At 60.2% G+C, this 227,742-nt stretch carries 197 protein-coding genes, 4 tRNA genes and 7 pseudogenes (2 of these 208 running past the window's edge); 117 read left to right on the top strand and 91 right to left on the bottom strand.

The genetic code is table 11. From position 1 onward, the window contains the following. Together copI and queF are read left to right on the top strand one after the other, a co-directional pair. On the top strand, window positions 1-334 hold the 3' portion of the coding sequence (gene copI, locus AB4O45_RS04240; RefSeq protein WP_056791490.1) for a copper-resistant cuproprotein CopI. 200 nt of this gene lie to the left of the window's left edge; 334 of the gene's 534 nt are visible here — the last part of the coding sequence; its start codon lies off the left edge, out of view; it ends in the stop codon at window positions 332-334. Between the two features lie 61 nt (window positions 335-395). Beyond that, complete coding sequence (gene queF, locus AB4O45_RS04235) at window positions 396-1,226, top strand: NADPH-dependent 7-cyano-7-deazaguanine reductase QueF (protein WP_150634831.1); 831 nt, start codon at window positions 396-398, stop codon at window positions 1,224-1,226. A gap of 187 nt (window positions 1,227-1,413) precedes the next feature. Here the strand turns inward: queF and AB4O45_RS04230 are convergent, their stop codons facing one another. Both AB4O45_RS04230 and AB4O45_RS04225 read right to left on the bottom strand, forming a co-directional pair. Continuing rightward, window positions 1,414-1,677: a DUF4404 family protein gene (locus tag AB4O45_RS04230; RefSeq protein WP_150634832.1), complete on the bottom strand. Its 264-nt coding sequence runs from the start codon at window positions 1,675-1,677 to the stop codon at window positions 1,414-1,416. 108 nt (window positions 1,678-1,785) lie between these two features. Beyond that, on the bottom strand, window positions 1,786-2,406 hold the full coding sequence (locus tag AB4O45_RS04225; RefSeq protein ID WP_236169411.1) for an HAD family phosphatase: 621 nt from the start codon (window positions 2,404-2,406) through the stop codon (window positions 1,786-1,788). Between the two features lie 199 nt (window positions 2,407-2,605). On the opposite strand from AB4O45_RS04225, the gene AB4O45_RS04220 reads away from it, so the two are divergent. The 3 genes from AB4O45_RS04220 to rssC all read left to right on the top strand — a co-directional run bounded on the left by AB4O45_RS04220 (window position 2,606) and on the right by rssC (window position 5,304). Next, complete coding sequence (locus tag AB4O45_RS04220; RefSeq protein ID WP_016775470.1) at window positions 2,606-3,295, top strand: MlaA family lipoprotein; 690 nt, start codon at window positions 2,606-2,608, stop codon at window positions 3,293-3,295. A 345-nt stretch (window positions 3,296-3,640) separates the two neighbouring features. Continuing rightward, the gene (gene rssB, locus AB4O45_RS04215) at window positions 3,641-4,822 is read left to right on the top strand and encodes a two-component system response regulator RssB (RefSeq protein ID WP_460094990.1); all 1,182 of its coding nucleotides are present in this window, start codon (window positions 3,641-3,643) and stop codon (window positions 4,820-4,822) included. Continuing rightward, window positions 4,822-5,304 carry an anti-sigma factor antagonist RssC gene (rssC, locus tag AB4O45_RS04210; RefSeq protein WP_003226553.1) on the top strand — a complete coding sequence of 161 codons (483 nt, stop codon included), beginning with the start codon at window positions 4,822-4,824 and terminating at the stop codon, window positions 5,302-5,304. The genes rssB and rssC overlap by 1 nt, the downstream gene beginning before the upstream one ends. Before the next feature lie 214 nt (window positions 5,305-5,518). Here rssC and tal read toward each other — a convergent pair whose 3' ends face one another. Both tal and AB4O45_RS04200 read right to left on the bottom strand, forming a co-directional pair. Further along, window positions 5,519-6,445 (bottom strand): transaldolase, encoded by a 927-nt coding sequence (gene tal, locus AB4O45_RS04205; protein ID WP_460161111.1) that lies wholly within the window; start codon window positions 6,443-6,445, stop codon window positions 5,519-5,521. Window positions 6,446-6,647: 202 nt separating this feature from the next. Then, window positions 6,648-7,604 (bottom strand): glycosyl hydrolase family 5, encoded by a 957-nt coding sequence (locus AB4O45_RS04200; RefSeq protein ID WP_460161110.1) that lies wholly within the window; start codon window positions 7,602-7,604, stop codon window positions 6,648-6,650. 289 nt (window positions 7,605-7,893) lie between these two features. On the opposite strand from AB4O45_RS04200, the gene AB4O45_RS04195 reads away from it, so the two are divergent. The 8 genes from AB4O45_RS04195 (at window position 7,894) to AB4O45_RS04160 (ending at window position 17,464) form a co-directional block, all read left to right on the top strand. Next, entirely contained in the window at window positions 7,894-8,334 is a 441-nt protein-coding gene (locus AB4O45_RS04195) for a low molecular weight protein-tyrosine-phosphatase (RefSeq protein WP_073471426.1), read from the top strand. A gap of 39 nt (window positions 8,335-8,373) precedes the next feature. After that, window positions 8,374-10,596: a polysaccharide biosynthesis tyrosine autokinase gene (locus tag AB4O45_RS04190; protein ID WP_252868002.1), complete on the top strand. Its 2,223-nt coding sequence runs from the start codon at window positions 8,374-8,376 to the stop codon at window positions 10,594-10,596. 40 nt (window positions 10,597-10,636) lie between these two features. Then, window positions 10,637-11,719 carry a glycosyltransferase gene (locus tag AB4O45_RS04185; protein ID WP_116657877.1) on the top strand — a complete coding sequence of 361 codons (1,083 nt, stop codon included), beginning with the start codon at window positions 10,637-10,639 and terminating at the stop codon, window positions 11,717-11,719. Window positions 11,720-11,734: 15 nt separating this feature from the next. Then, window positions 11,735-12,847 carry a polysaccharide pyruvyl transferase family protein gene (locus AB4O45_RS04180; RefSeq protein ID WP_041477306.1) on the top strand — a complete coding sequence of 371 codons (1,113 nt, stop codon included), beginning with the start codon at window positions 11,735-11,737 and terminating at the stop codon, window positions 12,845-12,847. Next, the gene (locus tag AB4O45_RS04175; RefSeq protein WP_460161109.1) at window positions 12,844-14,076 is read left to right on the top strand and encodes an oligosaccharide flippase family protein; all 1,233 of its coding nucleotides are present in this window, start codon (window positions 12,844-12,846) and stop codon (window positions 14,074-14,076) included. The genes AB4O45_RS04180 and AB4O45_RS04175 overlap by 4 nt, the downstream gene beginning before the upstream one ends. Next, a complete protein-coding gene (locus AB4O45_RS04170; protein ID WP_071173035.1) occupies window positions 14,067-15,170 on the top strand; it encodes a hypothetical protein in 1,104 nt (367 codons plus the stop codon). The genes AB4O45_RS04175 and AB4O45_RS04170 overlap by 10 nt, the downstream gene beginning before the upstream one ends. Before the next feature lie 5 nt (window positions 15,171-15,175). Further along, window positions 15,176-16,228 carry an acyltransferase family protein gene (locus tag AB4O45_RS04165; protein WP_460161108.1) on the top strand — a complete coding sequence of 351 codons (1,053 nt, stop codon included), beginning with the start codon at window positions 15,176-15,178 and terminating at the stop codon, window positions 16,226-16,228. A gap of 105 nt (window positions 16,229-16,333) precedes the next feature. Further along, a complete protein-coding gene (locus AB4O45_RS04160) occupies window positions 16,334-17,464 on the top strand; it encodes an SGNH/GDSL hydrolase family protein (protein WP_460161107.1) in 1,131 nt (376 codons plus the stop codon). A 99-nt stretch (window positions 17,465-17,563) separates the two neighbouring features. Here the strand turns inward: AB4O45_RS04160 and AB4O45_RS04155 are convergent, their stop codons facing one another. Both AB4O45_RS04155 and galU read right to left on the bottom strand, forming a co-directional pair. Next, the gene (locus AB4O45_RS04155) at window positions 17,564-17,977 is read right to left on the bottom strand and encodes a mannose-1-phosphate guanylyltransferase (protein WP_016770593.1); all 414 of its coding nucleotides are present in this window, start codon (window positions 17,975-17,977) and stop codon (window positions 17,564-17,566) included. A 32-nt stretch (window positions 17,978-18,009) separates the two neighbouring features. After that, a complete protein-coding gene (gene galU, locus AB4O45_RS04150; protein ID WP_460161106.1) occupies window positions 18,010-18,843 on the bottom strand; it encodes a UTP--glucose-1-phosphate uridylyltransferase GalU in 834 nt (277 codons plus the stop codon). 387 nt (window positions 18,844-19,230) lie between these two features. On the opposite strand from galU, the gene galE reads away from it, so the two are divergent. The 6 genes from galE to AB4O45_RS04120 all read left to right on the top strand — a co-directional run bounded on the left by galE (window position 19,231) and on the right by AB4O45_RS04120 (window position 25,432). Next, on the top strand, window positions 19,231-20,247 hold the full coding sequence (galE, locus tag AB4O45_RS04145; RefSeq protein ID WP_460161105.1) for a UDP-glucose 4-epimerase GalE: 1,017 nt from the start codon (window positions 19,231-19,233) through the stop codon (window positions 20,245-20,247). 230 nt (window positions 20,248-20,477) lie between these two features. Continuing rightward, window positions 20,478-20,714: a hypothetical protein gene (locus tag AB4O45_RS04140; protein ID WP_016775457.1), complete on the top strand. Its 237-nt coding sequence runs from the start codon at window positions 20,478-20,480 to the stop codon at window positions 20,712-20,714. A 91-nt stretch (window positions 20,715-20,805) separates the two neighbouring features. After that, the gene (locus AB4O45_RS04135; protein ID WP_172667912.1) at window positions 20,806-21,921 is read left to right on the top strand and encodes a polysaccharide biosynthesis/export family protein; all 1,116 of its coding nucleotides are present in this window, start codon (window positions 20,806-20,808) and stop codon (window positions 21,919-21,921) included. Window positions 21,922-21,933: 12 nt separating this feature from the next. Then, on the top strand, window positions 21,934-22,599 hold the full coding sequence (locus AB4O45_RS04130; protein WP_256810650.1) for a YjbF family lipoprotein: 666 nt from the start codon (window positions 21,934-21,936) through the stop codon (window positions 22,597-22,599). Further along, complete coding sequence (locus AB4O45_RS04125; RefSeq protein WP_256810652.1) at window positions 22,596-23,357, top strand: capsule biosynthesis GfcC family protein; 762 nt, start codon at window positions 22,596-22,598, stop codon at window positions 23,355-23,357. The genes AB4O45_RS04130 and AB4O45_RS04125 overlap by 4 nt, the downstream gene beginning before the upstream one ends. Next, the gene (locus AB4O45_RS04120; protein WP_256810654.1) at window positions 23,354-25,432 is read left to right on the top strand and encodes a YjbH domain-containing protein; all 2,079 of its coding nucleotides are present in this window, start codon (window positions 23,354-23,356) and stop codon (window positions 25,430-25,432) included. The genes AB4O45_RS04125 and AB4O45_RS04120 overlap by 4 nt, the downstream gene beginning before the upstream one ends. A gap of 323 nt (window positions 25,433-25,755) precedes the next feature. Here the strand turns inward: AB4O45_RS04120 and AB4O45_RS04115 are convergent, their stop codons facing one another. From AB4O45_RS04115 to AB4O45_RS04105, 3 genes are all read right to left on the bottom strand, one after another. Further along, complete coding sequence (locus AB4O45_RS04115; protein ID WP_056791447.1) at window positions 25,756-27,150, bottom strand: undecaprenyl-phosphate glucose phosphotransferase; 1,395 nt, start codon at window positions 27,148-27,150, stop codon at window positions 25,756-25,758. 390 nt (window positions 27,151-27,540) lie between these two features. Further along, window positions 27,541-28,200 (bottom strand): winged helix-turn-helix domain-containing protein, encoded by a 660-nt coding sequence (locus tag AB4O45_RS04110; RefSeq protein WP_122508334.1) that lies wholly within the window; start codon window positions 28,198-28,200, stop codon window positions 27,541-27,543. 277 nt (window positions 28,201-28,477) lie between these two features. Then, complete coding sequence (locus AB4O45_RS04105) at window positions 28,478-29,218, bottom strand: winged helix-turn-helix domain-containing protein (protein ID WP_256810660.1); 741 nt, start codon at window positions 29,216-29,218, stop codon at window positions 28,478-28,480. A gap of 573 nt (window positions 29,219-29,791) precedes the next feature. Between AB4O45_RS04105 and AB4O45_RS04100 the strand changes: the two are divergent. Further along, window positions 29,792-30,626, top strand: a pseudogene (locus tag AB4O45_RS04100) (undecaprenyl-diphosphate phosphatase). Here the strand turns inward: AB4O45_RS04100 and AB4O45_RS04095 are convergent. Further along, window positions 30,627-31,046 (bottom strand): DUF2388 domain-containing protein, encoded by a 420-nt coding sequence (locus AB4O45_RS04095; protein WP_252884584.1) that lies wholly within the window; start codon window positions 31,044-31,046, stop codon window positions 30,627-30,629. It abuts the pseudogene before it with no gap. Between the two features lie 27 nt (window positions 31,047-31,073). Beyond that, complete coding sequence (gene dusA, locus AB4O45_RS04090; protein WP_256810666.1) at window positions 31,074-32,048, bottom strand: tRNA dihydrouridine(20/20a) synthase DusA; 975 nt, start codon at window positions 32,046-32,048, stop codon at window positions 31,074-31,076. A gap of 266 nt (window positions 32,049-32,314) precedes the next feature. Here dusA and AB4O45_RS04085 point away from each other — a divergent pair. From AB4O45_RS04085 to rimA, 4 genes and pseudogenes are all read left to right on the top strand, one after another. After that, window positions 32,315-32,451, top strand: a pseudogene (locus AB4O45_RS04085) (Lrp/AsnC family transcriptional regulator); the annotation flags it as partial. Between the two features lie 421 nt (window positions 32,452-32,872). Then, a pseudogene (locus AB4O45_RS04080) lies at window positions 32,873-33,901 on the top strand (methyl-accepting chemotaxis protein); the annotation flags it as partial. A gap of 33 nt (window positions 33,902-33,934) precedes the next feature. Next, window positions 33,935-34,807: a methyl-accepting chemotaxis protein gene (locus tag AB4O45_RS04075; protein ID WP_370695147.1), complete on the top strand. Its 873-nt coding sequence runs from the start codon at window positions 33,935-33,937 to the stop codon at window positions 34,805-34,807. Between the two features lie 139 nt (window positions 34,808-34,946). Next, on the top strand, window positions 34,947-35,756 hold the full coding sequence (gene rimA / locus AB4O45_RS04070) for a S6 modification regulatory phosphodiesterase RimA (RefSeq protein WP_460161104.1): 810 nt from the start codon (window positions 34,947-34,949) through the stop codon (window positions 35,754-35,756). Window positions 35,757-35,814: 58 nt separating this feature from the next. Here rimA and AB4O45_RS04065 read toward each other — a convergent pair whose 3' ends face one another. The 8 genes from AB4O45_RS04065 to AB4O45_RS04030 all read right to left on the bottom strand — a co-directional run bounded on the left by AB4O45_RS04065 (window position 35,815) and on the right by AB4O45_RS04030 (window position 42,136). Continuing rightward, window positions 35,815-36,234, bottom strand: a complete 420-nt coding sequence (locus AB4O45_RS04065) for a DUF6691 family protein (RefSeq protein ID WP_076563632.1) — start codon at window positions 36,232-36,234, stop codon at window positions 35,815-35,817. Window positions 36,235-36,236: 2 nt separating this feature from the next. Next, the gene (locus tag AB4O45_RS04060) at window positions 36,237-36,671 is read right to left on the bottom strand and encodes a YeeE/YedE family protein (RefSeq protein ID WP_460161103.1); all 435 of its coding nucleotides are present in this window, start codon (window positions 36,669-36,671) and stop codon (window positions 36,237-36,239) included. A gap of 189 nt (window positions 36,672-36,860) precedes the next feature. Continuing rightward, a complete protein-coding gene (locus AB4O45_RS04055) occupies window positions 36,861-37,646 on the bottom strand; it encodes a transporter substrate-binding domain-containing protein (RefSeq protein ID WP_056791423.1) in 786 nt (261 codons plus the stop codon). A gap of 58 nt (window positions 37,647-37,704) precedes the next feature. Then, window positions 37,705-38,574 carry a copper homeostasis membrane protein CopD gene (gene copD, locus AB4O45_RS04050; protein ID WP_460161102.1) on the bottom strand — a complete coding sequence of 290 codons (870 nt, stop codon included), beginning with the start codon at window positions 38,572-38,574 and terminating at the stop codon, window positions 37,705-37,707. A 3-nt stretch (window positions 38,575-38,577) separates the two neighbouring features. Continuing rightward, window positions 38,578-38,952, bottom strand: a complete 375-nt coding sequence (copC, locus tag AB4O45_RS04045; protein WP_056791417.1) for a copper homeostasis periplasmic binding protein CopC — start codon at window positions 38,950-38,952, stop codon at window positions 38,578-38,580. 32 nt (window positions 38,953-38,984) lie between these two features. Next, the gene (locus tag AB4O45_RS04040) at window positions 38,985-39,854 is read right to left on the bottom strand and encodes a copper resistance protein B (RefSeq protein ID WP_460161101.1); all 870 of its coding nucleotides are present in this window, start codon (window positions 39,852-39,854) and stop codon (window positions 38,985-38,987) included. 11 nt (window positions 39,855-39,865) lie between these two features. Then, window positions 39,866-41,563 carry a copper resistance system multicopper oxidase gene (locus AB4O45_RS04035; RefSeq protein ID WP_460161100.1) on the bottom strand — a complete coding sequence of 566 codons (1,698 nt, stop codon included), beginning with the start codon at window positions 41,561-41,563 and terminating at the stop codon, window positions 39,866-39,868. 102 nt (window positions 41,564-41,665) lie between these two features. Next, window positions 41,666-42,136, bottom strand: coding sequence for a hypothetical protein (locus tag AB4O45_RS04030; protein ID WP_041477268.1), 471 nt, complete (start codon window positions 42,134-42,136; stop codon window positions 41,666-41,668). Between the two features lie 164 nt (window positions 42,137-42,300). Here AB4O45_RS04030 and AB4O45_RS04025 point away from each other — a divergent pair, with 164 nt between their 5' ends. From AB4O45_RS04025 to AB4O45_RS04010, 4 genes and pseudogenes are all read left to right on the top strand, one after another. Then, window positions 42,301-42,969, top strand: coding sequence for a ribonuclease T2 family protein (locus AB4O45_RS04025; RefSeq protein ID WP_150634854.1), 669 nt, complete (start codon window positions 42,301-42,303; stop codon window positions 42,967-42,969). A 134-nt stretch (window positions 42,970-43,103) separates the two neighbouring features. Further along, a pseudogene (locus AB4O45_RS04020) lies at window positions 43,104-43,226 on the top strand (PAAR domain-containing protein); the annotation flags it as partial. A gap of 100 nt (window positions 43,227-43,326) precedes the next feature. After that, on the top strand, window positions 43,327-43,638 hold the full coding sequence (locus tag AB4O45_RS04015) for a hypothetical protein (protein ID WP_423662334.1): 312 nt from the start codon (window positions 43,327-43,329) through the stop codon (window positions 43,636-43,638). Beyond that, window positions 43,638-44,156, top strand: a complete 519-nt coding sequence (locus AB4O45_RS04010; RefSeq protein ID WP_252876635.1) for a hypothetical protein — start codon at window positions 43,638-43,640, stop codon at window positions 44,154-44,156. The genes AB4O45_RS04015 and AB4O45_RS04010 overlap by 1 nt, the downstream gene beginning before the upstream one ends. A gap of 14 nt (window positions 44,157-44,170) precedes the next feature. Here the strand turns inward: AB4O45_RS04010 and AB4O45_RS04005 are convergent, their stop codons facing one another. Next, window positions 44,171-45,028 (bottom strand): LysR family transcriptional regulator, encoded by an 858-nt coding sequence (locus AB4O45_RS04005; RefSeq protein ID WP_252882388.1) that lies wholly within the window; start codon window positions 45,026-45,028, stop codon window positions 44,171-44,173. Window positions 45,029-45,137: 109 nt separating this feature from the next. Between AB4O45_RS04005 and AB4O45_RS04000 the strand changes: the two genes are divergently transcribed. From AB4O45_RS04000 to AB4O45_RS03990, 3 genes are all read left to right on the top strand, one after another. Continuing rightward, a complete protein-coding gene (locus tag AB4O45_RS04000; RefSeq protein WP_252886541.1) occupies window positions 45,138-45,845 on the top strand; it encodes a haloacid dehalogenase type II in 708 nt (235 codons plus the stop codon). A gap of 11 nt (window positions 45,846-45,856) precedes the next feature. Beyond that, complete coding sequence (locus tag AB4O45_RS03995) at window positions 45,857-46,630, top strand: aldolase (protein WP_252886540.1); 774 nt, start codon at window positions 45,857-45,859, stop codon at window positions 46,628-46,630. 174 nt (window positions 46,631-46,804) lie between these two features. Next, window positions 46,805-48,373 carry a sensor domain-containing diguanylate cyclase gene (locus AB4O45_RS03990; RefSeq protein ID WP_252886539.1) on the top strand — a complete coding sequence of 523 codons (1,569 nt, stop codon included), beginning with the start codon at window positions 46,805-46,807 and terminating at the stop codon, window positions 48,371-48,373. A 161-nt stretch (window positions 48,374-48,534) separates the two neighbouring features. Here the strand turns inward: AB4O45_RS03990 and AB4O45_RS03985 are convergent, their stop codons facing one another. Continuing rightward, a complete protein-coding gene (locus AB4O45_RS03985; RefSeq protein ID WP_041477257.1) occupies window positions 48,535-48,888 on the bottom strand; it encodes a hypothetical protein in 354 nt (117 codons plus the stop codon). A gap of 189 nt (window positions 48,889-49,077) precedes the next feature. Between AB4O45_RS03985 and AB4O45_RS03980 the strand changes: the two genes are divergently transcribed. From AB4O45_RS03980 to AB4O45_RS03965, 4 genes are all read left to right on the top strand, one after another. Further along, window positions 49,078-49,518, top strand: a complete 441-nt coding sequence (locus AB4O45_RS03980) for a carboxymuconolactone decarboxylase family protein (RefSeq protein WP_016775423.1) — start codon at window positions 49,078-49,080, stop codon at window positions 49,516-49,518. A 252-nt stretch (window positions 49,519-49,770) separates the two neighbouring features. Beyond that, window positions 49,771-50,262 (top strand): sigma-70 family RNA polymerase sigma factor, encoded by a 492-nt coding sequence (locus AB4O45_RS03975; protein ID WP_460161099.1) that lies wholly within the window; start codon window positions 49,771-49,773, stop codon window positions 50,260-50,262. An 88-nt stretch (window positions 50,263-50,350) separates the two neighbouring features. Next, entirely contained in the window at window positions 50,351-51,334 is a 984-nt protein-coding gene (locus AB4O45_RS03970) for a FecR family protein (RefSeq protein WP_460161098.1), read from the top strand. Window positions 51,335-51,432: 98 nt separating this feature from the next. After that, window positions 51,433-53,859, top strand: a complete 2,427-nt coding sequence (locus tag AB4O45_RS03965; protein ID WP_460161097.1) for a TonB-dependent siderophore receptor — start codon at window positions 51,433-51,435, stop codon at window positions 53,857-53,859. Between the two features lie 92 nt (window positions 53,860-53,951). Here AB4O45_RS03965 and AB4O45_RS03960 read toward each other — a convergent pair whose 3' ends face one another. Next, complete coding sequence (locus AB4O45_RS03960; RefSeq protein WP_150634866.1) at window positions 53,952-55,103, bottom strand: MFS transporter; 1,152 nt, start codon at window positions 55,101-55,103, stop codon at window positions 53,952-53,954. 244 nt (window positions 55,104-55,347) lie between these two features. Here AB4O45_RS03960 and AB4O45_RS03955 point away from each other — a divergent pair, with 244 nt between their 5' ends. Further along, window positions 55,348-56,328 (top strand): diaminopimelate epimerase, encoded by a 981-nt coding sequence (locus AB4O45_RS03955; RefSeq protein WP_460161096.1) that lies wholly within the window; start codon window positions 55,348-55,350, stop codon window positions 56,326-56,328. 153 nt (window positions 56,329-56,481) lie between these two features. Here AB4O45_RS03955 and codA read toward each other — a convergent pair whose 3' ends face one another. The 4 genes from codA to AB4O45_RS03935 all read right to left on the bottom strand — a co-directional run bounded on the left by codA (window position 56,482) and on the right by AB4O45_RS03935 (window position 60,884). Further along, window positions 56,482-57,717 (bottom strand): cytosine deaminase, encoded by a 1,236-nt coding sequence (codA, locus tag AB4O45_RS03950; protein ID WP_130909829.1) that lies wholly within the window; start codon window positions 57,715-57,717, stop codon window positions 56,482-56,484. Window positions 57,718-57,731: 14 nt separating this feature from the next. Continuing rightward, window positions 57,732-59,003, bottom strand: a complete 1,272-nt coding sequence (codB, locus tag AB4O45_RS03945) for a cytosine permease (protein ID WP_460161095.1) — start codon at window positions 59,001-59,003, stop codon at window positions 57,732-57,734. 359 nt (window positions 59,004-59,362) lie between these two features. Beyond that, window positions 59,363-59,719 (bottom strand): 6-carboxytetrahydropterin synthase QueD, encoded by a 357-nt coding sequence (gene queD / locus AB4O45_RS03940; RefSeq protein ID WP_007915588.1) that lies wholly within the window; start codon window positions 59,717-59,719, stop codon window positions 59,363-59,365. Between the two features lie 85 nt (window positions 59,720-59,804). Beyond that, window positions 59,805-60,884 (bottom strand): patatin-like phospholipase family protein, encoded by a 1,080-nt coding sequence (locus AB4O45_RS03935; protein ID WP_423662314.1) that lies wholly within the window; start codon window positions 60,882-60,884, stop codon window positions 59,805-59,807. A gap of 291 nt (window positions 60,885-61,175) precedes the next feature. Between AB4O45_RS03935 and AB4O45_RS03930 the strand changes: the two genes are divergently transcribed. From AB4O45_RS03930 to AB4O45_RS03915, 4 genes are read left to right on the top strand one after another with little or no spacing between them, the layout of a single operon-like run. Next, window positions 61,176-61,484, top strand: coding sequence for a PepSY domain-containing protein (locus tag AB4O45_RS03930; protein ID WP_460161094.1), 309 nt, complete (start codon window positions 61,176-61,178; stop codon window positions 61,482-61,484). After that, complete coding sequence (locus AB4O45_RS03925; protein WP_016775413.1) at window positions 61,484-61,795, top strand: PepSY domain-containing protein; 312 nt, start codon at window positions 61,484-61,486, stop codon at window positions 61,793-61,795. Before AB4O45_RS03930 ends, AB4O45_RS03925 begins: the two co-directional genes overlap by 1 nt. 3 nt (window positions 61,796-61,798) lie before the next feature. Further along, complete coding sequence (locus tag AB4O45_RS03920) at window positions 61,799-62,467, top strand: response regulator transcription factor (protein ID WP_016775412.1); 669 nt, start codon at window positions 61,799-61,801, stop codon at window positions 62,465-62,467. After that, the gene (locus AB4O45_RS03915; RefSeq protein WP_460161093.1) at window positions 62,464-63,777 is read left to right on the top strand and encodes a sensor histidine kinase; all 1,314 of its coding nucleotides are present in this window, start codon (window positions 62,464-62,466) and stop codon (window positions 63,775-63,777) included. Before AB4O45_RS03920 ends, AB4O45_RS03915 begins: the two co-directional genes overlap by 4 nt. Window positions 63,778-63,981: 204 nt before the next feature. On the opposite strand, the gene AB4O45_RS03910 is transcribed toward AB4O45_RS03915, so the two are convergent. Together AB4O45_RS03910 and AB4O45_RS03905 are read right to left on the bottom strand one after the other, a co-directional pair. Then, window positions 63,982-64,686: a methyl-accepting chemotaxis protein gene (locus tag AB4O45_RS03910; RefSeq protein ID WP_370695146.1), complete on the bottom strand. Its 705-nt coding sequence runs from the start codon at window positions 64,684-64,686 to the stop codon at window positions 63,982-63,984. 201 nt (window positions 64,687-64,887) lie between these two features. Continuing rightward, a pseudogene (locus AB4O45_RS03905) lies at window positions 64,888-64,944 on the bottom strand (hypothetical protein); the annotation flags it as partial. A 1,627-nt stretch (window positions 64,945-66,571) separates the two neighbouring features. On the opposite strand from AB4O45_RS03905, the gene AB4O45_RS03900 reads away from it, so the two are divergent. The 3 genes and pseudogenes from AB4O45_RS03900 (at window position 66,572) to AB4O45_RS03890 (ending at window position 69,774) form a co-directional block, all read left to right on the top strand. Then, entirely contained in the window at window positions 66,572-67,888 is a 1,317-nt protein-coding gene (locus AB4O45_RS03900) for a Na+/H+ antiporter family protein (RefSeq protein ID WP_125927245.1), read from the top strand. Between the two features lie 203 nt (window positions 67,889-68,091). Further along, window positions 68,092-68,868 (top strand): annotated as a pseudogene (locus AB4O45_RS03895) (cache domain-containing protein); the annotation flags it as partial. 84 nt (window positions 68,869-68,952) lie between these two features. After that, window positions 68,953-69,774 carry a methyl-accepting chemotaxis protein gene (locus AB4O45_RS03890; RefSeq protein ID WP_370695145.1) on the top strand — a complete coding sequence of 274 codons (822 nt, stop codon included), beginning with the start codon at window positions 68,953-68,955 and terminating at the stop codon, window positions 69,772-69,774. Between the two features lie 202 nt (window positions 69,775-69,976). Here AB4O45_RS03890 and AB4O45_RS03885 read toward each other — a convergent pair whose 3' ends face one another. Next, on the bottom strand, window positions 69,977-70,912 hold the full coding sequence (locus AB4O45_RS03885; RefSeq protein ID WP_460161092.1) for a LysR family transcriptional regulator: 936 nt from the start codon (window positions 70,910-70,912) through the stop codon (window positions 69,977-69,979). Between the two features lie 113 nt (window positions 70,913-71,025). Between AB4O45_RS03885 and AB4O45_RS03880 the strand changes: the two genes are divergently transcribed. The 3 genes from AB4O45_RS03880 (at window position 71,026) to AB4O45_RS03870 (ending at window position 72,789) form a co-directional block, all read left to right on the top strand. Further along, entirely contained in the window at window positions 71,026-71,511 is a 486-nt protein-coding gene (locus tag AB4O45_RS03880) for a DMT family transporter (RefSeq protein WP_110603826.1), read from the top strand. 3 nt (window positions 71,512-71,514) lie between these two features. Next, complete coding sequence (locus AB4O45_RS03875; RefSeq protein ID WP_041477232.1) at window positions 71,515-71,967, top strand: DMT family transporter; 453 nt, start codon at window positions 71,515-71,517, stop codon at window positions 71,965-71,967. A 654-nt stretch (window positions 71,968-72,621) separates the two neighbouring features. After that, window positions 72,622-72,789 carry a metallothionein gene (locus AB4O45_RS03870; protein ID WP_016775405.1) on the top strand — a complete coding sequence of 56 codons (168 nt, stop codon included), beginning with the start codon at window positions 72,622-72,624 and terminating at the stop codon, window positions 72,787-72,789. A 22-nt stretch (window positions 72,790-72,811) separates the two neighbouring features. Here the strand turns inward: AB4O45_RS03870 and AB4O45_RS03865 are convergent, their stop codons facing one another. Both AB4O45_RS03865 and AB4O45_RS03860 read right to left on the bottom strand, forming a co-directional pair. Next, window positions 72,812-73,084 carry a hypothetical protein gene (locus AB4O45_RS03865; protein ID WP_056791362.1) on the bottom strand — a complete coding sequence of 91 codons (273 nt, stop codon included), beginning with the start codon at window positions 73,082-73,084 and terminating at the stop codon, window positions 72,812-72,814. A gap of 49 nt (window positions 73,085-73,133) precedes the next feature. Continuing rightward, window positions 73,134-73,361: a DUF6555 family protein gene (locus tag AB4O45_RS03860; protein ID WP_016775403.1), complete on the bottom strand. Its 228-nt coding sequence runs from the start codon at window positions 73,359-73,361 to the stop codon at window positions 73,134-73,136. 146 nt (window positions 73,362-73,507) lie between these two features. Here AB4O45_RS03860 and AB4O45_RS03855 point away from each other — a divergent pair, with 146 nt between their 5' ends. The 10 genes from AB4O45_RS03855 (at window position 73,508) to mnmH (ending at window position 85,781) form a co-directional block, all read left to right on the top strand. Next, on the top strand, window positions 73,508-74,275 hold the full coding sequence (locus AB4O45_RS03855) for an AraC family transcriptional regulator (protein ID WP_217862965.1): 768 nt from the start codon (window positions 73,508-73,510) through the stop codon (window positions 74,273-74,275). A gap of 211 nt (window positions 74,276-74,486) precedes the next feature. Then, window positions 74,487-74,660: a DUF1427 family protein gene (locus AB4O45_RS03850; protein WP_073471384.1), complete on the top strand. Its 174-nt coding sequence runs from the start codon at window positions 74,487-74,489 to the stop codon at window positions 74,658-74,660. A 31-nt stretch (window positions 74,661-74,691) separates the two neighbouring features. Next, complete coding sequence (locus AB4O45_RS03845) at window positions 74,692-75,648, top strand: quinone oxidoreductase family protein (RefSeq protein ID WP_122880149.1); 957 nt, start codon at window positions 74,692-74,694, stop codon at window positions 75,646-75,648. Window positions 75,649-75,918: 270 nt separating this feature from the next. Next, the gene (gene tssI, locus AB4O45_RS03840; RefSeq protein ID WP_460161091.1) at window positions 75,919-77,922 is read left to right on the top strand and encodes a type VI secretion system tip protein TssI/VgrG; all 2,004 of its coding nucleotides are present in this window, start codon (window positions 75,919-75,921) and stop codon (window positions 77,920-77,922) included. Further along, window positions 77,919-78,785, top strand: coding sequence for a DUF4123 domain-containing protein (locus AB4O45_RS03835; RefSeq protein WP_460161090.1), 867 nt, complete (start codon window positions 77,919-77,921; stop codon window positions 78,783-78,785). The genes tssI and AB4O45_RS03835 overlap by 4 nt, the downstream gene beginning before the upstream one ends. Next, window positions 78,782-81,886 carry a toxin VasX gene (locus tag AB4O45_RS03830; protein WP_460161089.1) on the top strand — a complete coding sequence of 1,035 codons (3,105 nt, stop codon included), beginning with the start codon at window positions 78,782-78,784 and terminating at the stop codon, window positions 81,884-81,886. The genes AB4O45_RS03835 and AB4O45_RS03830 overlap by 4 nt, the downstream gene beginning before the upstream one ends. A 60-nt stretch (window positions 81,887-81,946) precedes the next feature. Next, window positions 81,947-82,372 carry a hypothetical protein gene (locus AB4O45_RS03825; RefSeq protein ID WP_460161088.1) on the top strand — a complete coding sequence of 142 codons (426 nt, stop codon included), beginning with the start codon at window positions 81,947-81,949 and terminating at the stop codon, window positions 82,370-82,372. Further along, the gene (locus AB4O45_RS03820; RefSeq protein WP_460161087.1) at window positions 82,362-83,471 is read left to right on the top strand and encodes a hypothetical protein; all 1,110 of its coding nucleotides are present in this window, start codon (window positions 82,362-82,364) and stop codon (window positions 83,469-83,471) included. The genes AB4O45_RS03825 and AB4O45_RS03820 overlap by 11 nt, the downstream gene beginning before the upstream one ends. A 172-nt stretch (window positions 83,472-83,643) precedes the next feature. Next, complete coding sequence (gene selD / locus AB4O45_RS03815) at window positions 83,644-84,678, top strand: selenide, water dikinase SelD (protein ID WP_095182141.1); 1,035 nt, start codon at window positions 83,644-83,646, stop codon at window positions 84,676-84,678. Next, window positions 84,678-85,781 carry a tRNA 2-selenouridine(34) synthase MnmH gene (gene mnmH / locus AB4O45_RS03810; RefSeq protein ID WP_095182140.1) on the top strand — a complete coding sequence of 368 codons (1,104 nt, stop codon included), beginning with the start codon at window positions 84,678-84,680 and terminating at the stop codon, window positions 85,779-85,781. The genes selD and mnmH overlap by 1 nt, the downstream gene beginning before the upstream one ends. A 108-nt stretch (window positions 85,782-85,889) precedes the next feature. Here mnmH and AB4O45_RS03805 read toward each other — a convergent pair whose 3' ends face one another. Next, window positions 85,890-86,564 (bottom strand): histidine phosphatase family protein, encoded by a 675-nt coding sequence (locus AB4O45_RS03805; RefSeq protein WP_252876612.1) that lies wholly within the window; start codon window positions 86,562-86,564, stop codon window positions 85,890-85,892. A gap of 282 nt (window positions 86,565-86,846) precedes the next feature. Between AB4O45_RS03805 and AB4O45_RS03800 the strand changes: the two genes are divergently transcribed. Both AB4O45_RS03800 and hemB read left to right on the top strand, forming a co-directional pair. After that, window positions 86,847-87,545: a glutathione binding-like protein gene (locus tag AB4O45_RS03800; RefSeq protein WP_122611212.1), complete on the top strand. Its 699-nt coding sequence runs from the start codon at window positions 86,847-86,849 to the stop codon at window positions 87,543-87,545. Between the two features lie 255 nt (window positions 87,546-87,800). After that, window positions 87,801-88,775: a porphobilinogen synthase gene (gene hemB, locus AB4O45_RS03795; protein ID WP_460161086.1), complete on the top strand. Its 975-nt coding sequence runs from the start codon at window positions 87,801-87,803 to the stop codon at window positions 88,773-88,775. 96 nt (window positions 88,776-88,871) lie between these two features. Here hemB and AB4O45_RS03790 read toward each other — a convergent pair whose 3' ends face one another. The 3 genes from AB4O45_RS03790 to AB4O45_RS03780 all read right to left on the bottom strand — a co-directional run bounded on the left by AB4O45_RS03790 (window position 88,872) and on the right by AB4O45_RS03780 (window position 93,370). Beyond that, a complete protein-coding gene (locus tag AB4O45_RS03790) occupies window positions 88,872-89,315 on the bottom strand; it encodes a hypothetical protein (RefSeq protein ID WP_150634883.1) in 444 nt (147 codons plus the stop codon). Window positions 89,316-89,437: 122 nt separating this feature from the next. After that, window positions 89,438-90,964: an FAD-dependent oxidoreductase gene (locus tag AB4O45_RS03785; protein WP_460161085.1), complete on the bottom strand. Its 1,527-nt coding sequence runs from the start codon at window positions 90,962-90,964 to the stop codon at window positions 89,438-89,440. A 201-nt stretch (window positions 90,965-91,165) separates the two neighbouring features. Then, the gene (locus tag AB4O45_RS03780) at window positions 91,166-93,370 is read right to left on the bottom strand and encodes a TonB-dependent receptor (RefSeq protein ID WP_460161084.1); all 2,205 of its coding nucleotides are present in this window, start codon (window positions 93,368-93,370) and stop codon (window positions 91,166-91,168) included. 268 nt (window positions 93,371-93,638) lie between these two features. On the opposite strand from AB4O45_RS03780, the gene AB4O45_RS03775 reads away from it, so the two are divergent. After that, window positions 93,639-94,721 (top strand): DUF1615 domain-containing protein, encoded by a 1,083-nt coding sequence (locus tag AB4O45_RS03775; protein ID WP_460161083.1) that lies wholly within the window; start codon window positions 93,639-93,641, stop codon window positions 94,719-94,721. 70 nt (window positions 94,722-94,791) lie between these two features. Here AB4O45_RS03775 and AB4O45_RS03770 read toward each other — a convergent pair whose 3' ends face one another. The 12 genes from AB4O45_RS03770 to AB4O45_RS03715 form a co-directional block, all read right to left on the bottom strand. Continuing rightward, entirely contained in the window at window positions 94,792-95,310 is a 519-nt protein-coding gene (locus AB4O45_RS03770; RefSeq protein ID WP_217862971.1) for a phage infection protein, read from the bottom strand. Between the two features lie 132 nt (window positions 95,311-95,442). Next, the gene (locus AB4O45_RS03765; protein WP_095182135.1) at window positions 95,443-96,135 is read right to left on the bottom strand and encodes an anti-sigma factor; all 693 of its coding nucleotides are present in this window, start codon (window positions 96,133-96,135) and stop codon (window positions 95,443-95,445) included. Further along, window positions 96,132-96,659, bottom strand: coding sequence for a sigma-70 family RNA polymerase sigma factor (locus tag AB4O45_RS03760; protein WP_095182134.1), 528 nt, complete (start codon window positions 96,657-96,659; stop codon window positions 96,132-96,134). Before AB4O45_RS03760 ends, AB4O45_RS03765 begins: the two co-directional genes overlap by 4 nt. A gap of 161 nt (window positions 96,660-96,820) precedes the next feature. Next, window positions 96,821-97,342, bottom strand: a complete 522-nt coding sequence (locus AB4O45_RS03755) for a DUF3455 domain-containing protein (protein WP_016775383.1) — start codon at window positions 97,340-97,342, stop codon at window positions 96,821-96,823. A 170-nt stretch (window positions 97,343-97,512) separates the two neighbouring features. Beyond that, window positions 97,513-99,147 carry an ABC transporter ATP-binding protein gene (locus AB4O45_RS03750; RefSeq protein ID WP_460161082.1) on the bottom strand — a complete coding sequence of 545 codons (1,635 nt, stop codon included), beginning with the start codon at window positions 99,145-99,147 and terminating at the stop codon, window positions 97,513-97,515. A 1-nt stretch (window position 99,148) separates the two neighbouring features. Beyond that, window positions 99,149-100,171, bottom strand: coding sequence for an ABC transporter permease (locus tag AB4O45_RS03745; protein WP_056788667.1), 1,023 nt, complete (start codon window positions 100,169-100,171; stop codon window positions 99,149-99,151). Continuing rightward, a complete protein-coding gene (locus tag AB4O45_RS03740) occupies window positions 100,171-101,235 on the bottom strand; it encodes a microcin C ABC transporter permease YejB (RefSeq protein ID WP_056788670.1) in 1,065 nt (354 codons plus the stop codon). Before AB4O45_RS03740 ends, AB4O45_RS03745 begins: the two co-directional genes overlap by 1 nt. A 1-nt stretch (window position 101,236) precedes the next feature. After that, window positions 101,237-103,102, bottom strand: coding sequence for an extracellular solute-binding protein (locus AB4O45_RS03735; RefSeq protein ID WP_460161081.1), 1,866 nt, complete (start codon window positions 103,100-103,102; stop codon window positions 101,237-101,239). Window positions 103,103-103,331: 229 nt separating this feature from the next. Continuing rightward, window positions 103,332-106,043, bottom strand: a complete 2,712-nt coding sequence (locus AB4O45_RS03730) for a TonB-dependent receptor (protein WP_252876606.1) — start codon at window positions 106,041-106,043, stop codon at window positions 103,332-103,334. 207 nt (window positions 106,044-106,250) lie between these two features. Then, window positions 106,251-106,652, bottom strand: coding sequence for an ExbD/TolR family protein (locus AB4O45_RS03725; protein ID WP_041477201.1), 402 nt, complete (start codon window positions 106,650-106,652; stop codon window positions 106,251-106,253). Further along, complete coding sequence (locus AB4O45_RS03720) at window positions 106,652-107,359, bottom strand: MotA/TolQ/ExbB proton channel family protein (RefSeq protein ID WP_041477200.1); 708 nt, start codon at window positions 107,357-107,359, stop codon at window positions 106,652-106,654. Before AB4O45_RS03720 ends, AB4O45_RS03725 begins: the two co-directional genes overlap by 1 nt. A 45-nt stretch (window positions 107,360-107,404) precedes the next feature. Next, window positions 107,405-108,229, bottom strand: coding sequence for an energy transducer TonB (locus tag AB4O45_RS03715; protein ID WP_460161080.1), 825 nt, complete (start codon window positions 108,227-108,229; stop codon window positions 107,405-107,407). A 1,071-nt stretch (window positions 108,230-109,300) separates the two neighbouring features. Between AB4O45_RS03715 and AB4O45_RS03710 the strand changes: the two genes are divergently transcribed. Beyond that, a complete protein-coding gene (locus tag AB4O45_RS03710) occupies window positions 109,301-109,924 on the top strand; it encodes a glutathione S-transferase N-terminal domain-containing protein (protein ID WP_041477196.1) in 624 nt (207 codons plus the stop codon). Window positions 109,925-110,102: 178 nt separating this feature from the next. On the opposite strand, the gene AB4O45_RS03705 is transcribed toward AB4O45_RS03710, so the two are convergent. Next, the gene (locus tag AB4O45_RS03705; RefSeq protein WP_056788691.1) at window positions 110,103-110,543 is read right to left on the bottom strand and encodes a CBS domain-containing protein; all 441 of its coding nucleotides are present in this window, start codon (window positions 110,541-110,543) and stop codon (window positions 110,103-110,105) included. Window positions 110,544-110,565: 22 nt separating this feature from the next. On the opposite strand from AB4O45_RS03705, the gene AB4O45_RS03700 reads away from it, so the two are divergent. Together AB4O45_RS03700 and AB4O45_RS03695 are read left to right on the top strand one after the other, a co-directional pair. Further along, window positions 110,566-110,841 (top strand): hypothetical protein, encoded by a 276-nt coding sequence (locus AB4O45_RS03700; protein WP_252876604.1) that lies wholly within the window; start codon window positions 110,566-110,568, stop codon window positions 110,839-110,841. A 61-nt stretch (window positions 110,842-110,902) separates the two neighbouring features. Beyond that, the gene (locus AB4O45_RS03695) at window positions 110,903-113,263 is read left to right on the top strand and encodes a DNA polymerase II (RefSeq protein WP_460161079.1); all 2,361 of its coding nucleotides are present in this window, start codon (window positions 110,903-110,905) and stop codon (window positions 113,261-113,263) included. On the opposite strand, the gene AB4O45_RS03690 is transcribed toward AB4O45_RS03695, so the two are convergent. From AB4O45_RS03690 to AB4O45_RS03680, 3 genes are all read right to left on the bottom strand, one after another. Next, entirely contained in the window at window positions 113,228-113,698 is a 471-nt protein-coding gene (locus tag AB4O45_RS03690) for a DUF1810 domain-containing protein (RefSeq protein ID WP_056788700.1), read from the bottom strand. The genes AB4O45_RS03695 and AB4O45_RS03690 overlap by 36 nt on opposite strands. A 24-nt stretch (window positions 113,699-113,722) precedes the next feature. Next, entirely contained in the window at window positions 113,723-114,544 is an 822-nt protein-coding gene (locus AB4O45_RS03685; RefSeq protein ID WP_460161078.1) for an aldo/keto reductase, read from the bottom strand. Between the two features lie 249 nt (window positions 114,545-114,793). Beyond that, entirely contained in the window at window positions 114,794-115,942 is a 1,149-nt protein-coding gene (locus AB4O45_RS03680) for an aldose epimerase family protein (RefSeq protein ID WP_460161077.1), read from the bottom strand. A gap of 276 nt (window positions 115,943-116,218) precedes the next feature. Here AB4O45_RS03680 and AB4O45_RS03675 point away from each other — a divergent pair, with 276 nt between their 5' ends. The 3 genes from AB4O45_RS03675 to AB4O45_RS03665 all read left to right on the top strand — a co-directional run bounded on the left by AB4O45_RS03675 (window position 116,219) and on the right by AB4O45_RS03665 (window position 118,736). Further along, a complete protein-coding gene (locus tag AB4O45_RS03675; RefSeq protein WP_056788708.1) occupies window positions 116,219-116,968 on the top strand; it encodes a hypothetical protein in 750 nt (249 codons plus the stop codon). A 235-nt stretch (window positions 116,969-117,203) separates the two neighbouring features. Next, the gene (locus AB4O45_RS03670; RefSeq protein ID WP_125927590.1) at window positions 117,204-117,989 is read left to right on the top strand and encodes a sulfite exporter TauE/SafE family protein; all 786 of its coding nucleotides are present in this window, start codon (window positions 117,204-117,206) and stop codon (window positions 117,987-117,989) included. Between the two features lie 186 nt (window positions 117,990-118,175). Continuing rightward, the gene (locus AB4O45_RS03665) at window positions 118,176-118,736 is read left to right on the top strand and encodes a DUF4174 domain-containing protein (protein ID WP_116659119.1); all 561 of its coding nucleotides are present in this window, start codon (window positions 118,176-118,178) and stop codon (window positions 118,734-118,736) included. Between the two features lie 282 nt (window positions 118,737-119,018). On the opposite strand, the gene ampC is transcribed toward AB4O45_RS03665, so the two are convergent. Beyond that, on the bottom strand, window positions 119,019-120,185 hold the full coding sequence (gene ampC, locus AB4O45_RS03660; RefSeq protein ID WP_460161076.1) for a class C beta-lactamase: 1,167 nt from the start codon (window positions 120,183-120,185) through the stop codon (window positions 119,019-119,021). A gap of 160 nt (window positions 120,186-120,345) precedes the next feature. Between ampC and AB4O45_RS03655 the strand changes: the two genes are divergently transcribed. Further along, entirely contained in the window at window positions 120,346-121,218 is an 873-nt protein-coding gene (locus AB4O45_RS03655; protein WP_095182119.1) for a LysR family transcriptional regulator, read from the top strand. Between the two features lie 129 nt (window positions 121,219-121,347). On the opposite strand, the gene gudD is transcribed toward AB4O45_RS03655, so the two are convergent. Together gudD and AB4O45_RS03645 are read right to left on the bottom strand one after the other, a co-directional pair. Further along, window positions 121,348-122,691, bottom strand: coding sequence for a glucarate dehydratase (gene gudD, locus AB4O45_RS03650; protein WP_460161075.1), 1,344 nt, complete (start codon window positions 122,689-122,691; stop codon window positions 121,348-121,350). Between the two features lie 25 nt (window positions 122,692-122,716). Next, window positions 122,717-124,063 (bottom strand): MFS transporter, encoded by a 1,347-nt coding sequence (locus AB4O45_RS03645; RefSeq protein ID WP_024013478.1) that lies wholly within the window; start codon window positions 124,061-124,063, stop codon window positions 122,717-122,719. A 353-nt stretch (window positions 124,064-124,416) separates the two neighbouring features. Between AB4O45_RS03645 and AB4O45_RS03640 the strand changes: the two genes are divergently transcribed. Together AB4O45_RS03640 and AB4O45_RS03635 are read left to right on the top strand one after the other, a co-directional pair. Next, entirely contained in the window at window positions 124,417-125,130 is a 714-nt protein-coding gene (locus AB4O45_RS03640; RefSeq protein ID WP_016775357.1) for a FadR/GntR family transcriptional regulator, read from the top strand. A gap of 91 nt (window positions 125,131-125,221) precedes the next feature. After that, window positions 125,222-125,452 carry a hypothetical protein gene (locus tag AB4O45_RS03635; protein ID WP_122603100.1) on the top strand — a complete coding sequence of 77 codons (231 nt, stop codon included), beginning with the start codon at window positions 125,222-125,224 and terminating at the stop codon, window positions 125,450-125,452. A 159-nt stretch (window positions 125,453-125,611) separates the two neighbouring features. Here the strand turns inward: AB4O45_RS03635 and trhP are convergent, their stop codons facing one another. Further along, on the bottom strand, window positions 125,612-126,940 hold the full coding sequence (trhP, locus tag AB4O45_RS03630; protein ID WP_460161074.1) for a prephenate-dependent tRNA uridine(34) hydroxylase TrhP: 1,329 nt from the start codon (window positions 126,938-126,940) through the stop codon (window positions 125,612-125,614). A 156-nt stretch (window positions 126,941-127,096) separates the two neighbouring features. On the opposite strand from trhP, the gene AB4O45_RS03625 reads away from it, so the two are divergent. Further along, window positions 127,097-128,158: an AI-2E family transporter gene (locus AB4O45_RS03625; protein ID WP_041477173.1), complete on the top strand. Its 1,062-nt coding sequence runs from the start codon at window positions 127,097-127,099 to the stop codon at window positions 128,156-128,158. Here AB4O45_RS03625 and AB4O45_RS03620 read toward each other — a convergent pair. From AB4O45_RS03620 to AB4O45_RS03610, 3 genes are all read right to left on the bottom strand, one after another. Continuing rightward, window positions 128,155-128,337 (bottom strand): hypothetical protein, encoded by a 183-nt coding sequence (locus AB4O45_RS03620; protein ID WP_041477171.1) that lies wholly within the window; start codon window positions 128,335-128,337, stop codon window positions 128,155-128,157. The genes AB4O45_RS03625 and AB4O45_RS03620 overlap by 4 nt on opposite strands. A 103-nt stretch (window positions 128,338-128,440) precedes the next feature. Beyond that, the gene (locus tag AB4O45_RS03615) at window positions 128,441-128,635 is read right to left on the bottom strand and encodes a hypothetical protein (protein WP_056789862.1); all 195 of its coding nucleotides are present in this window, start codon (window positions 128,633-128,635) and stop codon (window positions 128,441-128,443) included. Between the two features lie 229 nt (window positions 128,636-128,864). Further along, on the bottom strand, window positions 128,865-129,245 hold the full coding sequence (locus tag AB4O45_RS03610) for a hypothetical protein (RefSeq protein ID WP_024013471.1): 381 nt from the start codon (window positions 129,243-129,245) through the stop codon (window positions 128,865-128,867). Window positions 129,246-129,488: 243 nt separating this feature from the next. Here AB4O45_RS03610 and AB4O45_RS03605 point away from each other — a divergent pair, with 243 nt between their 5' ends. Next, window positions 129,489-130,307, top strand: coding sequence for a shikimate 5-dehydrogenase (locus AB4O45_RS03605; protein WP_460161073.1), 819 nt, complete (start codon window positions 129,489-129,491; stop codon window positions 130,305-130,307). A gap of 187 nt (window positions 130,308-130,494) precedes the next feature. Continuing rightward, window positions 130,495-131,013, top strand: coding sequence for a cupin domain-containing protein (locus tag AB4O45_RS03600; protein ID WP_252876595.1), 519 nt, complete (start codon window positions 130,495-130,497; stop codon window positions 131,011-131,013). Between the two features lie 132 nt (window positions 131,014-131,145). On the opposite strand, the gene AB4O45_RS03595 is transcribed toward AB4O45_RS03600, so the two are convergent. Further along, window positions 131,146-131,790 (bottom strand): YceH family protein, encoded by a 645-nt coding sequence (locus AB4O45_RS03595; protein WP_041477166.1) that lies wholly within the window; start codon window positions 131,788-131,790, stop codon window positions 131,146-131,148. A gap of 125 nt (window positions 131,791-131,915) precedes the next feature. Here AB4O45_RS03595 and AB4O45_RS03590 point away from each other — a divergent pair, with 125 nt between their 5' ends. Beyond that, complete coding sequence (locus AB4O45_RS03590) at window positions 131,916-132,425, top strand: DUF1993 domain-containing protein (protein WP_041477165.1); 510 nt, start codon at window positions 131,916-131,918, stop codon at window positions 132,423-132,425. 157 nt (window positions 132,426-132,582) lie between these two features. Here AB4O45_RS03590 and sstT read toward each other — a convergent pair whose 3' ends face one another. Further along, window positions 132,583-133,815: a serine/threonine transporter SstT gene (gene sstT, locus AB4O45_RS03585; protein WP_024013468.1), complete on the bottom strand. Its 1,233-nt coding sequence runs from the start codon at window positions 133,813-133,815 to the stop codon at window positions 132,583-132,585. A gap of 307 nt (window positions 133,816-134,122) precedes the next feature. On the opposite strand from sstT, the gene AB4O45_RS03580 reads away from it, so the two are divergent. Then, on the top strand, window positions 134,123-135,280 hold the full coding sequence (locus AB4O45_RS03580; protein WP_024013467.1) for an MFS transporter: 1,158 nt from the start codon (window positions 134,123-134,125) through the stop codon (window positions 135,278-135,280). On the opposite strand, the gene nhaR is transcribed toward AB4O45_RS03580, so the two are convergent. Further along, entirely contained in the window at window positions 135,275-136,174 is a 900-nt protein-coding gene (gene nhaR / locus AB4O45_RS03575; protein WP_016775345.1) for a transcriptional activator NhaR, read from the bottom strand. The two genes, AB4O45_RS03580 and nhaR, sit on opposite strands and share 6 nt — an antisense overlap. A gap of 133 nt (window positions 136,175-136,307) precedes the next feature. On the opposite strand from nhaR, the gene AB4O45_RS03570 reads away from it, so the two are divergent. After that, complete coding sequence (locus tag AB4O45_RS03570; RefSeq protein WP_024013465.1) at window positions 136,308-136,550, top strand: hypothetical protein; 243 nt, start codon at window positions 136,308-136,310, stop codon at window positions 136,548-136,550. Window positions 136,551-136,579: 29 nt separating this feature from the next. Next, on the top strand, window positions 136,580-137,329 hold the full coding sequence (locus AB4O45_RS03565) for a TerC family protein (protein WP_056788748.1): 750 nt from the start codon (window positions 136,580-136,582) through the stop codon (window positions 137,327-137,329). Window positions 137,330-137,486: 157 nt separating this feature from the next. Here AB4O45_RS03565 and AB4O45_RS03560 read toward each other — a convergent pair whose 3' ends face one another. Further along, window positions 137,487-137,651 carry a hypothetical protein gene (locus tag AB4O45_RS03560; protein ID WP_164488349.1) on the bottom strand — a complete coding sequence of 55 codons (165 nt, stop codon included), beginning with the start codon at window positions 137,649-137,651 and terminating at the stop codon, window positions 137,487-137,489. Window positions 137,652-137,886: 235 nt separating this feature from the next. On the opposite strand from AB4O45_RS03560, the gene AB4O45_RS03555 reads away from it, so the two are divergent. From AB4O45_RS03555 to AB4O45_RS03545, 3 genes are all read left to right on the top strand, one after another. Continuing rightward, a complete protein-coding gene (locus AB4O45_RS03555) occupies window positions 137,887-138,558 on the top strand; it encodes a cysteine peptidase family C39 domain-containing protein (protein WP_056788752.1) in 672 nt (223 codons plus the stop codon). Window positions 138,559-138,648: 90 nt separating this feature from the next. Beyond that, window positions 138,649-138,855 carry a DUF6021 family protein gene (locus AB4O45_RS03550; protein ID WP_056788754.1) on the top strand — a complete coding sequence of 69 codons (207 nt, stop codon included), beginning with the start codon at window positions 138,649-138,651 and terminating at the stop codon, window positions 138,853-138,855. Window positions 138,856-138,867: 12 nt separating this feature from the next. Then, window positions 138,868-139,074 carry a hypothetical protein gene (locus AB4O45_RS03545; RefSeq protein WP_252876592.1) on the top strand — a complete coding sequence of 69 codons (207 nt, stop codon included), beginning with the start codon at window positions 138,868-138,870 and terminating at the stop codon, window positions 139,072-139,074. A gap of 54 nt (window positions 139,075-139,128) precedes the next feature. On the opposite strand, the gene pbpG is transcribed toward AB4O45_RS03545, so the two are convergent. Further along, window positions 139,129-140,067 (bottom strand): D-alanyl-D-alanine endopeptidase, encoded by a 939-nt coding sequence (gene pbpG / locus AB4O45_RS03540; protein ID WP_095182110.1) that lies wholly within the window; start codon window positions 140,065-140,067, stop codon window positions 139,129-139,131. 230 nt (window positions 140,068-140,297) lie between these two features. Continuing rightward, on the bottom strand, window positions 140,298-141,152 hold the full coding sequence (gene folD, locus AB4O45_RS03535; protein WP_016775338.1) for a bifunctional methylenetetrahydrofolate dehydrogenase/methenyltetrahydrofolate cyclohydrolase FolD: 855 nt from the start codon (window positions 141,150-141,152) through the stop codon (window positions 140,298-140,300). Window positions 141,153-141,427: 275 nt separating this feature from the next. Here folD and AB4O45_RS03530 point away from each other — a divergent pair. From AB4O45_RS03530 to AB4O45_RS03480, 11 genes are all read left to right on the top strand, one after another. Then, window positions 141,428-141,504: transfer RNA gene (locus AB4O45_RS03530), tRNA-Arg, on the top strand. A gap of 32 nt (window positions 141,505-141,536) precedes the next feature. Beyond that, window positions 141,537-141,612: transfer RNA gene (locus AB4O45_RS03525), tRNA-His, on the top strand. A gap of 57 nt (window positions 141,613-141,669) precedes the next feature. After that, window positions 141,670-141,754 (top strand) — tRNA-Leu (locus tag AB4O45_RS03520). Window positions 141,755-141,831: 77 nt separating this feature from the next. Further along, a tRNA-His gene (locus tag AB4O45_RS03515) sits at window positions 141,832-141,907 on the top strand. A 401-nt stretch (window positions 141,908-142,308) separates the two neighbouring features. Then, window positions 142,309-143,619, top strand: coding sequence for a trigger factor (gene tig / locus AB4O45_RS03510; protein ID WP_016775337.1), 1,311 nt, complete (start codon window positions 142,309-142,311; stop codon window positions 143,617-143,619). 92 nt (window positions 143,620-143,711) lie between these two features. Beyond that, window positions 143,712-144,347: an ATP-dependent Clp endopeptidase proteolytic subunit ClpP gene (clpP, locus tag AB4O45_RS03505; protein WP_016775336.1), complete on the top strand. Its 636-nt coding sequence runs from the start codon at window positions 143,712-143,714 to the stop codon at window positions 144,345-144,347. A 112-nt stretch (window positions 144,348-144,459) separates the two neighbouring features. Beyond that, window positions 144,460-145,743 (top strand): ATP-dependent Clp protease ATP-binding subunit ClpX, encoded by a 1,284-nt coding sequence (gene clpX / locus AB4O45_RS03500; protein ID WP_016775335.1) that lies wholly within the window; start codon window positions 144,460-144,462, stop codon window positions 145,741-145,743. Window positions 145,744-145,906: 163 nt separating this feature from the next. After that, entirely contained in the window at window positions 145,907-148,303 is a 2,397-nt protein-coding gene (lon, locus tag AB4O45_RS03495) for an endopeptidase La (RefSeq protein ID WP_016775334.1), read from the top strand. 149 nt (window positions 148,304-148,452) lie between these two features. Further along, on the top strand, window positions 148,453-148,725 hold the full coding sequence (locus AB4O45_RS03490; protein WP_016775333.1) for an HU family DNA-binding protein: 273 nt from the start codon (window positions 148,453-148,455) through the stop codon (window positions 148,723-148,725). Between the two features lie 227 nt (window positions 148,726-148,952). Further along, window positions 148,953-150,824 (top strand): SurA N-terminal domain-containing protein, encoded by a 1,872-nt coding sequence (locus AB4O45_RS03485; protein WP_236168547.1) that lies wholly within the window; start codon window positions 148,953-148,955, stop codon window positions 150,822-150,824. Between the two features lie 749 nt (window positions 150,825-151,573). Beyond that, on the top strand, window positions 151,574-152,428 hold the full coding sequence (locus AB4O45_RS03480; RefSeq protein ID WP_252886453.1) for a DUF2242 domain-containing protein: 855 nt from the start codon (window positions 151,574-151,576) through the stop codon (window positions 152,426-152,428). A 386-nt stretch (window positions 152,429-152,814) separates the two neighbouring features. Here the strand turns inward: AB4O45_RS03480 and AB4O45_RS03475 are convergent, their stop codons facing one another. Both AB4O45_RS03475 and AB4O45_RS03470 read right to left on the bottom strand, forming a co-directional pair. After that, entirely contained in the window at window positions 152,815-153,855 is a 1,041-nt protein-coding gene (locus AB4O45_RS03475; protein ID WP_150634906.1) for an AraC family transcriptional regulator, read from the bottom strand. Window positions 153,856-153,858: 3 nt separating this feature from the next. Next, window positions 153,859-154,989, bottom strand: a complete 1,131-nt coding sequence (locus tag AB4O45_RS03470) for a nitrilase-related carbon-nitrogen hydrolase (RefSeq protein ID WP_460161072.1) — start codon at window positions 154,987-154,989, stop codon at window positions 153,859-153,861. A gap of 208 nt (window positions 154,990-155,197) precedes the next feature. Between AB4O45_RS03470 and AB4O45_RS03465 the strand changes: the two genes are divergently transcribed. From AB4O45_RS03465 to AB4O45_RS03455, 3 genes are all read left to right on the top strand, one after another. After that, window positions 155,198-157,237, top strand: a complete 2,040-nt coding sequence (locus AB4O45_RS03465) for an NADPH-dependent 2,4-dienoyl-CoA reductase (RefSeq protein ID WP_056788766.1) — start codon at window positions 155,198-155,200, stop codon at window positions 157,235-157,237. Between the two features lie 125 nt (window positions 157,238-157,362). After that, complete coding sequence (locus AB4O45_RS03460; RefSeq protein WP_460161071.1) at window positions 157,363-158,286, top strand: 1-aminocyclopropane-1-carboxylate deaminase/D-cysteine desulfhydrase; 924 nt, start codon at window positions 157,363-157,365, stop codon at window positions 158,284-158,286. Window positions 158,287-158,593: 307 nt separating this feature from the next. Next, the gene (locus AB4O45_RS03455) at window positions 158,594-159,271 is read left to right on the top strand and encodes a hypothetical protein (RefSeq protein WP_310217000.1); all 678 of its coding nucleotides are present in this window, start codon (window positions 158,594-158,596) and stop codon (window positions 159,269-159,271) included. A gap of 86 nt (window positions 159,272-159,357) precedes the next feature. On the opposite strand, the gene phnX is transcribed toward AB4O45_RS03455, so the two are convergent. Continuing rightward, the gene (phnX, locus tag AB4O45_RS03450; protein WP_460095059.1) at window positions 159,358-160,185 is read right to left on the bottom strand and encodes a phosphonoacetaldehyde hydrolase; all 828 of its coding nucleotides are present in this window, start codon (window positions 160,183-160,185) and stop codon (window positions 159,358-159,360) included. Between the two features lie 142 nt (window positions 160,186-160,327). Continuing rightward, window positions 160,328-161,437, bottom strand: a complete 1,110-nt coding sequence (locus tag AB4O45_RS03445) for a 2-aminoethylphosphonate--pyruvate transaminase (protein WP_041477138.1) — start codon at window positions 161,435-161,437, stop codon at window positions 160,328-160,330. Between the two features lie 113 nt (window positions 161,438-161,550). Here AB4O45_RS03445 and AB4O45_RS03440 point away from each other — a divergent pair, with 113 nt between their 5' ends. Next, window positions 161,551-162,417 carry a LysR substrate-binding domain-containing protein gene (locus tag AB4O45_RS03440; RefSeq protein WP_323621053.1) on the top strand — a complete coding sequence of 289 codons (867 nt, stop codon included), beginning with the start codon at window positions 161,551-161,553 and terminating at the stop codon, window positions 162,415-162,417. Between the two features lie 124 nt (window positions 162,418-162,541). Here AB4O45_RS03440 and AB4O45_RS03435 read toward each other — a convergent pair whose 3' ends face one another. Next, window positions 162,542-163,414, bottom strand: coding sequence for a LysR family transcriptional regulator (locus AB4O45_RS03435; protein WP_024013451.1), 873 nt, complete (start codon window positions 163,412-163,414; stop codon window positions 162,542-162,544). 269 nt (window positions 163,415-163,683) lie between these two features. Here AB4O45_RS03435 and AB4O45_RS03430 point away from each other — a divergent pair, with 269 nt between their 5' ends. Next, window positions 163,684-165,009 (top strand): MFS transporter, encoded by a 1,326-nt coding sequence (locus AB4O45_RS03430; protein WP_431078079.1) that lies wholly within the window; start codon window positions 163,684-163,686, stop codon window positions 165,007-165,009. Window positions 165,010-165,081: 72 nt separating this feature from the next. Then, on the top strand, window positions 165,082-166,473 hold the full coding sequence (locus AB4O45_RS03425; RefSeq protein ID WP_460161070.1) for an FAD-dependent oxidoreductase: 1,392 nt from the start codon (window positions 165,082-165,084) through the stop codon (window positions 166,471-166,473). An 8-nt stretch (window positions 166,474-166,481) separates the two neighbouring features. On the opposite strand, the gene AB4O45_RS03420 is transcribed toward AB4O45_RS03425, so the two are convergent. Next, the gene (locus AB4O45_RS03420) at window positions 166,482-167,870 is read right to left on the bottom strand and encodes a type VI secretion system Vgr family protein (RefSeq protein ID WP_353188614.1); all 1,389 of its coding nucleotides are present in this window, start codon (window positions 167,868-167,870) and stop codon (window positions 166,482-166,484) included. 221 nt (window positions 167,871-168,091) lie between these two features. Between AB4O45_RS03420 and AB4O45_RS03415 the strand changes: the two genes are divergently transcribed. After that, window positions 168,092-168,796: a YebC/PmpR family DNA-binding transcriptional regulator gene (locus AB4O45_RS03415; protein ID WP_252882301.1), complete on the top strand. Its 705-nt coding sequence runs from the start codon at window positions 168,092-168,094 to the stop codon at window positions 168,794-168,796. 102 nt (window positions 168,797-168,898) lie between these two features. On the opposite strand, the gene AB4O45_RS03410 is transcribed toward AB4O45_RS03415, so the two are convergent. The 4 genes from AB4O45_RS03410 to AB4O45_RS03395 form a co-directional block, all read right to left on the bottom strand. Next, window positions 168,899-170,212, bottom strand: a complete 1,314-nt coding sequence (locus AB4O45_RS03410; RefSeq protein ID WP_460161069.1) for a leucine-rich repeat-containing protein kinase family protein — start codon at window positions 170,210-170,212, stop codon at window positions 168,899-168,901. A 219-nt stretch (window positions 170,213-170,431) separates the two neighbouring features. Continuing rightward, window positions 170,432-171,562 carry a cell division protein ZapE gene (gene zapE / locus AB4O45_RS03405; protein ID WP_460161068.1) on the bottom strand — a complete coding sequence of 377 codons (1,131 nt, stop codon included), beginning with the start codon at window positions 171,560-171,562 and terminating at the stop codon, window positions 170,432-170,434. A gap of 208 nt (window positions 171,563-171,770) precedes the next feature. Beyond that, on the bottom strand, window positions 171,771-172,526 hold the full coding sequence (locus AB4O45_RS03400; protein ID WP_095182095.1) for an anti-sigma factor family protein: 756 nt from the start codon (window positions 172,524-172,526) through the stop codon (window positions 171,771-171,773). Next, complete coding sequence (locus AB4O45_RS03395) at window positions 172,523-173,029, bottom strand: RNA polymerase sigma factor (RefSeq protein ID WP_056788806.1); 507 nt, start codon at window positions 173,027-173,029, stop codon at window positions 172,523-172,525. The genes AB4O45_RS03400 and AB4O45_RS03395 overlap by 4 nt, the downstream gene beginning before the upstream one ends. A 156-nt stretch (window positions 173,030-173,185) precedes the next feature. Between AB4O45_RS03395 and AB4O45_RS03390 the strand changes: the two genes are divergently transcribed. Both AB4O45_RS03390 and AB4O45_RS03385 read left to right on the top strand, forming a co-directional pair. Further along, window positions 173,186-174,292, top strand: a complete 1,107-nt coding sequence (locus AB4O45_RS03390) for a catalase family peroxidase (protein WP_252886443.1) — start codon at window positions 173,186-173,188, stop codon at window positions 174,290-174,292. After that, window positions 174,289-174,834, top strand: a complete 546-nt coding sequence (locus tag AB4O45_RS03385) for a cytochrome b (protein WP_129999585.1) — start codon at window positions 174,289-174,291, stop codon at window positions 174,832-174,834. Before AB4O45_RS03390 ends, AB4O45_RS03385 begins: the two co-directional genes overlap by 4 nt. Window positions 174,835-174,893: 59 nt before the next feature. Here the strand turns inward: AB4O45_RS03385 and AB4O45_RS03380 are convergent, their stop codons facing one another. Beyond that, window positions 174,894-176,045: a M14 family metallopeptidase gene (locus tag AB4O45_RS03380; protein WP_460161067.1), complete on the bottom strand. Its 1,152-nt coding sequence runs from the start codon at window positions 176,043-176,045 to the stop codon at window positions 174,894-174,896. Window positions 176,046-176,140: 95 nt separating this feature from the next. On the opposite strand from AB4O45_RS03380, the gene AB4O45_RS03375 reads away from it, so the two are divergent. Further along, on the top strand, window positions 176,141-176,359 hold the full coding sequence (locus tag AB4O45_RS03375; protein ID WP_143979101.1) for a hypothetical protein: 219 nt from the start codon (window positions 176,141-176,143) through the stop codon (window positions 176,357-176,359). A 104-nt stretch (window positions 176,360-176,463) separates the two neighbouring features. On the opposite strand, the gene AB4O45_RS03370 is transcribed toward AB4O45_RS03375, so the two are convergent. Further along, a complete protein-coding gene (locus AB4O45_RS03370) occupies window positions 176,464-176,862 on the bottom strand; it encodes a DUF6124 family protein (protein WP_315436107.1) in 399 nt (132 codons plus the stop codon). A gap of 130 nt (window positions 176,863-176,992) precedes the next feature. On the opposite strand from AB4O45_RS03370, the gene AB4O45_RS03365 reads away from it, so the two are divergent. Next, complete coding sequence (locus AB4O45_RS03365; RefSeq protein ID WP_071172928.1) at window positions 176,993-177,652, top strand: LexA family protein; 660 nt, start codon at window positions 176,993-176,995, stop codon at window positions 177,650-177,652. Window positions 177,653-177,694: 42 nt separating this feature from the next. On the opposite strand, the gene AB4O45_RS03360 is transcribed toward AB4O45_RS03365, so the two are convergent. The 4 genes from AB4O45_RS03360 to AB4O45_RS03345 form a co-directional block, all read right to left on the bottom strand. Beyond that, a complete protein-coding gene (locus AB4O45_RS03360) occupies window positions 177,695-179,644 on the bottom strand; it encodes an acetyl/propionyl/methylcrotonyl-CoA carboxylase subunit alpha (protein ID WP_460161066.1) in 1,950 nt (649 codons plus the stop codon). Beyond that, window positions 179,644-180,456: a gamma-carboxygeranoyl-CoA hydratase gene (locus tag AB4O45_RS03355; protein WP_375122390.1), complete on the bottom strand. Its 813-nt coding sequence runs from the start codon at window positions 180,454-180,456 to the stop codon at window positions 179,644-179,646. Before AB4O45_RS03355 ends, AB4O45_RS03360 begins: the two co-directional genes overlap by 1 nt. Window positions 180,457-180,576: 120 nt before the next feature. After that, window positions 180,577-182,181, bottom strand: a complete 1,605-nt coding sequence (locus tag AB4O45_RS03350; RefSeq protein WP_460161065.1) for a carboxyl transferase domain-containing protein — start codon at window positions 182,179-182,181, stop codon at window positions 180,577-180,579. 100 nt (window positions 182,182-182,281) lie between these two features. Next, window positions 182,282-183,445, bottom strand: coding sequence for an isovaleryl-CoA dehydrogenase (locus AB4O45_RS03345; protein WP_024013438.1), 1,164 nt, complete (start codon window positions 183,443-183,445; stop codon window positions 182,282-182,284). 300 nt (window positions 183,446-183,745) lie between these two features. Here AB4O45_RS03345 and AB4O45_RS03340 point away from each other — a divergent pair. Further along, window positions 183,746-185,442: pseudogene (locus AB4O45_RS03340) on the top strand (AMP-binding protein). 657 nt (window positions 185,443-186,099) lie between these two features. Here the strand turns inward: AB4O45_RS03340 and AB4O45_RS03335 are convergent. The 3 genes from AB4O45_RS03335 to AB4O45_RS03325 all read right to left on the bottom strand — a co-directional run bounded on the left by AB4O45_RS03335 (window position 186,100) and on the right by AB4O45_RS03325 (window position 188,672). Beyond that, window positions 186,100-186,999, bottom strand: a complete 900-nt coding sequence (locus tag AB4O45_RS03335; RefSeq protein WP_056788834.1) for a hydroxymethylglutaryl-CoA lyase — start codon at window positions 186,997-186,999, stop codon at window positions 186,100-186,102. A gap of 145 nt (window positions 187,000-187,144) precedes the next feature. Next, the gene (locus AB4O45_RS03330) at window positions 187,145-187,543 is read right to left on the bottom strand and encodes a MerR family transcriptional regulator (protein WP_039763349.1); all 399 of its coding nucleotides are present in this window, start codon (window positions 187,541-187,543) and stop codon (window positions 187,145-187,147) included. Window positions 187,544-187,742: 199 nt separating this feature from the next. Next, window positions 187,743-188,672, bottom strand: a complete 930-nt coding sequence (locus AB4O45_RS03325) for a LysR family transcriptional regulator (RefSeq protein ID WP_056788837.1) — start codon at window positions 188,670-188,672, stop codon at window positions 187,743-187,745. A 171-nt stretch (window positions 188,673-188,843) separates the two neighbouring features. Between AB4O45_RS03325 and AB4O45_RS03320 the strand changes: the two genes are divergently transcribed. Continuing rightward, on the top strand, window positions 188,844-190,073 hold the full coding sequence (locus AB4O45_RS03320; protein WP_024013435.1) for an acyl-CoA dehydrogenase: 1,230 nt from the start codon (window positions 188,844-188,846) through the stop codon (window positions 190,071-190,073). A 121-nt stretch (window positions 190,074-190,194) separates the two neighbouring features. Here the strand turns inward: AB4O45_RS03320 and AB4O45_RS03315 are convergent, their stop codons facing one another. After that, window positions 190,195-191,529 (bottom strand): substrate-binding domain-containing protein, encoded by a 1,335-nt coding sequence (locus AB4O45_RS03315; RefSeq protein ID WP_252867877.1) that lies wholly within the window; start codon window positions 191,527-191,529, stop codon window positions 190,195-190,197. A gap of 189 nt (window positions 191,530-191,718) precedes the next feature. Continuing rightward, window positions 191,719-192,531 carry an exodeoxyribonuclease III gene (gene xthA, locus AB4O45_RS03310; protein WP_095182083.1) on the bottom strand — a complete coding sequence of 271 codons (813 nt, stop codon included), beginning with the start codon at window positions 192,529-192,531 and terminating at the stop codon, window positions 191,719-191,721. Window positions 192,532-192,790: 259 nt separating this feature from the next. On the opposite strand from xthA, the gene AB4O45_RS03305 reads away from it, so the two are divergent. The 7 genes from AB4O45_RS03305 to AB4O45_RS03275 all read left to right on the top strand — a co-directional run bounded on the left by AB4O45_RS03305 (window position 192,791) and on the right by AB4O45_RS03275 (window position 204,085). Next, window positions 192,791-193,441 (top strand): GNAT family N-acetyltransferase, encoded by a 651-nt coding sequence (locus tag AB4O45_RS03305; RefSeq protein WP_041477100.1) that lies wholly within the window; start codon window positions 192,791-192,793, stop codon window positions 193,439-193,441. A 66-nt stretch (window positions 193,442-193,507) separates the two neighbouring features. Further along, window positions 193,508-195,235, top strand: a complete 1,728-nt coding sequence (locus AB4O45_RS03300; protein ID WP_095182082.1) for an autotransporter assembly complex protein TamA — start codon at window positions 193,508-193,510, stop codon at window positions 195,233-195,235. Beyond that, the gene (locus AB4O45_RS03295) at window positions 195,232-198,906 is read left to right on the top strand and encodes a translocation/assembly module TamB domain-containing protein (protein ID WP_460161064.1); all 3,675 of its coding nucleotides are present in this window, start codon (window positions 195,232-195,234) and stop codon (window positions 198,904-198,906) included. Before AB4O45_RS03300 ends, AB4O45_RS03295 begins: the two co-directional genes overlap by 4 nt. A 251-nt stretch (window positions 198,907-199,157) precedes the next feature. Further along, window positions 199,158-199,640: a MarR family winged helix-turn-helix transcriptional regulator gene (locus AB4O45_RS03290; RefSeq protein ID WP_056788847.1), complete on the top strand. Its 483-nt coding sequence runs from the start codon at window positions 199,158-199,160 to the stop codon at window positions 199,638-199,640. Further along, on the top strand, window positions 199,630-201,099 hold the full coding sequence (locus tag AB4O45_RS03285; protein ID WP_460161063.1) for an efflux transporter outer membrane subunit: 1,470 nt from the start codon (window positions 199,630-199,632) through the stop codon (window positions 201,097-201,099). Before AB4O45_RS03290 ends, AB4O45_RS03285 begins: the two co-directional genes overlap by 11 nt. A 15-nt stretch (window positions 201,100-201,114) precedes the next feature. After that, window positions 201,115-202,317, top strand: a complete 1,203-nt coding sequence (locus AB4O45_RS03280; protein WP_016775298.1) for an HlyD family secretion protein — start codon at window positions 201,115-201,117, stop codon at window positions 202,315-202,317. A gap of 238 nt (window positions 202,318-202,555) precedes the next feature. Further along, the gene (locus AB4O45_RS03275) at window positions 202,556-204,085 is read left to right on the top strand and encodes a DHA2 family efflux MFS transporter permease subunit (RefSeq protein WP_024013426.1); all 1,530 of its coding nucleotides are present in this window, start codon (window positions 202,556-202,558) and stop codon (window positions 204,083-204,085) included. 179 nt (window positions 204,086-204,264) lie between these two features. On the opposite strand, the gene lpxH is transcribed toward AB4O45_RS03275, so the two are convergent. Together lpxH and AB4O45_RS03265 are read right to left on the bottom strand one after the other, a co-directional pair. Continuing rightward, window positions 204,265-205,011, bottom strand: a complete 747-nt coding sequence (gene lpxH / locus AB4O45_RS03270) for a UDP-2,3-diacylglucosamine diphosphatase (RefSeq protein ID WP_252876571.1) — start codon at window positions 205,009-205,011, stop codon at window positions 204,265-204,267. Further along, entirely contained in the window at window positions 205,008-205,514 is a 507-nt protein-coding gene (locus tag AB4O45_RS03265; RefSeq protein WP_253503322.1) for a peptidylprolyl isomerase, read from the bottom strand. The genes lpxH and AB4O45_RS03265 overlap by 4 nt, the downstream gene beginning before the upstream one ends. 251 nt (window positions 205,515-205,765) lie before the next feature. Between AB4O45_RS03265 and AB4O45_RS03260 the strand changes: the two genes are divergently transcribed. Further along, complete coding sequence (locus tag AB4O45_RS03260) at window positions 205,766-207,463, top strand: glutamine--tRNA ligase/YqeY domain fusion protein (protein ID WP_024013424.1); 1,698 nt, start codon at window positions 205,766-205,768, stop codon at window positions 207,461-207,463. Window positions 207,464-207,481: 18 nt separating this feature from the next. After that, entirely contained in the window at window positions 207,482-208,864 is a 1,383-nt protein-coding gene (gene cysS / locus AB4O45_RS03255; protein ID WP_073471310.1) for a cysteine--tRNA ligase, read from the top strand. Between the two features lie 181 nt (window positions 208,865-209,045). Here the strand turns inward: cysS and AB4O45_RS03250 are convergent, their stop codons facing one another. Continuing rightward, window positions 209,046-210,881, bottom strand: a complete 1,836-nt coding sequence (locus AB4O45_RS03250) for a sigma-54-dependent Fis family transcriptional regulator (protein WP_460161062.1) — start codon at window positions 210,879-210,881, stop codon at window positions 209,046-209,048. A 383-nt stretch (window positions 210,882-211,264) separates the two neighbouring features. On the opposite strand from AB4O45_RS03250, the gene AB4O45_RS03245 reads away from it, so the two are divergent. Genes AB4O45_RS03245 through AB4O45_RS03220 form a run of 6 tightly spaced genes read left to right on the top strand, consistent with a single transcriptional unit; the run spans window position 211,265 to window position 217,217 of the window. Further along, a complete protein-coding gene (locus tag AB4O45_RS03245; protein ID WP_016775291.1) occupies window positions 211,265-212,359 on the top strand; it encodes an ABC transporter ATP-binding protein in 1,095 nt (364 codons plus the stop codon). Next, window positions 212,359-213,471: an ABC transporter ATP-binding protein gene (locus AB4O45_RS03240; protein ID WP_460161061.1), complete on the top strand. Its 1,113-nt coding sequence runs from the start codon at window positions 212,359-212,361 to the stop codon at window positions 213,469-213,471. The genes AB4O45_RS03245 and AB4O45_RS03240 overlap by 1 nt, the downstream gene beginning before the upstream one ends. Beyond that, window positions 213,468-214,334: a carbohydrate ABC transporter permease gene (locus tag AB4O45_RS03235; RefSeq protein ID WP_007912484.1), complete on the top strand. Its 867-nt coding sequence runs from the start codon at window positions 213,468-213,470 to the stop codon at window positions 214,332-214,334. The genes AB4O45_RS03240 and AB4O45_RS03235 overlap by 4 nt, the downstream gene beginning before the upstream one ends. 9 nt (window positions 214,335-214,343) lie before the next feature. Beyond that, the gene (locus AB4O45_RS03230) at window positions 214,344-215,144 is read left to right on the top strand and encodes a carbohydrate ABC transporter permease (protein ID WP_041477086.1); all 801 of its coding nucleotides are present in this window, start codon (window positions 214,344-214,346) and stop codon (window positions 215,142-215,144) included. 10 nt (window positions 215,145-215,154) lie between these two features. Then, entirely contained in the window at window positions 215,155-215,427 is a 273-nt protein-coding gene (locus AB4O45_RS03225) for a DUF2160 domain-containing protein (protein WP_038861868.1), read from the top strand. Window positions 215,428-215,474: 47 nt separating this feature from the next. Further along, window positions 215,475-217,217, top strand: coding sequence for an ABC transporter substrate-binding protein (locus AB4O45_RS03220; protein WP_016775286.1), 1,743 nt, complete (start codon window positions 215,475-215,477; stop codon window positions 217,215-217,217). Between the two features lie 135 nt (window positions 217,218-217,352). Here the strand turns inward: AB4O45_RS03220 and AB4O45_RS03215 are convergent, their stop codons facing one another. The 3 genes in view from AB4O45_RS03215 to AB4O45_RS03205 are tightly spaced (each overlapping or abutting the next) and all read right to left on the bottom strand, a layout consistent with a single transcriptional unit that may run on beyond the window. Then, window positions 217,353-220,031 carry an RHS repeat domain-containing protein gene (locus AB4O45_RS03215; protein ID WP_460161060.1) on the bottom strand — a complete coding sequence of 893 codons (2,679 nt, stop codon included), beginning with the start codon at window positions 220,029-220,031 and terminating at the stop codon, window positions 217,353-217,355. Continuing rightward, window positions 220,028-224,638 carry a SpvB/TcaC N-terminal domain-containing protein gene (locus AB4O45_RS03210; RefSeq protein WP_460161059.1) on the bottom strand — a complete coding sequence of 1,537 codons (4,611 nt, stop codon included), beginning with the start codon at window positions 224,636-224,638 and terminating at the stop codon, window positions 220,028-220,030. The genes AB4O45_RS03215 and AB4O45_RS03210 overlap by 4 nt, the downstream gene beginning before the upstream one ends. Then, window positions 224,635-227,742 carry the 3' portion of a Tc toxin subunit A-related protein gene (locus AB4O45_RS03205; RefSeq protein WP_460161058.1) on the bottom strand. It continues 1,743 nt past the right edge of the window, so the window shows 3,108 of its 4,851 coding nt (coding positions 1,744-4,851); its start codon lies beyond the right edge, outside the window — the gene reads right to left on this strand; it ends in the stop codon at window positions 224,635-224,637. The genes AB4O45_RS03210 and AB4O45_RS03205 overlap by 4 nt, the downstream gene beginning before the upstream one ends.

Raw genomic sequence — 227,742 nt, 5'->3', positions numbered from 1 at the left:
TGTACTGGTGAATAAAGGCCAGTTGCTGCATGAATTCAACCTCGGTGATGCGGCGATGCATGCCAGTCACCAGCAGGAAATGTTGCAGATGCAGCAAAGCGGCATGCTTACGCCTACCGGCATGAAAGAAATGTCCCACGACATGGCGGGCATGAATCACGCGGCGATGGGCCACGGCATGCAGCATGACGACCCCAACAGCGTGCTGGTCGAGCCCGGTAAAACCGCCGAGTTGACCTGGACCTTCAGCAAGGCCACGGCGCTCGAGTTTGCCTGCAATATCCCCGGGCATTATCAGGCGGGCATGGTCGGCAAACTGACAGTCAGTCAGTAAGCACTCAAAGGCGCGGGCAAAGGCTGGTAGAATCCGCTGATTCTTCAGTCAGGTTTCCGCCATGCATCCCGCAGCCGAACATTCGCCGCTGGGCAAATCCAGCGAATACATCGCCACCTACACGCCGTCCCTGCTGTTCCCGATTCCGCGCACCGCGAAATGGGCCGAGCTGGGCCTGACCGCCGAAACCCTGCCGTATAAAGGCGTGGATTTCTGGAACTGCTTCGAGCTGTCGTGGCTGCTGCCCTCGGGCAAACCGGTGGTGGCGATCGCTGAATTCAGCATCCCGGCGGACTCGCCGAACATCATCGAATCGAAGTCGTTCAAGCTCTACCTCAACTCGCTGAACCAGACGCCGTTCGCCGACGTTGCCACATTGCAAGCGACGCTGGTCAAGGATCTGTCCGCCGCTGCCGGTAAACCTGTGGGCGTTCGGGTTCGCAGTCTGAAGGACGTCGAAGCCGAAGGCGTGGTGGCGTTGCCGGGCGTGTGCATCGACGATCTGGATATCAGCGTGAGCAACTATGAGCATCCGCGTCCGGAGCTGCTGCGTTGCGACAATTCGCGCGTGGTCGAGGAGAGCGTGCACAGCCACCTGCTCAAATCCAACTGCCCGGTGACCAGCCAGCCGGACTGGGGCAGCGTCGTGGTGGAATATCGCGGCGCGGCGCTGGATCACGCCAGCCTGCTGGAGTACATCGTCAGCTTCCGCCAGCATTCGGACTTCCATGAACAATGCGTTGAGCGGATTTTCCTCGATCTGCAGCGGTTGTTGAAACCTGAAAAGCTCACCGTGTTTGCACGTTACGTTCGCCGGGGTGGGCTGGATATCAATCCGTATCGCAGTACCGAAAGCGTACAACTGCCGAATCATCGGCTCGTACGTCAATAAAGATCCTGAATGTGCGACATCCAATGTGGAAGCGAGTCTGCTCGCGAATGCGGTGTGTCATTAAACGATGATGTCGACTGACACGACGCCTTCGCGAGCAGGCTCGCTCCCACAAGGGCTTGCATGCACATTTTGCAAATGAAAAAGCCCTGCCATCGCTGGCAGGGCTTTTTTGTGCGGCGGGGCGTCAGATGCCCATGCTGCCCAGCGCGTTGACGATGTTGCGCAGGGTGCTGGCGATAGCCGGATGTTCAAGCTCGAAGCGATCCACTGCCAGGTTCACACCATCGGCGATGCTCGCGTCCTGGGTGGCAGTTTCCAGCTGGATCTCCGATTCGATCTGCGCCATCAGCGCATGCAGATCATCACGCTCGGCTTCCGACAGCGGTGGATTGTGTTCCAGCTGCTCGCGCAGGGTATCGAGCTGTTTTTGCAGTTCTTGGGCGGGCATGGTGGTTTCCTTTTATCAATAGGCACTGGCATTGACCGCAGCCGCGCGCCAAAGGTCTATGGCTGACCTTTAGATTAATCCACTCTCGGTAAACCTGCATGACGCCGGTCAGGGCTTTTCGCCTTTGGCGCGGCGCAAGCTGATGTCGGCGAGGCAGGCGTCCAGTTCGCCGAGATGATCGATTACCGAATGCACGCCCAGGCCGAACAACTGCACAGTTGCCTTGCCGCGCAACTGTTCGCGCTCCTTTTGCGAGAGCGCCTGCCATTCGCTTGGGTTAAGGCCGCACAGCGAGCCACAGGACGCCAGGCCAATCGTCCATAACCCGGCATTCAGACCGGCCTGTAACAGGCGCGGCTCACCACTGACCAGCACGCAACCGTCGAGGCGGTCGATGTTCAAACTCATCAACGCCTGCCAGCACGCGTTGGGCGCTGGCCATGGATTCATTGTTGCTGAATGTTGCGTCGGTTTGATCCAGTCCGGCAGCGACGCGGCCAGTGGCTGAGCGAGGGCAGGGGGCAATTCGTCGAGCCACGCGCAGGGAATTCCCTGGCGCTGCAAACTTTTCAGGCTATCGAGTGCGCCCGGTGTAGTTTTGGCATGTTCCGGCTGGGGGTTGAGCTCTCGCGCGGCGCGGGCACCGAAATCCACCAGGCAACCGCTCAGGCCGAACAGCACGGCAGTCAGGCCGGGCGCGGCGACGGGCAAGGTTTCGGCGTGAGTCATGGCAACGTCCCTGAAATAACGCTCAAGACTAAGGCGCTGGGGTGACAGTTGCATGACAGGCGGGTGAAAGCCTGCGTAGGAAACTTCCTGCATATCCTTGCAGCGGCGCACTGCCCAAATCGCCGTTTACGCTTATACTAGCGGCCTTAATGCCCGGGCCGAGAGGACCGCGCCAGTATCGAATCCAAGGAGTTTTTCTATGCGCTGGAGCCCTTCGCTCACTCAGCTAAGTGTATGTGCCAGCCTTTTGCTGGCGCCGTTCGCCACCCAGGCGGCCACCGAAGAAGACCCTTGGGAAAGTGTCAACCGGCCGATTTTCCAGTTCAACGACTTCGTTGACACCTACGCGCTGAAGCCATTGGCCCAGGGTTATGAGTTCATCACCCCGCAGTTCGTTGAAGACGGCATTCACAACATGTTCCGCAACGTCGGCGACGTGACCAACCTGGCCAACAACATCCTCCAGGCCAAACCGGCTGCGGCGGGCGTTGATACCGCCCGACTGATTTTCAACACCACCTTCGGTCTGCTCGGCTTCTTTGATGTCGGCACCAAGATGGGCTTGAACCGCAGCGACGAAGACTTCGGTCAGACCCTCGGTTACTGGGGCGTGGGCAGCGGCCCGTACGTTATGCTGCCGCTGATGGGGCCGAGCACCCTGCGTGACGCACCGTCGAAATATGTCGACAGCTTCACCGGCGCGTACCGCTACATCGACCACGTGCCGACGCGTAACTCGATCTTCGGCCTGAACATCGTCGACACCCGCGCCAGCCTGCTGTCGAGCGAGAAGCTGATCAGCGGCGATAAATACACCTTCATCCGCAACGCTTACCTGCAGAACCGCGAGTTCAAGGTGAAGGACGGTCAGGTTGAAGACGATTTCTGATTTTGACCGGTGATGAAAAAGGCGGCCCTCGGGTCGCCTTTTTTGTCCGCGTCAGAGCGTCACCTGCGACTGCCGCTACCTTCCATCGGGTTACCGTTGGAGCGGTTCTTATAACTCCCGGTGATTTGACAAACAAAGTCGTCAAGCGACAATCGGCGCATGCTTGAAACGCTCTGCGGATGGGAGTACCGTCTGCGCCTTAGAAGGGCACCTCTGTTTAAAACCGCGCGCCAGGCGAATGCTTGAAAGCGCTGCAACAGAGAGGCTAGAAAGCGAATCCAGTAGTCTGCGCAGGGCCGTTGCCCCGCTCACTACGCCAACCTAATTCTGGCGCCGTTTGCCCACATGCCAAAAACCAGTGCCACGCTGCTGATAATCGATGATGACGAGGTAGTGCGCGCGAGCCTCGCGGCCTATCTGGAAGACAGTGGTTTCAGCGTCCTGCAGGCCGGCAACGGTCAACAGGGTCTTCAGGTATTCGAGCAAGACGAGCCCGATCTGGTCATCTGCGATCTGCGCATGCCGCAGATGGGCGGTCTCGAACTGATCCGTCAGGTTACCGAGCGCTCACCGGAGACGCCGGTGATCGTGGTCTCGGGTGCCGGGGTGATGAACGACGCAGTCGAGGCCCTGCGCCTGGGTGCGGCGGACTACCTGATCAAGCCTCTCGAAGATCTGGCTGTGCTCGAGCACTCCGTGCGCCGAGCCCTGGATCGTGCGCGGCTGCTGCTGGAAAACCAGCGCTACAGCGATAAGCTGGAAAAGGCCAACCGCGAGCTCGAAGCCAGCCTGAACCTGCTCCAGGAAGACCAGAACGCCGGTCGCCAGGTGCAGATGAACATGCTGCCGGAAAGCCCGTGGAGCATCGACGAATTCAACTTTGCCCACCAAATCATCCCGTCGCTGTACCTGTCGGGTGATTTTGTCGACTATTTCCGCGTTGACGAGCGCCGGGTCGCGTTTTATCTGGCGGATGTTTCCGGGCATGGCGCGTCATCAGCCTTCGTCACCGTGCTGCTGAAGTTCATGACCACGCGTTTGCTCTTCGAATCGAAACGCAGCGGTACCTTGCCGGAGTTCAAGCCTTCGGAAGTGCTCGGTCATATCAACCGGGGGCTGATCAGTTGTAAGCTGGGTAAACACGTCACAATGGTCGGTGGAGTCATCGACGAGGAGACCGGTTTGTTGACCTATAGCATCGGCGGCCATCTGCCTTTGCCTGTGTTGTACACGCCTGACAGTGTTCGTTATCTCGAAGGCCGTGGTCTGCCGGTGGGGCTCTTCAACGAAGCCACCTACGAAGACCACGTGCTTGAGCTGCCGCCGACGTTCAGCCTGACGCTGATGTCTGATGGCATTCTGGACCTTTTGCCGGAAGCAACGCTCAAAGAAAAAGAGGCTGCTTTGCCCGAACGGGTGAAGTCGGCGGGCGGCAGCCTGGATGGTCTGCGGCAAGTGTTTGGTTTGGCCACGCTAGGGGAGATGCCGGATGATATCGCCCTGTTGGTGTTGAGCAGGAATCTTTAATGAGTACCGGTAGAATCCAGTTCGCCGAGCAGGACGGCACCTTCGTCCTGAAGTTCGTCGGTGAAGTTCGCCTGACCCTGTGTTCGGCGTTGGATGCGACTATTGAGAAAATCTTCACCGCGCTGAATTTCAACGCGATCGTGATCGATTTGACCGAAACCCGCAGCATCGACAGCACCACCCTGGGCCTGCTGGCCAAACTGTCGATCCTGTCGCGGCAGAAGGTCGGCCTGTTGCCGACGGTTGTCACCACCCACGAAGACATCACTCGGCTTTTGCAGTCGATGGGCTTCGAGCAGGTGTTCAACATCGTCAACCACCCGGTGCCGTGCCCGGAGTGCCTGGACGACCTGCCGGATCAGGACCAGTCCGAGGAAGTGGTGCGAATCAAGGTGCTGGAAGCGCACAAGATTCTCATGGGCCTGAACGATTCCAATCGTGAAGCGTTTCATGATCTGGTCAATGCCCTGGAAAGACACTGACCTCATGAATTGATGGTGTCTGGGCTGGCCTCATCGCGGGCAAGCCCGCTCCCACAATGATCGCGTGAAACCTCAAACTTAGGTTCTCCACATACCCTGTGGGAGCGGGCTTGCCCGCGATGGCGTCGGGTCGGTCGATACATTTATCAGTGCAGGCAAATGAAAAAGGGCGATCCCTCACAGGTTCGCCCTTTTTGCGTTCTACAGACTCAAATCACAGCTTGGCGTGCAGCAACGCTTCCAGCTTCTCCTGGTCGCGGGCGAACTGACGGATGCCTTCAGCCAGTTTCTCGGTGGCCATCGCGTCTTCGTTGGACAACCAGCGGAATTGCGCTTCGTTGAGGCTCAGACGCGCTTCACCGGCATTGCCCGGTGCCAGTTTGCGTTCCAGCTTGCCGGTATCGGCGGCCAGTTTCTCCAGCAGTTCCGGGCTGATGGTCAGGCGATCGCAGCCAGCCAGTTGCTCGATCTGGTTGATGTTACGGAAGCTCGCGCCCATGACCACGGTCTTGTAGTCGTTGGCCTTGTAGTAGTTGTAGATGCGCGTCACCGACTGCACGCCCGGATCATCAGCGCCGGTGTAGTCGTTGCCGTTGGCCTTCTTGTACCAGTCGTAGATACGGCCCACGAACGGCGAAATCAGGAACACCCCGGCGTCGGCGCAGGCGGCGGCCTGGGCGAAGGAGAACAGCAGCGTCAGGTTGGTCTGGATGCCTTCCTTCTCGAGGATCTCGGCGGCGCGGATGCCTTCCCAGGTCGAGGCGATCTTGATCAGCACGCGGTCGCGGCCGACGCCGGCCTTGTCGTACAGCTCGATCAGGCGATGCGCACGCTTGAGGATCGCATCCTGGTCGAAGGACAGGCGCGCATCCACTTCGGTGGAGATGCGGCCCGGAACCACGTTGAGAATTTCCTTGCCCACTGCGACGCCGAAACGGTCGCTGGCCAGGCCGACATCGCCCTTGCAGTCGCGAACGCAATCGTTCAGCAGTTCGGCGTAACCGTGAATGGCCGAAGCCTTGAGCAGCAGGGAAGGGTTGGTGGTGGCGTCGACCGGTTTGACTCGGGCGATCGCTTCGAAGTCGCCGGTGTCGGCAACCACGGTGGTGAACTGTTTGAGTTGTTCCAGCTTGGAAGTCATGGGCGTGCTCTATCCTATGGGTCTGAAGACATTACCCGAGCGCTGACGGGCACTCAAGGGTGCATTGGTGGATCGATGGCCCCTGCGGCAACAACCTGAAAACGATTGTTTGAAAGGCGGGGCGCGGTGTCGCTGAATACGATGCCAAAACAGACCACAGGTTCAAAGCAACCGACCTGTGAACAGGCCGGTCGCCCAACGCCTACTCAGCGTTCAACACACCTTCCACGGACAACCGCGCCGGTTTTGGCTGGCCGTCAGAGGTGAGAAAGCCGAAGTTCTTCTCGCGATCGTTGCTGCCGGAATCACTGTTCCGCCATTCATAGATAGAGGTCAGCGGAATATTGAGGCGTTTAACGTCGGTAATAAACGCGTTGATCTTGGTCGCTTGCCCCTCAGGACCACCGTTGGAGGCGAGGGCCGAAACCCCCCATTCACTGATGACCCCCGGCAGATTGAAGTTCTGCTGGATGAAGGTCTGCGCGTTGCTGATCTGCGTGGCGGTCATGCCGTAAGGGTGGTAGGACGCGGCGTTCAAGCATTTGGGGTAATCGCTGACGATGCTTTTCAGCGCCACCGTCGACGCCGAGCCCGCGCTTGGCGGCCGGGCGAAGCCGAAACCGACCCGTGGTGTCGTCTGTGGCTGAGCTTCGAAGGCCTTGCACATGCCGGCCATGAACGGCACGAACGTTGTATCGAAATTGCGCGTCGGCCAATAGGTTTCCAGGTCCGGCTCGTTCCAGATTTCGATCGCCACCAATTGCGAGCTCCAGGATTTTTCCAGCCCGGTTACGGTGTTGGCGAACTTACCGCCGGCGGCGTTCAGCTCCTCCGGCGACGTGGCCGGCAGTGCCTTGATCGCGCGCACCGTCAGCAGCACCGGCAGGCCGGCGGAAGCGGCGGCGGCGAAGGCGTCGCTGACCTGTTTCTGATAAGTCTTGGCGGTGAGGCTGTCGCTCCACACACCGAAGCGTACAAAGCTGAAGCCTGCTGCCTTGATCTGCGCGGCATCGGCGGCGGTAAAGCTCTGGATTTTCACCTGCACGCCGATGGTTTTTGCTGGAAGGTTGGGGAACAGCTCACTGGCGTGAACCTGGCTGGTGGCACCGAGCGCCATCAGGGCGAGGGCGGCGAGTTTATTGCGCTGTGCTGTTTTCATGTCTGCTCTCCTGAAGAGAATGACAACTACGAATATTTATCCCGTTACTCAATTTCCGATAACAGTGATGGCACTAAGTGCGCGAATGTTATTTTTTGTCAGGAAAACAGCAACTGAAAATCACAGTTATTTTTAGTCCGCTAATTGTGGTTGGGGCGGGTTAAAACGCTGTGGTACTTAATGTTCCTGTACTAACAGGGCGAAGCTATTTCTGAGTGCAGGAAAGTCGAGAGGGTTCATTAACTTTCACGGCATGTTGGCTGTTTGATATTACACAGGAAAGCAAGACTTGTTCAAAAAGATCCTCGTTGTCTGCGTGGGCAATATATGCCGAAGTCCGACGGCTGAACTGCTGCTGCGCAACGCGCTGGGCCAGTCCGCCATCACCGTTTCCTCAGCCGGCCTGTCCGCCCGCGTGGGCGAGGGCGTGGAAGCCTCGGCGCGGCAGGTTCTCGAAGAACACGGGCATTGCGCCGAGGCCTTCAAGGCGCGGCAACTGACTTCGGACATCGTCAATGACTCGGACCTGATCCTGGTCATGGAAAAAGCCCACGTCAATCAAGTGCTGAAGATTGCCTCGCACGCCCGAGGCAAAGTGTTTCTGCTCGGCAAGTGGCAGAGCGAGCGCGAAATACATGATCCGTATCGTCAAGGAAAAGCCGCGTTTATTCATGCCCACGCATTGATTGAAGATGCTGTTAGTTCATGGGCGAAGCGCCTCGGGCATTGATGAATCTTCTTCAGAACAGTAAATGGTAAGAACAGACTTATGCAGTTACCGTCCGTAATCGGCACCCGCGACAAAGATCAAGACAGTATTGATCTGCTCGGCATCTTCGGCAGCCTGATCGACCAGAAGTGGCTGATCGGCGCGCTGACGGGCGCCTTCATGGTCACCGGCGTCGCCTATGCGGTTCTGGCGACGCCGGTGTACCTGGCGAACGCGCTGGTGCAGGTCGAACCGAAAAAGAACGACATGCTCGGTTTCTCCGACCTCAACAGTATGCTCGGTGGGCAATCGCCGTCGGTGACCGAAATCGGCATCATCAAATCCCGCGCGGTGATCGGCAAAACCGTTGACGACCTGCGCTTGGATATCGACGTCACGCCCAACACGTTCCCGTTGATCGGCGGCTTCCTTTCGCGGCGCTATCGCGGTGACAGCGAGACCAGCGTCGCGCCGCCGCGTTTCGGCTTGAACAGTTATGCCTGGGGCGGCGAACGTCTGGAATTCAATCGGCTGCAATTGCCGAAAGACCTGCTCGGCAAGAAACTTACCCTGATCGCCGGCGAGCAGCAGCGCTTTGAGCTGTTCGATGAAAACGACAATCTGCTCGCCGAAGGCGTGGCCGGCGAAGCGTTTGCCAATGACGGTGTAGAAGGGCAGATCGCGCACCTGATGGCCAACCCCGGCACGCGCTTTCAGGTGGTGCGCAATCCTCGGATTGTGACCATTCAGGGCTATCAGGACGCGCTGGATATCTCCGAACAAGGCAAGGAGTCGGGGATCATTCGTCTGGCGCTGGCCAGCTCCGACGCGGCCGAGGCGGTGAAGATCCTCAACAAGATCGCCTCGCTCTACGTCGAGCAAAACGTACGGCGCACTTCGGCGGAGGCCGCGCAGAGCCTGGCGTTTCTGCAGAGCCAGTTGCCCCAGGTCAAGCGTGATCTGGCCAAGGCCAGCGACGCTTTGAATGCCTACCAGACCCACGGCAAGACGGTGAACATTTCGCTGGAAACCCAGTCGGTGCTGGGCCAGTCGGTGGCGCTGGAAACGCGCATCTCCGAGCTGAAAATGCAGCAGGCTGAGCTCGATCGCAAGTTCACCAAACAGCACCCGGCCTATCGCGCCTTGATGACGCAGATCGGCGAATTGACCCAGCAGCAGAAATCCCTCGAAGGCAAGGTTCAGGACCTGCCGGCCACCCAGCAGGAATTGCTCAACCTGACCCGCGACGTCGAGGTGGCTTCGCAGATCTACACGCAGTTGCTGAACAAATCCCAAGAACTCGACATCGTCCGCGCCGGGGCCGTCGGCAACGTGCGCCTGATCGACACCGCCGATGTCGACCTGACCAATCCGATCAAACCGAAGAAACCACTGATCGTGCTGATCGCGACATTGCTCGGCGCGTTTGTCGGCGTGGCGCTGGTGCTGCTGCGCAAATCCCTCAGCCGTGGCCTTGAAGGCCCGGAAGGCATCGAGCAGTTGGGCCTGCCGGTTTACGCGTCGATTCCCTACAGCGCCTTGCAGGAGGAAGAGGACAACAAAAAGGGCCGCGCCCGCGATGGCGTCGACAAGCCGGCGTATCTGCTGGCGCTGCGCAACCCGACTGATCTGTCGATCGAATCGATCCGCAGCCTGCGCACCTGCCTGCACTTTGCCGGGCTCGATTCGACCAACAACCGCATCATGATTTCCGGGCCGAGCCCGCAGGTCGGCAAGACCTTCGTCTCGTCCAACCTTGCGGCGGTCATGGCCCTGAGCGGCCAGCGCGTGGTGCTGATCGATGCCGACATGCGCAAAGGGCATCTGCACAAAACCCTCAACACGCCGATCAGCAATGGTTTGTCCGACCTGCTGGTCAAGCGCTGCACCCTCGAACAGGCGATCAACAAGGTCGAAGTCGACAACCTGCACTTCATCAGCCGGGGGCAAGTGCCGCCCAATCCTTCCGAGCTGCTGATGCACGCCAACTTCCGCGAACTGCTGGCGCAACTGAGCGAACGCTACGACCTGGTGATCATCGACACGCCGCCACTGCTGGCAGTGACCGATGCCGCCATCGTCGGTCGCGAGGCTGGCATCAGCCTGATCGTCACCCGCTTCGGGGTGAACCCGGCCAAAGAGATCGAACTGACCATTCGCCGCTTCGCCCAGAACGGCATCGAGTTGAAAGGCGCGGTGTTCAACGGCGTCGAGAAGCGTGCGGCCAGCTATTACGGCGGCACTGGCTATTACAACTACGAATACGCGTCCGACAAATCCTGATGGTTGCCGATTGTTCTTTCCTGTTTGAAGTGGGTGAGTTGTGAAAAAAATACTGCACGTGGCAGAGACGATCAAAGGTGGCGTGGCGACGGTGATCCGCACGATTTCGGCATCGCCCGAAGACGACGCGGCGAATTATCAACTGGTCTATCTGGTCCCCGAGGATCAGGCCAAGGAGCTGCACGGCATCGCCCCGCAGCAGGTGCGCACCTTTCCACGCAGTGGCCGCAACGTGCCGTCGCTGCTGCGTTTCGCCTGGCGTCTGAGCCAGGTGCTGCTCAAGGAAAAACCCGATGTCGTGCATCTGCACAGCACCTTTTCCGGGGTTATCGGCCGTGTGGTGTGCGTGCTGTTGCGACCATGGCGCAAGCCGAAAATCGTCTACTGCCCGCACGCGTTTTCGTTCCTGATGGAAAGCTCGCCGACCAAGCAGAAAGTCTATGCGTGGATCGAGCGCGTGCTGCAGAAAGTCACCGACGTGATCATCTGCGTCAGCCAGTACGAGCTGGATAAAGCCGCGCGTTTCGGTATCGAGCGCAAGCGCATGAAGCTGATCTACAACGGCATTCATCACAAGGATGACGCGCCAAAAACCGCTGGCGCCGAGCCGATTCATCTGCTGTTCGTCGGGCGCCTGGATTACCAGAAAGGCTTCGACGTGCTGCTCAAGGCCTACGCCAAGGTCAATCGCAACGACCTCAAACTGACGGTGGTTGGCAGTGCGGTCAACGAAGATTCGGTCGAGTGCCCACCGATGGATTCGGTCGAGTACCTGCCGTGGGTGACCCCGAGTGAAGTGCAGGCGCTGTATCAGAAAGCCGATGCGCTGATCGTGCCGAGTCGCTGGGAAGGCTTTGCCATGGTGCCGCTGGAAGGCATGGCCATGGGGCTGCCGGTGATCGCCAGCAACTGCACTTCACTGCCGGAACTGGTCACCAATGAAGTGTCCGGCTACGTCTTCCCCTCCGGCGATCACCAGGCGCTGGCCGACGTTTTGACGATCATCCAGAAGCCGCGCCTGCTCGACCTCGGCAACGAAGGCCGGAGCATTGTCCGCGAACGTTTCAGCGCCGCGTTGATGATCCGCCAGACCTACGACCTGTATCACGCTCCCACTTATTAAGTAGAACTCAAGCTTATGAACGTAACGATTTTGCATGGCTACAGTGCGTCCAACTCCGGTGACGGTCTGCTCGTCGATCTGGCCATTGCTCTGGTGCAGCGTAACTTCGGTGACGACACCGCGATCAGTGTCGTGGCGTCCGACCCCGAGTCGTTCAACTACTTGCCGCACCCGCGTTTCGATGCGCCGGTGATGGCGGCCAAGGGTCTGGGGCGGGTCAAGCAAGCGGTGTTTCTCAATCAGTCCTATGCCGGGCTCGCTGATCTGCTGAAGAAGACCGATCTGATCGTCGGTGTCGGCGGCGGTTACATGCGTTCGAAAAGCGCCTTCGAGCACATCAAGCTGAAGCTCGGCCATGCCAAGCAACTGGAAACCGCGATTCTCAGCAAAGTGCCGTCGGTGTACCTGCCGCAGAGCATCGGCCCGTTCCACGGCGAGAGCAGCAAGATCGTCGAACACTACGCCAGCGCCGATGCGGTGTTCGTGCGTGACAACCGTTCCTCGGCGATTTTTGACGCTTGCGAAAACGTCTACCGCGCGCCGGATCTGGCCGTGCAGTCGCTGGCGAGCAAGATTCTTCAGCAACCGAAATTCACCCGCTGCGCCGCCTCGCCGGCGACGGTGTGCGTGGTGCTGCGCAAGCCGCCGGAGTGGAGCAAAGAGAAGAAGGTCGCCTACGTGGCCAATCTGAAACTGCTGCTGCAGCGTCTGAAGAACAAAAGCAAAGTGGTCTGCGCGGTACAGAGCGCGGTGCGTGGCAACGATGACGGCGCGTTCTACCGCGAGCTGGGCATCAACGAAGACCTGCTGTCGCTGAAGGCAACCATCGCCAAATACCAACCCGATCTGGTGATCTCGGTGCGTCTGCACGGCGCCATCGAATCGCTGCTCTCCGGCGTGCCGGCGTATCACATCAGCTACGAGCGCAAAGGCTTTGGCGCCTATCAGGACATGGGCGTCGAGGACTGGGTGATCAATGGCGGCGACATCGACGTCGACACCATCATCAACACCGTTTACGCGCCCAATGCCTTGGCGGATTTCGGCAAGCGCCTGACTGACACCTGCCGCGAAATCGAAGCGAAAACCGTGGCCATGGACGAAATCATCAAGGGTGTCGTTCGATGATATTTCGGCTGTTGCTTCGCGGCGGAGCCTTGGGCGCGAAGTTCTTGCTGGTGTTGGCCATCACCCATTACCTCGGTTACGAGGCGCTGGGTTTTTACGGTGTGGTGGTCGCGGCTTCGCTGATCGCTTCGAAGTTCTACAGCGTCGGCTTCAGTTCCGAAATCAACCGTTTGATCAGCGTCGGCGGCAGCTCGCGGCGGTTGGTCGACAAGGTTCTGCTGCTGTATCTGGCGGTGGGGCTGTTGTTGTCGGTACTGACGGTGCTGGTCTATTCGCTGTTCCAGTCGGTGGAAGCGACCGCCACGCTGATCCTGTGCGTGACGCTGGTGTTGCTCACTGAGCACCTGTCGTTCGAAATCAATTCCTTCGTGTTTTCTGCGCAGAAAGCCACCGCCGGCGCCTTGCTGTTCTTCGTCAAGACCGGCCTGTGGGCGGTGTTGGCGGTAGGCGGCATGGTGCTCGGCTGGGTCGCGGGCATCGCCAGTGTGTTGTGGCTGTGGGTCGCCGCCAACGTGCTGGTGATCATTGCGGGTTACCTGATCGTGGTGAACGTGCACAAGGGCCGCGAAGCAGCGACGCTGGACACCGCGACGGTGTGGAAGGCCGGGTTGCCGTTCTATCTCGGCACCGGTCTGATCGCCCTGAGTCAGTACGCCGAGCGCTTTCTGATCATCGACCTGGAGCCCTACGCCAGCCTCGGTAAATATGTGTACGCGTGGTCGGCGGCGAACACTTTGCAGGCCTTGTCGTATGCCGTGGTGGCGGTGGTCGGCATTCCGGTGTTGGCCAAGCGTTTCCAGGCCGATCAACAGGCGTTCACGGTCAGGCAACTGTTCGTCAACAAATGGGTGATGCGCTCGCTAGCGGTCTCCGCCGTTGTGGCCGTGGCGATCTATGTGTTTTTCAATGTGCTGCTCGATTACGTCGCCGCCAGCGTGCCGCGTCCCGATAACGCGATTCTCGCGGTGCTGATTTTTTCCTTCGCGTTGCGGGCGATTGGCGACATCGTCTGGGGCGGTTTGATTGCTTCGAAAAACAGCCGGGTGTCGCTGGCCAGCGCGGCGATCTGTCTGCTGATTTCGGTGCCGGTCAGCTATGTGCTGATCAAGCATTACTCGATCTACGGCGCGGCGTGGGGCAATGTTTTCGCCATCGTCGTGCAACTTGGTGTGATTGCAGTGTTGACCCGTGTCACCGGCGCAAAGAAGGCTGCGCTGTCATGGGCCTGAAACTGCCGCGCATCGAGTTTCGCGGGCGCACATTCGATTCGTCGATTTCCTTTCTGATCCTGTTCACCGGACTGTTTCTGTCAGTGGCGATGCCGCTGTTGGTGCCGCGTGATCCGGGGCCGGATGCGATGACCTTGTGGTCGTCGTATGCGCGTGCCGACAACTGCAATTTCTGGAACCCGTTCTCGCCGGATCGCTCGTCCTACGAGTGTTCGGCGTTCCTGCTGCGGCCCACCGGGATCAATCTGACCAATGCCTGGGCCTACGGCATGTTCTGCAATTTCTTCCTCACCGCAATTCCGGTGGTGGTGTTTCGGCGCATGCCGTTGACCATTTTCGGCACCCTGTGCCTGTGGGGCATCGTGCGCTCGTTTTTCCTCGAGAACCTGACCAAGGAAATCATCGTGTCGGTGGCGGTGTTGAGCATTCTGCTCAGCGCATTGACGCGTAAATATCGCGGTGGTTTTTTCCTCTCGGCGGTGATTTACGGTGTGCTGATCCGGCCGTACTGGATTCTGTTTTCGCTGTCGTGGGTCGGCGTCTGCGTGATGAAAAAGTACGTCTCGCGCTTCACCTTCTTTCTGATGCTGTTTCTGTTTTATCTGGCGGTGGCCATGGCCATTCAGCTGGCGCTGGGCTTTCCGGTGTCATCGATCCGCGCGAGCAACAACGAGCTGCGCACGGCGGGCGAGGAGGGCTCGAAGTCGCTCATCGTGTCGTGGCTCAGCGGCAGTGACTTCGTTTCCCAGGCACTGGACTCGATGATCATTTTCTTCCGCCTGTCGTTCCCGGTTGAGCTGATTCTGCTATCCGGGCCGGGGCAGGTGATCTTCGTTGCGCTGATGATCATGACCGCGCTGCTGCTGTTCAAAGTCATCACTTCGACCGACTACAAGGGCGCGCCGATCCAGACCAAACCCAAGGAACTGATCGCGATTCCACTGGCGTTTCTGTTGGTGCAAGGCTTGTTCGAGCCGGACTTCGGTTCCTTCGCCCGCCACTTCTCGATGGTCGTGCCGGTGTTGTTCGTTGGCCTGGGCTTGATGCTGCGCGCGAACAAACCGGCGCAGGTCGAATCAAGAATTCTCACTTAAGGCAGGTGCTCTATGTCGAGCAAGAAAAATCCCTGGAGATCGAAACCCTGCGCGGCCTGGCGTGCCTGCTGCTGGTGCTCTATCACGTCATCGGCCCGCTGGGAGGCGGCTTGAAGATCGACATCGGCTCGCCGTTCCGGGTCATCGCCGACTCGATGGTGTACGTGCGCATGCCGCTGTTCACGTTCATCTCCGGCTACATCTATTCGATCTACAAGATTCGCGGCAATGACTTTTCCGCCTTCTTCGTCGGCAAGGTGCGCCGGTTGATCGTGCCGCTGTTCTGTGTCGGCGTGCCGTTCTCGGTGCTGCAAGCGGTGGGGCCGGGGGTGAACAAGGACGTCGGCGTGATCGATGCGTTGTTGTCGTTCTGGGTGCCGATCAACCACTTCTGGTTCCTGCAGGCGGTGTTCAGTATTTTCATCTTCGTCGGTTTGCTGGAGTGGCGCGGCCTGCTGCGTTCGGCGACGCGGTTGTATGGCTTGTTTGCGTTTGCGGCGGTGTTGTTCCTGCTGCCGCCGCTACCGCTGGATGCGTTCGGTATCAACGGTGCGATTTACCTGCTGCCGTTTTTTGTTGCAGGGATGATCGGTCAAGAAAATGTCGATGTTTTGAAACAGCGTTTCAAAGTGATCGGGCCGCTGCTGTTTGTGTTGATTTCACTGACGCTGTTGTACGTCGCGGCGATCGATCGTGAGCTGATTGTCGATCGCCGCAGCCTGATTGGTTTGACGGTGGGTTGTGTGTCTTGCATCGCGTTGCTGTCGAGTGACATGCGCTCGAAAGCGCTGACCTGGCTCGGCGGGTATTCCTATGCGATTTTCCTTTTTCATGTGCTGTTCGCAGCGACCTCGCGGTTTGTCCTCGGGCGCCTCGGCGTAAAGGATGAGAGTTTGCTGGTGCTTGGTGGTCTGAGTTGTGGATTGCTCGGGCCGGTGCTGTTGGCGATGGTGTTCAGTCGGTTCAATTTCACTTCGGTGTTGTTCCTTGGCGAGCGTGCGGCGAAGAGGAAAGCACCGGTGATTGTCGCTCCGGTGGTGCAGACGCAGAACAGCTGAAAGCTTCGCGAGCAGGCTCGCTCCCACAGAGGTTGTGCGGATTGCGTCTTTTGTGGGAGCGAGCCTGCTCGCGAAGGGGCCATCCCGGACAAAGGAAAATATTCAATGATGCCAGTAGACGCCCCTCAACCAGTCGCCACCTCGGCCATCACGGTAGACGATGCCCGCCAGCGCTTTGCGCAGTGGCGCGACGGCAAGACCGGCAAGGTGCTGGCGGTTTCGGTGATCGGCGACAGCTACACCGCCGGGCAGGATTTCTACCTGAACAAACTGGTGCAGCGAGTGGCCGCCGAGGTGGGTTTTGCCGGCCCCGGTTACGTCGGTTTCAACCACGGCGCGGCGCTGGGCGGCACGCACTTCAAATACACCCGCAGCAGCGACAAATACTTCGGCGGCGGCTGGAAGGTTTCCGACCTGGGCCAGGCCAGCCCGGACAGTCGCACGATCAGCGGCAAGCCGGGTGCCTGGTTGCAAGTCGATGCCAGCCCTTCGCCGCGCATCGATACCACGGTCATTCAGGCGAAACTGTTGTATCTGGGCAATGGCGAGTCCGATGAGTTGCGCTATCGCTGGTCGCCCGCCCAAGACTGGCAACCGTTGAAACTCGCAGGCTCAGGTGTTCAGGAAGTCGCGCTAGCGGGCGCTCCATCAGCCGCAGACTGGTCATTCAGACTGGAAGTGGTGAAGGGCGCGCCGACACTGTTCGGCCTGTGGCTGGGTAACCATCAGCAGGGCGTGCGAGTGTCGAAACTGGCGGCCTCCGGCGCGGCATCGGCGGATTTCTATCACGCCGATCCGCAGTGGCAGACGCAATGGAAAGCTGTGGTGTCGAAGATTCCGGCCGACGTGTACCTGATCATGCTCGGCGGCAACGATCAGGGCTTCGGCGTCAAACCTGCGCAGTACCTGCAGAACGTTCAGGGCCTGGTGAGCATGCTGCGCGAGATCCAGCCAGCGGCGAGCATCAACCTGATCATGCGTCAGGACACTACGCGCTCCAGCGCTTACCCGATGTCGGCCTATGCGCAGGTGCTCGAACCGTGGGCGCGGGAGCAGCAGCTCGGTTTCGCCAACCTGCAATGCGCATTCGGCCCCGACGTCAAACGCTACGCCAGCGCGATGATCGGCCCGGACAGGATTCATCCGTTGCCGGCCACGGGCGGGAAGGTGATTGCCGATTATTTTTATGGCTGGATAACTGGTACGAGTACCGGTTGCGACGATTCGCCACCATGATCGTTCCCACGCGGAGCGTGGGAACGATCAATGCTGACTGTGCCGCCGCTTTCGCGAGCAGGCTCGCTCCCACAATGGATCGGCGTGAAGCCCGGGTGATCAGGCGTCGTGCTTGAAGGCGTCGATGAGCCCCAGCAGTTCGTCAAGCTTGCGCGGCATCAACCGCGCATCACAACGGGTTTCAACATTAATGATGATCGCCGGGTCGTTGCAGCAGATGCGCACGCGAAAGCGCCAGTCGCTGAAGATCACTTTCAGGCCATCGCGGTCATCCATTTCCAGCGCCTGTTCGCCATACAACGCCTTCAGGTGCGCGAGCAGCGGATAGGGATCACGCAGCGGCCGGCGAATATCGCCGGACGCAGGAAACACACCGATCCGCTCCACCAGCAGAATCGTGCCCAGCCAGGTTTCGTTGGCGCTGGGCAGCGGTTGATGGCGCGACAACCAGCTCATCACCCCGAGGTTGCCCACCTCACGTTCAATCTCTGTCGAATGTTGTGCAATGTTCATGGTTGCCTGCCTGTGGGGAGAGAAAAGCCGTCTCAGCGGCCTTTGAGGTACACGTTGTCGTAGCAGAAATTGGTCGCCTGCAAGTAACCCTCGGCATCGCCGCAATCGAAGCGCAGGCCTTTGAATTTGTAGGCCAGCACGCAGCCGTTTTGCGCCTGTTTCATCAGTGCGTCGGTGATCTGGATTTCGCCGCCCTTGCCCGGTTCGGTGTCGGCAATCAGGTCGAAGATGTCCGGGGTGAGGATGTAGCGCCCGATGATCGCCAGGTTCGACGGCGCGTCCTGCGGCGCCGGTTTTTCCACCATGTTGTTGACCCGGTAGATGCCCTCGGAAATCAGCTCACCGGCAATCACGCCGTACTTGTGAGTCTGGTCGGCCGGGACTTCCTGGATGGCGACGATCGAGCAGCGGAATTTCTTGTACAGCTGGATCATCTGCGACAACACGCCATCGCCGTCGAGGTTCAGGCACAGGTCGTCGGCCAGCACCACGGCAAACGGCTCGTCGCCGATCAATGGGCGGCCGCTGAGAATGGCGTGGCCCAAGCCTTTCATTTCCACCTGACGGGTGTAGGAGAAGGTGCAGGTGTCGATCAGCTCGCGGGTGCCGGCGAGGAATTTCTCTTTTTCGGTGCCGCGAATCTGGTGCTCGAGTTCGTAGCTGATGTCGAAGTGGTCTTCCAGCGCGCGCTTGCCCCGGCCGGTGACGATGGCCATGTGTTGCAGGCCGGCGTCCCGTGCTTCTTCAACGGCATATTCGATCAACGGCTTGTTGACGATCGGCAGCATCTCTTTCGGCATGGCTTTGGTCGCCGGCAAGAAACGCGTGCCGTAGCCGGCAGCGGGGAACAAACATTTACGAATCATAAAAGTATCCTGGACAGTCATGGAACACAGGCGACGGTTGCGCACCAGAAAGTGGCGGCAAGTTTCAATGATTATTGAAGGCTTACTTTAATACCCGAGTCAGGTTGTTGCTGGCAATTAGTTGCGCTGTTAAAAAGCGCTAATGTTATGAGATGTCGACTACTTGGTTATTAGTTATTTTTAGTCGGTATCTGTCGATAGTGATAAGTGTCCAGGGAGTGCTAATAAGTACCCGTCAAACAGTTTGACCGGCAAAAATAATTATTGCCAGTGGTTGAACTAAATTTGTTTGAGGTTGTTGTCGCCCTGTTTGTGTGAATTGCTCCGCATCTCCACCAGGCATGGCTTGACACGCTACCGGGTATTTATTCAATGACGGACCGCGCTATGAAGATTCTGGTAACGGGTGGTGCCGGCTATATCGGCTCGCATACCACACTTGCATTGCTTGAAGCAGGTTATGAAGTTGTCGTTCTGGATAATCTTTGTAACAGCAGCGACGCAGCACTTCACGCCGTTGAAGCCATTTGCGGCAAAAGTGCATGGATGATTCGCGGCGATGTTTGCGATCGGCCGCTGCTCGACCGGATTTTCCGCGAGCATCAGATTGACGCCGTGCTGCACTTCGCTGGGTTGAAAGCCGTGGGCGAGAGTGTGCGCAAGCCGCTCGAATACTACGAAACCAACGTCGGCGGCAGCATCACCCTGTGTCAGGCGATGGCAGCGGCGGGGGTGCTCCGGCTGGTGTTCAGTTCCTCGGCGACGGTGTACGGCGAGCCTGAAGAGATGCCGATTCGCGAGGATTTTCCTACAGGCAATCCCACCAATCCCTACGGCCAGTCCAAGCTGATCGTCGAGAACGTGCTGCGCGACCTGAGCCTCGCCGAGCCGCGCTGGAGCATCGCGCTGCTGCGCTATTTCAACCCGATCGGCGCCCACGCCAGCGGGCACATGGGCGAAGACCCCAACGGCATCCCGAACAATCTGGTGCCGTATATCAGCCAGGTCGCAGTCGGCAGCCTGCGCGAGCTGTCGATCTTCGGTAACGATTACCCGACCGCCGATGGCACCGGCGTGCGCGATTACATTCATGTCGTCGATCTGGCGGATGGGCATTTGAAAGCGTTGCAGTCGATCAGCGAGCGCACCGGCATTCACACCTGGAACCTCGGCACCGGCGATGGCTACAGCGTGCTGCAAGTGCTGCATGCCTTCGAACAGGCCTGCGGGCGGCCGGTGCCGTACCGGATGATGCCGCGCCGCGCCGGTGATATCGCCGAGAGTTTTGCCGATGCTTCGAAAGCGGCGAAAGAACTCGGCTGGAAAGCCACGCGCAACTTGCAGGACATGGTTGCCGACACTTGGCGCTGGCAGTCGAATCATCCCAATGGTTATTCAGGGTGATGGCCATTTAGTCCGATGTTAGTTTCAGTCAGGTTGTTAGATAACGTCGGGAAATTACACTGGCAATGCCTTTTGCAAGTCCGTAGATATAAACCTGCCGTTCGACTTTAGCAGTTGCACAGGACTGTGAAAGAACAACGGATCTTGTTCGCGCTCTTTGCGGACTTGAAAGCTACCAGCTCTGACACAGATCTGTTTTTTAACAGTTCGAATGTTAGAAAGGAGTTGTTATGAAAAAAGTGATGGCAGTTGCCCTGTTGACGATGTTGAGCAACTGGGCTGCCGCCGCTGAAGCACCGTTGACAGCGGTAACCAATGTAGGTGGCAGTGTGGCGGCTTCGCAAGCGCCCGCGGCCAGTACTGCAATGGTTGCCAGTGCTGTAGCGGCGTCCAACAGCGGTGGCAGTGCCAACGGCGGTACCACCGGTACGACGGGTACCACCGGTACAACCGGCACGCATAACTAACAGGAACATTTGTTAGTGCAGTACAGAGTCGCCCGACGCAAGTCGGGTGACTTTGTTTTTTGGATTCGCCCTTGAATAGCGTAGTGCCATTATGACTCGTAGTGTTTATCTTTTAATGTTGGCAAGTCTCGCTTTGCAAGGTTGCATGTTTTCCCCCGGCCAGTACCTGAGCACCAGCGATATCACCCGCCAGGGTGCCAGCGAAAGCAGTCGGGTCGAGCTGATCCCGATCACCCCGAAGCTGATCGCCATGAACCGCGCCACGCAAAAGCGTGAGTCACTGCCGGCGGAGCTGCTGGTAACGCCGGCGGAATATCGCATCGGCAACAACGACGTCTTGTACATCACCGTCTGGGATCACCCGGAGCTCACCGCCCCCTCCGGCGCGCAACAACAGATTGATGCCAACGGCCGACTGGTGCGCTCCGATGGCACGCTGTATTACCCGTTCATCAAGGAAGTCCAGGCCGCCGGCCGGACCATCCAGCAACTGCGCGCGGACATCGAACAACGCCTGTCGGCATTCATCGCCGAGCCGCAGGTCGACGTCGCGGTGCTGCGCTTCGCCAGTCAGAAAGTCGTGGTCACCGGCGCCGTGACGAAGGCCGGCCCGCAAGCGATTTCGACCAATCCGCTGAGTGTGGTCGAAGCCCTCGGTTCCGCTGGCATCGACACCAATAACGCCGACTTGTCGGGCCTGCTGCTGACGCGCAACGGGCGGGTCTATCCACTCAATCTCGACTCGCTCAATCAGCAGGATTCCGAACTGCAGAACGTCTACCTCAAGGGCGGCGATCAGCTGTATCTGCCGTACAACGACAACAAGCGCATCTACGTCATGGGCGAGGTCAACCAGCCGCGCGCGCTGAGCTTCAAGACCGCAACCATGAACCTGTCCGACGTGCTCGGTTCGGTCGGTGGCCTGAGTCAGACCAGTTCCAATGGCAACGCGGTGTACGTGATTCGCGGCGTGGAAAATCTCGACGTCGAGCCGGCGAAGATCTATCAGCTCGAAGCCGAATCACCGACCGCCATGGCGCTGGCTTCGCACTTCCAGGTGCGGCCACAGGATGTGGTCTACGTCGGCCCGGCCAACGTCACTCGCTGGAACCGTTTCATCAGCCAGTTGGTGCCGTCGGCGTCGATTGTCGGCACCGGGGCTTCGGCAGCGAAGAACTGGAGCGAATACAGCAACAACAGCAAATAAGGCCGCCCGACTGTGAACCTATTGAAAGTGGGCGTCTGCCTGATGGCGGCCTCGTTGCTGTGCGGCTGCAATCCTCTGATGAGCGCGTCGCTGAACAACCTCAAGGCCGCCGTCGTCGGCCCCGACGAGGTTGATGTGACAGCAGCTGAGGTCGCCGGGGTCAACTACCCGCAACTGAAACTGACCACACCGTCCGGCTCAGGCGTGCTGGCGCTGGTGCGCGAGCGCGAAGACCTGCAATTCTGGGTCGCCTCCGGCAAGCAGGTTTTGCTGCTGCGCGATGGCCTCGCCGTGCGCAGCATCGGCCTCGGCCTGCAAGGTGATCTGGATGGCACGCGGCTGGCCGATGACTCGCCGTTCAAGCACGGTCTGCATCACGTCGTCGACGGTTTCACCACACGGCGCTGGATCGATCTGTACAAGGGCCAGGAAGTCGGCGTGATCGTCAACAGCCGCTTTTCGCGCCGTTCCACCGAGACCCTGGAGATTCTCGACAAGGCTTACTCGGTGCTGCGCGTCGATGAACAGATTGACGCGCCAGCCATCGGCCTCAGCGCGACCAACCGTTACTGGGTCGACCCGCGCGACGGTTTCATTCTGCAGAGCGAGCAACAACTGACCTCGCAATTGCGCGTGAAGCTGGTGCAATTGACTCCTGACCGCAGGCATCTGCCGTGAAGCGCTTAAGCCTAATCGCGGCGGGTCTTTTCCTGATCGCTGGGGCGAGTCAGGCCGCCGTCACTGTGTCCGGCGACGTCGCCAATCCCGGTCCGATCGCGTTGCCGCCGGGTGGACGCCTGTTCGATGTGATCAGCGAAGCCGTGCCCAATGCCGAAGGCTATTGGCTGGCGGGCGGCTTGTTGCGCCAGTCGCTGGTCGAGGAACAGACGCGGCTCAAGGTCGGCGTGCTGTTCGATCTCGAGGTGCTGCAACGCATGGCGACGCTGTTCGATCGGCCAAGCCGCGCGGCACTGGCGCAGCGCATTGCCGAAGAGGTTCGACAAATGCCAGTGACCGGACGGCAGATCGCTGACCTCGATCCGGTGGCGGTGGAAGTCGGCTTCGCGCGCAACATTCGTCTGGATGACGGCGATCGGCTGATCTATCCGAAACGGGTTGATGAAGTGCAGGTGTTGGGCGCGGTCACCGAGCCGTGCCACCTGCCGTACCAGCCATTGCAGGAGGCCCGCGAATACCTGGAAGGCTGCTCGATTCTCGACGATGCCGAGGCCGATTACCTGTGGCTGATCCAGCCCAACGGCGTGTCGCGGCGCGTCGGCATCGCGCACTGGAATCGCGAGAGCGGGCAGTTTCCGGTGGCCGGCAGCAGGATTCTGGTGCCGATAAAAAATGATGATCTTGATCCGCCTCTTCCTGAATTGAATCAGCAGTTGGCCGAATTCATTGCCACGCAGCTGGCCGAGGTGGTTCGTTGAAGTTACGTTTCGCAGCTGTGTTGTTATTGCCCTGCGGTCTGGCCCACGCCGAGCCGCGCATCACCCAGAATGACTTCGGCGGCGCCGGTCTGTTGCAGACGCCGACGGCGCGCATGGCCCCGGCCGGCGAGCTGAGCGTCAATGCCAACCGCACCGACCCGTACAGCCGCTACAGCGTGTCGTTGCAACCGCTGGACTGGCTCGAAGGTTCGTTTCGCTACACCGCGATCACCAACCGGCCCTACGGCTCGGAGGCCCTCAGCGGCAGCCAAAGCTACAAGGACAAGGCGGTCGACGCCAAAGTGCGCCTGTGGCAGGAAAGCCACTGGGCGCCGGAAGTGGCGCTGGGCTTCCGAGATATCGGTGGTACCGGTTTGTTCTCCAGCGAATTCTTCGTCGCCAACAAGCGCTTCGACAATTTCGATTTCAGTGCCGGCATCGCCTGGGGCTACATCGGTAATCGCGGCGACTTCGACAACCCGCTGGGCTACGTCAGCAGCCGCTTCGATACGCGCCCGGCGCTGGAAGGCACCGGTGACGTCAACTCCGGCTCGTACTTTCGTGGCAAGCCTTCTCTGTTCGGTGGCTTGAGCTACCAGACGCCATGGGATCGGCTGAGCCTGAAGCTGGAATTCGAAGGCAACGACTACAAGAACGAGCCGAAGGACAACGAGATCAAACAGGACTCGCCGATCAACCTTGGCGCGGTGTTCAAGGTGACCGATTCGATCGATCTGAGCGCTGCCTGGGAACGGGGCAATACGGCGATGTTCGGCGTGACCTTTCACACCAATTTCGTCAGCCGCAAGGCGCCGGCCAAGACTTACGATCCGACTCCCGAACCGCTGCCGGCGAAGGCGCCGACGACCTCGATGGAACAGGTCAACTGGGCCGATGTGTCGCGGCGTTTGCAGCAGAATGCCGGGTACAAGGTCGAGCGCATCAGCCAGCGCGATTCCGAACTGATCGTCTATGGCGAGCAGCAGCGTTATTTCCATTCGTCCAAAGCCGTTGGCCGCGCGAGCCGGATTCTCGACAACAGCGTCAACGACGACATCGACTGGTTCACCGTGGTCAACAAGCGCTATGACTTGCCGCTGGAAGAAACCAGCCTGCCGCGCCAGACCTTCCGCGAAGTGATCAACAACGAAGAACCGTTGGAGGCGCTGCACCGCACCACCGAAATCAACCCGGCGATGCCGCACAACGAGACAACCCTCTACACCGAAGCGCCGCAGCATTTCAGCTATGGCGTGGGTCTGGGCTTCAAGCAGAACGTCGGCGGCCCGGATGGTTTGCTCTATCAATTCAGTGCTGATGCGGACGCGGAATATCGCTTCAACCGCAACACCTGGTGGAGCGGTTTGCTCAGCGCCAACCTGGTCAACAACTTCGACAAATTCGTCTACGACGCGCCGAGCGGATTGCCCCGCGTGCGCACGGATTTGCGCCAGTACCTGACGACGTCAAACACGACCATGCCGTTGTTCCAGCTCAGCCATGCCGAGCAGTTGGACAAGGATCTGTACGGCATGGTGTACGGCGGCTATCTGGAATCGATGTTTGCCGGCGTCGGCGCGGAAGTGTTGTTCCGCCCGACCGGCGAGCGCTGGTCGCTGGGCGCGGACCTGAACTGGGTGCGCCAGCGTGATTTCGATCAGGGCTTTGCCTTGCGCGATTACTCGGTAGTGACCGGGCATATCACCGGCTATACCGACCTGCCGTTCGACACGCTGGCGGCGGTCAGTGTCGGTCGCTATCTGGCCGGCGATTGGGGCACGACCGTGGACATCTCGCGTGAGTTCTTCAATGGTGTGCGGGTCGGTGCCTGGGCAACCATCACCACGGCCAGCAGCGCCGAATATGGCGAAGGTAGTTTCGACAAGGGCCTGTACCTGTCGATCCCGTTCGACGAAATGATGAGCATGTCGACCATGCGCCGCGCCAACCTGGTCTGGGCGCCACTGACCCGAGATGGCGGCGCCAGACTGAGCCGCAGCTATCAACTGCACTCGATGACGGATAGCCGGGAAGGGGACATGTTCTATCGCAACTTCGAGAAGATTACCGAGTAAGCGCTGGTCTGTGGGAGCGAGCCTGCTCGCGAATGGTCCGGCACATCCAATATCTCCAGTGCCTGACACACCGCTTTCGCGAGCAGGCTCGCTCCCACAGTTGATCGGCGTCACGCCACACATCCAGGTCATCACCCGAATCCCTGTGGGAGCGAGCCTGCTCGCGATAGCTTCGTGTCAGCCGACATCGTCATTGACTGACCCACCGCCATCGCGAGCAGGCTCACTCCTACAAGGTTTGTGCCGGTAGTCGATACTGGTTACCAAAATCCCGCCCACAAAAAAGGGGACTTTCGTCCCCTTGTGATCTGCAGCGCTGAGCCTCAGTAAATATCCTTCGACAACAACGTAAACGGCGTCTTCACGAGGATCTTCAGATCCAGCCACAACGACCAACTGTTGATGTACTGCAGGTCGATCTCGACACGCTTCTGCATCTTGTCGATGGTGTCGGTCTCACCCCGGCAGCCGCTGATCTGTGCCAGGCCAGTGATGCCCGGTTTGATTCGGTGACGGGCCATGTAAGCGAGGATCTTGCCCGAGTAGTAATTGTTGTGCGCCACCGCATGCGGCCGTGGCCCCACCAGCGCCATGTGCCCCTGCAACACGTTGAACAACTGCGGCAACTCATCCAGCGAAGTGCGGCGAATAAAACGGCCTACTGCGGTGATCCGCGAGTCATTGCGGCTGGCCTGTTTTACTTCGCGGTCATCGTGGACACGCATCGAGCGGAATTTCCAGACCTTGATCACCTTGCCGTTCCAGCCATGGCGGTCCTGCTTGAAAAACACCGGGCCGGGCGAGTTGATTTTCACCGCCAGAGCGATGATCAACAGCAGCGGACTGAGGGCGATGATTGCCAGGAATGCCACGGTTTTCTCAACCAGACTCTTGCTCAGGGCAGCGGTCGGGCGGCTGGTCAGCGGGCTTTCGTTGAGGTAAATCGCCGGCAGGCCGTCCACGACTTTCACCGAGTGGTTGAGCAGGGTCAGGCTGTTCAAGTCCGGCACCCACACCACATCGACGTTGGCCCCGAGCAAATCGACATACATCGCTTCGATCTTCGCGGCTTCGCACAGGGGCAGGGTGATGTACAAACGACGGATGTCGTGGGCTTCGATCAGCTCAAGCAACTCGTCCTGAGCACCAACGACACGCGGTGCATCGGAGCCGAGAGCGGGCTTGTCTCCGTTGCTGACCAGCCCGATCAGCGGCAGGTTTTCCAGTTGGCTGAGTTTCTTCGCCAGGCCCAGCGCCAGTTCGCCAGTGCCGACAATCAGCGTCCGGTGTTCGCTTTTACGCGAACGCTGGTAGAACTTGGAAAATGCATGCAGCGGCGCGTAGAGAAACGCCTGACCGAGGAAGCCGTACACCGCCCAACTCAGAATCACCTGACGGGAAAACAACTCATCGGCCTGGCAGACAAACGCGATGCACGCCAGCGCGGCCATGGTCATCGACCAGCCCATGAACAAGCGGCCGAGGCCGGTCAGGTAGTTGTCGCGTTTGCGATAAACGCCGCTGAATGTGTAAGCCGGCACCGAGGCCAGGACGGCGAGGGTGGCGCACATTCGGTAGTAGAACGCGACGGTGCCGGTGTGCTGTTCAGCGAGGATGAACAGCAGCGTCACAACGAAAGCCTGTGCCAGCGCCCATTGGCCCCAAAAGGTCAGTCCCTTGAGGCCCGTGCTTCGATTAATACTGAGAGAAAGATCCATACGATATCCCCAAAAGACGTCCATTCAGGTTTCAACAGTTGAAAGCCGAGTTGTTATGCAGACTTATTGTTTTTGTTTTAGCGAGTGTCTTGAGGTAACAACATCGAGAGCCGAACTGTCGTCAGCCAATAGACTAAGTTATTGTCGGGAATGGTGTCTGACGAGTTCTAACAAGATGGCACAGTGCCAACTTTTTAATAATTCAATAGATGGCTGTTAGAAAAGGTCGTAGAGCGGGGGATGAAAAAGCGGGGACGTATTTGTTACTGTTGAAGGGTGGAGGCAGGGAAGCTTTTATCGAATCAGGGAGGGTAAGCCAAACAGAGTGCTCTTCTTGTTGTTGTAGTCGCACTTTATATCTGTTTGTCTCGATTTGAAGGTCGTCTTCGGTTACGCAACGACTTCCTGGATCAGGCAATATCCGCGATTTCTTACGGCTCGGAACAATCGCTCGCCATTACTCGCACTCTTGAACTTGTCCTGCAATCGGCTCAGGCACATTTCCAGGCCACGGTATTGCTCGGGCTCCCGACCAATGCTGATGATCAAGTCATCACGACTGACCACGCGCTCTTCATGGCTGAGCATTTTCCTCACCAGCGCGGTTTCCAGGCCAGTGAGGCTGATCGCAACATTGTCCTTGAGCAACACGCCTTGTTCATCGTCAAGATGCCAGGTGTCGCTGCAAGGCTCAGTGCTCTCGCTGATATTGGAGATATGAGCGCGTTCTGCACTGCGGGTCGGGAAGCTTTGAAACGGATTGTCTGTCTGCGCGGCTCGCCATTCATTTTCAAGAGTGGCCAGTATGCGTTGAGTATCATGTTCGATACTGCGCGCAACATTCTTTCGGCTGAGGCTTGGGTAACTGAACTCCATGACCATCGGGGCGGAAGAGGGCGAAGCAACACCTTCAACAAACATTTGTGCCTGCGACGTGCCAAACGAATTGAAACGCTCACTGGACAAGATGCTTTCCAGTTCACGTTGCGACGTTGTGCTGTGCGTCACAACAACAAAATATTTTCTGGGGAGGGTTGTACTCGTTTCCATGTCTCTCTCCTAAATACACACCAAAATTGGCTAAAAGATAAATCGGCAGGCGAGCAATGACTTCCTCGGAAGTAATCGTAGGCAGGGTTCTGGCCGAAAATGGCCATCGATAAATTCCACTCGATCTGCTGCTATGTTATGGAGTTTTATTGTTATGTGGCGTGATGCCGTGCTCATTCAAGTGCTTGAGTTTTAATAAGTATGAGGCGCAATTGGAACGATATGGCTGCATCAGACGATCCTTCGTACGTATGCAAAAGGGAAGACTGCCCGAGACTCAGGCAGTCGATATCAGGCCCCGCATCAGGCGATAGCCGTAGCCGCGGATGCTCTGAATCGCGTTTGTACCATACATGTCCTTGATTTTTCCACGCAAGCGACTGATTGATTTTTCCAGTGCCCGAGGATCGTAGAAATTGCTGTTGAGGCCCATGATGCTGGCGATTTCATCATGACTCAGAATGTGATTGCCGGTGTGCGCAAAGGCTTCGAGAATCTTCATTTCGGCGAAAGAGATATCGAGTTTGCGCCGACTGTCCATCAGGCAGATTCGCGTCGGATCAAGCGTGAGATTGATATCTCGTTGCCAGTCTTCGCTGTTGAAGAACTCCGCGAGCAAGTCTTCGCTGTCATCGCTCAATGTGTTGAGCTTGATACAGGCATCCGCCCCGGCGAGGAAATATTTGATCTTGTTGACGGCACCGCGGCCGGTGACAATTGCGCAAATAAGCGGCTTCAAGTTGTCATCGCGCAGGTTTTGCACCAGGGCCAGATTTTCTTCGATGGCTTGTGGACTATCGATGATGACGAAAATGGCGCGGTAGGAACCGATGTAACCGTGCTGCTTATATGAACTAGTGAAAGCACCTGTTTCCAGAGTCATATCGGGCTGCACGTGCTTTGCGATTAGCGATCTCAAATGATCAGCCACACCCAGTGTACGACCCAGCGCAAGAACACCGGATTCATCATTTGTCGGGCGCGGACTTCTCGTCGCCAAGTTCCCTGAGAGCATCATGCGTTGACTCGAATTAGGTGCTGACATCGGGATGTTAAAGCACCGGTTCTCATCTGTGACTGACAATTGGTAACATTTACACGGATTTTAGACGTGTCTCCCGAGTTTTCTAACAATAACTAAGCTTTTCAGACTTTTAGTTGATTTTCTCGAGCTTGTGAACTAATGCGTAAGTGATGGCTATATGCAATGGTGCCACTATTTTGAGCTTGTGACGATGGCGTTGTCTATGTCCTTTTGCCACTGATTGGCCATGTCAACAATGTGTGAAGTTGATCACACTTCATATCTGAACTGAAATATTTGTTGTAATAGATGTAAATTTTGTCCGTTTAGTTCATCGGCCGACGATTACTAACATGACTTGAGTGTGGCAGTCCGTTAAACCTATTCTTCGAAATCAAAAGGTCGCGGCCTTCGGCAGCTTCTACATGGAAATGCATTCCAAATGTAGGAGCTGTCGAAGGCTGCGATCTCTTTAGATCTTTATATGCGCCAATTGTGTAATTCAGATACTCAACCCCTGAGTGTTATTGACTGGTCGCTCACCCTGAGTGCTCTGACGGAGGATTAATGGATTTCTGGACCCTTTTCCAGGTATTGATATTAGGCGCGGTTGAAGGCCTGACCGAGTTCTTGCCCATCTCGAGTACCGGCCACCAGATTATTGTCGCCGACCTGCTCGAGTTTGGCGGCGAACGCGCCATGGCGTTCAACATCATTATTCAACTGGGGGCCATTCTTGCGGTGGTCTGGGAGTTTCGTCCGAAGATCTTCGAAATCGTCAAAGGCCTGCCCACCGAGCGCAACGCGCAACGTTTCACCCTTAATCTGCTGATCGCGTTTTTCCCGGCCGTTGTCCTCGGTGTGTTGTTCGCCGACGCGATTCATGAATACCTGTTTAACCCGATCACCGTTGCCGTCGCCCTGGTTGTCGGCGGCATCGTCATGTTATGGGCCGAACAGCGAAGCCATGTGGTCAGCGTCGAACATGTCGATGACATGCGCTGGTCTCACGCGTTGAAGGTCGGTTTCGTACAGTGCCTGCGCGATGATTCCCGGCACCTCACGCTCCGGCTCGACCATCATCGGCGGTCTGCTCTTCGGCCTCTCGCGCAAAGCCGCCACCGAGTTCTCGTTCTTCCTCGCCATGCCGACCATGGTTGGCGCTGCCGTGTACTCCGGCTACAAATACCGCGACCTGTTCCAACCCAACGACCTGCCTGTCTTCGCCCTCGGCTTCGTCACCGCATTCATCTTCGCCATGATCGCCGTGCGTGGCCTGCTCAAATTTATCGCCAACCACAGCTATGCCGCGTTCGCGTGGTATCGGATCGCGTTTGGTTTGTTGATTCTGGCGACTTGGCTGTTCGGCTGGGTGAACTGGACCGCCGCAGCGGCCGCCTGATCACTGAGCGCTGATCAACGCCGCCACGGCGAGATCATTTAACCCCGAATCCGCCGACTCCTGGCGATAGCGCTGCAAGGCCGAGGTGAAATACGCGGCTTGCAGCATGCCGTCGCTGGCCAGATAGAGTCGCGCGTCTTCTTGCTCCTCGGCAGAGTAAACACGCTTGTGACTGTCGGTCGTTTCCTGGCTAGACGAAATAGGTGCGAGGATCAAAGACACCAAAGTGAAGCCGGAAAACTGCGTCACCTCCCACGGCGTATCGGTACGGCCCATGCAAAAGCCATCGCAGTGCGCATAAACGTTGGAGGTGAAGCTGAACAAAGCGAGGAGGGTGAAACGCTTGAAACCTGAACAAGTAAACGCGGGCATAAACGAAAGACATCCTGTCAGTACATCAAAACACCGGGCAACGCTCATGCGTCGCCCGCACGCTCAATCCATCAATCAACGACCTTCAAGCAACTCAGCCGCCTGATCCAGCAACGCCAGCGGATCCTTGGCCTTGTGAATATCCACCGACAACAACTGACGGAATTTCCGCGCCCCGGGGAAACCGGTGCCCAGGCCCAGCACATGCCGAGTGATGTGATGCATCGCCCCACCGGCCAGCAGATGTTCGGCGATATACGGCCGCAACTGCGCCAACGCCTCAGCCCGACTGATCACCGGCGCGGTACTGCCGAACAGTTGCTGATCGACCTCCGCCAGCAAATACGGATTGTGATAAGCCTCACGCCCCAACATCACGCCATCGAACGTCTGCAGATGCTCATGGCAGGCCTCCATGGTCTTGATCCCGCCATTCAGCACAATCTCCAGCTCCGGAAAATCCGCCTTCAGCTGCGCCGCGACGTCATAGCGCAACGGCGGAATGTCACGATTCTCCTTCGGCGACAACCCCTCCAGAATCGCAATCCGCGCATGCACGGTAAAACTCGTGCAGCCGGCATCCCGCACAGTACCGACGAAATCACACAGCTCAGCGTAACTGTCCCGACCGTTGATCCCGATGCGATGCTTCACCGTTACCGGAATCGACACCGCATCACGCATCGCCTTCACACAATCGGCCACCAACTGCGGATGCCCCATCAGGCACGCGCCGATCATGTTGTTTTGCACACGATCACTCGGGCAGCCGACGTTCAGGTTCACCTCGTCGTAGCCGTGTTCCTCGGCCATGCGCGCGCAGGCGGCGAGATCCAACGGAACACTACCGCCGAGCTGCAAGGCGAGCGGGTGCTCGGCTTCGTTGTGGCGGAGGAAACGCTCGTGATCGCCGTTGAGCAGCGCGCCGGTGGTGACCATTTCGGTGTAGAGCAGGGCGTTCTTCGACAGGAGGCGTAGGAAGTACCGGCAGTGGCGGTCCGTCCAATCCATCATGGGTGCCACACTGAAGCGGCGAGACGGCTCAGGCATGGATTTTACTGGGCTGAAGCTCTGATTCTGGACCATTTTACTCAACGTGTTTTCGGCGTGCTTTTGGGCGTTTTCAAGGGTGTTCAGCATCTGGTTGGTACGATGTACCAATTCGAAGCCAATGCGTACCACTTTCGTTTATGGCAGCTGTCAGGACATGAAAACTGGCGGATGGCAGCATGCGCTACACCGCATCCGGCGGAATGGAGTGCAAGTCTACCAAGACAGCCACATTTTCGCCCCGGAAACGGACTACGCGATCTGGATTGCTGGCAGAGGATCTTGATAGCTCCAGCAACTTCATCGAGCAGGTGCTCCGGCGTCAGATGGGGATTGCCTCTATTGAGTCCCGTGCTTGCGCGAGGCCACGACCGGTAGGCGTATTGCCATTCCCACCTGGTAAAGGATTGAGTCGCCAAGCGTTTGAATGCGCATTTTCAGCCCCCGTTTCACGCCGATAGCGATGTGCCACAAATCATGATGGCAATGCGTCATCACGTCGCTCAAAAAGTTCAACGATTATACAAAAATATAAAGTTGTACAAGTTTTCGCAAAATTAATAGCATCCCTTCAGACACCTTTGCTGAAACGATAAATCCAGCCTGCATATGCTCTGTTGCGACGTGATGGCTTTGTCTGCCGGTGCTCGCGTCGGGTTGTTTTCGACGCTTCAACAGCATCGGCATTTGCATTTCAGGGACCGCTGGAGCGTCCCGTACTACGCCCTGGATGACGACCCCCGAATGTCTGGACGGTGACTGTGGTTACCGGAGATCAATTTTTTTGTGCCTGGCGTTTCGCGTCAGGACGTTTGAGGCTGAATATGGCAGTAGCATCGAATTTCCTCGGTGACATCAAAGTTTCCCGCAAGCTGGGAACCGGCTTCGGCATTCTTCTGCTGGCCGTTTTGGCGGTTGCCTTCATTGGCTATAACAGCAACAGCGTGCTGGTTGATCGCTTGAGTACGACGCGTCTGATCGGCACGTTGAATGACGCTACGCAAAATATGCGTCTGTCCGAGAAACAGTACGAAGCCGCCGCTGACGCAGCCTTCGCCGAGTCCTATAACGCGCAGTTGAATGTCTTGCAGGGCCTTGTGGGCAAGGCGCTGGACACCTTGACCCGCGCTGAAAACCAGCAAGCCTTGAAGGCTTTGCAAACCACGATTGTTGCCTACGACCAGAAGGTCAAACGGCTGATCGCTGCCGATCAATCGACCACCGATGCGCTGAAACCGCTGACGGCGCTGTCGGACAAGTACGCGCAAACTTTCGCCGGCATGCTTGAAGGCACCACGACCAGTGCCTTGGCGTCTGCCGATGGTGAACGCGTTCGGGAGCTGCGCACGGTGGCCGATTTGCGCAATGGCATGACCACGTTTCGCCTGATGTTGCGTCGTTACATCGCGGTGCCCAATGACGTGAACAAAAAACTGCTGATGGAAACCATCGATAGCTTCTTGAGTGATATCAGCAAGGCGCGCACCAGCCTGCCGACGGCGCTGTCGAGCCAACTGGAAGAAGCCCACGCCGGCATGCGGCGTTATCGCGAAGTATTGGTGGAAGTGGCCGGGCTGTTTGAGCAGAAGCAGAACATGCGCGAGCAGGTCGACCAGGAAAGCAAGGCGATGGACAAGATCATGAGTGGCCTGATGGACACCCAGCAGCGCCTTGCGCATGAGGATCAGCATTCGGCTTTTATTCAGATGGCGGTATTGACTGCGTTGGCGCTGGTGATCGGGCTGTTGGCTTCGGTGGTTATCTCGCGCCAGATCACTGCGCCGCTAGCGCTGACGGTTGATCTGGCACGACGGATTGCCAAAGGCGACCTGACGGTCCAGGCCAGGTCTGCGCGCAAAGATGAGTTGGGCGATCTGCAAAATGCGATGCAGGAGATGGCGCAGAACCTGAACACGCTGGTGCAAGGTATCGGCAATGGCGTCACGCAGATTTCCACCTCTGCGGAAAAGCTCTCGGCCATGAGCGAGCAGACCAGCGCAGGTGTACGTCAGCAAAAAAGTGAAGTGGATCAAGTTGCCACGGCGATGCACGAAATGGCTTCGACGGTGCAGGAAGTTGCGCGTAACACCACCGATGCCTCCGCTGCCGCGACCCTCGCCGATCAGCAGGCGCGCCACGGCAGCACGGTGGTGAAGCAGGCGACGGTGCAGATCAGCGAACTTGCCATGGCCATTGAAGAGTTGGGCGGTGCGATGAATGTGCTGACTCAGGACAGCGAGCAGATCGGCAAAGTCATCGATGTGATCAAAGCCGTCGCCGAGCAGACCAATCTGCTCGCGTTGAACGCCGCTATCGAAGCCGCGCGGGCGGGTGAGCAGGGTCGTGGTTTTGCTGTGGTAGCAGACGAAGTGCGCTCGCTGGCACAGCGCACGCAGGACTCGACCAAGGAAATCGAAGCGCTGATCGTCACCCTGCAACAAGGCACGCAAGCGGCCGCGACGCTGATGACCTCAAGCCGCGAGCGCACCCTCGATACGGTGGTACTGGCGCAGAAGGCCGAATTGGCGATTACCGAGATCAATCAGTCCATCGGTACGATCCAGGAGATGAGTCTGCAGATCTCGGCCGCCGCCGAGCAGCAAAGTGCCGTGGCCGACGAAATCAACCGCAGCATTGTCAGTGTGCGTGATGTGGCTGACCAGTCGGCTGTCGCCAGCGAAGAAAGTGCGGCGGCGACGATCGAATTGGCGTCCCTGGGGCAGGACCTGCAGCGAATGACCGCGCATTTCCGCACCTGACCATTTAACGTCGAGCACGCGGCGCCTTTGCATATTCAGGCGCCGCAGGGCTGCAGTTGTTGCCTGGTTTGCAGATGACGCAATCCTGCAACTGATCATTTATCACCATGGAAGGTTACAACCCGTTATCAGGGGTGTCATGACCGACTTTCCAAAATCAATAGTGTCTCCCGGTGGCTGCCAGGGCTGTAAGAACAAAGGTGTGCCAGAGATGGATTTCGCCTTCGCTTTCCAGCCCATTGTGGATCTGCGCGATCAAACGACGTTTGCCCATGAAGCGTTGGTTCGCGGCGTGAACGGTGAAGGCGCCTTGTCTGTCCTGGAGCAGGTGGACGATCAGAACCGTTATCGATTCGATCAACTGTGTCGAGTGCGGGCGATTTCCACGGCGGCTGACTTGGGCATGACGCAGTACCTGTCGATCAACTTTCTGCCGAATGCCGTTTACCGGCCGGAGATGTGTATTCGCAGCACGCTGGAAGCGGCGCGCACATACGGCTTTCCGCTGGAGCGGTTGATCTTCGAGGCTGTGGAAGGCGAGCACGTCGAAAGCAACAAACACTTGATGAATATCTTGCGTGATTATCGTGAGTTTGGTTTCAAGACGGCCATCGACGACTTTGGCGCAGGCTATTCCGGCCTTAACTTGTTGGCGGATTTTCAGCCAGACCTGATCAAGCTGGATATGGCGCTGATCCGCAATATTCACCGTGACCGCGTACGCCAGACCATCGTGCGCAACGTGGTGAACATGTGTAGAGAGTTGGGCGTGGAAGTGATCGCCGAGGGCATAGAAGAGGCCGAGGAAAGAGACTTTCTCGCCGATTGCGGCATTTATCTGATGCAGGGCTACTGGTTCGCCAGGCCCTCGTTCAAATCGTTGGCGCAGATCTCGACGAGTGCGTGGCTGGGGAGATCATCCAATCCGCGCTCTTCTGCAAAACATTGACAGCCACCAACAATGGCTGCCGTGGGTGCCCTGCGCCTTAATGTCGGTTGTTCTGCGGTCACGGGTTGCGTCGGGTTTCCAGCAGCGTAAATAGCCCCATGCCTGCGAGCATCGCCAATACGAAAACGATTGCTTGCCAGTGGCCCGTCAACAGGATGGTCACTGCCGGGCCAGGGCAGATGCCGGCTATCCCCCAACCGACCCCGAACAGCAGGCTGCCACCAACCAGACGTCGGTCCAGCTCTTTTCGGGCGGGTAGTTGCATGGGGTTGCCCAGTACCGATTTGCGTTGCCGGCGTGCCCAGGTCAGCGGGCCGATAGCGATGGCAATGGCGCCCACCATGACCAATGCCAGCGAGGGATCCCAGGCCCCGGCCACGTCGAGGAACGCCAGGACTTTTGTTGGATTGGCCATGCCCGCCAGAAGTAACCCGACGCCGAACAGCAGGCCGGCCAGGAATGCATTCAGTTTGAGCACGTTCAAACTCCCGTCAGATGGCGCAGGACAAACACGGTGAGGAACCCACTGAGCATAAAGCAGGCAGTGGCGAGCATCGAACGTGGCGAAAGGCGCGATATGCCGCAAACGCCATGGCCGCTGGTGCAACCTGAGCCGTAGCGTGTGCCAAGCCCTACGAATAACCCTGCGAGAATCAGCCCTGACCAGCCGCTCTGGAACTCGATCGGCGGTAACGCCTTGAACAATCCCCACAGCAGTGGCGCGACCAGCAGGCCAAGGATGAACAGGGCTTTCTCGCTGGCGCCTTCACGGTTGCGTTGCAGCAGGCTGCCGATCAGGCCGCTGATGCCGGCAATACGCCCATTGCCGACCACGAACAGACTCGCGGCCAGGCCGATCAGCGCGCCGCCGGCAAGGGAAGACCAAGGCGTGAAATTGAGCCAGTCGACATTCATGGGACGCCTCAAGCGCAGTAGCGGTGGATGTGCGGTATGCATCGCGGCGGAAGCGAACGTGTCGCTGTGATTTCAGTGTAGGCCTTGTCTGCTTTTTGGAATTACGGCTGCCACTTTTCTCACCGCGTGCCGACCGCGTGCATTGAGCGAACCGTTCCCTCAATGCGCGCGTCGGCCGGGTTCCTTGGCTTACTGCGGCACCGCAATCCACTCACTCAACGTCTGCTGATACTTGCCAGTGACCTTGCTCAAATGCAGCCACTGATCGACATACAGTTTCCAACTGATGTCATCGCGCGGCAGCAGGTAAGCCTTCTCGCCGTATTGCATGTATTGATGCGGATTCACCGCGCACAAACCGGGTTTGAGTTTCTGCTGATACAGCGCTTCCGAGGCGTCGGTGATCATCACGTCGGCTTTGTTGTCGAGCAGTTGCTGGAAGATCGTCACGTTGTCGTGCAGGGCCAGTTGCGCTTTGGGCAGGAAGGCGTGGACGAAGGCTTCGTTGGTGCCGCCGGCAGGTTCCACCAGGCGCACGTTGGGCTGGTTGATCTGGTCGATGGTCTGGTATTTGGACTGGTCGGCGCAGCGCACCAGCGGGATTTTGCCGTCGGTATCGAGGGTGTTGCTGAAGTAGGCTTTTTTCTGCCGTTCCAATGTGACCGAGATGCCCCCCATGCCAATGTCGCATTTGCCGGCCTGCATGTCGGGCATCAGGTTTTTCCAGGTGGTCTGCACCCATTGCACCTTGACGCCGAGACTGTCGGCCAGGGAGCGGGCCATGCTGATGTCGATGCCTTCGAAGTCGCCGTCGCTGCGCTTGAAGGTGTAGGGCTTGTAGTCGCCGGTGGTGCAGACGCGCAACTGGCCTTGTTGCTGAATGCTGTCGAGGTGAGACGAGGCCGGGTCGGCGTGAGCGCCAGTCGCCAGGGTCAGCAGGCCGCCGAGGATCATCGTGCTTTTTAGTGTTGTCATTGAGATCGGGCTTCTGAAAGGGAAGGTGGCCCAGTGTAGTGAAAGCCTTCCACGGGTGTCATCCCGGGTCCGGACTCAATGTGCCGAGCCACGCCACCAGCGCCACGATCAACAGGGCAAGGGCCAACTCCATTACGACACTGCGCCGCAGCGCGTTCGCGGCGATGAGGTGCTGGCCGTCGCGCAGCGATCGTTGCAGTGACGGTCCAAGATGAAAGCGGTTCAACGCAGCCAGCACCAGCATCACGGCGAACGCCAGCACCTTGATCGCCAGCAGCAGCCCGTAAGTGCCGAACAGCACTCCGTCGAGCCTTGGGCCGACGATGAAAAGATAATTCATCACGCCGGTGACCGACACCGTCAGCACGATCAGCGCGCCCACCCATTCGAAGCGTTTCACTGCATCGGCGAGCAGGCGAAGGCGTGTGTCACCGATCCGCCCTCTCGCCATCAACACCAGCGCCAGCAAGGCACCCAACCACGCTCCCGCCGCAAGCAAGTGCAAGATGTCGCTGAGAAAGTGCCAGAACCGCAGCCATCCTTCGTCCATCGCGCCATGCCCGCTCCACGCCAGCGAAGCGAGAGCAATGGCGCCTGCCAGCGACGCTGGCCACAGACCCGGCCGGATCACCACGATGGCCAGCGCTGTCATCCGCAGTGCCCACGCCAGGCCGACGTCCGTTTCCAACACCATCATCTGCAGGTGCGGCCACAACGCCGCGAGCTGTGTTTCGCCACTCATGGCGCGGGTCATCAGCACCAGCCCGGCCACTGACAGCAATGCCCCTGTCACTGCCATGCCCCGCAATAACCGACGGAACTGCAGCAACGTGTTGAAGCTGTACAAGCCAAACAACGCCAGCCCGAACAACAGCAGCAAATCCACATACAAGGCGAACCGCAGGATGATGTTGAGCAGGTCCGCCATTGTTCACTTCACTTTGAACGTGACGTTACCGGTGATCGGGTGCGTGTCGGCGGACACCGCGCGCCACTGCACCTGATAGGTGCCGGCAGGCAGCGGGGCGAGCGGGGTGATCAGCATGGTTTTCGGATCGCTGCTGGCGCTGACTTTGGCTTTCATCGGCATCGGCGAGTGAGCCATGCCACCCATTTCGGTCATTACCAGTTTGGCCCCGGAAAATTGCGTGACCAGGTTCTCGGAAAAGTGCAGCTCGATCCTGCCCGGCGCGGCGCCTTCCGCGCCTTCGGCTGGCGTTGACGAAAGCAGTTTCGGGTGGGCCTGGGCGAGGGTGCTCAGGAGCAATCCGCTGGCGAATATCAGGGGCAGGGTCAATGTGCGCATGCAAGGTCTCCGATTTGTTTTTTTAGAAGAATTCAGAACCACAGCCTGACGCCTAGGACGAGGCGCGCCTCACTGCGATCCTCGTCTTCTTCGCGGGCGTAGTCGGCGGTGTTGCCGTAAGTGCGATTCCACGTCACGCCGATATAAGGCGCGAATTCGCGGCGGATTTCATAGCGCAACCGCAGGCCCGCCTCGGTATTGGACAACCCTGAGCCGATGCCCCGCTGCGGATCGTTTTTGCCATAGATATTCAGTTCTGCGGTCGGCTGCAGGATCAGTCGATTGGTCAGCAGGATGTCGTAGTCGCCCTCCAGCCGTACCGCACTCTGGCCGCCCTCGCCAAGGAAAGCCGTGGCTTCGGCCTCGAAGTTGTAGAGCGCCATGCCCTGCACGCCGAACGCGGCCCAGGATTGCGGTGCGCCGGGTTTGAAGTCCTGACGCACGCCGCCGACCACGTCCCACCACGGTGAAATGGCGTGGCCCCACAGCGCTTGAATTTCCGCGTCTTCGGTCTTGCCGTTGTTGCGCTCGCCTTCAGAGCGCAGCCACAACCGATCGGTATCCCCGCCGATCCAGCCGGACAGATCCCAGGCCACAGCGCTGCCGTCATCGGCGTTCTGCCATTCGAGTTTGTCGGCAAGAAAGTAGCTGTTTATAACGCTGTCATGCACCTGATGACCGCCGGGGCTGGTGAACACCGCAGCGCGGTCGGCGTCGGTCACGGGCGCAATCGGCGTGCGGCTTTCGCTGGGCGCGGCGGGCTGCATCATGCCGTCGTCCATGCTTTGCATTGCCGAATGATCCATCCCGGGCATCTGGCTGTGGTCCATGCCGTGCATGGCGTCGGCGGCCATGGCGGAGGTGCCGGCGAGCAGCAGCGGAAACACGCTGAGTCGAGTCATGATCGGCCTCTTCATTCTTCCACCCGCACTTCGCGGAACATGCCCGTTTCCATGTGATAAAGCAGATGACAGTGATAGGCCCAGCGGCCGAGGGCGTCGGCGGTGACGCGATAGCTGCGGCGGCTGCCGGGCGGCATGTCGATGGTATGTTTGCGCACCTGAAAGTTGCCGTTTTCGTCTTCCAGATCGCTCCACATCCCGTGAAGGTGGATCGGGTGGGTCATCATGGTGTCGTTGACCAGCACCAAGCGGATGCGCTCGCCGTATTTCAGCCGTAAAGGCTCGGCATCGGAGAATTTGATGCCGTTGAACGACCAGGCGAATTTCTCCATGTGGCCGGTCAGGTGCAGCTCTATCGTGCGGCCCGGATCGCGGCCGTCCGGGTCCTCGAAGGTGCTGCGCAGGTCGGCGTAGGTCAGCACTCGGCGGCCGTTGTTGCGCAGGCCGAGGCCTGGGTCGTCAAGCTTTGGCGCGGTGATCATGGCCTGCATGTCCACCAGCGGATTGTTGTTTTCACTGTCGGGATGGGCTTGCATCGGGCCCATGGCGGAGTGATCCATGGTGCTCATGTCCATGCTGCCGTGATCCATGCCGCCCATGCCCATGTCGTCCATGCTCACCAACGGACGCGGATCCAGCGCCGGCACTGCTGCCGACATGCCGGCGCGTGTGGCGAGAGTGCCACGGGCGTAGCCAGTGCGATCCATCGCTTGAGCGAAGAGGGTATAGGCCTCGCTTTCAGGTTCGACGATCACGTCATAGGTCTCGGCCACTGCGATACGCAGTTCATCGACGCTGACCGGTTTGACGTACAGGCCATCGGCAGCCACCACCGTCATCTTCAGTCCCGGAATGCGCACATCGAAATAGGTCATGGCCGAGCCGTTGATCAGGCGCAGGCGCAGTTTTTCGCCGGGACGGAACAGCCAGGTGAAGTTGTCATCGGGGGCCTGGCCGTTGATCAAAAAGGTATACGTGGCGCCACTGACGTCGGCAATGTCGGTGGGATTCATGTTCATTTGCGCCCACATCTTGCGATCGGCGACCGTGGCGCCCCAGCCTTTTTCACTGACATCGTCGATAAAATCGCCGACGGTGCGTTTGTGGAAGTTGTAGTAGTCGGACTGTTTTTTCAGGGTCTTAATCAGGCTGGCCGGGTCTTCGTCGGTCCAGTCGCTGAGCATCACCACGTAGTCGCGATCGTACTGGAACGGCTCCGGCTCTTTGGCCTCAATGACCAGCGGCCCGTAGACGCCGGCCTGCTCCTGTAAGCCGGAATGGCTGTGATACCAGTAGGTGCCGTGCTGCCGGACCTTGAATTGGTAGACATACACGCCGCCCGGTTCAATGCCGTGGAAGCTCAGGCCCGGTACGCCGTCCATGTTCGCCGGCAGGAGAATGCCGTGCCAGTGAATCGAGGTGTCAGCCGTGAGCCGGTTTCGCACCCGCAGCGTCACGGTATCGCCTTCGCGCCAGCGCAACAGCGGGCCGGGCAGGCTGCCGTTGATGGTCATCGCCGTGCGTGCGGAACCCGTGAAATTGACCGGAGTTTCGCCGATGAACAACTCGAATTCGTTGCCGCTCAGTTCGTTGACGGGCGCGGCGCCGTTCAGCGCCCAGACCGGTGTACGCCAGAGCCCGAGGCCGCCGAGCAAGCTACCGGCGGCCAGGCCTTTGACAAAAGTGCGTCTTGTGAGAATGGAAGGCATGCGCTGGAAATCCCCGTCTGACTCATGACAGAGAGACTAGCCAGCCCCAGCTTTCAGTTGGCTGAGGCAAACATTACAGTTTTGTCAGTTGACTCGGACGGGTTACAGGCCCAGCCCTTGCTGCACCACTTGCAGCAGATTGTTTTCCGTCAGCGCAATCGCATCCAGCTCCTGGCCGGTCTCGATAGTCTGCAACCACCAGTGACTCTCGCCATGCTCGTCGACCGTGCGCAGCAACGACTGATCGCGCCCCGGTACCTTGATCTCGACACGTCCGCAACCATCCTCGGTAAACCGCGCAATCGGATCGAACATCAAACTGTGATGGTTGGCTTCGATCACCAGTTGATCAATAGCGTAATCATGACTTTCGCCATCCGGCGAACTTTCGCAAACGTGCGTAGGATTTCGCCGAATCTTCAGTCCTACTTCGGTGACTGGTTGCAGCCAGCCCTCAATGCGGTGGTACAAGTCGTACACCTGAGCAGGCCAGCAATCGATTTCCAGCGCCGCATCAGCCTGGGTGTGCCGTGTCTGCTTGAGTCTGGCGGCGAGTTCGTCTGCTTTACTCATGTCGGTTCCCTTGGTGGATGTCTGCCTGTTCAGCGTAGACCTTTGCACGGCGCAGGGCCTTGCCTTGCGTCATGCGCTTGCAATACAAGCGTGTCGAAATCAGCACTGGCCAGGTCTGGCCAACAACGAAAACCACGGACGCAGGCGTCCCAAGGAACGGGTTAATGAAAAAGCTGTTTACAATTCTGGCGCTGATCGCGCTGACGGCCGGTAGCATCGGCACGAGTTCGGCGCGTCAGCCGGCATCGATGAAAGCGCAGGCCGAATCGGTGGCGGGGGTGTTCGACTACTACCTGCTGGCGCTGTCCTGGTCGCCGACCTTTTGTCTGACGCACAAGGACGATGCGCAGTGCACCGGCAAGGGTTACGGTTTTGTCCTGCACGGTTTGTGGCCGCAATACGCCAAGGGCGGCTGGCCGCAATCCTGTCCGCCGCTGACCAGGCTGTCGGCGGCAGAAACCAGCAAGGGCCTGACGATGTACCCGACGAAAAAACTCCTTGATCACGAATGGTCCAAGCACGGTACCTGCAGCGGTCTTGGCGCAATGGGTTATCTGGACAAGTCCGATCAGGCCCTCGGCGCGGTGAAGATTCCGCAGGCGTTACAGCCGTTCGGCTCGACGTCGTACTACTTCGAAGCGCAAGAGATTGTCGATCTGTTTCGCAAGGCCAATCCGGGTATTCCCGAGGATGGAATTGCGGTGATTTGCAGCGGCCCGCAGCTGTCGGAAGTGCGGGTGTGCATGGACAAGGATTTGCAGTTCGGCGCGTGTGGCAAAGGGGTGAAGACGCAGTGTCGGGCGGGGGATATTCGGGTGCCGCCGGTACGGTGAGCATCAGTAAAAGCCTATGAAAAGAGGCGCTCGCATGAGCGCCTTTTTTTTGCCTGACGATTTGTAGCGCTTGGCAAATTCGCGCATGCTGCGCGCCTCAAAGGATCTGCACGACACATTGCAAGGAGCTGTTCATGAGCGGAAAACCCGCTGCCCGCGTCACCGACCCCACCGCCTGTCCGTTGCCGGGACACGGCACCAACCCGATCGTCAGCGGCTCGCCGAATGTCAATTTTGATGGACTGGCGGCTGCGCGCATGACTGCGATCAGTGGCGCTGTATATGGTCGTCGGACATAGCCTCGGTGGATGGAACGGTGCGCATCTGACGAAACTCATGTCGGATTGGGGATACAGAATGCAGATGCTGATTACTTTGGATCCGGTTGGCGAAGGTGCTCTTGTCTGGATCGGCTCAGACATATATCGCCAGCGACCTGACCCAGTCGCTGTCGAATGGATCAACATCAAAGCGACACCTACCAATAGAAATTCATCAGATGGCGTAGCTGACTTTGGTGAGAAGTGGATTGTTTCTTGTGGGCCTTCTTTGAACGTAAACGTCGATACCAGTCATGCAAACGCGCTAGAGCTGTTTGTTGCGCCTATTTCCGGTGGCAATTCGGCGAGCGATTTGTTGATGGCCGCGATCATGAAGGAGTTTTCTTGATGTCCAGATTGATCATCTGCGTATTGCTCATTGTTTGCTCCGGATGTGCAAAAGACCATTCAAAGCCTGCTGCAAACTTGAGTTTCGTGTCTGTTAAGCGAGAGAGAACGCTTTATGACATCCGATACCAAACGGATGTGGATGTCCTGGACCTGTTCGACCAAGGACAGAGGAAAGGGATGATCGCAGGTTTTCTGACGTGTGCGTTGGGGGACGATCATGATTTTTCGATTGAGAAAGCGATGCAGTTTTCCGCGGTAGGTTTGATTGAGTCTGACGGCGAGCCGCGACCCGGAGAGAAATTTTCTTATCTCACCAGTGCGTTTCTCGTTGAAACTTCCAGCAACCGTAGTTCGCAGCGTTACCTGTCTAGATTGGAGCTAAACGACCTTCTTTCCAACAAAAGCCAAATTCCCTGCAAACTATTTGTCACTGCCTTTGGCTACAAAACCTACTACTCAAACACCATGAACATCCCCACCGCCGACCTGCTCCGCGAAATCAACAAACCCGAATAAGGATCCCCGGGGGGTCAGGCAAATCCCCCCGCATCCACCCCCAATTCTCCACGCAAAAACTCCACCAGCCCCCGCTGCAAGCCGCTCAACACTCCCTCGCGGCTGACCAGCGCCAGTTCTGTCGGCGCCAACTCCGGCAGATCCCTACACACCTCGTGCTCTGGCAATACCGCCGAAACCGGCAGCACCGAAACCCCCAACCCGGACGCCACTGCGGCTTGAATTCCGGTCAGGCTGTGGCTGCCGAACGCCACTCGCCACGGTCGCTGCGCCACATCGAGCAGGCGAATCGCCCGTTGTCGATACAGGCAGCCTTGCGGAAACAGCGCCAGCGGCAGCACACCGCTGGAGGTGTCGAACTCGGTGCCTTTGACCCATACCAGTCGTTCCGGCCAGGTAGCCCATGCCGGGCCGCTGTCGGGTTCGCGTTTGATCAGGGCAATGTCGATGTCGCCGGCGTCGAGGCGTTGGCGCAGGTCGAGGCTCATGCCGCTGATGGTTTCCAGGCGCGCCTGCGGATGGTTGCGGGTGAAGCCGGCGAGGATCAGGGCCATGCGCCGGGCGTCGAAGTCTTCCGGCATGCCGATGCGCAGCACTTCCAGGTCGACGTCACTGGCCAGCGCTTGCGTGGCTTCGGCGGACAGCGCCAGCAATCGGCGCGCGTAGTGGATCAGCAGTTCGCCGTGTTCGGTGACCGCGACGTTCACTCCGGTGCGGTCGCGCAGGAGTAGCGGGTGGCCGACCAGATCTTCGAGTTTGCGCACCTGCTGGCTGACCGTCGATTGGGTGCGGTGCACACGTTCCGCAGCACGGGTGAAGCTGCCTTCGTCGACCACGCAGACAAAGGTTTTCAGCAATTCCAGATCCAGCATGGCGGCGTTCCTGATAGTTGATTTGCGAATGACGATGGCGTGTTTATTTAATTTCACACTATCACCGCACGCTCATAAGCTGAAGTCCTCACTCTGGAGGAATCGACCGATGACCTTGAACAACACGCCACGCCCGCAATGGCTGACCTTCGATTGCTACGGCACGCTGATTCAGTGGGATGAAGGCCTGAAAGCCGTGGTCGAGAAAATGCTCAGCTACAAGGGCGAGCACACAGTCGACGCCACTAAGTTGATTGAAGTCTACGACCGTCACGAGCACCGTCTCGAACAAACGCCGCCGCACCGTTCCTTTCGCGACCTGAGCACCCTCGGCCTGCAACTGGCGCTGGCAGAATTGGGCTTGCCGAGCCAGCCCGAGGACAGTCAACGCTTGGCGGCGGCCATCCCGAACATGCCGCCATTTGCCGAAGTGGTCGACACCCTCGCGCAACTCAAAGCCATGGGCTTCAAGCTGTGCATTGTCTCCAACACCGACGACGACATCATTGCCGGCAACGTTGCGCAGCTCGGCGGCCATATCGACCGGGTGATCACCGCGCAACAGGCCGGTGCCTACAAACCGGCGCCGCGTCTGTTCGACTACGCTCATGAGCAATTGGGCGTTACCCGGGATGAAGTGGTGCACATCTGCGCCAGCCCCATGCTCGATCACACGGCGGCGCGGGACATGGGTTTTCGTTGCGTGTGGATCGATCGCGGCACGGGTCGTCAGTTGTTGCCGGACTATCGCCCCGACGCGATCCTGTCCAGCCTCGATCAAGTGCTGCCGCTGTTCAAATCCCTCGGCTGGACCTAAGGAGAATTGCCATGGCTCATATCTTGAGCGGCACTGGCAAAGCCAGACCAACCGCAACGTTGAACCTGGACACCGAGGCGATCATCACCGCCCGCAACGAACTCGCTGCGTGCTTTCAACTGGCAGCCCTGCATGGTCTGGAGGAGGGCATCTGCAATCACTTTTCGGCGATGCTGCCGGGGCATGATGATCTGTTTCTGGTCAATCCATACGGCTACGCTTTTTCGGAAGTGACAGCGCAGAATCTGCTGGTCTGTGACTTCGCCGGCAACGTGGTCGATGGCGAAGGCGAGCCCGAAGCGACCGCGTTCTACATCCACGCGCGCCTGCACAAACAACTGCCACGGGTAAAAGTCGCGTTCCACACGCACATGCCGCACGCCACCGCGTTGTGCCTGTTGCAAGGCCCGCCGCTGCTCTGGCTGGGGCAGACTGCGCTGAAGTTTTACGGGCGTACAGCGGTGGACGAGGATTACACCGGCCTCGCGCTGGACGCATCCGAAGGCGACCGCATCGCCAGCGTCATGGGCGACGCCGACATTCTCTTTCTGAAAAACCACGGGGTGATTGTCGCCGCGCCGAGCATTGCTGAAGCCTGGGACGATCTCTATTACCTGGAACGCGCCGCGCAGGTGCAACTGCTGGCGATGGCAACCCAACGTGAATTGAAACCGGTGCCTCATGCGATTGCGCAGCGCGCCTATGAACAAATGCGTGAAGGCGATGCGCAAAGTGCCCGCGCGCACCTGACCAGCGCGATGCGGCGGCTGGCCCTGCACAACTGATTAACCGTAAAGAAGCAATCGTAAATAAATCGACGAAAAGCGATCATCCAAACTCGCGACGCGCCGATAACTGGGCGGGAGGCGGGCGTTTGCCCGGTACATCCCGGTGGGCTACGCTCACACATACAAGGGTTTCGGGCTCGCGCCCCTGTCGTACCTGCCCAGGACATGCTTTTGCCAATCCCCAATCACGATCCGCATCAGGCCCCCGGCACGCTCAAACGGTTGCCGCTACGCAAAGCGGCGGTGCTGTTTATCGTTGCGGTGAGCCTGTGCCTGTGTGGTCTGCTGTACCTGCAACTGGAGCAGTCGCGGCGTCAGGATCTGGCAGTGGCGAAGATGGCTTCGGGCAACCTGACCCGGGCCATGGCGCAGCAGGCCGAGGACACTGTGCGGGCGGCGGATCTGGTGATGACCAGCCTGGTCGACTGGATTCAGGACGATGGTTATGGAGCGGCGCAGCGCCCTCGGTTACAGCGGATCTTCGCCCGCCGCGCGCAGCAACTGGATCAGTTGCATGGCATCTTTCTCTTCGATCGCGAAGGGCAGTGGGTCATTACTTCGTTCGCCGATCTGCCTCGCGGCAATGGCGTGGCCGATCGCGACTATTTCAAGTTCCATCAGCAGAATGCGTCGACCGTTGCGCGCATTGGTCCGGCGATTCGCAGCCGCGAAAACGGCGAGTGGATCATTCCGATTTCCAGACGCGTCAACGACCAGCTCGGCAATTTTCAGGGCGTGCTGATGGCCGGCATCCGCATGTCGTACTTCGATCAGTTCTTCAAAAGCTTCAGCCTCGATGACAGCGGCATCATGTTTCTGGCGCTGACCGACGGCACCTTGCTGGCGCGACGGCCCTTTGATGAGTCGCTGATCAACACCTCGGTGGCCCACGGCGAGATCTATCAAACCTTGCTGCCGAACGCTAACGCGGGCACGGCGATGCTCAATTCCGTGGTCGACGGTGTGACCCGCTTGTATGGCTATCGCCAGCTGGCCTCGTATCCGCTGGTGGTCTCTGCGGCGACGTCGCAAGACACGATTCTGCAGGGCTGGTATGACCGCGCCTTTCAGTCCAGCGTGATTGTCGCGCTTGTGATTCTCGGGGTTGGCCTGTTCGGCTGGGTGTTCATTCATCAGGTGCGCGACGGCGAACGTATCGAGAAAAACCTGCGCAAGGCGCAACTGGCGCTGGAGCAGATCGCCACCCACGACAGCCTCACCGGATTGGCCAATCGACGCTTGTTCGAGCGCTCGCTGGACATCGAATTTGCCCGTGGCGCGCGCCAGGTCAGCCCGGTCAGCCTGATCATGCTCGATATCGATTTCTTCAAGCGCTACAACGACGCTTACGGACATGTCGCCGGCGATCAATGCCTGGCGCAGGTGGCCCAAGTGGTGAAGGCCTGCTGCCAGCGCAAGTCGGATCTGGCGGTGCGTTACGGTGGTGAAGAGTTCGCTGTGCTGTTGCCGGATACGGACATCAACGGCGCGCTGGCGATAGCCGGGCAGATTCGCCGCAGCGTGATCGACAAGCACATCATTCACAGCGGCTCGCCGACCGGTTATCTGACCGTGAGCCTGGGCTGTTATTCATTTATTCCGCATGGCAACGATAGCCCGCAGGTGTTTATCCAGCGCGCGGACGCGGCTTTGTATGAGGCGAAAAATGCCGGGCGCAATCGCGCGGCGGTGTATGCGCCGGAAGAAGGTTTTGCCGAACTGATGCGGTCGGATCGCTGATTTTTTTTCAATCAACAGACATCAGAAGTGGGAGCGAGCCTGCGCGCGAATCGGTGTATCAGCTTGCATCAAGGTTGGCTGACAGACCGCTTTCGCGAGCAGGCTCGCTCCCACATTGGGTCCTGATGTAAGCAGGACTATCTGGGATGGCTCTTGTTCGTTCAGCTGCCCGTGCCACCGCCCGCACCACCCGTGCCGCCGCCGGCCGAACCGGTCCCGCCACCCGCGCCGGAACCCGAACCGCTGGCGCCGCCATTGGTGCCCGTTCCAGTGCCCATGCCCGAACCAGTTCCTGTTCCTGTCCCGGTTCCTGTGCCAGTTCCGTTATTGGTTCCACCCGAATTGCTGTCAACGGAAGGCGAGCCCGGCGTGCTGTCTGGCGGCATGGTCGAGCTGCTGGCGCCGCCGGACTTGGTGCCCGTCGCATCGGTGCTGTCATTGGCAGCGAAGCTGGCGGCGGATGCCGTGGCGAGCAGGCCGGCCAACAATAACGAAGTGAATTTGCGCGTCATCATGGTACGTCTCCTGATAAAGGGGATTACCTGATATTGGTCTTGCGCACTGAAACCTTGGTGCCCGTCGAGTGACGAGCGGTCAGTCGCCGCGCCAAGTGGCCTACCGTTCTTCTGCAATATTGGCTATTTGCCGAACCACCCCCGGGGACTAACGTAGCCACACATTCAATCGCTACCCCGGAGCCCACCATGCAACCTCGTGCCGATTTCTACACCGCTTCCCCTGATGCCATGAAAGCGATGATGGCGCTGGAAAATGCCGTCTCGAAACTGTCGCTGGAAAAGAGCCTGCTCGAACTGGTCAAGCTGCGCTCTTCACAGATCAACGGCTGCGCATTCTGCATCGACATGCACACCGCCGACGCGATAAAGGACGGCGAAACCCCGCGTCGTCTGTTCGCCGTGACGGCATGGCGAGAAGCGCCGTTCTTCAGCGAGCGTGAACGCGCCGCACTGCTGTGGACCGAGTCGCTGACACAACTGAGCCTGACCCACGCGCCGGACGAAGACTATGAAGTCGTCGCTGCGCAGTTTTCGCCGAAGGAACTGGTTGACCTGACGGTGGCGATCAACACCATCAACGGCTGGAATCGCCTGGCAGTGGGCTTCCGCAAACTGCCGCAGGCCTGAGACATTCACGCTTTTACCTTGTGGGAGCGAGCCTGCTCGCGAAGGCGACGTGTCAGTCACCATCATCGTTGCTGACATACCGCATTCGCGAGCAGGCTCGCTCCCACAGGGTCCTATTCAATGCCCATCGGAGCTCGGCGTCGTCGGTGCTTGCACCTTGCGCATCAAGAACACCAACACAGCGTGCATTGCTTTGTATTAATACGAAGCATTACTATTCACGCCCCTTTCTCACCACGCCGCCCATCCCCCATGCGCTCCCGCAGATCCGGCTTTTTCGAGCATTACGAAGAGTTGATCGGCACCTGGACTCGTCGCCTGCGCAATCGCGCGCAGGCCGAGGATCTGGCGCACGACACCTTTGTGCGGGTGCTTGAGGCGGATTCGGCGGCGGTGCAGCAGCCGCGTGCGTATTTGCATCAGACCGCACGCAATATCGCCGTTGACGGTTATCGGCGGGAGGAACGGCGGGGCGCCCTGGAGTCGGAGGCGGTCGAGGACAGTGCGTCGTCGGCGGGCGATCCGGAGCATTACATGCACGCGATCCAGTTGGCCGATTCCATCGAACGCGCGCTCACCGAGCTGCCGCTCAACTGCCGCAAGATCTTTGTATGGCAGAAGATCGAAGGCCTGACGCAGGCAGAAATCGCCGAACGCCTGGGGCTGTCCAAGAACATGGTCGAAAAGTATATGATCCGCACCCTGCGCCATCTGCGTGAGCGGCTGGATGGCTTGCAGTCATGATGACGAGTGACGTCGAAAAGATCGCAGCCTTCGGCAGCTCCTACAGGGGGGCGTGCCTGGTCTCAACCTCAGCCGGACAGAATATTCCATGATGGAGACGAGAGATTGCGCCTGTGGGCAAGCGGCGGTGCGTGACGAGGCGGCGGCATGGTTCGTGCGTTTGCAGGAACCGAATGTCAGCGTCGAGCAACAGCAGCGCTTCGAGGCCTGGCTGAACGAGCATTCGCAGCACCGCGAAGAATTCCAGTTGCTACAGGGCTTGTGGGCGGCGGCTGATTTGCTGCCGACCTCACGTCTTCAAGCGCTGGTTGAAACTCCGCCAGCTCGCCGCCAACGTCGGCCGATGCTGCGTTATGCCGTCGCCGCGAGTGTTCTGGCCGTGGCGCTGGGGCTTGGCCTGTTCAGCGGGCTGAATCATCCGGGCGCTTACCGCGCTGAATTCGCCACGGCGCCGGGCGAGCGCAAGCATGTAGCGTTGCCGGATGGTTCGGTGATCGATCTGAACAGTCGCAGCCGCTTGCAGGTGCGTTATGAGCAGGATCGACGGGTGATCGAATTGAGCGCGGGCGAGGCGATGTTCAGCGTTGAACACGACGCCTCGCGTCCGTTTATTGTCGAAGCCGGCAGCGGCAAGGTCACGGTTACCGGCACGCGTTTCGATGTGCGCCGCGATGCCACGCAGACCCGCGTGGCGGTGGAGCAGGGCACGGTGAAGGTGCAGGGAAGTGCTGCCCCGGACAACGAGTTCATCAACCTCACCGCAGGCCTCGGCACGGCGGTCGATGCCCAAGGCAAAGTCCTGCCGGCCTACGCGGTCAACCCGGCGCAGCTGACCGCGTGGCGCAACGGCAAACTGGTGTTCAACAACGCCAGCCTCAGCGAAGTAGCGGCAGAAGTATCGCGCTATCGCGACAAGCCGCTGACCGTAACCCAGCCGAACGTAGCCAGCCTGCGCCTGACCAGCGTGTTCAAATCCGACGACACCGACGCCTTGCTCAAAGCCTTGCCGAGCATCCTGCCGGTGACGGTGCGCACCCTTGCCGATGGCAGTCAGGAAATAATTTCCAGATAGCATTCAGGTTTTTTCGCAGTTCATCGTCTTCCTGTTCAACTGCAACTGGTTTGCATTAACAGCCGCACACTCTTGCGATCCACAGGACTCCGTACGACGTGAACATCACCACAACCCACAATAAAAAATCCCCTTGGTTGCCACTGGCCTTGGCGCTCGCGGTCAGTGCCGCGATGCCGTTGGCGTTTGCCGCTGAAGCCATTCATATCCGCGCGCAACCGCTGGGCCAGGCCTTGAGCGAACTGGGCCAGCAAACCTCGCTGCAGGTGTTTTTCAGCCCCGAGCTGGTGGCCGGCAAACAAGCTCCAGCGGTAGACGGCGACCTTTCGCCAGAGCAGGCGCTGCGGCAGTTGCTGCAAGGCAGCGGCCTCGATTATCAGATCAATGAAGGCTCGGTGACGCTCGCCCCAGCCGCCACTTCCGCAGCCAGCAACGGCCCGCTGGAACTGGGTGTGACCGACATCAAAGTGGTCGGCGACTGGCTCGGTGACGCCGACGCTGCGGTGGTGCAGAACCACCCCGGCGCACGCACGGTGATTCGCCGCGAAGCGATGGTCGAGCAGGGCGCGATGAACGTCAGCGACGTGCTCAAGCGCGTGCCTGGCGTGCAGGTGCAGGACTCCAATGGCACCGGCGGCAGTGATATTTCCCTCAACGTCGGCGTGCGCGGTCTGACTTCGCGCCTGTCGCCACGCTCGACTGTTTTGATCGATGGCGTGCCAGCGGCGTTCGCGCCTTACGGCCAGCCGCAACTGTCGATGGCGCCGATTTCCTCGGGCAACCTCGACAGCATCGACGTCGTGCGTGGCGCCGGTTCCGTGCGCTACGGGCCGCAAAACGTCGGCGGCGTGATCAACTTCGTGACCCGCGCGATTCCGGAGAAAACCACCGGCGAAATCGGTACCACCCTGGAAACGACGCAGTACGGCGGCTGGAAACACATTGACACCGCGTTCGTCGGTGGCACCGCCGACAACGGCATGGGCGTCGCGCTGCTGTACTCCGGCGTCAACGGCCACGGCTATCGCGAGCGCAACAACGGCAACGACATCGACGACGTGCTGCTCAAGACGCACTGGGCGCCGACCGATCAGGACGACTTCAGCCTCAACTTCCACTACTACGACGCCAGCGCCGACATGCCCGGCGGCCTGACCCAGCGTCAGTACGACGACAAACCGTACGAGTCGGTGCGTGACTACGACCAGTTCACAGGCCGGCGCAAAGACGTGTCGTTCAAGTGGATCCGCCAGATCGACGAGCGCACCCAGGCAGAAATTCTCACCTATTACACCGACAGCTTTCGCGGCAGCACCATCGCCGCGCGCGATCAGCGCACCCTCAGCTCGTACCCGCGTTCCTATTACACATTGGGCATCGAGCCGCGCGTGTCGCGGGTGTTCGATGTCGGCCCGACCACTCAGGAAGTCAGCGTCGGTTATCGCTATCTGAAAGAGGCCATGCACGAAGAATCGAGTCGTCTGGCGCTGGTCAACAACCAGCCGGTGGTCACGCCGACCTCCGACGGCCATGTGTTCCAGGATCGCACCGGCGGCACCGAGGCCAATTCGGTGTATGTCGACAACAAGATCGACGTCGGCAACTGGACCATCACCCCGGGCATTCGCTTCGAACACATCAGCACCGACTGGCATGACCGCGCCGTGCTCGACACCGCTGGCCGCCCGGTACCGGAGAAAAATCGCAGTATCGAAAGCAACGAACCGCTGCCGGCGCTGAGCGTGATGTATCACCTGTCCGATGCCTGGAAGCTGTTCGCCAACTACGAAACTTCGTTTGGCAGCCTGCAGTATTTCCAGCTCGGCCAGGGCGGTTCGGGTGACAGCACCGCCAACGGTCTGGAGCCGGAAAAGGCCAAGACCTACGAGATCGGCACGCGCTACAACGATGATGTGTGGGGCGGCGAGGTGACGCTGTTCTACATCGATTTCGATGACGAACTGCAATACATCAGCAACGACGTCGGCTGGACCAACCTCGGCGCGACCAAGCACCAGGGCATTGAAGCCTCGGTGCATTACGACATGGCCGCACTCGATCCGCGCCTCGATGGTTTGACTGCCAACGCCGGTTTCACCTACACCCGCGCCACCTATGAAGGCGAGATCCCCGGCTTCAAGGGCCGCGATCTGCCGTTCTATTCGCGGCAGGTTGCGACGGTCGGTTTGCGTTACGACATCAATCGCTGGACCTGGAACATCGATGGCTTCGCCCAATCGAAACAGCGTTCGCCGGGCACCGGTGTGAATGCGAATGGCAGCTTCAACGGCAACTACATCACCGAAGGCACAGCAGACGGGCAGTACGGCGACATCCCGGGTTACGTGACCTGGAACGTGCGCGGCGGTTATGACTTTGGTCCGCAGGTGTCGAACCTCAAGCTTGGTGCCGGGGTGAAGAACGTCTTCGACAAGCAATACTTCACCCGCTCCAGCGACAACAACTCGGGGATGTATGTCGGCGCACCGCGCACGTTCTTCGTGCAGGCCAGCGTCGGTTTTTAAAACACAAGAGCAAAAGATCGCAGCCTTCGGCAGCTCCTACAGGATGTTCGCCGATCCCCTGTAGGAGCTGCCGAAGGCTGCGATCTTTTGCTTTAGACCTTCAGAACTTTACCGCCAATCGCCACAGCCACCAGCAATACCGCCATCAGTCCAAAGGCAAAACTCAGGCTGCTGGCATGGGCGACAAAACCGATCACCGCTGGCCCGGCGAGAATCCCTGCATAACCCAGCGTGGTAATCGCCGGCACCGCGATGCTCTCCGGCATCACCGTCTGCTTGCCCACCGCCGTGTACAGCACCGGCACGATGTTCGAGCAACCGGCGCCGACCAGCGCATAACCGAGCAGCGCCGCTTGCCAGCTCGGCGCGAAGGTGGCGAGAAACAACCCCGCCGCCGCCAACAGACCGCCGAACAGAATGATCCGCGTGGCCCCCAGCTTGCGCACGATGCGATCACCAAGCAGACGGCCGACGGTCATGGTCAGGGCAAACGCTGCGTAACCCATTCCCGCATAAGCCGTGTCGATCCCCCGTTCCTGAGCGAGGAACACTGCGCTCCAGTCCAGCGCCGCGCCTTCGGTAAGGAAAACGATGAAGCACATGCCGCCGATAAACAGCACGATGCCATGGGGAATCGCGAACGCCGGGCCGGAGCTTTCGCTGCCATAGGGCAGCATGTGCGGCACGCATTTGAGCAAGGCGCCGATCAGCAAAACCACTACCACCAGCATCGCCGCCAGCGGTGTCAGGCCGAGGCCGAGCAGGGCGCTGACACCCGCCGCACCGACGATGCCGCCGAGGCTGAACAGGCCGTGGAACCCCGACATCATGTGCTTGCCGCTGGCGCGCTCGACGATCACTGCTTGCAGGTTCACCGTCGAATCCACCGTGCCGAGACCGGCGCCGAACATGAACAGCGTGGCGATCAGCGCCGGGATCGACGACACCGTCGCCAGCAACGGCAGTGCCGCGCAGATCAACAAGGTGCCGGCGGTGGCTACACGTCGGCAACCAAAACGCGTGGCAAGAATCCCCGCCAGCGGCATCGCCAGAATCGAGCCGACACCCAGGCACAGCAGCAGTAATCCCAGCGTGCCCTCATCCAGCCCGGCTCGCGCCTTGGCATACGGCACCAGCGGCGCCCAGGCGGCGATGCCGAGGCCAGCAATGAAAAAAGCGACGCGGGTGGACATCTGTTGCAGACGTCCGGGGACGAAAGTGTCTTGGGGGTTGAGGCTGGTCATATCGATCCTTGGCAAAAAAACAACTGCATCCCGAGTGACATTCTGACGGCGTTGAGGTTCGATCTCAGGCCTTTCGGGGCATAACGGTGAACATCCTACCCTGTGGGAGCGAGCCTGCTCGCGAAAGCGGTGGGTCAAATAAGGAATTGTCGACTGACGCACCGCCTTCGCGAGCAGGCTCGCTCCCACACTGGTTTGCGGTTTACAGTCGGATTTTCGCCAGCATGGAATACGGGAACAAGGCATGACGAGCTTCTACGACGCACGCGGCAATATCTACGCCGTGGTCTCACCCCAAGCCTTGCGCGAGGCCGGAATCGCGTTGCCGACAAGCGCCGACGCCTGCGCCGCATCTCGACAGCACTGGAGCGAAGCCGCCATCGCCCTGTGCTGCGATTGGCCCGCCGGCCAGCGTCCGGTCAACAGCAAACCCCACCGCAGCGACGGCCTGCTGATCGGCCCGTTTCAGGCATCTGCGCCGTTCGATGTGCTGATCGTCAACACTGACGGCAGCCTCGCCGAGCGCAGCGGTAACGGTCTGACGATTTTTTCTCAGGCCTTGACCGAGCAAGCCTTGATGCCGGAGCAGGGCGCCATGCTGCGCGTTCATCACGGCAAAGGCGAAGCGCTGGAAACCGCGGTGACACCGGCCGAAGTCGAAGCCGTGCGCGGTTTCTGGCTCGACCTCGGCCGGCCCGGATTCGGCCCGCAAGCCGTCGGGGCGCGGGCAGTCGAGAGCGTTCAAATCAATAATCGCGACGTCAGCCATGTCCAGCCCCTGGCACAACTCGATCCTGACTGGGAGCACAGCCAATTCGTCCGCATCGGCAATCCGCATTGCGTGACGTTGCTCGGCGATGCGGCCGCTCTGCCGAGCAATGAACAGATGCGTGAATCGCCCCTGAACCAACGGCTTACAGCAATCGCCTATGCCATGCCCACCGGTGCCGGCAATCCCTGCCCGGCGGGCGTCAATCTGCAATGGGCCGCGCTGGCGTCGCCGCAGCAAATCCTCGCCCGGGTATTCGAACGTGGCGAAGGACCAACCGCGTCATCCGGCACCAGCGCCAGTGCGGTCGCGTGTGCCGCGTGGCGGGTGGGTTGGGTCGAGGCGGGAGAAGTGCGGGTGGTCATGCCGGGTGGCACCGCACCGGTTTTGCTTGAGGTTTCGGAAGGGGAATTGCTGCGCGTCAGATTGTTTGGCACGGCGCGGTTGATGGATTGATTCGGCCGACGCTATCGCTGGGATCTACTGTGGGAGCGAGCCTGCTCGCGAAGAGGTCGGCACATCCAACATCGAGGTGCCTGGCATGGCGCTTTCGCGAGCAGGCTCGCTCCCACAGGTTTTGCTCTCGGCCCATCAGGTTCAGCGTACTTCTCAACTGAACTCCACCACCGGCATCTGCCGCTTCATCAACACCTTGCCGCCGCGAATCGAATACAGCGGCAGGCCTTGGCTGCGGATCACTTCGTAGTCGCTGTCCGCCGAGAGAATCAGCAGGTTCGCCGGGCGGCCCTGTTCCAGTCCGTAACGCTCGCCCAGGTGCATGGCTTTAGCGCTGTTGTCGGTGACCAGATCCAGCGCACTTTGCAGGTTGCGATAACCGAGCATGTGGCAGATGTGCAGACCGGCTTCGAGCACGCGCAGGATGTTGCCGTTACCCAGCGGATACCACGGGTCGACGATCGAATCCTGACCGAAACACACGTTCATGCCGGCTTCGAGCAGTTCGTTGACGCGGGTCACGCCCCGGCGCTTCGGGAAGTTGTCGAAGCGCCCTTGCAGGTGAATGCTTTCGGTCGGGCAGGAAACAAAGCTGATGCCGGAATGGCCGAGCAGGCGGAACAGTTTGGCGCAGTAGGCGTTGTCATAAGAGCCCATCGCCGTGGTGTGGCTGGCGGTGACGCGGGCGCCCATGTCGCGGCTGCGCGCTTCTTCGGCAAGCACTTCGAGGAAACGTGAATGCGGATCGTCAGTCTCGTCGCAGTGCACGTCGACCAGGCAGCCGGTACGCTCGGCCAGGTCCATGAGGAACTTCACCGAGCTGACGCCCTGATCGCGGGTGTACTCGAAATGCGGAATGCCGCCGACCACGTCAGCGCCCATGCGGATCGCCTCTTCCATCAGCTCGCGCCCGTTGCGGAACGACTCGATGCCTTCCTGCGGGAACGCGACGATTTGCAGATCGATCAGGTGACGGCTTTCCTCACGCACTTCGAGCATGGCTTTGAGCGCGGTGAGTTGCGGGTCGGTGACGTCGACGTGGGTGCGCACGTGCTGAATGCCGTGGGCTGCCAGGGCCTGAATGGTCTTCTTGGCGCGGGCCTTGGTGTCTTCTTCGGTGATGGTGACCTTGCGCTCGCCCCAGCATTCGATGCCTTCGAACAGCGTGCCGCTCATGTTCCAGCGCGGCTCGCCGGCGGTGAGGGTGGCGTCGAGGTGGATGTGCGGCTCGACGAAGGGCGGCACCACCAGATTGCCGCCGGCATCGAGGTCATCCGCGCCGAGGGTCGGCGCTTCGGTCTGACGGGCGATACTGTGGATCAGGCCGTCTTCGAGGTGCAATTCGTGCAGGCCTTCCTGGTTGCGCAGGCGGGCGTTGATGATGTGCATCAGGCAAATCCTTTTTATAGGTCTTGTAGTGGTGCGCTGACGCGACGTGCGCCCAGCACACCGGTGACGATGACATACGTTAGCGCGGCAGCGGCAATGCCTACCAGCGGCGCGACCCAGGGCGAGCTGAACGCAGCGACGGTTCCGACCCCGTAGGCCCCGAGGCCCGGCCAGTTGAACGCTGGCAACCGTGCGTCGGCCAGACGCGGATAGTGCCCGCGCCAGCGATAGAAGAAGTCAGCCATGATCACCCCGCCAATCGGCGGAATCACCGTGCCGAGCAGGATGAGATACGGCACCAGCATGTCGTACATGCCCAGCAGGGCGAGCAGAGTGCCGATCACCGCGCCACCGAGGGTCACGGTCTTGCGCCGCCCGGTGCGCAGCAGGTTGCAGCCGGCGACGGCGAAGTTGTAGATGGTGTTGTCCTGAGTGCTCCAGATGTTCAGCAACAGCATGGCCATCGCGGCCATGGCGAAGCCCTGCAACAGCAGCACTTCAACCACATCCGGCTGTTGATAGACGATCGCGCCGTACGCGCCGATCAGCACCATCAGGCCGTTGCCGATGAAAAAACCGATCAGGCTGGCCAGCACCGCCACTTTTGCCGAGCGGGAAAATCGCGTCCAGTTGGTGGCTTGCGTTGCGCCGCTGACGAAGGTGCCGAACACCAGGGTGATCGCTGTCGACCAGTCCAGAGAACCGCTCGGCACCACGCTGAGCAAGCCTTCGAAGCCACCGACTTTCACGGTCGCTGCCCACATCGACAGCATCAGCAGCAACATCATCGCCGGCACCGCGATGTACGAGAGAATTTCCAGTCCGCGATAACCGATGTACGCCGTTGCGCAGAAGCCGAGGCCGAACAGCACCATCAGAACCAGCACGGTGTTTTCATCGAGATTGAAATACTTGCCGATCACCACCGCCGCCGTCGCCGTGCCCCAGGCGTACCAGCCGATCTGGGTGAAGCCGAGGATCAGGTCGCTGAGCTTGCTGCCAACTTCGCCAAAACAGAAGCGGCCCATCAGCACCGAATTGAGGCCGCTCTTGAAGGCGATGTAACCCAAGCCTGCCGCGTACAGACCGAGCAGCAGGTTGCCGACAATGATCACCGCCATCATCTCGGCGAAACCGAACGCGACCCCGAGCTTGCCGCCGGCAAACATGGTCGCAGTGAAAAACGTGAAGCCCAGTAACACCATCGCCGTCGAGGCCAGGCCTTTGCGCGCGTGCATGGGGACTTCACTGAGCGGGTAATCGTTGCCGGGGGCGTTCTGCGTCATGGGGCAGTCCTTGCAGGAAGGGGAAGACGCAGAAGGGTTGCAGCGGTCGTGCCAAGCGGCGCAAGTGACCGAATGTGTAGACGCGAATGGGGTTTTCAGCGCGAAAGCAGTGCACTGAATGCACCAGGAGCCCAATGTGGGAGCGAGCCGTCATGGGGCTGCCCTCTTGGCGGGGAGCGGACAGCATAGGCATAAAAAAACAGCCGTGGAGGCTGTTTCTGAACTCAATCCGGCACTGAACCCTGTGGGAGCGGGCTTGCCCGCGATGGCGTCGGAACATCCAACATTGATGTGTCCGACACACCGCTATCGCGGGCAAGCCCGCTCCCACAGGGTTTTGCAGTGGTCTTCGGATCGGCTCATTCGCCGCGATAAATGCAGCCGCTGGTGCACGTCTCATGAATGCGGATCGCGCTGAGTTCCGGCAACAACGGCTTCATCTCATTCCAGATGAATTTGGCCAGCACTTCGCTGGTCGGGTTTTCCAGGCCGGGAATGTCGTTCAGGTAGTTGTGGTCGAGACGCTCATACAGCGGCTTGAAAATCGCTTTGATCTCGGAGAAATCGCGAATCCAGCCAGTGTGCGGATCGAGGTCGCCGCTCAGGTGCAGCGCGACCTTGAATGAGTGGCCGTGCAGGCGGCCGCACTTGTGGCCGTCCGGGACGTGCGGCAGGCGGTGGGCGGATTCGAAAGTAAACTCTTTGAAGATTTCCACGGTATTTTCGGCTCTGTTCAGATGGCGTTCGCCGCAGCGATTCGGGCAGGCGGCGAGTTTATCAGCTTGTCTTTGGCCGTGCTGACTAAAGGGTCAGCAAGCGGTCGGCGAGGCGACCGTTGGCCGTCAGCTCGAGGAATTCGTCACCCAGTCGCCGGCTCTCGTCTATCGCCGTGTGCCAGTATTTCTGCCGGCCCGGCGCATCGCCCATGAAGCGTTTGAAGTCGTTGCGATCGGGCAGTTTGCCGTAGGGCAGGCGCGCCAGATATTCCTTTGATGGCGCGACCAGCAGCACATCCTGCAGACGCTGCACCGAAGCGCGGCGCCATGGCAGGGTCTTGTCGAACCAGCCGGGAATCACCCGATCGGTGAAGTGCGGATACAGCACGATGCCGTCGCCGCTGTAGGGCAGGTCGAGGTGGTAGTCGAGCAAACCGCCGTCACGGAACGTACCCGCGCCGGCGCCGGGCAGGTCACGCACCCCTTCCATGACCATCGGAATCGACCCGGAAGCGAGCAGGGCCTGGCGCAGGTTGCCGGTATTGAGCGCAACGAAACGCGAGGGGAAATCGGTCAAGGCATCAAGCGGCGGCGCCAGGCGTGGATCGTGGATGATCAGCCGCTCAAAGTGTCGCGACAGCCGTGCACGGCCGCGCAGGTTGTCGGCGATCACCGAACCCAGCGCCAGACCGAGGCGTCCGCGATGGTCTTCGGCGAGGCGGCCCTGGCTTTTCACCACCATGATGTTCAAGCGGTAATCGGCGTTCTCGAGGATGCTCGCATCGCGGCCGTCGAGCAGGTCATTGAGCATGCGCTGCGAGCTCTGGCTGATCTCGGCCATGGTCACGCCTTTGTTGAAATGCTGCTCGGCGTACAGCTCACCGAGGCGGCGAATGCCTTCGGCGGCGTCCGGCAGGCAGGCGCTGGCGAAGCGCCAGGAACCCACCGACGCGCCGATCAGCGAACGCTCACGCGGCGCACTTGGCAGCCACTCGCCGAACAACGCCAGATCGAGCCCCTGAATCCCCAACGCCTTTGGCCCACCGGCTGCACCGGGCAGGGTGCCGACGTCCGCGGCGTGTAAACCCTGCGCACGAATGCGCGCCATGGCCCGTGGGCCGGCCTTGAGGGTGAGGGCGGGAAACTTGATGTGGATGGCGGTCATACCGGTCTCGATCGTTAGCAAGCTGGCGATTATAAGCACATGTTGCAGGCCCATGTAGGAGTGAGCCTGTCCCACAAACGGGGCAGACGCAAAACCAGTGTGGGAGCGAGCCTGCTCGCGAAAGCGGCGGGTCAGAAACATCGCTGCAGCTGACACTCCGTCTTCGCGAGCAGGCTCGCTCCCACAGGGAATCTTGCCAACAGTGGGGCACAATGATGGCCATTCAGTTTCAGTTAAGTTGACCTCGCTATGGTGCCCACCGTAAGCAACATATAAGAATTCGGAGACACCATGAAAACCCTGACTGCCCTGACCACTGCCTCGATCCTCGGCCTTGGCGCCAACACTGCGCTGGCGCGCGATCTCGGGTCTGACGAAGCGCTTCGTTTGCGAGACGCTGGTACTATCGTCTCCTTCGAGAAGCTCAACGCCATCGCCCTGGAAAAACACCCCGGTTCGGAAATCACCGAGACCGAGCTGGAGGAAGAGTACGGCAAGTTCATTTACCAGATCGAACTGCGCGACCCGAAAGGGCTGAAGTGGGATCTGGAGTTGAACGCGGTCGATGGTGAAGTGCTCAGGGATCATCAGGATACGTAATGAAGCTGAATAGTCGCGCCACCCGCCTGACGGCGCTGGCGCTGGTGTTGTTGTGCAGTACGGCCATGGCTCGCGACCTCGATCAGGACGAGGCGCTGGCCCTGCGTCGCGATGGTGTGATCCTGCCGCTGGAGCAAGTGCTGCAGCAGGCCATGGATCGCTACCCCGGCGCCAAACTGCTGGAAGTCGAGCTGGAAGAAAAACACGACGTGTACATTTACGAAGTCGAATTGCTGACGGTCGAGGGCGTGGCGCGCGAGCTGCACCTGAAAGCCGATACCGGCGAGTTAGTGAAAGACAAGGAAGATTGATCGATGCGTTTGCTTCTGGTGGAAGACCACGTACCACTGGCCGACGAATTGCTCGCCGGCCTGCAGCGCCAAGGCTACGCGGTGGATTGGCTGGCCGATGGTCGTGACGCGGTGTATCAGGGCAGCAGCGAGCCCTATGACCTGATCATCCTCGACCTCGGCCTGCCCGGCGTGCCGGGGCTGGACGTGCTGGCGCAGTGGCGCGCGGCCGGTCTGGCGATTCCGGTGCTGATCCTTACCGCGCGCGACTCCTGGGCCGAGCGCATCGAAGGGCTGAAGGCCGGCGCTGACGATTACCTGACCAAACCGTTCCACCCGGAAGAACTGTACCTGCGCATTCAATCGCTGCTGCGCCGCTCCAAGGGCCAGGCCAACCAGCCGACCCTGCAAGCCGCCGGCCTGCATCTGGACGAAGGCCGCCAGTGCGTGGTTCGCGACGGCGCCGACATCCAGCTGACCGCCGCTGAATTCCGCCTGCTGCGCTATTTCATGCTGCATCCCGAGCAGATCCTCTCGAAAAGCCACCTCGCCGAACACCTCTACGACGGTGAGACCGAGCGTGACTCCAACGTCCTCGAAGTCCACGTCAATCACCTGCGGCGCAAGCTCGGCAAAAGCGTGATCGAAACCCGTCGCGGTCAGGGATACCTGTTCGGCGGACAAGCTTCATGAGATCAATCCAGCGCCGTTTGAGCCTGGGTCTGATCAGCGTGATGGTGGTGGTCGGTCTGGTGCTGGCGCAAACCAGCCTGTGGTTGTTCGAAGTCGGTTTGCAGCGCTACCTCGAAGCCGGCCTGCGCAACGACAGCGAAAGCCTGCTGGTAGCGCTGGTGCGCGGCCCGCAAGGTTTGCAGCTGGATGAGCGGCATCTGTCGCCGGCCTATCAGCGGCCGTTTTCCGGGCACTACTTTCGCATCGATTTCTCCGACAGCCACTGGCGTTCGCGCTCGCTGTGGGATCAGGAACTGCCGCTGCTGCAACACCCGGGGCTGCACAGCAATCTGCAACTTGGCCCGGACGGGCAACGCTTGTTGATATTGCGCTCGGACTATCGACGCCTGGGTCAGTCGATCTCGATCAGCGTCGCCCAGGATTACACGCCGGTCAGCGACAGTTTCCAGCGCATGCGCCAGATCGGCCTCGGTCTGGGGCTGGCGGCGTTGCTGTTGATCCTGTTCCTGCAACGCCTGACCGTACGCCGCGCCCTTAAACCGCTGGAACGCGCGCGCGAGCAGATCGCTCAGTTGCAGCAGGGCCAGCGCTCGCAACTCGACGATCAGGTGCCGGTGGAGCTGGAACCGCTGGTGGCGCAGATCAACCATTTGCTCGCCCACACCGAAGACAGCCTCAAGCGCTCGCGCAATGCCTTGGGCAACCTTGGCCACGCGCTGAAAACCCCGTTGGCGGTGCTGCTCAGCCTGGCCTCCAGCGACAAGCTCGATGACCATCCCGAGCTGCGCAGGATCCTCAAGGAACAACTGGAGCAGGTGCAGCAGCGCCTCAATCGCGAACTCAATCGCGCGCGGTTGTCGGGGGATGCGCTGCCCGGCGCGTTGTTCGATTGCGATGCCGAGCTGCCAGGGTTGCTGGCGACCTTGAACATGATTCACGGCGAGCATCTGGCCTTGAGCTACGTCGCACCGCCGGGTTTGCAACTGCCGTGGGACCGCGAGGACTTGCTCGAACTGCTCGGTAACCTGCTCGACAACGCCTGCAAATGGGCCGATGCCGAGGTGCGCTTGAGTGTGATCGAAAGGTCTGACGGCTTTGCCCTGAGCGTGGAAGATGATGGGCCAGGGATTCCCGAAGAGCAGCGCACTCAGGTGTTCAGCCGTGGCACGCGGCTGGATGAGCAGACCCACGGGCATGGGCTCGGCCTTGGGATCGTGCGGGATATTGTCGATACCTGGGGTGGCTTGCTGGTGCTGGGCGAAAGCGAGTGGGGCGGGTTGAAAGTGGTGATTGAACTGCCTCGGCGGTGAGCCCTTGAAAAGCCCCTCACCCTAACCCTCTCCCAGAGGGAGAGGGGACTGATTGTGTTGTTCTTGAGAGATGCACCCACTTGAAATCCGAGTCGAACTCAGGACTTGAATGGCATGAAAATCGGCTCCCTTTCCCCCTCGCCCCCCTTGGGGGGAGAGGGCTGGGGTGAGGGGGGATTGGAACTGACACCCCGCACTTGTGCATCAAACGCGAAACTGATCCATCAACCGCTGTTGCTGATTCGCCAGGCTGTTGAGCGACTGGCTCACGCGAGCCGATTCATTGGCCTGCCCGGACAGCGACTCGGTCACATCGCGAATCGTCGCCACGTTGTTGTTGATCTCCTCAGCCACTGCGCTCTGCTCTTCGGCGGCACTGGCGATTTGCAGGTTCATGTCGCTGATCACCGTCACCGCATCGCCGATCTGCCGCAACGCCGTGACAGCCTGACCCACCTGCTCAACGCTGCCCTGGGCCTGACGATGGCTGTTGCCCATCGCACCGACCACTTCCTGCGTGCCATTCTGCAATTGCTCGATGACCTGGCGGGTTTCCTCCACCGACTCCTGAGTGCGGCGCGCGAGGTTGCGCACTTCATCGGCGACCACGGCAAAACCGCGTCCGGCTTCACCGGCGCGGGCGGCTTCGATGGCGGCGTTGAGTGCGAGCAGGTTGGTCTGCTCGGCGATGGCGCGGATGGTTTCCAGCACCGTGCCGATTTTCTCGCTGTTGGCGGCCAGGCCCTCGACCTGAACCATCGCTGCGCTCATGTCGGCGGCGAGGGTGTCGATGCTCGCGGTGGTGTGGTCGATCACGGTCAGACCCTGGCGGGTGGCGCGGTCGGCGTCCTTGGCGGCTTCGGCGGCCTGGGCGGCACTGCGTGCAACGTCCTGGGCGGTGGCGCTCATTTCGTGGGAAGCGGTGGCGACCTGATCGACCTGACGGTATTGCTGCTCCATGCCAGCGCTGGTCTGGGTGGCGATGGCTGAGGACTGGTCGGCAGTGTTGCGCGCGTCCTGCACCGAGCGCTTCACCTCGGCAATGATCGGCTGCAACTTGTCGAGGAACTTGTTGAACCAACCGGCCAACTGGCCGAGCTCGTCCTGCTTGTCGTAGGCCAGACGCCGGGTCAGGTCGCCTTCGCCGCTGGCGATGTCTTCAAGCATGTGCGCCACACCGAGGATCGGCTTGGTCACGCTGCGCGCCATCAGCCACACCAGCAGCAGACCGATGAGGGCGGCGAACAGGCCGAGGCTCAGTTCGATCAGCGTGCCTGAGGTATTGCTCGCATCCAGTTGCTGCTTGAGCGCTTCGGCACGGCTGACCAGGACTTGCTCCGGCACATCGAGCAACACGCCCCACGCCGGCCCATCGGGAATCGGCTGGAACGGCGACAGCACTTTCAACTGGCCATTGCTGTGCAGGCTGCTCACGCCAGTGCTCGAGGCGAGCAGGCGCAGCAACTCGCTGCCGCTGGCCTGATCTACCGCATCCAGGCGCTGGCTGAGTTTGCCGGCATCCGGGCTGTAACCGGCGAGCAGGCCGGCGGGGCTGACGATACTGACGGCGGTCTGGCCGTCGTAAAGCTTGCGGCTGGCGTTCTGGCTGATCGCTTGCAGGCTGTTGAGGTTGATGTCGACCGACAGCGAGGCGATGACTTTGCCATTGACCTGCAGCGGGAAGACGATGCTGGTCATCAGCACTTTCTGGCCATCGATGACATAGAAGTACGGCTCGATCACGCAGGGTTTGAGCGTGGTGCGCGGGCAGGTGAACCAGGCGTTGGCGGCCTGACCGCTGGGGCCGGTGCTGGTGTCGCTCATGTCGCTTTCCGGCAGCGCCATCGTGGTGACTTTGCCCGGGGTCGGCTGCGACCAGTACAGGGCGAAACGGCCCTTGTCGTTGCTGCCCAGTTCAGCCTGATCGGCGAACAGTTCGTCCTTGCCGTCCAGCGCATTGGCTTCGAACACCAGCGACAGGCCGAGCAGGTCCGGGTTGGCTTGCAGCGCGGATTTGACCTGACGGGTCATGTCCTCGCGCAGGTCGAAGGCATCGAGAAAGCGCTTCTCGGCCTGCTCACGCAAAAACAGTACCTGCCGCGAGAAACCGTGGCCGTACTGATAGGCGTCCATGAATTGCTGACGAATGCCGGCGGCCTGCACTTCACCTTGCGATTCGATCCGCGCCTGCGCCGACTCGGTGAGCATCTCCATGCTCGAGGCCTTGACCAGCGCCGAGCTGTGTTCCATGCGATACAGCGAAAGACCGACCAACAGGGTCACGATACCGGCCAGGCAGAGGCCGGCGAGCAGGGTGATTTTCCATTGGATGGAAAGTTGTCTGAGCGACATGGAAAACATCCTTATCCGATAAATATCTGAGACTTTGCACTGTAGCGGCCGCGTTTCGGCTTTCTTTATGCCGTGAGCGCAATATGACCGATTGCCGCATGCGGGGCCTGTGGTCCTGTGATCCTGTGGTCCTGTGGTCCTGTGGTCCTGTGGTCCTGTGGTCCTGTAGTCCTGTAGTCCTGTGGCGAGGGGATTTATCCCCGTTCGGCTGCGAAGCAGTCGTGACACCTGCGTATAGGGTTGATTTAAAGTTTGCCGGGGGCGGCTTCGCCACCCAACGGGGATAAATCCCCTCGCCACAGGGCTTTGACAGCGCCGCCACTCTGCGGCACAGTGCGCGCCCTCTAATAAGACCCTTCATACAAATCCGCCGGCCAGCGCCGGGCGGACTCATCCTGTCTGGCGGTGTGTTTCCACCCGCAGTGTTTTTTGAGGTAGTGAAATGAATGCAGTCATAGCAGCCGTCGGCGTCATGCTGATCCTCAGCCTGTCGCGCGTGCATGTGGTGATCGCGCTGATCGTCGGGGCGCTGGTCGGTGGCCTGACCGGCGGTCTGGGCATCGACGCAACACTCAAGGCGTTCAACAGCGGTCTGGGCGGCGGCGCGACGGTGGCGTTGTCCTACGCCTTGCTCGGCGCGTTCGCCGTGGCAATCGCCAAGTCCGGCCTGGCCCATGCGCTGGCCGACAAGGCTTTGGCGATGGTGGATCGGCAGCACGCAACCGGCGGCGGTAACGTCAAATGGCTGCTGATCGGCCTGCTGTGGGTGGTGGCGATTGCCTCGCAGAACATCCTGCCGATCCATATCGCGTTCATTCCGCTGCTGGTGCCGCCACTTCTATATGTACTGACCAAGCTGCAACTCGATCGCCGTCTGATCGCCTGCGTCATGACCTTTGGCCTGATCACCCCGTACATGTTTCTGCCGGTGGGTTTCGGCAACATCTTCCTCAACGAAATCCTGCTGGCCAACGTCGCGCGCAGCGGCGTCGACATCAGCGGCATCAATGTCACCCACGCCATGGGCATTCCGGCGCTGGGCATGGTTTTCGGACTGGCGATCGCGTTCATCAGCTACCGCAAGAAGCGCGTTTATGACCTGGCCAAAATCGAACAGGTCGAGCAGACGGCGGTGCACTACAACCCGCTGAGCCTGATGATCGCCGGTGTGGCCATCGCTTCGGCATTCGTGGTGCAGTTGCTGCTGGACTCGATGATTATCGGCGCTCTGGTCGGCTTCCTGATTTTCTCGGTGTCGGGCATCGTCAAATGGCGCGAGACCGATGACCTGTTCACCGAAGGCATGAAAATGATGGCGATGATCGGCTTCATCATGATCGCCGCCTCAGGCTTTGCCGAAGTGATGAAGGCCACCGGGCAGGTGCAGACGCTGGTCGAATCGTCGGCGGCCTGGATCAATCACAGCAAAGGCGTCGGGGCTTTGTTGATGCTGCTGGTGGGCTTGCTGGTGACCATGGGCATCGGTTCGTCGTTTTCCACCGTGCCGATTCTCGCAGCGATCTTCGTGCCGTTGTGCGTGCAACTGGGCTTCAGCCCGATCGCCATCGTCTGCATCGTTGGCACTGCCGGCGCGCTGGGCGATGCCGGTTCGCCGGCCTCGGACTCGACCCTCGGCCCGACCTCGGGCCTGAACATCGACGGCCAGCATCACCACATCTGGGACACCGTCGTGCCGACCTTCCTGCACTACAACCTGCCGCTGCTGGTGTTTGGCTGGATCGCGGCGATGGTTCTCTAAAAAATCCACAATTGCCCCATGTGGGAGCGAGCCTGCTCGCGAAGGCGTCGTGTCAGTCGACACACAGGTTGCTGAGCCAACGCTTTCGCGAGCAGGCTCGCTCCCACAGGGGGGGGCGGCGATGTTTCAAGACTCAACTTTTGCCCCGGCGTGCCGTTAAAGCCTTTAACCACGCCAACAAAATCAAAAGAGTGAGTCCCCCGATGCGTCTGAGTCTCAAGGCTAAAGTCCTGTCCCTTGCCGTTCTGCCGGTGCTGCTCTTTGCGCTGGTCATCAGCGTGACCACGCTGTTCATCCTCCAGGAACAGGCGCGCAAGGAGGTCGAACAGACCCGCGAGCGGCTGCTCGGCGACGCCAAGGCCACCCTGCAAAGTTACGTCGCCGTGGCCATGACCACGATCAAACCGCTGTACGACGCCGCCGCACCGGGCGACGACGCGGCGCGGGCGCAGGCGATCAAATTGCTCTCGGGCATCCGCTACGGCAAGGATGGCTACTTCTTCGGCTACGACTCCGAAACCGTGCGCCTGTTCAAGGCCAACGACCCCGATGGCGTGGGCAAAAGCTTCAAGGACAACCGCGATCCGAACGGCGTCTACGTCAACCTCGGCCTGGTCAAAGTGGCCAAGGACGGCACCCACTATTTGCAATACAGTTCGCCGCTGCCGGGTAACGCCAAGGTGCTGGTGCCGAAACTCGGCTACACCGAATACCTGCCGAAGTGGGACATGGCGGTAGGCACCTCGGTCAACCTCGACGGCATCGAAGCGCAAGTGGCGCAGGTCGAGGCGCAAGTGCAGGAGCGCGTGCAAGGCGTGGTGCTGAGCATCGTCGGCGTTGCGGTGCTGGTGCTGTTGGTGATCGCGGCGGCGGGCATGCTGCTGGCCAACACCATTCTGCGCCCGCTGACCCTGATGAAAGCCAACCTCGACGACATCGCGGCGGGCGAGGGCGACCTGACCCGGCGCCTGAACATCACCAGTCAGGACGAACTCGGCGAACTGGCCGGCTCGTTCAATCGTTTCGTCGACAAGATCCACGGCCTGGTGCGGCAGATCACCGAGATGACCACGCAACTGACCGGTCTGGTCACCCAGGTCTCGGAACAGGCGCAGCGTTCCGATCAGGCCATGGAGCGTCAGCGCCACGAAACCGATCAGGTCGCCACGGCGATCAACGAAATGTCCGCCGCCGCTCAGGAAGTGGCGAAGAGCGCGCAAAACGCTGCCGTCGCCGCTCAGCAGACCGACGAAGAAGGCCAGAGCGCCAAGCGCGTGGTGGCGGGCAGCATCAAACAGATTCATGCGCTGGTCGACGACATCCGCAACAGCGGCGTGTCGCTTGACAGCCTGCAGCAGGACGTCAGTTCGATCGTCGGCGTGCTTGGGGTGATTCGTTCGATTGCCGAGCAGACCAACCTGCTCGCGCTCAACGCCGCGATCGAAGCGGCACGTGCCGGTGAGGCCGGGCGCGGGTTTGCGGTGGTTGCGGACGAAGTACGCGCGCTGGCCAGCCGCACGCAGATCAGCACCCAGGAAATCCAGGGCATGATCGACCGCTTGCAAGCGGGCACGCAGCAGGCGGTCGAAGCGATGCGCCGTTCCAGCGAGGCCGGCGACGGCACTTCGCAGCAAGCCAATCAGGCCGGTGCATCGCTGGACGCCATGGCGCAGTTGATCGCGACGATCAACTCGATGAACGCGCAGATCGCCAGCGCAGCGGAAGAGCAGACGGCGGTGGCCGAAGAGATCAACCGCAGCGTGCATCAGATTGCCGTGGCGGTGGACAGCGTCGCCGATGAAACGCAACTGGGCGCGCAAACGTCGCGCAGTCTGGCGGAGCTGGGGCAGCGGTTGGGCAAGCTGGTGGGGCAGTTCCGTATCTGATGGCCTGAAAAGCCCCTCACCCTAGGCCTCTCCCAGAGGGAGAGGGAACCGATTGGGGAATATTGCGGGATTACGCCGACCTGAAAGTCCTGCTTTGAATCCATAATCGACGCGGTTTTTCAGGTCGATGCAGTAGGTGGGACACCTCGGTCGGTTCCCCTCTCCCTCAGGGAGAGGGCTAGGGTGAGGGGGCTCTTGATCTTCAGGCTCTGTCCCAATAGGGAATCTCGCCAAAGCACTCGACAAAAAAATCAATCACCGTCCTCACCTTCACCGACAACCGTCGGCTCCCCGGCCACAGCACGGCGATCTGCTGCGGTTCCAGACTGTTCGACACCTGATATTCCCCCAGCACCGGCACCAGCGTGCCCTCGCGCACCGCTTCGCCAATCAGCCACGACGGAAACATCACCAGCCCGAGGCCTTGCTGAGCGGCCTGGGTCAGGGTGTCGGCGTGGTTGCCGGTGATCGGGCCTCTTACCGTGTACGGCGTCCAGTCCTCGCCATCACGGCGGAAAAACCAGCGCTGCTGACCGGCCGCGCCTTTGTAGGCCAGGCACTGATGTTGCGCAAGTTGGTCGGGATGCTGCGGGATGCCGTGGCGTTTGAGATAGGCCGGGCTGGCGGCGACCTGAAAACGGTGCGGCGCCAGAATGCGTGCCTGCATGCTCGAATCGTGCAGCGCGCCGATGCGAAACAGCAGGTCGGCGCCTTCCTGTAGCGGGTCGATGTAATGGTCGGTTTGCTGGATATCCAGTTGCAGCTTCGGATAGCGCGCGCAGAGCTGGCCGAGCCAAGGCGTCAGATGGCGCTGGCCGAACACCACCGGGGCGTTGATGCGTACCAGTCCGGTGGGCTCGCTTTGCTGTTCCTGCAACGCCTGCTCGGCTTCTTCCAATTGCACTAGCAGTAACCGCGCATGGTGGCCGAGCGTGCGCCCGGCTTCAGTCGGCGTGACGGCGCGGGTGTGGCGGTAGAGCAATTGCTGGTTCAGCGCCTGTTCCATCAACTGGATCTGCCGCGAAATCGAGGAGGGCGCGACCCCTTCGCGGCGGGCGACTTCGGAAAAACTGCCGTGGTCGAGGACCGCTACAAACAGCCTTAACGCTTTGAATCCGAGTTCGTTGAGCCCGTGCATGCCGTGTCTCGCTGTGCGTGTTGCGCAAAAGTGTTGTCCGGATGCTCCCATTTATCGCACAGCGGCGCCAGCCGATAATCCGCGCCATTGTTTTTGAGCGTGGAAGGTTATGTATGCAGACGTTGGATGAAGGGGTGGTTGCTGCACCGGTGAAAAGCTCGGTGTTGCGTCTGCTGTTGCTGCCGCTGGTGATTCTCGCTGGCATGGGCTTGTCGGTAGAAGCCGGATTACTCGGGCCGCTGGGTGAGCAGGTCGGGCATTTGTGGGCGACGTTGAGCATCTTCGGCGTGGGTTCGGCGATCCTGTTTTTGCTCTTGCTGTTCGCCGGCCCACAGAAAGGTCCGGCGCTGACCGAGTTGCCGCGCTGGCAGTTGATCGGCGGGTTTCTCGGGCCGATCTACGTGGTGGTGCTGACGCTGGCGACGCCGCATATCGGCATCGCCATGACGATGATTGCGATTTTGTCCGGTCAGGTCGGCAAGAGTGTGCTGATCGACCATTTCGGCTGGTTCGGCGCGACGCGCAAGAAGGTCAACGGCGAGCGCTGGCTGGCGTTGGGCTTGATTGTGGTGGCTTTGGTTCTGATTGCGCGGGGGTGAGTGATGGGGCTGGTGATTTTGTTGGTGGTGGTGGTATTGGCCGGTGCGGTGTTGAGTGTGCAGGCCGCGATCAATGGGCGTCTGGGTGAAACGGTGGGGGTGCTGCGTAGCAGTTTGCTGACCTTTGCGGTGGGCGCGGTGGTGACCGGGTTGTTGATTCTGTTTTTCGAGCCGGCGCAGGCGGTGAGTCTGCTTGAGGTGCCGAAGTGGCAGTTGACCGGGGCGCTGTTCGGCGTGGTGTACATGATGGTGATGGTGGGTGCGGTGCCGGTGGTCGGGACGGCTGTGGCCACGGTGGCGGTGATTGTCGGGCAGTTGGGGATGGGGATGTTGATCGACAATTTCGGCTGGTTGGGGAATCCGGCGATCGGCTTGTCTCCGAGTCGGATGTTGGCGATGGTGTGTCTGGCGGTGGCTTTGGTGTTTATGTATCGGAGTTCGCGGCAGGCGCAGTGATTTTATTTGTTTGACTGTGTACATATCCGTTGCTGCGGGTGTTGCTGATTACGGTTCCGCTCTTACAGCGGGTCACTTTTTCTGACGCCAAAAAGTAACCAAAAGGCTTGGCCCCGGCGTTCGGCCCGCTCGCTGGGGCTCGGGGTTTCTTCGCTCCGGGACCGATCCCTCCACTCAGCCTGCCGATGGGGCCGGCACGGCAAGATCAAGGGCGGTACTCGAGCTTGCGCTCATTGTGTTGAGTGGTTAGGAGCGGGTGGTGTCTGGCTTTGGTTTTGTGCCGGGATTCGCCCCTCACCCCAGCCCTCTCCCGAGGGAGAGGGAGCCGACCGAGTTGTTTCGCGTTATACAGCGAACTGAAAGACCTTATCGATTATGGATTCGGTGACGCACGATCAGGTCGGTGTACTTTTGAAGCACTCCCCAATCAGTCCCCTCTCCCTTTGGGAGAGGGCTAGGGTGAGGGGCTTTTGATGTCATGTGCAGGTCTGTGCAGCGCGATGTCGTTCTGGTGGGAGCGAGCCTGCTCGCGAAAGCCATCTCTGCGTCGCCCAATCTCTCAACAGTTGGTCAGCCTGCAACACCACCTTCTACACTGTCCTCTACGGCTTACCACTCAAGCCTCAGACAACCACTACGCAAGGAGTCTGTCCCATGTCCGATAAAAAATGCGACTGCCCGGGCTGCAACTGCACGATCAAAGAAGGCGAACATTCCTACGCTGTACACGGTAAACACTATTGCTGCGAGGCTTGCGCTCATCACCACAAACACGGTGAAGAGTGTGCGATGAAGGGTTGCGGTTGCGCTCATCCGAAATAAGCGCGGCAAAAAAAAGTGGAGCCTAATCAGGCTCCACTTCCATTTTCAGACTGTCGTCTTCCTGTCGTTCAAAGTGCCTCACCGTGCCTTGCAGTGTTCGCCCTTCGACCTTGACCACCACAACCTTGGCTTGGTGGAGGTCTTCCGGTACCGGTGCCTGGACGCACAAGGTGAAGCGGTAAGGGTCATCCGCGACCGTTTCCAGTGCGACTGCGCAATTCACCGTTTTGGTGATCTGGCCGAAGAAGGTGGTCAGGCCGTAGTCCAGTCGGGCCGTGTGATAAGTGTCGGTCATCGGTCGATTCCCCCTGTCGATTGCCAAGCCTGCGGTGGAGGCGGTGGGGTCAGTTGGTCTGGCGCCAGGTGACGTTTTCCAGGCCGAATTTTTCTGCCATCGGTTTGCTGGTTTTTTGCACTTTCTCGCGGCCGAAGCGCGGGATGCGACCCACGCCCGCGTCGCAGCTTGCCCAATGCCAGGCTTCGGCGTTGTCCATTTTGTCCGAGCGGATAATGAACGACTTGGGGGTGCCATGCAGTGTGTAGTCGATGACGTAAAGTTTTGCGTTGTTCATAAAGCCCGAATTCCTCCCTGTGGTATTAAACGGATCGCGCTGTGCCGGGAAAATTCATTCGGATTGTCCGACGGTATCTATCGTTGGCGAGGGCGCGGCGTGCTGGTTACCATGGCGGCTTCGCCAACCCCCTGTGAACGTTCGCCATGGCCCTCGCCGCGCCCCCTGATCTGACCGACACCGATGTGCCCGTGCAACCGCTGGCGCGGACCTATCCGCGTGGTTTGTTCATCGAGCCGCACGAGCATGTCTGGGGGCAGTTGCTGTATGCGATGAGCGGGGTGATGTGGGTCGAAACCCCGCACGAAGCGCTGGTGGTGCCGCCGCAGCGGGCGGTGTGGTTGCCGCCGGGGGTGCCGCACGGGATTCGGGTGGTGTCGGATTTGCAGATGCGCAATATCTACCTGCGCCCGGCGCTGGCGGCGACGCTGGATGCGACGGTGCAGGTGATCGAAGTCGGTGGTCTGCTCCGCGAGTTGATCGTCGGGCTGGTGGCGCAGGGCGATGCCGGCGAGGCTGAGTATTACGATGCGCTGGTCGGGCTGGCGTTGCTGGAGCTGCGCCGGGCCAGGCGTTCGCAACTGAAGATTCCACTGCCGGACGAGTCCGACCGGCGTTTGATGAATCTGTGTCAGGCGGTGATGGCCGCGCCGTCGCTGGAGATCCCGTTCGAGCAGCATGCGCAGAACGCCGGGGCCAGCGTGCGTACCCTGGCGCGCTTGTTCAAGGACAGCCTCGGCATGGGCTTCGCCGAATGGCGACGGCAGGTGCAGTTGGCGACGGCGGTGGCGGCGTTGATTCAAGGCGTGGCGGTGAGCGTCATTGCTCGCGAACTGGGTTATTCACCGAGCAGTTTCAGCGACATGTTTCGCCGGGAACTTGGCGTAGCGCCTTCGCAATTCTCGGCAACTTGAACAGATCCATGTGGGAGCGAGCCTGCTCGCGAAAGCTTTGCACCAGGCAATGAAGTGCTGACTGGAAGACCGCATTCGCGAGCAGGCTCGCTCCCACACGGTTCTATGGCGGCTGCAGAAGGTTTGTCCGAAATTCAGAAGTCCTTGGCCGATACCGCTCCGGCTCATTCCCTAGACTCTGCCCATCACTTATCGCGGCGGAGTTCCTTTCATGAACTACCTCATTTCTCTGGCCATTGGCCTGGGCGTCGGCCTGCTCTACGGCGCGCTCGATTTCCGTTCTCCCGCCCCACCGGCCATCGCGCTGGTCGGTCTGCTTGGCATGTTGGCCGGTGAGCAGTTGTGGCCGCTGGGCCGGCAACTGGTCGCTGGCTGGTTGTCCTGAATTTCCCTTTTTCTTTTCGGTGGATGTGCCCATGAAAGCGTTGCAATTCGATCAGACCGGCGACCTGTCTTCCCTGCGCTTCGTCGACGTTCCGACCCCGGTGCCCGGCGCCGATGAAGTGCTGGTGCAGATCAAGGCTGCCGGCCTCAACCCCAGCGATGTGAAAAACGTCCTCGGGCGTTTTCCCTACACCACACTGCCACGGGTTCCGGGGCGGGATTTTGCCGGGGTGGTGGTCGAGGGGCCACAAGCACTGATCGGTCAGGAAGTCTGGGGTACCGGGCGCGAGTTGGGCTTCTTCGCCGACGGCGCCCATGCGCAATTCGTCAAACTGCCGGCCAGTGGCGTGGCGCACAAACCGGCGCATTTGAGTTTTGCTCAGGCGGCTAGCCTTGGCGTGCCGTACACCACGGCGTGGGATGCGCTGGAACGCAGCCTGGTCAGCGCCGACACGCGCTTGCTGGTGATCGGCGGCGGGGCAGTGGCAACTGCGGCTTTGGCCCTGGCAAAAGTGCGCGGCGCGCAATTGCTGGCGGCGGCGCGCCGGCCCGAGCAGGTCGCGGATCTGCAGCAGCAGGGCTATCAGACGATTCAACTGGATAAGCCAGAAGACCTCGGTGCGCAGGTCAACGCGGTGTATCGCGGCGGCGCCGATGTGATTTTCGACACCACCGGTTTCTGGCTGCCCGCCTCGGTGGCGGCACTGGCCACCTTCGGCCGCATCGCCATCATCGCCGCACCGGTCGACGGCCATGTGCAATTGCCGGCGCTGGCGCTGTATCGCAAGGGCGGCTCGGTGGTCGGGATCAACTCGTTGTTGTACGGCGTCGAGGCGTGCGCGGCGATGCTCGAGCAGTTCGGGCGCTTCTTCGATGAGGATCGCTTGCCGCTGCCGCAGGGCTTGGTGGAGGTGCCGCTGTCTGAAGGGCCGGCGCGCTATGCTGAGGTCAATCAAGGTGGTGGCGACAAGATCATCTTGCTGCCCTGATTCACGCAAATCCCTGTGGGAGCGAGCCTGCTCGCGATGACGGTAGATCAGTTAAACCGTCGGCGACTGACACACCGTTTTCGCGAGCAGGCTCGCTCCCACAGGGGAAAGGCATAGGATTCGGGATCATTTCCGTAGGATCCAGGGCGTTTCTCTGTGGGCCACGTCCTTTTCGCTCGCAGACCGGCAAAACAGGGAAACCTCTGACTTCACCCATTGCAGTGCACCGTTGCACAGTCCCGTCTTTCACTCAGACACAGGGACAGGTGGATGCGCATCGCTGGCAGGCCCGTTGTTTTCACTCTCGAGATAGAAGGCGTTTCCCACGATCTTCAAGTGTTCGATTTTCGCACCCGGGAAGTGCTCAACCAGACCTACGAACTGGATCTCGAGCTGGTCAGCGAGCGCCCCGATGTGGATCTGGAAGGCTTACTGCATCGGCCGGCCTTTCTCTGTTTCGGTGCCGACGGTAGCGGCATGCACGGGCTGGTCTATCGGGTCGGCCAAGGTGATTGCGGTGTTCGGCTGAGCCGTTACCAGATCACCCTGGCGCCACATCTTGCCTACCTCGCGCATCGGCGCAATCAGCGGATTTTCCAGAACCTGAGCGTGCCGCAGATCATCGCCAATGTGTTGAGCGATCACGGTATGCAGGCCGATGCCTGGCATTTTCAGCTCAGCGCCGAGTACCCGGCGCGGGTGTATTGCGTGCAATATCAGGAATCCGATCTGCACTTCATCCAGAGGCTGTGCGAAGAGGAGGGTCTGCACTTTCACTTCCGTCACCGCCGTGAGGCGCACCTGTTGGTGTTCGGCGACGATCAAACGGCGTTCCTCAAACACGACGTGACGACGCGCTATTTGCAGGGCAACGGCCTGGTTGCCGATGCGCCGGTTATCGACCAGTTCACTGTGCGCCTGGAGCCACGCTCCAACCTCGTCGAGCGCCGCGACTATCACTTCGAAAAGCCCGCAGTGCAGTTGGACGCCAAGGTCAGCGCAGCGTGCGTTCCGCTGCTGGAAGATTATGAGTTTCCCGGGCAGTTCACCCATCGCGAGCGCGGCAAGCACCTCAGCCAGCGTGCGCTGGAGCGCCATGGTGCCGACTATCGTCTGGCTAACGGGCGCAGCAATCAGGCGCTGATGCGCGGCGGCAGTTTCATGACCATGGCGGATTACTCGCGCGCCGACTGCAACGATTTATGGTTGCTGAGCGAGGTCGAGCACATCGGCAAACAGCCGCAAGTGCTCGAGGAAGCGTTCACCGAGCAGGCTGACGCAGATGGTTTCAGTCAGGGCTATCGCAACCATTTCGTCGCGACGCCGTGGGACGTGGTGTTTCGCCCGCAGCTCAAGCATGTCAAACCGCGCGTCAGTGGCAGTCAGTTGGCGGTGGTGACCGGCCCGCCCGGCGAAGAAATCTACAGCGATGCCTACGGCCGCGTGAAAGTGCAAATGCTCTGGGATCGCGACGGCCAGCGTGATGAACAGTCAAGTTGCTGGCTGCGCGTGGCCACTGCCTGGGCGCATGACCGCTACGGCAGCGTGCAGATTCCTCGCGTCGGTATGGAAGTGCTGGTGGGCTTCACCGATGGCGATCCGGACAAACCGTATGTGCTCGCCTGCCTGCCCAACGCCGAAACCCCGGTGCCACTGGACCTGCCGGCGCAACAGACGCGCAGTATCTGGCGCAGCCAGAGCAGTCCCGGTGGCGGTGGTTACAACGAACTGCGCATCGAGGACCGGCAAGGCGCGGAAGAAATCTCCATCAGGGCGCAGCGCGACTTGGTGCAGCACGTGCTCAACGACTTGCGTGTGCAGATCGACAACCTGCACAGCCAAGTGATTGGCGGCGTTTCCAGCCTTGAGTTGCGCGACGAAGAACATCACCTGACCCACGGCAACCGCCTGACTGAACTCAAGCAGGACGATCATCTGTGGGTGCAGGGCGAGCAGCATGTGCGGGTCGCCAGCCAGCGCGTCAGTGCCGCGCAGCAGCTGCATTTCGGCGCGGGCGAGCAGGTGGTTTTCAACAGCGGCCTGCAGATCACCCTGGCTGCTGGCGGGCATTGGCTGACGGTCGGCGCCGCCGGCATTTTCAGCAGTGTGCCGGTGGTGCAGGGCGGGGCGCCAACGGTGTGTCTGCCAGCGGAACCGTTGCTACCGGGGGCTGCGCCGTTGCTCAAGGCGACGTTCGATGCCGTGCAGCAACGGCATGCGCTGCTGACCACGCGGACCTCGCGTTGCCTGATTTGCGAGGCGGCCCAGGCATGAGCCTTTTGACGGATTGGCCTGAAGGTTTGCCGTGGGCTGAGCAGCAGGCGTTTGTGCTGCTCGACGGCGCGACGATCGCCGATTTACCGGCGCAACTGCGAAGGCTCGACCCCGCCGCCAACGCTTTTGCGCTCTACGACCAGCCACCGTTTTCGGCCCTGCGCGATGTCTCGCCGCTGCTGGTGGCGCTCGCGGACGCTGACGATCCGGTGGCGCGGTTTTATCGCCAGCATGCCCAACAGGAATGGGGCGTGCTGTTGTTCAGCGCCGCGCCGGCGCATGAAATCGTCGCGCATTTGCGCCAGTTGCTGATCGTCGAGTTGCCGGTCGGCTCGCCGGTGTTGTTGCGGCTGGCGGATGCCGCCGTGGCGCAGGCGCTGTTTGCCAGCGGCGATGCGAGTCTGTTCGGGCCGCTGGGGTGTGTGGTCACGGCGGATGGCGCGCGGGGAGTCTGGCACTGTCAGCGACCTCGCCAAGGGCAGGGTGGGGCGCTGGTGGCGCCGTATCGGTTGAGTGCGGAGCAGGATGCCGCGCTGGATCGGGTGGATCGGCGGCGGGTGTTGCTACAAGTCGATGCGTATTTGCTTGAATATTTTCCCCGGTTTCATACCGGGGAAACCATCGCTGAACGTTGGATACTTCTGGAACAAATCGAGGCAAAAGCCAGCGCGCTCGGCCTGAGCAGCCAATCGGAATGGCTTTACTTCGCCAACCTTGTCGCGTCTCTCAATGGTGCTGATCCGGATCAGCATCCGCAGATCCAGCACTTGCTACACGAGCCCTCCCTGCAACCGATCGGTGAGCGCTTGACGCTGGCCGTTTCAATGGCCCGCCAATGGGCGTCTGAAAGAGTCCGACCATGAACCATCCCGCCGACCTTGCGGCAGCCGCCGCGTCCAAAGCCCCGATCATCGGCCCCGCCGCCTGCCCCTTGCGCAACACCCACGTGCAACTATTGCCCCTCGCGTACGGCCTTGTCGAAAAACCCTTCGACCCCAGCACCGAAATCACGCTGCCGTACACCCTGACCACGCGCCCCATGGGCATCCGCCGCCTGCGCGACGGTTGGCTGTACATCGTCGACAGCCTCAGCGGTGAGCTCTACGAATACCGCGTGCTGGAAGGCGTCATCAGCGCATTGCTGCATCGCGGCAAAAGCGTCAGCGAGGATCAGCGCAGCGCCATCGAAGAACGTCCGGCGTTGATCTTTTCGCGCAAAAGCACCCTTTACGTGACCTTCGCCGACGTGCAGTTGAGCGCGGCGAAGTGCCGACAGGTGCTGGACAGTGCGCAGGAACGCGAGCACTTCATGCAGGCGGTCGATCTCGGCCCGGTGCATTGTCTGATCGGCGGCGAGCATCTGCTTACCGTGGCTCAGGCGAAACAGTGGCTGGCGGAAGTGGCCTGCACAGCGAAACCGCTGGCCGAGGCGGACGCCACGCGTATGCCGACGGTGCAGGTCAGCGATGCGCCCGAGCACGAACGCGAACCTTATCTGTGGGAAAACCCACGACGTTTTCGCGAGGCGCATATCGGCGAATTTCTCGGTCGGGTGCGCGGGCCTTATCAGGACGACACGCTGTTTCTGCTGGTCAACGACGACCTTGGAGTAATGCGCGATCTGGCCGATTATCAGGACCTGGTAGTCGGCTGGATCGAGCAGTGGAGCAACACCGACAACAACGAGCGCGACTATCTGCTGGCCAGTTACATCGAGTCGCTGAGCCAGCTCGGCGCTCAGGATTTCGACACCCTGGCCAAGGCCAGCGACGATCCGCGCGCCCAGGCATTGTTTGCTGAACTGGAGCAATTGCCCGAGCCGGATCGGGAAAATACCCGGCAGGCGCTGCTCGACTATTTGAACAAGGGTGGTGAGGTCGAGCCAGTTGCAGTCGAAGCCACGCCTGAGTTGCAACAGCTTCGCGAAAAGGCATTGGACGAGTCACTGGCGCTGAACCGCTTCGACGGCGTTGCCCCGGATTTCACCGCGCACGCTCGCGTCACCGCCGAGGCGGACCGACGCTTTTACACCCGCGAATATTTTTCTGAAGTCGCCCCGGCCGACTTCGTCGAGCGCCACCTGAACACACTGGTCGACCTCGGCAAGGATCAGAGCCGACGCATGAAAGACGTGCTCGACGGCCCATTGCTCAGCGGCAAACGCGGCATCAACGACCTGATCGACCGCCCGGCCATGGACGAGGTGCTGAACAGTCATCGCGACAACCTCGGACGCTGGAATCGCCTGCTCGAACGCATCACCGCCGATCGCGCGCAACTGCTGTGCGCCGGGCGTTTCCATCGCTCGGCTTGGTATTTCGACGGGCAACTGCCGGCGCAGATCGATCAGGCGCTCGCCAGCGAATACGCCTGTCTCAAGGACATCGGCCGCAGCGACGCGGCCAATGAGCAAATGCTCGGATACCTCGAGCAACACCCGCAACTGACCCGCCCGCTGTTCTACACCTTGCCGCTGCGCTTGCAGACCGAACAGGCCGGGCAATATTCAACGCTGTTCAACGCCGGCATGGCGATGTTCAACAACCTGCCGGACTGGCTGGCCAAGTTGCAGAGCATCGAGCATCCGCAGTTGCCGGCCCTCGACGATCTGCCGGCACACAGCCGCGTCCTCGCCGATGCGGTGCAGGACACCTACAGCCCAGCGCTGAACCTCGGCCTGAGCCGGGCGCTGGAAGGCTTCGATCTTGCCGGCGAGAAAATCCCCGACCTCGACGAACTGTTCCAGCGCCTGCCCAAAGCCCTGCGCCTGCGCGTCTTCGACGCCGCACGAACCAGCGGCGTGACCTTCACCGTGTCCACCCCGGCAGAGCAAGCGGCGCTGCATGCCACGATCAAGGAAGTGCTGCGCGAACGCGACTACCTGAAAACCCTCAACCGCGAACGCAACCAGCTCACCCACAACAAAAACCGCCAGGGCCACAAAACCGCCCGGGCGGTGGAAATGCAGCAGGAAATCGTCCGCGTGCGCACGCAACTGGCCTTGTTCGAAGGCCGCCTTGCGGCAGCGTTAAGCCCGATCGACGAACTGCCGGATCGCTCGGCGCGACTGTATGGCGCCACCCCGGCGAAAGCGGGATTGACGGTGGTGTTTCCGCCGGCGCAGCACGGGGAATTGCGTGGGTTGCTGGAGAACATTCGCGCGGGAGTGGCGGGGGTTTCGAAGGCGAGTCTGGTGCGGACGGAGGGGATGGGGTTGGTGGTGGTGTTGGTGCAGGTGGTGAATTTGGTGGGGGCTTATCGAGAGGTGATGAAGCAGACGAGGGACAGGAAGAAACGGGCGGATTTTTTTGCTGCCATTATCGCGACAGGCGCAGCCGGATTTACCGCTGCGCAAGGGCTTGCCGATACTGCGCTCAAGGCTCGAAGCGCGAGTCTTATTGCCGGTATGCAGGTTGAGGCGCTGCAACAGGTTCATGTGCAGATGGGAAAGTTGCATGTTGGGTTGGGCATGTTTACCTATCTTTTGAGTTTGAGAACTTCCTTAACCAGCTTCAGAATCAAAGATCGAAAGTGGCAAGACGCGGTTCGAAGTGGTACTCAATCTGAGCAGAGAGCAGCTGCGATGGCGACCTCGGGCGCGGCAGGCATGATTGCGACTAGTGGCTACGGGTTTGGTAATACAGTATCTGCCTCCATTAAAATTTTAACTGCACCGAACCGTTCGGCGCGAGCAACTGCTTGGGCCGCCGCTGGCACACGTCTTTCTACTGTATTTTTTCGATTCAATTTGGCTGGTGCGTTGTTCACGGTGCTAGAGTTCGCCGGGACATGGCTGTTCAATCGGTACAATCTCTCTGCACACGACAAGTGGTTGAAAATCACGCCCTGGAGCCGTGATGAAGAGATGCGCGGTGACCACTCCCTGGATGACTATCAAAATTATCTGGCGTTTTTGATACACGCTCCTTACGCCCAATCAGGACCTGATCCCAGTGATACCTGACTGAAGACTTTATTATTTGGCGCCAAACCCAGTGATATTCATTTGGTTCTGCCGAGGCTGATGCTAAATGATCTTCTGCCGCCGTTAAACGGTAAACCGAGTCAACGCTTGGGAATCGGTGCCCATCGACTTGTTGCACCGCTGCATGGTCGCGGTGTGCCGCAAGTGCGCAAGGAAGTCATCAGTGAGGAGATATTGAGCAGTCTGCGAATCGTGAAGTCATCACCAGATGGTTTGGTGCTTTGTCTTCAGTACCCAATCCGTCCCGATTCTGACTATACGCCTGCAAAGGAAACGCTCGAACTTGCCATATGTATCCAGACCGTCAATGGCAAAGGCGAGTCGGAGTCACGAACTCGTGTGATTCATATCGCCCCCCGGGATACCGGCCATTTTGCTGTAGTGGTTCCGGGTTCGGTCAAGGAGAACCCTCCGGTTCTACTGGTAGAAACTCACTATCTCGAATGGGCTGACCATGCTGAATAATCGCAGTAATCCTCTTTCCAGTTCGGAATATGAGGGGATTAAAAAAGCGGGCGATATTGAGCCGTTCCCAAGCGGGAAAATTACCTATCTATCACCTTTGCCATTGCCAGCACCTATACCACCTTATGGGCCTCACATCGGGGAATTGAACCAAGGTTACATGGACTTTGGTCTCGGATTGCCAGAGGCATTTACGTGGCAGTTGATTCTCGGCGGGACGACCGCAGGAACTTTTATGGTTCTCGTTTTATTTCCTTTGTTCACGGGCTTGCTAGGGATTCTTTTTGGCTATGGAAACGAGGCGATTTGGGAATCAATGGTTGGAATATTCGAAGTGGGGTTGGAAAATGAATTATTTTGCGGTCCCTTGATCTTGCTCATCGGTATTGGTGTCTGGCATCACCACCACAAAAAACGTCTCTCCCTCATCCCAACCCGCTTCAACCGTCAACGCCGCGAAGTCTGCTTCATGCCCGAAGGCGCCATCGAGCCAGTCTTCGTCCCATGGGAATCGCTGTCTGCCTGGATCATCGAAGCCAAAGGCGCCACCCAGTTCGGCATCCACCGCCAATACGGCATGGGCATCGGTTTCTACCAAGGTGAAACCCTCATAAGCCAGGAATTCCAATGCGCCGGCCTGGAGCTCGCGATCAGCCATTGGGAAGCGATTCGCGGTTACATGGAGTACGAAGTCAACGACCTCAAATCGATTCAGGATTTGCAAGACCTTCAAGGCCCAGACGACCCACCCCACGAAGGCCTGCACACTTTTCGTAACGCCCGCGCGCGGATGCATCAGCAGATCCGTGAAGGCCGCCGCTCGCGGTTGTCGGGATTTTTTTGGTACCTGTATCACGTCATGACTTTATGGACGATTCCCAATCGTCTGGTCGAATGGGAAGTGCGCCGTCTGGAAAGAATCGGCAAGCAGGCGTTGCCGGAAGTTATGCGCGCCTGGTCCGAGCCGCTGCCGAAAGAGCAATGGGCCAAGCCCAGTGAAGAGTTGTTGCGACTAAGCGAACAAGTGCGGCGGATGCACAAGCGCCAGCCGCATCGGCCGATTACGCAGATTTTTGCTGAGGTTTGCAGGCGGGGCTGACTGGGCGGTGCAGGCAGGTTCGATAGCTTTCGCGAGCGGGCTCGCTCCCACAGGAGACCACGCTACAAATGTGGGAGCGAGCCTGCTCGCGAAGGGGCCGCTCGGTCAGCACAAAAATCTGCGCTCTCGCGCTCTGCTAGAATCCGCCCCATTCATTGCCAGAGACTCTCCCATGAGCGAGCCGATTCGTCTGACCCAATACAGCCATGGCGCCGGTTGTGGCTGCAAGATTTCCCCGCAGGTGCTGGAAGTGATCCTCGCCGGCAGCGGCGCACAGAACCTTGATCCAAAACTCTGGGTCGGCAACGCCTCGCGCGATGACGCGGCGGTGTATGCGATCGATGCCGAGCGCGGGGTGGTGTCGACCACCGATTTCTTCATGCCGATTGTCGATGACCCGTTCGACTTCGGCCGCATCGCCGCAACCAATGCGATCAGCGATATCTATGCGATGGGCGGCGATCCGTTGATGGCGATCGCGATCCTCGGCTGGCCGGTGAATGTGCTGGCGCCGGAAGTGGCGCGGGAAGTGATTCGTGGCGGTCGCTCGGTGTGCGACGCGGCGGGTATTCCACTGGCGGGGGGGCATTCGATCGATGCGCCGGAGCCGATCTTCGGCCTCGCCGTCACCGGGCTTGTGGAAAAGCGCCACATGAAACGCAACGACACCGCTACCGCCGGTTGCCTGTTGTACCTGACCAAACCGTTGGGCATCGGCATCCTCACCACCGCCGAAAAGAAGGGCAAGTTGCGCGCCGCCGACGTCGGTGTCGCCCGCGACTGGATGTGCACCCTGAACAAGCCTGGCAGCCGTTTCGGCAAACTCGCCGGCGTCACCGCGATGACTGACGTCACCGGTTTCGGCCTGCTCGGGCATCTGGTGGAAATGGCCGATGGCAGCCAGTTGACCGCGCGCATCGCCTACGACCGCGTGCCGCGTCTGGACAGCGTCGAGTACTACCTCGATCAGGGCTGCGTGCCGGGCGGTACGCTGCGCAACTTCGACAGCTATTCGAGCAAGGTTGGCCGCGTGCAGGAGTTGCACAAACGCGTGCTGTGCGATCCGCAGACCAGCGGCGGTCTGCTGATTGCGGTCACGCCTGAAGGCAATGACGAGTTCCTCGGCGTCGCCGCCGAACTGGGTCTGAACCTTGCGCCGATCGGCGAACTGATTGAGCGACAGACGAACGCGGTCGAGGTGATTTGATGCTCCGCGACTGCACCGACTACCGCGATATTTTCCTCAACGACCGGCCAATGATGGATGCCCGCGCGCCGGTCGAGTTTCACAAAGGCGCGTTCCCCGGCGTGGTCAATCTGCCGCTGATGAATGATCTGGAACGGCAGAAGATCGGCACCTGCTACAAGCAGCATGGCCAGCAGGCGGCGATCGAGCTGGGCCATCAAATGGTGTCCGGCGCAGTCAAGGCCGAGCGCATCCAGGCCTGGGCCGACTTCGCCCGGGCTCATCCCGATGGTTATCTGTACTGTTTTCGCGGCGGTCTGCGCTCGCAGATCACCCAGCAGTGGCTGCGCGACGAGGCCGGCATCGACTATCCGCGTGTCGGCGGCGGCTACAAGGCGATGCGCAGCTTTTTGATCGACACCCTTGAGCAGGCCATCGCGCAGTGTGATTTTGTTTTGCTCGGCGGCATGACCGGCACCGGCAAGACCGAAGTGCTGGTGCAGTTGCGCAACGGTGTCGATCTGGAAGGCCACGCCAACCATCGCGGCTCCAGTTTCGGCAAACGCGCTACCGGGCAGCCGTCGAACATCGATTTCGAGAATCGCCTGGCGATCGACTTCCTGAAGAAACGCGATGCCGGGATCGAGCAGTTTGTGCTCGAAGACGAGAGCCGTGTGGTCGGCAGTTGCGCCTTGCCGCTGCCGCTGTATCAGGGCATGCAGCAGTACCCGATGGTCTGGCTGGAGGATCGTTTCGAGCACCGTGTCGAGCGGATCCTGCGTGATTACGTCATCGATCTGTCGGCGGAGTTTGCTTCGCTGCACGGCGAAAACGGTTTTGCCTTGTTTTCCGAACGTCTGCTGGAAAGCCTCAACAACGTACAGAAACGCCTCGGCGGTGAGCGCCATTCGCGGATGCTGGTGTTGATGGAGCAGGCGCTGGCCGAGCAGGGCCGCAGCGGCGCGGTGGACCTGCATCGCGGCTGGATCGAGGGTTTGCTGCGTGAGTATTACGACCCGATGTATGTCTTCCAGCGCGAGAAGAAGGGCGGGCGGATCGAGTTTGCCGGGGAGCGTCAGGCGGTGATCGAGTATTTGCGTGCGAGGGTGAGTCAGAAGGCTTGAGGTGCAAGCAACTGGCCTCTTCGCGAGCAGGCTCGCTCCCACAGTTGAAATGCGTTTCCCTGTGGGGGCGAGCCTGCTCGCGAAGACGCAAGGTCAGGCGATACAAACTCAGGTCGGGCAAGTGTCCTTGCCGTTATCCAGTCCCTGTTTGTAGATGTGGCTCTGCAAACTGGCCTTGCCGTTGTGCCACTTCAGGGTCAGCACATACAGCGAATCGAAGTCATCGCCGGCCCAGTCATCGGTGATGTTCTGTCGCTCGCCCACTGCGTTGCCGGCGACCTTGTTGATCAGATCCGGCAGATAACCGTGGGACCAGGCGGTGTAGATCGTCGAGTTGTGATACTTCTCGTCCAGCAGCTCGCGGGCCAGATCGCTGGTGTCGTTGGCAGAGAATTCGATGTTCACCGGCAGGCCGAGCTTGATCGCGGCCGGGCTGATGGTCATCAGCGGACGAATGTAGCTGTAGGAATTATCCAGCTCGCCTTCCTCGACGTTGCGCGTCGGGTTGGCGGCGAATACGTAATCGGCCTTGCCGAATTTTTCCGGCAGCAGCGTCGACAGGTCGATAGCGCGGTTCAGGCCCTGGCAGTTGAGCTGGCCGAGGCCGCCTTCGGGCTTTTCCGCGTGGCGCAGGAACACCAGCGTCTGTGTGCCGTCCGCCGGTTGGGCGCGGCTTTCGCTGGATTCGAGAGACAGAAACAGCGCGCTGACTGCCAGCAGGGAGGGCAGGGCCACGTACGCGCGATGTTTGAAACGTTTGGCGAAACTCATCAGATTCGTCATCAATTCGAGGGTTCTTCAGCAAAAGCGGTTAAGGCTGACAAACCTTGGCACCGCGGGCTCCCAGCACCGGGTGTTTCCCTGTCATAAACAGCTTCCTCTGCGAGAAAGCATAACTCAGAGTCCTGTAATGCCCGTTTGGTTCGATCCGGGCCAGTGCGCAGCACTCTAACGGCAACCTTTGCGGGCATGCAGGCAGGTTAGCGACAGGATGTTACGGTTCGTGTAGGCGCAGCGGCAGGCCTACTTTATGATCGGTTTTCAATTTGTGACTGGATGCTTCCAATGACCGATCTGTCTGCATTCCCGATTACTCAGAAATGGCCGGCGCAGTACCCGGACTGGATTCAGCTCTACTCCCTGCCGACCCCCAACGGCGTCAAAGTGTCGATCATGCTCGAAGAGATTGGCCTGCCGTATGAGCCGCACCGCGTCGGTTTCGACACCAACGACCAGACCTCGGCGGAATTTCTCTCGCTGAACCCGAACAACAAGATCCCGGCGATCCTTGACCCACATGGCCCTGAAGATAAACCGCTGCCGCTGTTCGAATCCGGCGCGATCCTGATTTATCTGGCCGACAAGAGCGGCCAGCTGCTCGCTCAGGAAGGCGCGCTGCGCTACGAGACCATCCAATGGCTGATGTGGCAGATGGGCGGCATCGGCCCGATGTTCGGCCAGCTCGGTTTCTTCAACAAATTCGCCGGCAAGGATTACGAGGACAAGCGTCCCCGCGATCGGTATGTCGAGGAGAGCAAACGCCTGCTGAATGTGCTCAACACTCGCCTCGAAGGCCGCGACTGGATCATGGGCGAGCGCTACACCATCGCCGACATCGCCACGTTCCCGTGGGTGCGCAATCTTCTCGGGTTTTATGAGGCCGGGGATCTGGTCGGCATTCAGAATTTCCCCAATGTCACCCGAGTGCTGGAGCGGTTTCTAGCTCGCCCGGCCGTCATCCGCGGCCTGACCATCCCATCCTGACTTTCAGTTGTACACATGCCCCCTGTGGGAGCTGGCTTGCCAGCGATGAAGCCAGCACAGTCAACCTCATTGGTGACTGACCTGCCGCCATCGCTGGCAAGCCAGCTCCCACAGGAATTTGAAATGTACATGCAGGATTATTACAAGCCCGGTAACGCTCTCTTGATCGATCCAGGTTTGTCCCGCACCCGCCGCAAGGCATAAGCTTCGCCCCCTACGACTTTCGTCTCATCCGCTGTTTTCAGGAAAGGCCCCATGTCCAGTCAGTTCCCCGAAGCACGTCCCCGCCGTCTGCGCCGCAATGAGAGCCTGCGCAGTCTGTTCCAGGAAACCGAGTTCAGCCTGAACGATCTGGTCCTGCCAATCTTCGTCGAGGAAGACATCGACGACTTCGTGCCGATCACCAGCATGCCCGGCGTGCAGCGCATCCCCGAGCGTAAACTGGCCAGTGAAATCGAGCGCTATGCCCGTGCCGGGATCAAGTCTGTGATGACCTTTGGCGTGTCCCATCATCTCGATGCCAACGGCAGCGACACCTGGCGCGAAGACGGTCTGGTGTCGCGCATGTCGCGCATTGCCAAGGACGCCGTGCCGGAAATGATCGTGATGTCCGACACCTGCTTCTGCGAATACACCGATCACGGCCATTGCGGCGTGATGCACAACCACGAAGTCGACAATGACCAGACCCTGATCAACCTCGGCAAACAAGCCGTAGCGGCCGCCCGCGCCGGTGCTGACGTGATTGCGCCGTCGGCGGCGATGGACGGCCAGGTGCGCGCGATTCGCCAGGCGCTCGACGCTGCCGGCTTCACGCAGATTCCGATCATGGCCTACTCGACCAAATTCGCTTCGGCACTCTACGGCCCGTTCCGCGAGGCCGGCGGCAGCGCGCTCAAGGGCGATCGCAAAAGCTATCAGATGAACCCGATGAACCGCCGCGAAGCCCTGCGCGAATCGCTGCTCGATGAGCAGGAAGGTGCCGATGCGCTGATGGTCAAACCGGCCGGTGCTTACCTCGACATCATCCGCGACATCCGCCAGGCCTCGAACCTGCCACTGGCGGCGTATCAGGTCAGCGGCGAGTACGCGATGATCAAGTTCGGCGCCCAGGCTGGGGCGATCGATGAGGATCGCGTGGTCCGCGAAAGCCTTGGCGCAATCAAGCGTGCGGGGGCGGATCTGATCTTCACTTACTTTGCGATGGATCTGGCGTTGGCGGGGATCTGAGAAAGGAATCGCAACTTGCAGCATTGCCTATATGGAATGGTTGCTCCTTGTAGGCAGAGGCGTCAGGTTGCGATCGTCTCCATGATCCGATTTTTATCAGAAAAGAGCTTTGCTGAGTTTGACACCTAGCGACGCAGTGACATACAGCGTTGAAGCACCAGTTTTGTGTTCGACTGGATCGAAATCAGCTTTGATTACTCCACTGAAACGAGTTTTATTTTCAGAAATCGTTAGATGCAAGATTGATTGATTGGGCGATGCGTACGTCCAACCTGCATGATTTGCAAAGTAGAATGCGGCGTACTGGTAGTAGGTCGAAGGTATTTCATATGTTCCATCTTCCAGATCGCTGAAAATTTGAAATATAAAAGACCTGTCGTTGGCCTCCGTTCTCCCTCGGAACTCATATTTTACCCGCTGGGTTGAACGCAACTCGATCAAAGCAGCATTTAAAGGTTGGTGGTCGGCGACTTCGAACAGTGCGTTTAATGTTCCAGTGACCTCTATGTCTTGCACTTGGTCTGCGGTGGACAGTTCCATCTTGATTGCTCCTTGAAAACGGTGAGCAATGATTAGAGGTGGCGCTGCGCAATGCGTCCACTGTCAGAGTTGACAGGTGTTCAGGTCTTTCCGACGAATGGCTGGCCAACAAAGTGTGAAGGTCACTGAAAAGGCCGGATGCCGTGATCGAGGAAGTAGCGTTCGATCACCTTCGGATCGGCGCTGCTATCGGCAATCGCCACATAGGTATCCGGCCGCAACAGATAAAATCCGTTGCGCCCCAATCCCGCCGTTTCAAACGCCGGGCGCCAGTCGAAGACGTGCAGCGGCAAGTGGTGTTCGGCGCACCAGGCGATCATCTCGTCGCTGGTGTCGCCATAGACATGCACCTGCCAGCATGGCTGCCGTAGCGGTTCGAAATTATCCCCTTCGCCATCATGCGCCCACGGCAAGCGGTCGCCGCCGTGCACGTGGCCGGCTTCACCCTGGCTCAGTGGCATGCCGCGATAGTTGAGGGTGACTTGCGAGACCGTGCGAAACAGGAATTCGCGGCTGGCTTCGAACCCGGCCATTTTCGGCAGCAGAAACGGCGCCACACGCATCCGTAGCAGATCGGCCATGCGACCCTGCGCGGTGACGAAACTGAAGACCTTGTCGGTGGTGGAGACTAGTCGGCGAGCGAAGGCGATGCGCTCGGTTTCGTAGGTGTCGAGCAGTTTCGGTTCGGCACCACCGCTGAGCACGGCGGCGAGCTTCCAGGCTAGATTGATTGCATCGCCAATGCCCGTGTTCATGCCCTGGCCACCGGCCGGACTGTGTACATGGGCGGCATCGCCGAGCAGAAACGCCCGGCCGTTGCGAAAGTGCTCGGCCACGCGGTGATGCACGCGGTAGGTGGAGAACCAGTGCACGTCTTCGATATGCACTTTCAGGTGTTCGATGGCGCGGCTGCTGACGTCGGCAAATTGCAGGGTTTCGGCACGCTCGGCGCGTTCGTCACGCACCGTGCCGATCAGTCGCGCGCGGCCTTCGCCGGCCAGTGGAAACACCGCGAGAAAATCCGCTTGGTCCAGGTCCAGATGCAACTCGCCATTGAGCGCCGGGCCGCTGGCCGTGATATCGGCGACGTAGAAAATCTGCTGATAGGTGCCGCCGGGGAAGTCGGTGTCGAGGGCTTTGCGCACCACCGAACGGGCGCCGTCGCAACCGGCCAGATAGCAGGCCTGACAGACTTCCTGCCGGCCATCGGGCAGGCGCAGGTGGGCGGTGAGGGTGTCGCCGGTTTCCTCGAAGCTGTCCAGTGCGGTATTGCGCTCCACACTGACGCCGTAATCTTCGAGGCGCTCGAGCAACAGCCGTTCGTGCTCGTCCTGCGGGAAAATCTCGACAAACGCGTAAGGCGTCAGGCCTTCGCCGATGCGCTTGAGGGGCAGGTGCGCGACCGGTTTGCCGTTGACCCAGAAATTCGCCGCAGCGACCTGATGGCCGCGACGCACGATGGTGTCGGCGAGGTCGAGTTGGCGATACAGCTCGAGGGTGCGTGCCTGCACGGCCAGAGCGCGGGAAGTGGTGCCTGGCGCCGAGGTCTTGTCGATGATGCGCACGCGCACGCCGAGTTTGCTCAGCCACAGCGCCAGGACCAGACCGGTCGGGCCGGCGCCGATGATCAGCACGTCGCTGCGGTTCATGGGGCTGTCCTCCTGTGGCTGTGCAGCAAGTATGGATCAGGTCGCCAGTTCCGGCCTCTTCGCGAGCAGGCTCGCTCCCACAGGGAACGCATTCCAGTGTGGGAGCGAGCCTGCTCGCGAAGCGTCCGGTCAAGCACCACAAAAACCAGAAAGGCCCCGCAACCGTGAAGCTGCGGGGCCTTTTCTGCGACGCAATCACGCTTAGAAGTCGATCGTCCCCGACAACTTCGCCACTCGCGGTTCGCCCTGGGTCAGGTAGCCGCCCTGAGCCGACTCCCAGTACTTCTTGTTCGCCAGGTTCTCAACACCGAACCGCACGGTCACATCCTTCTCCGACACCTTGAACGCATAGCGCGCGCCGGCATCGAAGCGGTTCCACGTTGGCAGGCTGAGGTTGTTCGCCGCGTCGGCGTATTGCCCGCCGGTGCGCAGCATCCGCGCGTTCAGCGCAACGCCTTGCAGGCCTGGCACGTCCCAATCCACGCCAGCGTTGAACTGGAAGGTCGGCACGCCGATGGCGTGGTTACCGTCGTTGGCGCCGTTGAGGGTGTTCTTCAGTTCGGTGTCCATCAGGGTCAGGCCGCTGATCAGGCGCAGGCCGTCGATCGGCTCGCCGAACACGTTCATCTCCACGCCTTTGTTGATCTGCTCGCCTTCGCGCACGTAGGTGCAGGTGGTGGCGCTGTTGATTTCGCAGTAGCCGTCGCTTGGCTGTTCGATGCGATAAACACCGAGGCTCGCGCCATAGGTGCCCATGTCGACTTTCACGCCCAGTTCGGTCTGCTTGGAGCGTTTCGGTGCGTAGACTTCGTTGCCGTTGGTGACGCGGAAACCGCCGGAGCTGGTCGGCGAAGTCGGCCCTTGGGCCAGGCCTTCGATATGGTTGGCGTAGAACGACACATGCTCCCACGGCTTGAACACGATGCCGTACACCGGAGTGGTGATCGATTCGTCGTAGCTCGACGAACGCGGGCCGCTGCCGTAGCTGGCGTAGCTGTAACCCTGCACCACCAGTTGCTGACGACGCAGACCGGCGGTGACCAGCAGGCGATCGTCGAAGAACCCGAGGGTGTCGGAAATCGCCACGCTGCGGTTGAAGGTCTTGCCGACGATGCCCGGATCGTTGAGATCGCCGCCAGAGAAGTTGCCGACCGGTGCCGGCGGGGTGATCGGGTGATAGATGTTGTTGGAGTAACGGGTCAGGTCGAAGTCATAAGCGCTGCGCTGCTCGGCCCAAATCCCGGTCAGGCCGAAATTCAACTTGTGGCTGACTGGCCCGGTGTTGAATTTGCCGTTGAGGCCGGCCATGACGCTGGTGTTGTCCTCATCGTGGGGGACGAACGAGCCGGTGGTGAACGAGGCGCCGTTGTTGCCGACCAGCGTGGTCGAGTTATAGCGCCCGACTTCACGGGTGTGCTTGGCGCCACCGGCGGCGTAGGCGGTCCAGCTGTCGTTGAGGTCGTACTCGGCGCGGAGCATGCCGAAGGTGTCTTCGATGTCGGTGTAGCCCCATTTCGGCGCGTAGTTGGTGTCCGCCGATGGCGCGTCCGGGATGTGCGTGGCGGTGCCGAGGTTGACCGAGCTGCGGCCACCGTTAACGCGTTCCTTCTGATAGGCAAAGTCACCGGAAACCCGCAGCGCATCGCCTCGATAATCCAGACCGATGGCGAACAGTTTCGAGCGCTGGTTCTCGTGATCGATGCCGGTGTCGCCTTCGCGCTGCGACAGGTTGACCCGCGCGCCGAAGCGGTTGTCTTCACCGAAACGCTGGCCGATGTCGAAGTGATGACCGATGCGGCCTTCGCTGTTGATGTCGGTGGTGTAACGGCGCAGCGGCACGTCGCCGGCGCGCTTGGGTTGCAGGTTGACGCCGCCGCCGATGCCGGAGCCGGTCGGCGTTACGCCGTTGATGAAAGCGTTGGGGCCTTTGAACACTTCCACGCGCTCCAGCGCATCGGTGGAAATGATCTGCCGGGGCAACACGCCGTACAGGCCGTTATAGGAAATGTCGTCGCCATTGAGCGGCAGCCCGCGAATCATGAAGACCTGCGCCTGGTTGGAGAAGCCCGAGGCCTGGCGCACGGAAGAATCGTTGAGCAGCACGTCGGCGACGTTTTCCGCCTGCTGATCCTGGATCAATTGCTCGGTGTAGGACGCTGCGCTGAACGGCACGTCCATCATGTCCTGATTGCCGAGCACGCCCAACTGGCCGCCGCGCGCAACCTGACCGCCAGCGTAGACCGGGGGCAGGGCGTTGGGTGTCGGGGCTTGGGCATTGACGTTGACGTCGTCGAGCACCAGCTCTTTGCTGTTTTGTTCAGCGGCGTGGGCGGTAACGGTCAGGGAGCACAGCAGGGCAAGCAAAGTCGGGCGAAATGGAGCGCCGAGTCGAGCTGAAGCGGGCATGTCGGATCCTGGAGGCGAGCGGCCAAAGAAAAATAAGGGCGGCGCGGAACTCCTTGCGCTAATGCGACTCCAGGCGCGAATGATAGGGTTTCGCAGTAACGTTTTGCAATCAGTTTGTCATCAGCGTGTAGGAGCTGCCGAAGGCTGCGATCTTTTTATTTTGATCTTGATCTGATCTGCAAAAAGCAAGATCAAAAGATCGCAGCCTGCGGCAGCTCCTACGGGGGTTGTGTATGGTGTTGTGGCTAATTTGATTGGATGGAGCAACATGCGATTACTCATTACTCTCGGCGCCGTGCTACTGCTCGCCGGTTGCGCCAGCCAGCGCAGCAACGAACCGGCGCCGCGTCCGCCGGCCGAAGTGAAGGCTGAAATCGTTCGGCTGTTGCCGGCGAAAACTGCCGACCGTCAGGGTTGGGCCACGGACATCTACGCCGCGTTCGCCGCGCAAGGCATCAACACCACCACGCAGAATCTGTGTTCGGTACTGGCCGTGGCCGAGCAGGAATCGACTTTCCAGGCCGACCCGACGGTGCCCGGGCTGGGCAAGATCGCCCGCGACGAAATCGATCGCCGCGCCGCCAAGGTGCACATCCCCAGCCTGCTGGTCAGCGGCGCTTTACAAGTGCGCTCGCCCAACGGCAAGACCTACAGCGAGCGTCTGAATGCGGCGCGCAGTGAAAAGGAACTGAGCGCGATTTTCGACGACTTCATCGGCATGGTGCCGATGGGCCGCACGCTGTTCGGCGGCTTCAACCCGGTGCACACCGGCGGGCCGATGCAGGTCAGCATCGAATTCGCCGAGGAGCACGCCAAGGATTATCCGTACACGGTGGACGGCACGATCCGTCGTGAAGTGTTCAGCCGGCGCGGCGGCATGTATTTCGGCATCGCCCATTTGCTCGGTTACCCGGTGAATTACCGCGAGCCGTTGTATCGTTTCGCCGATTTCAACGCCGGCTGGTACGCCAGTCGCAATGCCGCGTTTCAGAATGCGGTGAGCCGCGCTTCCGGCATCCCGCTGACCCTGGACGGCGACCTGATTCGCTACGACTCGATCATGCCCGGCAGTACCGAACTGGCGGTGCGCACCCTCGGCAAGTCGCTGGGCATGCGCAACCCGACGATTCGCGATCAACTGGAGAAGGGCAAAACCCTGGAATTCGAAGAGACCAAACTCTATCAGCGCGTGTTCGAACTGGCGGAGCGGGCCGAAGGCAAGGCGTTACCGCGCGCGGTATTGCCGGGGATTGTGCTGCAGAGTCCGAAGATCACCCGCAAACTCACCACAGCCTGGTTCGCCAAGCGCGTGGACGAGCGCTACAAGCGCTGCATGGCCAAGGCCGGATAAAACACGCAGACATAAAAAACCCGGCTGCGGGAGCCGGGTTTCTCTGCGGTGTTGCGCTTGCAGTCATGCATCAGGCAACACGGCGTTCGATCAGACGATCCGAGCCACCTTCGGCAACACGGCGTTCGATCAGACGATCCGAACCACCTTCAGCAACGCGGCGTTCGATCAGACGATCCGAACCACCTTCAGCAACACGGCGTTCGATCAGACGATCCGAACCACCTTCGGCAACACGGCGCTCGATCAGACGATCCGAGCCACCTTCGGCAACGCGGCGTTCGATCAGACGATCCGAACCACCTTCGGCAACGCGGCGTTCGATCAGACGATCGGAACCACCTTCGGCAACGCGGCGTTCGATCAGACGATCCGAACCGCCTTCAGCAACGCGGCGTTCGATCAGACGATCCGAGCCACCTTCGGCAACGCGGCGTTCGATCAGACGATCGGAACCACCTTCGGCCAGACGGCTTTCGATCAGCTTGTCCGAACCGCCTTCGGCGATCATGGTGTGCGCCGGGGTGGCGGCGAAAGCGTTAACTGCGAAAACCGAGAAAGCAATGCTGAGAAGAGTCTGGCGTTTCATGATGGTGTGCTCCGGGGTGTTGTTGGTTGGTATGGAGCTGATGTTACGCCCGGAATTTTTTATGAGAACTTCATTGCCGTGATGGTGAACATCGACGTCGATGATGGTTGCGGACAACCGCGTAGCAGAGCCTCAGAGCACCTTCACCGCACGCCCGATCGCCTGAATCGGCCCGGTCGGTTTGCCGATCGGTGAGCCATTGGCGCCTTCCAGGGTCAGCTCAAACAGCTGGTTGGGTTGCAGCGGCGGCAACTTGTCCAGCGGCACCGACAACGCTTGCCCCGGTTTGACCAGTCCCAATGAAACCGGTCCCGACCAGCCGTCAGCCTTGGTCCAGAACTCCAGCGCCTTGTCCGCCGGCACCTCGACCACCCCCAGCGGAATCAACTGGATCTCCCGCGCATTGCTCGCCTGAATCACCCAACCCGGCGCCTTGTCCTGCGGCGCCACCAGCACGACCAGATAACTCGGTTTCGGCGCAGTCTGGGTCAGTAGCATCGCGCCCAGAATCAGCGTCGCAGCCAGGCCCGCCGCACTCAAACCGCGCCACAGCGGCAGCAGGTTCCACCAGGAAGCGAGAGGTTTTCTCACCGTCAGCCGCTCGAGACTGCGCTCGATACGTGGCCATAACTGCGCCGAGGGTTGCTGAGGTTCGGCCAGATCGGTCAGCTCCAGCAGACGTCGCTCCCATGCGTCGACTGCCGCGCGCAACTCAGGATCGTTCGGCAGCCGCCGTTGCACCTCGATGCGCTGTTCGAACGACAAGGTGCCGAGCACGTATTCGCCGGCCAGTTCATCCCGTTCCTGCGCTGATTCGCCGGTCATCCCATGCACTCCCGCAAAGCATTGAGGCTGCGCTTGATCCACGCTTTGACCGTGCCCAGCGGCGTGTCGAGGCGCGCGGAAATCTGCGCGTGGCTATAACCGTCGACGTAGGCATGGAGGATGCAGCTGCGCCGCTGCGGTTCCAGTTGTTCGAGGCAGCGATGAATGCGCGCCGAGTGAACATCGACCGCCTCATCAGACGCCGCTGTCTCATGTTCTTCGCTGAACGGCGTTTCCCGACTTTGCTTGCGCAACTGATTCAAGGCCAGGTGCCGGGTCACGCTGAACATCCAGCCCCGCGCCGAGCCGCGCGCCGGGTCGAACCCGGCCGCGCCGTGCCAGATCTTGATGAATGCCTCATGCACAATGTCCTCCGCCAGCGCCGTATCGCGCACCAGCCGCTTGGCCACACCGAGCAGGCGCGGGCCTTCCTGCACATACAAATCGCGCAAAGCCGCGCGCTCGCCTCGGGCACAGGCGGCGAGGCGGGCTTCGTAATCGAAAACGGATTCGGGTAAAGGCATGGGGTGCAATCTAGCTCACATTTCCCAAACATCCAGAGGCATGGTTCCCTGTGGGAGCGAGCTTGCTCGCGAATGCGGTGGGTCAGAAAGTAATAAGGCGACTGACACTCCTTCTTCGCGAGCAAGCTCGCTCCCACAGGATTGTGCACTGCTTCCGGATATCAGTTAGCCGCCCAGAAAATATAATCCGCTTGGTACTTCACCACTTCCTGCTTGCCCTTGTTCGCCATGGTGCACTCACTGCCCGGCGCGACGCCGCCCTTGAGCGCGACACGCTGGATGTAGCTGACCCCGGTCATCGCGCCTTTGCCCTCGGCCGGATTGGCCTTGACCAGTTGATAGGGCAGGTTGCCCGGGCTCGACGGTGCCACGGCCAATTGCGTGCCGGTGACTTTCGAACCGTCCTTGGCTTGCCAGGTCGCTGGCGGGCCGAAATAGGTGCCGACCTGTTTGCCGCTGCGATCATTGAGCACCGCTTTCGGGCCGACAAAGGTCCATTCGGTCTGCCCGGCCATATTGGGTTTGTCGCGGCATTCGTAGGTGATCTCGCCAACCCCGGTGGTTTCCAGGGCAATCTTGTGCCCGTCCGGCACCTTGATCGCGTCGGGATAACTGCTCTGGGCGAAGGTGGTCGCGGTGAAGGCGAGCAAACCGGTGAAGCCAATCAGCTGGGTGATGTTCATCCGATGATTCTCCGAAAAGGGTAGGGCGCTTACAGCACCAGAGTGGGCTGTTACAGGGACTACCCGTGACGGAGGCGATTGGATGCAGTGCCGGAAAAATAAATTTCAAACACCACCTATCAAACCTGTGGGAGCGAGCCTGCTCGCGAAAGCGTCGGGCCAGCCAGCACTTATGTGACTGATGCACCGCATTCGCGAGCAGGCTCGCTCCCACAAGGTTCTTCATCAGGCTTGAGGCCCGAGGCTTTCAGTAACTCTTGGGTGTACGGATGTTGCGGCGCAGCGAAAATCTCCCGCGACGAGCCTTGTTCAACCACCTTGCCGTCCTTGATCACCATCAAGTCATGCGCCAGCGCATGCACCACCGCCAGATCATGGCTGATGAACAGGTACGTCAGCCCATGCCTGATCTGCAACTGGCGCAACAATTCCACCACTTGCTTCTGCACCGTGCGATCCAGCGCCGACGTCGGTTCGTCGAGCAGGATCAGCGCCGGTTCCAGCACCAGTGCGCGGGCGATGGAGATGCGCTGGCGCTGGCCGCCGGAAAACTCGTGGGGGTAACGATGGCGGCTTTGCGGGTCGAGGCCGACTTCCTCGAGCACGCGAATCACCGCTGCCTCGCGCTCGACCTCGCTACCGATGCCGTGGGTCAGCAAGCCTTCGGCAATGATCTGCTGCACCGACATGCGCGGGCTGAGGCTGCCGAACGGGTCCTGAAACACCACCTGAATCTGCCGGCGCAACGGGCGCATCAGACGCTGATTGAGCAGGCTCAACTGCTTGTTGCCGAAACGGATATTGCCCTCTGATTCGACCAGGCGCAGGATCGCCTGGCCCAGCGTCGACTTGCCCGACCCCGATTCGCCGACAATCCCCAGGGTCTTGCCGCGTTGCAGGGTGAAACTGACGCCGTCCACCGCTTTGATGTAATCCTGCTGACGGCTGAAGAGTTTTTTCGGCAGGGCAAACCACACCTTCAAATCATCGACTTCCAGCAGGTTGTGCTCGTACTCACTGGGCACTGGCGCGCCGCTCGGTTCAGCTTCGATCAACAACCGGCTATAGGGGTGTTGCGGCGCTTGGAACAGCGTCTCGCAATCGGCCTGTTCAACGATCTCGCCCTGACGCATTACGCACACGCGCTGAGCGATCCGGCGTACCAGATTGAGGTCGTGGCTGATCAGCAACAGCGACATGCCGAGGCGCTGCTGCAACTCGATCAGCAGCTCAAGAATCTTCTGCTGTACGGTCACGTCCAGCGCCGTGGTCGGTTCATCGGCAATCAACAGTTCCGGCTCGTTGGCCAGCGCCATGGCGATCATTACCCGTTGCCGCTGACCACCGGAAAGCTGATGCGGATAGGCTTTGAGTCGCTGCAACGGCTGGCGAATACCCACCAGCTCGAGCAGCTCCAGCGTCCGCGCGCGGGCGGCGCGGCCCTTGAGGCCCTTGTGGATTTCCAGCACTTCGCTGATCTGTTTTTCCACCGTGTGCAGCGGGTTCAGCGAAGTCATCGGCTCCTGGAAAATCATCGCAATGCGATTGCCGCGCAGACCACGCATCTGCTGTTCGCTGGCGTGCAGCAAATCCACGCCGTTGTAGCGAATCGCTCCGCTGCTGCTGACGCTCTGGCCAGGCAGCAGGCGCAGGATCGAATGCGCCGTCACCGACTTGCCCGAGCCGGACTCGCCGACCAGCGCCAGACACTCGCCACGGCGAATATCGAGGCTCACACCGTGCACCACTTCTTGCCCGGCGAAGGCCACCCGCAGGTCGCGAATTTCAATCAGGTTGTCTTGCATGTCAGCTCCTCGGATCAAAGGCATCTCGGCACGCTTCACCGATGAAAACCAACAAAGACAAGATCAACGCCAGGGCAAAAAACGCCGTCAGCCCCAGCCACGGTGCCTGCAGATTGCGTTTGGCCTGGCCGATCAGTTCACCCAGCGATGCGGTGCCGGCGGGCATGCCGAAGCCGAGGAAATCCAGCGCGGTCAGGGTGGCGATGGCGCCGGTGAGAATGAACGGCAGGTAGGTGAGGGTGGAAGTCATGGCATTGGGCAGAATGTGCCGGCGCATCAGTTCGCTGTCGGTCAGGCCCAGCGCGCGCGCGGCTTTCACGTATTCGAGATTGCGCCCCCGCAGGAACTCGGCGCGCACCACGTCGACCAGCGCCAGCCAGGAAAACAGCGCCATGATCCCCAGCAGCCACCAGAAACTCGGCGAGACGAAGCCGGACAGAATGATCAGCAGATACAGCACCGGCAGCCCCGACCAGATTTCCAGTACGCGCTGCCCGAGCAAGTCGACCCAGCCGCCGTAATAACCCTGTAAAGCCCCGGCGAGAATGCCGATCAACGCGCTGATGGCGGTGAGGATCAGCGCGAACAGAATCGAGATCCGTGTGCCGAAAATCACCCGCGCCAGAACATCGCGAGCCTGATCATCGGTGCCCAGCCAATTGCTTGATGACGGCGGGCTGGGCGCCGGTTCGGTGAGGTCGTAGTTGACCGTGTCGTAACTGAACGGGATCGGCGGAAACAGCATCCAGCCGCCCTGATCCTCGATCAGTTTGTGCACATAACTGCTGGCGTAATCCGGCTGAAACGGCAGCTCGCCGCCGAAATCGGTTTCCAGATAATCGCTGAGGATCGGAAAGTAGAAGGCGTCGTGGTAGCGGATCACCAGCGGCTTGTCATTGGCGATCAGCTCGCCACCGAGGCAGATCAGGCACAGGCCGATAAACAGCCACAGCGACCAGCGCCCACGGCGGTTGGCCTTGAATTGCGCGACGCGGCGCTGGCCCAGAGGCGACAGTGTGAACATCAGGCAGTCCTCGCCGAGAAATCGATGCGCGGGTCGAGCAGGGTGTAACAGAGGTCGCCGATCAGCTTGATCAGCAGGCCGAACAGGGTGAACAGAAACAGCGCGCCGAACACCACCGGATAGTCACGCGACACCGCCGCTTCGTAGCTCATGCGCCCGAGGCCGTCGAGGTTGAAGATGGTTTCGATCAGCAGGGAACCGGCGAAAAACACTTCGATCAGTGCCGACGGCACGCCGGCCACCACCAGCAGCATGGCGTTGCGAAACACGTGGCCGTACAGCACGCGCCGCTCGGTCAGGCCCTTGGCTCGTGCGGTGATCACGTACTGGCGACTGATCTCGTTGAGAAAGCTGTTTTTGGTCAGGATTGTCAGCGTGGCGAAGCCGCCGATCACGAGCGCCGTGACCGGCAGTACGAGGTGCCAGAGGTAGTCGCCGACCTTGCCCAATGTGCTGAGGCTGTCGAAGTTGTCCGAGACCAGTCCCTGCACCGGAAACCAGTTGACGTAGCTGCCCCCGGCGAACACCACGATCAACAGAATGGCGAAGAGAAACGCCGGCATCGCATAGCCAACGATGATCGCCGTGCTGCTCCAGACATCGAAGGCGCTGCCGTTCCTGATTGCCTTGCGAATGCCCAGCGGGATTGAAATCAGGTAGGTGATCAGCGTCGCCCACAAGCCCAGCGACAGCGACACTGGCAGCTTCTGCACGATCAGGTCGGTGACCTTGGCGCCGCGAAAGAAGCTGTTGCCCAGATCCAGTTGTGCGTAGTTTTTCAGCAGCAGCCACAGGCGTTCGTGCAGCGGTTTGTCGAAGCCGTAATGGTGTTTGATTTCCTCGATCAGCGCCGGGTCCAGCCCACGGCTGCTGCGCCCGGCACCGCCGACCGCCGCGACTTCGCCACCGCCGCCCATGCTGTGCCCGCCAAAGCCTTGCAGGCGGGCGATGGCTTGTTCCACCGGGCCACCGGGTGCGGCCTGCACGATAAGAAAATTCACCACCAGAATGCACAACAGCGTGGGGATGATCAGCAGCAAACGGCGACTCAGATAACGCAGCATGTCACTGGCCTCCCGCAAGCTGAGCGCTCATTTGCTGAGTCGTCAGCGGCCTGGCCGAGACTTCCCACCAGGTGTTGAGACCTTCGTCATACGAAGGTTGCACGGCGGGTATGCCGAAGCGGTTCTGATACACCGTCGGGGTGCCTTTGGAGTAGTAGTTGGGAATCATGTAGTAACCCCATTGCAGCACCCGGTCGAGGGCGCGGGCGTAATGCACCATGGCTTCGCGGTTGTTGGCCTGGACCAGCCCGTCAATCAGTTGATCGATTGCCGGATCGGCCAGCACCATCGCGTTCGAGCTGCCGACTTGCGTGGCACTTTGCGAGCCGTACAGGCTGTACAACTCGCGGCCCGGGGAGACGATCGGATCGCCACTGCGCGGGAAAGCGCAGACGATCATGTCGTAGTCGCGGGCGTTGAGGCGGTTGATGTATTGCGCTGAATCGATGCGGCGCAGATTGAGCGTGATGCCGATCTGCGCGAGGGTGCGTTTGAACGGCAGCAGCATGCGATCGAAGCCGCCCTGGCCATCGAGAAAGGTGAATTCCAGCGGCTCGCCGGCGGCGTTGACCAGACGATTGTTTTTCGCCGTCCAACCGGCTTCGGCGAGCAGCTTCAGCGCTTGCAGTTGCTTGTCGCGGATGTAGCCGCTGCCATCGGTTTTCGGCGCTTCATACACCGTGGTGAACACCTCGTCAGGGACCTTGCCGCGCAACGGTTCGAGGATCTTCAATTCCTCGGCATCGGGCAGGGCGCTGGCGGCCATTTCACTCTTGGGCCAGAAGCTGTTCTGACGCACGTAGAAGCCGCGCATCATCTGTTTGTTGGTCCACTCGAAATCCCAGAGCAGGCTGATCGCCTCGCGTACGCGGCGGTCCTGGAAGATCGGGTTTTGCAGATTGAACACGAAGCCCTGAGCGGCGGTGGGTTTGTCCGGGGCGAGGATCGACTGTTGCAAACGACCGTCGCGCAATGCCGGGCTGTCATAGCCGACCACATAACCGGACGAGGAGAACTCGCGGTTGTAGTCGAACGCGCCGGCCTGCAACAGCTGGCGGGCGACGTCGGTGTCGCCGTAGAAATTCACCGTCAGGCTGTCGAAGTTGTACATGCCGCGACTGACCGGCAGGTCCTTGCCCCACCAGTCCGGGTCACGCTGGAAACTGATGCTGCGCCCGGCGTCGACCTTGCTCACCCGGTACGGGCCGCTGCCCAGCGGTGGCTCGAAGCCGCCGCCGTTGGCGAAGTCGCGGGTTTTCCACCAGTGCTCGGGCAGCACGCGCATCGTCGCCAGATCCAGCGCGAGGGTGCGATTGAGGTTGTTCTTGAAGGTGAAACGGACCTGCCGTGGACCTTCGACCAGCACGTCCTGCACGTCGGCGTATTGCTGGCGGTAACTCAGGCTGCCCTTGGTCATCAGCAGGTTGAAGGTGTAGCGCACGTCTTCGGCGGTGATCGGCGTGCCGTCGGCAAAGCGTGCCTTGGGGTTGAGGGTGAAGCGCACCCACAAACCTCCGGGATCGCGCTCGATCTGCTGCGCGACCAGAGCGTAAACCGTGTAGGGCTCGTCCAGCGATCGGAACGCCAGCGGCGCGTAGACCCAATCGTTGACCTGCACCACCGAAATGCCCTGATCGGCATACGGCGTGATGTAGTTGTACTGACCGATCTCCATCGACGCACGGCTGAGCGAACCGCCCTTGGGAGCTTCGGGGTTAACAAAATCGAAATGCTTGAAGCCGGCCGGATACTTCGGCGCCTCGCCGTACACCGTCAGCGCGTGACTGCCGGCGGCCAACGCCGACGCCCCGAAGCACAGCAGCGCACTGCCGAGCAGCAGGCCAGCCATGTTGCGCAAAAAACTCATGAAGTCACTCCTGAAAATCCCTGAAAGTCCACGGACCCAATGTGGGAGCGAGCCCTTGTGGCGAGGGGATTTATCCCCGATCGGCTGCGCAGCAGTCGCAAGATCAATGCATGCGGTACTTCTGATGCTCCGCGTCGGCAGGTCTTGGGGGCGCTTCGCACCCCATCGGGGATAAATCCCCTCACCACAAAGGCTCGCTCCCACAGGGGGAGATGTGTTCTGTTTCCGGTTAGAAGTGGTAAGTCATGCGCGCAAACAATGTCCGGCCCAGCGGGTCGGTGTAGCGCGGGTCATAGCCGCTCTGGAAGTTGTAGGCCTGGTTGGAGAACGGCGGGTTGCGGTCGAACACATTCTTCATCCCGGCATCAACGTCGAGCACTTTGTTGAAGGTGTAACCGGCCGACAGATCCCACACCGAATACGACGCCACCCGCGCGTGCGTCTCGCGGTCGTAATCGTTGTAACCGGTGGTGAAGCGGTTGGTCAGCGCTGCCCGCGCCGCCCCCAGGCTCCAGCTGCCGGTGAGGTTGTGCTTCCAGCGCGCGATCACGCCGTCACCCTGAAAGTCGCCGACCTTGTCGGTGAACGGGCCTTTGATGGTGCTCTGGAAGTCGTACTCGTCGACATAGGTGCCTTGCAGGCCGAGGCCGAACTGACCGTACGGCGTGTTCGGGAAGCGATAGTCGAGCGACACATCGACACCATTGGTTTCGACGATGCCGAGGTTGGCGTTGCCGGTGACGATGTAGTTGAGCGTGCCGTCGGCGTTGCGCACGAAGCGGTCCGGGTAGGAGCCAGCCTGATCGAACACGGTGGATTCCGGGAACGGCTGGATCTGGTTGGAGATGTGAATCCACCAGAAATCCAGACCCACTGACAGATTGCTGATCGGCTGGTAGACGAAGCCCAACGTCACGTTGCGCGCCTTCTCCGGGGCCAGATCTTCGTTGCCACCGATCTGGTTGAGGAACTGCTGACCGCAATCGCGGCCGCCGTTGCCGCCCGGTTGCACCACGCCGCCGGTACACAGCACCGGATCGTTGTAGTAACCCTGAGTGAACGTGATGCTGCGCGGCGAATACAGCTCGTACAGCGATGGCGCGCGGAAACCTTCGCTGTAGGCACCACGCACCACCAGCTCTTTGATCGGCTGATAACGGAACGAATATTTCGGGTTGGTGGTACTGCCGAAGTCGCTGTATTTGTCGTGGCGCACAGCGGCGGACAGTTCGAGGCTGTCGAGCACCGGCACGTTGAGTTCGGCATAGGCGGCCTTGACGCTGCGGTCGCCCTCGACGCTGCCGGCCGGGTCGATGCCGAGGCTCTGGATGTCGCCGGCGAACGACTCGAAGTCCTGATGGAATTTCTCCTTGCGGTACTCGCCGCCCAGAGCCAGGCCGGACGGACCTGCGCCGAACCAGTCACCGATTTCACGGCTGACGCGACCATCGAACCCGGCGACGCGACCCACGGCTGTGGAGTAGGCGCCGTGGTAGGCGGCGGCATCGATGTACTGCTGGCCGGCAGCGGTCTGCGGGCCGAACGGGTTGAGCAAACCGCTGGCCAGGCCGTCAATCATCGCCTGATCGCTGACATAGCCACTGGTGACGCTGGAGACGATTTTGTTCTGGTTGTACGAGGCGCCGACGTTGTAATCCCAGCCGCCAACCAGACCATCGAAGCTCAGCAGAAAGCGCTGGCTGGTGTTCTGGTCTTTCGATTCACGCGGGCCGGCGGCAGTCTCGCGCCAGTTCACATCGACCGGCTGCGTCGGGTCGAGGGCGAAATCGGTCGGCGCCGGGGTGATGCCGTTGCCGGGGTAGTACGGCGACGAGGAATCCAGGCTCAGACCAGTCAGTGGCGCCGGGCCGACGGCGACGGCGTTGTTGTTGCGCGACCAGAAATATTCAAGGTTGGCGTTGTGATCATCGCCGAGCTTGGCAGTGGTCTTGCCGAAGAACGAGGTCTTCTCGGTCTGTGGCACCAGATCGATGTATTCACGGGTGCTGAAGCGGCACAAGCCGTCGCGGGCGATCAGGTTGGGGCCGTTGCAATTGCTGTTGGCCAACGGGTTGGTGGCGTTGCCGTTCTGGCTGTAGTTGCCGGGGAACGCGGTGCCGGAAGTCTGATCGAGACCGCGACCGGGCGCATAGTCGGTGGCGAAGGAACGGTCGTTGGCGTCGAGGTTCTGCTGCTTGTTGTAGTTGAACACGCCGAGGACGTTGAAGCGGTCTTCTTCCAGATCGCCGTAGCCCCAACTGGCGCTCATGTCCTTGGTCGCGCCGCCACCGCTGTGGGTCGGCGTTTCGCCGCCCAGGGTCAGGGCGCCATCGGTGAGAGATTTTTTGGTGATGAAGTTGATCACACCGCCGATGGCGTCGGTGCCGTACAGGGCCGAGGCGCCGTCGCGCAGCACTTCCACTCGCTCGATGGCGGCGAACGGGATCATGTTCAGATCCACCGCGCCGCCGGCGGAGTTGGTGCCGGACAAGGCATTGTTGGCCAGGCGTCGACCGTTGAGCAGCACCAGCGTCTTGTTCGCGCCGATGCCGCGCATGTCGGCAAACGACGCACCGCCCGTTGCCGCGCCGACAGAGCCGGCGCTGTTGTTGATCGACTGGCTGCCGGTGATGCGCTGCACCAGTTCGGCGGTGGTGGTCACGCCCTGTTTGCGCAGCTCGTCAGCCTTGAGGATGGTGATCGGCACCGCCGTTTCCGCATCGACCCGGCGAATCGCCGAACCGGTCACTTCGACCCGTTGCAGTTGCGTGGTCGGCGCCGCCACGACAGCAGCTGCCGGCGTGGCACTGTTGTCGTCCTCGGCCGCTTGCACGGTTCCGGCGCCCATCCCCATGGCCACCAGATACAGCGGAACAAAACGGTGGCGAGACATCGTTGCCACCAAAGGTTTGAGCGTGAAGCGTGGAGTGTTCATCAGCATGGTTGTTTCCGATTTTCAGACGTTATCGAATTGGCCTTGTGAGCCGCTCATTGCTCCGCTTCCGGTGATACCGCGCGCGGAAAACCACTTTCTTCAAGCAAGCCGATCCCCTCCGAAGACGCGGGGCGTTTTTTCGGTCGGCCGGGTGCGACGGGATTTCTTTCAGCGGCGCCGGGCGGGTGTTTCAACACCCATCCGGCACCGCACTCAGTGGGTGGTCATCACCGAAATCTTGCTGATGCCGGAGCGCTCGATCGATGCCATGGCCTTGGCCACCTGGCCGTAATTGACGGCGGCGTCGGCCTGCAACTGCACGCGCACGTCGGCGTCCTTGGCCTTGACCTCCTTGAGACTGGCCTCGAGGGATTCCGGGGCCAGTTCGGTCTTGGCCAGATAGAACTTGCCATCCTGATCGACGCTGACCACCACCGGGTCTTTCTTTTCGGCAGGGGCGACGGCGTCGGTTTTCGGCAGGTTGACCTTGATCGCGTTGGTCATTAGCGGCGCGGTGACAATGAACACCACCAGCAGCACGAGCATCACGTCGACCAGCGGCGTGACGTTCATTTCGCTGAGCACTTCATCGCTGTCTTGAGTGGAAAACGACATCAGCTAGCCTCCCGCACGGCGGTGGTGCTTTTGCTGGCAATAGCCTGGCGGCTGATGGAAAACGCACTGCGCGAGGCGAGGGCGTCGAAGTCGTGGGCGAAGTCGTCCATGTCCGCCGAGGCGAGTTTCAGCCGACGCAGGAAGAAGTTGTAGATCAGCACCGCCGGCACCGCGACGGCGATGCCCACGCCAGTGGCGATCAGCGCGTGGCCGATAGGCCCGGCGACCGCTTCAAGACTGGCCGAGCCGGTTTCGCCGATGCTTTGCAGGGCTTCCATGATTCCCCACACGGTGCCGAACAGGCCAATGAACGGCGCGGTGCTGCCGATACTGGCGAGAATCGCCTGGCCGTTTTCCAGCGAGCGACGTTCTTTCTGGATCTGCTGGCGCAGGTTGCGTTCCAGGCGATCGGAGCGGTTAATGGTGTGCGCCAGTTGCTGCGTGGTGCGCGGCGAATCTTCCACCAGCAGGGCTTCGAAACCGCTGCTGGCGATGCGCGCCAGCGAGCCCGGATACTGGCTGGCGTGTTCGGCGGCGGTGAGCAGGTCCGGCGCGCTCCAGAAGGCTTTGGCGAACTGTTTGTTCTGCGCTTTCTGGCGCAGGTACTGGGCCGACTTGACCAGCAGGATCGCCCAACTGACCACGGAAAACAGCACCAGACCCCAGAGCACACCGGGGACAATCATCGAAGACAGTGAATCGTTCATGGCTACACCTCGCTTGCGTTAATCAGTAATGAGTCGGTTGCGCCGTCATTGCGGCAATTTGAAATCGATGGTCTGGGTGGCGAAGCCGTCGATCGGCGTGTCACCGCGCTTGGCCGGAATGAACTTCCAGTTCTTCACCGCCGCGACGGCCGCCTCATCCAGTTGCGCCTTGCCGCTGGACTTGGTCACCGTCACCGCACCGGCACGGCCGTTGGCCAGCACCTGAATGCGCAGCACCACGCTGCCTTCCCAATTGCGGCGCAGCGCCAGCGACGGGTATTCCGGCGGCGGGTTGCCAAGGCTGGCCAGGCCGGAAATCGCTGCCGACTCCTTGACCGGAGCGGGCGCAGCAGGGGGTGCCGGTGGTGCGCTCGGTGTCGTCGGCGCCGCAGGTGCGGCAGGTTGCGCCGGGGCCGGCGGTGCTTTCGGTGGCTCGACTTTCTTCACCGGTTTGGGTTTCTCGACCGGTTTTGGTTTTTCGATTGGCTTGGGCTTCTCCACCGGTTTGGGCGGCGGCTTGACCGCGTCCTCGTCTTCCACAGGCTGCTCGGGTTCCGGCGGCGGTGGAGGCGGGGGCGGCGGTGGTGGTTCCGGTGTCGGTGGGGCCGGAGGCGTCGGGCTGGTCAGCTCGACGGTCATTTCCGGAATTTCCGGCGGCGTCGGCAGTGGCTCCGGCCGCGCCTGATGGAAGAACCACCACGCGCCGCCGTGTATCAGCGCCGACACGGCGATCAGCAAGAGCAACTGTTGTTTGTTCAACCCGCCGGGTCGTGACGTGTTGGCTGTAAACGCCGGCCTGCCCGGGGGCGGCGGGACCGGCGCTTGCCGCAACGGCCCCGGCAGGGTTTTGTGCTTTACCGCATCGTTCATTAAAGCTCCCTCGGGTCAGATGAAGGGCAATAAGGTGCCGTCCGAACATATGGCTGATGTTCGAGTGAGTGGGTGCAACTTTCTTCAAGGTGTACGCGAGCCGATAGTTGGACTATCTGTTTAAACGGCCTCGAACAAACTTATTGGTTTAGTAGCATCTATATCGATTGTTCATTATCCATTCCGTGGCTTGTTGTTGTGTGGAGACGAGAGCTGTCTCAGGTTTGTTACAGTTTGCAACAGGTGTGCCAGATGTTGCTGAAACCGGTTGAGCGCATATCTTCGGCATTGCTCATGTCGCATTTATATAAGTTTCAAGTTCGCCCGCTGTTTATTCGGCGCGAAGTGGTCCTCAAGTCCTCGCAGAAGGGCTTTTTCCAGAGCGAGTCAGAGGGAACGCTGTATCACGCCGATCGGCGGGATAGAGCGGCTGCTCGGTGATCAGGCTTAGCACCTATCGGTGCGTAGCGAATCGATTTGGTGCAGGTCAGTCATTCAGCGGCTCACGGGACAAGTTCCTTATTTTGATTCTGGAGTATTGGTAACTGCATCACATTTGGGCGTGCGCTTTTGGTGCAGCTTCAATGACGGGTAGTCATTGTTCGACAATCTTGTTGTTGTGCCTTTTATTAATTGCTGTATTTAAAAAATAAATAACACTTGGCGCCCGGCGATCGCTCGATCGCCAGGCACGCAAAGTGTGCATTGGGTTTCAGGTAATAAAGGAGAAGCGCGCCAGGCTGAATAGGTTCGGCTGAACTTGCGGCTGGATTTGCGAGTAAGTCGGGTATGTCGTACGGCGGAGCATTTGAAGATTCACGGGTGAACTCCTTGTTGCCAGCTCGGACAGGCGAACTTTTGGTTCGCTGTCGCACCTTACAAGAACGCGGATAGCGTTCGATGAATGCTCTTGGTGCGGGATGGGCACCGCCAGCGCTGATTGGCGAAGGTTGATTTCGCAAGTCGGCAGTGCATGGGAAAAACGTGCCAATCACGACACATTTGCAGAATTTTCTACGTCAGGCCAGCCAGCCATCTACCCTGTGCAAAGGCCTTATCGGGGGAACGGACATGTACCAGCTCTACGGGCACAAGAATTCCGGCGCGGCTGCCATCGAGGCGGCACTGGAGTTGTGCCAGATCGCCTATCGTTTCATTGATACCGAAGCCAGCGCCGAGGCCGACGAGGCGCTGGGCAAACTCAATCCGCTGAAACAGATACCGACCCTGCAACTGCCGGACGGCAGCGCCATGACCGAAAGTGCGGCGATCCTTATTCACTTGGGCCTGACGTTTCCCAAGTCCGGCCTGCTGCCGAGCAAGGCTGCCGATCGTGATCAGGCAATTCGCGGCCTCGCCTATATCGTCAGCAATTGCTACGCAGCGGTCGGCATCATCGATTACCCCGAGCGCTGGTTGATCACGCCTGATGAGAGCGCACGGCAAAACCTGATCGCCGGCACCCGCCAGCGTCTGCACTTCAGTTGGGAGGTGTTTGCCGATCAGTTTTCCGGGGAGCTGTATCTGGATGATGAAACGCCCGGTGCACTGGATGTGCTGGCGGCCGTGGTGAGCCGCTGGGCTGGCAGCCGCGAACACCTGCGCCAGACCCGCCCGGGCTTTTATGCGTGGCTGCAAAGGATCGACCGGCACCCGGTGCTGGCACCGGTGTTTGAGCGGCACTGGCCGGCCTGAAAGGCGCGATCGTTCCCACGCTCTGCGTGGGAATGCCTCAACGGACGCTCCGCGTTCGGCGTTAGAGGGACGCGGAGCGTCCCGGGCTGCATTCCCACGCAGAGCGTGGGAACGATCATCACTGACCTGGCGCATTTGCGAGCAGGCTCGCTCCCACAAGGGGATCACGGCGGTGGGCTCAGTCGCCGCGAATGTACTGCTCCAGCTGTTTGATCAGCTCGGCCTGTTCGGCAATCGCTTCCTTCACCAGATCGCCGATCGACAACAGGCCGATCAACTTGCCGTCCTCGACCACCGGCAAGTGGCGCAGGCGTTTGTCCGACATGATGCCAAGGCAGGTGTCGACGGTTTGTCGGGTATCCACGGTGATCACGTCCTTGACCATGATGTCGCGTACTGGCGTGCCCACCGAAGAGCGCCCGTGCAGCACCAGTTTGCGTGCATAGTCGCGCTCGCTGATGATGCCGACCACTTTGTCGTCTTCGACCACCAGCAAGGCGCCGACGTTTTTCTCGGCCATCTTCATCAGCGCTTCGAGCACCATGTGATCGGGTTTGATCTGGTGCACTTCCTGATTTTTCTGATCTTTGAGCTTGAGCAGTTGGGCGACGGTCTTCATGGCGGTTACTCAGGTGTTGTCGTTGTTCATCAAGCATCGTAGACGCAGCTGCGCAGAGCAAGGTGGCAAAGCGGCAGTTAGCGTGCAAAAAACGCCATTTGCCGGAAAAAACATCTTTGTATCGGTGAATGAAGCGTCTGTGGCTAGGGGATTTATCTGTAACAAGGGGGGATTATCTGTGGCAGAGGATTTATCTGTGGCGATGGGATTTATCTGTGGCGAGGGGATTTATCCCCGCTGGCCTGCGCAGCAGGCCCTTTCATTAAAAGCGGGGCCGCTTCGCGGCCAGCGGGGATAAATCCCCTCGCCACAAATGCTGCGTAGAATGGCGTTCTGATTGAAACGTTGAGGTCGCATTGGTGGATTTACAGCAAGGCTTCGTCCTGACCCGGCATTGGCGCGATACGCCGGCCGGCACCGAAGTCGAGTTCTGGCTGGCGACCGACGCCGGGCCGCGCCGTGTGCGTCTGGCGCATCAGCCATCGGTGGCGTTTATTCCCGCCGCCCAGCGGGAAGCGGCCGAGCGTCTGCTGCACGATGAAAAGAATGTGGAACTGCGACCGTTGGCGCTGCTGGATTTTCAGCATCGTCCGGTGCTCGGTCTGTATTGCCAGCAGCACGGCCAGTTGATGCGCCTCGAAACCGCGCTGAACCGCGCCGGCGTCGACGTCTTTGAAGCCGACGTCCGCCCGCCGGAACGCTATCTGATGGAGCGCTTCATCACCGCGCCGGTGCTGTTCGGCGGCACGCCTGATGCTGACGGCGTGCTGATCAACGCCCAACTGAAACCCGACCCCATTTACCGGCCGAAACTGCGTCTGGTCTCACTCGACATCGAGACCACCGAAAACGGCGAGCTGTACTCCATCGCGCTGGAAGGCTGCGGCGAGCGGCAGGTGTACATGCTCGGCGCGCCGAATGGCGATGCCAGCATTGTCGATTTCGACCTCGAATACTGCGATTCGCGCACGCTCATTCTGAAGAAGCTCAACGACTGGTTTGCCCGCCACGACCCCGACGCGATCATTGGCTGGAACGTCGTGCAGTTCGATTTGCGCATCCTTCACGAACACGCGCGGCGTCTTGGCGTGCCGCTGAAGATCGGTCGTGGCGGCGAAGAAATGCAGTGGCGCGAGCACGGCAGCCGCAATCACTACTTCGCCTCGGCAGCGGGGCGGCTGATCATCGATGGCATCGAGTCGTTGCGTTCGGCGACCTGGAGTTTTCCTTCGTTCAGCCTGGAAAACGTCGCGCAGGCCCTGCTCGGCGAAGGCAAGGCGATCAACAACCCATACCAGCGCATGGACGAGATCAACCGCATGTTCGCCGAGGACAAACCGGCGCTGGCCAAGTACAACCTCAAGGACTGCGAACTGGTCACGCGGATCTTCGCCAAGACCGAACTGCTGACGTTTTTGCTTGAACGCGCCAGCGTCACCGGTTTGCCGGCCGACCGCAGCGGCGGTTCGGTCGCCGCGTTCACCCATTTGTACATGCCGTTGATGCATCGCCAGGGCTTCGTTGCACCCAATCTGGGCACCAATCCACCGCAGGCCAGCCCCGGCGGGTTTGTCATGGATTCACGCCCGGGGCTTTACGAATCGGTGTTGGTCCTCGATTACAAAAGCCTTTACCCGTCGATCATCCGCACCTTTCTGATCGACCCGGTGGGCTTGATCGAGGGCCTGCAACACCTGGACGACGCTGACTCGGTACCAGGTTTCCGTGGCGCACGCTTCTCGCGCACCCGCCATTGCCTGCCGTCCATCGTGGCGCGGGTGGCCGAAGGGCGCGAAACCGCCAAGCGCGAACACAACGCGCCGCTGTCCCAAGCGTTAAAGATCATCATGAACGCCTTCTACGGCGTGCTCGGCTCCAGTGGTTGCCGTTTTTTCGATACCCGGCTCGCCTCGTCGATCACTTTGCGCGGCCACGAAATCATGCTGCGCACCCGCCAGTTGATCGAAGAACAGGGCCACGCGGTCATTTACGGCGACACCGATTCAACCTTCGTCTGGCTGCGCAGTCTGCACGGCCAGGAAGAAGCAGCGCAGATCGGCCATGCGCTGGTCAAGCACGTCAACGATTGGTGGCGCGCGCATGTGCGCGAGGAATACGGGCTGGAAAGCGCGCTGGAATTGCAGTTCGAGATTCACTACAAGCGCTTCCTGATGCCGACGATTCGCGGCGCCGAGGAGGGCAGCAAGAAGCGCTACGCCGGCCTGGTCACCCGCGCCGATGGCAGCGAGGAAATGGTCTACAAGGGCCTGGAAACCGTGCGCACCGACTGGTCGCTGCTGGCGCGGCAATTTCAGCAAGAGCTGTATGAGCGGATTTTTCAGCGCAAGCCGTATCAGGATTACGTGCGCGACTACGTGCGCAAGACGCTCGCTGGCGAGTTCGACGATCGGCTGATCTACCGCAAGCGCCTGCGCCGCACCCTCGACGACTACGAACGCAATGTGCCGCCGCACGTCCGCGCGGCGCGGCTGGCCGACGAATACAATGCCGAGCACGGGCGGCCACGGCAATATCAGAACGGCGGCTGGATCAGCTACGTCATCACCCTGGCCGGCCCGGAGCCGCTGGAGGTACGCCGCGCCGCCATCGACTACGACCACTACATCACCCGCCAATTGCAACCGGTAGCGGATGCGATTCTGCCGTTTGTCGACGACGACTTCTCAACCCTGATCGGTGGGCAACTGGGCCTGTTTTGAGTCGAGCAATTGCAGCGTCCATTCATCGAGAATGCCGTGGAAGTACCGCTCCAGTGCCTGATGGAACAGGCTGTCCTCGGCGCTGAACTGGGCGAACAGAGTCATCGAAGAATGAAATTTCAGGTCATCGGGATGGCCGAAAATGTCTGCAATCGAGCGCTGCGGCACATTCAGCACCAGTTGCGTGCAGGTGCGCAGCCGCGCCCCGAGCAGCTCGTGGGCCAGATAGGCCTGGGCTTCCTCGGCTGAACCAATGGCAAAGCGCCGGGCCATCTCGCTGCCGCCCAACCCGGCGAACTGCGGGAAGACGAACCACATCCAGTGGCTGCGCTTGCGGCCCGTCTCGAGTTCACGCTGGACCCGTTCGAACACCGGGTCCTGAGCCTGGACAAAACGTTGCAGGTTGTACGGGTCGTGCAGATCTGTGCTTCTCATGGCGAAGCCCTCGCAGTCGGCAGCTCAGACCATGGCCAGTCGCTGCTTGCGTTGTGGCGCCGGAAACACCTTGTTCAGCGCCGCCAGATCCCCGGCGTCCAGTTGCAACTGCGCCGCCTCGGCATTGAGTTGCACATGCTCCGGGCGCACAGCCTTGGGAATCGCAATCACGCCGTCCTGGCGCAGGAGCCACGCCAGTGAAATCTGCGCCGGGGTGGCGTTGTAACGACTGGCAATGTCCTGCAGAACCGGCTCGGCGAGCATCGCGCCGCCCTGGCCGATCGGGCAGTAAGCCATCAACGGCAGGCGCTGATGCTGGCACCACGGCAGCAGATCGAATTCGATGCCGCGCTCCTCGAGGTTGTACAGCACCTGATTGGTGGCGCAGGCCGAGCTGGACAGTTCTTCGAGGTCGTCGACATCGAAATTCGACACACCCCAACGGCCGATCTTGCCGTCCTCGCGCAGGCGTTCGAAGGCTTCGACGGTTTCCTCCAGCGGATACTGACCGCGCCAGTGCAGCAGATACAGATCGATGTAGTCGGTACCGAGCCGACGCAAACTGCGCTCGCAGGCTTGCGGGATGCCCTCGCGGCTGGCGTTGTGCGGGTAGACCTTGCTGACCAGAAAGACTTGATCGCGCAGACCGGCGATGGCTTCGCCGACCACCGTTTCGGCACCGCCCTCGGCGTACATCTCGGCGGTGTCGATCAGGGTCATGCCCCGCTCGATGCCGCTGCGCAGCGCCGCCACTTCACGGCTGTGCGCCGAACGATCTTCGCCCATGCGCCAGGTGCCCTGGCCAATCACGGGAACCTGCACGCCGGCCAACTCAAGGGTACGCATTCAAACCTCCTGCCTTAAAGAGTCGATATCTTTAGTGGGCAGTAGGATAGAGCAAGGGTTCCCGGAAGGAAGGAGGAGTCAAGGATGAAACCGGTCAATCGTGGCGAGGGGATTTATCCCCGCTGGGCTGCGAAGCAGCCCCGATCCTGCAACTCGCGCTGTATCAGACAGCGTTCTATTGCAGGTTTTTGGGGCTGCTTCGCATCCCAACGGGGATGAATCCCCTCGCCACAGGGGGAGCATGGCAGGTTACTTGGTGGAGAACTTCAGGATCACGCTGTGGGCGTAAGTCTGCCCCGGATCAAGCCGCGTGCTCGGGAAGTCTGGCTGGTTCGGCGAATCCGGGTAGTGCTGGGTCTCGAGGGTGAACGCGCCCCAGTGTGGATAGACCTTGCCGCCCTTGCCCTTGACCGTGCCGTCGAGGAAGTTGCTGGTGTAGAACTGCACGCCCGGCTCGCTGGTGAACAGTTGCAGGACGCGTCCGGATTGCGGGTCGCTGACTTCGGTGGCGAGCTTGCTGACATCGCCCTTGCTGTCCAGCGCCCAGTTGAAATCGAAGCCGCCCTGTTTCGGCTCGGCGAATTTCAGCTGCGGATGATCAGCCTTGATGTGCGTGCCGATTGCCGTCGGTTTGCTGAAGTCCATCGGCGTACCGGCCACAGGCGCCAGCTCCCCGGTAGGGATCAGTTTCGCGGTGACCGGCGTGTAACGGCTGGAGTTGATCATGGCGACTTGCTTGAGAATATCGCCATTGCCGGCACCGGCCAGGTTGAAGTAGCTATGGTTGGTCAGGTTGAGCACGGTCGGCTTGTCGGTGCTGGCCTTGTAGTCGATGCGCAGCTCGTTGTTGTCGGTCAGGCGATAGGTGACTTCGGTGGTCAGATTGCCTGGGAAGCCCATCTCGCCGTCGGCCGAGAGGTAGGTCAGGGTTACGCCAACCGAATCCTTGTCCTTGGTTTCTTTGGCCTTCCAGACTTTCTTGTCGAAACCTTCGGGGCCGCCGTGCAGGGCGTTGGATTTGTCGTTCTGCGGCACGTGATAACGCTTGCCATCAAGTTCGAAAGCACCTTCGGCCAGGCGGTTGCCGAAACGGCCGATGGTCGCGCCGAAGTACGCGGTGCCTTTCTGATAGCCCTGCACATCGTCAAAACCCAAGACGACGTCGTCGAACTTGCCGTGTTTGTCAGCGACTTTCAGCGCTTGCAGGGTCGCGCCGTAGGTGATCACGGTGGCCTGCATGCCGTGGCTGTTGCGCAGGATGTACTGTTCGACAGGCGTGCCGTCATTGGTTTTGCCGAAGGCTTTGTGTTCGGCGGTCAGGCCCGCCGCGTTGGCGGAAAGGGTAGCGATCATCAGGGACAGTCCGAGGCCGGAGAGCAGGTGACGGGATTGAAGCATGGTTGACCTTCCTTTTTGTTGTTGTTTTCGCATTGACCGTAGGAGCTGCCGAAGGCTGCTCCTATATGTCACTAGTCATGCTATTTGAGTCGAGAAAGAAGATTTATAGCGGATTTACCGCTGTTGGCAAATATAAAGTCCGACTAATTGACATGGCGAAAAGCACCGAAGGTCGGCTCACCGCCCGGGCACTGCACTTTTTCGTAATCGGCGGCTCTATGCATGGCCAGGATGCGGTGACTCCCGCCGCACAGGAATGTGCCTGTCCGAGACTTCATGCCGAGTGTTTTTGCCCTGATCACCGTCGCTCACCGCCGCCCGTGCCTGCTGCTGGCCTGCCTGTTGTCGCTGTTGCTCAGCGGCTGCAGCCACCAGAACGGCAATGGATTTTTCAATCAGATACGTGAAGGGCAGCCGCAGGAATTTCTGCAGACCAGCGTCGACCGCATGGCCACCCTGGCGATGCGCGACAACCTCGACAGCCTTTACCGGCTGATGGGCAAGCTCTACCTGCGCAACCCCGAAGAACTGCGCAAATCCGGTTTCCTCACCGTCAACGCCGCAGTGAAACAGGTGCGTCTCGCTGTCGAGCAACAGCAGCCGTTGCCCGTGCTGGGCGGGCGTAAGGATCTGGCGGCGCTGAGCTATGCGATGAGCCCGGAATTCCTCGGCGACCGCGTCGGCGCCTTCATCTATGCAATCGGCAGCATGCTGGTTACCGCTCACGGCAATCGCACCGAGTTCTACATGACCGACGCGATCAACCCGACTTTCGTGCACAACGCCGCGCGTAACATCGAAAAAGCCATGTGGATTTTGTCGCAACGGCAGAACAAGGAAGGCCAGCCGTTGCTGTTCTCCAACGAAATCTCGGAGGAGGGCAGCAACCTCAGCTTCGCCACCGAATTCAGCAAAATCGTCGCGCGCCTGGATCTGCTCACGCAGATGCTCGATGAGCGCTATCGCAGGATCGGCCTGAATTACGCGCAGAGCCTGCTGTTCTTGAATTTCCTGCCGGTGCAGTGAGCCCGGCAGGTTTTCTGTAGCGCCAGGGGCCACTGTGGGAGCGAGCCTGCTCGCGAATGCGTTGCGTCATTCAACTCATCGGTCGGCTGACACCCCCTTCGCGAGCAGGCTCGCTCCCACAGGTAACTGCAGCAAATTCGATATGGCATAACGATAGACCGCATCGATATATGTGGTTATAAGAAAAATCGCTATGCTGCGGGCCAGATTTTCCTGTCGTTTTCTGGACGTTTGAATGGAATTGGCAAATTTCGGCCTGGTGATTGCCGGGCTGGTGGTGGGGTTTATCGTCGGCATGACCGGTGTGGGCGGCGGTTCGTTGATGACGCCGATCCTGCTGTGGTTCGGCATCAACCCGGCGACGGCGGTGGGTACGGACCTGCTGTACGCCGCGATCACCAAATCCAGCGGCGTCCTCGTTCACAAGAAGAACAAGAACATCGACTGGGCGATCACCGGCTGGCTGACCCTCGGCAGTGTGCCAGCCGTGGCCATGACCCTGTGGTTCCTCAGCACCCTGCACACCGCGCCGGACGCGATGAACGCCATTATCAAACAGGCGCTCGGTTTCGTCCTCTTCGCCACGGCGCTGGCGATTTTCTTCAAAAAACGCTTGCTCGAATTCGCCCACAAACGCGCGGGTGGCAACTACAACCCGAGCGGTTCGCGCCTGAATATCATGACGGTGATCACCGGTCTGATCCTTGGCACCATGGTCGCCCTGACCTCGATCGGCGCCGGCGCACTCGGCACCGTCGCCTTGTTCATCCTCTACCCGCTACTGCCAACCCGGCGCCTGGTCGGCACCGAAATCGCCCACGCCGTACCCCTGACCCTCGTCGCCGGCCTCGGCCACGCAAGCATGGGCAACATGGATTGGGGCGTGCTGGGCTTCCTGCTGATGGGCTCGCTGCCAGGCATCTGGCTCGGCAGCCACCTGACCGGTCGCATCTCCGACGAAGTCCTGCGCCCGTGCCTGGCGACGATGCTGGTGTTGATTGGTTACAAGTTGGCGTTCTGATTCAGCCTGGAAAAAACACTTCCTGTGCAGCGGCCGTAGGGAGGTGCCGATGATCGCTTACGTCATGTTGCGCAAAGTTCTCCCTGACCTAAGCTTCTGACAGGGCAATGCCTTTTTGCCAGACGCCGCCGGAACAATCGCCACGATGCGCAATCAGTAGTGCGTGGATATCAAAAGGAGATGCGCATGCTCATCAGGTCCCTGACCCTGACCCTCTTGCTGGCAATCGCCGGCCCCCTGTTCGCCGCTGACAGCGATTCACCCCTGGCCGGGGACGTGGGCCGCGCCCGTCCGCTGATCGTGATTGCGCAAAGCACCGTTGACCCGGTGTGGCTGAGCCTGAAAAAGTCACTGGAAGACCCGGCCAACAAAAAGGGCGTCACCGACCGCAACATCAAGGTCTACACCATCCTCAGCATGTCCGGCCAGCTCGACGGCAAGGACATGGGCCAGCAGGACACCATGGCCCTGCTGCGCTCGCTGAAGCTCGGCGCCGGCGCTTATCCAAAAGTGTTCCTGGTGGGCAAGGACGGCGAAACCAAGCTCTCCGCCTCGGGTGACGAAGCCAAGGCATTGAGCCTGGCGAAAATCTTCGAAACCATCGACGCCATGCCCATGGCCGAAAAAGAAGCCGCCGCTGCGGCCGCCGCACAAACGCCTGCCGCCACCGAGCCGGAACCGGCCAAAGGCGCAAAGGGCAGCAAACCGGCAAAACCGAGCAAACCGCCGCAGATGCCGGATGATTGATTGCGCGTTGCGTGAGTGAAGCAAAATCCCTGTGGGAGCTGGTAGACCAGCTCCCACATTTTTTTGTGAAGTGCACAGTTAAAATGTGGGAGCGAGCCTGCTCGCGATAGCGGTTTTTCAGGCGCTGAAAGGTGACTGATCGAGCGCATTCGCGAGCAGGCTCGCTCCCACAAGTCATCTTCTGATCGAAAGTTGTTGCAGCCTGCGACACCTCCAACGTTAACCGAGTGAAAACCCGATCCTGTAGGAGCCGCAGAAGGCTCGGGCCGCGATCTTTTGCTCTTAATCCGCCAACGCCGCGAAAACCGTGTGCGCAATCTTCACCCGTTCGACGTTCGGGTAATTCTTGTTGGCAAGAATCACGATGCCCATGTCCCGCGACGGCACGAACGCTACATACGCACCAAAGCCCCGCGTAGAACCGCTTTTGTTGAACAGCACATTGGCCGGCTCAGCTTGCGGTGGGGTCAGCCACTCGACTTTGTGAGGTTCCATGGCCATGGGGGTCGAGTTGCCGTTTTGCAGTTTTTCCAGGCTGATCGGGTAGGCGTACCGTTCCCAGCCCAGGCCTTGGGTCATGTCGCCGACGCGGTAATAACCGACGTGGGTGTTGGCGATGGCTTGGTGCAGATCAGGCGCAAGGCTGGCCGGTTTCAGTTGTGCCTGGACGTAACGCAGCAGGTCGGCGGCGCTGGTTTTGATGCCGTAGGCCTCGGCGTCAAGGGCGCCGGGGCTGACGCGCACGGGTTGGTCGGCACTGTCGTAGCCTTGGGCGTAAAGCTTCGACTGCGCTGGCGGCACGCTGAGGAAGGTGTGCTGCAAACCGAGTTTCGGCAGCAGGGTTTGCGTCATTGCCTGGTCGAACGGCTGACCGAGGCTTTTCGCCGTCAGGTAGCCGAACAGGCCCAGGCTCGGGTTGGAATACAGGCGATGGCTGCCGGCGGGAAATTGCGGTTTCCACTGTTGGTAATAGCCGAGCATCTTGTCGGAAGAATCCGCCTCGGCAGGAAATTGCAACGGCAGACCGCCAGCACTGTAGGTGCCCAGTTGCAGCACGCTGATGTTGTCGAAGGCGCTGCCCTTGAGCTCAGGCCAGAGCTGGCTCGCCTTGCTCGACAGGTCGAGTTTGCCGGTGGCCTGGGCGTAACCGGCGAGGGTGGCGGTGAAGGTTTTACTCACCGAGCCGACTTCGAACAGGGTGTTTTCACTGACTTTTTGCCCGGTGTCTTTGGCAGCGACTCCGTAATTAAAGTAATGCGCCTGGCCATTCAGCGTGATCGCTACGGTCAGCCCGGGGATGTTGTTTTGCTGCATCACCGGGGTGACGGCTTGGCTGACCAGTGCCTGCAATTGCGCATCCGTCGGCGTTGCGGCATGACAGGCAACGCTGCCGAAGAACAGTGCGAAAGCGCTGTGGGAAAAGACCTTGCTCGGTTTGAAGGAACACATGAGTGAATCACTCTCCATGAGTGTCGTTTGTTGTATCCCGCTACACTGCGGGTGATTTTTTCATCGGGCGGCTGATCAGCGCGGTTAATTTAGGCACTTTGCCAACGTTCGACAAACGATGAAAACTCGCACGAAGCCTTAGAAAAATTTGGGACAACCCATGATTCGACCGCAACTGCCGCTCAACGCTCTGCGCGCGTTTGAAGCCTCGGCACGTCATCTGAGCTTCACCCGCGCCGCCGTCGAACTGTGCGTAACGCAGGCAGCGGTCAGCCATCAGGTCAAAAGCCTGGAAGCGCAGCTCAACCTGACCCTGTTCAAACGCCTGCCCCGTGGGCTGATGCTGACCAGTGAAGGCGAAACCTTGCTGCCGGTGCTCAGCACCTCATTCGACCACATTGCGCAGATGCTCGAGCGTCTGGCTGGTGGGCAGTATCGCGACATGTTGACGGTCGGCGCGGTGGGCACGTTTGCGGTGGGTTGGCTGTTGCCGAGACTGGCGGATTTTCGCGGGAAATATCCGCTGATCGATTTACGCCTCTCGACGAATAACAACCGGGTCGATGTGGCGGCGGAAGGGCTGGATTACGCGATTCGTTTCGGCGCTGGCGCCTGGCATGGCATCGAGGCGACACGCTTGCTCGATGCACCGTTGTCGGTGTTATGCGTGCCGGAGATTGCTCGGCAACTGCACGCGCCGGCGGACCTGTTGCAGCAGACCTTGCTGCGTTCCTATCGCACTGATGAATGGCCGCAGTGGTTTCAGGCGGCGGGCCTGGCGACCCAGGCTGCGCCACCGCAAAGCATCGTCTTCGACTCTTCACTGGCGATGATGGAAACGGCGTTGCAGGGCGGCGGCGTGGCGTTGGCGCCGCCACTGATGTTCGCCCGGCAACTGGCGGCTGATGCGATTTGCCAGCCGTTTGCAATCGAGATAACCACCGGCAGCTACTGGCTGACGCGGTTGCAGTCGCGAGCGGAAACGGCGGCGATGAACGCGTTCAAGGCGTGGTTACTGCAAGTTTCTGCCTGACACAACCCCCCCCCTTGTGGGAGCGAGCCTGCTCGCGAAAGCGGTGCATCAGCGACAGCACTATCGACTGACCTGACGCCTTCGCGAGCAGGCTCGCTCCCACAATTGAAATCAGCGGCGCCTGCTGGATCACCGCACCAGACACGGCCGCTTGTTATCGAATTTCCACCCCGGAATCAGGAACTGCATCGCCACGCTGTCATCCCGCGCGCCGAGGCCCATGCCTTTGTACAGTTCGTGGGCCTTGGCCACTTGATCCATGTCCAGTTCCACGCCCAGTCCCGGTTTCTGCGGCACCTGCACGCAGCCGTCGACAATTTGCAGCGGTGCCTTGGTCAGGCGCTGACCGTCCTGCCAGATCCAGTGGGTGTCGATGGCCGTGATCTCGCCGGGTGCGGCGGCGGCGACGTGGGTGAACATGGCCAGGGAAATATCGAAGTGGTTGTTGGAATGCGAGCCCCAGGTCAGGCCCCATTCGTGGCACATCTGCGCGACCCGCACCGAACCCTGCATGGTCCAGAAGTGCGGGTCGGCCAGCGGGATGTCCACTGACTGCAACTGAATCGCGTGGCCCATTTCACGCCAATCGGTGGCGATCATGTTGGTCGCGGTTTTCAGCCCGGTGGCGCGACGGAATTCGGCCATGACTTCGCGACCGGAATAACCGTTTTCCGCGCCGCACGGATCTTCGGCGTAGGCGAGTACGTGGTGCTGATCGCGGCATAGACGAATCGCCTCTTTCAATGACCATGCACCGTTCGGATCGAGGGTGATCCGCGCGTCGGGGAAGCGCTCGGCCAGTGCTGTGACCGCTTCGATTTCGGCATCGCCGCTGAGCACGCCGCCCTTGAGTTTGAAATCCTTGAAGCCGTACTTGGCGTGCGCCGCCTCGGCCAGACGCACCACCGCTTCGGCGGTCAAGGCCTTCTCGTGGCGCACGCGGAACCAGTCGTTGTCGGCGTCTGGTTCGCTGCGATAGGCCAGATCGGTTTCGTGTTGATCGCCGACGTAGAACAGATAACCGAGCATCTTCACTTCGTCGCGTTGCTGACCTTCACCGAGCAGCGCCGCCACCGGCACGTCCAGATGCTGGCCGAGCAGGTCGAGGAGGGCGGCTTCCAGGCCGGTGACCGCGTGAATGGTGATGCGCAGGTCGAACGTCTGCAGACCACGGCCGCCGGCATCGCGGTCGGCGAAGGTCTGGCGCACCTGGTTGAGGATCTTCTGGTAGGTGCCGATGGGGCTGCCGACCACCAGATTGCGCGCGTCTTCCAGGGTCTGGCGAATGCGCTCGCCACCGGGCACTTCGCCGACGCCGGTGTGACCGGCGTTGTCCTTGAGGATGACGATGTTGCGGGTGAAAAACGGCCCGTGGGCGCCGCTCAGGTTGAGCAGCATGCCGTCGTGACCGGCCACCGGAATGACCTGCATCTCGGTGATGATCGGAGCTTTGGCGGTGTCGTGAACAGTCATTATTGTTTTCCTTGTCGAGACGAAGTCAGGCGTGTTTCGGCGCGGCGTCGGCCACAGCCTTTTCAGCAGCGGGTTTCGGCGTGGTGCGCGCAGCGAAGACGATGATTGCGGCGATGATCGAGGTCGCGGCCAGACCATAGAGGCCGCCCTGAATCGAACCGGTGTGCTGCTCCAGCAGACCAAACGTGGTCGGCGCGACGAAGCCACCGAGGTTACCCACCGAGTTGATCAGCGCAATCACCGCCGCCGCGATGCGTGCATCCAGATAAGCCTGGGGAATCGGCCAGAACAGCGACGAGGCGGATTTGAAACCCAGTGCCGCAAAGCAGATCGCGACGAAGGCGAAGATCGGCCCGCCAGTGGTGGACATGAACATCCCCGCTGCGGCGATCAACAATGCCGTGGCGACCCACGCTTGCTGGTGTTTCCACTTCGCCGACAGCGAGGCGAAGGCGTACATGCCGACGATCGACAGCAACCACGGAATCGAATTGAACAGGCCGACCTGCACGTCGCTGAGTTCGCCCATCTTCTTGATGATGCTCGGCAGCCAGAAAGTCGCGGCGTAGATGGTCAGTTGAATGAAGAAGTAGATCAGGCAGAACAGAATGATCTGCCGGTCCTTGAGCAGTTTGCCCAGCGACGGCCGGATCGGCGTCGCCGCTTCGCGGGCCTTTTGCTCGTCGTCGATGGCGCTGACCAGCGCATCCTGTTCGGCGCGGCTCAGCCATTTCGCGTCGTGGGGTTTGGCGTCCAGCCAGAACCAGACAAACACGCACAGGCACACCGAGAACATCCCCTCGATGAAGTACATCCATTGCCAGCCGTGCATGCCCAGCCCATTGATCTGCAGGAGCAAACCGGACAGCGGACCGGAGATCAGCGAGGCCACGGCCGAGCCGCTGAGGAAAATCGCGATCGCCTTGCCGCGCTCAACGCCTGGCAGCCAACGAGTGAAGTAGTAAATCACCCCGGGAAAGAACCCGGCCTCGGCGACACCGAGCAGGAAACGCAGAATATAGAAGTGGGTTTCGTTCTGGATGAAGGCCATGCAGGCCGCGACTATGCCCCAAGTGAACATGATGCGGGTCAGCCAGATGCGTGCGCCGACTTTCTGCAAAAGCATGTTGGACGGCACTTCGAACAGCGCGTAACCGATGAAGAACAGCCCGGCGCCGAAGCCATAAGCGGCAGCACCAATGCCCAGATCGGTTTCCATATGCGTGCGGACGAAGCCGATGTTCACCCGGTCAATGTAATTGACGATGAACATGATCACGAAGAGCGGCAGGACGTGGCGTTTGACTTTGGAGATGGCTGAGGCGAGCGTCGGGTCGACGCTGTCCTGCATCCCGGAGATGGAGGTTTTCACTGATGTTTCTCCCACTGATTATTTTTATGCGGGTAGGGCTGGGTGCTGCGTTGTTGCTAGACATCATACAACTGTAATTTTTTGTCCTACAAGTGGGGAGGGCGATCAAATTCTTCTGATTGTTCGTTTTTTTATGCGAAAACCAGATTATAGCTCGTATTCATTGAATATTTCGCCAGTCGAGCGGAGCGCCTTTTGAGATGTGAATGGTGATGCGTGATGGCTGGCTATTGAAGATATTCGACGTAATTGAGTGTTGTCATACAAGTAGATGGCCTGTCGACCGCTAAAATCCATCTCAACCGTCATCCCGCAGTGCTACGATCGGCAAGCCCCGATCACCGGAACCGACCATGCAAGAAGACCTCGACGCGCCCGCGCGCAAACGCACGCACAACCTCGCTCATGACCTGGTGGAAAAGCTCACCCAGAGCATCCTGCTCGGACAACTGTCGCCCGGTGACAAGCTGCCTTCGGAGAACTCCATCGTTCAGGAGCACGGCGTCAGCCGCACGGTGGTGCGCGAGGCGATTTCCAAGTTGCAGGCCTCGGGGCTGGTCGAGACGCGCCATGGCATCGGTACTTTCGTGATCGAACGCGCAGCGGAGCAGGGCCTGCGCCTGAATGTCGACACGGCGCTCGGTGTGCGCAGCATTCTTGAGCTGCGCATGGGCCTGGAGACGCAAGCGGCCGCACTGGCGGCGCAGCGGCGCAGTGAGCAGCAGGTCCAGCAGATGCGTCAGGCGCTGGATGACTATCAACGGCTGCTGGCCAACAATGACAGCTGCGTGGAGGCCGATCGGCGTTTTCATCTGCTGATCGCCGAGGCCACCGGCAACGCTTGTTTCAGCGAGATCATGCAGCACCTGGGCAGTGCGATGATCCCGCGCAATCGCCTGAATGCCGCCGAGCGCGGCGCGGCGGATCTGAGCAAGCTCGGGCACTTGGCCAATCTGGAACACGAGGCGATTCTGAACGCGATCAAACGTCAGGACGCCGATGCCGCCCGCGCCGCGATGTGGCTGCACCTGACCAACAGTCGCGATCGCTTTATCGCCCAAGGCTGATGCCGCTGGTCTGATCTATCGCACGCCGTCAACGGTCGCGCTTCCAAACAATACGCCCCGGATAATCCGGGCCAGTATTGTGAGGTGCAGCATGGCTGATGACTCGCTTGTTCCCGGTGGCATGGCGCCCACCGACCAGACCCGCCCCGTATCCGGCACCGACGAGCCGACCCTGAGCGATCACGACGCCCCGCCGGGCATGGACCCGGGCCGCGACCCATTGAGCGATGCCGACCGCCCGGATGACTGGAAGGATCCGCCGGATGACGACAATGTACCGCCGGCGGACGAGCCGACGCCGTTGTCGGATGATTTGCGCTGAGGTCTGGATTATTCATTGAGTGGGCCGGCCTCTTCGCGAGCAGGCTCGCTCCCACAGTGGATGACACAAACTCCCTGTGGGAGCGAGCCTGCTCGCGAAGACGGCATCGGCTTCGCAGCAAATTACGGCCATGCTGCGAGTGCCAGACAAGATCGCCAGTCAACCAACACGCAAATCCCGCATCAACAACCCAAAGCGCAAATCCACCCCGTCCGGTATCGGCACGTACACCGTATGCCCATCCCCCGGCGCCACCTCGATCGCTTGCCCGCTGACACTCTGCAATTCATGCAGATCAAAATGGAAATTGCCCTTGGGCGTCATCAGTTCCAGATGATCGCCCACGGCAAAACGATTCTTCACTTTCACTTCGGCCAGGCGATCACGGCGCTCGCCGGTGAGCTCGCCAACGAACTGCTGACGCTCCGACACCGAACTGCCGTGTTGATAATTCTGATATTCGTCGTGCACATGTCGGCGCAGAAAACCTTCGGTGTAGCCGCGCTGGGCCAGCGATTCCAGATCCAGCATCAGGCTGCGATCGAACTCGCGCCCGGCCACGGCATCATCGATCGCCCGGCGATATACCTGGGTGGTGCGTGCGCAGTAGAAATGCGATTTGGTCCGGCCTTCGATTTTCAAGGAGTGCACGCCCATGCGCGTCAGCCGCTCGACATGCTGCACCGCGCGCAGGTCCTTGGCGTTCATGATGTAGGTGCCGTGTTCGTCTTCGAACGCCGGCATCAATTCGTCGGGGCGATTGGCTTCCTGGAGCAGGAAGACTTGATCGGTCGGTGCGCCGAGACCCAGCGTCGGCTCGGGTTCAAAGGTCTGGACGATCTCGCCGAGCTGGTTTTCCGTCGCTTCTTGCGCCGTGTACTTCCAGCGGCAGGCGTTGGTGCAGGTGCCCTGATTGGCATCGCGCTTGTTCATGTAACCGGAAAGCAGGCAGCGCCCGGAATAGGCCATGCACAGCGCGCCGTGCACGAACACTTCCAGCTCCATGCCCGGCACCTGCTCGCGGATTTCACCGATTTCTTCGAGCGAGAGTTCGCGCGACAGGATGATCCGGCTCAGCCCCTGTTGCTGCCAGAACTCGACGCTCGCCCAATTCACCGTGTTGGCCTGCACCGACAGGTGAATCGGCATCTGCGGAAAATGCTGGCGCACCAGCATGATCAGGCCCGGATCGGACATGATCAGCGCATCCGGGGCCATCTCGATCACTGGCGCCAGATCCTTGAGAAACGTCTTCAGCTTGGCGTTGTGCGGGGCGATGTTGACCACGACGTAGAAGCGCTTGCCCTGCGCCTGCGCCTCACGGATGCCCAGCGCCAGGTTGGCATGATCGAACTCGTTGTTGCGCACCCGCAGGCTGTAGCGCGGCTGGCCGGCGTAGACCGCATCGGCGCCGTAGGCGAAGGCGTAGCGCATGTTTTTCAGGGTGCCGGCGGGGGCGAGAAGCTCGGGGGCGATGAGAGTTGGCATTTGGGTGTCGGTCGCAAAAGCCGCGCAGGGTAGGGCAGCTGTTGCGAGGGTTCATTGATCTGGATCTATGCTCCATGAATAAACATGGCACTCGCGCGCTCGGCGGCTGACTAAGTGGGGCGGGCGTGCGTGACGCCTGACTGACATGGACCGGATATGAACGAAAAGAGTCTGCAATTCAAATCCCTGACAGTGCTGCTGGTGCTGGTCACGGTGGCCTTTATCTGGATTCTGCTGCCGTTCTACGGCGCGGTATTCTGGGCTGTCATCCTCGGCATTCTGTTTGCGCCGGTACAGCGCAGGTTGCAGCAGAAGTTCGGCTGGCAACGCAACGTGACGTCGCTGTGCACCTTGAGCCTGTGCCTGGTGGTCGCGATTCTGCCGGTGATCATCGTCAGCATCCTGCTGGTGCAGGAAGGGGCGACTGTCTACAAGAACATTGAAAGCGGCGAGCTGGACATCGCTGCGTATCTGGCGCAGTTCAAACACAGCCTGCCGCCTTACTTTCAGCACTTGCTCGACCGCTTTGGCATGGGCGAACTCGACAGCTTGCGCGAGAAGATCGTCAAAGCGGCGATGCAGGGCAGCCAGGCGCTGGCGACTCAGGCGTTCAGTTTCGGTCAGGGCACGTTCGAATTCGTGGTGAGCTTTTTCATCATGCTCTATCTGTTGTTTTTCTTTCTGCGTGACGGCCCCGAGCTGGCGCGCAAGATGCGAACCGCCGTGCCGCTGGAAGAAAACCACAAGCGCCGCCTGCAACTGAAGTTCAACCGCGTGGTGCGCGCCACGGTCAAGGGCAACGTGGTGGTGGCCGTGACCCAAGGCGCGCTGGGCGGGCTGATTTTCTGGTTTCTCGACATTCCCAGCGCATTGCTCTGGGCGGTACTGATGGCGTTTCTGTCGCTGTTGCCAGCGGTGGGCGCGGGGATTGTCTGGGCGCCGGTGGCGGTGTACTTCCTGCTCAGCGGCATGATCTGGCAGGGTGTGGTGCTGGGCTTGTTCGGGGTATTCGTGATCGGCCTGGTCGACAACGTGCTGCGTCCGATTCTGGTGGGCAAAGATACCAAGATGCCCGATTACCTGATTCTGGTCTCGACCCTCGGCGGCCTCGCGGTATTCGGCCTCAACGGCTTTGTGATCGGGCCGCTGATTGCCGCATTGTTCCTGTCGAGCTGGGCGCTGTTCGTCGAGACCAAGCCCAAGGTGCAACTGCCCTAAGCGTGAAACGTGCTGCTGGCGACCTGTTGCGACAAGGCCTGCGCCGCTGGTAACGAGGTGAGCGGGCCGCTGATCGGCTCGCCATCGCGCACCAGATACCAGCAAGCGAGCAAACCGGATGCACGCAGCGAAGCGGGAACTGCGCTGCCGATCACCGACATGATTTGAACCTGTGCCATGGGAAAACCTCCATCAAACTGATGGGGCTACCTTAGGGATTTGCCGGCACGACGGACAATCAACGCTTTCGATAGTGGTCATTGATGCCAGTGAGGTCTGGCGTCATTCGACCACTTGATCGAGCATGTGCATGACTTCGCGCTCATTGAGCAGGCCCTTGTGCACGAGGTTCTCGGCGAGCAGGGACAGCAGCTTGGCGCAGCGATGGCCTTCCAGATGCTTGAGCTCGGTGAGCGCGCTGTACACCTTGTTCGAGGTGCACAGACCGACGATGCGGTGCGGGTTTTGTGTGGGCATACAGTCGTCCTTGTTGTTATCGATCTGTTGTTTACGGACGGATTCAGATTGCAGTTCCGTCATGACAAAGCGGTGACCGTTTGATGAAAAAAGCCCGACGGTCGATTCCATCATGCCGACTTTAGCTGCTCAAACTGTTCTCACAGCGACCCTGGCGAGATTTTTTCAGACGTTGGCCGACCAGCGGTCATAAAAAAGCCCCGCATGAAAACGGGGCTCTGTGTTGCGCTTACCAGCGTGGACCGCCGTAGTAGCCATGCGGGCCGCCGTAGTAGCCGTGGGGGCGACCGTAATAACCACGAGGCGGGCCGTAATAGACGGGGGCCGGCTGCACGTAGACCGGTTGTTGTACATACACCGGCGCCGGCTGGTAATAGACCGGTGGCGGCGGTTGCTGCACGTAGACCGGTTGCGGCTGAACATAAACCGGCTGCTGCTGCACGTACACCGGCCGATCCTGGTTGATCAGTGCCGAGCCGATGATGGCCGAGCCGACGATCGCGCCAAACACTGCAGGGCCCTGCCAGCCATGGCCACCACCCGCTTCAGCCTGGCCGGTGACGGCAAGTGCGCCAATCAACAAAGCCATGATGGGAAGTTTACGAATCATGATAAGTCCTCGGTTCTTCGACCCGGCGCCGCGGCCTGAATCAGGCCCACAGTTGTCGCGGGGATACAGCTAAGACAGCAAATTTGCGAAATTCAGCACAGCCGCTGGGTAAATTTTGTGTAAGGTCTGTAGCGGCTTCTTTACCCGGCTGCGCAGCGCCACAGACAAGCCGCAATGATGATTCAGAACCCGGTGGGCTGGCCAATCCCGTCCATCCGAAAGTGCGTTTGAAGGAGAAGTTTCATGCAGATGAACCCGAACAAAGACACCCAATTGTGCATGTCCCTGTCGGGGCGGCCGGGGAATTTCGGTCTGCGTTTTCACAACCATTTGTATGAACAGCTGGGCCTGAACTTCTACTACAAGGCGTTCAGCAGCCAGGACCTGACCGGCGCGGTCGGTGGCATCCGGGCGCTGGGCATTCGTGGCTGCGGCGTGTCGATGCCGTTCAAGGAAGCCTGCATTGCGCTGGTCGATGAGCTGGATGCGTCGGCGGCGGCGATCCAGTCGATCAACACCATCGTCAACACTGGCGGACACCTCAAGGCCTACAACACCGATTACATCGCCGTCGCGCAATTGCTGGAAAGCCACGCGGTGCCGAAAGATTCGACCTTCGCCCTGCGCGGCAGCGGCGGCATGGCCAAAGCGGTGGCCAGCGCCCTGCGCGATGGTGGCTACAAGAACGGTTTGATTGTCGCCCGTAACGAGCGGGCCGGCCGCGGCCTGGCGGATTCGCTGGGTTATCGCTGGCAGGCAGAGCTGGGTGACGAGCGCCCGCAGATGCTGATCAATGTCACCCCGGTAGGCATGGACGGCGGGCCGGAGGCGGGGCAACTGGCGTTCGATCCTGAAGTGATCAAAGCGGCTGAGACTGTATTCGACGTGGTGGCGATCCCTTCGGAGACGCCGCTGATTGTGCGGGCGCGGGCCGAGGGCAAGCGAGTGATTACCGGGCTTGAGGTGATTGCAATTCAGGCGCTGGAGCAGTTTGTCCTGTACACCGGGGTGCGGCCGAATGAGGCGCAGTTTGCGGCGGCGGTGGATTTTGCGCGTAGCTGATTGATCTTTTAGTGGCTGGGCTGGCCTCTTCGCGAGCAGGCTCGCTCCCACAGGTTGAGCTGGAATGCGATTGAATGTGGGAGCGAGCCTGCTCGCGAAGGCGGCGCTGCGGTTCTGGATCACTATCTATAATCCTCGCCAGCACGCACAGACGTGCCCACCACTAAAACCTTAACTGAGGCCGCCCATGCATCCGCCCATCCTCAACCTCAACGAGGTCGAACTCGAAGCCCTTCCCGAAGCCCTGGCCCCTGAAGGCGACACCGCCGGTCGTTATCTGCAGCGTTTCGCGCGGATCGGCCAGCAACTCGGTGCGCAGAAACTCGGTTACCGTCTGTACGCGCTGCCAGCAGGCATGCGCGGCAGTCCATTCCACAGCCATCGGGTCAATGAGGAGATGTTCTACGTGGTGGCCGGGGAGGGCGAGGTGCGGTTGGGAGGCGAGCGTTTTCCGATCCGCGCCGGTGATGTGATCGCCTGCCCACCCGGCGGACCGGAAAAGGCTCACCAGATCATCAATACCAGCGCGGATGAGCTGCGTTATCTGGCGATCAGCACTCAGCAGCAGCCGGAGATCTGCGAGTACCCGGATTCGAACAAGTATGCGGTGATGGATAATTTCACGGTGGATGCCGAGGGCAAGGCCTCGGGCTTTGTCGCTGTCGCGCGGCAGGTGGATGGGGTGGATTACTGGGATGGGGAGTGACGCGGGCTGCTGAATATCGCGCAGACCCTGTGGGAGCGAGCCTGCTCGCGAAGGCGGCAGGTCATTCGAGGTCGTGGTGACTGACACTACGCTTTCGCGAGCAGGCTCGCTCCCACAGAGGTTCTGTTGCGATTATTCGAGGCGGGCCAGGCGTTCTTCCAGTGCGGCGATCCGCGCTTCCAGTTCTTCGATACGCTCCAGGGAAACACCAGCGCTCGAGCGCTCCCCAGGATTTTGCCGCGCCGCCAATATCGCCTCGATATCCGCCGGATCGCCCAAGGCGTGGGTGTAGCGATCCTCACGCTGCCCGGCCTGACGCGGAATCAATACCGCCAGACCGCGTGCGATCAGCCGTTCAAGCTGATGAACCACCTGCTCGGCGTCCTCGAACTCGTGCATGCGTCCGCTGCGGGTCAGCAGTTCGTTGACGGTCTGCGGACCGCGCAGAAACATCAAACCCGTCAGAATCACCTGTGCTGGCACCAGTTCCAGCGCCTTGTCGACCTTGTGCTCCCAGCGGTCGGCACGGCTGCCCATCACCAGCCGGGTGAAACCTCGACCTTCCAGCGCCCGCAGGCTCTGCCCGACCTGACCCTGATTGAGGTTCATCACCGGCTCGCGACTGGTTTTCTGATTGCAGGCCAGCACCAGCGCGTTGAGGGTCAGCGGATAGGTTTCCGGGCTGGTGGCCTGTTTTTCGATCAGCGCACCGAGAATGCGGATTTCCGTGGCATTTAACCGTGGCTGTTCGGAGGTGGATTCTTGTTCGTTGCTCATCGCGCGTTCCCTCTGCAGTCGAAGCCGCCTAGCCTAATCCTTGCCAAACAAAAGGCAAGCCGTGTGCTCATCAAGCATGGCTATAATCGCCACCACGTATTACCCAGCCATCACATGAGACTGCCATGACCATTTCACTGTACGCCGCATCCGTCCCGGTTTTTCAACAAATGCTCAACGCCCTGAGCGATGTGCTGAAAAAGGCCGAAGCCCACGCCAGCGCGAAAAACATCGACCAGAGCGTCTTCCTGCAAGCGCGTCTGTACCCGGACATGTTCCCGCTGGTGCGTCAGGTGCAGATCGCCGTGGATTTCGCCAAAGGCGTGTCGGCGCGTCTGGCCGAAGTCGAACTGCCGAAGTACGACGACACTGAAACTACCTTTGCCGAACTGCAAGCGCTGATCACCAAGGTTCTGGCCTTCATTGGCGAGATCAAGCCAGAGCAGATCGACGGCAAGGAAGGCATCGAAATCGTGACCCGTCCGGGCACGCCGAAGGAGAAGCGCTTCAGTGGTCAGGCGTATCTGCTGACTTACGGCTTGCCGCAGTTCTTCTTCCACGTCACCACCACCTACGCGCTGCTGCGTCATAACGGCGTTGAAGTGGGCAAGCGCGATTACATGGGCGCGTTCTAAACGCCCGGATACGAAAAGCCCGCCAAGGTTCGCGCCTTGGCGGGCTTTTGTTTTTCTGTGGGAGCGAGCCTGCTCGCGAATGCGGCGTATCAGGCGATATTAATACTGAATGTCTCGCCCCTTTCGCGAGCAGGCTCGCTCCCACAAGGTAAGGCGGTTACGCCGTACGCTGAGCCTTCTCTTCTTCGCCCAGGCAAGCCGCCGCTGTAAACAGCACGTCAGTCGACGAGTTCAGCGCGGTCTCCGCCGAATCCTGCAGCACGCCAATAATGAAGCCCACCGCCACGACCTGCATGGCGATCTCGCTCGGGATGCCGAACAGGCTGCACGCCAGCGGAATCAGCAGCAGCGAACCACCGGCCACACCGGACGCGCCGCAGGCGCAAATGGCTGCGACGACGCTGAGCAGGATTGCGGTCGGAATGTCCACAGCGATGCCCAAGGTGTGCACCGCCGCCAGGGTCAGCACGGTAATGGTGATCGCCGCACCGGCCATGTTGATGGTCGCACCCAGCGGGATCGATACCGAGTAGGTGTCTTCGTGCAGGCCCAGGCGCTTGCTCAATTCCAGGTTGACCGGAATGTTCGCCGCCGAGCTGCGGGTGAAGAACGCGGTAATGCCGCTTTCACGCAGGCACATCAGGGTCAGCGGGTACGGATTGCGGCGCAGCTTCCAGAACACGATCAGCGGGTTCATCACCAGCGCGACGAACAGCATGCAGCCCAGCAGCACTGCCAGCAGGTGCGCATAGCCGAGCAGCGCGCCGAAACCGGAGGTGGCCAGTGTCGACGCGACCAGGCCAAAGATGCCCAGCGGCGCGAAGCGAATGACCACGCGGACGATCACGGTGACGCCATTGGACAAGTCACCCAGTACCTCGCGGGTGGTGTCGCCGGCATGCCGGATGGCAATGCCCATGCCGATCGCCCAGGCCAGAATGCCGATGAAGTTGGCATTCATCAGCGCGCTGACCGGGTTATCGACGACGCTCAGCAACAGGCTTTGCAGGACTTCGCCGATGCCGCCAGGCGCAGTCACGGCAACGTTTTCGGTCGATAGCACCAGATTCGACGGGAACGCCATGCTGGCGACCACGGCCACCACCGCAGCGCTGAATGTGCCCAGCAGGTACAGGAACAGGATCGGCCGGATGTGGGTTTCCTGGCCGTGCTTGTGGTTGGCGATCGAGGCCATCACCAGCACGAACACCAGAATCGGCGCCACGGCTTTCAACGCCGAGACAAACACTTTGCCGATGAACGCGGTGGACTTCGCCAGCTCCGGTGCAATCAGGGCCAGGGCAATACCGGCGATCAGACCAATGACGATCTGGCTGACCAGACTCAGGCGTTTCAGGCGTTGCAGTAACGAAGGGGATGAAGCGGTCATAGCGGCATCTCTGTTTTTTATAGGGTGCGAAGCGTCGTGGGCAGTCACGAAACGCCTGTCGAAGTGACATCAACGCCGCCAAACGGCACGTTGAACAGCTGTACGATTTTCAGGGCGCGGACTTTATCACAGCGTAGGCGTGAACCTTCAGGCCTGTGACGATCTGCCACCGGATCGGCCCGGCAGATCGGCAGTTTTGGGCAACTCAGTGCGGACGCAGTCTGTTAAGCTTCGCCATCCTCATTTTCAAGTTCTGCCAGCGGGCCTCCGGGTCATCGCTGGTGTCGTCGTTTTGCTGGAGTTGCGCATGCTGTTGCCTATTCTTCTGTTGTCCGCCGCCGGGTTCACGGTGCTGACCACGGAATTCGTCATTGTCGGCCTGTTGCCGGCGATCGCCCGAGACCTCGAAGTCAGCATCCCGCAAGCCGGGCTGCTGGTGACCTTGTTCGCCTTTACCGTGGCGCTGTTCGGCCCATTCCTGACCGCGTATTTCGCCCGTTTCGAACGGCGCAAACTGTTCATCAGCATTCTGATCATGTTCGGTCTGGCCAATACCGTTGCAGCGTTGGCGCCGAATATCTGGGTGATGGCCATCGCGCGCTTGATTCCAGCGTTGGGTTTGCCGGTGTTCTGGGCTTTGGCCAGTGAGACGGCGGTGGACATCGTCGGCCCGGATTTCGCCGGCCGCGCCATCGCCAAGATCGGCTTCGGTATTGTCTGCGCCACGGTGTTTGGCATTCCGGTCGGCACGCTGATTTCCGATGCGTTCGGCTGGCGCAGCGCATTCGGCATTCTGGCGTTGATCGCGTTTGCCAAAGCCTTGCTGCTGTTTGTCTATCTGCCGAAAACCAGTCTGCACCAGCATCAGGTCAGCTTCCGTTCGCAGTTCAAGATCCTGCGCAGCCCGCTGATGCTCGGCCATATCTTGTTGTCGATTCTGGTGTTCAGCGGCATGTTCACCGCTTACACCTACCTTGCCGACATCCTCGAACGACTTGCCGGATTCAACGGCACCGTGGTCGGCTGGTGCCTGATGGCGTTTGGCGCAGTCGGGCTGATCGGCAACTCGCTTGGCGGGCGTGCGGTGGATCGGCATCCGCTGGGGGCGTCGGTGTTGTTCTGTGCGTTCATGATCGCGGGCATGGTCTCGCTGGTGCCGAACATTCATTCGCCAGTCGGCCTGGCGGTGGCGATGGGCATTTGGGGCGTGACCCAGGCGGCGTTGTTCCTGGTCAGCCATGTGCGCCTGATGAAAGCCGCGCCGGAAGCGCCGGCCTTCGCCGCGTCGCTGAACATCGCCGGAGCCAATCTCGGCATCGGCCTGGGCGCGATGGTCGGCGGCCGGGTGATCGACAGTGCCGGGCTGGGCTTTCTCGGCTTTGCCGCTGCCGGCTTCATTTTGCTTTCGGTGTTCCTCGCCATGGTGCTGATGACGCTGAAGCCGCGTGAAGTCTGCGCTTCATAACCCGGTAAACAGCTCGCGTCGGGCGCCCTCGGTAATCGCTACGATGCCAGGGTGCTTGACCTTGCGCTCCACCGAGATGGCATAGAACGACTCGCTCACGGCGTCGGTCTGGCCGATCAACTCGACGCCGTACTGGCGCTTCACTTCCTCGGCAATCACGCTCGGGCCAATAAAAATCCCGCTGCCGGATTGGCCGAAGGCCTGCATCAAAGCACTGTCATCGAACTCGCCGACAATCTGCGGCTGGATCTGCTGTTCGGCGAACCAGCGCTGCAAACGGCTGCGCACCACGGTTTCCGCGCCGGGAATCAGCAACGGTGCGCCGTGCAGGCTGCGCGGGAAATCCTGGCCATACTGCGCGGCAAGTTCGGCGGTGGCAAAGAAGCTGATCCCGCACTCACCGAGCTTCTGGCTGTAGCCTTTGATGTCCAGATGCGAAGGCATCGGGCTGTCGGAAATCACCAGATCCAGACGCTGGATGGCCAGATCAGCGAGCAGACGTTCGAGTTTGTCTTCGCGACAGGTGATGCGCAGCGGCTCGCTCAATTCCATGGTCGGCGCGATCAGGCGATAAACAATGGATTTGGGCACCACGTCGGCCACGCCGACGCGAAAGAGGATCTGCTGCTCGTTGGGCTGCGCTCGCAGCATCAGCTCCAGCTCGCCGCCCAGTTGAAACATCTGCTCGGCGTAGGGCAGGGCCTGGCGCCCGGCTTCCGTGAGCTCCAGCTGTCGGCCAACCCGGCGAAACAATTCCACGCCATAGGTTTGTTCGAGCAGTGAAATCTGTCCGCTGATCGTCTGTGGCGTCAGGTTCAGCTGCTCGCACGCCCGGACGATGCTGCCGGTTTTGGCTACAACCCAGAAGTAATGCAGTTGTCGGTAATTGAGCATAGTGATGGCCACTTCGTGAAAACCGAAGTATAGCCGCTAAAAATACGAATTTTCCTGAAGTGTTCATCTCCCTAGAATGCCCAGCCATCGACGGCCGGTGTGTGCGCCTGTCTGTTCATTCGAAGGAAACCTTATGAAATACACATTTCCCGCAGTGATGTTTGCGTCTTTACTGGTTCTGGCCGGTTGTGATCAGGCGGAAAAAAGCGCCCAGCAACTGATGGGCGCGGCGGCTGAAACCGCCAAACAAGCAATCGACGACACCCATAAAGCCGCCGAGCAAGCGCTCAGTGATGCCACCGGTGGTTTGATCGAGAAAAAAGAAACGCCGGAAAAACAGGCGGAAGAATCCGAATCTTCCTCCAAGACCATCTAAACCGTCTTACACAGAATCAGGACTGACCCATGGAATATCTGTTAGAACTCGCCGCCAGCCCCACCGCTTGGGTTGCTTTGGCCACACTGGTGGTAATGGAAATCGTGCTCGGCATCGATAACCTGATCTTTATTTCGATCCTGACCAACAAATTGCCCGAACAGCATCGGCAGAAGGCGCGTCGTATCGGTATCGGCATGGCCCTGATTCTGCGTCTGGCCCTGTTGAGCACCATCGCGTTCATCGTGCAGTTGACCGAGCCTGTGATCGAAATCCTTGGTCAGGCGTTCTCCTGGAAGGACATGATCCTGATCGCCGGTGGCCTGTTCCTGGTGTGGAAAGCCACGACCGAGATCCATCACAGCATGGACCCGTCGCCGGAAGACCCGAAGACCGCGACTTCGACCGTAACCCTGGGTTTTGCCGCGGCCATCGGTCAGATCCTGATGCTCGACATGGTGTTCTCGATCGACAGCATCATTACCGCTGTCGGCATGACCGAACACTTGCCGATCATGATCATCGCGGTGGTGGTGTCGGTGCTGGTGATGCTGCTGGCGGCTGATCCGCTGGCCAAGTTCATCAACGACAACCCGACCGTGGTCATGCTGGCGCTGGGCTTCCTGATCATGATCGGCATGACGCTGATCGCCGAAGGCTTCGGCGCCCATGTTCCGAAAGGTTATGTGTACGCGGCCATGGCGTTCTCGGCCGGTATCGAAGTGTTGAACATGCTGTCGCGCCGGGCGAAGCAGAAGAAGGTTGTTCAGCAGGCGTAATCGCTGAGAACACAAAAAACCGCCTGGGCTGTTGAGCTCAGGCGGTTTTTTTTCGCTTTGATGTTGGGGGTGTGGTTTAGAGCTTGCCCCTCATCGGAACGCCGCCCGCCCAGCCCTCTCCCTCCGGGAGAGGGCCAGGGTGAGGGGCTCTTGATCTTCAATGCGCAGCAGCGTGCCGCACTGGATGCTTCTCTGTTTTCTCAACCGGCATCGTCTGCACCGGATGATGCCGCCGCGAAATCCGCAGCACACCCCACAACATGGCAGTCGCCACGGCCAGCCAGCCGGCTATCAACATCACAATGGTCATGGTCAGGCTCATTGGTGCCTCCTCTTCGCCCTGCATCGGGCGCTCGCTTTTCGCAATTCGCTCTATTTCAGTGACAGTCTAGTCAATGGGGTGTTTCAAGCTATTGACCAAAGGTCGTTAGTGACCAATCAGTTTGCTCTATGCAATCGCCCGCTCTGCGGTTTAAGGCTATACCGCAGGCGGGTGCGGCTCTATGATCGCTGGCGTTGCCGGAACACGATGACCGGCGTCTGGAAGAGAGTGATTGATGGTTCAGGTATTTTCTCGAGTGCGTGGAGCGTTGCTTGCCGGCGCTTGCGCGGTGTTGCTGAGCGGATGTGCGGGCAACGTAGCGCCAGAAGTCAAACGCTTGCCAGAGCGAGTTGAACTCAGCGGCACCTTCTATCGTGGCGAAGCCAACCAGAGTGGGCCACAGGTGCTGGCCAGTCTGCTGTCGCAACAAGGCATCGTCATCACCCCGGGCCTTCTGGAAAAACCGCTGCACTTGCCGGGGGCTGAGGACAAGCTGCAGCAGAACATGCAGAACCTCGCCCGCGAATATGGCCTGGTGGTTTATCCGCTCGACAGCCAGCTGCCAGCCTTGCTGACCCAGGTCGCGGCGGGCTACCCGGTCATGGTGCGTTTCAGTGAAGGTTCGGCATTCTGGGCCGAGCCGCGTTACGCGATCCTGTCCGGCTACGACCGCAACAAACAGAAGGTCCTGCTGCGCGCCGGCATGAATCGTCGGCAGTTGATGGATTTCGGCAGCTTTCAAGCAGCGCTCGAAAAGGCCGGTGGCTGGGCGATCCTGATTCAGAAACCGTCGCAGATCCCGGCAGCCGTCGACCGCTCCCGTTGGCTGAAAGCCGCCGATGAACTGGCGCAGGCCGGTGAAGAAAACGCTGCGGCGCAGGCGCGAAAGGCTCTGGCGGCGCAATAAACCTCCGTTCGTCATCTGCCGGGCACGACTGCGCCGGGCCGGCCTCTGAAGATTAATGCCCGTGCTTCGCGGGTGAATCAAGGAGGCAACATGGCAGATTCCCAAACCCCGAAAGGCCCACACTCGTCCGAACATTCCTCGGGCGATGATCTGGGCTTCGATCCGGATTCGCCGGACCTCGAGGATCCGCAAGTTGATCCGGTCGGTCCGGCTAAGGCCCCGCAGGATGTCGAGCCCGGTGAAGATCCGAAGAAACCGGCCAAGCCCTATGATCCGTTAGCCGATCTGAAACCTTGATGTGAGGTGCGTATGAGTACCGATTCAAGCTTCGATGACCACAAACCTGACAGCGTACCGACCACGCCGGAGCCGGAGGTTGATCCGGTGCTGGACCCGGACAGCCCGATGCGCGACCCGATGGCGCGGCCAAATGTGCTGACGCCGGACGTTTCGCCTGAGCCGAGCTCGGGCGACGGCATCCCCGATGACGACAATATGCCGCTGCCCAACGACTGATGCGCGGACGAAAAAAAGCCCCGAACATTCGGGGCTTTTTCATGATTGCTGGGTCTACTTTGCCGCTTCGACCACGCCGCTCTGACGGCTCTTGAGGTTCTTGTCGGCTTTGTATTGCTGTGCCACGGCAGGCACGTTGGCGCTGCGCCCGGTTTCCACCCAGCTGCGGATACGGCTGGCGTCGGCAAAATGCGTGTATTTGCCGAACGCATCGAGAATGACCAGGGCGACCGGACGGTTGCCCATCTTCGTCACCAGCACCAGGCAATGGCCGGCCGGGTTGGTAAAACCGGTCTTGGTAATCTTGATGTCCCAATCGGCCTTATTGACCAAGTGGTCGGTATTGCGGAAGCCCAAAGTGTAGTTGGGCTTGCGGAACGCCACGGTCTTTTCCTTGGTGGTGGTCAGTTGCACCAGAAGCGGTTGCTTGTGCGCGGCCACCAGCAATTTGCTCAGGTCGCGGGCGGTGGAAACGTTGCGCTCTGACAGCCCGGTCGGCTCGACAAAGTGCGTGCTGGTCATGCCCAGCGCCTTGGCCTTGGCGTTCATTGCCGCGATAAAAGCAGCGTAGCCACCTGGATAGTGGTGCGCGAGGCTGGCGGCGGCACGGTTTTCCGAAGACATCAAGGCGATCAGCAGCATCTCGCGGCGCGGCAGCTCACTCTTGAGTTTGACGCGGGAGAACACACCCTTCATTTCCGGGGTGTTCCTGATATCGACATCGATCCATTCGTCCATGTTCTGTCGAGCTTCCACCACGACAAGGCCAGTCATCAGCTTGCTGACGGAAGCGATCGGTACGATCACGTCAGGGTTGCTGGAATAAATGACTTTGTTGGTCTGCATATCCATGAGCAGGGCGCTGCCAGACGCGATCTTCAATGTCGAAGCGTCACGTGGAGCAGCGGTGGTTTCCGCAGCGTTGATCGTTGGCGTGATGAATGTGCCTGTAACAGCAAACAACAGGCTCAGAATCGAGAGACGAATTTTCACGCGGGCGAACTCTAAAAGGTTGGATATACCGTTAGTTTGTAACGGGTTATTTCTCAAAACCGGCGCATTTTAGGAGTATGGCTGAAGAACTGTCGATGGTTGTTTGTAAGACCTGAAAATCTCGTGAAAAGGCCTGTAAAAAGAGCGGTTTCCGGCGAACGGTTGAAGTTTTTTCTCAGGCAAGAAAAACCCCGCACGAGGCGGGGTTCTGATGCGGCGTAAAAACCCGGTCAGACGTGCAGGGTTTCTGCGGCGTAGAGCGTGTTTTCCAGCAGGCAGGCGCGGGTCATCGGGCCAACGCCGCCCGGTACCGGGGTGATCCAGCCGGCGCGGGGCAGGGCGGTTTCGTAAACGACATCACCGACCAGTTTGCCGTCGTCCTGACGGTTGATGCCGACGTCGATCACGATCGCGCCTTCCTTGATCCACTCGCCCTTGACCAGGCCCGGCTTGCCGGCGGCAACGACCACCAGATCAGCGCGGCCGACGTGGCCGGCCAGATCCTTGGTGAAGCGGTGAGTCACAGTGACGGTGCAGCCGGCCAGCAGCAATTCCATGGCCATCGGGCGACCGACGATATTGGAGGCGCCCACGACTACCGCGTCCATCCCGTAAAGATCAGCGCCAGTGCTTTCCAGCAAGGTCATGATGCCTTTCGGGGTGCAGGGGCGCAGCAGCGGGATGCGCTGGGCCAGGCGGCCGACGTTGTACGGATGGAAACCGTCGACGTCTTTGTCCGGGCGGATGCGTTCCAGCAGCTTGGACGCGTCGAGGTGTTCGGGCAGAGGCAACTGCAGGAGAACGCCGTCGATAGCCGGATCGTCGTTGAGGCGATCGATCAGATCGGTCAGGGCGTCCTGAGTGGTGTCGGAGGGCAGGTCGTAGGCTTGAGAGAGGAAGCCAACCTCTTCACAGTCTTTACGCTTGTGCGAGACATAAACCTGAGAGGCAGGATCGCTGCCGACCAGGATCACCGCGAGGCCGGGGGTGCGCAGGCCTTGCTGGCGACGCTCGGCAACTCGTTGGGCGATCTGCTGGCGCAGGCTGGCGGCGATCGATTTGCCGTCGATTAGTTGTGCAGTCATTGCGCGTGATTAACCATCGAGAGGGGAAAAAATGAGAACGCATTCTCGCATGTCGAGCGGTGAGGGCAAAGGCGCTTGGTCAGCAAATTCCTCTAACTCCTTTAATTAAATGAATTTTTTTCAAAAAGGATTTGACGACCTTTGGAGCCCTCTATACTATTCGTCGCACTTGTCGGGCACAGCCTAGCACTGGTTAAGAAGGTGAAGCAGAATCAAGGTTCTGCGACACTGGAAAGCACTTAGTTTGTAGTCCTTTAAGAGTACAGATTAACAAGGCGCCCGTAGCTCAGCTGGATAGAGCATCCGCCTTCTAAGCGGATGGTCGCAGGTTCGAGTCCTGCCGGGTGCGCCATTAGGCAGCTTTGGCACAAGTAACGCGATATGGTGGGCGTAGCTCAGTTGGTAGAGCACGGGATTGTGACTCCCGTTGTCGTGGGTTCGATCCCCATCGTCCACCCCATATTTCGAAAGGCGCCAGATTTAACGGTCTGGCGCCTTTGCTTTAAAAGCTTCATCCGCGGATGTGGTGGAATTGGTAGACACACTGGATTTAGGTTCCAGCGCCGCGAGGCGTAAGAGTTCGAGTCTCTTCATCCGCACCAAATAAAGCTTCATCTGTGCCTATGGCCTGATGAAGTTTCGACAAAGAAGTTGTTTGGCTTTTTTGTTACGCAATATGGTGGGCGTAGCTCAGTTGGTAGAGCACGGGATTGTGACTCCCGTTGTCGTGGGTTCGATCCCCATCGTCCACCCCATATTTCGAAAGGCGCCAGATTTAACAGTCTGGCGCCTTTTTTGTTTTAGCGGTTTCGAAATCCGGCCATGGCCGATTTCGAGGCGCAGGGCAGGGCACTTCATCGCTTTTAAAGGATCGGATGACGCTGAACTGCTCGTCGTTCCGGTTTTGCCGGAACGCCTGTCGGGGCCTATCTGGTAGTTGCTTCTATATATAGAAGCGTTGCTGCAGAGCCCTGACGTGGTCGCTTCTATTCGCCAGTGGAGTGCACGGCATTCGTGCGGCGCTCCCTATAAATTGCCTGCTGTTTTTTTACCCGTTTCCAGTAGGGTGACTTCTTGAGTTTGACCCACTAGAATGCATGCCCTTGATTCTGGGGTCGGAAACGGCCGGCTAACGTCTGTGCAACGAGGAATATCCATGCAAGTTTCTGTTGAAAATACTACTGCTCTCGAGCGCCGCATGAGCGTCACCGTGCCGGCAGAGCGCATCGAGACTCAGGTCAACAAGCGTCTGCAGCAGACTGCCCAAAAGGCCAAAATTGCTGGCTTCCGTCCAGGCAAAGTGCCAATGAGCGAAATCAAGCGCCGTTTCGGTGCTGATGCGCGTCAGGAAGCGGTAGGCGACGTCATCCAGTCTTCCTTCTACGAAGCTGTGGTCGAGCAGAAGCTCAACCCTGCCGGTTCGCCTTCGATCGAGCCAAAGTCGCTCGAAGCGGGCAAGGATCTGGAATACGTTGCTGTATTCGAAGTCTTCCCTGAGTTCACCGTTGCTGGCTTCGAAGGCATCACCGTTGAGCGTCTGAGCGCTGAAGTGGCTGACGCTGATCTGGACAAGATGCTCGACATCCTGCGCAAGCAGAACACCCGTTTCGAAGTGGCCGACCGCGCTGCTCAGAACGAAGACCAGCTGAACATCGATTTCGTTGGCAAGGTTGACGGCGAAGTGTTCGCTGGCGGCTCCGCCAAGGGCACTCAGCTGGTACTGGGTTCCGGCCGTATGATCCCGGGCTTCGAAGAAGGCCTGGTTGGCGCTAAAGCCGGCGAAGAACGCGTTCTGAACCTGACCTTCCCTGAGGACTATCAGAACCTGGACCTGGCTGGCAAAACCGCCGAGTTCACCGTGACCGTCAACACTGTGTCCGAGCCTAAGCTGCCTGAGCTGAACGAAGAGTTCTTCGCTCAATTCGGCATCAAGGAAAGCGGCATCGACGGCTTCCGCACCGAAGTTCGCAAGAACATGGAGCGTGAACTGCGTCAGGCGATCAAATCCAAGGTCAAGAATCAGGTAATGGACGGTCTGCTGGCCACCAACCCGATCGAAGTGCCAAAGGCTCTGCTGTCCAACGAAGTTGACCGTCTGCGCGTGCAGGCTGTTCAGCAGTTCGGCGGCAACATCAAGCCAGACCAACTGCCGGCCGAGCTGTTCGAAGAGCAAGCCAAGCGCCGCGTCGTGCTGGGCCTGATCGTTGCTGAAGTAGTCAAGCAGTTCGATCTGAAGCCTGATGAAGCTCGCGTTCGCGAAATGATTCAGGAAATGGCTTCCGCTTACCAGGAGCCAGAGCAGGTCGTGTCGTGGTACTACAAAAACGAGCAGCAACTGAACGAAGTGCGTTCGGTTGTGCTGGAAGAACAAGTTGTGGATACTGTTCTGCAGAAAGCTAGTGTGACCGACAAATCGGTCTCCTACGAAGAAGCAGTCAAGCCGGTAGAAGCTCCAGCAGCCGACTGATTGATTTTGCGTTAGAAGTGCACACCATAAGCCAGCTCTCGAGCTGGCTTATGCGTATTCAAGACATAACTATTTGGGAGCGACTGCAGAGCATGTTCCGTAATTCTTATATTCAGCAGAACTCTGATATCCAGGCCGCCGGCGGCCTGGTCCCGATGGTTGTCGAGCAGTCCGCTCGTGGCGAACGCGCCTACGACATCTACTCGCGCCTGCTCAAGGAGCGAGTGATCTTTCTGGTGGGCCCGGTAGAGGACTACATGGCCAACCTGATCTGTGCGCAACTGCTGTTCCTTGAAGCGGAAAACCCGGACAAGGACATCCATCTGTACATCAACTCGCCGGGCGGTTCGGTGACTGCCGGCATGTCGATCTACGACACCATGCAGTTCATCAAGCCGAACGTGTCGACCACCTGCATCGGTCAGGCGTGCAGCATGGGCGCATTCCTGCTTACCGCAGGTGCACCGGGCAAGCGTTTCTGCCTGCCGAACTCGCGCGTGATGATTCACCAGCCACTGGGCGGTTTCCAGGGCCAGGCGTCGGACATCGAAATCCACGCCAAGGAAATCCTCTTCATCCGCGAGCGTCTGAACATGCTGATGGCCAAGCACAGCGGCCGTACTCTGGAAGAAATCGAGCGCGATACCAATCGCGACAACTTCATGAGTGCTGAAGCTGCGAAGGAATACGGCCTGATCGACGAAGTGATCAACCAGCGTCCAGCTTAATATAAGCAGCGCAAAACAGGCCTGATCGGCATGTCCGATCAGCGGCGGGCTTGAAAAAGCCCGCAATAGCCTTCATCTTGTGTTGCAAGCCTATCGGATTTGGATCGAACGAATGACTGACACCCGCAACGGCGAGGACAACGGCAAGCTGCTCTATTGCTCCTTCTGTGGCAAAAGCCAGCATGAAGTGCGCAAATTGATTGCCGGCCCCTCGGTCTTTATCTGCGACGAGTGCGTCGACCTGTGCAATGACATCATCCGCGAGGAGGTGCAGGAAGCACAGGCCGAAAGCAGCGCGCATAAATTGCCTTCGCCTAAAGAAATCAGCGGCATCCTTGACCAGTACGTCATTGGTCAGGAGCGTGCGAAAAAGGTTTTGGCCGTAGCGGTGTACAACCACTACAAGCGCCTGAACCAGCGTGACAAAAAGGCTGACGACGTCGAACTCGGCAAGAGCAACATCCTGCTGATCGGCCCGACAGGCTCCGGTAAAACCCTGCTGGCCGAAACACTGGCCCGCTTGCTGAACGTTCCGTTCACCATTGCCGACGCAACCACCCTCACTGAGGCCGGTTACGTGGGTGAAGATGTCGAGAACATCATTCAGAAGCTGCTGCAGAAGTGCGATTACGACGTAGAGAAAGCCCAGATGGGCATTGTCTACATCGATGAAATCGACAAGATTTCCCGCAAGTCCGACAACCCGTCGATCACCCGCGATGTTTCCGGTGAAGGCGTGCAGCAGGCCTTGCTCAAGTTGATCGAAGGCACGGTCGCTTCGGTACCGCCGCAAGGTGGCCGCAAGCATCCGCAGCAGGAATTCCTGCAGGTCGACACCCGTAACATCCTGTTCATCTGCGGTGGTGCGTTCTCCGGCCTGGAAAAGGTCATTCAGAACCGTTCCACCAAAGGCGGCATCGGCTTCAACGCCGAAGTGCGCAGCAAGGAAGAAGGCAAGAAGGTCGGTGAATCCCTGCGTGAAGTCGAGCCTGACGATCTGGTCAAGTTCGGTCTGATCCCGGAATTCGTCGGTCGTCTGCCGGTCCTGGCGACACTGGACGAGCTCGACGAGGCTGCGCTGATGCAAATCCTCACCGAGCCGAAAAATGCTCTGACCAAACAGTATGCCAAGCTGTTCGAGATGGAAGGCGTGGATCTGGAATTTCGTTCCGACGCGCTGAAATCGGTCGCCAAGCGTGCCCTGGAACGTAAAACCGGTGCCCGTGGCCTGCGTTCGATTCTCGAAGGTGTGCTGCTCGACACGATGTATGAGATCCCCTCGCAGTCCGAGGTGAGCAAAGTCGTGATCGATGAAAGCGTGATCGAAGGCAAGTCCAAGCCACTGTATATCTACGAAAACAGTGAGCCGACGGCCAAGGCAGCGCCGGACGCGTAAGCGTTCACAGCGCCGCAACAAGGAAGGGGCCTTCGGGCCTCTTTTTTTTTAAGTCGTTTTTTACCTCCGCTTTGCGCTTGTTTTTTTTCGAGGCAGCCCCCATCTTGGTTTCAAGCTTAATTCCAACTGATTACGGCCATACGGCCGCCGTAGAGGCGAAATCATGAAGACAACCATCGAATTGCCTCTCCTGCCATTGCGTGATGTCGTGGTTTATCCGCACATGGTTATCCCGCTGTTCGTGGGGCGCGAGAAATCCATCGAAGCCCTCGAGGCAGCGATGACGGGTGACAAGCAGATTCTGCTGCTGGCCCAGAGAAACCCGGCTGACGATGATCCCGGTGAAGACGCTCTCTATCGCGTAGGTACGATTGCCACGGTACTGCAACTGCTGAAGCTGCCTGATGGCACCGTCAAGGTTCTGGTCGAAGGCGAGCAGCGTGGTACTGTCGAGCGCTTCAGCGAAGTCGATGGCCACTGCCGCGCCGAAGTTTCTCTGATCGAAGAAGTCGACGCCGCCGAGCGCGAGTCGGAAGTCTTCGTGCGCACGCTGCTGTCGCAGTTCGAACAATACGTTCAGCTGGGCAAGAAGGTTCCGGCTGAAGTCCTGTCGTCGCTCAACAGCATCGATGAGCCCGGTCGTCTGGTCGACACCATGGCCGCGCACATGGCGCTGAAAATCGAGCAGAAGCAGGAAATCCTCGAGATCATCGATCTGTCGGCGCGTGTCGAGCACGTGCTGGCGCTGCTGGATGCCGAAATCGACCTGCTCCAGGTTGAAAAACGCATTCGCGGTCGCGTCAAAAAGCAAATGGAGCGCAGCCAGCGCGAGTACTACCTGAATGAGCAGATGAAGGCCATTCAGAAAGAACTCGGTGACGGCGACGAAGGCCACAACGAAATCGAAGAGCTGAAAAAGCGCATCGATGCTGCCGGCCTGCCGAAAGACGCGCTGGCCAAGGCCACCGCTGAGCTGAACAAGCTCAAGCAGATGTCGCCGATGTCAGCTGAAGCCACTGTGGTGCGTTCCTACATCGACTGGCTGGTGCAGGTGCCGTGGAAGGCGCAGAGCAAAGTACGCCTCGACCTGGCCCGTGCAGAAGACATTCTCGACGCCGATCACTACGGCCTCGAAGAGGTCAAGGAGCGCATCCTTGAATACCTCGCCGTGCAGAAGCGCGTGAAGAAAATCCGTGGTCCGGTGTTGTGCCTGGTCGGTCCTCCAGGTGTGGGTAAAACCTCGCTGGCGGAATCGATTGCCCATGCCACCAATCGCAAATTCGTACGTATGGCCTTGGGCGGCGTGCGTGACGAAGCGGAAATTCGTGGTCACCGCCGGACCTACATTGGTTCGATGCCGGGAAGATTGATTCAAAAGATGACAAAAGTGGGCGTACGCAACCCGCTGTTCCTGCTCGATGAAATCGACAAGATGGGCAGCGACATGCGTGGCGACCCGGCTTCGGCGTTGCTGGAAGTGCTCGATCCCGAGCAAAACCACAACTTCAACGATCACTATCTTGAAGTCGATTACGACCTGTCCGATGTGATGTTCCTGTGCACCTCGAACTCGATGAACATCCCGCCAGCGCTGCTGGACCGGATGGAAGTCATCCGTCTGCCGGGTTACACCGAAGACGAGAAGATCAACATCGCTGTGAAATACCTCTCGCCGAAACAGATCGCCGCCAATGGTCTGAAGAAGGGCGAGCTGGAGTTCGATGAGGAAGCGATTCGCGACATCATCCGTTATTACACCCGTGAAGCGGGCGTGCGGGGCCTCGAGCGACAGATCGCCAAGGTCTGCCGCAAGGCAGTCAAAGAGCATGCGCTGGAAAAACGCTTCTCGGTAAAAGTGACAGCTGACCTGCTCGAGCATTTCCTCGGCGTGCGCAAGTTCCGCTACGGCCTGGCCGAGCAGCAGGATCAGGTGGGGCAGGTGACTGGCCTGGCGTGGACTCAGGTTGGCGGTGAATTGCTGACTATCGAAGCCGCAGTGATTCCGGGTAAAGGTCAACTGATCAAGACCGGTTCGCTCGGTGATGTGATGGTCGAATCGATCACTGCCGCACAGACCGTTGTGCGCAGCCGCGCCAAGAGCCTGGGCATCCCGCTGGACTTCCACGAGAAGCGCGACACGCACATTCACATGCCGGAAGGTGCTACGCCGAAAGACGGCCCAAGTGCTGGCGTCGGTATGTGCACGGCGTTGGTTTCGGCATTGACCGGTATTCCGGTGCGCGCCGATGTCGCCATGACCGGTGAGATCACTCTGCGTGGGCAAGTGCTGGCAATTGGCGGTTTGAAAGAAAAACTGCTGGCGGCTCACCGCGGCGGAATCAAGATTGTGATTATTCCGGAAGAAAACGTCCGCGATCTGAAGGAGATTCCTGACAATATCAAGCAGGATCTGCAGATCAAGCCGGTTAAATGGATTGACGAGGTCCTGCAAATTGCGCTGCAATACGCGCCGGAGCCCTTGCCGGATGTGGCTCCGGAGATAGTTGCCAAGGACGAAAAACGCGAGTCTGATGCCAAGGAAAGAATTAGTACGCATTAATACGTTTTAGCCTGGGGGGCTTTCCTTGACAGCATTTTAGAGCCCTTGTTATAAAGCGGCTCTTAAGTGTCTGTAGGCCATTCAGCACTCGTTTTTGCTTTCACCAAAAAACTTAGAAACATCTCAAAATAGATATAAGGGGACTTAGAGTGAACAAGTCGGAACTGATTGATGCTATCGCTGCATCCGCTGATATCCCGAAAGCTGCTGCTGGCCGTGCGCTGGACGCTGTAATCGAATCCGTCACTGGCGCTCTGAAGGCTGGCGACTCCGTTGTTCTGGTTGGTTTCGGTACTTTCTCCGTGACCGACCGTCCGGCTCGTACCGGTCGCAACCCGCAAACTGGCAAGTCTCTGGAAATCCCGGCTGCCAAGAAGCCAGGTTTCAAAGCCGGTAAAGCGCTGAAAGAAGCTGTTAACTGAGTTTCCAGGTTTTTACCCATCCGGGTCGGGGTCAAGCCTGACTTGGCAGCGGAGCGGTAGAGCAGGTGGCTGGAACAGGCACCTGTAACGCCGGGATCGAGGGTTCGAGCCCTGTCCGCTCCGCCAGTTACGAGAAGGCGCATCCTCGGATGCGCCTTTCTTCTATCCGGATTCTACCCACGCTCCACGGTTGCCTAAATTGAAGTTCAACCGTTTCTGGGGGACGCATGCTGCAAAATATCAGGGACAATTCACAAGGCTGGATTGCCAAGACCATTATCGGGGTCATCGTTGCACTGATGGCCCTGACCGGTTTCGATGCCATTTTCCAGGCCACGACTCACAAGAACGAGGCGGCCAAGGTCAATGGTGACGAAATCAGCCAGAACGAGCTGAGCCAGGCCGTTGATATGCAACGCCGTCAGCTGATGCAACAGCTGGGCAAGGACTTCGATGCGTCCTTGCTCGACGAAAAAATGCTGCGCGAATCGGCGCTCAAAGGCCTGATCGACCGCAAGTTGCTGCTGCAAGGCGCCGAACAGGCGAAGTTCTCGTTCTCCGAAGCCGCGCTGGATCAAGTGATCCTGCAGACGCCTGAATTCCAGGTCGACGGCAAGTTCAGCTCCGAGCGCTTCGACCAGGTGATCCGTCAACTGGGCTACAGCCGCATGCAGTTCCGTCAGATGCTGGCTCAGGAAATGCTTATCGGCCAGTTGCGCGCTGGTGTTGCCGGCAGCGGTTTCGTCACCGACGCCGAAGTGCTGGCTTTTGCCCGTCTGGAAAAACAGACCCGTGATTTCGCCACTCTTAACGTCAAGGCCGACCCGGCTGCGGTCAAGCTGACCGATGACGAGGTCAAGGCTTACTACGACGAGCACGCCAAGGAATTCATGACGCCGGATCAGGTGATCATCGATTACGTCGAGCTGAAGAAATCGTCGTTCTTCGATCAGGTTGCGGTCAAGGATGAAGATCTTGAGGCGGCTTACCAGAAAGAGATCGCCAACCTGTCGGAACAGCGTCGTGCCGCGCACATCCTCATCGAAGTGAACGACAAGACTACCGAAGCGCAGGCAAAGGCGAAGATCGACGAAGTCCAGGCGCGTCTGGCCAAGGGCGAGAAGTTCGAAGCGTTGGCCAAGGAATTCTCGCAGGATCCGGGTTCCGCCAACAATGGTGGTGACCTTGGTTATGCCGGTCCTGGCGTTTACGACCCGGCTTTCGAAAAAGCGCTGTACTCCTTGTCGAAAGACCAGGTGTCCGAGCCGATTCGTACCGACTTCGGTTATCACCTGATCAAGCTGTTGGGCGTGGAAGCGCCTGAAGTGCCGACCCTGGCCAGCCTGAAAGACAAGCTGACCCGCGAGCTGAAAGCCGCTCAGGTCGAGCAGCGTTTTGTTGAGGCGACCAAACAACTGGAAGACTCGGCGTTCGAAGCTTCTGACCTGGCGCAGCCAGCAGCGGATCTGAAACTGACTGTGCACACTTCCAAGCCGTTCGGCCGTGAAGGTGGCGAAGGTGTTGCAGCCAACCGTGCCGTGGTCACTGCCGCGTTCAGTCCGGAAGTGATTGATGAAGGTGCCAACAGCACCGCCATCGAGCTGGACCCGGAAACCGTGATCGTGCTGCGGGCCAAGGAGCATCTCAAGCCTGCGCAATTGCCACTGGAAAGCGTGAGCGCGGCGATCCGCACTCAGTTGACCAAGGAGCATGCCAGTGCCGAGGCCAAGACCCGTGCCGAGAAGCTGATCGCTGATCTGCGCGACGGCAAGGCGCCGCTGGACAAGGCCATCGATGGCCAGAACTGGAAGATCACCGAAGCGGCCACCCGTGGTCAGGAAGGGGTTGATCCGGCTGTGCTGCAGGCACTGTTCCGTATGCCGAAGCCGGCTGCCAAGGACAAGCCGACGTTCTCCAGCGTTACCTTGCCGGATGGCAGCCTGATGGTGGTGCGCCTCAACGGTGTTAACGAAGCTGCTGCGCCTACTGATGAAGAGAAGGCGCAATATCGTCGCTTCCTGGCTTCCCGTGAAGGGCAGCAGGACTTTGCGGCGTATCGCAAGCAACTGGAAGCTGAGGCGAAGATCGAGCGGTTCTGATCTTTTGACTGACGTTTGAAGGAGCCCCGGCCTGATGGTCGGGGCTTTTTTGTTTTTGGTGGCTTGGCGGCCTTTGGGCCGGCCATGCTCTGGGTGGTTTGGGTGAATATCCGTTGCTGCGGGGGTTGCTGATTACGGTTCCGCCCTTACGGCGGGTCACCTTTTCCAAACGCCGAAAAGGTAACCGAAAAGGCTTGCTCCTACGTTCGGCCCTCGCAGGCTCGGGTTCCTTCGCTGCGGGATCGATCCGGGCGCAGCGGCTCCGGTTTGCTTCGCTGCACCTCCTTCCGCTGTGTCTGGCTGCGCCAGACGGTCGCTGCGCTCCCACGCCCGGATCAATCCCTCCACTCAGCCTTCCGACGTCGCCGGTGGATCAAAAGCAAGATCAGAAGCACTCGAGCTTGCGCTCATTGTTGAGTGGGGCGGCTTTGCCGCGGGCAGCTGCGCTGCTTTGCTTTTGCTTTTGTGGGAGCGAGCCTGCTCGCGAAGGCGGCTTGGCAGCCGACCTGATCTTGAGTTTTTACCTTTCTTTTGCTTTAGAACACGCCGGTCGGTTCTGGGGTGTTATGGCCGTCGAGCCGACAAGCCATGGCGAAATTGCGCGCGTTGATCGATCATTTGTCCACGCGGCTTTTTCCTGACGGCCATGACCGGTAAAGTTGTAACCGATTCTTGACACTATTCCATGCGCCATGGGGCAACGATCTGTTGCACAATACGCCCCGGACTGTTTTCCCTCAGGATGTTCAATGTTGATTTCCACTCCCATGCGTGTTGTCGGGCTGGCGCTGTTATTGACTGCGGTGGCCGGTTGTTCGAAGGACAAGCCGATCTATGAGCATGAGAACTTCGATGACTCCGGCACCTTTTCGCGCAATTACCCGGTAACCGACACCGCCAGTTGCGAAGCGGCCCGGCGCGCGTTGCTCAGTCAGGGCTACATCATTACCAGCAGTGATCCGAAGCTGGTCAGCGGGCACAAGAGCTTCCAGCAGACCGGCGAGACGCACCTCGAGATCAGCTTCAACGTGGTCTGCGCCGAAGATGGCAGCGCCGGGCATCATGCGACGGTGTTCGCCAACGCCTTGCAGGACCGTTATGCGCTGAAGAAGACCAACAACTCGGCCAGCCTCGGGGTTGGTGTGTTGGGCTCGGTGTCGATGCCGATCGGCTCCTCGGACGACTCGATGGTCAAGGTCGCCAGTGAGACGGTCATTGCGCAGAAGTTCTACGAGCGTTTCTTCACGCTGGTGGAGCAGTTCCTGCCCGCCGATGCGAAGAAAGCTGCACACATCGAAGAAAAGCCGAAAACCGATCTTGGTGTGCCAGAACCAAAAGCGGCACCTGCACCTGCGCCTCTGGCGCCGACACCTGCAGCGGAACCGGTCCCCGTGCCGGCTGCGGAAACTGCACCGGCCCCGGTTGAAACCGCGCCAGTGAGTTCCGAACCGATGGTGCCCCCAGCGGAGTCGACGCCGATTACGCCTGCGCCAGCGCCCGTGGAAGAGCCAGCGCCGGCCAGCGAAACCATCACTCCGCCGACCAACCCGGATATTCCGCCACCATCCGAGCCGATTCCGGCGATGCCGGCTTCGGGCCAATAAGAAACCAAGCGAAACCCTGTGGGAGCGAGCCTGCTCGCGAAGCGGTGTATCAGTCGACAGATGATTAGACTGACACACCGCTTCGCGAGCAGGCTCGCTCCCACAGTGGTTTTCGGGTTGGCTTAAAATCTGGTAACACACCTGCGGCATCATCGCCGCGATAAATCCCCAACCACCTGCTACGTTTTATTCATGAAGGCAGCGTTTCACTTTTCCTTCACACGGGCACTTTATGCTCGGGGCACAGGTCGATTGATCAGGCCATTTTCATAGCGAGCAGTTGGGGGATTCATACGATGGATGAGTATCAGGAAGAACTGCTCGAATACCAGGCCTTTGAACTGGATCAACCAGAGCCGGCTGACGACGCGACGGAACTCTGAGCTTCAGGCTCCCGAGCGGTAATTTCGTCGGGATTCGCCGGGCGTCTGCCCGCTCCAGCGCTTGAATGCGCGCTGGAAGGCTTCAGCTGAGGCGAAGCCCAGCAGGTAGGCGATTTCGCCGAATGCCAGTTCGGTGTCGCGGATGTAGGTCATCGCCAGGTCGCGGCGTGTGTCATTGAGGATCGCGCGAAATTGCGTGCCTTCCTCAGTGAGCTTGCGCCGCAAGGTCCAGGTCGGCAGTTTCAGGCGTGCCGCGACTTCTTCTAGATCCGGCTCGCGGCCGCCATTGAGCAGCGGGCCGAGCAATTGGGTGATGCGCTCGCGCAAACTGCGGGTGCGGGTCAGTTGTTCCAGCTCCCGCTCGCACAATTGCAGCAGATGTCGCCAGGTGCTCGGGCAGTGTTCAGGGTTGCGCAGGGCGAGGCTGCTCAGGCTCAGGCGCAGTTGGTTGCGCTCGGCGCTGAACTGGATCGGGCATTCACCGAGCATTGTGTAGGCGTCGCGGTAATCCGGCGCTTCGAATTCGATTTCGATTCGCTCGGCGCGTAACGTTTCGCCGCACAGGCTCGACAACTGATGCAGCCAGCCAGCGAGGATCGAGTCGACCACGAAGCGGTTATAGGTGTTGTACGGGCTGATCGAGTAGAAGCGCAGCCACGCACCGTTGGCGTCTTCGTGGAAACTGGACTGCCCGCGATAGTTCGAGCCGTAAAGCGGCTCGAAGCGCGTCAGGCAGCGGGCCGCTTCACGCACGGTGGGTGCTTGCGCCGCAGTGATGCCGGCCAGACCGGCCTGATTCAAGCGGATCATCCGGCCCATGCGCAGGCCCAGAGCCGGGTCGCCGGTGAGTTGAATCGCCGCATGGCCGAGGCGCATGTAACGCGGGATCGACAAGCGCGCCCCGGCCTCGGCCAGTCGCGCGGCATCAAGGCCATATTGTTCAAGCAGAGGCAGCGGATCGACGTCGTGGCTGCGCACGGCGTCGGCCAGACTATGGACGAAACCCACCGACAGATCCCCGAGGCGCATCGGCTGCGGCTTCATGGTTTACAGCCAGACGTTCAGCAAGCGCGCACCACGGGCCTCGCCATCGGCGAACTGCTGGCCGTTGCTGCTGAGGAAGCTTGTGCCGGTACTCGACTTGTCCCAGAACTGCCCGCGCATGAACACACTGACGCCGGCAATCGCGCGGCTGCTCGGTGGTTGTGCGGTGAGGGTCAATCGGTGCCAGGCCTGACCTTCGCTGAGGTCGCCGGGCTTGAGGCTGACCGAGCCCGGCGTGCTCGAGCCCTTGTAGCCACGCCATGGCTTGTCCCAGGCGCCTTGGCCGATAACCTGCGCCGGCACGGCCACCAGTTGCGCGCCTTGCTCATCGAGGGTGCGGTAGTTGCCGGGGTACCAGCTGTCACTGCCGATCAGGATGCCCAGGCGTCCGGCCGGTGTGTCGACGACCTGTATGGCGTGTTTGTCTTCGGCTTGAATCACACCTTGCTGATCAAAGATCGGATGCATCTGCCGCTGCGGCTGGCCCAACGGTACGCCGTCGCGACCAAACACCACGCTGCTGTTGAACAGGGCGCCGCTGCCGGGCTTGAGCCGGCCGTCGCGGATGCTTGGCTCCGGCAGCACGATGGAACCGGCCACCAGGGTGACCTGGAACTCCTTGGCCAGACCGCCGAACAGCGCCTGGTAATCCTTGGCCATGGCCTTCGCTTTCATCCGCAGATAAGCGTCATCCAGGCGTTGCTCGCCCTTGGCCCGCAGCCACGCTCGGGCAAACAGGAGTGGATTGCTCGCCGCCAGCCAGTTCATTGCCTCCGCCAGCGTTGGCGCCTGATACAACTCGTCTTTCTCGCCGCTGATCATCAGCCAGGTGCCGACGTGCTCGGGCAACACCACCACGGTTTTTTCGTTGAGCAAGCCTTGATCGCGGGCCTGCTGCAGATACGCCGCGAGCTTGCGGTGCAGGCGTGCGGAGCTTTGGTAATCGGTGGAGAACAGTTCGGGCTGGATGCCGAGCAGATTGCCACGGTCGCCGGGCGTGCCCTGATTGACGGCGAGCTTGATGCGCAGGTCCGACAGGTAATGTCCCGCCGGCCGGTCTGCCGCCCACATGGCGTAGGTGGTCAGGGCGGCAACGAGGGCCATGGAGAAAAACAGATACAGAAGTTTGCGCATGAAAACCAACAACAACCGGGTACAGGATGTGCCGACTAGGGTAGGGCCCATGGCCCGGGTTGCCAAGGGGCGCTGCGCATTTGGATCAATAACTTGTCAGTTACGGTCATTGAGTGACAGCGGTGCGACTCTTAGTCTGTCGAACATGACTGACGGGGGACGCAGAGCTCCCGCAACTTTTCCGTGATCGCTCGTTGTGGAGTTACCGATGACCGCCGCTCATTACCCGCATCTGCTGGCCCCGCTGGACCTGGGATTCACCACGCTGCGCAACCGTACCCTGATGGGCTCGATGCACACTGGCCTTGAAGAAAAGCCGGGTGGCTTCGAGCGCATGGCGGCGTACTTCGCCGAACGTGCCCGTGGCGGTGTCGGCCTGATGGTCACTGGCGGCATCGGCCCGAATGACGAGGGCGGGGTGTATTCCGGCGCGGCCAAGCTCACAACTGAAGAAGAGGCGCTCAAGCACCGCATCGTCACCCGCGCGGTGCACGAGGCGGGCGGCAAGATCTGCATGCAGATTCTTCACGCCGGGCGTTACGCCTACAGCCCGAAACAAGTAGCACCGAGCGCGATTCAGGCGCCGATCAACCCGTTCAAGCCCAAAGAGCTGGACGAAGAGGGCATCGAAAAGCAGATCAGCGATTTCGTCACCTGCTCGGTATTGGCGCAAACCGCCGAATACGACGGCGTCGAGATCATGGGCTCGGAAGGTTACTTCATTAACCAGTTCCTCGCCGCGCACACGAATCACCGCACCGACCGCTGGGGTGGCAGCTACGAAAACCGCATGCGCCTGCCGGTAGAAATTGTCCGTCGTGTGCGCGAAGCGGTCGGGCCGAATTTCATTATCATCTTCCGCCTGTCGATGCTCGATCTGGTCGAAGGTGGCAGCACCTGGGATGAAATCGTCATGCTGGCCAAAGCCATCGAGCAGGCCGGTGCGACCATCATCAACACTGGTATCGGCTGGCACGAAGCGCGGATTCCGACCATCGCCACCAAGGTGCCGCGTGCAGCGTTCAGCAAGGTTACGGCCAAGTTGCGCGGCTCGGTGAGCATCCCGCTGATCACGACCAACCGCATCAATACCCCGGAAATTGCCGAGCAGATTCTTGCCGAGGGCGATGCCGACATGGTCTCCATGGCCCGACCATTCCTCGCCGATCCGGATTTCGTCAACAAAGCCGCCGAAGGCCGCGCCGACGAAATCAACACCTGCATCGGCTGCAACCAGGCGTGCCTCGACCACACCTTTGGCGGCAAGCTCACCAGTTGCCTGGTCAACCCGCGCGCCTGCCACGAAACCGAACTCAATTACCTGCCGGTGCAGCAGATCAAGAAAATCGCCGTGGTCGGTGCCGGCCCTGCAGGCTTGTCTGCCGCCACCGTGGCCGCCGAGCGCGGTCATCAGGTGACGTTGTTCGATTCGGCCAGTGAGATCGGTGGCCAGTTCAACATTGCCAAGCGCGTGCCGGGCAAGGAGGAATTTTTCGAAACCCTGCGCTACTTCAACCGCAAGCTGCAAACCACCAATGTCGAGGTGTGCCTGAACACCCGCGTCGACGTGGCCAAGTTGGTTGAGGGCGGCTACGACGAAATCATTCTCGCCACCGGTATCGCCCCGCGCGTGCCGGCGATTCCGGGCATCGAAAATGCCAAGGTGCTGAGTTATCTGGATGTGATCCTCGAGCGCAAACCGGTCGGCAAGCGTGTCGCGGTAATCGGTGCAGGCGGGATCGGTTTCGATGTCTCGGAATTTCTCGTTCATCAAGGCGTGGCCACCAGTCTGGATCGCGCGGCGTTCTGGAAAGAGTGGGGCATCGACACGCAACTGGAGGCCCGTGGTGGTGTGGCGGGAATCAAAGCGGCACCGCATGCGCCGGCCCGTGAGGTGTTCCTGTTGCAGCGCAAGAAAACCAAGGTTGGCGACGGTCTGGGCAAAACCACCGGCTGGATACACCGCACCGGTCTGAAGAACAAGCAGGTGCAGATGCTCAACAGCGTCGAATACCTGAGCATCGATGACCAAGGCTTGCACATTCGCATCGGCGAAAGTGGTGAGCCGCAACTGCTGGCAGTGGACAACATCGTGATCTGCGCGGGGCAGGATCCGTTGCGTGAGTTGCACGATGGTCTGGTTGAAGCCGGGCAGAACGTGCACTTGATCGGCGGCGCGGATGTGGCGGCGGAGCTGGATGCCAAGCGCGCGATCAATCAGGGCTCGCGGCTGGCGGCTGAGTTGTAAGCACATTCCGTAGGAGCTGCCGAAGGCTGCGATCTGTTGATCCTGATTTCCAAAGCAAGATCAAAAGATCGCAGCCTGCGGCAGCTCCTACTAGTATGTGGTCTTTTCCAGATTGTGCAGTGCCCATGCTTTTGCCTCCCTCCAACTGGCTACCCCCGGCCCCTCTCGAACCGCTCCATCTGGACTGGCTGGCAGACGCCGGCATCGAGGTCGCGATCCTGCGCCTGGACCGCATCGACCCGCTGATCAGCGGCAACAAGTGGTTCAAACTCGTCGAACACCTCAAAGCCGCCGAGCGTGCCGGCGCCGAGGGTATCATCAGCCTCGGCGGTGCACATTCCAATCACCTGCACGCGCTGGCGGCGGCGGGCAAACGGCTGGGTTTCAAAACCGTGGGACTGCTGCGCGGGCACCCGCAGGACACGCCGACAGTGCGGGATCTGCAAGCGTTCGGCATGCAGTTGCATTGGCTGGGTTACGCCGGCTATCGCGCGCGGCACGAAGCGGGATTCTGGACGCCATGGCAAGCGCAATATCCGACGCTGCGTGCAGTGCCCGAGGGCGGTGGTGGACTGGCCGGCGCACTGGGTTGCGCAGCGATCAGGCAGCAAGCCGAAGAGCAATTGGCCAAGCTGGGCTGGGATGATTTCGACGCCTGGTGGCTGGCCTGTGGCACCGGCACGACACTGGCCGGGCTGGCGCTCGCCGAGCAAGGCAAGCGCGCGGTGTACGGTGCTCTGGCGGTACCGGATGATCACGGCGTAGCGCCGAACATCGAGTCGATCCTCGCGCCCGCCACCGAGCATGCGGCGGGCTATCAACTGATCGACGCCAGCCGTGGTGGTTTCGCCAAAGTTGACGAGGCGTTGCTGACCTTCATCGATCAGACCGAGCAAACCAGCGGCATCCCTTTGGAACCGCTGTACACCGGCAAGGCCTTGCTGGCGCTCAAGCAGCATGTCGAAGCAGGCGAATTTGCCATCGGCACGCGTCTGATCTTTATCCACACGGGGGGCTTGCAGGGGCGACGCGGATTTGCAATGACATAGCCGATGGACGCGATCAGTACATGCCAGCGTTTCGGCGTAATGATATTTGCAACACACAAAAGTCTTATTTGTACGGTTTATTATTTCTGCTTATTTAAAGTTGTTGGTGTGCGTTGAACTGTGGGCGTAACTCTATGTTGCTTATATCTTGTAGGTTCTTTTGGTTTGAATAGTTTGTTGTGCGTGATTATTGTTGGTTCGGCTCTTTAGTTTGTTATTAAAGATCATAATTATATTTGTAAATTTGAGTGTGAATATGAAAAGTCCGATCTCCAAGCCTCGCCCCACTACCACTACACCAAAGCCAGTGGCGCCAACCAAACCCGTAGCACCGACCAAACCCGTAGCACCGACCAAACCAGTGGCACCAACCAAGCCAGTAGCACCAACCAAACCGGTAGCGCCGACCAAGCCGGTAGCGCCGACCAAGCCGGTAGCGCCAACCAAGCCAGTAGCACCAACCAAACCGGTAGCGCCGACCAAGCCAGTGGCACCAACCAAACCGGTAGCGCCGACCAAGCCAGTGGCGCCAACCAAGCCAGTAGCACCGACCAAACCAGTGGCGCCAACCAAACCGGTAGCCCCAACCAAACCAGTGGCGCCGACCGCACCAGTAGCGCCGGTCGATACCAAGCGTCCGCCAATGCCATGGCCGACCCTTAACATCAACATCGATCCGGTGGCCTTGATTACGCTGATTCAAACACTCGGTGCGACCGTCAATGTCGATGGTTCGACCACACTGCCTGACGGTAGCGTGGTTGACGTTGATAAGACTTCGATCAAGCGTCCCGACGGCATCATTCAATATGACGACGGCCGGGTAGAGTATCCGGACGGGCGAATCGTATGGTCTGATAATACCGTTGAATATCCGGATGGCCGTATTGTCTGGGAAGATGGTACTGAACAATTGCCTGACGGAAGCGTTAAACATCCCGATGGTAGTGCGTACGACGCAGAGGGCAACCTTGTTTCAGAGTAAGTAATAACCGGGCAATATATTTATTTAAGACAGTGCAAAAAAACACCGCTGATTGTCATGGATCAGCGGTGTTCCGGTTATCGGCCTCAGGCGTTTTGCGGCATCTCACCGTTGGCCAGACGCTTGTTGATGTCGGCGATCACTTCCGGCAGATCGATGATGGTGTCGATCATGTAATGCGGCCGCGAACTTGCGAACAGCGCGTGGATGCGCTGGCGCTCGCTGGCCAGTTCATCGCTGCCCAGCGCGCGGAAACCCTCATAATCCAGACCCAGCGCGTTGCCCGAGCAAATCAGCGCAACCGTCCACATGCCGGCCCGGCGACCTTCGAGAATGCCCGGCACGGTGTCGTCGATCTTCACGCACGCTGCAACATCGTCGATGCCCAGAGCGATCACGTTGGCCAACGCTTGCGCCGGCCATGGACGACCGTTTGGCACTTCGTCGGTGGCGACCACGTGGTCGGCGACGTAGCCGTTGCTGGCGGCGAGTTCGACGACTTTGTCCATGACCGCTTTCGGGTAACCGGAGCAGGAACCGATCTTGATGCCTTGTGCGCGCAGTTGGGCGATGGCGTCCAGCGCGCCGGGAATCAGTGCCGAGTGCTCGGCGATTTTCTCGATCTGCAACGGCATGAAGCGGTTGTAGATAGCGGTGACGTCATCGTCGGTCGGCGTGCGACCGAATACCTTGCGATAACGCTCCGCCACTTGCGGCTGATCACAGAGGGTGCGGATGTGATCCCACTTGCCCATGCCCATCGGCCCACGGGCCTCTTCAATCGACACCTGCACATCGAACTCGGCGAAGGCTTCGACGAAGATCTGCGTCGGCGCGAACGAGCCGAAATCGACCACGGTACCGGCCCAGTCGAGGATCGCGGCTTGCAGCTTGCTTGGATTGGTGTAGTTCATGGCAATCAATTCCTGATTTGAAAATGAGATCAAAATGTGGGAGCGAGCCTGCTCGCGAAAGCGGTCTGACATCAGCGTATGTGTCGCCTGGGACGACGCTTTCGCGAGCAGGCTCGCTCCCACAGGGGATTTTTGGTGAGGCTCAGATATCGAGCACTTCCATCTCGCGCAGCACTTCACCTACTGCTGCTACGGCCTGGCGCATTTCGTCCGGGGTGACGTGGCCGATGCAGCCGACGCGGAAAGTTTCGACCTGGGTCAGCTTGCCGGGGTAGAGGATGTAACCCTTGGCCTTGACCCGCTCATAGAAGTCCTTGAACTGGTAGCGCGGATCCTGCGGGGCATGGAAAGTGGCGATGATCGGCGCCTGAATCGCCGCCGGCAGGAAGCTGCGCAAGCCGAGCTTGTTCATCTCTTCCATCAGCGCCTGACAGTTGGCGGCATAACGCGCATGCCGCGCCGGCAGACCGCCTTCTTCGCGGTATTGCAGCAACGCTTCGTGCAGCGCCGCGACCACATGGGTGGGCGGGGTGAAGCGCCATTGCCCGGTTTTCATCATGTAGGCGTGCTGGTCGTACAGGTCCATCGCCAGCGAGTGCGAGTTGCCAGCCGCGGCGGCCAGCGATTCCTTGCGGGCGAAGACAAAACCCATCCCCGGTACGCCTTCCAGGCATTTGCCGGAAGCGGCAATGAGCGCGTCGAATGGCACTTTTTGCGCATCCACCGGCAACGCGCCGAATGAGCTCATGGCGTCGATGATCAGACGTTTGCCGTGTTGCGCGACGACCTCGGCGATTTCTGCCAGCGGATTGAGAATGCCGGTGCTGGTTTCGCAGTGGATCAGCGCCACGTGGGTGATGTCAGCGTCGGCGCGCAGCAAACGGTCGACGTCGGCGGCGGTGGTCGGTTCGTCTTCCGCGGTTTCGAAGGTGCTGAACGAGCGGCCGAGCACTTCGCAGATCTTCGCCAGGCGCTTGCCGTAAGCGCCGTTGATCAGCACGAGGATTTTGCCATCACGCGGTACCAACGTGCCGATCGCCGCTTCGACAGCGAACGTGCCGCTGCCCTGTAACGGTACGCAATGGTGGCTGGCGGCGCCGTTGAGGATGGCCAGCAATTGCTCGCACAGGCTGGCGGTCAGCTGGTTGAAGCGGTCATCCCACGAACCCCAGTCGACCATCATGGCCTGACGGGTGCGGGCCGAAGTGGTCAACGGGCCGGGAGTGAGCAGAATCGGTGCGGCGGTACTCATTCGGGTGTCCTCGCGAAAACGCTGTGGGATGAAGCTACGGGGCCTACGTTGCAATTCGCCGCTGCATCAATCAAATTGTTTGTTGTTATGCCAGCCATCAGTGAGGGTTATCCATGAATCTGTTTCAGCTGCGCGCCTTCGATGCCGTGGCCCGCGAAGGCAGCTTCACCCGCGCGGCTGCGCGGTTGTTCATCAGCCAGCCGGCGGTCACCGGACACATCAAGGCACTGGAAGAGCACTACCAGATCACCTTGCTGCGGCGCACCGCGCGACGGGTGGAACTGACCGAGGAGGGCACCAAACTGGCGGCGATCACCCGCGCCATGTTCGGTCTGGCGGAAGAAGCGCAGACGCTGCTCGAGGCCAATCGGCAATTGTTGACCGGGCGTCTGGAGGTGGCGGCGGATGGGCCGCACATGGTCATGCCGATGCTGGCAAGTTTGCGCGCGCGCTATCCGGGGATCACCGTCAACCTGCGTCTGGGCAATGCCCAGGAAACCCTGGCGGCGCTGTTGTCGGAACACGCCGATGTCGCGGTGCTGACCGAGGTCGAGCCGCGCAAGGGCCTGCATCTGCAAGCGCTGAGCGAATCGCGGATCTGCGCGTTGGTGCCGGCGGGGCATCGCTGGGCGAATCGCTCCGCTGACGTGAAACTCAAGGAGCTGGACCAAGTGATCATGGTCCTGCGCGAGCCGAGTTCGATTACCCGGCGCACTTTTGATCAAGCGTGTGCGCAGGCCTCGATTCAGCCGCGGGTGTTGCTGGAGCTGGACAGTCGCGAGGCGGTGACCGAAGCGGTCGCGGCCGAGTTGGGTGTCGGTGTGGTGTCATCGGTGGAGGTCAGTCATGACCCGCGCGTGGTGGCGATCCCGATTGCCGGGGAAGGGCTGGTGAACCGGCACATGATTGGCTGCATGGAGCGCCGGCGCGAGTTGCGCTTGATTCAGGCGTTTTTTGATCTGGCGCTAGCCGCACCGTGATCGTTCCCACGCTCTGCGTGGGAACGCAGCCCGGGACGCTCTGCGTCCCATCCAAAGCCGAACGCGGAGCGTCCGTTGAGGCATTCCCACGCAGAGCGTGGGAACGATCAGGACAGGGAGTGAGTCAGGTCAGGCTCTCGCGAACCATATCGAGAAACGTCGCCACCACCCGCCGCGAACTCTGTTCGCGCAAGCACACCAGGGTTTCGGTCAGGCGCCTCGTGCAGTCGGTGATCGGCAACGCGCAGACCCGTGAGTCGGCGCCGAACTCCGCCGCTGAAACCACACCAACCCCGATCCCCACCACCACGGCTTCGCGCGCCGCTTCCCGACCTTCAACCTGAATCGCCGGGCGGATGCGCAAACCTGCGCGGGCCATTTCCTCTTCCAGGGTCTGCCGGGTCACCGAACCGATCTCTCGCAGCACCAGTGGCGTGTCATCCAGATCGGCCAGACAGATCGATTCGCGCTCGGCCCACGGATGATTGCGCGAAACGAACGCCACCATCGGATCGTTGCGCAACGGCACACACAGCAAGCGTTCATCGGTTACGTCGCGGCCGAGCAGCGCCAGATCGGCCTGATAGTTGAACAGGCGAAACAGCGATTCATCGGTATTGCCGGTCTCGATTTTCACGCTGATGCCCGGGTAGCGCTCGCAGAACCGTGCGATCTGCGGCAACACGTGGATCGGCGCGTCCACCGCGAGAATCAGGCTGCCGGTCTGCAGGGCCTGGGATTCCTGCAGCAATTCCTGCGCTTCGGCTTCGATCACGAACAGGCGCTGGGTGATCGCCAGCAGGCGCTCGCCGAGATCGGTCAGGCGTACGGAACGTTTATTGCGGTGAAACAGCAGCACGCCGAAGCGTTCTTCGAGTTTGCGTACCTGGTCGGAAATCGCCGGTTGCGTCAGATAAAGCCGCTCGGCGGCGCGGGTGAAACTGCCATGGACGGCCACCGCGTGGAACGCTTTGAGTTGGGCGTGAGAGACGGACATGGTGGCTCCAGTAACAAGCTCGGCTTATGTGTGAAATACGATAAATCGATTTTATTTATTAAACAGTAATTGCTTTGATCGGCTCACGCCATCGCTGACTGCTCGGTCGAGCAGCGGCGCCGGCCCATGAGCCTGTGCGTGCAACAGCAGACTCATCTGACCGTTATCGCCGAAGGGAAGGGGCGGTATCGCAGTGCTCAACAATAAAAACACAGGCGTTTTTCTTAACGATTCTGCCGGCACACTCACACCCTGAGGTCAGAACCACCATGAACAAGCACATCGGCACCCTGGCGCGTTGGCGCGTGCAGATCTTCGCTATTACCTGGCTCGCGTACGCCGCGTTCTACTTCACCCGCAAAGCCTTTTCGGTGGCCAAACTGGGCATCGCCGAAGACCCTGATTTCACCCTCGACAAAATGGCCATGGCCAACCTCGACGCGATCTATCTGGCGGCGTATGCCCTCGGACAGTTCACCTGGGGCATGCTCGCCGATCGCTTTGGCCCGCGAGTCGTAGTGCTTGGCGGTTTGCTGATATCCGCCGCTGCGGCGCTGGTGATGGGCAGTTTCGCTACATTGCCGATCTTCGCCACGTGCATGTTGATTCAAGGTCTGGCGCAGTCCACTGGCTGGTCGGGGCTGTGTAAAAACCTTGGCAGCTTCTTCCCGTCAGAGCAGCGCGGGCGCGTGCTCGGCTTGTGGAGTTCCTGTTACGCGTTTGGTGGTCTGATCGCCTCGCCGTTCGCCGGCTGGTGGGCCTACACGCTGGTCGGCACCTGGCACGCGGCATTCATTTCCAGCGCGGCGGTGGTCGCGGTGGTGGCCGTGCTGTTCTTTATCTTCCAGCGCAACAAACCGGAAGACGTCGGCTTGCCGGCGGTGGAGCCCGAGCCGGAACTGACCGCCGAGGAAACCGCAGCCAACAGCAAACTCAGCGTGTGGGAGCCGTTAAAGGAAATCCTGCGCAACCGTACGGTGCTGGTGCTGGGCCTGGCGTATTTCCTGTTGAAACCGGCGCGCTACGCAATTCTGTTGTGGGGGCCAGTGATTGTTTTCGAGCAGATGCCCAGTGTCGGCAAGGTTGGCGCGGCGATCATTCCCACCGCGTTTGAACTGGCTGGATTGCTCGGGCCGATCATGATCGGCCTGGCCTCGGACAAACTCTTCGGCGCCCGACGCATGCCGGCCTGCGTGCTGAGCCTGTTGGCGCTGACCGTGACGCTGGCGCTGTTCATGGCTGCGCTGAACACCGGCAGCGTGTTGCTGGTTGTCGCGTTGCTGTTCGTCATGGGCCTGACGTTGTACGGCCCGGACTCGATGATCAGCGGCGCGGCCGCCATCGATTTCGGCAAGGCCAAGGCCGGTGCCACCGCCGCCGGTTTCGTCAACGGCTGCGGCTCCGTTGGCGCAGTGCTCGGCGGTTTGCTGCCGGGCTACTTCGACTCGGTGACGGTGTTCATCGTCTTCGCCGGATGCGCGCTGTTCTCGGCGCTGGTGCTGATTCCGCACTGGAACAGTCGGCCGGTCGGCGTGATGGAGCCGCGCGCGGCGATCCCCAACTGCCCGCTGAGCGTCAAACCGCTGCGTTCCTGAAACCCTTCGCCCCGTGGCCTGCTGCGCGGTGCGCGGCAGGCTGCGTCGTGGCTTTCTGACTGGAGATTTCCCATGCGACCGTTCTGGCTCGAGCAAGCCTTGCAGGCCGACCCATCCGAGCAGTGTCCACCGCTGCAAGGCGAGGTGCGCACCGATGTGTGCATCGTTGGCGGTGGTTACACCGGATTGTGGACGGCGATCATGCTCAAGCAGCAAAACCCCGAGCTGGAGGTGTTGCTGATCGAAGCTGACATCTGCGGTGCCGGCGCCAGTGGCCGTAACGGTGGTTGCGCACTGTCATGGTCGGCCAAGTATTTCACCCTGGAACGCTTGTTCGGCGTCGACGAGGCGGTGCGTCTGGTCAAGGAATCCGAGCGCAGCATCCATGCGATCGGCGAGTTCTGCGAGCAGTACGGCGTCGATGCCGATTACCGCCTCGACGGCACGCTGTACACCGCGACCAATCGCGCCCAGGTCGGCGCAACTGACGCGGTGATCGCGGCGCTGGAGCGTAACGGCATCAACTCGTTCAGCCAGCGACCGCTCGCCGATGTGCAGCGCATGGCTGGTTCAGCAAAACACCTGGAGGGCTGGTTTTCCCCGGCGGCTGCCAGCGTGCAACCGGGCAAACTGGTGCGCGGCCTGCGCCGGGTGGCGCTGCAATCGGGCGTGAAGATCCATGAAGGCACGGCGATGACCGGGCTGGAAGAGGGCCGCCCGGCACGCATACACACACCCAGCGGCAAGGTCATCGCCGACCGGGTGGTGCTGGCGATGAATGCGTGGATGGCCCGCGCGTTTCCTCAGTTCGAGCGCAGTGTGGCGATCGTTTCCAGTGACATGCTGATCACCGAACCGCGCCCGGACCTGTTGCAGCAAATCGGTTTGACCAGCGGCGTCAGCGTCCTCGATTCGCGGATTTTCGTGCATTACTACCACAACACCCCGGACGGCCGGATCATGCTCGGCAAGGGCGGCAACACCTTCGCCTATGGCGGGCGGATGCTGCCGGTGTTCGATCAGCCGTCGCCTTATGCCGGCTTGCTCAAGCGCAGTCTCGCGGATTTTTTCCCGGCGTTCGCCGAGGTCAAAATCGACGCGACGTGGAACGGCCCGTCGGATCGTTCGGTGACCGGTTTACCGTTTTTCGGCCAGATGAGCGGGGCGGGCAATGTGTTTTACGGCTTCGGTTATTCCGGCAGCGGCGTCGGCCCGTGTCACATGGGCGGGCAGATTCTCGCCGCGCTGGTGCAAGGCCTGGATAACCCGTGGACCCGCTCGCCGCTGCTCAACGGGCCGCTGGGTTATTTCCCGCCGGAACCCATCCGCTACCTCGGCTCGTTGATGGTGCGCAACGCCATCCGCCGCAAGGAGCGCGCCGAAGATCACGGGCACCGGCCTCGGCATCTGGACGTGCGCCTGGCCAGGTTCGCGGCGGCGGCGGGCAAGGCGGACAAAGGCTGAGGCGCCGATCAATGCTCGGCGCGGTGGCTCAGCCAGTCGAGCAACAGGCTGTCGCGCACGGGCTCTGATTCGCGCTCCGGCGGCTGGCGTGCGTGGCTGAGGCACAGGATCGGTCGGTCCGGATCGCTGTCGAGGAAACTCACCCACACTTCACTGCCGGCGCGCGGTAATTGATCGACGGCGACGGGGCCGCTGAGCCGGCTCATGGCGATCGGCAGCCACAGGGCGTCGCTGGCGGATTTATCCGCAGACGGCCACAGGCTTACAGCGAGGCAGCCGTTTTCGTCCACTTGCGCAGGTTGCCCAGGCGCACCCGCCACTTTCGCCAAGTGATAACCGGCAATATTCGGGCGAGCTTGTTTGAGTGGCGGACGGAAGTCGGTCGACCAGGGCTGCGCAGTGAAGTCGTTGTGATAACGCTGAACGCTTGGCGCCGGATCAAGGATCGAAGGGTGCTGCCCGTGGTGGCGCACCGCGCTGATCAGCCATTGTTCGTTGAAATGATGAATCGGGTGGTCGGCCACAAGCAGCAGTCGGCCACTGAGCAAATCGCTGCAATCACTGCGCCCGTGAATGGAGCGCAACTGGCAGCGTTGGCGTTGCAGATGACGTCGACTGCGTTGTTCGGCGTGCAGACGTTCCGGCGATCGCGCGGGCATCGGCAACTCGGTCGAGACCTCGTTGGCGGCTTCGGCATTGCCGGTTGGCTGACCGCGATTGCGCACCGCATGCAGCATCGGTACAGGCGCCGCGCGATGCTGTTGATAGAGCGCGCTGACGCAGGGCGACGGTGGTTGCTCATCAGCACTGAAAGGGATTTCGACCGGTTCCTGCGGCAGGCTCAGGCTGTCGTCAGCGAACACCACGACGTGTCCGTCCGGCCCATGTTCGAAGTGATAGTGGATGCCTTCTTCTTCGCATAGCCGCTGCGCCAGTGCCAGATCGCTTTCTTCGTACTGAATGCAAAACGCCCTTGCAGGGTAGTGACCGACGCTCATTTCAATGCGGTAGCTGTGCGCTGGCAGGGCATGTTCTTCGAGCAGTTGTTGAATGATCTGCGGCACACTCAGGTGAGTAAACACGCGGCGCTTATGCGTTTGCGCCAGTTGTTGCAGATGCGGCACCAGAATCAGTCGATAGCCGACCCGATGCGTCCCGCGATGTTCGCAGCTGGCGCTGGAAATGACGCCGTGGAATCCGTGCTGCTCACTGAGCCGCAAAAAGGCTGGCCTGTGCAGGAAGGATCCCGGGACGATGGCCGGGGCCAGTCCGAGCAGTTCGATGTCGAAACGGTAAGGCTGGTTCAGCGCTTCCTCGCCGCGAAAACGCACCACCGGCAGGCGCAATCCGCTGTCGGTCAGCGTAAGGGTGAAGGGACTTTCCTTGTCATTGAGCATTCGAGCAGGCCCTGTCAGGCGATACGGGGTTTCAAGGGTACGAAACCGTCGGGCTGAATGGTCATGTCAAAGGCGCTTTTCAGAATCCCCCTACATGCTTTGGTGAAGATGTCGATTCCGTCGGCTATTTTTTTGGTCGATTGCCGACTTTAGGCCGTATAAACTTGCCGCCACGCGTCGGCCAATAGATGTCTCGGCGCCACAGATCAAGAGAGTGAGTAATGGGCGCACAGTGGAAGGTTAAACACAAAGAAGCGGCAGCCAACGCCAAAGGGAAGATCTTCGGCAAACTGGTGAAGGAAATCACCATTGCTGCGCGCAACGGTGCCGATACCGCCACCAACGCACACCTGCGTCTGGTGGTCGAACAGGCGAAAAAAGCCTCGATGCCAAAAGAAACCCTCGATCGCGCGATCAAGAAAGGCGCCGGTCTGCTGGGTGAAACCGTGCAATACCATCGCGTGACCTACGAAGGCTTCGCGCCGCATCAGGTGCCGTTGATCGTCGAATGCGTCACCGACAACATCAACCGCACCGTCGCGGAAATTCGTGTGGCGTTCCGCAAGGGCCAGTTGGGCGCTTCGGGTTCGGTGGCGTGGATGTTCAACCACGTCGGCATGATCGAAGCCGCGCCGGACAGCCCGGAAGCCGATCCGGAAATGGCTGCGATCGAAGCCGGTGCCCAGGATTTCGAGCCGGGCGAAGAGGGCGCGACGCTGTTCCTCACCGACCCGACCGACCTCGACGCTGTGCAGAAAGCCCTGCCGGAACAAGGTTTCACCGTATTGTCGGCGAAACTCGGCTACCAGCCGAAGAATCCGGTCAGCGGCTTGAGCGACGAGCAGATGGCTGAAGTCGAGGCGTTCCTCGAAGGCCTCGACAACCATGATGACGTGCAGGACATGTTTGTTGGTCTGGCTGGCTGATCCGTCGCGCCAGTAATGACCTCTTCTCGAGCAGGCTGGCTCCCACATTTGCAATGCATTCCAATGTGGGAGCCAGCCTGCTCGCGAATGACCGCGCAGCGGTCACAGATTCTCCAGCATCTCGATGACTTCACTGAACCCCGGCCGCCCCAGCACATCCGCCTGACAGCAACGTCGTTCCAGCGCCTCCAGGTGCGCGCGCCGCTCCGTACTCAATCCTGAGTCGACACGCTCCAGCAACTCCCCCAACAACACACCGAACGCACGGACTTCCAGGCGCTGCAATGCGCGCGTCTGCACGTCATCGCGGGTGGCATGAAACGACGCCGCGCCGAAATCCCCCAGCAGACAATCGCCCTGATCGTTCAACAGAATGTTGTGGCCATACAGATCGCCGTGGGTAATGCCTTGGTGGTGCAGGTGCTCGGCCGCTGACGCGATGCCTTTGGCGACGCGCAGGGCAACCTCCGCCGTGAACCGGCAGTCCTCGGCATAAACATCCCGCGAGCACGAGGCCAGGCTCGGCAAGCCGGCGAGATTGCCGAAGCTCGGATCAATCAGTTGCATCACCAGCCCCTGCTGTTGATCGGGGTGGCCGCTGATGCGGCCCTCGACGCGGATCAGGTTGGGGTGCAAACCGGCGGTGGTGCAGGCGTTCATCTCATGCAACGGCGAGCCGTCGCTGGTCATCTCGCCTTTGTACAGCTTCACCGCAACCGCCTGCGCCGTGCCATCGTCACGCTGCCAGACTGCCCGGGAAATCACCCCGGAAGCGCCTTCGCCCAGTTGCTGCTCCAGACGTAGCGCCGACCAGTCGATCAGCGGCGTGGCCTCAAGGGCAGCGGCATCGGCTTCGGTTTCCAGCGGATTGCCGGCATAGGCCAGCCAGGTCAGGCTCGGCAAGGTCAGCAGCCATTGCGGCAGCTCGTTGAGCTGGTTGGCGGCGATGCGCAGCAATTCCAGCCGATGGCAGTGACGCAGGGAGTCTGGCAGCGATTGCAGGCGATTGCCGGCGAGCATGAGCTTCTGCAAAGCGCGGCGTTCACCCAGTTCTTTCGGCAGGTTCTCGATGCGGTTATCGGTGAGGATCAGCCAGCGCAGCTGCGGCGGCAGAGCGTCACCAGGGACATTGACGATGCGGTTGGCCTTGAAGCCGACCATGGTCAGCGCGGTGCACTGGCCGAGGCAGGCCGGCAGCTCGGTGAACTGGTTGTCGGAGCAGAACAGCACGCGCAGGCGGGTCAGGCGATGCAGGTCATCGGGCAGGCTGCTCAGCGCGTTGCCGCTGAGGTTGAGCACTTCCAGCGTGTCGGCCAGTTGGAAAATTTCGCGGGGGAATTCGGTCAGCCCGCAGGACAGGTCGAGGCGGGTAATGCCTGACAGCTCGCCGGCGCGCAGTTGAGCAAGGGTGTGCATGTCTGGTTTCGCTATTGATCGGTGGAGCGACGCGGGGGCGCGGGAATGGGCGACATGATAGCGGTAAAGCGGATGCTGAACGGATTTTGAGTTGTCCCGGGACCTTGTGGGAGCGAGCCTGCTCGCGAAAGCGCTGTATCAGTTAAATGAACTCTGACTGACATACCGCTTTCGCGAGCAGGCTCGCTCCCACAGGGCTCGCTCTCACAGGGTAGGGTGTCAGTTGGGTTCGTGAATTTCCTGCAACTGACCCAACCGGCTGCGCGTGCGCGCCAGGTCAATGGCGTGACCTTCCAGGCTCTGGCCTAGCGGCAGTTGGCCGAGCAGGGTCAGGTGCTTGTCCTGATCGTAGAGCACGTCGATCAGATTGATGAAGCGCTGTTGCACGGCGATCGGACACTCGCCGAGCGGCGGCAGGTCATCGATGATCCACTGGTCGAAACGCTGGCACAGTTGCAGATAATCCATCACTGCCGTTGGCTGTTCACACAGGTCGTTGAAGGTGAACGCGACTCGCCGGCCTTGGCAAAAACGGGCCTGAAGCTGGCGCTTGCCAACCTCGAGGGCAAGGGCAGGCGCGTCGGCTGGTGGCAGGTCCAGGGCCTGGCGCTGGGCTGTTGTAGCCGGCCAGACGTAATGTCCTTGGGTAAACACTTGATGCGAATGCTGGCGGTTGAGCGTGCGGTAGTCGTGGTCGCCGCCGACTTCCATCACCTGCATGCGCGTGTTGATCAGCTCGATCACCGGTTTGAAGCGTGCGTGATACAGCGGGTTGGGCAGCAGGCCCTCGGGTGCATAGTTGGAGGTCACCAGCAGCATGATCCGCCGTTTGAACAGGGCCTTGAACAAACGCGTGATCAGCATCGCGTCGCCGATGTCGTGCACATGAAATTCGTCGAAACACAGCACCTGGCAATCTTCCAGCAACTCATCCAGGGTGATTTCCAGCGCGTCTTCCTGCAGGCGGTGACGGAACATGCCGTCGTGCAGCCGGGCAAAAAACTGATGGAAGTGCAGGCGACGTTTGCGCGGGATCGGCAGTGCCTGGAAAAAACCGTCGAGCAACCAGCTCTTGCCGCGCCCGACGGCTCCGTACAGGTACAGACTCGGCGGTGTGTGGCCGCTGTCGCCCAGCAGTACGCTGGCCTGCTGCGCCATGCAGTCGATGACGTGCTGCTGACTGCGGCTAAGGGTGTAGCCCTGGCTTTTGGCTTTGTCGCGGAAATAATCGCGGATGGTCGCGGCATGAGCATCGTGCCCGGCGCTGACGGGCAGGCTTTTGCCGAACAGGCGGCGCAACAACGGCCAGCGTTGGCTCAGTCGTGATCGTTTCGGCGTTCGGGCGGGCACGCGGGAAAGGCTCCTGTTTGATTGGGCGGGCTCCACCGGGAGCGCGGTGGCCCAAGTGTAACCAGAGCTCAGGCGTCGGCTCCATGAAATATGTGCACGGTCCCCTGTAGGAGCTGACGAGTGCAACGAGGCTGCGATCTTTTGATCTTGGTTGCCGCCAACAGATCGCAGCCTCGTTGCACTCATCAGCTCCTACCAGAGGCGGATTTCAGAACGGTGGCGATTGCTTGAGCAACTCTGCTGCCGGCGAGTCGGTCGGGCTGACCACCGCATAGTTGTAGCCCGGCCCTGACCAGTAATCGGCCTGCAGATCGCCATCGCTGCGCGAACCGCGCGGCAGCAGGGTGTTTTTCGGCCCCGGTGGACGCAGGTAGAAACTGACCTTGTGACCGCTGCGATCCTCATACATCACCATCGCTGCCGCGCCTTCATCGGTGCTGAGCAAACGCCCGCTGACTGGCTCGAATCCGGCAGCTTTCAAGTCCGGCAAGCGTCCGGCACCACTGAAGTAGCGGTCGAGCCAACGCTGCATGTCGCCGTCGCTGTCGACCTTGTAATCGGCGGGCAGTACGCCTTGCTGGGCGATCAGGCGATAGGCTTGCAACGCGTCAGTCATCGGCAATTGCGCAGGGCGCGCCAAGGTCATTTCCCGTGCCTGCCAGCCACTGAAACCACCAATGCTCACGGCAATCAGCAGCACCGCCGCGCTGGCCAGGTGCCGACGGGACTGCTGGCGGCGGCGCTGGCGAATCATCATCGGGTCAAGCGCCGGATTGGCCGGTTGCTGCAACGCGCCACTCAGCGCTGCGCGCAGCTGCTGGGCGTCGCGTTGCCAGGCGCGCACCTGTGCCGCTTCTTCAGGGTGACTGGCCAGCCAGGTCTCGAGCACGCGCCGATCGGCGTCGCTGAGCTGGTGGTCGACATAGGCGTGCAAATCACGTTCGCTGGGAGGCAGGCTGATCATTTGAGTATCCGCAAGGAAGGGCTGCTGATTTCGCCGTCGCTGAGTTGGCGCAAGGCCTGGCGGGCGCGGGACAGGCGCGACATCACGGTGCCGATCGGGGCGCCGAGGATCTCGGCGACCTCTTTATAGGACAGGCCTTCCACCGAGACCATCAGCAGCAAAGCGCGCTGTTCGGTGGGCAGGCGTTCGAAGGCTTGCAGGGTCGACTGGGCAATCACCGTGCGTTCCACAGACGGCTCGGCATCGTCGCGACCGGTGAAAAATTCCAGCATCCGCGCATAGCGCCGCGAACGACGGTGCGCATCGAGAAATTGCCGATAGAGGATCGCGAACAGCCAGGCGCGCACGTCGCCGTCAGCGCGTTTTTCGCCCCACGCCGAGAGTGCCCGCTCGAGGCTGGCCTGGACCAGATCGTCAGCGCTGCTGCTGTTGCGCGTCAACGACACGGCGAAGCGGCGCAATCTGGGAATGATTTCTCTCAACTGTTCGTCGAATTCGCTCATGAATGTCTGCTGGTCGCTACGCTGTGGACTAGGAAGACGCCCGTCAGCGCAGGTTATTCCCCGTGCGCAAAAATAAATACCGCGCCGTGGAATAAACCCGGACGGGGTGCGTCTTGCTGACTCTTTCCACTTGTGGCCGATGGCCTGGAGATATTCATGGTTGATCGCTCGTCCCCAAACGCTGCACCGCCCGGCAGGCCGCCGCGCGAGCCACTGAGCGCCGCGAGCCTGGTTTTACGTCTGGGCGGCATTGCCGTGATTGTCGCTGCCGTGGCCGGGGCGTTTGCCTACGTGCATGGCAATCTTGACCCACAACGATTGACGCCAAAAGCGTTGGTCGATGTGCTGGAAAAGAACAACGGCGTGCATCCCGGCTTTCGTCGCAATCACGCCAAGGGTGTCTGCGTGATCGGCCATTTCGAAAGCAGCGGCGAGGCGCGCGCGTTCTCCACGGCACAGGTGTTCAACCTGCCACAGACACCGGTGGTGGGGCGTTTCGCCTTGCCGGCCGGCAATCCCTACGCGCCGGACAGCGCCGTACCGATCCGCAGCCTGGCGCTGCGCTTCACCCAGGCGAACGGTCAGCAATGGCGCACCGGGATGAACAGCATGCCGGTGTTTCCGGTGGGCACGCCCGAAGCGTTCTACCAATTGCAGCAGGCGCAGTCGCCGGATCCAGCCACCGGCAAGCCAGACCCGACGAAGGTGCCGGCGTTTTTTGCCGCACATCCGGAAGCCGTGCCGTTTCTGACGTGGGTGAAGACCGCCAAGCCTTCGGCCAGCTACGCCACCGAAACCTATAACAGCATCAATGCGTTCTATCTGGTCGATGGCAACGGTAAAAAACAGGCCGTACGCTGGAGCATGACGCCGCTGGCGCAGGACGCGGCGGGTGCCACGGCTCCTGAAGGCGCGGACTTTCTCGAGAAGGATCTGGTGCAACGCCTGGCCGCCGCACCCTTGCGCTTTCAGTTGAACATCACCCTGGCCAACGCCGGTGACCCGGTGAACGATGCCAGCAAGACCTGGCCCGCAGATCGCAAAGTGCTGAACGCCGGAACCCTGGTGCTGGAGAAGACCCAGCCGCAACTCAGTGGCGAGTGCCGTGACATCAACTACGACCCGCTGGTGCTGCCGGCCGGGATTCAAGGCTCGGAAGATCCACTGCTGGCCGCGCGTTCTGCCGGCTATGCCGATTCCTACCTGCGTCGCACCAGCGAAGTCAGCCAGTTGCCCGCCGCCAAACAGGAGGCTCGTCCATGAACAAGCAACCGACGCATTTCGTTTTGCTGGCGCGCCTGCTGCACTGGCTGATGGCGCTGATGATCATCGCCATGCTGTTTATCGGCGCGGGCATGGTCACTTCGGTGTCGTCTCGCCATGAATGGCTGATTCATCTGCACAAGCCGCTGGGCATCGCGATTCTGGCGCTGGTGATCGTGCGCCTGCTGGTGCGCTTCACCACCCGCCAACCGCCGCTGCCGGATGATCTGCCGGGCTGGCAGGTGCTGGCAGCCAAGGCTTCCCACGTCTTGTTGTATGCGTTGATGCTGGTGTTGCCGTTGCTCGGCTGGGCGATGATCAGTGCCTCGGGCGAGCCGGTGATGCTCTCGGCGTCGCTGCATCTGCCGCCAATTGTGCCGGCCGACGCGCAACTGTTTGCGTTGCTGCGCAAGTCCCATGGCTATTTGGCGTATCTGCTGTTTCTGACAGTGCTGCTGCACCTGGCGGCGGCGCTGTTCCATGGCTGGGTGCGTCGTGACGAAGTGCTCGACAGCATGTTGCGCGGGCGCGATCGCGGCTGACCCTATAACGCAAAAGATCGCAGGCCGGCTGCGATCTTTTGTTGTTGCAGGGAAGGGGATCAGCGCAGGGTGTCGACCATGTCGGCGAGGGTGGTCAACACGTCTTTACCCAGTTGCTTGGAACGTTTGCCCGACCAGCCGGTGATCTTGTCCGGGTGGTCGTCGTGGTCCTTGAACGGCATCTCCAGGGTCAGCGACAGGCAGTCGTATTTCTGTCCGACGCTGTTGCAGGCCAGGGTCATGTTGGCCTGTCCCGGTTCGTCGCGGGTGTAGCCATAGGTGGTCTGGAAGTCTTTGGTGGTGTCCTTCAAGTGGCTGCGGAAATGCTCTTCAAGCTTTTCGATGCGCGGCGTAAAACCAGGATTGCCTTCACAGCCGGCGGTGAAAACGTGAGGTATGGTTTCGTCGCCGTGTACGTCGATAAACGCATCGACGCCATACTTTTGCATCTGCTGCTGAACGAATAGCACTTCCGGGCTGATGTCCTGGCTGGCGTTCTGCCAGGCCCGGTTCAAGTCCTGCCCCATGGCGTTGGTGCGCAGGTGGCCGTGGAACGCGCCGTCCGGGTTCATGTTCGGCACCAGATACAGATCGGCGCTGGCCAGCAGTTTGTTCAATACCGGATCATCCTGGCGCTCCAGACGCTCGATCACACCTTCCATGAACCATTCAGCCATGTGCTCGCCCGGATGCTGCTGGGCGATGATCCAGATTTTGCGCTGGCCTTCGGCACCGGTGCCTTTGCGCAGCAGCTGAATGTCGCGGCCCTCGACACTTTTGCCGGTCGCCAGCAATTCGGTGCCAGCCTTGCTTAGCGCTTGCTCGATCAACCAGTCGTGGCGGCCGCGGCTGTAGGGTTCGAAGTAGGCGAACCAGGCGTGGGTCTGTTCGGCTTCGAGGCAGAAGCGCAGGCTGTCGCCTTCGAAGCTGGTGGGGATGCGGAACCAGTTGACGTGATCATACGACGCCACCGCTTGATAGCCCGGCCAGCCTTTGCTGTAGGTCGATTGGCTGGCGTTGACCAGGCGAAACCAGTGTTCCTGGTGCACATGCAGGCCGCTGGCCTTGAAGTGGAACCACTGAAAATGAGCGCTGCGGGTGTCCGGGCGGATGGCCAGGACGGGACTGAGCGGGTTGCTGATATCGATGACTTGGATATTGCCGCTGTCGAAATTGGCGCTGATGTCGAACGAAGATTTGGCCACGGTCATGGTCGGTTCCTGATCAGGATTTTTATGACCGGTACTTTACACGCAGGCAGGGCTGAAACCGAGGGGAATCGCGGGTGTAGCGGGGGGCGTCTTCCGTGACGCGCCAGCAGCTTAGAGGCTATGCGATTGATTCTCAAGTGCTGATTGCCATTAGTTTCGCCCAATGTGGCTGGGCTCGGCTTGCCAATCAATATTCTTTTGATATTATCCGCGCCATCGAATTTGCAGCACCCAAAGACTTCATTAGCCTGAAGACACAAGCCCGAAAAACGGGCAAAAAAAGACCCGGCAAAAAGCCGGGTCAAAAACCGTGATTAGCCTGATGAGGAGATAGTCCAGAAGACCGACCTAAGGTCTCTGGTCCATCGACTGATCTCGCGACCAGCTGCTTGCAATAATAATCATTATCATTTGCAAGTCAAATGTTTTTATCTGCGCGATGGGAAAATTCTTTCCTGTCCGCCCGTACCTTGTCCGCCGTGACTTCGTCGTTGTCGATCGAATGGTCGACCATCGCCCGCGCCATATCCACCATGTGCACCACCGAAAAGGCCAGATCGCGACTGGTGCCTTGCAGGTTTTCTGCGGCCTTGAACGCGGTGGCGGCTGCACATCGCAACAAGTCCGAGGCGTGCACCAGTGCTTCCTCGCCGCTGAGATGGCCTTTGACATTGAAAAAACGTTCGTCCGTCTCGGATTTCGAAACAGTCGGTTTCAAGTAATAGTCCAGCGCGCGCTGTGCGGCGGCATTGCCTTGAGGGGAGGTGAAGCTGGTGTCGATTTGCAGATCGGGCAGGTCTTTGCTGCTGATGTTCATCATGAAACGTCACTCCATGTTCGATTGAAAGTCCGTTCCTCTAGGATAGTACCGCCTGTATTTGTGACTAGGATTTAAATACTACAATATGTGTTTTGCCGGTCGAAGACGTCCGCGTAAGGTGCGGCACATGGATAAATGGATTGAGTTGGTCAAGGCCAAGATGAGTGAACTCAAAGTCACTCAAACAGAGCTCGGAGAGCGCGTCGGCATGTCCCAGGGCGGGATCGGTCATTGGCTGAACAAGCGTCGCGAACCCGGTGTTACCGAAATGAACCGCGTGCTCAAGGCGCTGGGAATGGACTTCCTTGAAGTCGTTCTGGTGATCCGCGAACCGCAGCCGACGCCGGAAGACGAGATGCCGCTGGCGCAGAAGTACAACCCGTACTTCCGTTATCCGGTCTGCGATTGGCGTGCACCGTGCGAAGTGCGTGACACTGCGGCGAGCTATCCCGGAGCATCAGCGAAGCAGCGCTTCGAACTGACGGATTACCACGCTCGCGGCGGTGCGGCGTTCTGGCTGACGGTGACGGGGGATTCGATGACCGCGCCGAGCGGCCAGAGCGTTGCCGAGGGCATGCTGATTCTGGTCGATCCGGAGTTGGAGGCAGTGCCTGGCAAACTGGTGATCGCCCAGTGGCCGGACAGCGAAGAGGCGATTTTCCGCAAACTCGACGAACAGGCCGGCCAGCGTTACCTGGTGCCGCTCAATCCAACCTGGCCGAAAACCCTGCTCACCGATGAATGCCGGATCATCGGCGTGGTGGTTCAGGCAACGGCGCGTTACTGAACGGATCGATCCTCGCGCAAGGCCAGGATCGACCCTTTTATTTCATCCCTCTTCCAGTTCAACCAAAGCGCTGCCTTCGCTGACCATATCGCCTTCCTGGCAATACAGCGCTTTGATCACACCGGCCTTCGGCGCACGGATGCTGTGTTCCATCTTCATGGCTTCAAGCACCACCAGTTGCGCCCCGGCCTCAACCGACTGTCCCGTTTCGACCAGCACGCGTACGATGCTGCCGTTCATTGGCGCGGTCAGACCGCCCTGATGGCTGTGGCTGGCCTCGACGGCGCTGATCGGATCGAACGCTTCGATGCGCCGCAACTCGCCGTCCCATTCCAGATACAACGCGCCAGCCTGACGAATCGCCCGCAATGTGCGGCGCACGCCGTCATGCTCGACGACCAGCGCTTCGCCCAGCAGTGTCGCAGAGGCCGCAGAGCCCAAAGTCAGCGCGCGATCCTGTCCCTCGCAACTCAAATGCAAGGTGATTTGCGCCGGCAAACCTGCGCGCAAACCACTACCGCAAGACCAGGGCGAGGCGGGATCATCCGCCCGCGCACGCTGCGGCAGACTCTGCGCAAACGCCTGCGCCGCCGCCTGCCAGAACTCATCGCTCAACGTGCCTGGTGCTGGCAGCAATTGCTCCTGATAGCGCGGAATGAACCCGGTATCCAGCTCTGCCGCCGCAAACGCCGGATGCGCGATGATCCGGCGCAGGAAATTGATGTTGGTCTTCAGCCCGCCAATCGCAAACTCGTCGAGCATGCTCAACAGACGCAAGCGCGCCTGTTCGCGATCTTCACCCCAAGCAATCAGCTTGCCGAGCATCGGGTCGTAGAAGGGCGATATCTCGTCACCTTCCTCAACGCCGCTGTCCACCCGCCGCCCCGCGCCCTGTGCCGATTCGCGATACAAGTCCAGCCGCCCGGTGGCCGGCAGGAAATCATTCGCCGGATCCTCGGCATACAAACGCACTTCGATCGCATGACCATTGAGCGGCACCTGCGCCTGAGTGGTCGGCAGCGTTTCCCCACGGGCGACGCGAATCTGCCAGGCGACCAGATCAAGCCCGGTGATTGCTTCGGTCACCGGGTGCTCGACCTGCAGCCGCGTGTTCATCTCCATGAAGAAAAACTCGCCGCGCGCATCCAGCAAAAACTCCACGGTGCCGGCGCCGACATAACCGATCGCCTGCGCTGAACGCACGGCCGCTTCGCCCATTGCCCGGCGTAGCTCGGGCGTCAGGCCCGGCGCCGGGGCTTCTTCGACGACTTTCTGGTGACGACGCTGGATCGAGCAGTCGCGCTCGTTGAGATACAGGCAGTTGCCGTGCTGATCGGCGAACACCTGAATCTCCACGTGACGTGGCTTGAGCAAATACTTTTCCACCAGCATCCGCGAGTCGCCAAACGACGATTGCGCTTCGCGCTGCGCCGAGGCGAGGGCTTCAGCCAGTTGGCTGACATCCTCGACGACTTTCATGCCTTTACCACCGCCGCCGGCCGTAGCCTTGAGCAGCACCGGATAACCGATGCGTTCGCAGGCTTCGCGGAAGGTTTCGAGGTCCTGCGCCTCGCCGTGATAGCCCGGCACCAAAGGCACACCGGCCTTTTCCATCAACGCTTTGGCGGCGGATTTGCTGCCCATCGCGTCGATGGCCGAGGCGGGCGGGCCGAGGAAGATCAGCCCGGCGGCTTCGATGGCGCGGGCGAATCCAGCGTTTTCCGAGAGAAAACCGTAGCCGGGATGAATCGCCTGGGCACCGCTGGCCTTGGCGGCGGCGATCAATTTATCGATTTGCAGATAACTCTCGGCAGCCTTGCTGCCGCCCAGATCGACGCGGATATCGGCTTCACGGCTGTGGCGCGCATCGCGGTCGGTGGCGCTGTGCACAGCGACGGTAGTCAGGCCCAAGGCCTTGGCGGTGCGCATGACCCGGCAGGCGATTTCGCCACGGTTGGCCACCAGCACAGTGGTAATCACAGGTGCGCTCATCAACGCGACTCCTTGGTGGGTGCGGCTTGCCAGTTCGGTGGGCGTTTTTGCAGGAAGGCGCGCAAGCCTTCCTGGCCTTCAGGGCTGACGCGAATCCGCGCGATGGCATTTTCCGTGTAGCGGCGCAGGGCCGGGGTCAGCGCGCCGTTGCCGACTTCGCGCAGCAAGTCCTTGCTGGCGCGCATGGCCGCGGGGCTGTTGAGCAGCAGGTTGTCGATCCACTGTTCGACCTGATGCTCCAGTTCAGCCGCAGGATAGCTTTCGGCGAGCAAGCCGATCTCCCGCGCTCGCTGCCCGTTGAAGCGCTCGGCCGTCAGCGCATAGCGCCGCGCCGCACGCTCACCGATCGCCTGCACCACGAACGGGCTGATCACCGCTGGCGCCAGGCCGATGCGCACTTCCGACAGGCAGAACTGCGCGTCATCGGCGCCGATCGCCATGTCACAGCAACTGATCAAGCCCAGCGCGCCACCAAACGCCGCGCCCTGAACCACAGCCAGAGTGGGGATTTTCAGCTTGGCGAGGTTGTACATCAGCTCGGCCAGTTCGCGGGCATCGTCAAGATTGGTGTGGTAATCGAGTTCCGCCGATTGCTGCATCCAGGCCAGGTCGGCACCGGCACTGAAATGCTTGCCACGCCCGCGCAGCAGCAGGAAACGCAGGTTCGAATCGCTGGCGACCTTGTCGAGGGCGAGGATCAGTTCGCGGATCATCTCGGCGTTGAACGCGTTGTTTTTCTCCGCGCGATTTAGCCACAGCGTCGCGAAACCGCGTGGGTCGTTTTGCAGTTCGAGGGTATTGAAGTCGCTCATATTCATCCGTCTCCACGGTTCTTGTGGGAGCGAGCCTGCTCGCGAAAGCGGGGTATCAGTCGATCTATCCGCTGCCTGACAGAGCGCATTCGCGAGCAGGCTCGCTCCCACAAAAAAACATCACATCCGGAACACGCCGAAGCGGCTCGGTTCGATTGGCGCGTTCAGCGACGCGGACAGGGCCAGGGCCAATACATCGCGGGTCTGCGCCGGGTCGATGACGCCGTCGTCCCACAGCCTTGCGCTGGAATAATAGGGGTGACCCTGTTCTTCGTACTGATCAAGAATCGGCTGCTTGATCTCGGTCTCCTGCTCAGCGGTAAACGCCTGACCGCTGCGTTCGGCCTGTTCGCGTTTGACCTGCACCAGGACGCCTGCGGCCTGTTCGGCGCCCATCACGCCAATCCGCGCGTTCGGCCACATCCACAAGAAACGCGGATCGTAAGCGCGCCCGCACATGCCGTAGTTGCCGGCACCGAAGCTGCCGCCGATGATCACGGTGAATTTCGGCACCTTGGCGCAGGCCACTGCGGTCACCAGTTTCGCGCCGTGTTTGGCGATGCCGCCGGCCTCGTATTTCTGGCCGACCATGAAACCGGTGATGTTCTGCAGAAACAGCAGCGGGATGCCGCGCTGGCAGGCCAGTTCGATGAAGTGCGCGCCTTTCTGCGCGGCTTCGGCGAAGAGGATGCCGTTGTTTGCCAGAATCGCGATCGGGTAGCCGTGCAAGTGCGCGAAACCGCAGACCAGCGTGGTGCCGAACAGCGCTTTGAATTCATCGAACACCGAGCCGTCGACCAGCCGCGCAATCACTTCGCGCACATCGAATGGCTGCTTGGCGTCAGCCGGAACCACGCCGTACAACTCGTCGCTGGCGTACAGCGGCGCGATCGGCGTGCGTTGCTGCACCTCGCCGAGCTTGCGCCAGTTGAGGTTGGCGACGCTGCGGCGGGCGAGGGCGAGGGCGTGTTCGTCGTTCTCGGCGTAATGGTCGGCCACACCAGACGTCTTGCAATGCACATCGGCGCCGCCCAGATCTTCGGCACTGACCACTTCGCCGGTCGCGGCTTTCACCAGCGGCGGGCCGGCGAGGAAAATCGTCGCCTGGTTGCGCACCATGATCGCCTCGTCCGCCATCGCCGGCACATACGCGCCGCCAGCGGTGCACGAGCCCATGACCACGGCGATCTGCGGGATGCCCATGGCGCTCATGTTGGCCTGATTGAAAAAGATCCGCCCGAAGTGCTCGCGATCCGGAAACACTTCGTCCTGACGCGGCAGGTTGGCGCCACCGGAATCCACCAGATAAATGCACGGCAGGCGATTCTGCTGGGCGATGGTCTGCGCGCGCAGGTGTTTTTTCACGGTGAGCGGGTAATACGAGCCACCTTTCACCGTCGCATCGTTGGCGACGATCATGCACTCGACGCCTTCAATGCGACCGATCCCGGCGATCACCCCGGCAGCCGGCACGTCTTCGCCGTAAACCGCATGGGCGGCCAGTTGGCTGATTTCGAGAAACGGCGAGCCCGGATCGAGCAAGCGATTGATGCGCTCGCGCGGCAGCAATTTACCCCGCGAGGTGTGGCGTTCCTGAGCTTTGACACCGCCACCCTGCGCGACTTGAGCGAGCAAGGTGTGCAGCGCGTCGACCTGTTTGAGCATCGCCGCACTGTTGGCGGCGAACTCCGCCGAGCGCGGGTTGAGCTGAGTGTGCAGAATCATTGGGCTTACTCCGTAAGCAGCTTCTAGCTACAAGCGGCAAGCTGCAAGTTGGGGCAAGAGCGTGGTTCTCTTGCAGCTTGCGGCTTGCAGCTGACGAAATTCATTTCGTCTCGTTGAACAATTCGCGGCCGATCAGCATGCGGCGGATTTCGCTGGTGCCTGCGCCGATTTCGTAGAGCTTGGCGTCGCGCAGCAGGCGGCCGGCGGGGAATTCGTTGATATAGCCATTGCCGCCGAGAATCTGGATCGCGTCGAGGGCCATTTGCGTGGCGCGTTCGGCGGTGTAGAGGATCACCCCGGCAGCGTCCTTACGGGTGGTTTCGCCGCGCTCGCACGCCTGGGCCACCGCGTAGAGGTAGGCGCGACTGGCGTTGAGCTGGGTGTACATGTCGGCGACTTTGCCCTGGATCAGCTGGAATTCGCCGATGCTCTGGCCGAACTGCTTGCGGTCATGGATGTACGGCACGATCAGGTCCATGCACGACTGCATGATCCCGGTCGGGCCGCCGGAGAGCACTACGCGTTCGTAATCGAGGCCGCTCATCAGCACTTTCACGCCACCGTTGAGCACGCCGAGAATGTTTTCCTCCGGTACTTCGACGTCATCGAAAAACAACTCGCAGGTGTTGGAGCCACGCATGCCAAGCTTGTCGAACTTGTTGCTGCGGCTGAAGCCTTTCCAGTCACGCTCGACGATGAACGCAGTAATGCCGTGCGGGCCTTTTTCCAGATCGGTCTTGGCGTAGATCACGTACGTATTGGCGTCAGGGCCGTTGGTGATCCAGGTTTTGCTGCCGTTGAGTACGAAGCGATCGCCGCGTTTGTCGGCGCGCAGCTTCATCGAGACCACGTCGGAACCGGCGTTGGGCTCGCTCATCGCCAGGGCGCCGACGTGCTCGCCGCTGATCAGCTTCGGCAGGTATTTGGTTTTCTGTTCGTGGTTGCCGTTGCGGTTGATCTGGTTGACGCAAAGGTTGGAGTGCGCGCCATAGGACAACGCCACCGACGCCGAGCCACGGCTGATTTCTTCCATCGCCACCACATGCGCGAGGTAACCCAGACCTGCGCCGCCGTACTCCTCCGGCACGGTGATGCCGAGCAGGCCCATGTCACCGAATTTGCGCCACATGTCGGCGGGGAACAGGTTGTCGTGGTCGATCTGCGCGGCGCGCGGGGCGATCTGATCGGCGACGAAGGACTGCACCTGATCGCGCAGCATGTCGATGGTTTCACCGAGGGCGAAATTCAGGGATGGATAGCTCATGAGGCACCTTTTGGCTTTTTTATCGGGTGGAGCGCACGACGAATCGGCGTTCAGCTTTACGTTAACGTAAAGCTTCCGGAGTTCGACTGTCAATCGGCTTTACGTAAGCGTCAACTTGGGCGAGAGTAAGGACAGTTCAGGATCAGATATCGGTTTGTTTCTGGTGGGAGCGAGCCTGCTCGCGAAAGCGCTGTATCAGTCGCCCTCAAGGCTGAATGACGCAGCGTATTCGCGAGCAGGCTCGCTCCCACAGGGATTCAAAACCGGGAAAACCCACTAATAAAGACAATAGGGGTCGTCATGGATCTACCCAGTGCAAACCCGCAGCGCAGCTACACCCGTGGCTCTCAGGACAAAGCCCTGCTGGCGATGACCATCGGTCAGCGCTTCGATCAGACTGTCGCGCAATACCCGGACGGCGAGGCTTTGGTGGTGCGCCATCAACAGTTGCGTTACTCCTGGCGGCAACTGGCCGACGCGGTGGATGAGCAGGCCAGGGCCTTGCTCGCACTGGGCTTGCAGACCGGTGATCGCCTCGGCATCTGGGCGCCGAATTGCGCGCAGTGGTGCATCACCCAGTTCGCCACGGCGAAGATCGGCGTGATCCTGGTCAACATCAATCCTGCCTACCGCAGCTCCGAACTCGAGTACGTGCTCAAGCAATCCGGCTGCCAGTGGCTGGTCTGTGCCGGAGCGTTCAAGACCTCGAATTACCATGAAATGCTCCAGGGCCTGGCGCCAGAATTGGCCGAGCACGCCATCGGTCAGCTGCGCAGCGAACGCCTGCCGGAGCTGCGCGGGGTGATCAGCCTCGATGCCAATCCGCCGCCGGGTTTTCTGCCGTGGTCGCAGCTCAGCGATCTGGCCGTCAGCGTCTCGCCCGATCAATTGCGCGAACGCAGCGCCAGTCTGCATTTCGATCAACCGGTGAACATCCAGTACACCTCCGGCACCACCGGTTTCCCCAAGGGCGCGACCCTCAGTCACTACAACATTCTCAACAACGGCTACATGGTCGGCGAAAGCCTCGGCCTGACGACTGCCGATCGTCTGGTGATTCCGGTGCCGCTGTATCACTGCTTCGGCATGGTCATGGGCAACCTCGGTTGCGTCACCCACGCCAGCACGATGATTTACCCCAATGACGCTTTCGATCCGGCGCTGACCCTGCAAGCGGTGGCCGAAGAAAAAGCCACGGCGCTGTACGGTGTGCCGACCATGTTTATCGCCATGCTCGATCAGCCGCAGCGGCAGACCTTCGACCTGTCGAGCCTGCGCACCGGGATCATGGCCGGCGCGACCTGTCCGATTGAGGTCATGCGCCGGGTCATCAACGAAATGCACATGAGCGAAGTGCAGATCGCCTACGGCATGACCGAAACCAGTCCGGTGTCGCTGCAGACCGGTCCAGCGGATGAGCTGGAGTTGCGTGTCACCACGGTCGGCCGCACCCAGCCGCAACTGGAAAGCAAGATCATCGACACCGCCGGCAACCTTGTGCCGCGCGGCACCATTGGCGAATTGTGCACGCGCGGTTACAGCGTGATGCTCGGCTACTGGAACAACCCGCAGGCCACCGCCGAAGCCATCGATGAGGCGGGGTGGATGCACACCGGCGACCTGGCGAGCATGAACGAGGAGGGTTACGTCAACATCGCCGGGCGTAACAAGGACATGATCATTCGTGGCGGGGAGAACGTTTATCCGCGTGAGCTGGAGGAATTCTTCTTCACCCATCCGGCGGTGGCGGACGTGCAGGTGATCGGTATTCCGTGCTCGCGCTACGGTGAGGAAATCGTCGCCTGGATCAAATTCCACCCGGCCACAGCGCCTCGGAGCTGGAGCTGCAAGCCTGGTGCAAGGAGCGCATCGCCCATTTCAAGACACCGCGTTACTTCAAATTCGTCGACGCGTTTCCGATGACGGTGACGGGCAAGATCCAGAAATTCAGGATGCGTGAGATCAGTATCGAGGAGCTGAAAACAATCGAGGGATAATCACAAAATTTCTGTGGGAGCGAGCCTGCTCGCGAATGCGGTGTGTCATTCAGCGCAAATGTGTCTGGCACACCGTTTTCGCGAGCAGGCTCGCTCCCACAGGGATGCAGTGATAGAGAGACGAATTGCAGAAAGCACAAAGGGGAGCCGAAGCTCCCCTTTAATTTGTCGTTGCGTGCTCTTTTTATTATTGAGGGTCGGTCTGTTGTTGTTTTTGGCAACCGTGGCCCTGTACAGCTTTTTGGCGACCCCCATCCGGGGTCAAGAGCAAACGTATTTTTTTGAGCGCTGATCTGCTTTCTCGTTTAACGATCCAACCGATTCGGGAGCTACCTGAAGGTAGTTTTATTGTTCTCTGCCCGGTTGCGGGTCACTCCTGAGAGCACCCTGAAAAGCACACCTTCTCCAAAAAAATCTGTTAGCTGCGTCTCTGCCGTGTTGTTCTTGTTATGTCAGAGTCGTTTCGTCTTGTTTTTATTGGTTTGCGGCTTTTTATTCTTGTTATGCCATAGAGATAGCAGGTGTCGTGCCAACTTTTAAAAAGTCTTATAAATCAGTGATTTAAGTTTTTCGGGCTTTTTCACCCCAGGGCAAAGCCAGACAATTTGTTTCCGTGTTACTCGCTTTTGCCCACTTCACTGATCCAGCGGTAACACCTCACTGCGCGCTGCGTGCCTTGGCCACTCGCGAACCGCTCGGGCGGCCGAGCACTGCACTGATCTGCTGGCCCGCGGCAATCAAGGCGTTCAGATCGATACCGGTCTCGATGCCCAGGCCATTGAGCAGGTACACCACGTCTTCGGTGGCAACGTTACCGCTCGCGCCTTTGGCGTACGGGCAGCCGCCGAGGCCGGCGATAGAGCTGTCGAACACTGCAATGCCTTCGAGCAGGCTGGCGTAGATGTTGGCCATGGCCTGGCCATAGGTGTCGTGGAAATGCCCGGCGAGTCTGTCCCGTGGCACCTGCGCCGAGACCACCTCGAACAGGCGCCGGGTCGCGCCCGCCGTGCCGGTGCCGATGGTGTCGCCCAGCGACACTTCATAGCAGCCCATCGCGTACAGTTCGCGCGCGACCATCGCCACTTGCTCCGGCGCGACCGTGCCTTCATACGGGCAGCCCAGCACACAGGAAACGTAACCGCGCACGGTAACGCCGTGTTGTTTGGCGGCCTCCATGATCGGCGCAAACCGCGCCAGGCTTTCGTTGATCGAGCAATTGATGTTGCGCTGCGAGAACGCCTCGGAGGCGGCGGCGAACACCGCGACTTCCTTGACCCCGGCGGCGAGCGCGTCTTCAAAGCCGCGCAGGTTCGGCGCCAGCGCGCCGTAGGTCACGCCGGGCTTGCGCTGAATTTGCGCGAACACCTCGGCGGAGCCGGCCATCTGCGGCACCCATTTGGGCGAAACGAAACTGCCGACTTCGATGTAGCCGAGCCCGGCGGCACTCAGGGCATCGACCAGTTGCACCTTGTCAGCGACGCTGATCGGTTGGGCTTCGTTCTGCAGGCCATCGCGCGGGCCGACTTCGATCAGGCGTACTTGGGAGGGGAGGGACATGGGTGGGACCTGCCTGTTTTTTTAGTTCACGAAGAACCCTGTGGGAGCGAGCCTGCTCGCGAAAGCGGTGGATCAGTCACCGTTAATGTTGGATGACAGAATGCATTCGCGAGCAGGCTCGCTCCCACAGGGGCGCCAGTGTTGGCTAGACCGCCTGCTGGCTCTTGAGCGTCTGCTCCAATGCCTGCACGCAGCGCTCTTCAGCAGTGTCCAGCTCGAGTTTCATCTGTTCGATATCCAGCAACTGCTGTTCGAGCTGTTCGCGGCGTTCGCTGATTTTTGCCAGCATGCTGTTGAGCTGTTTGGTGTTACCGCCGGACGGATCATAGAGTTCGATCAGCTCGCGGCATTCGGCCAGGGAAAAACCGATGCGCTTGCCGCGCAGGATCAGCTTCAGAGTGACCTTGTCGCGCGGCGAATAGATACGTTCCTGGCCACGACGCTCGGGGCTGAGCAGGCCTTGCTCTTCATAAAAGCGGATCGCCCGGGTGGTGATGTCCAGCTCGCGGGCGAGGTCGGAAATGCTGTAGGTCTGACTGCTCATGAAAGCGCTCGGAAAAGGGGCATGGCGCTAAGCTAATCGGTGGTTTACGTTTACGTCAAGCGGGATGGTTTTGGGGTGTCCGTACAGGCCTCTTCGCGAGCAGGCTCGCTCCCACATTCGACCGCGTTCCTTCAGATGAAATGCAATTCATTGTGGGAGCGAGCCTGCTCGCGAAGAACGATAACGCGGTAAAAAAGCCCTACACCTTCTCCAGCTTCTTCTCCTGCGCCGTCACCTGTTGGCACAACTCGATCATCTGCTCGCGCATCCAGCGGTTGGCCGGGTCCTGGTCGGTGCTCTCATGCCAATACAGGTGCGTTTCCACCGAGGGCACATCATTCACCGGCAAATTGAACGATTGCAGATCATGGCGGCGGGCGAAGCGTTCCGGCACGGTCATGACCATGTCGGTCTGCTGCATCACTTGCGAGGCCATCAGATAGTGCTGCGAGCGCAGGGCGATCTTGCGCTGGATGCCCATTTTGCCCAGCGCCAGATCGACATAGCCCAGCCCACTGCGGCGGCTGGAAATATGGATGTGAGTCAGCGACAAATAGTCATCGAGACTGAGCTTTTCCTTGCCCGCCATCGGATGGCCCTTGCGCATGGCGCAGACGTAACGGTCATCCATCAGCTTGACGTGGCGCACCTGCGGGTCGGTGTTGAGCGGCGCATCCACAGCGAAATCCAAACGCCCGGCGGCCAGTTCCTTGGTGGTTTCCCGGCGTTTGGACAGAAAGCTTTCGATGATCACCGTCGGCGCCAGGCGGCGCAGGCGCTGGAACAGGGGCGGCAGAATGATTGCCTCCGTCAAATCGGTCATGCTGATGCGATAAGTCTTGGCCGCCTGCGCCGGGTTGAAGATGCGGCTTTCCTGCACCGACACGCGCAGCAGCGACAGGGCGTTGCGCACCGGGCCGATGATGTTTTGCGCCATCGGCGTGGGCACCATGCCTTGGGCAGTACGCACGAAGAGCGGGTCGTTGAAGGTTTCGCGCAACCGCGCCAGGGCGTTGGACACCGCCGGCTGGGTGATACCGACAATCTGCCCGGCGCGGGTCAGGTTGGCTTCGGTGTAGATCGCGTCGAAGACGATGAAAAGGTTCAGGTCGACCTTGCTCAGATTCATAACGCGGCTTCTCTTGTTATTAAGTGCAAGTGTTTTGGGGCTGACGATCAGCGGATCATATATTGGTGATGAATGTTTATACACGCCGAGAATAGGCTAGGTAAATGATCAGCGCTGTTCTAGCATCGATTGCATGACTTGAACAACCTCTGCCCGAGAAGGTAACTACCCATGGATTTCGCTTATTCGCCCAAGGTGCAAGAACTGCGTGAGCGCGTGACCGCGTTCATGGACACTTACGTTTACCCGGCCGAAGCGGTGTTCGAACGCCAGGTCGCCGAGGGCGATCGCTGGCAGCCGACTGCGATCATGGAAGAGCTCAAGGCCAAGGCCAAGGCTGAGGGTCTGTGGAATTTGTTTCTGCCTGAGTCCGAGCTGGGCGCCGGCCTGAGCAACCTCGAATATGCGCCATTGGCGGAAATCATGGGCCGTTCCCTGCTGGGGCCGGAGCCGTTCAACTGCTCGGCGCCGGACACCGGCAACATGGAAGTATTGGTGCGCTACGCCAACGAAGAGCAGAAACAGCGCTGGCTCGAGCCGCTGCTGCGCGGCGAGATCCGTTCGGCGTTCGCCATGACCGAGCCCGACGTGGCATCTTCCGACGCGACCAACATGGCCGCCCGTGCTGTGCGTGATGGCGATCAGTGGGTGATCAACGGCAAGAAATGGTGGACTTCCGGCGCCTGCGATCCGCGCTGCAAGATCCTGATTTTCATGGGCCTGAGCAACCCCGACGCGCCGCGTCACGCCCAGCACTCGATGATTCTCGTGCCGGTCGACACCCCCGGGGTGAAAATCGTCCGTCCGCTGCCGGTGTTCGGCTACGACGACGCACCGCACGGTCACGCCGAAGTGCTGTTCGACAACGTTCGCGTGCCGTACGAAAACGTCCTGCTCGGTGAAGGACGCGGCTTCGAAATCGCTCAGGGTCGCCTTGGCCCAGGCCGCATTCACCACTGCATGCGTTCGATCGGCATGGCCGAGCGTGCGCTGGAACTGATGTGCAAACGCTCGGTGAGCCGCACCGCATTCGGCAAACCGCTGGCCCGTCTGGGTGGCAACATCGACAAGATCGCCGACTCGCGGATGGAGATCGACATGGCGCGTCTGCTGACGTTGAAAGCGGCGTACATGATGGATACCGTCGGCAACAAAGTGGCGAAGAGCGAGATCGCGCAGATCAAAGTGGTTGCGCCGAACGTGGCCTTGCGGGTGATCGACCGGGCGATCCAGATGCATGGCGGGGCAGGGGTGTCGAACGATTTCCCGCTGGCCTACATGTATGCGATGCAGCGCACCCTGCGTCTGGCCGACGGCCCGGACGAAGTGCACCGCGCGGCGATCGGCAAGTTCGAGATCGGCAAGTATGTGCCGAAGGAGATGATGCGTAGCGGCCAGTAACACCGCGTCGCCTCATTCGCGAGCAGGCTCGCTCCCACAAGATTTGTGCACGCCACAGATCCAATGTGGGAGCGAGCCTGCTCGCGAAAGGGCCTGTACACTCAGCACATCGACATCAGGATCAATACACCCAAACCTCAACCCGCCGATTCTTGATCCGCCCTTCATCCGCACTGTTGGTCGCCACCGGCATCAGCGCACCAAAGCCACGGACTTCGCGCATGACCACACCGTTTTTGACCAGCTCGCGCCGCACCGCCATCGCTCGCAGCTTCGACAGCAGATCGGCCCGCGCCGGGTCATCCTTCAAATCACCAAACCCCACCAGCGTCACCGCCCGTTCGGTCTTGCCATGGCGCTTTATATAGTCGAGCACCCGCGCCAGATCCTGCCGCGCCTTGTTGTCCAGACTGGCGCTGCCCTCGGCAAAACGGAAATTCACTGTCAGACGCTGGGCATGCCGGCTGAGGGATTGGTAACCCTCGGGCATCAGCGCATTCGGCGCCACGCTCATGGCTTGTACGGTCTGGCTGACAAAACCGCTGGCCGCGACGATCGCCTGACCCTCTGGGCTCTGGGCAAAGCTGGCCAACGCCTGCGCCCACTGATTCTGTGTGTCAGGCGGCAGATAAAAGAACAGGCGCCGCGACAGCGGATAGTCTTCGGTGGCGATCAGGCTGTTCAGCGGCAGCATCGCTTGCGACGCGCCGTCGGCAATCGCCACGGCTTTGGCCTGACGCACGTAAGGCAAGCCGATGAAGCCGATACCTTGCGGATCGGCGCTGACGGCGTCGGACAATTGCTCGCTGGATTCGAAACGTTTCGCCGCGCTGCTCAGACTTTTCCCACGCCGGCTCAGGACCAGTTCCTTGAAGGTGTCGTATGTTCCCGACTGATCATCCCGCGCATATAAATGAATGGCGCCGCCACGGCCACCGAGTTCTTCCCAGGTTTTCACTTCGCCGGCAAAAATCCGCGCCAGTTGCTCGGTGTTCAACTGCTCAAGCGGGTTGGCCGGGTTGAGGATGATCGCCAGGCCGTCGATGGCAATGACTTGCTCGGCCGCCGGACTTTTCAGATCGCCGAGGGTTTGCAGGGCAAGCAGTTCGCTGTCCTTGATCTCACGGGAAGAGGCGGCCAGATCGGCGCTGGCGTTTTTCAACGCAGCGAAACCGGTGCTGGAACCGTGAGCGGCAACTTCGATGATCACGCGTTGCCCTTGTGCGGTCTGGCCGACGATGCGTTGTTCGTTGGCGGTGTCCGGGGGTTCGCGGTGGATTTTCAGCAGGCCTTGTTGCTGCAAAAGACCTTCGACCAGCGCCGGACCCAGATCGGCACCGATGGTGTTGGAACCCTGAATGCGTAAAGCCGGGCCGTTTTCGGGGATCGGCAGGGCGGCGGCGTAGATCGACAGCCAGCCACTCAACAGGAAAACGCAGAGAACACGCAGGGTCATGCCGGCACCGAATCAAGCCAAGGGGATTGCCGGGGAGATTAAGTCAGGCGCGTGACCGAAATATGACAGGGGATTACCTGTGGGAGCGAGCCTGCTCGCGAAGGCGCCGTGTCAGTCGAAAAATTTGTCGCTGATCCACCGCATTCGCGAGCAGGCTCGCTCCCACAATGAAAATTCCCTCAGTCTGGATCAGGCCAGCTCAAGCCAGATCGGCGCATGGTCCGATGGCTTTTCCATGCCGCGCAGTTCGTAGTCCACGCCGGCATCCTTGACCCGTGGCAGCAGGCCATGGGACGCCAGAATTACATCGATGCGCAGGCCGCGTTTGGGCTCATCTTCAAAGCCACGGCTGCGGTAGTCGAACCAGCTGAACATGTCGCTCACGTCGGGATTGAGGTGACGGTAGCTGTCGGTCAGGCCCCAGTTTTTCAGGCGCGCCATCCACTCGCGTTCTTCCGGCAGGAAGCTGCATTTGCCGGTTTTCAGCCAGCGCTTCATGTTGTCCGGGCCGATGCCGATGTCGCAGTCTTCCGGGGAAATGTTCACATCGCCCATCACCACCAGTGGCTGTTCGTTGTGGAACTGGCTTTCCAGCAGCGCTTGCAGATCGCTGTAGAAACGCTCCTTGGCGGGGAATTTGGTTGGATGGTCACGGCTTTCACCTTGTGGGAAATAGCCGTTCATGATCGTCACCGGCACGCCGTTGGCATCGGCGAAAGTGCCCCAGATAAAGCGCCGTTGCGCGTCTTCTTCATCGGTGGCAAAGCCTTTATGGATGGCGATCGGCTCGTTGCGCGAGAGCAGGGCGACACCGTAATGACCCTTCTGGCCATGGAAATGCACGTGATAGCCGAGGGCGCGGATGTCATCGTGGGGGAACTGGTCGTCGTGGACCTTGGTTTCCTGCAGGCCGATCACGTCGGGCTGATGTTTTTCGATCAGCGCTGCCAGCTGATGCGGACGGGCACGCAGTCCGTTGATGTTGAAGGAAACAATCTTCATGGTCGGCAGTCCTGGCAAAAGGGCGATGCTAGCTGACATGGGGGAGATGGGCCAGTGTGGGACAAATCATTTTGGCCTGTGGGATTTGTGATGCCCTATGCAGCGCCTCTGTGGGAGCGAGCCTGCTCGCGAAGAGGCCGGCGAGATCGATGAAGATCCCGACTTGGTCTATACCTGTCAGGGGAACCACCACATCCGCCCAAGGTTCGTACCAACAAGCGCGCCAGCCTCCGAGCGCGCCCCGGGGAGAATCACTGCAATGCCTGAAACCCAGACCGCCGTTGCCGACATCCATATGCTCGACCGCGGCTATTCGCGCGAAGCCCGCTCGTTGCTGTATCAGGCCTATCGCCACGAGCCGACCTTCGGCTACCTGTTCGAAGCCGAACGTCCCGGCTATGAACAACGCGTACGCGCCACGGTGCGCGAGCTGGTCAAACAGCATTTTCTTCAGGACCTGCCGGCGATCGGCCTGTTGGTCAACGATCGCTTGATCGGCATCGCCCTGATCGCACCGCCGCAACGGCGCCTGGGCGTTACCGAAAGCTGGGCATGGCGCTTGCGCATGGTACTCAGCACCGGTTTTCGCTGCACCCGGCGTTATCTGGAATACCACGATGCCGTTGCTGCATGCGTGCCGGGTGACTCGGTGCACATGCTGCCGTTGCTCGGCGTTCACCCGCAGTTTCAAGGCAAACACTACGGCGAACAGTTGCTCACTGCGGTGCACAACTGGTGCGCGGTCGATGAAACCTCGCAAGGGGTGGTGCTCGACACCGGCAACCCCCGCTACCTGGAATTCTATAAAAGGCAGGGTTATCAGGAGATCGGCGAGGTTGCCGTCGGGCCGGTGCGCGAACACGTATTTTTCCACGCCAATCCGCAGGTGTTACAAACAGCAACGGGATAATGATCGAACTTCTTCACAAATTACCTGTTCTATCAGGCTCCCGAGCCCGTGATAGCATCCGCGCCTATGAAGTTTCCACGAAGATTTACCAGCGGCGTGCTGATGCTGTTATCCAGCTGCGCGGCGCTGGCGCAAAGTGAATTGGATGTACGGATCAAGCCGTCCAACGATGAACTCAAGGCCAATATAGAAGGCTATATCGGCAGCCTCGGCGATCGCGACGAAGAAGCCTTGCTGCGTTTCAGTCGCGGCGCCGAAGAGCAGGCGCGCAAAGCGGCGCAGGCGCTGGGCTACTACCAGCCGCAGATCGACAGTGACATCAAGGGCGGAGAAAAACCGCGTCTGGTGTTGAACATCGATCCCGGCGAGCCGATTCGCCTGCGCAACGTCACCGTGCGCGTCGACGGCCCGGCGGCCTCGCTGAAATCCTTTCGCGTGCCGAAAAGCGACCTGCTCAAGTCCGGCGCCGTGCTCAACCATGGCCGTTACGAAGACGCCAAGCGCGTGATCCAGAATCAGGCCTCGCGCTTCGGTTACTTCAGCGGTCATTTCACCAGCCAGAAACTCATGGTCGATCCCCGCGCGGGCGTGGCCGACATCGAATTGATCTACGACAGCGGCCCGCGCTATGCGCTGGGCAAAGTCAGTTTCGAGGGCGACACGCCGTTCGACGAAGACCTGCTGCAACGCATGGTGCCGTTCAAGGCAGGCGAGCCTTACGATTCGGAACTGATCGCCGAACTCAATCGCGATCTGCAATCGAGCGGCTATTTCGAAGGCGTGCGCGTCGACGCGGCACCGACGGCAGCGCAGAACGATGTGATTCCGGTCGCCGTCAAACTCGACACGCGCAAGCCGCGCACCATGGGCCTGGGCCTCGGTTATTCGACCGACGTCGGGCCACGGATCAAGGCCAACTGGACGCGCCACTGGGTCAACCCGCAGGGCGACAGCTATGGCTGGGAGGCCGAGCTCTCGGCGCCCCGGCAGAACGTAGGGCTGTTCTACGACATCCCGCTCGACCCGCCATTGACCGACAAACTGCGCTGGGCCGGCGGCTATCAGTTCGAAGACATCGAAGGCTCCGACACCCTCAGCAAGCTGCTGACGTTCGGCCCGGAATGGCACAGCAAGTTGCCCAGCGGCTGGCAGCGGGTGATCTCGCTGAAATGGCAACGTGAAGAATACGAACTCGGCGACGACTCCGGCCTGAGCACGTTGCTCATGCCCGGCATCAGTTATTCCTACCTGAAAAGCGACAACCGCATCGACCCGCGTAACGGCTATCGCCTGAGCTTCGAAAGCAAAGTGGCCAAGGAAGGCCTCGGTTCGGACAACAACCTTTTATACGGCACCGCGCTGGTCAAGGGCCTGACCACGGTGTTCGACAGGCACCGCCTGCTCGGCCGCGTGCAGGTCGGCGGCAGCGCCACCAACGGCTACAACTCGATTCCGCCATCGCTGCGCTTTTTTGCCGGTGGCGATCAGAGTGTGCGCGGTTACGACTATCAGAGCCTGTCGCCGAAAAACTCTGACGGCGACCGCATCGGTGGCCGCTACATGATTGCCGGCAGCGTCGAGTATCAGTATTCGATCGCCGAGAAATGGCGGGTCGCGACCTTCGTCGACCAAGGCAACTCTTTCAACAAACTCGAACTGCCCGACCTCAAGACCGGGGTCGGTGTAGGTGTGCGCTGGGTCTCGCCGGTCGGGCCGATCCGCCTTGACCTGGCCCATGCGCTGGACGACGACGGCGGCATCCGGCTGCACTTTTCCATGGGGCCTGAGCTGTGAAGCGTGGTGTGAAAATAACGGCGCTGACGCTGTTGGCGCTGGTCGTGTTGATTGTCTTGAGCCTGGCCGCGCTACTTGGCACGCAGGCTGGCAGTCGGTGGGCGTTGGGCCTGGTGCCCGGCTTGAGCGTGGAGAATTTCCACGGTCGCCTCGCTGGGCAGTGGAGTGCCGATCACCTGGTGTGGCAGCAGGACACCAGCCGCGTCGAGCTGAACAAGGCAATCTTCGCCTGGTCGCCGCTGTGCCTGACGCGCATGACCTTGTGCATCGATCAGCTCAAGGCCGATCAGGTGATCCTGCAATTCCCGCCGAGCGAAGAAACCACCGAGAGCGGCCCGATCAAACTGCCGGACCTGCAATTGCCGTTGGCCATCGAATTGGGCGACGTCGAGGTCGGCAGCCTGTTGTTCAACGGCAGCGAACAGCTCAAGGGCTTGCAACTGGCGGCGCACTGGACCGCACAAGGCCTGCAGATCGACAGCGTGAAATTGCAGCGCGACGAGCTCAGCCTGAACCTGTCCGGCCTGCTGCAACCGAGCGGCAACTGGCCGCTGACGATTCAGGGCGATTTGACTTTGCCGTCTCCCGGCAGCGAGCCGTGGACGCTGGCGCTGAAAGTTGAAGGTGATCTGCTGAAAACCCTCAACCTGCACGCCGACAGCCGCGGCTACCTCGACGGCCAGTTGAACGGCGAGCTGCAAGCGCTGGCGGAAAACCTGCCGGCCAGGGTGCGCATCACCAGCGACGCGTTCAAGCCGAGCGCCGATCTGCCGGACACCCTGCAATTCAATCAGCTTGTGCTCACGTGCGAAGGCGACCTGAAAAACGGTTATCAACTGCTCGGCAACGCATCGTTGCCCGCCGAGAAATCACCGGTGGCGCTGCTGCTCAAGGGCAAGGTTGACGCCAACGGCGCGCAGATCGCCGGCCTCGACCTCAACGCCAACGACACGCAAAGCCTCAAGCTCACCGGCAATGTCGACTGGAGCAAGGGTCTCAGCGCCCAGGCCAATATCAACTGGCAAGACTTCCCGTGGCACCGGCTCTATCCGGAGATCGACGAGCCACAAGTCGCATTGCGTACTTTCACTGGCGAAGTGTCCTACACCGACGGTCAGTACCTCGGCAACTTCGACGCTGCGTTGGATGGCCCGGCCGGGGCGTTCACCTTGAGCAGTCCGTTCAGTGGCAGTCTGGAACAGATCGCCTTGCCGCAACTGGTCATGCAGGCCGGGCAGGGCAAGGCCGAAGGACACGTGAATGTGCGCTTCGCCGATGGCATCGCCTGGGATACTGCGCTGGATCTGTCGGCGCTCAACCCGGCGTACTGGGTCGCCGAACTGCCGGGTACTCTGGCCGGGCCGTTGAAGAGTAAGGGCGAAATGAAGAATGATCAGCTCAGCCTCAGCGCCGTCCTCGACCTCAAAGGCAAATTGCGCGGCCAACCGGCGATTCTGCAGGCCAAGGCTGACGGCGCGGGCGAGCGCTGGAACCTCAACGCTCTGCAGATCCGCCTCGGCGACAACAGCATCAACGGCAAGGGCAGCCTGCAGGACAAACTCGGCGGACAGATCGACATCAAGCTGCCGCGTCTGGCCCAGTTGTGGCCGCAATTGCGCGGGCAGATCAACGGCCAGATCAACGTCGCCGGTACGCTGAAGGCGCCACAGGGCAAGCTTGATCTGCAAGGTTCGCAACTGGCCTTCCAGGACAATCGCCTGCAAAGCCTCAACCTCGACGCCACGCTCGACAGCGCGCAACGAGCGAAGATCAATCTCAAAGGCAGCGGCATTCAGACCGGCGACACCTCGCTGGGCACCCTGACCGCCAGTGCTCAGGGCGATATCAAAAGCCAGAAACTCAACCTCGACCTGATCGGACCGAAGCTGAAACTGGCGCTGGGTCTGGACGGCAATCTCGACAAGGGCAACTGGCGCGGACGCTTGGCCAGTGGCGACATTCAGGCCGGTGGCCAGGACTGGAAGCTGCAAAGCCCGGCCAGAATGGAGCGCCTGGCGGACGGCCAGATCAATTTCGGCGCGCATTGCTGGCTGTCCGGCAATGCCAGCCTGTGTGGCGAAGATCAGCGCCTGATGCCCGAGCCTAAGCTGCGTTATCACCTCAAGCAATTCCCGATCGAAAGCCTTGCGCAATGGCTGCCCAAAGACTTCGCCTGGCAGGGCCGGCTCAACGCCGATCTGCAACTGGACCTGCCCGCCAGCGGCCCGAACGGCGTGGTCAGTGTCGATGCCAGCGGCGGCACCCTGCGCGTGCGCGACAAGGATCGCTGGCTGGATTTCCCCTACCAGACCCTCAAACTCAGCAGCAAGCTCACGCCCAAGCGGGTCGACACCGAGCTCAATTTTGTCGGCGGCAAACTCGGCGAATTGCTGGTCCAGGCGCAGCTCAATCCGCTGCCGAAAAACAAACCGCTGAGCGGCTCCTTCCGTCTTTCCGGCCTCGATCTGTCGGTGGCGCGGCCGTTTGTACCGATGGTCGAGAAACTCACCGGCCGCCTCAACGGCAGTGGCACGATCTCCGGTGGTTTGCTCGCACCGCTGGTCAACGGCACCGTGCAGCTCAGCGATGGCGAAGTGTCCGGCGCCGAACTGCCGATGGAGCTGCAGAATCTGCAACTGACTGCGGCGATCGCCGGCGAGTCGATGCGCCTGGACGGAGGCTGGAACAGCGGCGAGACTGGCAAGGGCAGCCTCAACGGCAACGTCGCCTGGGGGCAGGCGCTGGTGGTCGATCTGGCGCTCAAGGGCACGCAATTGCCGGTCAGCGTCGAGCCCTACGCCAAACTGGAAATGGCCCCGGACCTGAAGATTTCCATGGCCGGCGATGAGCTGAAAGTTGCTGGCAAGGTGCTGGTGCCGAAAGGCGAAATCACCGTGCGCGAGCTGCCGCCATCGACGGTAAAAGTCTCCGACGACACGATCATCGTTGGCGCGCAGACCGAAGAGGGCAAACCACCGATCGCGATGAAAATGGACATCGACGTGATCGTCGGCCAGGACAAGCTGAGCTTTGCCGGTTTCGGCCTGACCGCCAATCTGCAAGGTCAGGTGCACATCGGCGACAACATGGACACCCGTGGCGAACTCTGGCTCAACGACGGCCGCTATCGCGCCTACGGCCAGCGCCTGACCGTGCGTCGCGCGCGTCTGTTGTTCGCCGGTCCCATCGACCAGCCGTATCTGGACATCGAAGCGATCCGCCAGACCGACGACGTCATCGCCGGCATTCGCCTGAGCGGCAGCGCCGAACAACCGACCACGCAGATCTTCTCCGAACCGGCGATGAGTCAGGAACAGGCGCTGTCGTACCTGGTGCTGGGCCGTCCGCTGAGCACCAGCGGCGAAGATAACAACATGCTCGCGCAAGCCGCGCTGGGCCTGGGCCTGATGGGCAGCGCCGGGGTCACCAGTGGTCTGGCCAAGGATCTGGGCATTGAGGATTTCCAGCTCGACACCCAAGGCAGCGGCAACGACACCAGCGTCGTCGCCAGCGGCAACATCTCCGAGAAACTCAGCCTGCGCTACGGCGTCGGCGTCTTCGAACCGGCCAGCACCATCGCCTTGCGCTACAAGCTGAGCAAGAAGGTCTACGTCGAAGCGGCGAGCGGCGTGGCGAGTTCGCTGGATATTTTCTACAAGCGGGATTTCTAGAGCGCGTTCTCTCCAATGATCGTTCCCACGCTCTGCGTGGGAATGCCTCAAGGGACGCTCTGCGTCCCGGCTCTCAAAAAAAACGGACGCAGAGCGTCCCCGGCTGCATTCCCACGCGGAGCGTGGGAACGATCCCGCGTGGCCGGTCAGTGATTAATTACAAAGCCCCCTAACTATTGCGTTGACATTCGCTGCCTAAGCAGTAACATCTCGACATACATTCACTGCCTAGGCAGTCATCAGGTCGACCCATGAAGCATTTCACTCCGGAAGAATTCAAACATTGCCACCTCGGCCTGTTGCTCGGTCGTGCCGCGTTGCTCAAGGACCGAATCATCGATACCCACATGGAACCCCACGGCATCACCGCCGCGCAGTTCAAGGTGTTGATCATCATGGCCCAGTTCGGCGTCGACACGCCGGCCGAGCTGTGCCGCCATCTGTCGCTGGACAGCGGGTCGATGACGCGCATGCTCGATCGTCTCGAGCAGAAGGCTTTTCTGCTTCGTCAGCGCAGCGAAGGCGACAGGCGTCAGGTGCAGTTGAAACTGACCGAGCAGGGCCAGCAACTGGCTGATCGTCTGCCGCACATCGGTGCCGATGCGATGAATGAGCTGGCCGGCGCGATCTCCCGCGAAGAGTTGAAAACCCTGGAATACATCCTGAAGAAAATCCTCCTGGCCGCCGGTGACCCGATCACCGTCCAGCGTTTGGGTGAACACAATGAACGCTAAAATCATGCGCAGCAGCCTGACGCTGTTGCTGTCGGCGATGATCCTCACCGGTTGCGCCAATTACAGCGGCCTCGACACCGAAGGCCAACGCCTCGACGCGAAGAGCCTGAAGACAGCGCAGTCTCTCGAAGGCGTCACCCTGTCGCCGGCGGCGTGGCCGAAAAGCGATTGGTGGAGCAGCCTCGGTGATCCGCAGCTCGACGGCCTGATCCGCGAAGCCCTGCATGACAGCCCGGACATGCAGATCGCCGCAGCCCGCGCCCATCAGGCCAGTGCCGCCGCCTATGCCGCCGACGCCGAGCGTTATCCGACCCTCGACGCCAGCGCCGGCATCAGCCGTTCGCGGCTGGCTCGTGATCAGGATCCGCTGGGGCAGGGCGGGGCTTACGCGACGGTGCGCAATGTCAGCGCCGGCTTCAATTACAACTTCGATTTGTGGGGCGGTCAGCGCGCTGCCTGGGAAGCCGCACTCGGCGAGGCTCGTGCTGCTGAAGTCGACCGTCAGGCGGCGCAGCTGACACTTGCCGCTGACGTCGCCCGTGCGTATAGCGATCTCGGTCAGGCGCACATCGTTTACGACCTTGCCAGCGAAGACCTCAAGCGCACCCGGCAAATGCTCGACCTCAGTCAGCGCCGCTTGAGTTCGGGGATCGACAGCCAGTACCAGTTCCAGCAAACCCAGAGTCTGGAAGCCAGTTCTCAAGCGAGCCTGATCGACGCGGAAAAACGCCTGAACAGCGCGAAAATCGCCTTGGCGGTATTGCTCGGCAAAGGCCCGGATCGTGGCAACGAAATCGCTCGACCGAAAGTTCTGCAAGCCAGCGCCGTGGCGGTGCCGTCGGTGTTGCCGGCGGAACTGCTCGGCCGCCGCCCGGATCTGGTCGCGGCGCGCTGGCGTGTCGAGGCGGCGAGCAAAGACATCGATGCGGCGAAAACCCGCTTCTATCCCAACCTCAACCTGTCGGCCTCGGCCGGCGCCGAGTCGTTGCTGGGTGATGCGATGTTCGGTTCGGCCAGCCGCTTCTTCAACATCGCGCCGACCGTATCGCTGCCGATTTTCGATGGCGGACGCCTGCGCGCCAACTTTGATGCGCGCGACGCTGATTACGATCTGGCGGTGGCGCAGTACAACAAAAGCCTGGTGAAAGCCCTGGGTGATGTTGGCGACACCATCAACCAGCTGCGTGATATCGGCCGGCAGATCGGCGCGCAGCAACATGCCACCGACATTGCTCAGGATTCTTACAACACCGTCGTCCAGCGTTACGGTTCCGGCATCGGCAACTACCTGGACGTGCTCAGCATCGAGCAGCAATTGCTCCAGGCCCAGCGTCAGCTGGCGACCCTCAATGCCGAGCAGATCGACCTGTCGATTCAACTGATGCAAGCGCTGGGCGGCGGCTTTCAGGGTGAAAACCTGAACGCAGCCAACGCCAGCCCCGCCTCGTCGCACCATTAATTCAAGGTATTTGTCATGGCCACTGCCGAAAACACCCAAGCTCAAGACAACACCCCGGACACCGGCAACCCGCGCAAACGCAAGGTGATGCTGCTGGCCCTCGCCGTGGTCGTCCTGCTCGCCATTGCCGGCGTCTGGGCCTATCACGAGTTCATCGGGCGCTTTAACGAAAGCACCGACGATGCCTACGTCAATGGCAACGTCGTGGAAATCACACCGCTGGTCACCGGCACCGTGGTCAGCATCGGCGCTGACGACGGTGATCTGGTCCAGGAAGGCCAGGTGCTGGTCAACTTCGACCCCAACGATGCCGAAGTCGGCCTGCAAAGTGCCAAGGCCAAACTGGCCCGCACCGTGCGTCAGGTGCGCGGCTTATACAGCAACGTCGACGGCATGAAAGCCCAGGTCAACGCGCAGCAGGCCGAAGTGCAGAAAGCCCAGGACAACTACAACCGCCGCAAAAATCTGGCTCAGGGCGGGGCGATTTCCCAGGAAGAACTGTCCCACGCCCGCGACGACCTGACCTCGGCGCAGAACGCACTGGCTAACGCCAAACAGCAACTGAAAACCACCAGCGCGCTGGTCGACGACACCGTGGTCTCGTCGCATCCAGACGTGATGTCGGCGGCTGCCGATCTGCGTCAGGCCTATCTGACCAATGCGCGCAGCACCTTGATCGCGCCGGTCACCGGTTACGTCGCCAAGCGCACCGTGCAACTCGGTCAGCGCGTGCAGCCGGGCACCGCGTTGATGGCGGTGATTCCGCTGGATCAGCTGTGGATCGACGCCAACTTCAAGGAAACCCAACTGCGTGACATGCGCATCGGTCAGCCAGTGGATATCGAGGCCGATATTTATGGCAGCGATGTGAAATACAGCGGCACCGTCGACAGCCTCGGCGCCGGTACCGGCAGCGCATTTGCCTTGCTGCCGGCACAGAACGCCACCGGTAACTGGATCAAGATTGTTCAGCGTGTGCCGGTGCGTATCCACATCAACGCCGAAGAGCTGGCCAAGCACCCGCTGCGTGTCGGTCTGTCGACCAATGTCGAGGTCAATCTGCACGACCAGAGCGGCCCGGTGCTGGCCCAGCAACCGCCGCAAAAGGCCTCGTTCAGCACCAACGTCTACGAGCGCCAACTGGCCGAAGCGGACGCGATGATTGCCCAGTTGATTCACGACAACAGCGCAGCAGCAGGCAAGACCGCGCAGCGCTGAGAGCACACCGGATCAGAAGTAGGCTCTGTGGTGAGCGGTTATCTGTGGTGAGGGGATTTATCTGTGGCGAGGGGATTTATCCCCGCTGGACTGCGCAGCAGGCCCGTTTTTCCTGAGCCAAAAGAGGGGCCGCTTCGCGACCCAGCGGGGATAAATCCCCTCGCCACAAGGGCCTGTTACCACAGGGCCTGCTGTGTTCATCAGACCGCAGCGACCATCAGGTTTCATAGGATTCACAATGAGCAATAACGCTTCTTTCACGCCGCCCAGCCTGTTGCTCAGCACCATCGGCCTGTCGCTGGCGACGTTCATGCAAGTGCTCGACACGACCATCGCCAACGTGGCGCTGCCGACGATTTCCGGCAACCTCGGGGTGAGTTCGGAGCAGGGCACCTGGGTCATCACTTCGTTTGCCGTGAGCAATGCCATTGCGCTGCCGCTGACCGGTTGGCTCAGCCGCCGCTTCGGTGAGGTGAAGCTGTTTCTGTGGGCGACGATGCTGTTTGTGCTGGCGTCGTTTCTCTGCGGTATCTCCACTTCGATGCCTGAGCTGATCGGCTTTCGTGTGCTGCAAGGCCTGGTGGCCGGGCCGCTGTACCCGATGACGCAGACCCTGTTGATCGCGGTGTATCCGCCGGCGAAACGCGGGATGGCCCTGGCATTGCTGGCGATGGTCACGGTGGTCGCGCCGATTGCCGGGCCGATTCTCGGCGGCTGGATCACCGACAGTTACAGCTGGCCGTGGATCTTCTTCATCAACGTACCGATCGGCATCTTTGCGGTGATGGTGGTGCGTTCGCAACTGGCGAAACGGCCGGTGGTGACCAGTCGCCAGCCGATGGATTACGTCGGTCTGATCACGCTGATCATTGGCGTCGGCGCGTTGCAGGTGATCCTCGACAAGGGCAATGACCTGGACTGGTTCGAATCGAACTTCATCATCGTCGGCGCGGCGATTTCCGTGGTCGCCCTGGCGGTGTTCGTGATCTGGGAAATGACCGACCGCCATCCGGTGGTCAACCTGCGCCTGTTCGCCCATCGCAACTTCCGCATCGGCACGCTGGTGCTGGTCTTGGGTTACGCCGGGTTCTTCGGCATCAACCTGATCCTGCCGCAGTGGCTGCAAACACAAATGGGTTACACCGCGACCTGGGCGGGACTTGCCGTGGCGCCGATCGGGATTCTGCCGGTGTTGCTGTCGCCATTTGTCGGCAAATACGCGCACAAGTTCGACCTGCGTCTGCTCGCCGGCATTGCGTTTCTGGCGATTGGCCTGAGCTGTTTCATGCGCGCCGAGTTCACCAACGAGGTCGACTTCCAGCACATCGCTCTGGTGCAGTTGTTCATGGGTATCGGTGTGGCGCTGTTCTTCATGCCGACCCTGAGTATTCTGATGTCGGACTTGCCGCCGAGCCAGATCGCTGATGGCGCAGGCCTGGCGACGTTCCTGCGGACACTGGGCGGCAGCTTTGCGGCGTCGTTGACCACCTGGATCTGGATTCGCCGGGCCGATCAGCATCATGCGTATATGAGCGAAAGCATCAGCACGTTTGAGCCTGCCACCCGCGAGACCCTGAATCAGTTGGGTGGGGCGAGTCAGTCGGCGTATGCGCAGATGGACCAGATCCTCACGAGCCAGGCGTACATGCTTTCGACCGTGGATTACTTCACGTTGCTAGGGTGGGGATTCATGGGGCTGATTTTGATTGTATGGCTGGCGAAACCGCCGTTTGCCGCCAAGGCCGGGCCGGCAGCTTCGGGGCACTAGAATCAAGAGCCCCTCACCCTAACCCTCTCCCGGAGGGAGAGGGGACTGACCGCGGTGCATGTTCGAGGTACATCGACTTGCGATACCGAGTCGAACTCAGGTTTTGAACTGCATGCGATCAGCTCCCTTTCCCCCTCGCCCCCCTGGGGGAGAGGGCTGGGGTGAGGGGGTAAAGCTCTTCAGCCGTGCGGCAATGCCAGCGGCGGGGCGAAATCGAACGGCGCCAAGGCATACCCGCTCTCATCCACCTGCAACGCCCAACCCTGACGATCCCAATCCCCCAGCACAATCCGCTTCGCCGCTTGTTCACCCAGCTGCAACTTGTGAATTGCCGGGCGATGGGTATGGCCGTGGATCAGGGTTTTCACGCCGAATTCGTGCATCACTCGCGGAATCTCTTCCGGGGTGACATCGACGATGTCATTGGCCTTCATCCGCGTCTGTGCGCGGCTTTCGCTGCGTAGCTTGCGCGCCAGTTTATGGCGGCTGCGCAGTGGCAGGTGACGGAGGATGAACAGGGTAATCGGGTTGCGCAGGTAGCGGCGCAGCTTCATGTAGCCAACGTCGCGGGTGCACAGGCTGTCGCCGTGCATCAGCAGCACCGGCTCGCCGTAGAACTGCACGACACTCGGGTCCTTCAGCAATGTGCAGCCGGCCTGTTTGCAGAAGGCCTTGCCGAGCATGAAGTCGCGATTGCCGTGCATCAGGAATATGGCCGTGCCGCTGTCGCTCAAATCGCGCAGGGCCTGGCAGATGGAGCGCTGAAAGGGCGTCATGGCGTCGTCGCCAATCCACGCCTCGAAGAAGTCGCCGAGGATGTACAACGCACTCGCCGAGCGGGCGCGTCCGGCGAGCAAATCCAGAAACGCCCGGGTAATGTCCGGGCGCTCCTCTTCCAGATGCAAGTCTGAAATCAGCAATATCACGCTGCGATGATCTCGGCTTTCTCGATGATCACGTCGTCTGCAGGTACGTCCTGGTGGCCGGCCTTGGAAGTGGTCGACACGCCTTTGATCTTGTCGACAACGTCGGTGCCCTGGGTGACTTTACCGAATACCGCGTAGCCCCAGCCCTGCACGTTCTTGCCGCTGTGGTTGAGGAAGGTGTTGTCGGCGACGTTGATGAAGAACTGCGCCGAAGCCGAATGCGGCTCCATGGTGCGGGCCATGGCGACGGTGTATTTGTCGTTGGAGAGACCGTTGTCCGCTTCGTTCTGGATGCTTGGACGCTTGTCTTTCTTTTCTTTCATGCCAGGCTCGAAACCGCCGCCCTGGATCATGAAGTTGCCGATGACGCGGTGGAATACGGTGTTGGTGTAGTGACCGGCGTTGACGTACTCGATGAAGTTGGCAACGGTGATCGGCGCCTTTTCAGCGTTCAGTTCGATGACGATGTCGCCATGGTTGGTGGTCAGTTTGACTTGAGTCATGGTCATTACTCTTCATAGGGAATTCGTGGTTCTGGGACCTTTAGCCCCACAACCGGTTCAGCCTGCTTCGGCCAAGGTGCGCAGTTTAGCGTGACAGGCGCGAATTTCGAGGCGGTTTTTCATTTCCCGGCGATTAAATGCATGCCTTTATAAGAGCTGCTCTGTCAGGCCCTTGACAGCATCGGCTATGATAGCGGCTTTGTTTTGTCTGGCCCCTCTTTGCGGCCGCGCACCTGTACGTCAAGGATCCTATGAGCAAGCCCACTGTCGACCCTACCTCGAATGCCAAGTCCGGCCCTGCCGTGCCGGTCAACTTCCTGCGGCCGATCATCCAGGCAGACCTGGACTCGGGCAAGCACACCCAGATCGTGACTCGCTTTCCGCCGGAGCCCAACGGCTACCTGCACATCGGCCACGCCAAGTCGATCTGCGTCAACTTCGGCCTGGCCCAGGAGTTCGGCGGCGTCACGCACCTGCGTTTCGACGACACCAACCCGGCCAAGGAAGATCAGGAATACATCGACGCCATCGAAAGCGACGTCAAATGGCTGGGCTTCGAATGGTCCGGTGAAGTGCGCTACGCCTCGCAGTATTTCGACCAGTTGCACGACTGGGCCGTCGAGCTGATCAAGGCCGGCAAGGCCTACGTCGACGACCTGACCCCGGAGCAGGCCAAGGAATACCGTGGCAGCCTCACCGAGCCGGGCAAGAACAGCCCGTTCCGTGACCGTTCGGTTGAGGAAAACCTCGACCTGTTCGCGCGCATGAAGGCCGGTGAATTCCCGGACGGCGCGCGCGTGCTGCGGGCGAAGATCGACATGGCCTCGCCGAACATGAACCTGCGCGACCCGATCATGTATCGCATTCGCCACGCCCATCACCACCAGACCGGCGACAAGTGGTGCATCTACCCGAACTACGACTTCACCCACGGTCAGTCGGACGCCATCGAAGGCATCACGCATTCGATCTGCACCCTCGAGTTCGAAAGCCATCGTCCGCTGTACGAGTGGTTCCTGGAGAACCTGCCGGTGCCGGCGAACCCGCGCCAGTACGAGTTCAGCCGTCTGAACCTGAACTACACGATCACCAGCAAGCGCAAGCTCAAGCAACTGGTTGACGAGAAGCACGTCAACGGCTGGGACGATCCGCGCATGTCCACGCTGTCGGGCTTCCGCCGCCGTGGCTACACGCCGAAATCGATCCGCAACTTCTGCGAAATGATCGGCACCAACCGGTCCGACGGCGTGGTCGATTTCGGCATGCTCGAATTCAGCATCCGTGACGACCTCGACCACAGCGCCCCGCGCGCCATGTGCGTGCTGCGTCCGCTGAAAGTGGTCATCACCAACTACCCGGAAGGCCAGGTCGAAAACCTCGAACTGCCACGCCACCCGAAAGAAGACATGGGCGTGCGCGCGCTGCCGTTCGCCCGGGAAATCTACATCGACCGTGAAGACTTCATGGAAGAGCCGCCGAAGGGCTACAAGCGCCTGGAACCGGCCGGTGAAGTGCGTCTGCGTGGCAGCTACGTGATCCGCGCCGACGAAGCGATCAAGGACGCCGACGGCAACATCGTCGAACTGCGTTGCTCGTACGACCCGGACACCCTGGGCAAGAACCCGGAAGGGCGCAAGGTCAAGGGCGTGATCCACTGGGTGCCGGCCGCCGCCAGCGTCGAGTGCGAAGTACGTCTGTACGATCGCCTGTTCCGTTCGCCGAACCCGGAGAAGGCCGAAGACAGCGCCAGCTTCCTCGACAACATCAACCCTGACTCGCTGCAAGTGCTGACCGGTTGTCGCGCTGAGCCATCGCTCGGCAACGCACAGCCGGAAGACCGTTTCCAGTTCGAGCGCGAAGGCTACTTTGTCGCGGACCTCAAGGACTCGAAACCCGGTCAGCCGGTATTCAACCGTACCGTGACCCTGCGTGATTCGTGGGGCCAGTGAGTGAGTCAAGGAACTAACGTGCTAACGATCTACAACACGCTCACCAAGAGCAAAGAAGTCTTCAAGCCGCTGGATGGCAACAAGGTGCGCATGTACGTCTGCGGGATGACCGTGTACGACTACTGCCACCTCGGCCACGGCCGCAGCATGGTTGCGTTCGACCTGGTGACGCGCTGGCTGCGCTTCAGCGGTTATGACCTGACCTACGTGCGCAACATCACCGACATCGACGACAAGATCATCAATCGCGCCCGCGAGAACGGTGAGTCGTTCGAAGCGCTGACCGAGCGCATGATCGCCGCGATGCACGAAGACGAAGCGCGCCTGAACATCCAGAAGCCGGACATGGAACCGCGCGCCACCGATCACATCGCTGGCATGCACGCGATGATCCAGACCCTGATCGACAAGGGCTACGCCTACGCGCCGGGCAATGGCGACGTGTACTATCGCGTCGCCAAGTTCATGGGCTACGGCAAGCTGTCGCGCAAGAAGATCGAAGATTTGCGCATCGGTGCGCGCATCGAGGTCGACGAGTCGAAACAAGACCCGCTCGATTTCGTTTTGTGGAAAGCCGCCAAGCCGGGCGAGCCGAGCTGGGAATCGCCATGGGGCGCCGGGCGTCCGGGCTGGCACATCGAGTGCTCGGTGATGTCGACCTGCTGCCTCGGTGAGACTTTCGACATTCATGGCGGCGGCAGCGACCTGGAGTTCCCGCACCACGAAAACGAAATCGCCCAGAGCGAAGCGGCCACCGGCAAGACCTACGCCAACGCGTGGATGCATTGCGGGATGATTCGCATCAATGGCGAGAAGATGTCCAAGTCCTTGAACAACTTCTTCACCATCCGCGACGTGCTCGACAAGTACCACCCGGAAGTGGTGCGTTACCTGTTGGTCTCGAGCCACTACCGCAGCGCGATCAACTATTCGGAAGACAACCTCAAGGACGCCAAGGGCGCACTGGAGCGTTTCTACCATGCGCTGAAAGGCCTGCCGAGCGTGGCGCCGGCCGGTGGCGAGGCGTTCGTCGAGCGTTTCACCACGGTGATGAACGACGACTTCGGCACCCCTGAAGCGTGCGCTGTGCTGTTCGAGATGGTGCGTGAGATCAACCGTCTGCGCGAGAGCGATCTCGATGCAGCGGCGGGGCTGGCGGCACGTCTGAAAGAACTGGCGAGTGTGCTGGGTGTGTTGCAACTTGAGGCCGATGACTTCCTGCAGGCGGGCGCTGAAGGGCGGGTCGATGCGGCTGAGGTTGATGCGCTGATTGCGGCGCGCCTGGCAGCTCGGGCGGCGAAAGACTGGGCCGAGTCGGACCGGATTCGTGATCAGCTGACGGCGATGGGTGTCGTGCTGGAAGATGGCAAGGGTGGGACTACCTGGCGTTTGGCTGACTAAGGCCCAAAGCCCCTACCATGATCGTTCCCACGCTCTGCGTGGGAATGCCTCAACGGACGCTCCGCGTTCGGCTCTGTAGGGACGCGGAGCGTCCCGGGCTGCGTTCCCACGCGGAGCGTGGGAACGATCGATCCCCTGTGGGAGCGAGCCTGCTCGCGAAGAGGCCCGTCCAGACAACTTGTCATTCAGCCTGCCGCAACCGCTTGTAAAGCGTATTGCGGCTAACCCCCAGCCGCCGCGCCAGATGCGAAATATTTCCCCCGGCCGCCTTCAACTCGCGATTCAACGCCTCAACATCATTCAAATCCAGCCCCAGCGGCGCAGCCGTCTCAACCGGCTCCATCTCCAGATCGACAAAAAAATCATCCGGCAAATGCTCCGGTCGCACTGGTTGTTCCTCGGCCATGGCCAACGCCACCTGCATCACGCTGCTGACCTGACGCAAATTCCCCGGCCACGGATGCTTTTCAAACAGCTCCAACACCTCCGGGCTCAGCCCCGCCCATTGCGTAGGCTCGCGATGTTGCTCCCACAGCCGTTTGAACAGCGCCTGCTTGTCACTGCGTTCGCGTAACGGTGGCAGCTCCAGGGTCAGGCCGCCGATGCGGTAGTACAAGTCTTCGCGGAAACGGCCCAGTTGCACCTGCTCGCGCAACGAACGGTTGGTCGCGGAAATGATCCGCAAGTCCACCGGAAACAACTCGCTACTGCCCACCGGCTGCACGCAACGCTCCTGCAACACGCGCAACAAACGCGCCTGAGTTGGCAGCGGCATGTCACCGATCTCATCGAGAAACAGCGTGCCTTTGTCGGCTTTGCGGATCAGGCCGATGCTGCCTTTCTGGTTGGCCCCGGTGAACGCGCCTTTCTCGTAACCGAACAACTCAGACTCGACCAGTTCAGCGGGGATCGCTGCACAGTTCACCGCGATGAATGCCTGTTTTTGCCGGGAGCTGGCTTGGTGCAAGGCTTTGACGAACACTTCCTTGCCGACGCCGGTTTCACCGTGAATCAGTAGCGGAATGTCTTTCTCCAGCAAACGCTCGGCCTGGCGCACGGCTTTTTCCACACGGCTGTCGCCGAAATGCAGCGTATTGAGACTGATCGCACTGGCTGACGCAGGCTTGTCCTCGGCGACAAACACTCGCGCCTGCACCGGTGCCTGTTTCGGCCGTTTCAGCAAACACTGGAAACGGTTGCGTCCAGAGGTCTGCAGGGCAAACGGCAGACCCTCGGGCTGATTGATCAACTCCAGCAGCGACACCTTGAACAGGCTTTCAACGCTGACGCGCGACAAACGCACACCGAGCAAATTGTCGGCGCGGCGATTGGCCGACAGCACTTGACCGCTTTCATCGAAGATCAGCAACCCGGCCCACTGGCTGTCGAGGTTGTTCAACCCGGTGTTGAATGTCAGTTGAAAGTGCTGGCCATGGAACAGGTTGAGGATCAGCCGGTTTTCCACGGTCTGGCTCATCATCTTGACCATGCCGAGGGTGTGCGAGGGTGGCAGATAGCTGTCGCTGGAGACATCGAGCACGGCGATGACCTTGCGCTCGGCGTCGAAAATCGGCGCGGCGGAGCCGGTCATGAAGCGGTTGGCCTTGAGGAAGTGTTCATCGTGTTCGATGTGCACAGCCTGCTCACAGGCCAGTGCGGTGCCGATTGCATTGGTGCCGCTGCTGCGCTCCATCCAGCTCGCCCCGGCCTGAAAGCCCCGGGCCAGATTCGGTTCGATAAAGCGCTGCGTGCCCCACGAGGTCAGCACTTGGCCCTGATTGTCGGCGAGCATGATCAGGCAGTTGGAATTGCTGAGGATGTTTTCGTAGTAGGGCAGGACTTCCTGATGCGTGGTCTGCACCAGCGAATGATGGCTGTCGAGCAATCGTGCAATGCCGGCGGCGGGTAATTGATCGAAGGCCGGCGCGCTCTGGTGGTCGAGGCCGAACGCGCGGCAACGTTGCCAGGAGGTCTGGACGATCGCGTCGTGGGACAGCGGCGAAGCAGGTGCGGCCATGGGGCGAGCCTCTGAGTGCAGCGATTTTATTATTGTTATGAGCCCGATCTTCAAAACTACACAAATCCCCATGTGGGAGCGAGCCTGCTCGCGAAAGCGTCGGTTCAGTCAATGGATTCATTGAATGACACACCGCTTTCGCGAGCAGGCTCGCTCCCACAGGGGATCCATTTTGCATTCAGGATTGGGCAAAAGCGTGCATAGAGTGTTGTTCACTATTGTTCATTGTCAATCACTCCGACTGTTCAAAAGTGTTCAGCTGTGAACGCCATTTCCCCGTGCAATCAACGATTTTCACGGCAAATCAACCACTTGCCATTTCTGGCACGAATGTCGCTCTGTTGCTCCGGTCGCTTGACTCCAAAAATAAAAAAGGCCGAGCCATGTCACTCACCCTGGAGCACGTCAGCCGTACCGTCGAGGGCCAGATCTGGATCGACGATGCGTGCCTGAAATTCGAACCCGGATCCTTCAACGTACTGCTCGGGCGCACCCTGTCCGGCAAGACCAGCCTCATGCGCCTGATGGCCGGCCTCGACAAGCCCGACAGCGGCCGCGTGCTGATGAACGGTGTCGACGTCACCCAGCGCCCGGTGCGGCTGCGCAACGTGTCGATGGTCTATCAGCAGTTCATCAATTACCCGACCATGACGGTGTTCGAGAACATCGCCTCGCCACTGCGTCAGGCCGGTATTTCGAAAGAGATCATCCACAGCAAGGTGCAGGAAACCGCACGCATGCTGCGCATCGAGAAGTTCTTGCAGCGCTATCCGCTGGAGCTCTCCGGTGGGCAGCAACAGCGCACGGCCATGGCCCGCGCCCTGGTCAAGGATGCTGAACTGATCCTCTTCGACGAGCCGTTGGTCAACCTCGACTACAAGCTGCGCGAAGAGCTGCGTCAGGAAATGCGCGAGCTGTTCAAGGCGCGCCACACCATCGCCATTTACGCCACCACCGAACCCAACGAAGCGCTGGCCCTCGGCGGCACCACGACCATCCTGCACGAAGGCCGGGTGATCCAGAGCGGGCCGTCGACCGAGGTCTATCACCAGCCGCAGTCGGTGCTCGCCGCTGAATTGTTCTCCGAACCGCCGATCAACCTGATGCCGGGACGCATTGCCGGCAACGAAGTCAGCTTCGCCAACTTCGTACACTTTCCGTTGAACGTCGATCTGCGCCCGGTGGGCGAGGGTGAGTTCCGCTTCGGCGTACGCCCGAGTCATATCTCGCTGGTGCCGAGCAACGATGACGATCTCGAACTGGCCGTGACCGTCGAGGTCGCCGAAATCAGCGGCTCGGAAACCTTCCTGCATGTGCGCAACGAGCATTTCCTGCTGGTGCTGCACTTGCCGGGTGTTCATGAATACGACGTCGATGCGCCGATCCGCATCTATATCCCGACCCACAAACTGTTCGTTTTCGATGCGCAGGGCCGTCTGGTGCAAGCACCGGGCCGGCGTGTCGCGAGGGTTGCCTGATGGCCGAAATCCGTTTGCAACACCTCGCCCACAGCTACAGCAAAACCCCGAGCGGCGCGGAGGATTATGCGATCCGCGAGATGGATCACGTCTGGGAGCAGGGCGGCGCCTATGCTTTGCTCGGCCCGTCCGGTTGCGGCAAGTCGACCTTGCTCAACATCATTTCCGGCCTGCTCAGCCCGTCCCAGGGCCACGTGTTGTTTGACGGCAAAGCGGTCAACGACCTCACGCCGGAGAAGCGCAACATCGCCCAGGTTTTCCAGTTTCCGGTGGTCTACGACACCATGACCGTGTTCGACAACCTCGCTTTCCCGCTGCGCAATCAGGGCATGGCCGAGGCGAAAGTGCACAGCAAGGTGCAGGAAATTGCCGAAGTGCTCGACCTGCAGAATCTGCTGAGCAAGAAGGCGCGCAATCTCACCGCCGACGAAAAGCAGAAAGTCTCCATGGGTCGTGGACTGGTGCGCGATGACGTCTCGGCAATCCTCTTCGATGAGCCGCTGACGGTGATCGACCCGCACCTGAAGTGGAAGCTGCGGCGCAAGCTCAAGCAGATCCACGAGCAGTTCAACATCACCATGGTCTACGTCACCCACGATCAACTGGAAGCCTCGACCTTCGCTGACAAGATCGCGGTGATGTACGGCGGCCAGATCGTCCAGTTCGGTACGCCACGGGAATTGTTCGAGCGGCCGAGCCACACCTTTGTCGGCTATTTCATCGGTAGCCCGGGGATGAATCTGATCGAGGTGCAGCCGCAGCCCGGGGGCGTCGGTTTCGGTTCGACGCACCTGCCGCTGTCCGACGCCTTGCAGCGCCATATCGAGCACGGCCAGTGGAAAAATCTCAAGGTCGGCATCCGCCCCGAGTTCATTCATGTGTGGGACGAGCCGTTTGACGACGCGATGCAGGCCAAAGTCGTACACGTCGAAGACCTCGGCACCTACAAGATCATGACTCTCAGCCTCGACGGCGCGCCGTTGAAGGTGCGCCTGGCTGAAGACAAACCGGTGCCTCAAGGCACGGCTTACATCAGTTTTCCGGCGCAATGGCTGATGGTCTATGCCGATGAGTTTCTCCTGGAAGTCAGCGACGAGGAGGTGCAGCCATGAACAAGGTGCAGAACAACAAGGCCTGGTGGCTGGTGTTGCCGGTGTTCCTGCTGGTGGCGTTCAGTGCGGTGATCCCGATGATGACCGTGGTCAACTATTCGGTGCAGGACATCTTCGACCAGTCCAGCCGCTACTTCGTCGGTGCCGATTGGTACAAGCAAGTGCTGCTTGATCCGCGTCTGCACGACTCGCTGCTGCGCCAGTTCATCTACTCGGCGTGCGTGCTGCTGATTGAAATCCCGCTGGGCATCGCCGTCGCGCTGACCATGCCGACCAAGGGCCGCTGGTCTTCGGTGGTGCTGATCATTCTGGCGATACCGCTGCTGATTCCGTGGAACGTGGTCGGCACCATCTGGCAGATCTTCGGCCGCGCCGACATCGGCCTGCTCGGTTCCAGCCTCAATGCGATGGGCATCAGCTACAACTACGCGGCCAACACCATGGACGCCTGGGTGACGGTGCTGGTGATGGACGTCTGGCACTGGACTTCTCTGGTCGCGCTGCTGTGTTTCTCCGGCCTGCGGGCGATTCCCGACGTCTATTACCAGGCCGCGCGGATCGATCGCGCCTCGGCCTGGGCGGTGTTCCGCCACATTCAATTGCCCAAACTGAAAAGCGTACTGCTGATCGCGGTGATGCTGCGTTTCATGGACAGTTTCATGATCTACACCGAGCCGTTCGTGCTCACCGGCGGCGGGCCGGGCAATGCCACGACGTTCTTGAGTCAGACGTTGACGCAGATGGCTGTAGGGCAATTCGACCTCGGTCCGGCAGCGGCGTTTTCGCTGGTGTACTTCCTGATCATCCTGTTGGTGTCCTGGCTGTTCTATACCGCCATGACGCACTCCGACGCCAACCGCTGAGGCCCGGCCATGAGCAAGAGAAAGCTTATTCCATTGCTGGTGTACATCCTGTTCCTGCTGGTGCCGATCTACTGGCTGCTGAACATGTCGTTCAAGAGCAACACCGAAATCCTCGGCGGCCTGACGCTTTTCCCACAGGAATTCACGCTGGCGAACTACAAGGTGATTTTCACTGATCCGAGCTGGTACACCGGCTATCTGAACTCGCTGTATTACGTCAGCCTCAACACGGTGATTTCCCTGAGCGTGGCGTTACCGGCGGCTTACGCGTTTTCACGCTATCGTTTCCTCGGCGACAAACACCTGTTCTTCTGGCTGCTGACCAACCGCATGGCGCCGCCGGCGGTGTTTTTGCTGCCGTTCTTTCAGTTGTATTCGTCGATCGGCCTGTTCGACACGCACATCGCCGTAGCCTTGGCGCACTGCTTGTTCAACGTGCCCCTGGCGGTGTGGATTCTGGAAGGTTTCATGTCTGGCGTGCCCAAGGAGATCGACGAAACGGCCTACATCGACGGCTACAGTTTCCCTAAGTTCTTCGTGAAGATTTTCATCCCGTTAATCGGCTCCGGTATCGGCGTCACGGCGTTTTTCTGCTTCATGTTTTCCTGGGTCGAACTGCTGCTGGCGCGCACGCTGACCTCGGTCAACGCCAAGCCGATTGCGGCTGTGATGACGCGCACGGTGTCGGCATCGGGGATCGATTGGGGCGTGCTGGCAGCAGCGGGGGTGTTGACCATCCTGCCGGGCATGCTGGTGATCTGGTTTGTGCGCAACCACGTGGCCAAGGGCTTTGCCCTCGGTCGAGTCTGAGGAGCTGATGATGGAATGGATGAGCTGGACGACACCGACCGCCGCGTTCTTCATCGGCATCGGTCTGATTCTGGTGGGCATGACCACCTGGGAATTGCGCTCGCCGAGCATTCTGCGGCGCGGGTTTCTGCCGATTGCCACCACCCGTGGCGATCGCTTGTTTATCGGTCTTCTCGGCAGCGCCTACCTGCATTTGCTGGTAATCGGCGTCACCGACTGGAGCATCTGGGTGGCGTCCGCGTTGTCCCTGGTGTGGCTGTTGGCTGTGATGCGTTGGGGCTAGTCGAATCGTTCGGCAACGCGGCTCCACAACTTAAACAGGAGGTCTCTATGTTCGATAAAAACAATAAGCTGCGACATAGCATTTCATTGGCAGCCATGCTGGCACTCAGCGGTCTGAGCGCATCTGCCTGGGCCGACGCCTACGAAGATGCTGCGAAAAAATGGATCGGCAGCGAGTTCAAACCCTCGACCCTGACGGCCGAACAGCAGCTTGAAGAATTGAAGTGGTTCATCAAGGCCGCCGAGCCGTTTCGTGGCATGGACATCAAGGTCGTTTCCGAAACCCTGACCACCCACGAATACGAGTCCAAGGTGCTGGCCAAGGCCTTCAGCGAAATCACCGGGATCAAACTCACCCACGACCTGCTGCAGGAAGGCGACGTGGTCGAGAAAATGCAGACGGTGATGCAGTCGGACAAGAACATCTATGACGGCTGGGTCAACGACTCCGACCTGATCGGCACGCACTTTCGCTACGGCAAGACCGAATCGATCACCGACCTGATGGCCAACGAGGGCAAAAACTTCACTTCGCCGACCCTCGACATCAAGGACTTCATCGGCATCTCCTTCACCACCGCGCCGGACGGCAAGATCTATCAACTGCCCGACCAGCAATTCGCCAACCTGTACTGGTTCCGTGCCGACTGGTTCGAACGCGCCGATCTGAAAGCCAAGTTCAAGGAAAAGTACGGCTACGAATTAGGCGTGCCGGTGAACTGGTCGGCCTATGAAGACATCGCCAAATTCTTCAGCGAAGACGTCAAGGAAATCGACGGCAAACGCGTCTACGGCCACATGGACTACGGCAAGAAAGACCCGTCGCTGGGCTGGCGTTTCACCGATGCCTGGTTCTCCATGGCCGGTGGCGGCGACAAGGGACTGCCCAACGGCTTGCCGGTGGACGAGTGGGGGATCCGCGTCGAGGACTGCCACCCGGTCGGCTCCAGCGTGACCCGTGGCGGCGACACCAACGGCCCGGCGGCCGTGTTTGCCACCACCAAATACGTCGACTGGCTGAAGAAATACGCGCCACCGGAAGCGGCCGGCATGACCTTCTCCGAGTCCGGCCCGGTGCCCTCGCAGGGCAACATCGCCCAGCAGATCTTCTGGTACACCGCGTTCACCGCCGACATGACCAAACCCGGCCTGCCGGTGGTCAACGCCGACGGCACGCCGAAATGGCGCATGGCGCCGTCGCCTAAAGGCCCGTATTGGGAAGAGGGTATGAAGCTCGGCTATCAGGATGTGGGGTCGTGGACATTCATGAAATCCACGCCTGAGAAACAGAAACTCGCGGCGTGGCTGTACGCGCAGTTCGTGACCTCGAAAACTGTTTCGCTGAAGAAAACCATCGTCGGTCTGACACCTATTCGCGAGTCGGACATCAACTCGCAGGCGATGACCGATCTGGCGCCGAAACTCGGTGGTCTGGTCGAGTTCTATCGCAGCCCGGCCCGCGTGCAATGGTCGCCGACTGGCACCAACGTGCCCGACTATCCACGTCTCGCTCAGCTGTGGTGGAGCCATATCGCCGAAGCCGCCAGCGGCGAGAAGACCCCACAACAGGCGCTTGATGGCCTGGCCAAGGATCAGGACCGCATCATGGAACGCCTCGAACGCTCCAAGGCCCAGGCCACTTGCGCGCCGAAGATGAACCCGGAACGCGATGCGCAATACTGGTTCGATCAGCCGGGCGCACCGAAACCGAAACTGGCTAACGAGAAGCCGAAGGGCGAAACCGTGAGCTATAGCGAACTGCTGAAATCCTGGGCGGATGCGCGTAAATGATGTTGGAAATGTAAGAAGCGAACGGCACCGGAAGGTGCCGTTTAGCTTTCTTCCCATCGATCTGAAGCAATAGCAACCTGGCTTCCATATGTTTTGAGGTGCGCGCATTCCATCAAGGGCTTGAGGGAATGGAAGTCAGCGTTTCACGTTGCGAGCAAATTGAGTCAGCAACTGTTTTTTACTTCGCTCGTATGAGTCTATCGTGTACTGGGCAAGCTCAAAGGGGAACGGCTGCATGTCGACGGGGTAAACTTTAGTATCTCTCTCCGACCAGAGGAAATTATGGTCCTGTACATCCTGGTGATATAGGTCCTTTGCTTCCATTTCATTAAACATCTCCAAAAGTGCATTGGCGCCGCTTGCCGGAATGGAACCTTTCTTGATGTCGCCGAGGGGGATGCCATCGAGTTTTATCATCTTGAGGTAACTCTGATTGTCTTCAATAAGTGCCGTCGCCGAGCCTGCTCCATAGTAAGCATTGAAACCCTCGGCTTCGGTTTTTACATACCCCGGAATACTGTTTCGCTTGTCGGCTCCTCTGAACTTTTTATAGACATGTTTCCCGTCGGCGCTTTCGTATATTTCTCCTTCGCCCCCGCCGCCTATAGCAGGGCGACCACCAATATCATCTGCAATCGACGTTGGCTTGTTCTTCAGCGAAGAATCGGTCAATTGCACTTTCTCCATCAACACTTCGATGGAGTGGCTTGCGCTCGCTACTTCTGGAGACAATGGTGGTGTATCAGGAAATCCAAATCTCGTGCTTTCGTTAATTACGGAGTTTGCTGAAAATGGCGTTGATGATTGCGGCGAAGGCGAAGATCCGATGGTCGCTTGAGTCGGGTACTCCTCATTGACGCCTTCACGAATTCGCCCATCAGTATCGAAGTAGGCCAACGGATTGCCTTTCACCATGCTGAACAGATTCAGACCATCAATCGCCCCGGACGGATCCGGATTCAACCATCGCTGCCAACCCGCCACGTAATACCTGAACCCGTAATAATAAAGCCCGGTCGCATCCCGCTCTTTGCCCGAATAGCGCAGCGTTTTATAGCTTGTCTCGATTTCGCTACGCCCGGCAAACCACGCGGTGGTGCCGAAAGGGTGGTATCGCTCCTGACTGATGAGCTTGCCCGTGGCGTCGAGTTCCAGGGTGCAGGAACCCAAATGGTCGTTGAGGCTGTAACGCGCTTGATCGTTGTCGATGCCTTGGGGCGGTTCGGATTCCCAGTGCAACACCTGCACGCTGCTGCGCCCGGCCTGGACACTGATCACCTGCAGTATTTCTCCCGTACCACTGTGGGTACGGATTTGCAGATTCGGCAGATAACGCACTTCGTTCATCAGCGTTTTAGCGTTGGTCTGCATCAGCCGCACTTTGCGCACGCGCATGCCGTCTGCGGCGTATCGGTATTGCTCGTTATCAGCCGAACGGTCTTCACGCAAAACCAGCCGGACTTCACGCAATCGGTTACGCAAGTCCCAGTTGAAAGTCTGTCCTGGTTGCAGGCCAAGCAGATTGCCATTGGCATCGAAGCCGTTGCGCAAATCTTCCTCGCCCGGGTCCATGCCATCGCGCACCGGCAAGCAGCGGTTACTGTGCTTGGCGGCGACCAGGCGGTGACCGTGGCCTTGTGGGCCGTCGTGGATCAATTTGAGCAAATTGCCACCGCAGTCATAGTGATAGGTCTGGGTGTAATTGGCGATCGCTGCAGGATCTGCCAGTGAAAACTTCGATGTCTGACCGGCCTCCCAACCCGTGGCCTCGATCAACTGATCGAGACTGTCATAACGGTAGCGGTTGACCGGTTCGATGCGCTGGTTGGCAAAGTATCGAATCGGGAGGGCGGCGTCTTCAATACTCAGCACGTTGCCTACCGGGTCGTAGACATAACGCAGGTCTTGCAGGATGTCATTGCCGCGCTGGCTTTGCAGGCTGATCAGCCTGCCATCCTCGGCGGCGTAGTCCAATGTGGTGATCACTCCGTTGTCAGCGGTTTCCCGAAGGGTATGTCCTTGGGCATCGTACTGGATGGCGCCGACCAGGGTTTTCGGCGCGATGCCCTTCAATTGCAGTCGAACGTCTCGCAACTGGCCGTCCAGGGTCTGGCTGAAAAGCTGTCGGTGTCCTCTGGCGTCGATTTGTTCGATGGTTTCCGAGAGCGGGTTGAAACGCGAGTAGCTCGTGGCGGCAGGCGCGTCTTCGAGCAATTTGTCACGCTCGCTGAGCGATACCGGCCAGTCAGGAGGGTCGAGTGAGCGCAGAAAGCGTCGAGACTGAGCGATGATTCCACCGGTCAATCCGAACTGTTCGAACAACTGCGTGCCGGCCGGATCATCGAGGCGGATGATCTGTCCGCACTGATTCCGCGTGGCAAATGTCGGATTGCTGCCGGCATAACCATATCGCTCCGTGCACAAAGGTTTTCCGTCATCGGCGTGTTCGAACACAGCCAGTGGTCGCAGCTGTTCGTCATACTCGATGCTGCGCACGCTACCCCGGCCATCCCAACCGTGCAGCGGTTGACGCGCCTCGCCCCACAGACTGACGTGCCATCCGGCATCGACGCTGAGCGTGATCAGCACCTGACCGGTCAGTGAGTAAACCGTCCTGAGATTGGCGGGGGCTGATGCGTCGGCGAACAATCGTGGATCGCGCTGCGCCACCCGTCGCCCGTCAACGTCATGCTGAACCGCGGTGATGCGCGCTTCAGATTCGCTGCCATCTTCGCGCCAGTAGGCAACCTGCCGCACCGGTAAGCCTCGGGCATCAGTGACGCTAAGATGCGGTGTCTGCGCATGCTTGCTCACCTTCCTGTCCACCAGTTGCGTCGCCGTTGTTCCGGTGGCGGGTCGAACAGGTCATTTTCGTCGAAGGCGACGTTACACCAGATCCAGTACCAGACTTCCCGGCGCAGGGGTTTGAGCGTCGGTGGATTGCCTTGCAGCATTTGCTTCGCCAGCACGGTTGCGGTCGGTCGGCCCACCGCGTCGTAGAACTGCTGGTCGTGAAAAGCATGCTTGCGCATCGAGCGATCATTGATGTAGCGCGGTTGATCGGCGAAGTAGGGCCGGTAAATCCGCACAGTCTGGCCTTTGTTGTTGTATTCCACTGGCTCGCTGACACGCCAGCGTCGCTGGGCCTGGGCGTCTATTGGTTTGCCATTGTCGTCGAGGACCAACTCACCGTTGTCATCGACCTGCCAGGCCACGCCCGGGGGGACCTCATGTTTGGTTTGCAGAGTGCGGCCGAAACCGTCCAGGCAAGCAATGCTGACTCGCACTTGCAGATCGGGATCAAGCGGATAGCGGTCGGCCACCAGAGAGACGGCATACACGGGCTCACGCTGTGCATTATCGATTTGCTGCTGGAGTTCGGTTTCATTCCGATCGGGATTTTCCACAGCGGCAAGGTACTGTCGGGCGCGATCGCAAATGTGTCCTTCGGGCAGAATGTAGCCTTGGCTTTTCGCCCAGTCCCACCACTCTTGGGAGCGTGAGGACGTGCGGGAGATGCAACCCATCCAACTGAACGTATCCCAGAAAGCGGCACGGGCGAAGTTGCCAATGGCTTGTTTCGGATCGGCGATGGCAATGGCCGGGTCGCGGTCTGCCGGCGGGACGTAGGTTTGCAGCGGGTCAAAACCCACCGGTTCTCCAAGTTCGGTGCCGTGGAAACTGCTCACCAGCGGCTCGCCGAATGCGTTGTAGCGCGCTTCCTGCAGGTTGCGGTTGGCATCTTCAATGGCCGCAGGGAGGAAGGTGCGGTAGTCCACGTCGAGGCTGCGGGTAGTGCAGCCGTCCGGTAAGGTCACGGCGGTTGTCACACACCAATACGCGTCATAGGTAATCAGGGTTTCGCCGTGACTGCGGGTTTCACGGTATTTCTGCACGTTATGAAAGCCGTCTAGCGTGTGGTAGGTGGGAAAACCTCTGTGCACTGACCACAGATAGTTCTTCGCATCGTCAGGATCATCGATCGGACCGTGGTCTTGCTCGGGCAGGAACAGCGGCATGATGTGGTAACCGACCTCCTGCGATTCGAGTTTCTCTTTCAGGTTGAAGGGTAATTGGCCATCGACCTCGAGTTTGTCATATGCGCTGAGGGCGACGGCGTCCAGTTCGGCCGTCTCCATGTAGGCGGGCAAACCCTCGAAAGTCGCGTCGCCCGGATCCAGCGTTGCACCGCTGCGAGGGTCGATGTAGCGCTGCAGCGTCAATGCAGACAACACTGCTTGCTGCGCCCATTCGCCATCCTCGCGGGCCATTAGCAAAATATGTTCATGGTGGATCGTTGCGGCACTCAGCGCCGCTTTTTCCAGCACCAGCGAATTGCTGCGCAAGCGGCAGGGCAATCCAAGGCGCCAGGCCTCGTCATTGGGCAAATGAATCGATTCTGACCGGAGCTGCGTCAGGTACCATTTTTGTTGCGCATCGTCATGAGCATCCTTCCACCAGTTCTGCTGATGCTCTTCAGTGAACGGCGGCGCATCGCTGCTGGTTTTGCGTCGCGCGTAGTTCACCGTGAAAGCATGCACCACACGGCCGTAGGGGTCCCATTCCAGATTCAACTGGTGCTGGCACATCGGATCGTCGGCAATTGCCGGTTCGTACTGATAACTGATGGATTCCGCGTCCAGGGGCAAGATCACTGCATAAGGCTGGTACTTGCCTTTGGGGCGCAGCACCCGTGCACCATAGCGATGTTCCTGGACCACATAGGGGACTGCGGTCGCCGCGTCGTCACCGGCGGCGAACACTTCCGAGCGCATCACTCGGCCGCTCAGGGTGCGGGCGATCTCTCGCGCAGTCTCCTCATCGGCTTCGGTGAAAGGTTGCGCGATGCGATCATTGAAGTGATAGAGCTGCAGCAGTGTGGGTTTGAGATCGACCGCATCATCGTCACGGCTGTAATAACCGGTTCTTGACGGGTCGATGGTTTCGCCTGTGTGAAACCAGGTCTTGCTGAGAATCGGCGCGGTGAACTCGGTTGCTGACGCTTCGGTGTCGCTTTGCAGCAGCAGGCGAAAACCACGGAATTCGCGCTCGAAACGGTCGTAATAACCGCCGCGATAGCTGAGGAGCTGTGTCAGTGTGTTGCCGGTGATCTCATCATGTTGGATTTGCTCGTGTACCAAGTGCATGGCCATGGGTAGGCCGGACAGCGGATTTTCAACACCGGCTGCCTGTTGCTCACGTTTTTCATCCAGCCATTCCTGCGCCGAACTGCGGTAATTCACGCTGGCGCTGCAACCCATGTTGTTGCAGCTTCTGTTGAGCAGATAGGGTTTGGCGTCGACGAAATCGTAACGCCAGTGCCTGGGCGACATGTGCGGCAATGTCACCACCAGGCTCGAGCAGCCCAGGCCTTGCAGATCTGCGCTGGTGACCTGCCAGAGCGCGTCATGGGCGAGGCCCTCAGGCCAGGGAAGATCAATGGATGTCTGGGCGAAACCGCTGCCGGCATGGTTCATGAAAATACGCAGGCGCTCGGCTTCCATGTAGATCAGGTCAGCCGCACCCGAGCCGTCGAGATCCGCCAGCAAGACCCGTGAGGCGTTGAATTCATCGTAGGCGAAGGGCAGGGTGCACAGCACAAAGCCCTTGCCGAAACGACCATGTCCCAAATTCGGCCAGCACTTGACTTCGTTATGACGGATCCGCACCAGATGTTGCTGACCGCTGCCTATGAGATCGGCGAATGCAACGATTTCGCTCGGTGTATTGCTCAGCACAGGCAGCTCATCATCATCGCCTGCGGCGGTTTTTTCCGCATGCGGCACGTCGACGCTCTCGGCGAAACCAGCCGCGCGACGATTGGCATACAAACGCACGCTGCGCGGGCCGACCAGCGTCAGGTCGCTCAGGCCGTCACCCAGCAAGTCGGCGATCTGCGCCATCGGGTGGGAAAATTCGCCGGGAAATGCATCGAAGGGCACGAACCCTGACCAGTTGCGGTCTGGGTCGAGGGTGAAAAATCCGCACATGCCCGGCGCGGCGAGCACCCAGTCGAGCTTGCCGTCGCCGGTCAGATCGGTAAGCGACTGATGCACGGGTTTGCCGGCGTCGGACATCGGCACGCCTTCAAGAAGTTTCCACTCGCTGTACTCGACCTGATCGCTGCCGGTCTCTGCGCGCAACGGCTCGCGGTAATACCAGCCGTGGTCATAACGGCAGAGCACACCCGCCAGGCCCTCACCGTACAGGTCAACCAACTGATATTGATGACCATCGTCGAGGCCGGGCATGGCCGTGAATTCTTTCCAGCCCTGCGGCTGCGGGGCGAGGTCGAACGTGTTGTAGCTGAACTCCATTGGCGGTCGGCTTTCGATCTGGCCGAGGCCGCCATAGGCCTGCTGATGCGCCGCGCTCAGATGGCTGTAACCCAGTGGGCTGAGGCGATATTGCAGGAGCAGGCGCTGCACCAGAACCGGATGGTCACCCAACTCTTTGGGGAAGTGATGAAACATCAGCACTTGTCGACACAGGCGTCGGTTGCCCAGCTCGAAACCGTAGGCGTAGATCCAGTAAGGGTCGCTGCGCTCGGCCCATGGCTGTTGTTCTTCAAACGTTGGCACTTGTTCCAGATCGCTGCTGCGTTCGCCATAGTCGAACACCAGTTGAAAGTGCCACAACTGTTTTTCCCGGCTACCGCTGTCCCAGGCATACAGGTGCGCGGAGGCTTTTTCGTTGCCATAACACACGCGTTTGAGATAGCGCTGAGCACGATAGTCGCGATACTGCGGAGCGACTGGCAGCTCGGTTTCCGCCTTGTATTCGTAGATGATGTGTTCGCCGCGGGTATTGAGGCTTTCGTCGATCATCCAGACGCCGACGCGCTGCGGGTCGGCAGGGTCGGCCCGGCGTGAATTGGCGGTGGTGCCATAGATATGCAGGCTGCCGTCGGCACCGTGAATCAGCCAGAAACCGGCTTTGTCGGTCTCGTTCGACCAATGTTCGATCAAGGCGAATGCACCCTCGACCCGTGGCCAGTGGCGAACGACGTCATACGCTGTCGTCAGGGGCAAGCCGTTGTATTGCTCAGTAGTGCGGAAGATCAATTCACCGGTGCTTTCATTGCGCTCGGGCAGCCATACATCACCGTCAGGCCCCACGACCTGGTCAGTGCCGTCATAAGTCGGCACGCCATTGACCGTGCGCAGGGTCACCGCGTCAACCGTCAACTGCCAGCCAATCCCGCAGGAACTGTTGCCCGTGCCACTGCTATAGCCCAGACCCAATGGCGGGGCAAAACCGCGTCCGGTGGAAATCGGCAACGACAGTTCCAGCGACGCAGTGCCTTTGGTACCCACGCCGGCCGATCCCTTGCCAATACTCTGGATGGCGCCGCCGCCCTTGGGCAGGCTCGGTGTGTTGATCTGCATTGTCGACTGTTGCGGCGGCGGCTGTTCGTTCATAGCGAACCGCCTTCGCATCTCGCGGTGTAGCACACATGCAGGATGATGTCGGGCAAGCGCTGGAGTATGTGCTCCTGACCCTTGGGAAACGTCAGGATCCAGCGTGAAATCGCGCCGGTGTATTCGAATGGCAGATAGCGTTCGTCCTGGAAGTTGAGCTGAAACATGCCGTTGTCTTCCAGCGAACTCGACAGGGCGATCTGTTGACTGGATCGCAGGTTTTCTTTGACGCTGCTGCCGATCGTGGGGGCCATTTCAACTTTGCTGTAGGTCTGTTTCAGCACCGCCCGAATATCTTGATAAGGCCCAAGCACGGCCGGTAGCGTCACGCTTATAGTCTTGATCCGGCGCAGGTAATGATTTTGCCCGGCGTAATCATCGTCGAACATTTGCTGAGTCAGTTCCAATTCACACGTGCCGTTGTCGATCAGCGATTGCTTGATCTGTGCCCACGGTTTATTGATGGTTGAACTCGGGTCCTTGCCGGTCAAATCCTTCAGTGACACGGTTTTCCTGATTTCCAGATCGCGGCGGTTGTGCTGCACGTACTGGCTGTACATCTGTTGCAGGCTCATCTTCAACTCTTCCCCGGCACCGAGGCCGCGGTACGTGGCATTCCACGCGCCGGGATGGACAAAGGTTCGGGTGAAATCGCCCATTTCGTATTGCCAGCAGGCCTCAGCGGCCTGGCATAGCGATTGTGCGTTGGTGAAGGCGGTATGGTAGAAACCGGCGAATTTGCTGTTGAGCCAGTCGTAGGTCTGCGATCGGCTGAAACGATTGCTGCTCAGCAGGAAATCGTGGGTGGCCTTGGCCTGGTTGAGTGCTGCTCGCGCCTGGCGCAGTTGCAGTTGCGTGGCTTTATGTTGTTCGTCGGAGACGGCAAGCTGGGCCTTGATTTGCTCGGCTTCGAGTTTTGCCTGGTCGCGGGCCTGGGTCCATTCCTGGGCGCGGCGCCGGTATTGTTCGATGCGATCCATGGTTTGGCTTGCGCCATACGCAACGTGTGAAAACGCTTGCATATGGGCCGCGAAGCCGTTGGCAGCACCTTCCAGGCGTGCGCCACCGGCCGCCATGCCAAATATGTTCGGTGCTACAGTCATTGCCTGGCCGATTCCGTGGGCAATCGTCGCTCCGGTCTGGCCGAGACTTCCCAGCAGGTAAGAAGCTCCCGCGCCGATTTCCAAGGTGCTGACACCGTCTTTCAGCAATTTCTCGTAATAACTCACTCGGTCCAGAATGGTGTCCTGACTCGCCAGCAACGCCTCCTTGTTTTTTTCATCAATCTTCTCGGCCTGAACCTGTATTTGCACCGCCATCTCCGCGAGGTTCCACGCCTGCTGCTGTTGCAGTTCCAGGTACTGCGCCTGCTCCTTGCGTTCGATCAGCGACAGTAGCGTGGCGCCGAACGCGATCACGCTGTCCACCGCGTTCTGCGCGAGTGCGAACATGAAACTGAAGCGACAATGGGGAATCTGCGGGTTCAACAAGCGGCTGAGTGCTGCCCCGGACAAGCCTTGGCCCCACGCGGCGAGCAGTGCGCGCGGATCCAGCGGCGTGGCGAATAACGGCAGGTTCAGCGGAGCGCCGGCCATATCGAGGTTATGTCGCAGGTTAAACAAGCGGCTTTCGGCTCGATCCCAGTGCATGATCAGTTCGGGGTTGAAGGGCCGACGGAAATACTCAGTGTCCGCGCTCGCCAGTAGCGGGTCATGGCCGTCAGGCCGCAGACACAATAGTGGTGCAGGCTGCGAAGCCGGGGCCCTTCCGATACGCAAAGGTGGCTGTTGTTGCAGCTGCTGGTGCGCGCTGATCAGGCGCTGTTCGAATTGACGCAGTTGCACATTCTTCGACGAACTCAATTCGTCGAGCGTGAGCGGCAACCATTCGTCGATCTGGCGTACATCCGGGCGCGGTCCCAGCAGATCCATGATGTGGACGTAGCGCATCTTGGCTTCAGCCAGGCCGTCCGGCGTCAACTCTGCATACGCCAGATCAGCCTGGCGGCTTTCGATCTCGATAAACAGTTTCCACAGCGCCTTGCGAAAGTGCACCGGAAAACTCAAGGCAATCTGATGCGGATCGTCCGGGTACAGAATGGCCAGGCTGGGGTCGACCGGACCGGGCCATACCGGCTCCTCCAACGGTACGGCCTGCCAGTAACCGGGGTGTCCCGGGTCCGCGCTTTGTCGTGTCGGGTCAAACAGATACGCAAGCCACTGTTTCGCTTCGTCGTACTGCTGCTCTTCGTTCAAGCGGTAGGCCACCAGCCAGGGCAGGTACAGGAACAGTTCCAGGAAATACAGGTAGTAAGCGCCCGAGAAATCCATGGCTTGCGACCCCTGACCGTCCGGGATAGGTGGTTCTGTGTGCTGGGTCTGGGTTTCCCAGCTCAGCAGGGGTTCCATGCCGCTTTCGGCAAGGTTGATCAGTTGCCGGGCGAAGGTGGTGTTCATGCGCACAGCGGCCCGACGTGATCCTTCGGGTTCCTGCCCGTCGCTCAACTCGATGCCGGAGCCGCTGAAGTCAATGAATTGCGCCTTGCCCAAAGAAGGGCTGTCCCCCAGAGACGGGTCGATCATGCTGTTGATGCTGGGCGCTATTTGCAAGTTTGAGGGAGGCACTTCTGCCCATTCAACGGTCAGCGCCTTGAGTGCTCCGCCAATCAGCGTGGTTGCCAAGGAGCCTGCGTGATAAACCAGAACACCATAGATCAGCGGGATTTTCAGTTCCTTTGGATCCTCAGGCCACTCCACTGGCCAGCCGTCGGGCTGGAGGGTGGATTGATCGACCGAAAACGAATAAGTCAGCGAGGAGTCCTTCGACAGGCTATTGACGATGGCTGTAGACGCCAGCTTGCGCATTGCGCTGAATGTTTCAGGCGGCTTTGTTGACAGAACATTCAGCGGGTGTGCGATGAAAAACTGGTAGCCCACGCTGCTGTTATAGCGCCCTGCTGAAGGATGAAGATCGATTTCATTGTGATCGGTGGTAGAACGCCAAAAGGACGTAAACAAAACCATGCTGGAGCCGATCAGTTCATAGAGCACCCTTCGATTTGCATGTTTACCTGCAAGGCACGCCGTTTCTCCTTGCTTGGTGGC

The sequence above is a fragment of the Pseudomonas sp. S2_B10 genome (assembly GCF_054668425.1).
Note: the sequence above shows the minus strand (reverse complement) of the source record. Positions and strands in the feature narration are given on the sequence as shown.

What these genes read in the sequence shown, in the direction of transcription:
- queF (WP_150634831.1), top strand. Translation starts at nt 396, where the DNA reads ATGCATCCCGCAGCCGAACATTCGCCGCTGGGCAAATCCAGCGAATAC.
- AB4O45_RS04230 (WP_150634832.1), bottom strand. Translation starts at nt 1,677, where the DNA reads ATGCCCGCCCAAGAACTGCAAAAACAGCTCGATACCCTGCGCGAGCAG.
- AB4O45_RS04225 (WP_236169411.1), bottom strand. Translation starts at nt 2,406, where the DNA reads ATGACTCACGCCGAAACCTTGCCCGTCGCCGCGCCCGGCCTGACTGCC.
- AB4O45_RS04220 (WP_016775470.1), top strand. Translation starts at nt 2,606, where the DNA reads ATGCGCTGGAGCCCTTCGCTCACTCAGCTAAGTGTATGTGCCAGCCTT.
- rssB (WP_460094990.1), top strand. Translation starts at nt 3,641, where the DNA reads ATGCCAAAAACCAGTGCCACGCTGCTGATAATCGATGATGACGAGGTA.
- rssC (WP_003226553.1), top strand. Translation starts at nt 4,822, where the DNA reads ATGAGTACCGGTAGAATCCAGTTCGCCGAGCAGGACGGCACCTTCGTC.
- tal (WP_460161111.1), bottom strand. Translation starts at nt 6,445, where the DNA reads ATGACTTCCAAGCTGGAACAACTCAAACAGTTCACCACCGTGGTTGCC.
- AB4O45_RS04200 (WP_460161110.1), bottom strand. Translation starts at nt 7,604, where the DNA reads ATGAAAACAGCACAGCGCAATAAACTCGCCGCCCTCGCCCTGATGGCG.
- AB4O45_RS04190 (WP_252868002.1), top strand. Translation starts at nt 8,374, where the DNA reads ATGCAGTTACCGTCCGTAATCGGCACCCGCGACAAAGATCAAGACAGT.
- AB4O45_RS04180 (WP_041477306.1), top strand. Translation starts at nt 11,735, where the DNA reads ATGAACGTAACGATTTTGCATGGCTACAGTGCGTCCAACTCCGGTGAC.
- AB4O45_RS04175 (WP_460161109.1), top strand. Translation starts at nt 12,844, where the DNA reads ATGATATTTCGGCTGTTGCTTCGCGGCGGAGCCTTGGGCGCGAAGTTC.
- AB4O45_RS04170 (WP_071173035.1), top strand. Translation starts at nt 14,067, where the DNA reads ATGGGCCTGAAACTGCCGCGCATCGAGTTTCGCGGGCGCACATTCGAT.
- AB4O45_RS04160 (WP_460161107.1), top strand. Translation starts at nt 16,334, where the DNA reads ATGATGCCAGTAGACGCCCCTCAACCAGTCGCCACCTCGGCCATCACG.
- AB4O45_RS04155 (WP_016770593.1), bottom strand. Translation starts at nt 17,977, where the DNA reads ATGAACATTGCACAACATTCGACAGAGATTGAACGTGAGGTGGGCAAC.
- galU (WP_460161106.1), bottom strand. Translation starts at nt 18,843, where the DNA reads ATGATTCGTAAATGTTTGTTCCCCGCTGCCGGCTACGGCACGCGTTTC.
- galE (WP_460161105.1), top strand. Translation starts at nt 19,231, where the DNA reads ATGAAGATTCTGGTAACGGGTGGTGCCGGCTATATCGGCTCGCATACC.
- AB4O45_RS04140 (WP_016775457.1), top strand. Translation starts at nt 20,478, where the DNA reads ATGAAAAAAGTGATGGCAGTTGCCCTGTTGACGATGTTGAGCAACTGG.
- AB4O45_RS04135 (WP_172667912.1), top strand. Translation starts at nt 20,806, where the DNA reads ATGACTCGTAGTGTTTATCTTTTAATGTTGGCAAGTCTCGCTTTGCAA.
- AB4O45_RS04115 (WP_056791447.1), bottom strand. Translation starts at nt 27,150, where the DNA reads ATGGATCTTTCTCTCAGTATTAATCGAAGCACGGGCCTCAAGGGACTG.
- AB4O45_RS04110 (WP_122508334.1), bottom strand. Translation starts at nt 28,200, where the DNA reads ATGGAAACGAGTACAACCCTCCCCAGAAAATATTTTGTTGTTGTGACG.
- AB4O45_RS04105 (WP_256810660.1), bottom strand. Translation starts at nt 29,218, where the DNA reads ATGATGCTCTCAGGGAACTTGGCGACGAGAAGTCCGCGCCCGACAAAT.
- AB4O45_RS04095 (WP_252884584.1), bottom strand. Translation starts at nt 31,046, where the DNA reads ATGAGCGTTGCCCGGTGTTTTGATGTACTGACAGGATGTCTTTCGTTT.
- dusA (WP_256810666.1), bottom strand. Translation starts at nt 32,048, where the DNA reads ATGCCTGAGCCGTCTCGCCGCTTCAGTGTGGCACCCATGATGGATTGG.
- AB4O45_RS04075 (WP_370695147.1), top strand. Translation starts at nt 33,935, where the DNA reads ATGCAGGAGATGGCGCAGAACCTGAACACGCTGGTGCAAGGTATCGGC.
- rimA (WP_460161104.1), top strand. Translation starts at nt 34,947, where the DNA reads ATGACCGACTTTCCAAAATCAATAGTGTCTCCCGGTGGCTGCCAGGGC.
- AB4O45_RS04060 (WP_460161103.1), bottom strand. Translation starts at nt 36,671, where the DNA reads ATGAATGTCGACTGGCTCAATTTCACGCCTTGGTCTTCCCTTGCCGGC.
- AB4O45_RS04055 (WP_056791423.1), bottom strand. Translation starts at nt 37,646, where the DNA reads ATGACAACACTAAAAAGCACGATGATCCTCGGCGGCCTGCTGACCCTG.
- copD (WP_460161102.1), bottom strand. Translation starts at nt 38,574, where the DNA reads ATGGCGGACCTGCTCAACATCATCCTGCGGTTCGCCTTGTATGTGGAT.
- copC (WP_056791417.1), bottom strand. Translation starts at nt 38,952, where the DNA reads ATGCGCACATTGACCCTGCCCCTGATATTCGCCAGCGGATTGCTCCTG.
- AB4O45_RS04040 (WP_460161101.1), bottom strand. Translation starts at nt 39,854, where the DNA reads ATGACTCGACTCAGCGTGTTTCCGCTGCTGCTCGCCGGCACCTCCGCC.
- AB4O45_RS04035 (WP_460161100.1), bottom strand. Translation starts at nt 41,563, where the DNA reads ATGCCTTCCATTCTCACAAGACGCACTTTTGTCAAAGGCCTGGCCGCC.
- AB4O45_RS04030 (WP_041477268.1), bottom strand. Translation starts at nt 42,136, where the DNA reads ATGAGTAAAGCAGACGAACTCGCCGCCAGACTCAAGCAGACACGGCAC.
- AB4O45_RS04025 (WP_150634854.1), top strand. Translation starts at nt 42,301, where the DNA reads ATGAAAAAGCTGTTTACAATTCTGGCGCTGATCGCGCTGACGGCCGGT.
- AB4O45_RS04015 (WP_423662334.1), top strand. Translation starts at nt 43,327, where the DNA reads ATGCAGATGCTGATTACTTTGGATCCGGTTGGCGAAGGTGCTCTTGTC.
- AB4O45_RS04010 (WP_252876635.1), top strand. Translation starts at nt 43,638, where the DNA reads ATGTCCAGATTGATCATCTGCGTATTGCTCATTGTTTGCTCCGGATGT.
- AB4O45_RS04005 (WP_252882388.1), bottom strand. Translation starts at nt 45,028, where the DNA reads ATGCTGGATCTGGAATTGCTGAAAACCTTTGTCTGCGTGGTCGACGAA.
- AB4O45_RS04000 (WP_252886541.1), top strand. Translation starts at nt 45,138, where the DNA reads ATGACCTTGAACAACACGCCACGCCCGCAATGGCTGACCTTCGATTGC.
- AB4O45_RS03995 (WP_252886540.1), top strand. Translation starts at nt 45,857, where the DNA reads ATGGCTCATATCTTGAGCGGCACTGGCAAAGCCAGACCAACCGCAACG.
- AB4O45_RS03985 (WP_041477257.1), bottom strand. Translation starts at nt 48,888, where the DNA reads ATGATGACGCGCAAATTCACTTCGTTATTGTTGGCCGGCCTGCTCGCC.
- AB4O45_RS03980 (WP_016775423.1), top strand. Translation starts at nt 49,078, where the DNA reads ATGCAACCTCGTGCCGATTTCTACACCGCTTCCCCTGATGCCATGAAA.
- AB4O45_RS03975 (WP_460161099.1), top strand. Translation starts at nt 49,771, where the DNA reads ATGCGCTCCCGCAGATCCGGCTTTTTCGAGCATTACGAAGAGTTGATC.
- AB4O45_RS03970 (WP_460161098.1), top strand. Translation starts at nt 50,351, where the DNA reads ATGATGGAGACGAGAGATTGCGCCTGTGGGCAAGCGGCGGTGCGTGAC.
- AB4O45_RS03960 (WP_150634866.1), bottom strand. Translation starts at nt 55,103, where the DNA reads ATGACCAGCCTCAACCCCCAAGACACTTTCGTCCCCGGACGTCTGCAA.
- AB4O45_RS03955 (WP_460161096.1), top strand. Translation starts at nt 55,348, where the DNA reads ATGACGAGCTTCTACGACGCACGCGGCAATATCTACGCCGTGGTCTCA.
- codA (WP_130909829.1), bottom strand. Translation starts at nt 57,717, where the DNA reads ATGCACATCATCAACGCCCGCCTGCGCAACCAGGAAGGCCTGCACGAA.
- codB (WP_460161095.1), bottom strand. Translation starts at nt 59,003, where the DNA reads ATGACGCAGAACGCCCCCGGCAACGATTACCCGCTCAGTGAAGTCCCC.
- AB4O45_RS03935 (WP_423662314.1), bottom strand. Translation starts at nt 60,884, where the DNA reads ATGACCGCCATCCACATCAAGTTTCCCGCCCTCACCCTCAAGGCCGGC.
- AB4O45_RS03930 (WP_460161094.1), top strand. Translation starts at nt 61,176, where the DNA reads ATGAAAACCCTGACTGCCCTGACCACTGCCTCGATCCTCGGCCTTGGC.
- AB4O45_RS03925 (WP_016775413.1), top strand. Translation starts at nt 61,484, where the DNA reads ATGAAGCTGAATAGTCGCGCCACCCGCCTGACGGCGCTGGCGCTGGTG.
- AB4O45_RS03920 (WP_016775412.1), top strand. Translation starts at nt 61,799, where the DNA reads ATGCGTTTGCTTCTGGTGGAAGACCACGTACCACTGGCCGACGAATTG.
- AB4O45_RS03915 (WP_460161093.1), top strand. Translation starts at nt 62,464, where the DNA reads ATGAGATCAATCCAGCGCCGTTTGAGCCTGGGTCTGATCAGCGTGATG.
- AB4O45_RS03910 (WP_370695146.1), bottom strand. Translation starts at nt 64,686, where the DNA reads ATGAGCGCCACCGCCCAGGACGTTGCACGCAGTGCCGCCCAGGCCGCC.
- AB4O45_RS03900 (WP_125927245.1), top strand. Translation starts at nt 66,572, where the DNA reads ATGAATGCAGTCATAGCAGCCGTCGGCGTCATGCTGATCCTCAGCCTG.
- AB4O45_RS03890 (WP_370695145.1), top strand. Translation starts at nt 68,953, where the DNA reads ATGACCACGCAACTGACCGGTCTGGTCACCCAGGTCTCGGAACAGGCG.
- AB4O45_RS03885 (WP_460161092.1), bottom strand. Translation starts at nt 70,912, where the DNA reads ATGCACGGGCTCAACGAACTCGGATTCAAAGCGTTAAGGCTGTTTGTA.
- AB4O45_RS03880 (WP_110603826.1), top strand. Translation starts at nt 71,026, where the DNA reads ATGCAGACGTTGGATGAAGGGGTGGTTGCTGCACCGGTGAAAAGCTCG.
- AB4O45_RS03875 (WP_041477232.1), top strand. Translation starts at nt 71,515, where the DNA reads ATGGGGCTGGTGATTTTGTTGGTGGTGGTGGTATTGGCCGGTGCGGTG.
- AB4O45_RS03870 (WP_016775405.1), top strand. Translation starts at nt 72,622, where the DNA reads ATGTCCGATAAAAAATGCGACTGCCCGGGCTGCAACTGCACGATCAAA.
- AB4O45_RS03865 (WP_056791362.1), bottom strand. Translation starts at nt 73,084, where the DNA reads ATGACCGACACTTATCACACGGCCCGACTGGACTACGGCCTGACCACC.
- AB4O45_RS03860 (WP_016775403.1), bottom strand. Translation starts at nt 73,361, where the DNA reads ATGAACAACGCAAAACTTTACGTCATCGACTACACACTGCATGGCACC.
- AB4O45_RS03855 (WP_217862965.1), top strand. Translation starts at nt 73,508, where the DNA reads ATGGCCCTCGCCGCGCCCCCTGATCTGACCGACACCGATGTGCCCGTG.
- AB4O45_RS03850 (WP_073471384.1), top strand. Translation starts at nt 74,487, where the DNA reads ATGAACTACCTCATTTCTCTGGCCATTGGCCTGGGCGTCGGCCTGCTC.
- AB4O45_RS03845 (WP_122880149.1), top strand. Translation starts at nt 74,692, where the DNA reads ATGAAAGCGTTGCAATTCGATCAGACCGGCGACCTGTCTTCCCTGCGC.
- tssI (WP_460161091.1), top strand. Translation starts at nt 75,919, where the DNA reads ATGCGCATCGCTGGCAGGCCCGTTGTTTTCACTCTCGAGATAGAAGGC.
- AB4O45_RS03835 (WP_460161090.1), top strand. Translation starts at nt 77,919, where the DNA reads ATGAGCCTTTTGACGGATTGGCCTGAAGGTTTGCCGTGGGCTGAGCAG.
- AB4O45_RS03830 (WP_460161089.1), top strand. Translation starts at nt 78,782, where the DNA reads ATGAACCATCCCGCCGACCTTGCGGCAGCCGCCGCGTCCAAAGCCCCG.
- AB4O45_RS03825 (WP_460161088.1), top strand. Translation starts at nt 81,947, where the DNA reads ATGCTAAATGATCTTCTGCCGCCGTTAAACGGTAAACCGAGTCAACGC.
- AB4O45_RS03820 (WP_460161087.1), top strand. Translation starts at nt 82,362, where the DNA reads ATGCTGAATAATCGCAGTAATCCTCTTTCCAGTTCGGAATATGAGGGG.
- selD (WP_095182141.1), top strand. Translation starts at nt 83,644, where the DNA reads ATGAGCGAGCCGATTCGTCTGACCCAATACAGCCATGGCGCCGGTTGT.
- mnmH (WP_095182140.1), top strand. Translation starts at nt 84,678, where the DNA reads ATGCTCCGCGACTGCACCGACTACCGCGATATTTTCCTCAACGACCGG.
- AB4O45_RS03805 (WP_252876612.1), bottom strand. Translation starts at nt 86,564, where the DNA reads ATGACGAATCTGATGAGTTTCGCCAAACGTTTCAAACATCGCGCGTAC.
- AB4O45_RS03800 (WP_122611212.1), top strand. Translation starts at nt 86,847, where the DNA reads ATGACCGATCTGTCTGCATTCCCGATTACTCAGAAATGGCCGGCGCAG.
- hemB (WP_460161086.1), top strand. Translation starts at nt 87,801, where the DNA reads ATGTCCAGTCAGTTCCCCGAAGCACGTCCCCGCCGTCTGCGCCGCAAT.
- AB4O45_RS03790 (WP_150634883.1), bottom strand. Translation starts at nt 89,315, where the DNA reads ATGGAACTGTCCACCGCAGACCAAGTGCAAGACATAGAGGTCACTGGA.
- AB4O45_RS03785 (WP_460161085.1), bottom strand. Translation starts at nt 90,964, where the DNA reads ATGAACCGCAGCGACGTGCTGATCATCGGCGCCGGCCCGACCGGTCTG.
- AB4O45_RS03780 (WP_460161084.1), bottom strand. Translation starts at nt 93,370, where the DNA reads ATGCCCGCTTCAGCTCGACTCGGCGCTCCATTTCGCCCGACTTTGCTT.
- AB4O45_RS03775 (WP_460161083.1), top strand. Translation starts at nt 93,639, where the DNA reads ATGCGATTACTCATTACTCTCGGCGCCGTGCTACTGCTCGCCGGTTGC.
- AB4O45_RS03770 (WP_217862971.1), bottom strand. Translation starts at nt 95,310, where the DNA reads ATGAAACGCCAGACTCTTCTCAGCATTGCTTTCTCGGTTTTCGCAGTT.
- AB4O45_RS03765 (WP_095182135.1), bottom strand. Translation starts at nt 96,135, where the DNA reads ATGACCGGCGAATCAGCGCAGGAACGGGATGAACTGGCCGGCGAATAC.
- AB4O45_RS03760 (WP_095182134.1), bottom strand. Translation starts at nt 96,659, where the DNA reads ATGCCTTTACCCGAATCCGTTTTCGATTACGAAGCCCGCCTCGCCGCC.
- AB4O45_RS03755 (WP_016775383.1), bottom strand. Translation starts at nt 97,342, where the DNA reads ATGAACATCACCCAGCTGATTGGCTTCACCGGTTTGCTCGCCTTCACC.
- AB4O45_RS03750 (WP_460161082.1), bottom strand. Translation starts at nt 99,147, where the DNA reads ATGCAAGACAACCTGATTGAAATTCGCGACCTGCGGGTGGCCTTCGCC.
- AB4O45_RS03745 (WP_056788667.1), bottom strand. Translation starts at nt 100,171, where the DNA reads ATGTTCACACTGTCGCCTCTGGGCCAGCGCCGCGTCGCGCAATTCAAG.
- AB4O45_RS03740 (WP_056788670.1), bottom strand. Translation starts at nt 101,235, where the DNA reads ATGCTGCGTTATCTGAGTCGCCGTTTGCTGCTGATCATCCCCACGCTG.
- AB4O45_RS03735 (WP_460161081.1), bottom strand. Translation starts at nt 103,102, where the DNA reads ATGAGTTTTTTGCGCAACATGGCTGGCCTGCTGCTCGGCAGTGCGCTG.
- AB4O45_RS03730 (WP_252876606.1), bottom strand. Translation starts at nt 106,043, where the DNA reads ATGCTGATGAACACTCCACGCTTCACGCTCAAACCTTTGGTGGCAACG.
- AB4O45_RS03725 (WP_041477201.1), bottom strand. Translation starts at nt 106,652, where the DNA reads ATGTCGTTTTCCACTCAAGACAGCGATGAAGTGCTCAGCGAAATGAAC.
- AB4O45_RS03720 (WP_041477200.1), bottom strand. Translation starts at nt 107,359, where the DNA reads ATGAACGATTCACTGTCTTCGATGATTGTCCCCGGTGTGCTCTGGGGT.
- AB4O45_RS03715 (WP_460161080.1), bottom strand. Translation starts at nt 108,229, where the DNA reads ATGAACGATGCGGTAAAGCACAAAACCCTGCCGGGGCCGTTGCGGCAA.
- AB4O45_RS03710 (WP_041477196.1), top strand. Translation starts at nt 109,301, where the DNA reads ATGTACCAGCTCTACGGGCACAAGAATTCCGGCGCGGCTGCCATCGAG.
- AB4O45_RS03705 (WP_056788691.1), bottom strand. Translation starts at nt 110,543, where the DNA reads ATGAAGACCGTCGCCCAACTGCTCAAGCTCAAAGATCAGAAAAATCAG.
- AB4O45_RS03690 (WP_056788700.1), bottom strand. Translation starts at nt 113,698, where the DNA reads ATGAGAAGCACAGATCTGCACGACCCGTACAACCTGCAACGTTTTGTC.
- AB4O45_RS03685 (WP_460161078.1), bottom strand. Translation starts at nt 114,544, where the DNA reads ATGCGTACCCTTGAGTTGGCCGGCGTGCAGGTTCCCGTGATTGGCCAG.
- AB4O45_RS03680 (WP_460161077.1), bottom strand. Translation starts at nt 115,942, where the DNA reads ATGCTTCAATCCCGTCACCTGCTCTCCGGCCTCGGACTGTCCCTGATG.
- AB4O45_RS03675 (WP_056788708.1), top strand. Translation starts at nt 116,219, where the DNA reads ATGCCGAGTGTTTTTGCCCTGATCACCGTCGCTCACCGCCGCCCGTGC.
- AB4O45_RS03670 (WP_125927590.1), top strand. Translation starts at nt 117,204, where the DNA reads ATGGAATTGGCAAATTTCGGCCTGGTGATTGCCGGGCTGGTGGTGGGG.
- AB4O45_RS03665 (WP_116659119.1), top strand. Translation starts at nt 118,176, where the DNA reads ATGCTCATCAGGTCCCTGACCCTGACCCTCTTGCTGGCAATCGCCGGC.
- ampC (WP_460161076.1), bottom strand. Translation starts at nt 120,185, where the DNA reads ATGTGTTCCTTCAAACCGAGCAAGGTCTTTTCCCACAGCGCTTTCGCA.
- AB4O45_RS03655 (WP_095182119.1), top strand. Translation starts at nt 120,346, where the DNA reads ATGATTCGACCGCAACTGCCGCTCAACGCTCTGCGCGCGTTTGAAGCC.
- gudD (WP_460161075.1), bottom strand. Translation starts at nt 122,691, where the DNA reads ATGACTGTTCACGACACCGCCAAAGCTCCGATCATCACCGAGATGCAG.
- AB4O45_RS03640 (WP_016775357.1), top strand. Translation starts at nt 124,417, where the DNA reads ATGCAAGAAGACCTCGACGCGCCCGCGCGCAAACGCACGCACAACCTC.
- AB4O45_RS03635 (WP_122603100.1), top strand. Translation starts at nt 125,222, where the DNA reads ATGGCTGATGACTCGCTTGTTCCCGGTGGCATGGCGCCCACCGACCAG.
- trhP (WP_460161074.1), bottom strand. Translation starts at nt 126,940, where the DNA reads ATGCCAACTCTCATCGCCCCCGAGCTTCTCGCCCCCGCCGGCACCCTG.
- AB4O45_RS03625 (WP_041477173.1), top strand. Translation starts at nt 127,097, where the DNA reads ATGAACGAAAAGAGTCTGCAATTCAAATCCCTGACAGTGCTGCTGGTG.
- AB4O45_RS03620 (WP_041477171.1), bottom strand. Translation starts at nt 128,337, where the DNA reads ATGGCACAGGTTCAAATCATGTCGGTGATCGGCAGCGCAGTTCCCGCT.
- AB4O45_RS03615 (WP_056789862.1), bottom strand. Translation starts at nt 128,635, where the DNA reads ATGCCCACACAAAACCCGCACCGCATCGTCGGTCTGTGCACCTCGAAC.
- AB4O45_RS03610 (WP_024013471.1), bottom strand. Translation starts at nt 129,245, where the DNA reads ATGATTCGTAAACTTCCCATCATGGCTTTGTTGATTGGCGCACTTGCC.
- AB4O45_RS03605 (WP_460161073.1), top strand. Translation starts at nt 129,489, where the DNA reads ATGCAGATGAACCCGAACAAAGACACCCAATTGTGCATGTCCCTGTCG.
- AB4O45_RS03600 (WP_252876595.1), top strand. Translation starts at nt 130,495, where the DNA reads ATGCATCCGCCCATCCTCAACCTCAACGAGGTCGAACTCGAAGCCCTT.
- AB4O45_RS03595 (WP_041477166.1), bottom strand. Translation starts at nt 131,790, where the DNA reads ATGAGCAACGAACAAGAATCCACCTCCGAACAGCCACGGTTAAATGCC.
- AB4O45_RS03590 (WP_041477165.1), top strand. Translation starts at nt 131,916, where the DNA reads ATGACCATTTCACTGTACGCCGCATCCGTCCCGGTTTTTCAACAAATG.
- sstT (WP_024013468.1), bottom strand. Translation starts at nt 133,815, where the DNA reads ATGACCGCTTCATCCCCTTCGTTACTGCAACGCCTGAAACGCCTGAGT.
- AB4O45_RS03580 (WP_024013467.1), top strand. Translation starts at nt 134,123, where the DNA reads ATGCTGTTGCCTATTCTTCTGTTGTCCGCCGCCGGGTTCACGGTGCTG.
- nhaR (WP_016775345.1), bottom strand. Translation starts at nt 136,174, where the DNA reads ATGCTCAATTACCGACAACTGCATTACTTCTGGGTTGTAGCCAAAACC.
- AB4O45_RS03570 (WP_024013465.1), top strand. Translation starts at nt 136,308, where the DNA reads ATGAAATACACATTTCCCGCAGTGATGTTTGCGTCTTTACTGGTTCTG.
- AB4O45_RS03565 (WP_056788748.1), top strand. Translation starts at nt 136,580, where the DNA reads ATGGAATATCTGTTAGAACTCGCCGCCAGCCCCACCGCTTGGGTTGCT.
- AB4O45_RS03560 (WP_164488349.1), bottom strand. Translation starts at nt 137,651, where the DNA reads ATGAGCCTGACCATGACCATTGTGATGTTGATAGCCGGCTGGCTGGCC.
- AB4O45_RS03555 (WP_056788752.1), top strand. Translation starts at nt 137,887, where the DNA reads ATGGTTCAGGTATTTTCTCGAGTGCGTGGAGCGTTGCTTGCCGGCGCT.
- AB4O45_RS03550 (WP_056788754.1), top strand. Translation starts at nt 138,649, where the DNA reads ATGGCAGATTCCCAAACCCCGAAAGGCCCACACTCGTCCGAACATTCC.
- AB4O45_RS03545 (WP_252876592.1), top strand. Translation starts at nt 138,868, where the DNA reads ATGAGTACCGATTCAAGCTTCGATGACCACAAACCTGACAGCGTACCG.
- folD (WP_016775338.1), bottom strand. Translation starts at nt 141,152, where the DNA reads ATGACTGCACAACTAATCGACGGCAAATCGATCGCCGCCAGCCTGCGC.
- tig (WP_016775337.1), top strand. Translation starts at nt 142,309, where the DNA reads ATGCAAGTTTCTGTTGAAAATACTACTGCTCTCGAGCGCCGCATGAGC.
- clpP (WP_016775336.1), top strand. Translation starts at nt 143,712, where the DNA reads ATGTTCCGTAATTCTTATATTCAGCAGAACTCTGATATCCAGGCCGCC.
- clpX (WP_016775335.1), top strand. Translation starts at nt 144,460, where the DNA reads ATGACTGACACCCGCAACGGCGAGGACAACGGCAAGCTGCTCTATTGC.
- lon (WP_016775334.1), top strand. Translation starts at nt 145,907, where the DNA reads ATGAAGACAACCATCGAATTGCCTCTCCTGCCATTGCGTGATGTCGTG.
- AB4O45_RS03485 (WP_236168547.1), top strand. Translation starts at nt 148,953, where the DNA reads ATGCTGCAAAATATCAGGGACAATTCACAAGGCTGGATTGCCAAGACC.
- AB4O45_RS03480 (WP_252886453.1), top strand. Translation starts at nt 151,574, where the DNA reads ATGTTGATTTCCACTCCCATGCGTGTTGTCGGGCTGGCGCTGTTATTG.
- AB4O45_RS03475 (WP_150634906.1), bottom strand. Translation starts at nt 153,855, where the DNA reads ATGAAGCCGCAGCCGATGCGCCTCGGGGATCTGTCGGTGGGTTTCGTC.
- AB4O45_RS03470 (WP_460161072.1), bottom strand. Translation starts at nt 154,989, where the DNA reads ATGCGCAAACTTCTGTATCTGTTTTTCTCCATGGCCCTCGTTGCCGCC.
- AB4O45_RS03465 (WP_056788766.1), top strand. Translation starts at nt 155,198, where the DNA reads ATGACCGCCGCTCATTACCCGCATCTGCTGGCCCCGCTGGACCTGGGA.
- AB4O45_RS03460 (WP_460161071.1), top strand. Translation starts at nt 157,363, where the DNA reads ATGCTTTTGCCTCCCTCCAACTGGCTACCCCCGGCCCCTCTCGAACCG.
- phnX (WP_460095059.1), bottom strand. Translation starts at nt 160,185, where the DNA reads ATGAACTACACCAATCCAAGCAAGCTGCAAGCCGCGATCCTCGACTGG.
- AB4O45_RS03445 (WP_041477138.1), bottom strand. Translation starts at nt 161,437, where the DNA reads ATGAGTACCGCCGCACCGATTCTGCTCACTCCCGGCCCGTTGACCACT.
- AB4O45_RS03440 (WP_323621053.1), top strand. Translation starts at nt 161,551, where the DNA reads ATGAATCTGTTTCAGCTGCGCGCCTTCGATGCCGTGGCCCGCGAAGGC.
- AB4O45_RS03435 (WP_024013451.1), bottom strand. Translation starts at nt 163,414, where the DNA reads ATGTCCGTCTCTCACGCCCAACTCAAAGCGTTCCACGCGGTGGCCGTC.
- AB4O45_RS03430 (WP_431078079.1), top strand. Translation starts at nt 163,684, where the DNA reads ATGAACAAGCACATCGGCACCCTGGCGCGTTGGCGCGTGCAGATCTTC.
- AB4O45_RS03425 (WP_460161070.1), top strand. Translation starts at nt 165,082, where the DNA reads ATGCGACCGTTCTGGCTCGAGCAAGCCTTGCAGGCCGACCCATCCGAG.
- AB4O45_RS03420 (WP_353188614.1), bottom strand. Translation starts at nt 167,870, where the DNA reads ATGCTCAATGACAAGGAAAGTCCCTTCACCCTTACGCTGACCGACAGC.
- AB4O45_RS03415 (WP_252882301.1), top strand. Translation starts at nt 168,092, where the DNA reads ATGGGCGCACAGTGGAAGGTTAAACACAAAGAAGCGGCAGCCAACGCC.
- AB4O45_RS03410 (WP_460161069.1), bottom strand. Translation starts at nt 170,212, where the DNA reads ATGCACACCCTTGCTCAACTGCGCGCCGGCGAGCTGTCAGGCATTACC.
- AB4O45_RS03400 (WP_095182095.1), bottom strand. Translation starts at nt 172,526, where the DNA reads ATGATCAGCCTGCCTCCCAGCGAACGTGATTTGCACGCCTATGTCGAC.
- AB4O45_RS03395 (WP_056788806.1), bottom strand. Translation starts at nt 173,029, where the DNA reads ATGAGCGAATTCGACGAACAGTTGAGAGAAATCATTCCCAGATTGCGC.
- AB4O45_RS03390 (WP_252886443.1), top strand. Translation starts at nt 173,186, where the DNA reads ATGGTTGATCGCTCGTCCCCAAACGCTGCACCGCCCGGCAGGCCGCCG.
- AB4O45_RS03385 (WP_129999585.1), top strand. Translation starts at nt 174,289, where the DNA reads ATGAACAAGCAACCGACGCATTTCGTTTTGCTGGCGCGCCTGCTGCAC.
- AB4O45_RS03380 (WP_460161067.1), bottom strand. Translation starts at nt 176,045, where the DNA reads ATGACCGTGGCCAAATCTTCGTTCGACATCAGCGCCAATTTCGACAGC.
- AB4O45_RS03370 (WP_315436107.1), bottom strand. Translation starts at nt 176,862, where the DNA reads ATGAACATCAGCAGCAAAGACCTGCCCGATCTGCAAATCGACACCAGC.
- AB4O45_RS03365 (WP_071172928.1), top strand. Translation starts at nt 176,993, where the DNA reads ATGGATAAATGGATTGAGTTGGTCAAGGCCAAGATGAGTGAACTCAAA.
- AB4O45_RS03360 (WP_460161066.1), bottom strand. Translation starts at nt 179,644, where the DNA reads ATGAGCGCACCTGTGATTACCACTGTGCTGGTGGCCAACCGTGGCGAA.
- AB4O45_RS03355 (WP_375122390.1), bottom strand. Translation starts at nt 180,456, where the DNA reads ATGAGCGACTTCAATACCCTCGAACTGCAAAACGACCCACGCGGTTTC.
- AB4O45_RS03350 (WP_460161065.1), bottom strand. Translation starts at nt 182,181, where the DNA reads ATGATTCTGCACACTCAGCTCAACCCGCGCTCGGCGGAGTTCGCCGCC.
- AB4O45_RS03345 (WP_024013438.1), bottom strand. Translation starts at nt 183,445, where the DNA reads ATGAGCTATCCATCCCTGAATTTCGCCCTCGGTGAAACCATCGACATG.
- AB4O45_RS03335 (WP_056788834.1), bottom strand. Translation starts at nt 186,999, where the DNA reads ATGTCCCTCCCCTCCCAAGTACGCCTGATCGAAGTCGGCCCGCGCGAT.
- AB4O45_RS03330 (WP_039763349.1), bottom strand. Translation starts at nt 187,543, where the DNA reads ATGAGCAGTCAGACCTACAGCATTTCCGACCTCGCCCGCGAGCTGGAC.
- AB4O45_RS03325 (WP_056788837.1), bottom strand. Translation starts at nt 188,672, where the DNA reads ATGAATCTGAGCAAGGTCGACCTGAACCTTTTCATCGTCTTCGACGCG.
- AB4O45_RS03320 (WP_024013435.1), top strand. Translation starts at nt 188,844, where the DNA reads ATGGATTTCGCTTATTCGCCCAAGGTGCAAGAACTGCGTGAGCGCGTG.
- AB4O45_RS03315 (WP_252867877.1), bottom strand. Translation starts at nt 191,529, where the DNA reads ATGACCCTGCGTGTTCTCTGCGTTTTCCTGTTGAGTGGCTGGCTGTCG.
- xthA (WP_095182083.1), bottom strand. Translation starts at nt 192,531, where the DNA reads ATGAAGATTGTTTCCTTCAACATCAACGGACTGCGTGCCCGTCCGCAT.
- AB4O45_RS03305 (WP_041477100.1), top strand. Translation starts at nt 192,791, where the DNA reads ATGCCTGAAACCCAGACCGCCGTTGCCGACATCCATATGCTCGACCGC.
- AB4O45_RS03300 (WP_095182082.1), top strand. Translation starts at nt 193,508, where the DNA reads ATGAAGTTTCCACGAAGATTTACCAGCGGCGTGCTGATGCTGTTATCC.
- AB4O45_RS03290 (WP_056788847.1), top strand. Translation starts at nt 199,158, where the DNA reads ATGAAGCATTTCACTCCGGAAGAATTCAAACATTGCCACCTCGGCCTG.
- AB4O45_RS03285 (WP_460161063.1), top strand. Translation starts at nt 199,630, where the DNA reads ATGAACGCTAAAATCATGCGCAGCAGCCTGACGCTGTTGCTGTCGGCG.
- AB4O45_RS03280 (WP_016775298.1), top strand. Translation starts at nt 201,115, where the DNA reads ATGGCCACTGCCGAAAACACCCAAGCTCAAGACAACACCCCGGACACC.
- AB4O45_RS03275 (WP_024013426.1), top strand. Translation starts at nt 202,556, where the DNA reads ATGAGCAATAACGCTTCTTTCACGCCGCCCAGCCTGTTGCTCAGCACC.
- AB4O45_RS03265 (WP_253503322.1), bottom strand. Translation starts at nt 205,514, where the DNA reads ATGACTCAAGTCAAACTGACCACCAACCATGGCGACATCGTCATCGAA.
- AB4O45_RS03260 (WP_024013424.1), top strand. Translation starts at nt 205,766, where the DNA reads ATGAGCAAGCCCACTGTCGACCCTACCTCGAATGCCAAGTCCGGCCCT.
- AB4O45_RS03250 (WP_460161062.1), bottom strand. Translation starts at nt 210,881, where the DNA reads ATGGCCGCACCTGCTTCGCCGCTGTCCCACGACGCGATCGTCCAGACC.
- AB4O45_RS03245 (WP_016775291.1), top strand. Translation starts at nt 211,265, where the DNA reads ATGTCACTCACCCTGGAGCACGTCAGCCGTACCGTCGAGGGCCAGATC.
- AB4O45_RS03240 (WP_460161061.1), top strand. Translation starts at nt 212,359, where the DNA reads ATGGCCGAAATCCGTTTGCAACACCTCGCCCACAGCTACAGCAAAACC.
- AB4O45_RS03235 (WP_007912484.1), top strand. Translation starts at nt 213,468, where the DNA reads ATGAACAAGGTGCAGAACAACAAGGCCTGGTGGCTGGTGTTGCCGGTG.
- AB4O45_RS03230 (WP_041477086.1), top strand. Translation starts at nt 214,344, where the DNA reads ATGAGCAAGAGAAAGCTTATTCCATTGCTGGTGTACATCCTGTTCCTG.
- AB4O45_RS03225 (WP_038861868.1), top strand. Translation starts at nt 215,155, where the DNA reads ATGGAATGGATGAGCTGGACGACACCGACCGCCGCGTTCTTCATCGGC.
- AB4O45_RS03220 (WP_016775286.1), top strand. Translation starts at nt 215,475, where the DNA reads ATGTTCGATAAAAACAATAAGCTGCGACATAGCATTTCATTGGCAGCC.
- AB4O45_RS03210 (WP_460161059.1), bottom strand. Translation starts at nt 224,638, where the DNA reads ATGAACGAACAGCCGCCGCCGCAACAGTCGACAATGCAGATCAACACA.